Source organism: Insolitispirillum peregrinum, assembly GCF_900156605.1.
GTDB classification, from domain to species: domain Bacteria; phylum Pseudomonadota; class Alphaproteobacteria; order Rhodospirillales; family Rhodospirillaceae; genus Insolitispirillum; species Insolitispirillum peregrinum.
The window spans coordinates 1-230,686 of sequence record NZ_FTOA01000006.1; the positions used below are offsets into that span (position 1 = coordinate 1).

Below are 230,686 nucleotides of genomic sequence, written 5' to 3' on the forward strand. Positions count from 1 at the left end.
CCGGACGCCAAGGGCAGCGAAGCGTAAGCGAAGCAACATCTGGCCCCCGCAACCAAAATACCAAAAAGCCCCCCGGCTCACGCCAGGGGGCTTTTTGTATTTCCGCACCAACTCCCGGGATCAAAGGGCCCTGCGGCCCTTTGCGGGCGCGGGCAGAGCCCGCACGTCCTTCAAGCACCACCCTCTCCACGTGGCTTGATCCTGAACCACATGGCATAGAGCGCGGGCAGGAACAGCAGGATCAGCGCAGTTCCCGCTGCTGTCCCGCCAATCAGGGTATAGGCCATCGACCCCCAGAAAACGGAATGCGTCAGGGGAATGAAGGCCAGAACCGCAGCAAGCGCGGTCAGGATCACCGGCCTTGTCCGCTGTACGGTGGCTTCAACGACAGCGTGGTAAGCATCCAGACCGGCGGCACGGTTTTCCTTGATCTGCTCGGTCAGGATCAGGGTGTTGCGCATCAGGATGCCCGCCAGCCCGATCAGGCCCAGAATTGCGTTAAAGCCAAAGGGCTGGTTGAAGACCAGCAAGGCAGGGACAACGCCGACAAGGCCGAGCGGTGCGGTCAGCATGACCATGGCCATCATCGAAAAAGACCGAACCTGCAGCATGATGATGATCAGGGTGGCGGCGATCATCACCGGAAAGACCTTGGCCAGCGCGGCGTTCGCTTTGCCTGCCTCCTCGATGGAGCCGCCCATTTCGATGCGATAGCCAGCGGGAAGGGATGCGATGAGCGGCTGAAGAGCCTTGAGAACCTCCTTGGAGACCTCGGGCGGCTGGGTTTGTTCGTTGATATCCGACCGAACGGTGATGGTGGGGATACGGTCACGGCGTTTCATGACCGGCTCTTCCAGACGTATTTCGGAATGGCCGATCTGATCGAGCGGTATCGAGCGACCATCCCGGCTGATCAGCGAAAAGCTGGCAAGCTGCGCCGGGTCCAGACGTTCGCTCCCTGCGCTGCGCGCCACGACGGCAACATTGCGGATGTCTTCGCGGACCTGAGTGACCGGAAGGCCAGAGAGGAGGAACTGAAGCTGCTGGCCAACCTCTGCCGGAGACAGGCCGATGAGGTTTAAACGATCCTGATCCGGGATAAAGCGGAGGATTGGCGTCCGGTTTCCCCAATCCCGATTGGCTTCACGCACGTCCGGCACCGTCCGCATGATGTCGAGGGCTTTTTGGGACAGGCTATAGAGGTGTTCGGGATCAGGCCCCATAACCCGGAATTCAACCGGGAAGGGGGAGGGCGGACCAAAGACGAATTGCGTTGCCCGGACGTAGGCCTCGGGGGCCAGACCGTGGACCACCGCCTCCCGGAGATTGTGCTTCAGGGTGTCACGGGCCTTGGCGTCGGGGGTGAGAACGACGATCTTGGCAAAGGCGGGGTCTGGCAGCTCTGGGGCCAGTGCCAGATAAAAGCGTGGTGCGCCCTGACCGATATAGCTGGTGACAATTTGAGCCTCGGGCTGCTGCGCAAGCCACTGCTCGATTTTCTCCACGGCAGTGGTGGTTGCTGCGATGCTGGAGCCTTCGGGCAGGCGGACTTCCACCAGAACTTCCGGGCGGTCAGAGGTGGGGAAGAACTGCTGCTTGGTACCCCCCATGCCGATGACCGACGCGGCAAACAGCAGAGCGACGATGGCGCAGGTCAGGACTTTGTGGCGCACGGCAAAGCCGATCAGCCGCCGGAGCCGCCGGTAGTTGGGGGTGTCGTAAATTGCGGCGTGACCGCCAGCGACCGGCTGGATGGCGGGCAGCATCTTGACCCCGAGGTAAGGGGTAAAGATCACTGCGACCAGCCAGGACACGATCAGGGCAAAGCCTACGATCCAGAAAATATTGCCCGCATATTCGCCCGCGGTCGAAGAGGCGAAGCCGACCGGCAGGAAGCCTGCAATCGTCACCAGAGTCCCGGACAGCATCGGGGCGGCGGTATGGCTCCACGCATAGGCGGCGGCCTTGATGCGGTCCATGCCTTCTTCCATTTTGACCACCATCACTTCGATGGCGATGATGGCATCATCGACCAGCAGACCGAGCGCCAGAATCAGGGCACCAAGCGTGATGCGGTCGAAGAAGCGGCCGGTTTCCAGCATGATCAGAAAGACGACAGCCAGCGTCAAGGGAACCGCCGCCGCCACCACAATGCCGACCCGCCACCCGAGACTGACGAGGCTGACCAGCAGCACCACCCCGAGGGCCATGGCGAATTTCATCATGAACTCGTCAACGGCATGGGTAATGTTGACCGCCTGATCGGTCACTTTGGCGAGCGTCATTCCCAACGGGAGCGTTGTGGCGATGGCGGCGGTTTTGTCCTCCAGCGCCGTGCCGAGCGCCAGACCGTTCCAGCCTTCCTGCATGACGGCGGCGAGCATGATGGCGGGCTTGCCCTGGTGCCGGATCAAAAAGGTCGGGGGATCTTCATAGCCCCGGCGAATGTCGGCGATGTCGGAGAGTTTCAGCATGCGCCCCTGAGCGGCGATCGGCGTGTCGGCGATGGAGGCAACACTGTCATAGGCTCCGTCAATCCGCAGGATGACATGCGGCCCACGGGTATCGACCGAACCCGCCGGAGTGATGCTGTTCTGGCGTTGCAAGGCGACAACAATGTCCTGTGCCGAAACGCCAAGAGTGGCCAGTTTGCGGTATGAAAACTCGACGAAAATCTGTTCGGGGCGCTCGCCCAGAATGTTGATCTTTTTGACGCCGGGCACATGCAGCAGGTCCTGCCGGATCACTTCGGCGTGGCGGACCAGCTCGTGCATGGGCATGCCGTCGGCCTTCAGGGCATAAAGAGCGAAGCTGACGTCCGAATATTCGTCGTTCACAAACGGACCAAAGACACCAGGGGGCAGGTTTCTGGCTTCGTCTCCCAGTTTTTTCCGCGCCTGATAGAATTCCTCCTGCACATCCTTGGGCGGCGTGCTGTCTTTCAGCGCCAAAGTCATCAGCGCCAAACCGGGGCGGGTGGTGGTATCGACCCGATCATACCAGGCCAGTTCCTGCAGGCGCTTTTCCAGCGGCTCGGCGACGAGTTCCTGCATTTCGCGCGCGGTTGCACCCGGCCAGACGGCGGTCACCGTCAGGTTTTTGATGGTGAATTTCGGGTCTTCTGCCCGCCCGAGGTTGACGAAGGCATAGGCTCCGGCGGCCACCATCAACAGGATGAAGAACAGGGTGACCGCTCGCTCGCGGACGGCCAGCGCCGAAAGATTGAAGCTCATCAGTTGTCTCCGCCTTCGGCGGCTGTTCTGACGCGCGCCCCGTCCTGCAGCAGATGGGCTCCGAGTGCGACAACCTGATGGCCTGAACCCAGGCCGGAAATGATGGCGGCCTCGCTGGTCAGCCGGAGCACCGTGACGGGCTGGAACCGCACGGTCGAGGTTGAGCGGTCCAGAACCCAGACACCGGTTTTATGACCATCATCGAGCACGGCTCCGACGGGGACGCGGACCTCTTCCTGTGGCCCGTTCTGGTCCGCAAGCTGGATGGTCACCGTGGCCCCCAGTGGCGCCGACGCGGCCACACCGTCGAGCACGTAACGGGCTTCATAGGTGCGGGTTTGTGGATCGGCGGAGTCTGACAGTTGGCGGAGTTGTGCCGTGTACTGGTTCTGGTCGTCCCCGTAGATGCTGGCCTGCGCCATCGACCCAATCGCCGGGCGGATCGTTTCGGGCAAGGTAACGACCGCTTCGCGGGGGCCAGCCTGAGCGATTTGCACCACCGTCTGACCCGCGGCGACAACCTGCCCCGGCTCCCCGAAGGTATTGATGACGGTCCCGTCGCTCTCTGCGACCAGAACGGCATAGGTGGCTTCGTTTCCGGCAACCCGGGCTTCGGCTCCGGCGGCGGCGAGCTGTGCTCGTGCGGCATCCAGTGCCGCCCGGACCTGCTCATAGCGTTGTTTTGGAGTCCATCCATTGCGCAGCAGGTCGGCATACCGCTGTTCATCGGCGACCAGTTGCACGACCGATGCGCGGGCGGCGGTGACCGCGTTGCGTTTGGCGGTGAGTGCCAGCAGCAGGTCGGTCTGATCGATCCGCAGCAACGGTTGCCCGGCCTTGACGTGTTCTCCGCTGTTGACGTACCGCTCGAGGATTTTGCCGGGAACGCGGAATCCGAGATTGCTGTGAACCCTGGCGGCGATGGTGCCGGTGAAGCTGCGCTGCTGCCCAGCGACGGTTTCTGCCGTTGCCAGTGCGACCAGCGGCGGGGCTTGTCGCGGGTCCGCTGTCGCAGCGGAGTCCGGCGCGGGGCCGGACAGCGTGGCAAAGGCCGCCGTCCCTGACACCGCGATCAGCAGGCCGCCCAGCATAACGGCGTGTCTTTTTTTGATGTTCATGCCATCGCCTCGTTGGAAATAGATTGCGTTCGAAATCTATGTAGGCTAAATAGATGTCGAACGCAATCTAAAAAGGAGGCCAACGATGCGCGTCAGTCGCACTCAGGCAGAGGAAAACCGTCAGGCGGTGATCAATGCGGCAAGCCGCCTGTTCCGGGAGCGAGGCTTTGATGGCATTGGCCTCAAGGACTTGATGAAGGGGGCCGGTCTCACGCAGGGGGCGTTTTACAAGCAGTTCGAGTCAAAGAATGATCTGGTGGCGCAGGCGTCCCGGCGGGCTCTGGAATGCACCCTTCAGCGATGGGAAGAGGCCGCCGCCAGCAATCCACAAGACCCGCTGGAGGCTGTGCTCGGTTTTTACCTCAGCATGGGGCATCGCGGGGAACCGATGGACGGTTGCCCGGTGGTTGCGCTCGGCTCGGACGTTGCCCGGCAGGATGCCGATGTGAAAGCAGCCTTTGAAGCCGGGATCGGGACATATCTCGACATGCTCGCCGGATGGATTGGCGAGGGTGACAGTGATCAGCCCAGTGGACGGGCGATGGCGATCCTGTCGACGATGGTCGGCGCGCTGCTGCTGTCGCGGGCGGTGAATGACGAGCAGCTCTCCGGGGATTTCCTGCGCGCCGCCGCCGATCAAATCCGGGCAAGCGCACACCAGCACAAGAAAGAGATGAAATGATGAACACTCCCCGGTCTGACATCGCCCTGGTGACAGGGGCTTCCTCCGGCATTGGCTATGCCGCGGCCCACGCCCTGCGGACTGCCGGATATCGCGTCTTTGGCACCAGCCGTCGTCCGGGAGCCAAGGGGCCCGATGGCGTCACCATGTTGGCCTGCGACGTGACCGATGATGTATCGGTGGCACAGTTGGTTGAACAGGTGCTGCGCGAGGGAGGCCGGATTGACCTGCTGGTCAACAATGCGGGCATTGGCTTGTTCGGTGGCGCGGAAGAGTCTTCGGTACCGCAGGTCCAGTCCCTGTTCGACGTCAACGTGTTTGGGGTCATCCGCATGACCAATGCCGTGCTGCCGGGGATGCGCCATCGCGGGGCAGGCCGGATCATCAATCTGAGTTCCGCCTATGGATTCATTCCGGCACCCTGTTTCGCTCTGTATGCGGCGACCAAGCATGCGGTGGAGGGCTATTCCCAGTCGCTGGACCATGAACTGCGTGCGTTCGGGGTTCGGGTGATGGTGGTGCAGCCAACCTATACCCGGACCGCCTTCGATGACAATCTGGTGACGCCGGATCGCCTGCTGGGGGCGTATGACGCAGTCCGGGGGAGCATGAAACAGGTGGCGGCAGAAGCCTTGCAGCAGGGCGATACGCCTGAAATCGTTGCGGCAACCATCCTGAAGGCCGCAACGGACAAGGCACCAAAGCTGCGCTATCCCGCCGGGAAACTGGCGCGGAGGGTCAGCCTGTTGCGCCGCTTTGTTCCCGAGGCCGGGTTTGATCGCAGCCTGCGCAAGATGCTTCGGTTGCCGGTTTGACCGGAATGCGGCCCGGTTTTGTGGAGGGATGGACAGCATGAGTACCGTTTCCCCACGGGAAGGCGTGGGGGCCTTGGCTTCGGTCCGACAGGTGCCGCCCGGCATTCTCGCCGGGGCGATCATCCCGACGATGATGGGGGGGGCCAAGATTCTGGAGCAGAACCAGCTCAGCACTACCAAGCAGTATTGCCACCCATAGAATGACCAGTAGGTGAAGATTGCGGAGCAGGTGGTGATGATGGCGGGGGAGTAAGGGGTGAGGCTAACGGTGGATGCCCCCACGGCTGGGAGGGCTGTGGGGACATCCACTTTATCCGGGCAAGTCCGAAATGCCTATTTAAGAATATATTTTTAAATTCACTCTTTCCGTGTATCTCTTGCATTGAGATAAATGCACATAATTCGACAAATTATGGAAGATAAAATACATATTTTAGGAATATGAAATAAAAATATATAATAAAATCAAATCGATAAAGAAATATATGATTTGGCACAATATGTGCTTTCCATTTATAGGGAGCCTGCCTAGGAGATGTAAATGGCTATTGAAAACTACCTTTCTCTACCACGCTGCGACAATCCATTGCGTATTCTCAAAGAGGTTCACGCACAGCTTGAGCCTTATCGCCAATACCTTGAACGGGCAGAAAAGGCGTTTCACGCAGCGGCTCTTTCTATTGGCTGGCGACAGCCTACTGATGATGAGCTCGTCGACCTCAAAGAACGCCGGGACCAACGGGGCAAAGAGCTCTCTTCTAGTCAAGGAAAGCAGCGGAGGCGTGATCGCAAGGTCACCCATGTAATCCCAGTTGGTCATTGGATCATGCTGGAAAGCATATCCAGCAAGCCCGAAGAAGATCAGGTCTTTGACGCCTTCTTGGACGCCATGGAGATCTATGATTGCCCCGCTGAAGGCACCCGCTGGCCCCGGGAGCGCAGCATCTCAGTTGAAGACCGTGATGTGGAAATGCAGGCCGTCTTGCTTTCTAGGATTCCGGGTACGCAGAGACACTCAACAAGTGATCCAAAAGGCATGGAGGAGGAGCAGAAAGAAGTAAATGAAAGAGTCCTCTATCTCCGTCCTGATACTTATTCTTTGAGGCGTAAGAAAGAAGCAATCTCTGAGTTAAAAGATCGCCCGACAGCCGAGCGGGAAGCGCTCATCAACCTTGCCAATTCATACGCTGCGTGGCCCGTGGTCCACCCACATGAGGTTGGGCAATGGGTATTCCTGACTGATCCCGCACGAAGTGGGGCTGAGGAGCAGCGGGACTTTGTCCAGATCGCCCTGAAGAGCCCTGATTTTGCACTGTTGCAAGGTCCCCCCGGATCGGGAAAGACGACTGCCATCTGTGAATTGATTTGCCAATTAGCCCGCCAAGGAAAACGCGTCTTGTTGGTCGCCTCTACCCATGTCGCGGTTGATAATGTCCTGGAAAAAATCATGGAGTGGCAAGACGTGGCAGGCGAAAAGCTTGTCATGCCAATCCGTATTGGCACGGACAACCGGGTGTCGTCAGATGCGGTAAAACCGTGGATTTTGCATCGGGTTGTGTCCAGTTGGTGTGAGGAGCTTAAGGATTTTCTCGACAATCCGGTTAGCTCGACACCGCGCGGCGACGCATCCCGAAACATCCTGCACCCGTCTGTACAAAAGGGGGCCGATGATTTCCAGAATTTGCTGCTTGAGTCCTCAAACCTGGTTTGCGGTACGACCATCGGCATTCTTCAGCATCCAGCCATTAAAGAGGGCCAAAGGCTCACCCCCTTTGATGTCATGATCATCGACGAAGCGTCGAAGACAACCTTGCCCGAGTTTTTGGTTCCCGCCCTGCACGCCAAGCGGTGGGTCATTGTTGGGGATCGTCGCCAGCTTTCCCCCTATGTTGAAGAACAAGAACTGAGAACCAACCTCACTGGCATCTGTCACGGCACCAAGGCCGATCGCCTTTTGAGCGCCTTTCTGGCCAGTAGACGAACGCCTCAATTTTCTTTGCTCGCGGTTGACAATGACCAAGACGGCAAGCGGATCGCGGACGAAGCGCGTGCCCGTGAATTGGTCTCGGTGAACCTTGATAACCCCGATGAGCACCAATCGATCCCATTCGCCTCTTTGTTTTATGGTTGTCCAGAAACCATCGAAGCTTTGCAAACACAGGTGCCCGGCGATCTTGAGCATCTTATTGGCTGCGAAGGTCTATCCCTCGATGACTGGCGGGCACGCCGCAAAGCATATTTGGGGCCGCCGAGTGGGGAAAATCAAAGTCAGACGGACCGTAATAACTGGGCTGAAGAAGTCGCTTGGCGATTGATCCGGGTTCATGAGCTTCGTGAGAATGTTCAAGAAGCTGAGCCGTATCATAGCGATCTTGCTGCCCTTTTGCCTGCGAATTCAACTGAACGGAATGAGCTGGAACGTGCCCTTGATCGCCTAAGGAGGGTTTCTTTGCCCTCTGTCTTGGAGATCTTTCAGCATGGGGCTGGCTCGCTAGGATGGAAGCAAAAGACGGTTCTCACCGATGGCCTTCCTCCTAAGACGTTGAGCGAACGGCTTGTGTCGCTCTCTTTTCAACATCGCATGCATCCTGCTATTTCGGCCTTCCCGCGCGAGCGCTTTTATGCCAGCGAGGGGCTGCTTCGAGATGCGACGGGCATGGAGGCCGCACGTCAATGGGATTTTCCGCGCTATAAGCACCGAGCCCTCTGGCTAAACGTTCCCCGCAAATCGGCCAGGGAAAACGTTTGTCTGGAAGAAGTAGAAACGGTGATCAGCGAACTCAGGTATTTCGCTGATTGGGCTCGAAGCTCTGGCAAACCAAACAGTGCGCAAGACCAACCGTGGGAGGTGGCTATTCTTACCTTTTATCGCCCCCAAGAGCGCAAGCTGAGAGAAAGGCTACAGCGCCTGTGCAGGCAACATGGCCGAACCAGTTCATTTACGCTGGGTGATGGGGATCGTATTTGGGTGCGCATAACCCTGGCAACGGTAGACCGTTATCAAGGGCAGGAAGCCGATTTGGTCCTGCTGTCGTTCGTAAAAAGTGGTTCAGCAGGGTTTTTAAATAGCCCCAACCGCCTCAACGTCGCTTTGACGCGGGCACGGTATCAAATGGTTTTAATTGGGGATCGCAGTTGGATGGCCTCGAAGTATTGCCGCTCTGAGCTTCTGAGAGATTTAGCGACTTCGCCGCACTATCACCACGCCATTGGGTGGGAGACTAAACGATGATTACCCTGAAGCGCATTGTCCAAGTGCAGTCTTTCGAATGCAGCGCCACCGTTGCGGTTGAGCAAGAATCTGCTGCCTTTCAATGTTTGGCGCAGCTGGCGGCCGATTTTGAGGGATGTATTACGCCGCAGCTAGTCCAGAAGGAATTATATGCTCCTTTGCCTCTGCATGCCTGTCAGCTCGCCATAAAGCGCTGTGTCGATTTGAAAATGTTTGACTGGATCGACCAACAACAGCATATCGCCCAGTTGACCGACCTTGGCGAAGTGATGGTTAAAAACAGCCGTATCCTGATACCACAACAGGACCTCTGGCGGTTTTATCTGGTGGACGATCCACTTGTCCCAAATCCCTTGGTTCATCTGGAGTGGGTTAAGGCTGAGCCTGCCCATCATGTCGTCTCTAAGGAAAAAAAGGGTGAGAAGATATCAGGGGCCGGTGATGCAACCCCAGCTTTGCTCAAGGACTTGGTCGATGGGCAGCCGTCGCGCTCATTGGCTGATCGCACGTTACGGCAGGTCCGAGACGTTTCCGCAAAAGGGAAAATACACAAGAGCGGCACCCTGGAGCTACGCTTAGATTGGGCACCTGAAAGCCAACCACGTGTCAGTTTGTCAGGGACGTTGCAGGATACAAAAAAAATTGCCCTGGACCAGGCAATGACTGGCTCGCTACTTCCGGATTGGACCTATGAAGATCTATGGATAGAGCTTGCTGCTGCGGCATCGGATAGCTTGATCGAAGACATCTGGATGATCAGGGAGAGATTTGGCCATTTGGCCATTCCTGGATGGTTTGACACGCTCGACAGCCAAGAGCGCAAGTCGTTTGAGAAAACCCTTGAAACCCCAGAAATCGGGCTGGAGAGTATTGGGATTTTTGCCCCTTCAATGCTCCAACAGGTTTCTTTATTTCCCGGAAACGAGACCGAGGCCCAACGCTGGTGCGAGTGGTTGCAGTTTGAGCAAGTCACCAACTACGTGACGCCAGATCAGTTGCGGGATCAAGCGCAAAAGGTGCTGGGCAAGTTTCCCTTCCACCGCCCTCAAGCGCTGGAACCAGATGCCATGCTGGCCCAAGCCTTGAGCCGCACTAATGACCCTGCGATGCGACACATCCTCGCCCCGGCAGACCTTGGGCTTTGGAGTTAACCGATGATTAGTCCTATTTCCCGCCAATATACGCTTGATCTTACTTCCGAACCACTGGGGCCAGGGTGGCTACGCCGTTCAGAAGCGCGCCCTGAGTCTAACGAGGCCCCGGCGGACGGGCTGTGGAGAACTGGCCCTGAAGGCCGCTTTCGCAGCGCAATGATTGCTGCCTTGGATGGCGCGCAGGAGTTGGTTCAGGGGTGCGCATTTTTGTTCGCGGATAAGCAACTTTCCGATGCTCTGCTGCGTGCGGCAGATCGTGGTGTCCGCGTTTACCTTTTGACCGCTTCTGAACAAAGGATCGGGAAGCACCTGCAGGACGATCAAGATTTTGATCGGCGCATGGCTGACGAGCATAAGCAGCTGTTGGATCGTTTGGCGGGGAAGGTGCTTGTTCGTTCAGCCGAGCATCTGCATGCCAAATTTTTGCTCATTGATTCCCCTCGTCCATCGGTGGCGACAGGTTTTGTTTCTACGGCAAACTTTAACCGTGCCTTAGATGAAAATATTGAGTTGGGCATTCGCTTGGACGGCAACGAAGCAGTTCTGTTAGCGCTTTATTTCAACTGGGTTTTTTGGTGCGAAGCAGAACGTGAATTGATTGGAAAAGGGCGTTTGATGCCAGTTTCGTCACCACCGGCACAGCCCCAAGATCCTTATGGTGCCAGTCAGCCCCTAGGGCAATTCGTCGTTGCGACCTTGCGCGCTAGCCAAGGACTGAGGGCGTCTGTTCTGCGGCTGATTAGCCAGGCAAAGGATGAAATCTTGCTCGCGTCCTATGGCATTGAGCTGGATCATGCTGCAACGCAGGCTCTGCTTAAAGCGTTGCAGTCTGGTGTTGCTGTGACCATTCTGACGCGGCCCCGACCCGCTGTTTCCGCTGCTCTGTCTGCTTTTGCAAAAGCTGGGGCGCGTATTGTTGGACATGACAAACTTCATGCCAAAGCTCTGGTTGCTGATCAGCAGGCTTTGGTGATGTCTGCTAACTTGGAAAGCGGCGGGCTTGATACGGGGTTTGAGGTTGGAGTTCTCTGCTCTGGAAAACGCACCGAGGAAGTCAGAGATACCCTGCTGCAATGGATTGAGGCCGCTCCGTGGCAGTTTCGGCACGATGCCACGCGTGGTGACCATTTGGGGGATTTTTTGCCTGCGGAAAAAGGTCTGCGCGATGGGGTGGAAAAGGTTATTCCCTTGACGACCCAGCGCTGTGGTTCGCTGGTCGCGCCTGATGCGTTACGGCTAGAAGCTGCGCCACGGCCGCGGTTGGAGCCTGCTCCCCCACGGGGTGAACTGCCTCAACAGGTTACATTTCATTGGGAGGTAGAGCCGCCACGGCTCCCCAGGCAGGCGAGGCTCCGTAAAGCCAAGGCGAAGCTAGACCAGAGCAACGCCAGAAAGGGCGATAAGATGATCGAAGTCTTGGAAAGCACGCCCGAAATCTATGATCATGGTGGGAAGGTTTATGTCCTGGTCAAAGGCTCGGCCGATATTGTCGAGGCTGAGCGCTTAGCCGCAAAGCTTTCTGCCATCGTGGTGGTGCAATGAGTCTACAGTCCGAGAACAAAGCCCGTGCTGTATTGGTCAGCTGGATCAGCGTCAATCACCGCGCAGGCCCCTTTATCCCAGCCCTGAAGGATCAGAGGAAGGTCTTGGGGGCCCCCATCCAAGAGCTATATCTGTGTTATCGCGATGCTCCTGGAGAGGAGGGGAACCGAGAGCGAGAGGCACTGGAGGAGACGGTGAAGACCCTTCGACAGGAGCTAACGCCGCATTGCCCGAAAATTCATCGCCGTCCTTGGAAAACATCGGCAACCCCGACTGATCATGATGAGATCCGTAAATTTGCAGAACGCGTACTTACCTTTGTGCGGCAAAGCCATCCTAACGATGTGATGGTGATACACCTATCACCGGGAACCCCCGCGATGCATGCGGTTTGGTTGGCGCTTGGCTCAACGGGGTTTGCTTCTGGGCCAGTTAAGTTAATTCAGACATCGGATCAACGGGCGTTGAGCAGCGGGAAACCTCCTCTACAGGTGGTGGACTTTCGGCTTGATACTGTTTTGAGGCGATATGCAGCAGCGCGGCCCTATGTCACCGAGGATGCCGATAGTGGGCAAGTGTGGGACCTTACGCAGATCCAAAGTCAGGCCCTTAAAAGTACCCTTGAAAAGCTGCGTAAGTGGGCCCCACTGAGAGTTCCCGTATTGTTGTTGGGGGAACGTGGCAGTGGGAAGACGACCTTGGCAAACTATCTGCGCGCAGAAAGCCCATTCCAAAAGCTCAAAGGAGAGAGTTGGCCTTCTGTGGTATGTGGTCAATTTCGAACGACACCCCAGCTTGCTCGCTCAGAGCTATTCGGGCACGTCAAGGGGGCCTTTTCAGGGGCAGAAAAACAGCGGACCGGCTTGTTAGAAAAAGCCGATGGAGACACGGTCTTTTTTGATGAGATCGCTGACATTGATCACGATACGCAGCGGCTTTTGATCGCCGCCTTAGAGGGGCGTGGCTTTTATCCGTTGGGGGGAGAACAGTTGGTTCGATCAAAGTTCCGTGTGATCTGTGCGACCAATCGGACCTTAGAAGAACTCACGACAACCCTGTTGGACCGAGATTTTTTTGATAGGATCAATAGCGTTGTTATTCAGGTTCCTGCTTTGCGTGATTGCACAGCAGATATCCCCTTGGCCTGGAGGGCAGTCCTGTCGCAAGCTACACAGATTGCCTCAATACAGCCAAGAGAATGGGAGCGTTTTAGAGATCACCCTGAGGTGTTGAGGCATCTTATGGGGCACCGATTGCCAGGAAATTTTCGTGACTTGCAGCGGGTCGCGCTCCACTTGCTGGCCGAGTTGAACTATGGAAGCTCGGATGCTGAGGCAATTGGTAATGCTCTGTCATGCCTGGACGTTGATAGCGGGGGTGTGGGTAGTGAAAATATCTTCACCCCAAGCCTTCCGGCAGATTTTCCTTCGGTCTTGGCTCAATTCGAGCGGAAGTGGCTTGAGGCTGCGATGAAAGAGGCGAATGGAAATGTATCTAAAGCAGCAAGATTGCTTGGTATGAAGCGCGAGAATTTTAACAACAGAATAAAAAAATACAATACATTATAATTATAAATTAATTTTTATTTTACGAGTATTAAAATAAATAAGATTAATAGCTATTGTATTTATAATAATTTTTTTGAAAATATATTAATTCTTCTTTCAATTCGATATCATTTATTTATAAAATTTCTTCTTATGGTGAGTGATCTTATTGCCCGCATGGTTTCCTTTTATTATTGCGATTGCCAAAGTGTTCAAAGTTTTGGCTCCTGACAGCAAGCGTTAACCGTCCCCGTTCTATTTCCTGGAAATGCAGTAAGCGTCGATTAAATGACTAATGCCCTTCTGTGGAAAGTCAAATGCTGATGCCTAGATTTCGTCACCTCCCCCCCCCCAACGCAAACAAAAAGCCCGATCTTTCGATCGGGCTTTCGGAAGGCTTTGGTGAGCCTTCAAAATTGGTGGGCACACAAGGACTCGAACCTTGGACCCGCTGATTAAGAGTCAGCTGCTCTACCAACTGAGCTATGTGCCCCCAGTGGGGAGGCCGCTTTATAGGCGGTTTGGCACCCCCCGGCAAGAGGAAAAATCATCGGGGATGACTTTTTTCTGTCACAGGGGATAAACGACCTCCCTCTCCACTCTCCTACAGGGTGGCGCGGCGGTGGAAGCCTGCCGGGACGTCTTCGTGCGGGGCGGGGGTGGCGATGACGGCGGTCACGCGGGCGTCGGTCGGGCCGTCGTGGCAGGCGGTGACCATCTGCTCGACCACTGCCGCCGGGCCTTTCAGGACGGCTTCGACGGTGCCGTCCTGACGGTTGCGCACCCAGCCATCCAGCCCGAGCGCAGCGGCGGCTTTCTCGGTCCAGGCGCGATACCAGACGCCCTGAACCTTGCCTTCGATCCTGAGGTGAACGGTGACGATCTGACCATGGCCTGACACGGGAATGCTCCTGACAGCAATAAGAGGGGGAGCCAGCTAACCGCTTTTTTCCCTTACCGTCTTGTGCAGATTAGGGATGCCTGTTCTGCTCACCAACAGTACGGCCTCCGCTCCCCAGCGGCCAAAAGAAAAACGGGACCGGTGGATCTCTCCCCCGGTCCCGTCTGAAGTCTCATAAACGGGAAAGCCCCGCCGTGGCTTATTCGAACTCGATGATGATCTGGTCAACGGCCAGCGAGCCACCGGCGGCAGCGTGAACTTTCTTCACCTTGCCATCCTGTTCGGCGCGCAGGACGTTTTCCATCTTCATCGCTTCGACCACTGCCAGCTTTTCACCGGCCTTGATCTCCTGACCATCGACGACATCGACCGAGACCAACAGGCCCGGCATCGGCGACAGCAGATAGCGCGACATGTCGGGCGGCAGCTTGACCGGCATCAGCTTGTCGAGCTGGGCGGCACGCGGCTCCAGCACCTTGACGTCGGCAGCCGAGCCCTGATGGAACAACTGATAGCCGATGCCCTTTTTGGCCCGGTCCACCTGCACCACGCTCACCTGACCATTGATGGTCCCGACCCACAGCGGCTGGCCGAAAATCCAGTCGCTTTCGACGGTGTGGCTGGCGGTTTCGGTTTTCACCGTCCACTGACCGTCCTTGGCATCATAGCTGATGCTGACCGGGTGATAGACGTCATCACCGAACTTCACCACATAGTCGGCACCGACCTGACGGCCATGGCCGCTCATCTGGTTGGAGATCTGCGCGGCGCGGACCTGTTCCAGATGGTTGATGGTGGCGGCGACACAGACCAGCACCGTCGGGTCTTCCGGCGGCAGGTCGGTGGCGTTGAAGCCGTCCTTGTACTCTTCGGCGATGAAGTTGGTGGTCAGGCGACCATCGACAAACCGCTGCTTGCCCAGCAGGGAGGCAAGGAACGGGATGTTGTGCGACACGCCACGGATATAGAACTGATCCAGCGCGGTGCGCATGTGCAGGATGGCTTCGTTGCGGTCCGCCCCATAGGTGATCAGCTTGGCGATCATCGGGTCGTAGAACATCGAAATTTCGCCGCCTTCATAGACGCCGGTATCGACACGCACGCTGTCGCTTTCGGCGGGCGGCAGGTAGCGCACCAGGCGGCCGGTGGACGGCAGGAAGTTGCGGTACGGGTCTTCGGCGTAAATGCGCGATTCCATCGCCCAGCCGGTGATGGTGACGTCGGACTGCTGCAGGGTCAGCTGTTGACCGGCGGCAATCTTGATCATCCATTCGACCAGATCGAGGCCTGTGATCAGTTCGGTGACCGGGTGTTCCACCTGGAGACGGGTGTTCATTTCCAGGAAATAGAAGTTCCGGTGGGCATCGACGATGAATTCCACCGTCCCGGCCGACTTGTACTGCACGGCCTTGGCCAGCGCGACGGCCTGTTCGCCCATCGCCTTGCGGGTGGCGTCGTCGAGGAACGGCGACGGCGCCTCTTCGATCACCTTCTGGTGGCGACGCTGGATCGAGCATTCGCGTTCGACCAGATACAGGCAGTTGTCGCCGTCGGACAGCACCTGGATTTCGATGTGGCGCGGCTGTTCAACGAACTTTTCGATGAACACGCGGTCGTCACCGAACGACGAGCGGGCTTCGGAGGTGGAGCGCTCGAAGCCGTCGCGGGCTTCGTCATCGTTCCACGCCACGCGCATGCCCTTGCCGCCGCCGCCCGCCGAGGCCTTGATCATCACCGGATAGCCGATCTGGCTGGCGATTTTCACCGCTTCGTCGGCGTCCTTGATGATCCCCATATAGCCGGGGACGGTCGACACACCGGCTTCGGCGGCCAGTTTCTTGGAGGTGATCTTGTCGCCCATGGCTTCGATGGCATAGGCATCGGGGCCGATGAAGGCAATCCCGGCCTTGGCCAGCGCTTCCTGGAACGCCTTGTTTTCCGACAGGAAGCCATAGCCCGGATGGACAGCTTCGGCGCCGGTGTCCTTGCAGGCCTGAACGATGCGTTCCATCACCAGATAGGACTGGGCGGTCGGGGCCGGGCCGATGAACACCGCTTCGTCGGCCATCTGCACATGCAGGGCTTCCCGGTCGGCTTCGGAATAGACCGCAACGGTCTTGATGCCCATTTTGCGCGCCGTCTTGATGACGCGGCAGGCGATTTCGCCTCGGTTGGCGATGAGGATTTTCTTGAACATGGTTGCCTTACCCTTTTCGCGTCAACGGACTTAGAGCGGAATGTTGCCGTGCTTTTTCCACGGATTTTCCACCTTCTTGTCCCGCAGCATGGCCAGCGAGCGGCAGATCCGGCGACGGGTACCGTGCGGCATGATCACGTCGTCGATGAAGCCACGGGCTCCGGCAACGAACGGGTTGGCGAATTTCTGGCGGTATTCTTCGGTGCGCTCGGCGATCTTTTCGGCATCGCCAATGTCGCCACGGAAGATGATTTCCACGGCACCCTTCGGACCCATCACCGCGATTTCGGCGGTCGGCCAGGCAAAGTTGACGTCGCCACGCAGATGCTTGGAGGCCATAACGTCATAGGCACCGCCATAGGCCTTGCGGGTGATGACCGTCACCTTCGGCACGGTGCATTCGGCATAGGCGAACAGCAGCTTGGCGCCGTGCTTGATGATCCCGCCGTATTCCTGGGTGGTGCCCGGCAGGAAGCCCGGAACGTCGACAAAGGTCACGATCGGAATGTTGAAGCAGTCGCAGAACTGCACAAAGCGGGCGGCCTTGCGCGAGCTGTCGATGTCGAGGCAGCCAGCCAGCACCATCGGCTGGTTGGCGACGATCCCGACGGTCGAGCCTTCCATGCGGGCAAAGCCGATCAGGATGTTCTTGGCATAGTCGGGCTGGACTTCATAGAAGTCGCCTTCATCGACCACCTTCAGGATCAACTCCTTCATGTCATAGGGCATGTTGGGGTTGCTGGGGATCAGGGTGTCGAGCGAATAATCCTGACGATCAGCCGAATCGGCGGTCGGGCGGACCGGCGGCTTTTCGCGGTTGTTGGCAGGCAGGAAGTCCATCAGGCGGCGGATCTGCTGGATCGCGTCCACGTCGTTCTCAAAGGCGAGATCGGCCACGCCGGACTTGCTGGCGTGGGTCATCGCGCCGCCCAGTTCTTCGGCGGTGACGACTTCGTGGGTGACGGTTTTCACCACGTCCGGGCCGGTCACGAACATGTACGAGCTGTCTTTGACCATCGCGATGAAGTCGGTCATCGCGGGCGAGTACACCGCGCCACCGGCGCAGGGGCCCATGATTACCGAAATCTGCGGGATGACGCCCGAGGCTTCGACGTTCTTCTGGAACACATCGGCGTACCCTGCCAGCGAGTCCACGCCTTCCTGAATGCGCGCGCCGCCCGAATCGTTCAGGCCGATCACCGGAGCCCCGACCTTCATGGCCTGGTCCATGATCTTGCACAGCTTTTCAGCGTGGGTTTCGGACAGCGAGCCGCCGAACACCGTGAAGTCCTGGCTGAACACGAACACCAGACGACCGTTGATGGTGCCATAGCCGGTCACCACCCCGTCACCGGGGGTCTTGTTGTCAGCCATGCCAAAATCGGTGCAGCGGTGTTCCTTGAACATGTCCCACTCCTCGAAGGAGCCGGCATCAAGCAACAGGTCGATGCGTTCGCGGGCGGTCAGCTTGCCCTTGCTGTGCTGAGCATCGATGCGCTTTTGACCACCACCCAGACGGGCTGCGGCGCGCTTTTCCTCGAGCTGACGGATAATTTCGCTCATTAGTCCCCCAGTAACATCTCTAAGACGCTTCCGGCCCCTCACGGCGGTGAGCCGGTGAGTCCATTCTTTCGGGTGGGATGACGCCTGCCCTCAAGTGGACTTTCGGGGTGATCGAATACCATACTTGCGAGCGTTGTGGGGATAAAAAAGCACGGAAAACACAAGCCTTTTATGCTGCATGTGCGAAAAAGCTGATAAAATAACGAAAATTTCGCCGTTGTCGTTCCCCTGCCTGCGTGATACTCACAGGTCATGTCACAGATCATGAAACTTGCCCTCGAAATGGGGCCGCTTCTGGTGTTCTTCATCAGCAATGCCAAATTCGGCATCCTGACGGGGACGCTGGCGTTCGTCATCGCCACCACCATTGCCTTGCTGGCATCGTGGGTGATTGCCCGCCGGGTGCCGATGATGCCGATGATCTCGGGCGTGTTCGTGCTGGTCTTTGGCGGCCTGACGGTGATCCTTGCCGACGAGATGTTCATCAAGATCAAGCCGACGCTGGTCAACCTGCTGTTTGCAGGTGCGCTGACCTTTGGCTATCTGACCCGCCGCAATTACCTGCAACTGGTGCTCGGCAGTGCCTTTTCGCTGACCGAGCAGGGATGGCGGACGCTGACCGTCCGCTGGGCGGTGTTTTTTGTGGTGCTGGCGGTGCTGAACGAAGTGGTCTGGCGCTCGGTGCCGACCGATAGCTGGGTGGACTTCAAGGTGTTCGGCATTCTGCCGCTGACCATCGTGTTCAGTCTGACGCAAGTGCCGCTGTTGCTGCGCCACGCCGTTCCCGAAAACACCACGCCAGAGGGCGAAGACAAGCCGGACTGATCCTGTTCTGCCGTCTCACCGCTATATGTATGATTGTCGGCACCCATCAGCATAGTGCCACGACGAGCAAGTGGCTCTCCACTTTTTCAGGGCAAGTCCATGAACATCGTACAAGCCAACGGCATTGAGCTGGCCTATGACAGTTTCGGCGACCAAACCAACGAAGCGATCCTGCTGATCGCTGGGCTGGGCACGCAGATGATTCGATGGACGGAGCCGTTCTGCGAAGAACTGGCAGCGTGTGGTTATCGCGTGATCCGTTTCGACAACCGCGATGCTGGCTGTTCGACACATTTCAGCCAATGCTCCCCGCCGGATTTCGGCACGCTGGCCGCAGTGCTGATGGCCGGACAACGACCGGATGTTCCTTATACACTCTACGACATGGCTGCGGACGCAATAAGCTTGCTCGATGCTCTCTCCATTGATCGGACGCATGTCGTCGGTCGGTCAATGGGCGGCATGATCGCGCAGATTATGGCGAGCGAGCATCCCGAGCGGGTGCTATCCCTGACCTCGATCATGTCCAGCACGGGCAATGCCGGGCTTCCGCAAGCTGCGCCCGACATCATGGCGATGATGATGCGCCCCGCACCCGATCCGTTTTCCGATGAAGAGGGGTTTCTGGCGCAGTCCATCGCCTTCGCGCAGCGCATCTCAGGGTCTATGTACCCGCTCGACGGTGAGGCTTACCGTCGCCTTGTGCGGGAAGAAATCCAGCGTGCATACGATCCTGCCGGTACTGGCCGACAAATCGCGGCGATGGCCGTTACTGGCGATCGCCGGTTAAGGCTGGCAACCATCACGGCGCCAGCGCTCGTCGTGCATGGGATGGATGATCCGCTCATTCTTCCGGCCTGCGGCGAGGATACCGCCATTTCGATCCCCAATGCGGACCTCATGATGATCGAAGGTATGGGTCATGATGTGCCGCCGGCGCTTTATCAGACGGTTGCGAAGGCGATTGACCATACGGCTCGGCGAGCCTTAACGATGGACGCTCGTCCCTGAGTGTTCAGCGGACCAATCCCCTCTGCCGCCCCGTTGCCATGACAGCGATCCTCCCTGCACGACGCCCATAGAGCATTTTCAAGTTGACCGTCTCCGGTCAACGGCTCGGAAAATGCGGCACTAAAAGGGGAGGGCATTTTCAAGTTGACCGTCTCCGGTCAACGGCTCGGAAAATGCGGCACTAAAAGGGGAGGGCATTTTCAAGTTGACCGTCTCCGGTCAACGGCTCGGAAAATGCGGCACTAAAAGGGGAGGGCATTTTCAAGTTGACCGTCTCCGGTCAACGGCTCGGAAAATGCGGCCTTAAAAGGGAAGAGCATTTTCAAGTTGACCGTCTCCGGTCAACAGCTCGGAAAATGCGGCCCTAAAAGGGAAGAGCGTTTTCGCTCGGTGTGAAAACGCTCTAATCTCGCGGCTGGGGTGGCTATCGATGACCGGTCGCCATGGGACAAGCGTGAACCTGTGGCTCCGTTCTACCACCGCGACCTTGTCGCCGGGGCCGGTGGAGAGAGGGAGGAACTGTCGGGCACGATTTGAACGTAAATTTAGTGTTGTATATTTTATATTTGACAGTCAATTTTGCGTGTTTCATCATGGCGGAAATGATGAACGAGGTGCCCTGATGCGTTTCCCCCTGCGAGTAGCCCTGATTGTTGCCGCCCTGTTCGGTCCGGTGACCGCCGCGCGCGCCGATGACGCCGCCCCCGAGACGATCCTGAATGCGTCTTACGACATCGCCCGCGAGCTGTTCGAAGCCCTGAACCCGCCGTTCGCCGCCCAATGGCAGAAAAGCTCTGGCAAGCCGCTGGAGATCAAGCAATCCCATGCCGGGTCTTCCAAGCAGGCGCGTGCCATCCTCGAAGGTCTGCCCGCCGACGTGGTGACCTTCAATCAGGTGACCGACATTCAGGCGCTGGTGGACAAGGGCTTTGTTCGTCCGGACTGGCAGCAGGCGTTCCCCAATGCCGCCTCGCCGTACTATTCCCTGCCAGCCTTTGCGGTGCGCAAGGGCAACCCCAAGAACATCCACAACTGGGACGATCTGGCCCGTTCGGATGTCAAGGTGATCATGGCCAACCCCAAGACCTCGGGGAATGGTCGCTATGCCTATCTGGCGGCCTATGCCTTTGCCCGAGACCTGTACAAGGGGGATGACGCCAAGGCGCAGGAGTTCATCGGCAAAGTGGTCAGCAATGTGCCGGTGTTCGACACCGGCGGACGCGGTGCCACCACCACCTTTACCGAGCGCAGCACGGGTGACGTGCTGGTGACCTTTGAATCCGAGGTCAATTCCCTGGTGAAGGAATTCGGTGCCGACAAGTATGAAAAAGTCGTGCCGCCCAGCAGCCTGCTGGCGGAATTCCCGGTGGCGGTGGTGGACAAGGTGGCTGAAAAGCGCGGGTCCAAGGCGATTGTGACCGCCTACCTGAACTACCTGTACGCCCCCGAAGCGCAGGAAATCCTGGCCAGTTTTGCCTATCGTGTCCGCAACACCGACATTGCGGCCAGGCACGCTGCGGACTTCCCGCCGGTCAAGCTTTATACCATCGACAGCTTTGGCGGTTGGGAGCAAGCCCAGAAAGTTCACTTCGCCAGTGGCGGAACCTTTGATCAGGTGTTCGAGAAAAAGTGAGTGTTCCTGCCGATATCGGGCAACGTCGGGCGGCGCCGTTCCTGAACTGGAAACGGCGCCGCAGCGTCTTGCCGGGGTTCTCCCTCACCATGGGGATCACCCTGTTCTATCTGGGGCTGATTGTCCTGCTGCCGCTGGGGGTGATGCTGACGCGGGCCGCCGGGCTGGGGCTGGACGAGTTCCTGCGCGCCGCCTTTAACCCGCGCGCGCTGGCGACCTACAAGGTCACCCTGCTGTCTGCCGCCGAAGCCACCGCCTTCAATGCCTGCGCCGGGCTGTTGTTTGCCTGGGTGCTGGCCCGCTATGACTTCCCCGGTCGGCGGGTGATGGATGCGATCATTGATCTGCCGTTCGCCATGCCAACGGCGGTTGCCGGTCTGGCACTCAGCACCGCCTTTGCCCACAACGGCTGGCTGGGGCAGTATCTCGATCCGCTGGGGATCAAGATCGCCCACGCCCAGCCGGGGATCGCCATTGCGATGGCCTTTACCAGCCTGCCGTTCGTCGTCCGCAGCATTCAGCCGGTGCTGGAAGACATGGACAGCGATGTCGAGGAAGCCGGGCGGACGCTGGGGGCCACCGAAGGCCAGATTTTCCGCCGTATCCTGTTGCCGACCATCCTGCCTGCGGTGCTGGCCGGGGCTTCGCTGGCCTTTGCCCGCAGTCTGGGGGAGTTTGGGGCGATCATCTTCATCGCGGGCAATCGTCCCTTTGATACGGAAATCTCCGCCCTGCTGATTTTCATCCGCCTCGAAGAATATGAATTCGGTGCGGCCACTGCCATTGCCACTACCGTTCTGCTGGCGGCCTTTGCGCTGATGCTGCTGACCAATCTGGTGCAGTCGTGGCACCAGCGTTACCTGCGCCGGGGGTAGGATTTGATGCTTCCCACCATGATCACTCCGCACAAACCGCATCCCCAGCACCGTGGCTGGCGGCAACGCCTGTTGATCGGGGCTGCCGTCCTGCTGGCCGGGCTGTTCCTGCTGGTTCCCATCATCGTTATTTTCCAGCAGGCGTTTGCCAAGGGCTGGGCGGGCTGGTGGCACGCGGTCAGTCAGCCGGAAACGCTGTATGCCGTCGGCCTCAGTCTGGTGGTGGTGGCGATTGTTGCCCCGATCAATGCTGTTTACGGGCTGGCGGTGGCGTGGCTGATCACCCGCTTCCGCTTTACCGGGCGCCGGGTTCTGGTGGCTCTGGTCGAGGTGCCGTTTTCGGTCTCGCCGATCGTGGCCGGGGTGGCCTATCTGATGGTCTATGGCAGCAACGGCCTGTTCGGCCCGTGGCTGGAGGCGATGGACCTGAAGGTGATGTTCGCCGTTCCCGGCATCGTGCTGGCCACCCTGTTCGTCACTAGTCCGTTCATCGCCCGCGAGTTGTTGCCGTTGATGGAGCTGCAAGGGATTGATCAGGAAGAAGCCTCGCTGTCACTGGGGGCCAGTGGCCTGAAGACCTTTGTGCGGGTGACGCTACCGAACATCAAGTGGGCCCTGTATTACGGCATCATCCTGTGCGTTGCCCGCAGTCTGGGCGAGTTTGGCGCGGTGTCGGTGGTGTCGGGGCAGATTCGCGGCGAAACCAACACCCTACCGCTGCAAATCGACCTGCTGTATCACGACTATGACAGCTCGGGGGCCTTTGCGGCCGCATCCATCCTGACCCTGCTGGCACTGATCAGTCTGGTGCTGAAGCTGGTGGTTGAAGCGCATTTTGAGCAGACAGCCAAAGAAGACGGCTGATCTGGAGGATTGTGCGAAAACCGGTTCCCGCTTTTCGCACAATCCTCGTTTGTTCGGTCGGTCGCATTGTTTTTGCGAAAACCGCTTCCCACTTTTCGCACAATGCTTGTTTGTTCGGTCGCATTGTTTTTGCGAAAACCGGTTTCCACTTTTTGCACAATGCTCTGAAACTACAGTTTTGCCGCATTTGGCAGGCAGGGTAAGCTCCTGACGACGTTCTTTCTATCAGGAGCTTTATTGATGGCCTCCCCCTCGTCCGATCAGCCGACCGCCGCAGCCCTGTCCCGGCGCAGCCTGCTGGCCCGCGTGGCCGGTGGCGTTGCCCTTGGTGTTACCCTGCCGTCGCTCAGTGCCTGTGCCGAGACGCCTCCGGCTCCGCAGGCCCCGGCGCAGGTCGGCTGGAGCCACAAGCCGCCGATCACCCTGGCCGCCATGGGGCCGGAAGTGCTGGTCAACTATGTCTCGCCGCGCCACGATCCCAACGTTGAACACCTGATGCCGCTGTCGCCGGAACAGGCGATCCGTACCTGGGCGCGCGAGCGTCTGCAGTGCAACGGCTTTGGCACCCGCACCGTGCGGGTGGTGGTTGATGATGCCTCGGTGATCGAGGTGCCGCTGGAAACCAAGGGCGGCCTGAAGGGCTTTTTCACCGACGAGCCGGAAACCCGCTATGACGCCAAGGCGGTGGTGTCGATCCAGCTGGTCGATGACGGAGGCACCGTGCTGACCCAGATCCGGCAGGAAGCCTGGCGCTCGCGTTCGATCAACGAGAAATCCTCGATTGCCGAACGGGAACGCGCCTGGTCGGAACTGATCGAGCTGATGATGCAGGACCTTGATGGCGCGATCGAAAGCGGCATCCGCTCGTATTTTGGCGATGCGGTGGTGCGGTAAGTCTGGCGACGAATAGCAAGGATGCGGAGCGTTGCTCCGCATCTCGTCGAGGCCGGAGTGTTGGCCTCACGCAAGGGCAGACAACCGTCTGCCCTTTTTTTATGTCCTGCCACTCATGGCTGTGTAATATTTTTAGTTGTATTTTTATGAAATATTTCTCATATGTTTTATTCATGTCGTATGCTGTACAACCACACCACATGGGACATGAAGGGGCGAGCCATAAATGAAGCGTTTCCTGGGATCTTTTGCAGCCATCGCAGCCAGCTTTTCCGCAACGGCTCAGGCAGCCATCGCGCCGGAGGAAAAGGCCGCGCCGGTTGAAACCGCAGCCCTTAGCGGCCCTGCGTCAGCGGTGGAGCACATCTTTCAGGTTCCCGATGGCAAAGGTGATTTGATGGATTTTGTCCTGCGGCCATCCGGGAATGACGGCATGCTCTTTGCGTCGCACCGGAGCCATGCCTCGCATGTCTCACATGGTTCGCATTCATCGCATTACAGCAGCCGGTAAGGGTGCAGAGATGGCCGAAGGCAATGGCCTGAGCGTTACCCTGGATGCGCAGGTCTATGACCTGTGGGCTGTCCATCAGGCCGCCTACCGGCTGAGTGACCGGCTTGCCATTCAGGTGGCCATCGAAGGCAGCACCATTCAGTGCACGTTGTACCCAGTCACCGAGGGTACAAACAGCGACAGTCTGTTGGTCGCACGGGCAGACTTTCTGCGTGAAGTCACCGATCAGATGCTCCGTGCACGCATCCGGGAGGTCACGGAGCCTGTGCGGAACCTCATTCTGGCCTATACGTTTTCCCGTAGTGGCTTGCAGAAATGACCCGGTTTCTGCCTGCTGAGGACTATTTACCATCCGGAAGATACGAACTTCTGCCGTTTCGTTTTGAACGGCTTGATGACGAGCGGGTTTTGCTCAGCAATATGGCCGGAGAGGCCTTGACGGTTTCTTCGGCCGATCTGACGACACTGGTGAATGGCGATCTCGATCGTTCTGGCGCACTGTTTTCCAGACTGCGCGCCAATCACTTTCTGCGCCAGCCAGAGGATCGGGCGGCTCTGGAGCTATTGGCCCTGAAACTGCGCACGCGCTATGCGCGGCTGCGGGATTTCACCAGCCTGCACCTGTTCGTGGTCACCCTGCGCTGTGATCACGCCTGCCGCTATTGTCAGGTTTCCCGCCAGTCGGCTGACCGCGCCAGTTTTGACATGAGCCGCGAAACGGCGGACCGTGCGATTGACCTGCTCTTTCGTTCGCCCAATCAGGCCTTGAAGGTCGAGTTTCAGGGCGGCGAGCCGCTTTTGAATTTTGATCTGATCCGCTATGTGGTTCTCTCGATAACAGAGCGGAACAGGCAGCATAAACGCGATATCCAGTTTGTCATTACCACGACTTTGTCGCTGATCAGTGACGATACCCTGGCCTTTTGCCGCGAACACCGGATCTTTCTGTCGGCGTCTCTGGACGGGCCGGAGGATCTGCACAATGCCAATCGTCCACGTCCGGGCGCAGACAGCCATGCGCGTTTTGTCGCGGGTCTGGAAAAGGCACGGGACGTGCTTGGCCCCGAGGCCGTCTCGGCGTTGATGACCACCACGGCGGCCAGCCTGCAGCGCGGGCCCGGGATTGTTGACGAATATCTCAGGCTGGGCTTCCACGGCATTTTCCTGCGACATCTCTCGCCCTATGGCTTTGCCCTGAAAACCCAAAGCTATCAAGGCTATGACACTGCGCGTTGGCTGGAGTTTTACGAAGAAACGTTGACGTACATCATCGACCTGAACCGGTCCGGGGTCCGTTTTACCGAACAGCATGCCGCCATCATTCTGCGCAAGATGTTCAGCTGTCATGATCCCGGCTATGTCGATCTGATGAACCCGTCGGGGGCTGGTATTGCGGCCATCGTTTTCAATTACGATGGGGGCGTGTTCGCCAGTGATGAAAGCCGCATGCTGATGGAAATGGGGGATGACACCTTCCGCCTTGGCTCGGTGCACGAGCATGGTTATGACGAGATATTTTCTGCTCCGGCATTGCTCTCTGCCCTTGAGGACAGTTTTACCTTGTCGGCCCCGATGTGCGCTGATTGCGCCTGTGAGCCGTGGTGTGGTGCAGACCCCGTCTATCACCACGCCCGCCATGGCGACCCCTTGGGGCGCAAGGCAGAGTCGGGCTTTTGCCAGCGGATGAAGGGCATGACGCGCATTTTCGTCAAGGCGATGGAAGACCCCTTTGTTGCGGCTCTTTTTCGTCGATGGGCCCTCTCATGCTAACCCTGAACGGCAAAGCGCTGGCATGGGGCGGTTCAGCCGAACGGACCCTGTGGAAACTGACCAGCAATCCGGCCCTGCCTGTTGTGCTGCGTGAGAAAATGGCGTTCCTGCAGCGGGGCAACGGGCCGCTGCCGCAAGGCTTTGGGGCGTACATTCTCCCGCCGGAACAGCAGGGCATTCCCCCTTGCGCACACTGGTTGCATCTTCCTCCCGACTTTGCCTATCTGGCAGAGGGCGACATCATTTCTGTGAATGCCGGGCGGATCCGCACGCTTTGGCGGCAGAATTCACCGCACAATGCCGTCTTGCTCACCGAGCGTTGCGACAACAACTGCGTGATGTGTTCCCAGCCGCCAAAGAATATCGAGGACCATTGGCTCGTGGCCGAAGCGATGGATTTGGTGCGCATGATACCGCCGTCGGCCCCGGTGCTGGGGTTCACGGGCGGGGAACCAGCCTTGCTGGGGCAGCGGCTGATTGATCTGTTGGCCTTGACCCGGGCGAGGTTGCCGACCACGGCGGTACACCTTCTCAGCAATGGCAGAGGTTTTGCCGACCCCGCCTTTTCTGACGCTTATGCTGCGATCCAGCACCCTGATTTGATGGTCGGGATTCCCCTGTATGCTGCTGATCCTGCGCAGCATGACTACATTGTGCAAGCTCGCGGGGCCTTTGACCAAACCGTGCGGGGTATTCTGGCTCTGAAAGAGCGGGGGCAGCGCGTCGAAGTGCGTGTCGTCCTGCACCGTCAAACCATAGAGGGCCTGCCGGCGCTGGCACAGTTCATCGCACGCAACCTGCAATTCATTGATCAGGTGGCTCTGATGGGGTTGGAGGTCACAGGCTTTGCCCGTGCCAATCTTGATCAGGTCTGGATTGATCCGGCAGACTATAGGCCCACTCTGGAAAACGCTGTTGCCCTCCTGCGGGATTACCAGGTTCCAGTGCGCATTTACAACCACCCACTGTGCTTGCTGGGCGAGATGGCGGCGCAATATTCGGTAAAGTCGATTTCTGACTGGAAAAATGAATATGTGGCCGAATGTGCGGCCTGCACACGGCGGCAGGATTGCGGAGGCTTTTTCTCCTCCGGGGCGCGCTATCGCTATAGTCCTTCCTTGCGCCCCTTTTTGTAAGCGGTTTGCTCCCCTGATCTGGTTTGTCACAGGTATGGCTCACTGAGATAGTGCCAAATCAGTGATAAGTTGGTATCCTTGAAAAAAGAAGGGGAATTCCATTCGAGTATCCTCAAGTATGCCGGGCGTGCGTGTGGCTTCCCTTCTTAATAATTAGAATTACATTATTTTAGGGGGTTGTGATGGACATCTTGCTCCAGGTAGCAGTCATCCTGACCTGTCTGTTCTACGGTGCCCGAAAAGGCGGTGTCGCACTCGGCCTGCTTGGTGGCATCGGCATCGTCATCATGGCCTTTGTTTTCGGTCTGGCACCGGGAAAGCCGCCAGTCGATGTGATGTTGACGATCGTGGCGGTGGTCGCTGCCTCGGCGACGCTGCAGGCTTCAGGCGGCCTTGAAGTGATGTTGATCGGCGCTGAAAAGCTGCTGCGGCGCAATCCGAAGTATGTGTCGATCCTTGCGCCTTTCACCACCTGCCTGCTGACCATTCTGTGTGGCACTGGTCACGTGGTCTACACCATGCTGCCAATCATCTATGATGTGGCGATCAAGAACGATATTCGGCCCGAACGTCCGATGGCGGCAGCATCAGTCTCTGCCCAGATGGGCATTCTGGCGAGTCCCGTTTCGGTGGCGGTCGTCTCGCTGGTTGCTTTTCTGGCCAAGGCTCCGATGGGGAATGGTCATGTGATCGACTTTGTTCAGGTCCTGTCGATCACCATTCCGTCAACCCTGACGGGCGTGCTGATGATCGGCATCTTTAGCTGGTTCCGGGGCAAGGATCTCGACAAGGACCCCGAATTCCAGAGCCGTATCGCCGACCCGGTTCAGCGCGAAGCCATCTATGGCACTGCGGCGACCCTGATGGACAAAAGCCTGCACCGTGATCAATGGATTGCGATGTGGATCTTCCTTGGTGCCATCGCGGTGGTGGCGCTGCTTGGTGCCTTTCCATCCCTGCGTCCGGCCTTTGACGGCAAGCCGATGTCGATGGTCCTGACGATCCAGATGTTCATGCTGCTGGCTGGTTCGCTGATCACCATCCTGACCAAAACCGATCCGTCAACGATCGGAAAGTCAGAGGTGTTTCGCGCTGGCATGATCGCGGTGGTCGCTGTCTTTGGCATCGCCTGGATGGCTGATACGGTGTTCGAAGCCCACCTGCCCGAACTCAAGGCCATTCTGACCGAATTCGTCAAGGCTCATCCGTGGGCTTACGCCGTGGTGCTGCTGATGGTTTCCAAACTGGTCAACTCGCAGGCCGCAGCCATCACCGCGATGGTGCCGGTCGGTTTGGCCATTGGGGTACCACCGGGCTATATCCTTGCCTATGCTGCTGCGTCCTATGGCTATTACATCCTGCCGACCTATCCCAGTGATCTGGCGGCGATCCAGTTCGACCGTTCTGGCACGACCCATATCGGCAAGTACGTGATCAACCACAGCTTCATCCTGCCGGGCCTGATTGGCGTTGCGACCTCGTGCCTGATCGGTATGGTGCTGGCGAAGATGACTGGTCTGATTTAACCGCCGGACGTGACGGTTGTGTCACAGGGGCGGGCTGCCGCTCAAACAAAAGTAACGGGGGCCGGGGCCTCAAGGCCCCGGCGAGGTGTGGAGCAGTGCTCCACATCCCTGTTTCCTGCCTGTCGTATCAGCTATGCAGATGCCCCAGCTCGGCGGGGGTAAAGACGTACTCGGTCGAGCAGAACTGGCACTGCACACTGATGGTGCCATCGTCCTGCACCATGTCGGCGCGGTCTTCGGCGGCAAAGTTGCGCAGGGTGGTTTCCACCCGCTCGCGCGAGCAGCGGCAACCGAAGTGCAGGCCGCGCTGTTCGCTGGCAACGGTCAGCTCTTCCTGATGGAACAGGCGGTACAACAGCTCGCCATCGGCCAGTTCCGGGTTCAGCAATTCGGCATTGGTCAGGCTGCCCAGCAGAACCACCGCCGTCCGCCACAGCTCGTCCAGTTCTTCGTCGGTGCGGTGCTCGTCCGGGGTGCGCGGCATCCGTTGCAGCATCACCGCGCCAGCACGCCAGGCGGTATCACTGCCTGCCTGCGGAGCCGTAGTGACCTTGACGGCAGTCTCCAGCTGTTCCGACTGGCGGAAATAGCGGTGGATGCACTCGGACAAGGTGGCGTCTTCCATCGGTACAATGCCCTGATAGCGGTTGTTCGCCCCGGCCATGGTGCCCGCCAGATCGACGGTGAACACCAGCGTCCCGGCCCCCAGCAAATGCTGCAGGCTGGCTTCGGACATGCCCGAGCGGGCGTCCTGATGGCTGCTGCGATGCTCCAGCGCCGCCACCGCGTCGGCGTCAAAGCTGGCATAGGCGCGCAGATCGCCGTCCGAGGTCACGTCGGCCACCAGCATCCGCACCGGGCCATCGCCCTGCGCCTGCAGGGTGAACACGCCATCGAACTTCATCGCAAAGGCCAGCACCACTGCCAGGGTGGCGGTTTCGGCCACCAGCCGCGCCACCGGTGCCGGGTAGGCGTGACGGTCGAGAATCTCGGCCAGCGCCCGGTCAAGGCGGACCAGACGACCGCGCACCGTTCCGTTGTGCAACAGGAAGGTCAGGCACTGGTCTGACAGCAGGGAAACGGCGGCGGAGGTGTCGGAAGAGGCCATGGTGCGTGTCTTTATTCCGAAGCAAACCCGGAAGGCTTTGCGTGTGAAACGGGGGGAAGCCTGTCGATGATCACGGAACAGGCACAGAGTGGGGGAGATAGGCTGTTCCCGGTAAAAAATCAAGCCAGCAACGGAACGCTGCTGGCTTGAGACGGGCGATGGGATGGCGGAACACTCAGGCCAGTGTGCGTTAAATCTGATTCCACAGTACACAACAGTCCGTGCAAGAGAATGGGCTACCGCCCATACCCGTTTGGAGGCGATGCCCCCAAACCCCCACTTTTCCTTTGAATATCGAATTAATGGGGTCTGGGGCCTACTGGCCCCAGCGAGGTTTGGAGCAGCGCTCCATGATCCTGTTTTCTGTTTGTCGTGTACTGTGATCCGACGCAGGCACGCTGGTCTAGACGGCGTTCAGGCACCAGGCCAGAATCCCCTTCTGCACATGCAGACGGTTTTCGGCTTCGTCCCACACCACTGAATGCGGCCCGTCGATCACTTCGTTGACCACTTCCTCGCCACGGTGGGCGGGCAGGCAGTGCATGAACAGCGAGTCCGGGTTGGTCAGCGCCATCAGGCTTTCGTTGACCTGATAGGGGCGGAGCTGGGCGTGGCGGTCGCCTTCTTCAAAGCCCATCGACACCCAGCAATCGGTCACCACGCAATCGGCGCCCTTGGCCAGGTCTTGTGCGTTGTCGCCGAGAACGATGGTCGCGCCTTGCGCCCGTGCCCATTCGACGACAGCGGCGCTGGGCTGCAGGTCGGCGGGGGAGGCAATGCGCATTTCAAAGCCGAACAGGGCGGCGGCCTGAATCCACGAATGGCAGACGTTGTTGCCATCACCGGACCACAGGACGGTCTTGCCAGCGATCGGGCCCCGGTGTTCTTCAAAGGTCATGATGTCGGCCATGATCTGGCACGGATGGGTTTCGTGGGTCAGCCCATTGATCACCGGCACGGTGGCGGCGGCGGCCAGCTCTTCCATCTTGCTGGGGAAGTCGGTGCGGATCATGATCGCATCGACAAAGCGCGACAGGACGCGGGCGGTATCGCCGATGGTTTCCCCATGGCCGAACTGGCATTCGGCGGCGGTCAGCACGATGACGTTGCCGCCCAGCTGGCGCATGCCGACTTCGAACGAGACGCGGGTACGGGTCGAAGGCTTTTCAAAGATCATCGCCAACTGCTTGCCGGGCAGCGGAGCGCCGCCGTTGGCCTTCAAATCCTTGGCAATATCGAGGATGGTCCGCAGCGTGGCGCCGTCGAACCGGTCCAGATCGAGAAAATGACGAATGCTCATTGTATCTACCGTTCTCCCGGCGGGGAAAACGCCTTTCTTGTAGCAAGGCGGCATGGGCTGGCCCGGGGGACGGGCCAGCCTCCCCGTTATGCCGTTCCTTGGGCAATGGCCGCACAGGCGGCATCCAGCGTTTGCAGGGCCAGCGTGATTTCAGCCTCCCCGACGATCAGCGGCGGCAGCAGGCGCACCACGTTGTCACCGGCAGGCACCGTCAACATGCCGCGCTCCATCAGTTCCTTGACCAGCACACCATTGCCGCCGTCGGCAACGGCTTTCAAGCCGATCATCAGGCCCATGCCGCGCACGTCGGAAATCACTGTCGGATAGCGGTTGGCCAGCGCGCGCAGGCCGTCCCACAGGGTGTGGGCGGTGGCATTGACGCCATCGAGGAAGCCAGCTGACAGGACTTCGGTCAGCACCGCTTCGGCGCAGGCCATCGCCAGCGGGTTGCCGCCGTAGGTGGTGCCGTGGGTACCGGCGGCCATGGCGCTGGCGGCCTGCTCGGTGGCCAGAATGGCCCCGACCGGGAAGCCGCCGCCCAGCCCCTTGGCGGTGGTCACAATGTCGGGGGTGATGTCGGCCCACTGGTGGGCATACAGCTTGCCGGTGCGGCCAATGCCGGTCTGCACTTCGTCAAACATCAGCAGCAGGCCGAATTCGTCGGCCATCTGGCGCAGACCGCGCAGATAGTCGGCGCTGGCGGCGGTGATGCCGCCTTCGCCCTGCACCGGTTCGACCAGAATGGCGGCGGTTTCGCCGGTGATGGCGGCGCGGGCTTCGTTCAGGTTGCCGAACGGCACATGGTCAAAGCCCTGCACCATCGGGGCAAAACCGCTCAGGTGCTTGGCCTGACCACCGGCGGCGATGGTCGCCAGCGTCCGGCCATGGAAGGCATTGACGCAGACCATGGTCCGGTAGCGGTCGCTGCCCCGGCTCTGGTGGAACTTGCGCGACATCTTGATCGCGCCTTCGTTGGCCTCGGCCCCCGAGTTGCAGAAGAACACCGTATCGGCAAACGAATTGGCGACCAGCAGTTCGGCAACGCGCTTCTGGCCGGGGATGTGGTACAGGTTCGAGGTATGCCAGACCTTGGCGGCCTGATCCTGCAACGCCTTGACCAGCTTCGGGTGGGCATGACCCAGCGCGGTCACCGCAATCCCCGAGCCAAAGTCGAGGAATCGTCGGCCATCCACCGTGTACAGCCAAGCGCCTTCGCCCCGCTCGAAGGCGAGGTCATACCGAGCATAGGTTGGCATCACAACGGGAATGGTCATCGTTCTCCAACGTCCTTCGCTGTCGAAAAGGGGCGGAGCACGCCTGAGACCTGATAAGACTCCGCCCGGAAAGCCGAGGATTATTGGGGGTGCGTGCGCCCTTGTCAATCAGTGCGGGTAGGGAACGGCGGGTCAGAGGGTGTTTTACCCGATAGTGTGATCAGTTTTTCAGTTTGTAGCCTGACCGGACCAGCAGCCAGCAGGCCACCAGCAGCACCACGTCGGTAATGCCGACCACCGCCAGCCCGGTCAGCGGCAGGGCGTCGGGGTGGGCGATGAAGCCATAGCGGAAGCCGTCGATCATGTAAAAGAACGGGTTGAAGTGGGCAAAGGCCTGAAAATCAGGCGGCAGGCGGTCAAGGGAATAAAAGGTGCCGGACAGGAACGACAGCGGGGTGACGATAAAGTTGGTAAACGCCGCCATGTGGTCGAATTTCTCTGACCACACCCCGGCCAGCACCCCCAGCACCGACAGCATCAGCGATGCGCCGATGGCATGGAACAGGATGTACAGCGGGTGTGCGGCGTGCAGGGGGACAAAGAAAATCATCCCGAGGGCCACGGCAATCCCGACCACCACCCCACGGGTGACGCCCCCCAGCGCATAGGCGACGGTCAGTTCACCGGGGCTGATCGGCGGCATCAGCACGTCCACGATGTTGCCCTGCACCTTGGAGATGATCACCGAAGACGAGGTGTTGGCAAAGGCGTTCTGCACCATGGTCATCATGATCAGGCCGGGGGCGAGAAACTCCAGAAAGCTGACGCCGCCCGCCGTATGGACGGCATCGCCCAGCGACAGGGCAAAAATGGCCAGAAACAGCAGCGAGGTCACCATCGGGGCGGCAATGGTCTGGAGCCAGACTTTGACGAACCGGCGGACTTCCTTAAGATACAGCTCCCACAGGCCGCGCCAGTTGACGGCCCCCATCTGGCGGGGCGGCATCAGCCCGATCGGTTGCGGGGCTGGGGCGGTGGGGGAACGATCCATGATGCACTCATCCTGCTCTGGCAAAGAAACGTAGCGAAAGGTAGGGAGCGGGGGCGCATCTGGCAACCCCACCCTGCTGCCTCCTGACTTTATTCCGCCCCTTGCGAGGAGTTGCCCCGATGTCTGACGACGAGTTGTTGCCCCCCGAGCGGAAGGCCGCCCCGGCACCGCGATCCGGTGCCAAACCGGTGCGCAAGGTCAGCAAGACGTCGCTGATGAATGCGGCGCTGTACCATCTGGGCCGCTTTGCCACTTCGCGCACCGGGCTGCGGCAGGTGCTGGAGCGCAAGGCGTGGCGGTCCCTGCAGGCCCATGGCGGTGATGCCGACGAGGTGGCCGGGTGGATCGAGGCGGTGCTCGACAGCTTGCAGAAGCAAGGATGGCTGAACGATGGCGCCTTTGCCGAGGCCCGCGCCCGCAGCCTGAATGCCCGCGGCACCGCCACCCGCACCATCCGGCAAAAGCTGGCACAGAAAGGGGTGGCAGCGGACGATATCGACGCTGCGCTGGACCGGTTGGGGGAAGAGCAGGGCTTTGACGATGCCCGCCAGTCGGACCGGATGGCCGCCGTTGCCTATGCTCGCCGCCGCCGTCTGGGGCCATGGCGCGGAGACGGGGAGGGCCGTGTCGAGCGGCGGGAGCGTGATCTGGCGGCGCTGGCCCGGCAAGGCTTTGATCTGGACATTGCCCGGCAGGTGATCGATGCCGAGACACCGGAACAGGCCGAGGACTGGGCGGAAGGTGTGGACTGAAACGACACAGCCCCCGGCAGGGGTCTCCCGCCGGGGGCTGTGCATCACATCACGACATCAAAGCTTACAGGCAGACCTGCGGCGCTTCGGTGTTTTCCTTCGGCAGGGTGGCGCTGTAGCTGGCCAGCCCGGCGTCATCGAGCTTCATCACATGCTGGATGATGTCGTTGGCGGCGTTGCAGAAGCTGACGCGGTTGTCGAGGCTCTGGACCGAAACGCGGTTGGCGATGTAGGTCACATAGTTGTCGAGCTGGCTGCTCGAGCTTTTGCCCCAGGCCCCCTGGAAATACTGCTTCATGGTCTTGCCGCTGTTGCTCAGCGTCTTGTTGAAGCGGGTGACGAAGGCATCGTATTCGTTCCGCTTGTCACAGGACAGGGCGGCAACCATCAGGTGGTTTTGCAGCGAGCGCATGTGCAGGGCGCTGGCTTCGGTCTTGTTGGCGCAACGGCTGGGGCCCTTGGCAAAGGCTTCGCCCGGCACCGAGGTCACCGATACTGCCGCAAGCGCTAAAGCGCCAGCAAAACCGCGCGCCCACACCGACAGGCGCTGACCCTTCTTCTGGTAGCTCATAGGTACATCCCTGAACTGCGAGCCGACTGGCTCGGAGACTGACTGCATAAGGAAACCGGCGGGATGCATGCCATTGCCGCGACTGCTTAGCGCGGTTCGGAAATGTCCATCTGCCGGATATGGCCGAAAGCTACCATGGCTGCGGAGCGCCTCAAAGGGGGGAAATCAGGGAAAAAGGAGAAGATCCGTTACGACCCTCTCTCTATTGGGGTGAGGAACGCCCTTCCCGCTCAGAAACGGACGCTGACACTGAGCGAGCCAAAGCGGTCGGCGCTGTCCTGACCTTCGAATTCACGGCTGCGCCAGACCTGGGTATAGGCGATTCGCCAGTCATCAATGGTAACAGCCAGACCAGCCTGCAGGTCTCCGACCAGTGGCCGTTTATCAACGCCGGGGCTGTCGCGAAAGGTATTGCCATCCAGAAAGATGTTCCGCGCCACCGCCCGTCCGGCGATGCCACTGAACAGATACCAGCCAAAGCCGCTTTGGGGGACAAAAAAGGTGGTGCCGGACAGGCCGGGGCGGATGCGCGGCGGACCGTAGTCATGGGGCATGTTTTGCCCCAGTCGCAGGGTTGCTCCGGCGCTGGCTTCGGTCAGGATGGTTCCCAGCGAGGCTCCCAGATGCGGCGTCAGGTCGATGCCAACACCGGTATCGGGGTCTGCGTTGCTCCATGCCCGCCATTTGCGTTCATAGGTCAGGACGGCACCGACCTCATCCTGCAGGTGATAGGCATCCCAGCCCTTGGCGGTTTCCACACCAATCAGGCGGTGCCAGTCATTCTGCACTGTTTCGCCATGGGCCGAGGGGCCGACCATGCCGACCAGCAGTTCCAGTGTGTCGAGGCGGCTGCCGGTGTCGGACATCAGGGTCGCCCCGCCATACAGCCAGCCGGTATAGGGGCGATCCCCCGGTGAGGCGGTGGTGCGCTGGGTGTCGCTGGGGGTAAACAGGGAATGGCCCAGTGACAGCCCCCAGCGATTGCGGCCTTCGGTTGCCATGAACGGGATGGCAGATCCGGCCTGTACCATCCAGTCCGGGGCCTGATCTTCCCCGGACAGCCACGAGGCACGCAGGCCGTTGGTGTAATGGCGGTCGGTTCCGCTGACCAGATCGTTTTCGACCTGCAGGCTGTAACTGCCAAGGGCGTCAAGGGGGCGCTCTGCCGTGGCGGTTTGGGCAATGGCCACCGGACTGCTCAGCAGCCCCAGACACAGCAGGCAGGCGGACAGGCTGGCAGACAAACGAAGATCGGGCATCGACAGGGTACGCTCCTGTGGTTGCGGGCAGCCCCTGAAATGCATCGCGGGGGGCTGCGCTGCAACCCCCCGTAACGACACGATTTCATCTGAGCGGCAGACCCGCTGGTCTAGGTCACCGGGACCGGATAGCCGCGCAGTTCCTTCACCGCCTTGTTGACCTTGTTCCAGTCAATTTTGGTGCCTTCGGGGACGGCATGGGTGATCATTGCCACCATGTCGGTGGTCAGCGGCATGTCCGGCATCGGCTCGTTGTATTCCAGCGCATCCCAGCCTTCGTTGGTCGGGTGAGCTTCCAGCCACAGGCGGCCTTCACGCCATTCGACGATCACGCGGTCGTTGACCACCTTGACGTTGGTGCCCGCGTTGACGTGTTCGTACAGGGCCTCGACGTTTTCCGGGTACATGCGCAGGCAGCCTGACGAGGTGCGGCGACCAACGCCCCACGGAATGTTGGTGCCATGGATACGGTACAGGTCCCAGCCCAGATAGATGGCGCGGTTGCCCAGCGGGTTGTCCGGGCCGGGGCCGATAACGGCGGGCAGTTCCGGCTTTTCACGGCGCATACGGGCGGTCGGGTACCAGCTGGGGTCCTTGGTCTTGCGCAGCACGGTGGTGGTACCAACCGGGGTTTCCAGACCTTCGCGGCCAATACCCAGCGGATAGGTGTCAACCATGACACCCTTTTCAAAGCGGTACAGGCGCATCTGGGCGAGGTTGATCATCACCCCGGTATCGATTTTGGCCGCCAGCAGGTGCACCGACGGGATGCGGATCTTGTGGCCGGGAATCGGTAGCCAGGGGTCCACTTCCGGGTTGGCGGCCTTCAGCTCCAGATAGCCCAGGCTTTTGGCGCGGGCGATTTCCAGCAGGTCGTCACCCTTTTTGACTTCATAGGTGCTGAACAGACCTTCGCCCAGATCGGGCTGCGGGATCACTTCGGTCGGCTTGCGCTCGGACTCTTGCGCCGGGGCGGCGGCAACGGCCTGACCGGCCTTGGCGTCGGTTTTGGCCTGTTCGGTTTTGGCCGGGTCCTGCGGCTGGGTGGCAACCTGCGACGCCGGTCTGGCGGTCGGCATTTTGGCGGCCTGCGCCGGGGACAGGGCTCCGGCGGCAGCGTTGACACCGTTCCCACCGGTGGCCGGCGGCGGTTCACCCCCGGCGCAGGCGCTGAGCAGAGCGGCAGCGGCCACGGTCAGGGCCAGGCTTTTCAGCGTTTTAGCCATGGTGATGCCCGTGGTCCGGCTCCCCTGCGAGGCCGTCATGGACGGCGTCGGCTGAATGGCGGTGGTCATGCGGTTTGATCGCGTGGCGGATGTCATCGTGCTCATGATCGTGATCGGCGTTCCCGCCCCCGGGGGGGTGCTGGTGAGGATGAGAGTGTTGATGGATGTGGGCGTGTTCGTGGACGTGAGTATGCTCGTGGCTGTGTTCGTGGCCATCGCTGTGGCGGTGAACATGGCTATGGCTGTGGGCATGTCCGTGATCATGGGCATGCTTATGGGTATGACTCCCGTCCATCGCCGTTTTCCCCTTGCTCCCGCATACGCCGCCGGGTCGTGTGTACCCGGTTGTCCCCAGAGTGTCCCGTTACCAAAGTTTCATGGACCCTAGCATGGAACGGCGGTGCAGCAAACCGCGCGAGACATGCAAAAAAGGGGAGGCTCCATCACGCTTGCGTGAGAGGCCTCGCCCTTGTGGGTCAGGGGGCTGCCCCCCTTGTTACACGTTGAACAGGAAGTGGAACACGTCCCCGTCCTGAACCAGGTATTCCTTGCCTTCCGAGCGCATTTTGCCCGCTTCCTTGGCACCGACTTCGCCCTTGCAGGCGACGAAATCGGGGTAGGCGATGGTTTCGGCGCGGATGAAGCCGCGTTCAAAGTCGGTGTGGATCACGCCAGCGGCTTCGGGGGCTTTGGCACCCTTGCGCACGGTCCACGCCCGGGCTTCCTTGGGGCCGACGGTAAAGAAGGTCAGCAGGCCGAGCAGCTCGTGACCGGTGCGGATCACCCGCGACAGGCCGGTTTCTTCCAGACCGAGGGTGGCGAGGAATTCAGCCTTTTCTTCCGGGTCGTCAAGCTGGGCGACTTCGGACTCGATGGCCGCCGAGATGATCACCGACGAGTTGCCCTGAGCGGCGGCCATCGCCGCAACCTTGGCCGACAGGTCGTTGCCGGTGGCCGCCGAGGCCTCATCGACGTTGCAGGCGTACAGCACCGGCTTGGAGGTCAGCAGCTGCAGCATGCCGTACACGCGACGCTCGTCGGCGTTCGACGGTACGAACGTGCGGGCGGGCTTGCCGCTGCGCAGGGCTTCCAGCACCGGCTCCATCACCGCCATCTGTTCCTTGGCGTCCTTTTCCCCCGACTTGGCCTTTTTCGAAATCGGCACGATGCGCTTTTCCAGGCTTTCCAGATCGGCCAGCATCAGTTCGGTTTCGATGGTCTCGGCATCGCGCAGCGGGTCAACGCTGTCATCGACGTGGGTGATGTTGTCGTCTTCAAAGCAGCGCAGCACATGGACGATGGCGTCCACTTCGCGGATATTGGCAAGGAACTGGTTGCCCAGACCTTCGCCCTTGGATGCACCGCGCACCAGACCGGCAATGTCAACGAATTCAAGCTGGGTCGGGATGATGGTCTTGGACCCGGCGATTTGCGCCAGCATGTCCAGACGCGCATCCGGCACCGCCACCCGGCCAACGTTCGGCTCGATGGTGCAGAAGGGGAAATTCGCAGCCTGGGCGGCCGCCGTCGAGGTCAGGGCGTTGAACAGGGTGGACTTGCCGACGTTTGGCAAGCCGACGATACCGCAGTTGAAACCCATCGTTATCCATCCTTCCGCTGGTCTGCATCCTCGTCAGACTTCAGTCTGGCGGACGCAGAAGAGTTCTTTGGCTGTTTTGCTTCGCCCTCAGCCTTGGGGGCGTCATGTTTTGGCTGGGCGTCTTTTTTCGGCTTTGGCGGCTGGGTGGCCAGCGTGACCTTGTTCATGAAGCCGCCCTGATCCCCGCGCAGCAGCAGGGGGAAATGACGCGCAACGGCGTCTAGGAACGGTTCCATCCACGTCTGGTCGGCCTTGCCAAAGTCGGACAGCACCCATTTGTGGACCAGAGCCTTGTCGTGGGGACGTCCGATCCCCAGACGAATCCGGCAATAGCTGTTGCCGATGTGGGCGTCGATGTCGCGCAGGCCGTTATGCCCGGCATGACCGCCGCCAACCTTCACCCGCAGCTTGCCGGGGGGGAGTTCGAGTTCATCGTGCAGCACGATTACCCGTTCGGGCGGAATTTTGAAAAACCGGCAGACCTCGCCGACCGATTGCCCTGACTTGTTCATGTAAGTCATAGGCTTCAGCGCCAGCAGGCGTTCGCCGCCAACCTCGCCATCGGCCAGTTCGCCCTGATACTTGTTCCGCCACGTCCCAAAGGAATGGCGGCGGACGAGTTCGTCCACCGCCATGAATCCAATGTTATGGCGGTTAGCGGCGTATTCCGAACCCGGATTGCCGAGACCAACCACCAGAAACATTGTTATTCCCCTTGCGCCTCATCGGACTTCAGGCCCGACGGAGCAATGATGGTCGCGATGGTGAAATCGCGGTCGGTGATCACCGGGGTCACGCCGGCCGGCAGGGTGATGGCCGAGAAGTGAATGGTGTCGTTCAGCTCGGCAGCGGCCAGATCGACCACCAGCTGTTCCGGCACGTCATCCGGCTTGGCGTGAACTTCGACTTCGTGACGGACGATGTTCAGCACGCCGCCATGCTTCAGGCCCGGGCAGGTGTCCTGGTTGTCGAAGTGCACCGGCACGGCGGTGGTGACGACGGTGTTCTTGCCAACGCGCAGGAAGTCAACGTGGATCGGGGCATCGGACACGACGCCGAACTGCACGTCCTGAGCCATGCAACGGAAGGCTTCGCCATCAACCACCACGTCGTACTGGTGGGTGTAGAAGCCCGGCTTGTTGAGGGCGGCGAGCAGCGGACGCGGGTCCATCGCAAACATCACGGGAGTCTGCTTGTCCCCGTAAATCACACCCGGGACCAGGCCCTGACGGCGGATCGCGCGAGCTGCCCCCTTACCTGCCCGGTCACGCTTCTGAACGGTGAAGGTGATCACTTCGGTCATCTTTGGAATCTCCGTAGAAAAACGGCGGCGGCCTCCAGGGGTGCCGACGCCGAACCCCCGCCCGATGCGGGGAAGGTGGTCATTTACACGGAAACCCCCGTTTTGGCAACCGTCCGCGACGGCCTGATCACAGGGTAATTTGCGTTGCACCGTCGGTTTGTGGCAAGGCAAAGCTGAAACAGGTGCCGCCGCCGGGCAGATGGCTGACGGTCAGTTCACCGCCCATCAGCTCGACCAGTTGTCTGGTCAGGGCGAGGCCGATGCCGGTTCCCTCGACCATCGAGGTATCGCGGCCCAGACGGCTAAACGGCTGGAACAACTGGTTGCGCATCTCTTCGGGGATGCCAAGGCCGGTGTCGGACACGGAAAAGACGATCCACGGGCCGCTCTTGCCCTCGGGCGGGGCGAGGCTGGGGGCAATGTTGAGCCACAGCTTGCCGTCGGGGGTGTTGTACTTGACGGCATTGGACAGCAGGTTGAGCAGAATCTGTTTCAGGCGGGTATGGTCGGCAAACACCCACACCCCGGACGGAGCGGTAACGGTCATGGTCAGGTTGGCGGAGTCGGCGGCGGGCTGGATCAGGTCCTGACAGTCACGGGCCATGGTGGCGACATCGACCGGTGCCATGTGCAGCGGGATTTTCCCAGCTTCGATCTTTGCCAGATCAAGGATTTCGTCAATCAGGCTCAGCAGGTGTTGCCCGGCACGCAGAATTTGTTGCACCTGATCGCCCTGCCGTTCGGTCAGCGGCGTCTTGCGGTTCATCTGCAACAGCTGGGCAAAGCCGAGGATGGCATTCAGCGGTGTGCGCAGTTCATGGCTCATCGAGGACAGGAACTGGCTTTTGGCGGTGTTGGCTTCGTCGGCGTGGCGGCGGGCTGATTCCAGCTCGGTCTGGATGCGCTTGATGTCGCTGATGTCGGTGCGCAGGCAGACATGGGCTCCGCTGGGGGTGATGGTTTCCGATGCCAGCACCCAGCGCCCGCTTTTCAGCTCGATTTCCCGTTCACCGCCCTGACGGAACAGCTCCAGCCGCTGGGCAAGAAAGTCTTCCTTTTGTTCGGGTGTCAGTGCGTATACCTGATGGTCAATGCCGGCGCGGATGATGGTGACAAAACGCTCACCTTCGTAAACGGACCCGACACCGGCACCGTACAGGGCGCGATAGGCGTCATTGCACATCAGCAGTGTTTCGTCAGCGTTATAAATGGCAAAGCCCTGCGGCAGTGAGTCGATGGCTTCGCGCAGGCGGCGGCGGCTGTCTTCCAGATCCTGCAAGGCCTGCCGCTCGACGGTGACGTCTTCCTGCACGGCGACAAAATGCGAAATGCTGCCGCTGTCATCCATGATCGGGGCAATGGATGAACGGACCCAATAGGAGGCACCATCCTTGCGCCGGTTGCGGAATTCCCCGCGCCAGGACTTGCCGGCTTTCAGATCGTTCCACATCGCATGATAAACATCGCGTTCCTGCGCGCCCGAACTGATCATGCGCGGCGAATGGCCGATCACCTCGCGGGAGGTCCAGCCGGAAACGGTGGTAAAGGCCGGGTTGACGTATTCGATCACCCCGGTGAAATCGGTGATGATGACCGGTGCCGGGCTGTGTTCGACGGCATGGGACAGCTTGCGCAACCGCTCTTCGCGGTGCAGGTGGCGGGTGATGTCCCGCACGGTGATGATCGCCCGTGACTGGCCTTCGATCGGGGTCAGGGTCAGGGCGGCGCGGAAACAGGTACCATCCGGGCGGGTCAGCAGAATGGCGGCGGCGGTGGCCCGTTCCATCCGTTCCAGCGCGACGCCAATGTGCACCCCGTCACTGCCGGACAGGCGGGTAAAGCTTTGCAGGGTGGACTGGGTGAGCTGATCACTGCTTTGCCCCAGGGTCAGGGCGGCGCTGCGGTTGGCGAAAATCAGGCTGCCATCGGGATTGACCTCGATGATGCCGTCTTCCACGCTGTCGATGATTGCCATCAGGCGGCGCTGCGCACTGAGGTGTTCGCGCACCACCTGGGCACTTTTCAGCAGCAGGTTGCGCAGCAGATAAAGACCGGCAAAGGCCAGCAGCAACAGGGTCAGGGTCAGGATGATGGTCTGGGACAGCCACAGGCGGTGAAAAGCCTTGGCGGCATGGTCCTGCAGGGCTTCGGTGATCCGCTGCTGGCTGTTGGCCAGCGGGCCGATGCTCCAGGTCGAGATCATGTGATGATCAGCGACATCCGGTGGCGTTTCGACCGCAGGGCCATGGGCCAGCAGGTACTGTTCGGCCTCGCTGAGAAACTGTTTCAGCAGGGCGTCGTAACTGTCGATAGGCCCGTAAAAGTACTGGCGCACGCCTTCGGGAACCGGCGGGATGTCCAGGGCTGGATCGCCATCAACCAGCAGGCGGTAACTGCGCTGGATCTGCTGCAGGCGTTCGGCAAAGCGGATGCGGGCGTCCTGTCGGGTCTGGCCTTCGGGTTCATTCTCGATTACCTGCGCCCAGTTGACCAGTTGCTGGGTCTGGTGATGATGCTGGGCGGCGACGGTGGCCTGGCGGGCCAGCTCGTTGCTTTCCATGACATACAGGCTGTTGAGGGCAAAGCCGGCAATGATGCCTGCAGCCAGCAGGGTAAACACCAGCCCGAGGGCGCGGGCCATACGCTTCAGGGTGTCCTGGTCATCGGTCCTGACACGGGTTTGTCTGGTCATATAAAAGAATACCGCCTGCGGACTGGAAGTCATTTGTTCAGAGCCTACACTATTCCCCGGTGAGGGCAATTGCCTCAGGGGCTGCGTGGCTGACAAAGCGGTCCCGTTGCAGGCGGTAAACTGCTGGTTGATCAGGCCGAACGAGCGACCAGACGCTGACATCCGGCGAAAATCACCAGCGACAGAACGCACGAGATGGCCATCATCAGGAACAGCGGATAGGGGGTGCCGTTGTGGATGATCCCCAGACTCTGGGTGGCCAGTGCCCCGCACAGCATCTGGATGAACCCACCAAGCCCGGCGGCGGCTCCGGCCATGCGCGGTTCGACGGCCATCCCTCCGGCCTGGGAATTGTTCAGGCTGGCACCGTTGCCAAAGGCCATCACTGAACCGGTGACAAACAGCAGCCACGGCGAACCACCAGCGGTGCTGATGACGATCAGCACCAGCAGGCCGACGACCGTGCTGACCGCGGCCAGTCCGCCGCCCAGCAGGATCATCCGGTCAATGCCCATTCGGGGCGACAGGCGGGCAGACAGCATGTTGCCGCTCATGAACGCCAGCGACAGGGCGATATAGGCCATGCCATAGGTCGAGGGCGTCATGTGCATCTGTTCCATGGCGACCTCTGGTGCACCGGCCAGAAAGGCGAAGTATGCCATCATCACCGCCGCGCCAAAAAAGGCGTAGCCGTTAAAGCGCGGCAGGCGCAACAGATGGCTGAAGGACGACAGCAGACCGGCACTGGCGGCTCCTTGCGCCCGGGCGTGGTTGGTTTCCGGCAACCGCCACGCCAGCAGCAGGGCGAGCAGGCCCAGTGCCACCAGCACCACAAAGTTCCAGTGCCAGCCGAAGCGGTCGGTCAGCAGCCCGCCAAGGGCCGGGGCCAGCATCGGAGGGACGATTTGCCCCATGGTCAGCTGGCTCATGGCGCTGGACACCTGCTCTGATGGATAGATGTCGCGCACCATGGCGCGGGTCAGCACCATCCCGGACGCCGCCCCGGCGGCCCCCAGCACGCGGCCTGCGATCAGCAGTTCCATGGTTGGGGCGACCAGACACAGCCCCGCCCCGGCGGCAAACAGCACGGTCCCGCCAATCAGCGGCAGGCGACGGCCATAGCGGTCGGACAGCGGCCCCCACACCAGCATTGAACTGCCAAAGGCGATCAGCGCCAGACTGACCAGCATGTGGGTCATCGCCGGGCCGACGGAAAAATGCTCCCCGATGGCGGGCAGGGCAGGCAGGATCATCTGCATCGATACCGGGCCGCTGGCGGTAACGATCACCAGCGGGGCCAGAAAGCGCAGACCGGGGCGGGGACTGGAAGAGGCAGGCTCGGGAGAATCGGGGGCGGGCTGGTCATGGACCATGACAAGGTTTCCTGCTACAGACATGATGCCGTCACCGGGGCAACATCGACTGTTTCTTTTTGGATGAAGGACAGTTGCGTCTGTAAACGTGCGTCGCTTTCTGTCGGCTGTCCATCCCCTGCACTGACGATTTTCCCTGTTGTTTTCTCTTGTTGCCGCCGGGTGCCATGATGTCCCTGTTTGCCTCGTTGCCCCGCCCGCTGTGGGGATTGCTGTTGTCCGGTCTGGGGATGCTGATCATCAGCCCGGACGGGATGCTGCTGCACATGATCCGGCAGGCCGGCCTGTGGGAAACCCTGTTCTGGCGCTGCCTGGGGATCGGGGTGACGCTGTTCGTCGTTCTGTTGGCGCTCTATCGCCAACGCCTGTGGGGAATGATTGCCGGATTGGGACGGGTGGGGCTGCTGTCGGTTTTGACGCTGACCGCCTCGAACCTGCTGTTTGTCGATGCGATGGTTCATACCAGCGTGGCCAATACGCTGGTGTTCATGGCCTCGATGCCGCTGTGGAGCGCGATCTGCGGCCTGCTGTTCATCCGCGAAGCCGTGCAGCCCCGGACATGGGGCGCAATTGCGCTCGGGCTGGGCGGGATCGGGGTGATTGTGTCCGATTCCCTGCGGCTGGGCGGTGACAGCCTGCATGGCGACATGGCGGCGCTGGGCGCGGCGCTGGCCTTCGGGCTGAATCTGGTGGTGCTGCGCAAGGCGGGCAACCGCGACATGACCGCCTCCCTGATGCTGTCCGAAGGGATGACCGCGCTGATTGCCCTGCCGTTTGTCAGCACCTGGTCCTTGCCGACCCATGACATGATGTTGCTGGGATTTCAGGGCTTTGTTTACCTGCCGCTGGCCCTGACCCTGTTCATGGCCGGGGCGCGCTATGCTCCGGCAGCCGAAGTGGCGTTGCTGTCGCTGATTGAAACCGTGCTGGGGCCGTTGTGGGCCTGGCTGGTGCTGTCCGAAGCCCCGTCAGTGCGCGCCCTGCTGGGCGGGGCACTGATCATTGCGGCGGTGGCAGGCAATACGCTGCTGGGGATGGTGCAGGCCCGCCGTCCTGTCTTACTCGTAAAGGACTGAGGCGGCGCGGGCCCCCTGACCGTACAGGCCGGACAGGGCACGCAACTGACCGGACAGGGCACCGACCGCCTTCAGGTCGATGCCCATCGCCACACAGGCTTCGATCAGGCATTCCTCGCGCACGGCACGATAACGCATACAGGCGTCGCGGCCTGCGTCGGTGGCGAGGAAAAACACTTCCTTGCCCTTTTTGGTCCGAATGACCAGACCGCGTTCTTCCAGTCGTTTCAGGGCGTAATTGACGACGTGGGTGTCTTCGACATTCAGCACGAAACAGATGTCGGCCAGTTTCTTGTCCCGCGCCTTGTTGTTGACGGTGTGCAGGATGATCACGTCCATCGGGTTCAGGTCCGGGTAGCCCGCTGCTGACATGCAGCGGACCATCCAGCGATTGAAAGCATGCCCGGCGATGATCAGGCCAAATTCAAACTCCGACAGCTCGGCCGCCCGCTCGCTGACCAGATGGGTGGACGCCACGATGCGTCGCCCGCTGCCGGTTGCGGCCTTTGGCTCGCTGGTGTTCGGGGTCTTGCCTGTCTGTTCGTCGCTCATGCCGTCTCCTGTACCCTTATCAGGTGTGCGGATTACTCGATCTTTCCGTACCCGCCTCCGCCGGGCGTTGCAACGATGATTTGGTCCCCGGCCTGCATTTCGATCGAGGCGGTCGAGGCCAGATCAACCCGTTCGCCGGAAATCCGCTCGACCCAGGTCTGTCCCAACGCCCCCGGCTGGCCGCCAGCCATGCCATAGGGTGGCACGATCCGGTGGTTGGACAGGATGGCGGCGGTCATCGGTTCCAGAAAGCGCAGGCGGCGCAGGGTGCCATGACCGCCCCGCCACTTGCCCGCCCCGCCCGAGTCCGGACGAATGCGGAAATCTTCCAGCCGGACCGGGAACCGCCATTCCAGCACTTCCGGGTCGGTCAGGCGGGAGTTGGTCATGTGGGTATGGACCGCATCGGTGCCGTTGAAGCCGTCACCAGCCCCCGAGCCGCCGCAGATGGTTTCATAGTACTGGTGACGGTCGTTGCCGAAGGTCAGGTTGTTCATCGTGCCTTGTGCGGCGGCCATCACCCCCAGCGCGCCATACAGGCTGTCCACCACCGCCTGACTGGTTTCAACGTTCCCGGCGACAACCGCCGCCGGAGCCACCGGATTGAGCATCGAGCCTTGCGGCACAATCAGGTCAACCGGCTTCAGGCAGCCTTCGTTCATCGGAATGGCGTCATCGACCAGCGTGCGGAAGACGTACAGCACCGCCGCCCGGCAGACCGCCAGCGGCGCGTTGAAGTTGTTGGGCAACTGCGCCGAGGTGCCGGTGAAGTCCACCCGTGCCGAGCGTGCTGCCGCATCAACATCAATGCGCACCACGATCTGCGCCCCGTTGTCCATCGGGTAGGTAAAGCTGCCGCTGCGCAGGCGGCCAATCACCCGGCGAACACTTTCTTCGGCGTTGTCCTGCACATGGGACATGTAGGCGCGGACCACCGGCAGGCTGAAATGGCTCACCATCCGCCGCAGTTCCCGCACGCCCTTTTCGTTGGCGGCAACCTGTGCCTTCAGGTCGGCGATGTTCTGGTCCGGGTTGCGGGCTGGCCACGGGCCGGACGACAGCACGGCACGGATGTCCGCATCAAGGAAACGGTCGTCCTGCACCAGCGGCAGGCTGTCAATCAGGATGCCTTCCTGATCGACGGTGACGCTGTTCGGGGGCATCGAGCCGGGAGTAATCCCGCCGATGTCGGCGTGATGCCCGCGCGAGGCGACGAAGAACAGGATTTCGGCTCCGTCATCGGTGAACACCGGCGTCACCACGGTGATGTCGGGCAGGTGGGTGCCGCCGTTGTAGGGAGCATTCAGCACCCAGCTGTCGCCGGGGCGCAACTGGTCGCCACGGGCACGCAGGACGGCGCGCACGCTTTCGCCCATGCTGCCCAGATGGACCGGCATGTGCGGGGCATTGGCGACCAGACCGCCGGTGGCGTCAAAGATGGCGCACGAGAAGTCGAGGCGTTCCTTGATGTTGACCGAGTGGGCGGTGTTTTGCAGGGTGGCGCCCATCTGTTCAGCGATCGACATGAACAGGTTGTTGAAGATTTCCAGCATTACCGGATCGGCGCCATCGCTGTCGCCCTTGCCGGTGCCAATCGCCACCTGACGCGGCAGGGCCACCACCCGTTCCAGTACCAGATGCTCGCGGGTGGTAAAGCTGGCCTGCCAACCCGGTTCAATCAGGTTGGTGCCGGTGCGTTCGCGGATGATCGCCGGACCGCTGACCACATCGCCGGGCAGCATCCGGTCACGGTCATAGACCGGCACCTGCTGCCATTCGCCTTCGGTGAACAGGGACACGCTGTCGATCACTTCGGCTTCTGCCGGAGCATCCGCCGGGCGGGCGGTTTCCTGCTCGGCCACTGCCGCCGAAGCGCCCACCGCTTCGACCGACACCGCTTCGACGATCAGCGGGCGATCGGGTTGCAGGAAGCCGAACTGCTGGCGGTGCTGGTCTTCAAAGGCGCTCTTGATGTCGTGCAGCGACCCATGGGCGACAATCAGGGCGTTGTCGCTGCCCTGATAGCGCACATGGGCGCGGGGGAAGACGGTCACGCCTGCCGGGTCAAAGCCCTGAGTCTGCAGTTCTTCCACCGCTTCGCCGGTCAGGGCGGCCAGAACGTCGGCGATGCCCGGCAGGCTGTCGGCGGTCAGGATCGCTTCGACCGCCTTTTCCCGCAGCGCCCGCACATCGGCCAGACCCATGCCATAGGCCGACAGCACCCCGGCAAACGGATGCAGGAACACTTTGCGCATCCCCAACGCATCGGCCACCTTGCAGGCGTGCTGCCCACCGGCGCCGCCAAAGCTGACCAGCACGTAGTCGGTGACGTCATAGCCGCGCTCGACCGAGATTTTCTTGATCGCATTGGCCATGTTTTCGACGGCGATGCGCAGGAAACCTTCGGCAACCGATTCGGCGGTGGCCTCCAGACCAATGGCGGCGCGGACTTCGGCGGCCAGCTCGTGGAAGCGGGCGCGCACCACCTCGGCATCCAGCGGCTGGTCGCCACCCGGACCGAACACTGCCGGGAAGTGGGCCGGTTGCAGGCGTCCGAGCATCACGTTCGCATCGGTGACGGTCAGCGGACCACCGCGGCGATAGCAGGCCGGGCCGGGATTGGCGCCAGCGCTTTCCGGGCCGACGCGGAAGCGGGCACCGTCAAACACCAGAATCGAGCCACCGCCAGCGGCGACGGTGTGAATGCGCATCATCGGGGCGCGGATGCGCACCCCGGCGACGGTGGTTTCAAAGGCGCGTTCGTATTCGCCGTCATAGTGCGACACGTCGGTCGAGGTGCCGCCCATGTCAAAGCCGATCAGCTTGTCGAACCCGCCCATGGCGGCGGTGCGGACCATCCCGACCACCCCGCCAGCCGGGCCGGACAGAATGGCGTCCTTGCCCTGAAACAGGCGGGCATCGGTCAGGCCGCCCGAGGACATCATGAACTGCAGGCGCACATCATTCAGCTCACCGGCGACCTGCTCGACATAGCGGCGCAGCACCGGGCTGAGGTAGGCGTCGGCAACGGTGGTATCGCCCCGGCCAATCAGCTTCATCAGCGGGCTGACTTCGTGCGACACCGACACCTGCCCAAAGCCGACCTCGCGCGCCAGATCGGCCAGCGCCTTTTCATGCACCGGGTTGCGATAGCCATGCATCAGGGCGATGGCACAGGCATCAATGCCCTGCGCGCGGGCGGCTTGCAGACCGGCGCGGGCGCTGTCGAGGTTGATCGGGGTGATCACCTCGCCCTGTGCATCGAGTCGTTCGTCCACTTCCAGCACCTGCTCGTACAGCATTTCCGGCAGGACAATGGCACGGGCAAACAGGTCCGGGCGGTGCTGCGAGCCAATGCGCAGGGCATCGCGGAAACCGGCGGTGGTCACCAGCAGCACGCGGTCGCCCTGACGTTCCAGCAAGGCGTTGGTGGCAACGGTGGTCCCCATGCGGACCACCTCGACCTGATCGGCGGTGATCGGGTCGGTTGGCCCCAATCCCAACAAATCGCGAATCCCCTGCAAGGCGGCATCGCGGTACCGTTCAGGGTTTTCTGACAGCACCTTGTGGGTCAGGCGACGGCCATCCGGCGCCTGCCCGATAACATCGGTAAAGGTGCCGCCACGGTCGATCCAGAACTGCCAGCGACCGGCAGAGCTTTGAGCATTTTCAGTCTGGTAAGGCGAGTTGGTCGGGGAGGAAGGCATCGGGCTATGGCTCCGGTGGCGTGAATGTGTGACACCATGTTTGTATTTTGTTGATAATTTGTCAACTTCGTGTCACGGTTTTTTTGCACAGGGTTTGGGCGTATGCTGCAGGTGCGCAATTCATGTGCACTTGCACCCGTCCGGCGGTTGGCCTGATTTCAGGCGGGCGGTCGCCATCCCGGTGCTCGGCTGTTTCGTATGATCGCTTATGGAGGCTCATCGATGGGTATTCTGTCATCCACCCGGTCACTGCTGCTTGCCGCTGCCGTTGCATCGTCCAGTCTTGCCGCTGCTGCTGCTGCGCAGGCGGAAACCTGGGTGATGCCGACGCCGTATCCGGACACCCGTTTTCACACCGTCAACGTGATGAAGTTCGCCGAGGACGTCAAAGCCGCCACCAATGGCGCGCTGCAGATCGAGGTCCATTCCGGCGGCTCGCTGTTCAAGCACCCGGAAATCAAGAACGCCGTGCGCAGTGGTCAGGCGCAGATCGGTGAATTCCTGCTGTCGAACATTGCCAATGAAAATCCGGTCTACGGCGTTGATTCGGTGCCGTTCCTCGCCTCTGATTATGACTCGGCCTACAAGCTGTGGCAGGCGTCGAAGCCGGTGATTGCCGCCGCGCTGGAAAAGGAAGGTCTGGTGCCGCTGTACGCGGTGGCCTGGCCGCCGCAGGGCCTGTATTCGGTCAAGCCGTTGAACTCGGTCGATGACCTGAAGGGCAGCAAGTTCCGCGCCTATAACCCGGCCACCAACAAGATCGCCAGCCTGCTGAGTGCGGTGCCGACCCAGATCGAAGAACCCGATCTACCGCAGGCGTTTGCCACCGGCCGCGTGGATGCGATGATCACCTCGGCCTCGACCGGCGTCGGCGTCAAGGCGTGGGATTTCGTGAAGAATTTCTACGACGTGCAGGCCTGGTTGCCGAAAAACGTGATTGTGGTCAACAAGCGTGCCTTCCAGAAGCTGTCGCCGGAGGTCCGCGAGGCGGTGCTGAAGGCCGCCGCCGAAGCCGAAACCCGTGGCTGGCAGATGAGCCGCACCGAGCGTGACGAAAAGAACAAGGCGCTGGCCGACAACGGCGTCAACGTTCAGGCCCCCAGTGCGCAGCTGGAAGCCGGTCTGGCCAGGATCGGTGGCCAGATGGTCACCGAATGGATGGTCAGTGCCGGGGACGATGGCAAGAAGATCATCGACGCCTACCGCGCCAAGTAAAAGGATGGCCCATCGGAAGGATTTCCTTTTGATGGGCCGTTTTTTTTGTTTTTCGCACAATGCTCTGGCAGGGAAGCCGCCTGATGTCCGAAAACTCTTCTTCTGTTGCGCAGGGAGGATCGCCGCTGCGCGCCCTGCTTGAAAAATTCTATCTGCTGTGCGGTGTCCTGGCCGGGGTGTTCATCGTCGGCATTGCGGCACTGGTGATGGTGCAGGTGGCAGCCAATGCCATCGACCGCGTTGCCCAGATGATCACCGGTACCGCCATTGGCCTGATGGTGCCGTCCTATGCGGAATTCACCGGCTTCTTTCTGGTTGGTGCGTCGTTTCTGGCCTTGCCCTATGCCTTTCATCACGGGGCCCATATCCGGGTCGGGCTGGTGCTGGGGCGTCTGTCGGCCGGGCCGACCCGGGTGATGAACATTGTCTGCCTGCTGGTGGCACTGGGCCTGACCTCCTTTGCTGGATGGTATGCGGTGCAGTTGATGCTGGACTCGCTGGAATTCGGTGACATGTCGTCCGGGCTGGTGCCGGTGCCGTTGTGGGTGCCGCAGGCCGGGATGGCGCTGGGCCTGATCGGGCTGGCAATTGCGGTGCTCGATGACCTGATCGTGGTGCTGGCGGGCAAGACCCCGGCCTTTGATGCGATCGAGGTTGATCCGGCCTCGTCGTCCTTTGAACGCTGACCAGACAAACTGCGGGAGCAGATCGTGGATCATCAAATCTTTATGCTGATCACCATCTCGGTGGCCTTGCTGGTGTTTCTGGCGGGCGGCCTGTGGGTGGCGTTGTCGCTGGTTGCGGTGTCGGTGCTGGCAATGGCGGTGTTCACCAGTGCGCCCGTGGGCGCGGTGATGGCCACCACCATCTGGGGCTCGGCCAATTCGTGGGCGTTGTCGGCTTTGCCGCTGTTCATCTGGATGGGGGAAATCCTGTTCCGGTCGCGCCTGTCACAAGACCTGTTCAACGGGCTGGCACCGTGGATGTCGCGCATTCCCGGCCGCCTGTTGCACGTCAACGTGCTGGGCTGCGGCATCTTTGCCGCCGTGTCCGGCTCGTCGGCGGCCACCTGCGCCACCGTTGGCAAGATGAGCCTGCCCGAGCTGCAAAAGCGCGGCTATCCGGTTGACATCACCATGGGCAGTCTGGCCGGGTCGGGGACGCTGGGGCTGTTGATCCCGCCGTCGATCATCCTGATCGTCTACGGGGTGGCGGTGGAAGAAAGCATTGCCCGTCTGTTTGTCGCCGGTATCCTGCCGGGGATCATGCTGATGGGGATGTTCATGGCCTATGTCATTGGCTGGAGCCTGCTGCATCCCGGCGCCATCCCCGACGAGCCGAATGTCACCTGGGGGGACCGCTGGCGGGGGCTGGGGAAAATCGCGCCGGTGGTCGGGCTGATCATGGCGGTGATTGCCTCGATCTATACCGGCATTGCCTCGCCGACCGACGCCGCTGCGGTGGGGGTGTTCCTGTCGCTGGTACTGTCGCGCCTGACCGGGACGCTCAGCTGGGCCTCGTTTGTGGATGGCCTGCTGGCGGCCACCCGCACCTCGTGCATGATTGCCTTCATTCTGGCCGGGGCGGCCTTTCTGACGGTGGCGATGGGCTATACCCGCATTCCGTCGGCGTTGGCTGAATATATCGGCACCCTGCACCTGTCACCCCCGGCCCTGCTGGCGGCGCTGACCGTGCTGTTCGTCATTCTGGGCTGCTTCCTTGATGGCATTTCGATTGTGGTGCTGACCACCTCGGTGATCATGCCGATGGTGCAGCAGGCCGGGATTGATACCATCTGGTTCGGGATCTTTCTGGTGCTGGTGGTCGAAATGGCCCAGATCACCCCGCCGGTTGGCTTCAACCTGTTCGTGATTCAGGGGCTGACCCGGCACAATCTGGTGCGCATTGCCAAATCGGCCATGCCGTTCTTCCTTGTGCTGGTGGCGGCGGTGGTGATGTTGGTGCTGTTTCCGGGGATTGCCACCTGGATGCCTGCCAACGTCAAAATGTAAGGGGCAGGGATGGGAAACCGGCTGATCTCCCTGTTGGCACGGCGGTCCCGCCTGATTCTGGCCCTCAGTCTGGGGGTCGGGCTGGCGGTCCCGCCGCTGGCAGCGGCGCTGAAGCCGCTGTTGGCGCCGGGGGTGATCGGCCTGCTGTGGGCGGCGATGGTCCGGCTGGATGTGTCGGACCTGCGCCGCCATGTGCGCCACCCGTGCCGCCTGCTGCTCAGTCTGGCGCTGATGATGGGCGGGATGCCGCTGGTGATGTGGGGGATCGGGCAGGGGTTGGATCACCTGTTTCCCATCCCCGGCGGGATTACGGCGGCGTTGGTGCTGATGGCCGCTTCGCCGACCCTGACCAGCGCCCCGGCTCTGGCGGCGTTGCTGCGGCTGGACAGTGCGCTGGCCCTGTTGCTGCTGTTGGGCGGGACGGCGCTGGTGTCCTTCAGCGCACCGCTGATGATGCTGGCCCTGACCCCGGTGCCGCTGGGCGACCTGTGGACCGCTGACGGGCTGGCGGTGCGGTTGCTGGTGCTGATTGCCGGAACAACGCTGGTCGCCGCCCTGTCCCGGCGCGGGATGGCCTGCCTGTCCCACGGCGCACGCGCGCAAGGGCTGGCGCTGGTCGATCTGTTCAGCCTGCTGTGCATGGTGGTGTTTGCCATCGCCCTGATGGATGGCGTCGGGCCGATCCTGTGGTCCCGGCCATGGCTGATTGGCGGGCTGCTGCTGTTGTCTTATGCGCTGGCTCTGCTGGCCCTGCTGGGCGGGATGGTGATCGGCGGGCGGGCCGGGCTGTCGCGGCGGGTGGCGGCCAGCATTGGCTATTGCTTTGCCAACCGCAACATGGCGTTGCTGATTGCCTGTCTCCCCCCTGTGGCGGCCACAGGAGAGAGCAAGGCAACGGTGGACATGCTGTGGTTATGGTTCGCGGTGGTGCAGTTTCCGATCTACACTTTGCCGATGCTGTTAACCCGTCCCTTGCAGGCGTGGCTTGCGCGGGAAGGGCAGAACGCCAGCGGCAACAGCGGCCACGATCAGCCCGAGGGCAATCAGTAGCGACCAGGTGAGCGTCTCGCCCAGAATCAGCAGCGAGCCGGTCACGCCAATCACCGGGATCAACAGGGTGCCAATGGTGGCTTCGCCCGCCGAGGCCCGGCGAATGACCTTGTACCACAACACTTGCGCCAGACAGATCGACAGGCTGATATGCCAGCCGAGGGCAACCCAGGCCTTGGCGGGCAGAATGCTGAAATCCGGCATCGGGTCATGCCATGCCGCCAGCAGCACCAGCGGAACAGCGGACAGCACATACTGCCAGCCGGTGACCACCATCGGCGGGGTGCTCCACGGGCGGCGCTTCATCAGCACCGTGCCCAGCGCCCAGCTGACCGCCGCCCCCAGCATCAGGAACGGACCAATGCCCTGATCCAGACCATGCGGCCCCAGCAGCACCGCCAGCCCGCTCATGCCGCAGACCAGCCCGACCCATTGCCGGGGACCGGGCTTTTCCTTCAGTACCGGAATGGCCAGCAGGGTGGTCCACACCGGCATGGTAAAGGTGATCACCGCCGCGCGCGAGGTGGCCATGGTCAACTGGCCATAGGTGGTGAACAGGTTGAACACCAGCACGTTCAACAGCCCGCCGAGCACCAGCGGGGTGATATCGCTGTGTGCCACCCGCAGGCGGTTGCCGGACAGGCGGGCGATGGCCAGAATCAGCACTGCGCCCGCCGTAAAGGCGAGCGCGCGCAGGGTAAAGGGCGGCAGATAGCCGAGCAGGATCTTGATGGCGGGCCAATTGAGGCCCCAGCAGAGGCTGATCAGACCGATCAGCCCCAGCTTTCCCCAATCCCGCGTGGCTGGGGGAGGGGGTGTTGTCATGATGCCTCGGGGGCGGGCTTCAATTCGACTTCGACAAAGGCAAACGCTGCATCGCCAATATTCTTGACGTTGTGCTCGACACCGGCCTTGCGGAAATAGCTGACACCGGGGGTCAGCTCGGTATGGGTGATGGTGCCATCCGGCCCGGTCAGTTCCATCCGGCCCGGATTGAGCGGGACGATGGTGTAGTCCATTTCGTGGCGGTGGAAACCGGTTTCCGCGCCGACCGGAAAGCGCCATTCGGTGACGCGCACCTGATCGTTGTCAATGTGCTGGACCGGCTGGGCGGTGGCGGTATCGGGGCAATGATCACACATGATTACACAGTCTCCACAGCGGGGATAACCCCTTCAAAACCATCAAGGAAGGAACCAAGGTTGGCGGTCAGGTCGCCAACCGCATAGCCGCCTTCCTGTACCACCAAAGTCGGCACACCGGAGGCGGCAATCATCGCGCCCAGGCGGGAAAATCCCGGCGTTGTCACGCCAAAGGTCGCCATCGGGTCGCCGATGAAGGTATCAAATCCCAGCGACAGCACCAGCAGCGACGGCGCATAGCGGGCAATGTCGGCCAGACTGGCGGCAACTGCGGTCAGGAATGTCGCCTCGTCGGCTCCGATCGGCAGCGGGCGGTTGATGGTATAGCCCAGCCCGGCTCCGGCTCCGCGTTCGTGGGCATAGCCGGAAAAGAACGGGTAAAAGGCGCTGGGGTCGGCGTGGACGTTGACCATCAGCACGTCGTTGCGCTCGTAAAAGATTTCCTGCGTGCCGTTGCCGTGGTGCAGGTCAACATCAAGGATCGCCACCCGCCCCGGCAGACCACGTGCCGCCAGCACCGGCAAAGCGGCCTGAGCGGCGATGGCGGCATTGTTGAGGTAGCAGAATCCGCCCGCCGCCTGCCGGGTGGCATGGTGCCCCGGCGGACGGCACAGGGCATAGGCGGCAGGCGCCTTGCCGCTGGCGACCAGCGTGGCCCCATGCACCGCCACCGCCGCCGAGGCACTGGCGGCAGCCCATGTCCCGGCCACCACCGGCGCGGCGGTATCATAGATGTGATAGCCCGCCTGCCCGACGATGCCGGTGGGATAGGTGGTGGTGCTGGTGAACGGGTGAGCGTTGGGGATCACCGCTGCGCTGGCTCCGGGCAGCTCGCTCCAGCGGCGATGGGCCGTTTCCAGAAAGTGGATGTACTCCGGCGTATGAACCGCCACCAGAGGCCCGGTGCCACACAGGGGGGCCTGCTCGATGGTCCCGCCCCGCCGTTGAAGTTGCTCGACCAGCGCCAGCGCCCGCTCGGGGACTTCGGGGACTGGCTTTGGCTCGCCGCGCACCAGATAGGTCGGAGGCTTGTGCGCAACAGAATCCGGGTGATGGAGGAAACGCATCGGGATGACTCCGGGCAATGGAAGGGCGGGGTTAGAGCATTTCTCGGTCTCCAGGGATCACGATAAATGCTCTAATGATTTGTTATTTAAGCAAATACGTCGTCGCAGATGTGTCCGCCTGCTCGGGATTTGCTCTAGAATTAGAGAGTGCCGTCAGCGGTGGCCAGCACCGTGCGGTACAGCACGGCGGCCCCCCGGGCGGCATCGTCCAGGTTGATGTCTTCGGCTTCGTTGTGACTGATGCCGCCGATGCAGGGGATGAACACCATCGCCGTCGGCACCTTGCGGGCGATGTAGACCGCATCATGCCCGGCCCCGGACACGATCCGCCGCTGGCTGAAGCCAAAGGCGCGGGCGGTGTCTTCGACGCAGGCCACCAGTGCCGGCGCAAACGGGGTGGCCGGGAAGTCCCAGAACGGCGCAATCGACGCCGTACAGCCACAGCCTGCGGCGCAGTCGGCCACCAGCTTGCGGAATTCGGCTTCCATGGTCGCCAGCACCGCGTCATCGGGGTGGCGCAGATCGACGGTGAACCACACCTTGCCGGGGATCACGTTGCGCGAATGCGGCTCGACATCCAGAATGCCGACGGTGGTGCAGGCATCGCCGCCGATCCGGTGGCCCAGATGGTGCAGGGCATCGACCATGCGGGCGGCAGCGACCAGCGCATCGCGGCGCAGGCGCATCGGGGTCGGACCGGCGTGGGCTTCCTGACCGGTGACGGTGACTTCAAACCAGCGTTGCCCCTGCGCACCGCTGACCACCCCGATCTGATAGCCTTCGACTTCCAGCACCGGGCCTTGCTCGATGTGGGCTTCGAGGTAGGCGGCCATCGGGTGGTCGGTGGCCGAGGCGGTTCCGGCATAGCCGATCCGCTTCAGCTCGTCGCCCAGCCGGGCCCCATCCTGCGCCACGGCATCAAGGATTTCGTCCAGGGTGAACACCCCGGTCAGCACCCCCGACCCCATCATCGGCGGCGAAAAGCGCGAGCCTTCCTCGTTGGTCCATACCGCCAGTTCCAGCGGGTGCAGGGTGGTGATGCCGTGGTCGTTCAGGCTGCGCAGGACTTCCAGCCCGGCCAGCACGCCATAGACGCCATCAAAGCGGCCGCCGGTCGGCTGGGTGTCGAGGTGGCTGCCCATCACCACCGGCGGCAGGCTGTTGTCGCGTCCGGCGCGGCGGGCAAAGACGTTGCCGACCTGATCAACGCTGATGGTGCATCCGGCCTGCTGGCACCACGCCACAAAGCGGTCGCGGCCAGCGCGGTCTTCGTCGGTCAGGGCCAGACGGCGGCTGCCGCCCTGGGTGCCGGGGCCGATGGTCGCCATCTCCATCAGGCTGTCCCACAGGCGGGAGGCGGAAATGGGCAGATCCATGGTGGTCCTCGTTGTCTTTTTATGGGGGAAACTAAAAAAACGGGCCGTGATCAGGCCGCCGACTGCAAGGCGTGATCGCGCGAACGCACACGCATTTCCAGCAGGGCGAGGATGGTTCGCAGCGTCGGCACCGCCATGCCCAGACGCTCGGCCAGTTCGATCACGGCCCCGATGATGGCGGCGGTTTCCAGCCGGCGACCGGCCTCGAAGTCCTGGAGCATCGAGGTCTTGAAGTCACCGACCCCGGCCGCCATCTCGATCCGTTCATCAACCGAGGTGCCAAAGGTGATCCCCAGTTGCTCGGCCACCGCCTTGGCTTCCAGCATCATCGCCCGGCCAACCGAACGGGTGCCGGGGTCAAGGCACAGGGTACCAAGAGTGGCCCCGGTCAGCGCACTCAGCGGGTTGAAGCCGAGGTTGCCCCACAGCTTGACCCACACCGCTTCGCGGATGTCGTCGGTGGCGCGCGACTGGAAGCCAGCCTGCCCGAACAGATCGACAATCTCGGTCACCATGGCGGCGGTGTGCGGCGAGTCCGGGCTGATCGCGCCAAAAACAAACCGCTGGTCGCTGATGTGGCGGATGCGGCCCGGCCCGTCGTTTTCCACAGCCACAAAGGTGGTCGCCCCGATCACCTGCGCCGGGTTGATGGTGCGCCACAGGGCTTCGGACGGGTCAACGCTGTTCAGCGGCTGATCGGCCAGCGGGGCCGGTTGCTGATAGGGGTACCACCACGGAATGCCGTTGATCATCGGCACCACCACCGTGTGCGGTCCGGTCAACAGTGACAGGCTGTCGAGCGCGCTGCGCAGGGCATGGGCCTTGACGCACAGGAACACCACGTCCTGAGGACCCAGTTCGTGGGCGTCGTCGGTGACGTGCGGCTGGGCATAGACCACCCGCCGCAACGGCGTCACCATCATGATCCCCTGCCGACGGACGGCTTCGAGGGCTTCGCCACGGGCCAGAAGGGAAACCTGTGCCGGGGTGGCACTGAGGCGGGCGGCCAGCAGGTTGCCGACCGCACCGGCGCCGATAATGGTGATCTTCATGCCGAAACTCCTTCCCCGTGCGACAGGTCCGCCGGAATTTCCCATCCCCGACCGGGGATGGCGTCAATCAGCGACTGGGTGTAGGGGTGCTGGGGATTACCGAACACCTCGGCTGCCGGACCCATTTCGACGATGCTGCCGCGTTGCATGACGGCGATGGTGTCGCATACCCGCGAGGCCACGCGCAGATCATGGGTGATGAACAGCATCGACAGGTTCAGGCGGTGGCGGATGTCATCCAGCAGGGCCAGAACCTGCGCCTGCACCGACACGTCGAGCGCCGATACCGGCTCGTCGGCAATCAGCAGCGACGGTCCCATCGCCAGCGCGCGGGCGATGGAAATGCGCTGGCGCTGACCGCCAGAGAACTCGTGCGGGAAGCGTTTGGCGGCACTGGCATCCAGCCCGACCATCGCCAGCAGGTCACTGGCACGGGCCATCGCCTGCGCCGGGGCTTCGCCAAAGGCAATCGGCCCTTGCGCGATGATTTCACCGACCATCCGGCGTGGATTGAGCGAGGCGTAGGGGTCCTGAAACACCATCTGGATTTCGCGCCGGAACGGCCGGAAGGCGCGGCGGTCGAGCGACAGCAGATCGGTGCCCTTGTACAGCAGGCGTCCGCTGTCGGGCTTCATCAGGCCCATCACGCTGCGCCCGAGGGTCGATTTGCCCGAGCCGGATTCCCCGACCAGCCCGACGGTTTCGCCCGGATGGATGGTCAGGCTGATGTTTTTACCGGCGGTGACTTCCTTGCCCTTTTTGAACAGCCCGCCGCCAACGTGGAAGGTCTTGTGCAGGCCCTCGGCCAGCAACAGCGGCTCGCCGCTCGGGGTAAACGGCGGGCGATCGCCCATCGCGTGCGGCACCGAGGCGATCAACTGGCGGGTATAAGGATGGCTGGGGCGGTTCAGAACCTCGTCAGCGGTGCCGATTTCCACCAGCTTGCCGTGACGCATCACCGCCACCCGGTGGGCGATTTCCGCCACCACCCCAAAGTCGTGGGTGATGAACATCACCCCCATCTGGCGCTCGGCCTGAATCGAACGGATCAGGTCAAGGATCTGCTTCTGGGTGGTGACGTCAAGGGCGGTGGTCGGCTCGTCGGCGATCAAAACGTCGGGCTCGCAGGCAAGCGCCAGCGCAATCATCACCCGCTGCCGCTGACCGCCGGACAGGCGGAACGGATAGCTGCGCACCAGCTCGGCCGGGTTGGGCAGGCCGACCTGGGCGAACAGCTCGATCACCCGCGCCTTGCGGGCGGTACGGTCAAGGTCGGTGTGGATGCGCAGGCTTTCTTCCACCTGATCGCCGACCCGCATCAACGGGTTGAGGGCGGTCATCGGCTCCTGAAACACCATCGCGATACGGCCACCGCGCAGCGCCCGCTGTTCGGGTTCGCTCATGGTCAGGACGTTGTTGCCCTTGAACAGCAACGCCCCGGCGGCCACCCGCACGCTGGGCACCGGCAGCAGGCCCATCACCGCGTGGGCGGTCATCGACTTGCCCGAGCCGGATTCCCCGACCACGCACAGGATTTCATTCGGATTGAGGGTAAAGGTCAGCGCATCAACGGCCAGTTCGCGGTCGGCAGATGGCGGCAGGGCAATCGACAGGCCGCGCACATCCAGCAACGGCTGGCGGTTGGGGAAGGCCGTTACCGGCGACGGAGCGGAGGACGACGAGACAGCAACAGCGTTCATGACTCAGGCCTTTCCTTTGCGCGCCACACGCGGGTTGAGGGCATCGTTCAGGCCTTCGCCGATCAGGTTCAGGGCCAGCACGGTCAGCAGGATGGCCAGACCGGGGAAGAAGCTCATCCACCATGCCTGCCGGATGACGGTGCGGGCGGCGCCGACCATGTAGCCCCAGCTCATGGCGTTCGGGTCGCCGAGCCCAAGGAAGCTGAGCGAGCTTTCCAGCAGCACGGCGGTGGCAACCATCAGCGACGACGACACAATCAGCGGCGACAGGCTGTTGGGCAGGATTTCGCGAAAGATGATGGTGGCGTTTGACTGGCCGGTGGTGATCGCCGCCTGGACGAATTCGCGGGAGCGCAGGGCCATGAACTCGGCGCGGGCCAGACGGGCCAGCGGCGGCCACGACACGATGGCAATCGCCAGCACGATGCTGCCCTGACTGGGGGTAAAGATCGCCACCAGCACCACGGTCAGCACAAAGTTGGGGATGGTCTGGAACAGTTCGGTAAAGCGCATCAGGGTGTCGTCAACCCAGCCGCCAAAGAACCCGGCCAGCGCCCCTAGGGTGACGCCGATCACCAGCGCGACGGCGGTCGAGGTCAGGCCGATCAGCAGCGACACCCGCGCCCCGTGGGCAATGCCGGAGGCAATGTCGCGGCCGAGGGTATCGGTGCCCAGCAGGGAGCCTTCCTCCATCGGGCCAAGGAACGGGGCGTTGACCATGTCCCACGGACTTTCGGGATAGATCAGCGGGGCAAACAGGCCCAGCACCACCACCACCGCCATGATCAGCAGGCCGATGACGGCCCCTTTGTTGCGGGCATAGGCCCGCCAGAAGTTCATGCTCTGCATGGAACGATCTCCGGCAAGGGTCTGATCAACGGGCAAGGTCGATACGGGGATCGACAAGGCTGTAAATCAGGTCAGTCAGGATGTTGAACACGATCACCATCACCGAGCTGATGAAGAAAATCCCCAGCAGCACCTGATAGTCGCGTTGCAGCACCGCCTCGAACGCCAGCCGTCCCAGACCGGGCCAGGCAAACACGGTTTCAATCAGGATCGAGCCGCCGATCAGATGCCCCGCCTGCACTCCGGCAACGGTGATCACCGGCAGGATGGCGTTGCGCAGCACATGGCGGACCACCACCGCACCGTGGCTGAGGCCCTTGGCGCGGGCGGTCTTGACGAAATCCATGTCGCGGACTTCGAGGATCGAGGCGCGGGTCATGCGGGCGTACACCGCCATATAGAACATGCCGAGCGTCAGGGCGGGCAGCAGCAGGTGTTCGCCGATGTCGATCATGCGGGCAAAACCGCTGAGGCCACCGCCAACCGTTTCATAGCCAAAGGCAGGCAACCAGCCGAGCTGGACGGAAAACAACAGCATCAACATCAGGCCAACCCAGTAAATCGGGGTGGCATAGGCCAGCAGGGCCAGAACGGTGATGGCGCTGTCACTGACACTGCCCGCCCGCACGGCGGCCAGCGTGCCCAGAACGATCCCCACCACCAGCGCAAAGACAAAGGCGGTCAGGGTCAGCACCAGCGTGGCGGGCAGACGGGCCAGCAGCAGGTCCCAGACGCTTTGTTGCTGGCGGTAGGAAAAGCCGAGGTCGCCGGTGGCGACGTGGCTGACATAGGTGGCGAGCTGTTCGAGCAGCGGGCGGTCAAGCCCGAACTGCTGGCGCAGCTGCTCGACGAATTTCGGATCGGCGGCACCGGCTTCACCGGCCATCACCATGGCGGGGTCGCCGGGGGCGGCGTGAACCAGCAGGAAATTGATCACCACGATGGCGAACAGGATGACGATGGCCTTTATCAGGCGACCGGCGAGAAAGCGGGGAAGTCCAGCCATGGGATGACCTCCTGACCATTTGGGGCGTTTTTTGGGGGGAAACCAGTCTGCCCGGAGCGGGAGGGAGTGAAGCCGCTCCGGGCAGGCCAAAGGTAGAAAATCGTGTTCAGGGAGCGATTTTCTACCGCTTGGTCATGTAGACGGACTCATAGCTTTCGTTCACACCGATACCGGTGGTGATGACGTTGTTGAATTTCTTGCTGACGAAGGTCGGGAACTGCATTTCCAGCAACCACGCCACCGGCACGTCATCGACCAGAATGCGCTGGACCTCGCTGTAGAGGGCCTGGCGCTTGACCGGATCGTTTTCCTTGGCGGCCGAGGCAAACAGCTCGTCAACCTTGGGGTTGCTGTAGCCCATGGTGTTGGAGAACATCACGCCCTGACGGATGTTGCTGCTGACATAGGTGCGCGAGACACCCAGCGCCGCATCACCATACTGGTAGGTGAAGTTGGCGGTCATGTCGTAGTCCCAGTTGGAGACCTTTTGCACCCAGCCCGCAACGTCGGTGTTTTCCAGCGTCACTTCGACGCCGACCTGCTTCAGCGACACTTTCACGTATTCGGCCAGACGCTGCCAGGTCTCGCCATAGGGCATCACGAGAAAGCGGATGCGGGCGCGGACACCGTTGGCGTCGGGCTTCAGGCCCATCTCGTCAAGCAGGGCTTTGGCCTTGGCGACGTCCTTGGTGTACTTCGGCAGGTTCGGTTCAAAGTTGTTGGTGTGGCTGTTGATCGGGCTGGTGGCCACCTGACCGAGGCCGAACCAGATCTTGTCGCGGATGAACTGGCGGTCGAGCGAGTACATCAGCGCCTGACGGAACCGCTTGTCGTTCAGCGGGGCGTTGCGGTTGTTCAGTTCCAGCCACGACACCGGGGCGACGAATTCATAGCCGTCGGTGGTGAAGTTCAGGTTCGGCTGGCTTTTCAGGCGGGCGACGTCGAACGGTTCGATGTCGTTGTACTGACTCTGGTCCACCTGACCGCTTTCCAGCGCCAGCGCGCGCGAGGCGGCATCGGGGATCACACGGAAATAGATGTCGTCGAGGTACGGCAGGCCCGGCTTGTAGTAATCGTCGTTGCGCACCAGATGGATATAGCTGCCCTTGACCCATTCCTTGAACTTGAACGGGCCGGTGCCGATCGGGGTGGCGTTGGCCGGGTTGTTCTTGTAGTCGGTGTTGGCATCGTACAGGTGCGCCGGGATGATCGGGGCCGAGGCAACTTCAAAGGCATTGATGAACGACGGGAACGGCTCTTTCAGCTTGAACACCACCGTGTAATCGTCGGGGGCGGTGATCGATTCACAGCGGGCGAAGTTGGCGCGGGCGCGCGAATGGACTTCGGGCAGGAACTTGGTGGTGGTGAAAATCACGTCCCTGGAGGTAAACGGCTGGCCGTCGTGCCACTTGACGTTCTTGTGCAGGTGAAAGGTATAGGTTAGCCCATCGGGCGAGATGTCCCAGCTTTCGGCCAGCGACGGCAGCGGCTTCAGCTGTTTGTCATAGGTCAGCAGACCCTGATAGATTTTTCCGCCGACGGTCTGGGTCGGGCCTTGCTGGTTCAGGCCCAGTTGCAGGATCGGCGGTTCCGGCTGCACGATGATGTTCATGGTGCCGCCGCGCGCCGGCTGGTCGGCGGCCAGCGCCGGAGCGGCAGACAGGGCGGCCGCGCCGGACAGCACCGGCAGGCCGAGGGCGGCAGCCATCAGGCTGGCGGAGAGAAGGTGGCGCAGGCGATCACGGTAACGGCGCTGAGAGGTCTGAACGGTCCTCATGGGCTTTTCTCCTGTGCGAAATCGGGGGTGTGACTGGATATGCCTTGGCTCAGGCGGCGTAGCCGGGGCCGTCTTCGTGTTCAAGCCAGCGCACCAGAGCTTTCCACTCCAGAACCCCGGCGGCAGGATATTTCTCGACGTACTGGCGGGCGGTGCGTTCGCAGACTTCGGGGGTCGGCAGGTGCAGCTCGCGGTTTCCGGCCAGAGTGGCGACCTGCGTCTGGCAGGACTGTTCCAGGTAGTACATCAGCACGGCGGCTTCGGGGACATCGATGCCGACGGTCAGCAGGCCGTGGTTGCGCAGGATCATCGCATTGTGGCTGCCAAGGTCATTCTGCAGGCGAATCCGCTCGTCCAGATCCAGTGCGATGCCTTCGTAATCGTGATAGGCGATGCGGTTGTACCAGCGCAGGGCATGCTGGTTCAGCGGCAGCAGGCCGTCTTTCTGGGTGCTGACCGCCATGCTGGCGGTGGTGTGCAGGTGCATGGCGGCGCTGACATCGGGGCGGGCGCTGTAAATGGCGCTGTGGATGGTGTAGCCCGCCGGGTTGCAGCCATAGTCCGCTTCGTCAACGATGTTGCCGTCGAGGTCGATCTTCACCAGCGTCGAGGCGCTGACTTCGTGGAACATCAGGCCATAGGGATTGATCAGGAAATGCTCCGACTCGCCGGGAACACGGGCCGACAGGTGGGTGTAAATGGTGTCGGTCATGCCCCACAGGTGAAACAGCCGGTGAGCAGCGGCAAGATCAAGGCGGGTCTGCCACTCGGCCTGCGAGCAGCGATCACGCACTTTGGACGGAACGGCGGTGACGGTGGACATGGTGTAAAGGCTCCAACCTCAAGAGTTCTGACCGGAAAACAGCGGGCGGGGGAGACAGGAAAAGGAAATCAGGGGATTATTGGTTCAACACCGCACCAGCCGGCGATGAACAGCGCCAGCACGCGGGTGACATCGCGCAGGCTGTCCAGCGACACCGATTCATCAATGCCGTGGATGCGGCTGGCTTCGGGGCCATAGCAGGTGGCGGGGGTGTCGCCGTACAGGCTGAAAAAGCGGCCATCGGTGGTGCAGGTCATGGCGACTTCGCGCGGGGCGTTGCCAAAGACAGCCGTGTGGCTGTCGGCCAGCAGGCGCAGGACCGGTTCTTCGCGGTCGATGGCATAGCCTTCGGCCTGAAAGCCGTGGAAGGTCAGCTCGACCGCCACCCCGGCCAGTGCCGGGTCGGTGGCGCAGGCGGTGTCGATGGTCTGGCGGACGGCGGCCCGCACGCTGTCGAGCGTCTGGCCGGGGAAAAAGCCGATCCGCATGTCGATGTCGCAGGTGGTCGGCACCGACGACGGCCATTCGCCACCGCTGATCCGCCCGACGTTGAACTGGGCCGGGTGCGGATGGTCGGCAAAGGCGGCGTGGCGGTGGCAGCAGCCGGGGGCGTTCCACTCTGCTTCCAGCGTTTTCAGATGGTTGACCAGCACCGTCGCCGCAGTGATGGCATTGCGGCCCGAGGTGGTATCGAGCACATGCGCCGGGGTGCCGGTCAGGGTCAGGCGGAACCACATCACCCCCAACTGGGCCAGCATCAGGGTATGGTTGAACGGTTCGGGGATCACCGCCGCATCGGCGCGATAGCCGCGTTGCAGGCAGGCCAAAGCTCCGTTGCCGGTGCATTCTTCCTCGACCACCGACTGGACATAGACCGGGGCCGCCGGTTGCAGCCCGATATCCCGCAGGGCGGCGAGGGCGGAAAGGGCGGCGGCAATCCCGGCCTTCATGTCTCCGGCCCCGCGACCGTACAGCCGCCCGTCGTGGATGACCGGCTCGAACGGTGGCGAGGTCCACTGGTCGGCGGGGCCGGTGGGCACCACGTCAATGTGACCATTGAGGATCAGCGAGCGGCCGGTCTGCTGGCGCGGCTGGTGGATACCGACCACGTTGTCGCGCCCTTGCAGGCCGGTGGTATCGACATCAAGGGCAGGGGGGGAAAAGGCCGGGTGGTCGCGGATCAGGTCAAGGTCGATCGGAAAGCGGTCGATTTCCAGCCCCATCGCCCGAAAGGTCTGCTCCATCAGGTCCTGCGCCGATTGCTCGTTGCCCAGCAGCGACGGGCGGCGGACCATCTCGGCCAGCAGGGTCTGGCAGGCGGCCTGTCGGCGGTCGGCGGCTGCCAGCAATGCCTGTTGCAGCGACGGCGCGGGCAGGGCAGGATAGCTGAGGTCAGGGCAGGGTTTCTGGGCCGGGATACTGGTCATCACAACAGGCTCCTGAGCGGGGGTGTTGCGGGGGGAACGCGGGCAACACCCCAGAGTAAAGGCGCGGAAAATCGTCTTTTTTGTGCAAATGCACATTTGGTGTGCAATGCGGTAGAAAGCTGATTTTTTCGGCAGGTCGATTACAGCGCCGCAATACCTGATAGAGCAAATTGGCATTTCTCATTGACCCCATAAATATGATTTATGGGCTGTGTGTCGCCTTTGTTTTAGAGCGTTTTCACACCGAGCGAAAACGCTCTCCCTTTTTAGTGCCGCATTTTCCGAGCCGTTGACCGGAGACGGTCAACTTGAAAATGCTCTCAAGGAGTTCCCCCCATGCCAAGCGAAGATCAGCACGCCCTTGACCGCCTGACGCAGGATCTCGACTGGAACCTGTTGCGGACCTTCATGGTGATCGTGCAGGAGGGGGGAATCACCGCCGCCGCCGCCCGGCTGTATCTGACGCAGCCTGCGGTCAGTCTGGCGCTGAAGCGGCTGGAGGAGCGGCTGGGGCGGCAGTTGATCGAGCGCGGCGGCGGCACGTTCCGCGTTACCGCTGCGGGCGAAGTGCTGTTTTCCGAGGTGGTGGAGGTCTATGGCGCCATATCGCGCTTTGGCGCGCTGATCCGCGATGTGCAGGATGACATATCAGGGCATGTACGCATCCTGATGACCAGCCGCATCCAGACGGCGTTGCTGGATGACCTGTTGCGGCTGTTCCACCAGCGTCACCCGCAGGTGACATTCCGCATCGACATCATGGCCTCGGCGGATGTGCATGTGGCCTTGCAGCAGCGGGTGGGGACTCTGGGGATTTGCCTGCTGCGCGAGCCGATTCCGGGGCTGACCAGCGAAGTGTTCATCCATCAGACCTACCGCCTGTATTGCGGCCCCGATCACCGGCTGTTCGGCAGGACGGGGATCGACATTGCGGAATTGCGCCACGAGAATTTCGTCTCGTTTACCTCCGACCAGATTGATGGCGCGCTGTCACCGCTGGCCTTGTTCCGCGCCCGCGAAGGCTTTGCCGGGCGGGTGGTGGGCTCATCGGCCAATCTGGAGGAAATCCGCCGTCTGATTGTCTGTGGTCTGGGTATTGGCCCGCTGCCCGAACATATCGCCGCGCAGGATGTCGCCGAGGGCCATCTGTGGCCCTTGCCACCAGACGAAGGCATTGCCCCGATCGACGTGCATATCGTGTGGAACCCGCAGGGGCGCTATAACCGCGCCGAGCGGGCTTTTCTGACCGAGCTGTTGGGGCAGGTGCAGGACATGCCGCCCCAACAGCGTCTGCCGACGTTGCGGTATCGCGATTAGAGCATTTCTCGGTCTCCAAGGATCACGATAAATGCTCTAATGATTTGTTATTTAAGCAAATACGTCGTCGCAGATGTGTCCATCTGCTCGGGATTTGCTCTAACCGGGAGATGACCCTGTTTACGGGGCCATGTCCTGTTCCGGGGTGGCAGTGATCTGGTGGATCGACAGATCGGCGCCACGGTGTTCTTCTTCCTGCGACAGGCGAATGCCGACGGTCCGTTTCAGCAGGCCATAGACCACAAAGCCCATTGCTCCGGCATAGCTGACCCCGGCCAGCGAGCCGATCAGTTGCGACCACGGACTGACGCCGCCCATGCCGCCGAGGGCTTCGAGGCCGAACACCCCAGCCAGAATGCCACCCAGCAGGCCGCACAGGCCGTGTAACGGCCACACGCCCAGCACATCATCCAGCTTCCAGTCTTTCTGACAGCGGTCAAAGCCCCAGACGAACAGCGCCCCGGCGGCGCAGCCAACCACCAGCGCCCCCAGCGGATGCATGACATCCGAACCGGCGCAGACCGCTACCAGCCCGGCCAGCGCGCCGTTGTGGGTAAAGCCCGGATCGTTGCGGCCAACCACCAGCGCGGTCAGCATGCCGCCGACCATCGCCATCAGCGAGTTCATCGCCACCAGCCCCGAGGCGGTGGCGGTGTTCTGGCTGGACATGACGTTAAAGCCGAACCAGCCAACGATCAGGATCCACGACCCCAGCGCCAGATAGGGAATGTTGGACGGCGGCACCCCCATCAGACGGCCATCGCGGCTGTAGCGGCCCATACGGGGGCCGAGATGATGGACAGCCCCCAGCGCCAGCCAGCCGCCGACGGCATGGACGACGATGGACCCGGCGAAGTCGTGGAACGGCGCGTCAAAGGTATCTTTCAGCCAGTCCTGAATGCCGAAATGGTTGCCCCAGACGATGCCTTCAAAGAACGGATAGACCAGCCCGACCAGAATCGCCGTTGCCATCAGTTGCGGCACAAAGCGGGCGCGTTCGGCGATGCCGCCCGAGATGATCGCCGGAATGGCGGCGGCAAACATCAGCAGGAAGAAAAAGCGCACCAGATCGATGCCCTGCGCCCCCATCGCACCATCAATGCCCGCCTTGCCGGACAGGACGGCGGCGCTGTGGAAAAAGGTCACGCCATACGCAACGGTGTAGCCGACAATCAGATAGGCCAGCGTCGAGATGCCGAGATCGGCGAGAATCTTCACCAGCGCGTTGACCTGATTTTTCGACCGGACGGTTCCGGCTTCGAGGAAGGCGAATCCTGCGTGCATCGCAAGGACCATGGCGGCCCCGATCAGCAGGTAAAAGACGTCCAGCCCTGCATTCATTTTAGGCATGCCTCTTTGTTAAGCAATTGATTTTCAACGATTTTGAAGCCAAACCCTTAGCAAGACAGGGGCCACTTCCTGCTGACCGCCCAACCGGAACGCAGTGCGTTGAAATGGCTGTATTCATCCGTATTGCCTGATGAATCATGGCACGGATCATCCGCTCAAAGAATAGGCTGATCATGCCGTTAAAACAGGCTGTCTGGGGGCGCCTCCTGTGGTCGGCCTCGCTTCCAGCGAAAGATTTTGTTTTAAAGCAAAGTGATACTTGTGGTCCGACAGGACAGACTACATGCATAAAACATATGCACAATGTTGAACAGGGTCGTCTGAAAGAGCCTGTATATTACGAAGGTATGATAGACTCATGCCTTCCGCCTCTTTGTGTCCTGTGGGACATATGACGAGGTTGATAGATAATCCTTGGGGACAGCACAGGGCAGAGAGCCAGCGGGATCATATGTGTTGTATCAAAATGGGTTAGCCGGGAGCGGATGGATCACCGCAGCCGGATACTCCTTGTTGTACATTTACAATTCTGCCGTATTACAACCATCAAGAAGCTTTCAGCCGCCGTTATTCCACGGCATTCTGCTGTCACCAACCGTAGACATGGTCTGCTGCAGGATGGTTGGGCAGGGATGATCCCTGATGCGTTCTTCCCGTATTCAAGAGCACACCTGGTGAGGCTTTCCGGCACGGTGTCGCCTGTGGCCTCACTCTTTTTGTCCGGTGGGGAGGACCGTCCCGCGCTCCCGGACCCATCCGGCGATGATGGCAGAGCGTGGTCCACGATAAATTGCGTTCGACCACAGGCCGGGGCTGTTGCTATAAGACAGCAGACAGAGACACCTGAGAGTGGGAGACGGCTGGTCATGGGCGCTACTGCAAAAATTCTGCTGCTGGGATCCGGGGAACTGGGACGCGAGTTTGTGATTTCGGCCAAGCGCCTGGGGGCGCATGTGATTGCCTGCGATGCCTATCCGCAGGCTCCGGCGATGCAGGTGGCTGACGACGCCGAAGTGTTTTCGATGCTGGATGCCGACGCCCTTGCCGCTGCCATCGACAAGCATCAGCCTGACCTGATCGTGCCCGAAGTCGAGGCCATCCGCACCGAAGTCCTGAAGGATTTCGAGGATCGAGGCTTCAACGTGGTGCCGTCGGCGCGGGCGACCATCATGACCATGAACCGTGACCGCATCCGCGAAGTCGCTGCCAGTGAACTGGGGCTGCTGACCTCGACCTATCTGTATGCCGAAAGCCTTGATGACATGCGGGCGGCGGTGGACAAGGTCGGCCTGCCGTGCGTGGTCAAGCCGGTGATGTCGTCGTCGGGCAAGGGCCAGAGCACCGTGCGCAGCGCCGATGCGGTCGATGCCGCCTGGGCCTATGCGGTGGCCGGAATGCGTGGCGACCGCCAGCGGGTGATCGTCGAAGCCTTCATTCCCTTTGACTACGAAATTACCCTGCTGACCATCCGCACCCGTGACGGTGTGGTGTTCTGCCCGCCGATCGGCCACCGTCAGGAACGCGGTGACTATCAGGAAAGCTGGCAGCCGGCCGCCATGTCCGCCGCCGCGATTGCCTCGGCGCAGGAGATGGCCAAAGCCGTGGTCGATAACCTCGGCGGTTATGGCCTGTTTGGCGTCGAATTCTTTGTGATGGGCGATCAGGTGATCTTTTCCGAACTGTCGCCGCGCCCGCATGACACCGGGATGGTGACGCTGATTTCGCAGAACCTGACCGAATTCGACCTGCACGCCCGCGCCATTCTGGGGTTGCCGATTCCGTCGATCACCCTGCACGGCCCCAGTGCCTCGGCGGTGATTCTGGCTGATCGTGATGCCAGCGAGTTCTCGGTGGAGGGTGTGGCCGAGGCTCTGCGCCCGGACAGCGACGGCATTGATCTGGACCTGCGGGTGTTCAACAAGCCGACCACCCGCCCCTATCGCCGGATGGGAGTGGCGCTGGCGCTGGCCCGGCAGGGCGATGTTGAAGACGCCCGCGCTGCGGCTCGCGCTGCTGCCGCCAAGGTGTCGATCCGCTACAAGGACGCATGATGACCGTCACCCTGTATGGCATCAAGAACTGCGATACGATGAAAAAGGCAATGTCCTGGTTGAAAGACCAGGGCATTGACTACGCTTTCCATGATTATCGCAAGGATGGCATCACCCGCGCGCATCTGGAACGCTGGTGCGCCGTCTGGGGCTGGGAAAAGGTACTCAACCGCGCCGGGACCACCTTCCGCGCCTTGCCGGACGAGCAAAAAGCCAACCTCGACACCGAGGCGGCCATTGCCCTGATGCTGGCGGCCCCGGCAATGATCAAGCGCCCGGTGCTGGAAACGCCCGCGCCGGTGCAGCTGGGGTTCAAGCCTGATCTGTACGCGGCGGTGTTCGGGCGGGGGGAGTAATCCCCGACCAAAAATCCCGGGCAGACGCAGGCAGGGTTTCCAGACAGCGGTCAAGCTCGCGTGCCTCGACATAGGTGCGAAGCACGCGGGCAACGTCCTGTATCGCCGTATCCGGGGAAAAATTGTGATTCACGCGCAGCTGTTTGACCTCTGCACGCATTAAATCCCAATCCCACGAGTCCGCCTGTGCTTCATTGGCATCCCAGTGATTGACGAACAAGGCTCGCAGCATCGCAGGCAGGATTTGCGCAAACGCAATGGCCTGCGGAAGCGTCAACCGACGTCTGAAACACAGAAAGACGGCTTGGGTCGTGGTATAGGCCTGATGCCGTGACCCCAGATTGGTTTCTGTCGCCACATCGGCCAGAAACCTGTCAAAATCCTGTGTGGCGAGCTTGTATTCCATTGGGGTCGGCATATTGAAACTCCCTGATCGAAGCCATCACGAAAATTCCGGGCACGATAAAGCCCTTACGCCTGACTGTCTTCGGGGGTTCGTTCACGCCCGGTGATACGGGTGGCCGTCCTGAATTGACTGGGCGCGGTAAAGCTGTTCGGCCAGCATTCCGCGCACCAGCATGTGCGGCCAGGTCATTTGCCCAAAGGCAAACAGCAGGTCGGCGCGCGAGCGGACCGCCGGAGAATGGCCGTCAGCGCCACCAATCAGGAATGCCACCGCCGGGGTGGCCTGATCGCGCCAGTCAGCGAGGCGCTGGGAAAAGGCCTCGCTGCCAAACGTCTTGCCGCGTTCGTCCAGCGCCACGATGCGGGCGCCGGGCGGCACGCAGGCCAACAGCAGCTCGCCTTCCCGTTCCATGCGCTGGACAACGGGCAGGGGGCGCTTTTCCTCGACTTCACGCAGGATCAGCGGGCTTTTCAGGCGGGCGGCATAATGGTCGTACAGGCTGCGCTCGGGGCCGGGCCTGGCCCGGCCGACGGCGACAATCAGCAGGTCCATTACAGGACGCTGGCACTGCTGTCCTGGAGATGGGCCGGAGCAACGCCGCCCCACATTTTTTCCAGGTTGTAGAAAGCGCGCACTTCGGGGCGGAACAGGTGAACCACCACGTCACCTGCATCCAGCAGGACCCAGTCACAGGTGGTCATGCCTTCGACGGTGACATCCAGACCGCGGGCTTTCAGCTTGGTCATCAGGTGATCGGCCATCGCACCCACCTGACGGGACGACCGGCCAGAGGCAATCACCATCGCATCGGCGATGGAGGTTTTGCCTGCCAGATCGATCACCACAATGTCTTCGGCCTTGTCGGAATCGAGGGCCTCGATAACAAAGGCCGCCAGCGGGTCATCGGTATGCGGCAGGGAAGACGGCGAAACGGTGGACTCGGGGGTAGCTATGGTCGGCTCCTATGGTAATCCTGGCGGCCAGTGGCCCTACAGGAAGAAAAACAACGGGTCATGCCTCGCCGGGCGATCAGCCCCAGCCTCCGGCGGCGCGGATGGCGGTGGACGAGGCCGGGTGCGGCCGGATTACCAGATACACCCAGGCAGGCGGTTCCTGCATCGCAAGCTGTCCGCAACGGCGGTGCGACAGGCGGGCCGCCGCAAAACGGCGGGCTGCCAGACCGGTCACCGCCGGAACAGAATAAGAGCCACGATCAAAAATCGCAACGGGCACGCGGTAAAAGATCCCTTGCCAGCGCCGCCAGCGCGGGATCTGAACCATGTTGTCGGCCCCCATCAGCCAGACAAAACGCAGACGGGGGAATCGGCGTTGCAGGCTGGCGAGGGTATCGACAGTGTAGGTTGACCGCAAGGACTGTTCGATGGCCGTCACCCGAATGGCGGGATGACAGGCCACCTGTTGCGCCTTTGCGACCCGCTGATCCAGTGCTGCCATGCCCGCACGGGATTTCAGCGGGTTTTGCGGGCTGACCAGCCACCACACCTGATCGAGTCCCAACCGTTTGAGCGCCTCGAGGCTGATGTGGCGGTGGCCGTCATGGGCGGGATTGAACGACCCGCCCAGCAGGCCGATCCGCCCATGCTGGAGTCCGCCCCAGTGAGACGGGCCGCGATGTGCCCTGCTCAGGGACGGCATTGCCCGTTGCCACGTATCTTGTACTTGAAGGTGGTCAACTGCTCGACGCCGACCGGGCCACGGGCATGCAGCTTGCCGGTGGAAATGCCGATTTCCGCCCCCATGCCGAATTCGCCGCCGTCGGCGAACTGGGTCGAGGCGTTCCACATCAGGATGGCAGAGTCGATTTCATTCATGAACCGCTCGGCGGCCACCCGGTCTTCGGTGATGATCGCCTCGGTGTGCTGGCTGGAATGGCGCTGAATGTGCTCGATGGCACGCGCCACGCCGTCAACGACCTTCACCGACAGGATGGCATCGAGGTATTCGGTATCCCAATCCTCGTCGCTGGCTTCGTCGAGCGTCGGCACAATGGCACGGGCTTCGGCGTCGCCGCGCAGGGTGCAGCCAGCGGCGGCCAGATCGGCCATCAGCACCGGCAGCATCTGCGGCGCAATCGACCGGTCCACCAGCAGGGTTTCGGTGGAGCCACAAATGCCGGTGCGGCGCATTTTGGCGTTTACCACCACTTGCCGCGCCATCTCGGGATCGGCCTTTTCATGGACATAGGTGTGGCAGATGCCATCCAGATGCTTGAACATCGGAATGCGGCTTTCGGCGGAAACGCGCTCGATCAGCCCCTTGCCGCCGCGCGGCACGATCACGTCAACGTACTGGTCCATCGACAGCAAGGCCCCGACGGCAGCGCGGTCCTTGGTCGGCACCATCTGGATGGCGTCGGCGGGCAGACCGGCCTGCGCCAGCCCGACCTGCAAGGCATCCAGAATGGCGTGCGAGCTGTTGAAGCTTTCCGAGCCACCGCGCAGGATGGCGGCATTGCCCGACTTCAGGCACAGGGCACCGGCGTCGGCGGTGACGTTGGGGCGGCTTTCATAAATGATGCCGATCACCCCCAGCGGCGTGCGCACGCGCGAGATTTTCAGGCCATTGGGACGGTCCCATTCCGACATCACCTGTCCGACCGGGTCGGGCAGTTTGGCGATGTCCTCAAGGCCCTTGGCCATTGCTTCGATGCGCTCGTCGGTCAGCAGCAGGCGGTCGAGCAGGGCCGGGCTGAGGCCCTTTTCCCGTCCAAAGGCCATGTCTTTGGCGTTGGCTTCCTGAATCGCACGGGCGGCCAGACGCAGGGCCTTGGCCCCTTCGCGCAGGGCGCGGTCCTTGGCGTCGGCTGGCATGGTCGCCAACACCAGAGCCGCCGTCTTGGCGCGGCGACCCATGTCGGTCATCTGGTCTTGAACGGTCAGCGTATCCATGCCTGTCTTCCTTCCTGAGAATATGGCCTTGATTGGGTGTTGCAGGTCAGTCGATCACCAGATCATCCCGGTGAATCAGCTCTTCCCGGCCACGATAGCCGAGCAGGGTTTCGATTTCGGCGCTTTGGTGGCCAATGATGGTGCGGGCGGCATCGGCACCATAGGCGGCGAGGCCCTTGCCCAGCAAGGCACCGCTGCGGTCCCGTACCAGCACGGTATCGCCGCGCTGGAATGATCCTTCGACCGCCACCACCCCGGCGGGCAGCAACGAGCGACCCGAGCGCAGGGCGCGGGCGGCACCGTCATCAACGATCAGCGTACCAGCCGGGCTCATCGAGCCGAGAATCCATTGCTTGCGCGCCGACTGCGGAGTCGTTTCCGCCAGGAACCAGGTGCAGGGACCGCCCTGTTCCATGTGCAGCAGCGGGTTCAGGTGCTTGCCCGGCGCAATCGCCATCGCACAGCCTGCGCCCATGGCAATCTGGGCCGCCATCAGCTTGGTGACCATGCCGCCGGTGCCGACGCCCGGCTGAGCTTCGCCGGCCATGGCGCGGATTTGCGGTGTCAGTTCGGGGACTTCGGCGATCAGGCGGGCCGACGGGTCCACTTTCGGGTCGGCGGTATAGAGGCCGTCGATATCACTGAACAGAATCAGCGCATCGGCCCCGGCACACATCGCCACCCGTGCGCCCAGACGATCGTTATCGCCATAGCGCAGTTCCTGGGTGGCAACGGTGTCGTTTTCGTTGATCACCGGCACCGCGCCCAGCTTCAGCAGGGTATCGAGGGTGTTGCGGGCGTTCAGGTAGCGCCGCCGATTCTCGGTATCGCCGGGGGTCAGCAGCACCTGAGCGGCGGTAATGTCATGCTTGCCGAGGACTTCCTGATAGGCGTGGGCCAGACCGACCTGTCCGACCGCCGCCGCTGCCTGCTTTTCTTCCAGCCGCAGGACTCCGGCGGGCAGCTTCAGCCGTCGCCGCCCCAGAGCCACCGAGCCGGAGGACACCACCACCACTTCGGTCCCGCGCGCCCGCACACGGGCGATGTCTTCGGCCACCGATTCCAGCCATTGCCGCCGCACATGGCCGGTTTGCTCGTCCACCAGCAGCGCCGAGCCGATCTTGATCACCAGACGGCGCACACTGGCGAGGCGATTCGACACCGGCATCAGGCCCACATCTGCGCGCTGTCCTTTACTCACGGCCGCCAGCCTCCGTCTTCGTCCAGCGAGGTGGACCAGCTTTCACGGATGCCGTCTTCGGCGCCGTCATCGGGCAGGGCGGCCTGTTCGCTGTGATAGCGGCCTTCGATATGGCGGGCCAGTTCGCGCAGAACGGTGGTCATGTTCATGCCCGCCACTGCCGAGCAGTCGAGAACCGTCTTGCCCGAGGCTTCCTCGACCAGACGGCGCTGTTCCTCCACCAGTTCGGGAATCAGCGAGTCGGTCTTGGTCAGGGCAATGATTTCCGGCTTTTCGTCCAGACCGTTGCCATAAGCTGCCAGCTCGCCACGGACGATGCGATAGGCTTCCGCCGGATCGTCCTGGGTGCCGTCGATCAGGTGCAGCAGGATGCTGGTGCGCTCGACGTGGCCAAGGAAACGGTCGCCCAGACCAGCGCCTTCGTGGGCACCTTCGATCAGGCCGGGGATGTCGGCGATGACGAATTCCTTGTCGCCGATGTGAGCCACGCCCAGATTCGGGTGCAGGGTGGTAAACGGATAGTCGCCGATCTTCGGGCGGGCCTTGCTGACTGCTGACAGGAAGGTGGACTTGCCCGCGTTCGGCAGGCCGATCAGACCGGCATCGGCGATCAGCTTCAGACGCAGCCAGACCCAGGTTTCGCCGCCTTCCAGACCGGGATTGGCGTTGCGCGGAGCCTGATTGACCGACGACTTGAAGCGGGCGTTGCCCCAGCCGCCGTTACCACCCTGCAGCAGCACCACGCGCTGGCCGGGTTCGATCATGTCGATCAGCACCGTTTCGCGGTCTTCGTCCAGAATGGTGGTGCCGACCGGCACCCGGATCAGGCAATCCTCGCCATCGCGGCCGGTGCGGTTGCGCCCCGACCCCGGAATGCCGCGTTCGGCCTTGAAATGCTGTTGATAGCGAAAGTCGATCAGGGTGTTGAGGTTCGGAACCGCCTCGAACACCACATCACCACCCCGGCCCCCGTCACCGCCATCGGGACCGCCAAATTCGATAAACTTTTCGCGTCGGAACGACACGCAGCCATTCCCGCCATCGCCAGCTTTGACCCAGATCTTGACCTGATCGAGGAACTTCATCGTTTCACCTGTAAAAACTCATCGCACAAGATCAGCGCGGCACAAGATCAGCGTGGCACAGATCAACGGGCGGAACAAAAGACGGGGCGTGGCAGGGTAAAAAGCCAAAAAGGGGAATGGCAGCCCATTCCCCTTTTTGTGCCTTGAAAGGCAAAGCGCGGTTGGCTGTCCGAGTTATTCGGCAGCCACAGCCGGTTCCACCGACACGAAGATGCGCTGCTTGAAGCCCTTGTGGAACTTCACAGTGCCTTCGGCGGTGGCGAAGATGGTGTAATCACGGCCCAGACCAACGTTGGCACCCGGGTGCCACTTGGTGCCGCGCTGGCGGATGATGATGTTGCCAGCAAGCACGCGCTCGCCGCCAAACTTCTTTACGCCAAGGCGTTTGCCTTCTGAGTCGCGACCGTTGCGCGAAGAACCACCAGCCTTTTTATGTGCCATGGTGTGTAACTCCTTTTAAGCTGGACGGATCAACCGTTGATGGCGGTGATCTTGACCAGCGTCATCTGCTGGCGATGACCGTTCTTGCGACGGTAGTTCTGGCGACGCTTCTTTTTGAAGACAATCACCTTTTCCGTCTTGAACTGGTCGATGACCTGAGCGGTGACGGAAGCACCAGACAGCAGGGGGGCGCCAATCTTGTCGCCAACCATGAGGACTTCGTCGAACGTGATGGCGGCCCCGGCGTCACCGGGCAGCTTTTCGATCGCGATGACGTCGTCCATTGCGACCTTGTACTGCTTGCCGCCGGTCTTAATGACTGCGAACATCGTGCTGCAACCTTACATAACGAAACGGGCGGCCGCCCAAGCCGTCATGGCTCCACGGTCCGCATCCAAAGAGGGCGTGATCATACGCAGCAGACACAGGACGTCAAGAGGGAAAGACCAGAAAACAGACTCTTTCCCAACGCCTTGGTCCAACGCCCTGAGATACACCGTTGAATCACGATCCCTGACCATCTGCCAGCCCTGTTTTTCAGGCCGGGCAAAAAAAATGATCAGGGTCGAAAAAAAGGTCTTGCCAGAGGAAAGGTTCGCCGATATGTTCCGCCTCCTCTGAACGACCCATGTTGCTTCAAACGAAGTAAACATCCTGCGGAGAGGTGCCGGAGTGGTCGATCGGGGCGGTCTCGAAAACCGTTGTGCCAGCAATGGTACCGTGGGTTCGAATCCCACCCTCTCCGCCATCCTTCTCTTGATCGAGAGAAGGAAATACTTCAGGTAAATATGCAAATCACCCTGTCTTCAGCAAGGAATTGCTGGGCGGGGCGTTTTTGCGTTTTTTAGCCTGTTTTCTTTGTTTCGCTGCGGACCACTCTGTTATCACATTGCTGTTGCAGGGTGATTCCATCATTAAAGACTTGCCGTATTGCAATACGGCAAGTCCAATATATTTTGTGCGCGACATATATGTCTGTGTTACCGTATGGGTAGTGATACACAAAAATTGTTTTCGGGCGAGCATCATGCAGTCGGTCAACTTTGAAATTCTTCGCAAGGATCGACCTTCCCTTGCAGACCTTGGCGGATTTGCAGAGCACTATCTGCACACCGATCCGGAAAGCTCCCTTACAAAATTACGCATTTTTGCCGAGCATCTGACGAAAGCTATCTATTGGGAGCTTCGGCTGGCAAAGCCTGCCGTACAAACATTGGATGGCTTGCTGTCCAACCCAGACTTCAAAAAAGCCGTTCCCCAAGTCATCCTTGATAAGCTCCATATTCTTAGAAAAGAAGGTAACGGTGCAGCTCACGGGCAAACCTTAGACAGCAAACGTGCCCTCTGGGTCCTTGAGGAAGCCTTCCAGCTTGGGGCCTGGTTCCTGGTTCGGTTTATAAGCCGTAAGCCAGCAGATATTCCTTCCTTCCAAGCCATCTCGGCTCCAAAGGCTCCGGTCAGCCGAGCAGATCTTGAGGAAAAGGAAAAGCAACTGGCCGCAGTCATCGCCGAGCGCGATGCGCTAAAGCAGGATTATCAAGCCCTGGAGCTTAAAGCCGATACGCTGAGCAAAGGCCAACACGCCGCTGACGTGCTGAAATTAAGCGAAGCTGAAACTCGCAAACGGCTGATTGATACAGCTCTGGCTGATGCTGGATGGAACTTGAATAGTGCAGGCAGACACACTCCAGAGGTTGGGCAAGAAGTAAAACTGACTGACCAACCGACAGGGTCTGGTACTGGATACGCCGATTATGTGCTCTGGAATGATGACGGAAAACCCTTGGCCGTTATCGAAGCCAAAAAGGCTGCTGTTGACGCTAAAGTGGGTTTAGAGCAAGCCAAACTCTACGCCGATGCGCTGGAAAAGCAGTATGGCCAGCGCCCGGCTATTTTTAGCACCAATGGCTTTGAAATTTGGCTGTGGGATGATGCCCTGGGCTATCCTCCCCGCTCACTTTTTGGCTTTTACTCCAAAGATAGCCTTCAGCATTTAGTCTGCTTTAAGCGACCTTATCGCCAGCCTCTCAAGAACCTTTCGGTGAATGCGTCGATTGCGGGGCGATTGTATCAGCTTGAAACCATCAAACGCGTGAGTGAAGCATTTGAGAAGAAGAATACCAAAGCTCTGATTGTCCAGGCAACGGGCACCGGCAAGACACGCGTTGCCATTGCCTTGTCTGACCTGCTGATTCGCGCCAAATGGGCCAAGCGCATTCTTTTTCTCTGCGACCGCAGTGAATTGCGCAAGCAGGCTAAGAATGCCTTTAGCCAGCATATCAATGAGCCTGTGACCTTGGTCAACAGCGCTGCGGCCAAGGCGCAGAGCCAGCGTATCTATGTGTCCACCTATCAAAGCATGATGGGGCTGTTTCAGACCTTTGACGTGGGCTTTTTTGACCTGATTATCGCTGATGAAAGCCATCGCAGCGTTTACAATGTTTACGGCGATATTTTTCGCTATTTTGACGCCCTGCAAGTTGGCCTCACGGCGACCCCGGTCGAGTTTATCGCCCGCAACACCTTTTCCCTGTTTGGCTGTGAAAGCAAAGACCCTACCGCAGCTTATACACTCGAAACGGCCATCCGCGAGAAGTTCCTGGTTCCCTACGAGGTCTTTAGCCACACGACCCAATTTCTGCGCAAAGGCATCAAATACGACCAACTGACCGCTGCTCAAAAGCAGGAAGCCGAAGAAGACGGCCTTCAAAAGGACGATCTGGATTACGAAGCCCCAGAGCTGAGCAAAGAGGTCTTTAACCGCAATACCGAACTGCTGATCCTGCGCAACCTGATGGAAAACGGCATCCGCGATGCGACGGGCCAAGCCCCAGGCAAGTCGATTATTTTTGCCCGCAGTCATCAACACGCGGTCTTGCTCGAGGAAATATTCAACCAAGAATACTCGCAATACGGAGGCAAATTCTGCCAGGTTATCGACACCTATAACCCCCGTGCGGAAAGCCTGATCGACGACTTTAAGGGCGAAGGCAGCAATGATGAACTGACCATCGCCATTTCGGTAGACATGCTCGATACTGGCATTGACGTGCCCGAGATCGTTAACTTGGTGTTTGCCAAGCCCGTTAAGTCAAAGGTCAAGTTTTGGCAGATGATCGGGCGCGGCACCCGCCTGTGCGAAGACCTCTTTGGCCCTGGCCAGCATAAGACGGTGTTTCGCATTTTCGATCACTGGGGGAACTTTGAATACTTTTCCCAAAACAGGCCAGAAGCCAACCCCACCGCCCCCAAGTCACTCATGCAAAGGCTGTTCGAGGCCCGGCTGGCCCTGGCGAGCACGGCTCTGTCGGCGATGGAGATTGCGACCTTTAACCAATGCATTCGGCTTATCGAGGCAGACATTCGCGCTTTGCCCCAAGACAGCATTTCCGTCAAAGAAAAGCGCCAGGATATTCACGCCGTCCTTCAACATGGGGTACTATATAGCTTTACCCCCGATACGCAGCAGGTGCTAAAGCGCACCATTGCCCCACTGATGCAATGGATCAACCTGCGCGGGCATGGCGATGCGGTGGACTTTGACCTACTGGTCACGGACATGCAGACGGCGCTGATCGAAAAGTCATCGGATTTTCAGAATTTGCAAGGGGATATGGTCAACCGGGTCAACGGGCTTCAGGTGAGCCTGAACCAGGTCCGCGCCAAAGCCGACGCGATCAAAAGCGTGAAGTCACCGGAATTGTGGAAGACCATCACCACCGATCAGCTTGAGCACCTGCGGCAAGAGTTGCGCGGGATCATGCAGTTCCAGCAAACACTGCGCGGCCCCATTGCCCATAAGCCGACGGTCATCGACATCACCGAAGAGCAGAGCGAAATCAGCAGCCAGAAAATTACCTCGAATCTGCGCTCGGTGGACCTTGCGGCCTATAAGGCACGCGTTCACGCAGCTTTGACGCAGCTTTTTGCAAACAACCGAACACTGCAAAAAATTCGCGCAGGCCAACCTGTCACCCAAAACGACCTGGATGCGCTGGTGTCTTTGGTGTTAACACAGCATCCTGATGTGGACTTGGCGATCCTCAAGGACTTTTACCCGGAAACGGCGGGGCATTTGGATGTGATTATCCGGCAGATTGTCGGTATGGAGCCCGGCGCGGTCCAGGAACACTTTACGGCTTTTGTGCAAAGCTACCCGTCGCTGACAGCCGGGCAAACGCAGTTCTTGCAACTGCTGCAAAACCATATCGCCCAGAATGGCACCATTGCGCTCGCCCGTTTGGTGGATGCCCCGTTCACCCATCTTGATGACGAAGGCATTTTCGGCGTATTCCCAAGCGACAAGCAACGCGATGAACTGCTTGCTGTTATCAAGTCTTTTATGCCTGAGGAAATGGTATCCCTATGATCACTGGCGAGCTGCGCAGCCGTATCGATAAGCTGTGGGAAGAATTTTGGACGGGGGGCATTGCCAACCCTCTGACCGTGATTGAACAAATCACCTTTCTGATGTTCGCCCGCCTGCTGGATATGGCCGAGCAAAAGAACGAGCGCAAAGCCTCGTTGACCGGGGGCAGCTTTACCGCACTGTTCGGGGCAGACCAGCAACACCTGCGCTGGTCGCGGTTTAAGAACCTGGGCGCGAGCGAGATGCTGCCCGTGGTCCGCGATGAGGTCTTTCCGCATTTCCGCAGCACCGCTCTGGAAAACAGCGCCTTTGGCGACACCATGAAAGACGCCCAGATGCTGATCCAAAAGCCCAGCTTGCTGGTGTCTGCGGTCAACATGATTGATGCGCTGCCGCTGGGGAACGCCGATACCAAGGGCGATCTGTACGAATACCTGCTGTCCAAGCTGACGACAGCGGGGATTAACGGCCAGTTCCGCACCCCGCGCCATATCATCCGCTTTATGGTCGAGCTGCTGGACCCGACACCGCAGGAAACGGTGGGTGATCCGGCCTGTGGCACCGGCGGCTTTCTGGTCGGGGTGATGGAGTATTTACAGGAGAAATACACCTCCGAGGCTGGCATTCTGGTTGATGCCGAGGGCAACAAGACCTTTACCGGCGACCTGCTGGAGCCCTACCGCGCCCATATTCGCAAGGGCCTGTTCCACGGCTTTGATTTTGATTCGACCATGCTGCGCATTGCCTCGATGAACCTGATGCTGCACGGGGTCGATGCGCCAGATATTCACTGGCAAGATACCCTTTCGACCAGCTTTCCCGATAATTTCCCCAACCATGCCCGCGACAGCCTGGACGTGATCCTGGCCAACCCGCCATTCAAAGGCAGCCTCGACGCCGAAGACGTGCATTCCAGCTTGCTCGCCAAGGTCAAAACCAAAAAGACCGAACTGCTGTTCATGGTGCTGATCCTGCGCATGCTCAAGCTCGGTGGGCGGTCGGCAACGGTTGTGCCCGATGGGGTGCTGTTTGGCTCGTCCAAGGCCCATGTCGAGCTGCGCAAGATGCTGCTGGATGATAACCAGCTCGAGGCAGTGATCTCGCTGCCGTCGGGGGTGTTCAAGCCCTATGCCGGCGTCTCCACCGCGATTGTGGTGTTCACCAAGGGCGGCAAGACCGACAGCGTGTTTTTCTATGATGTCCAGGCGGATGGTTTCTCGCTGGATGACAAGCGCGACCCGGTCAAGGACAACGACCTGCCCGATGCCCTGACCCGCTGGAAAGCCCGCAACCCGGCGCAGGATACCGACCGCACCGGCAAGGCGTTCTGTGTGCCCGCCGATGATATCCGCGCCCAGAAATACGACCTGTCGCTGTCGCGCTACCGCGAAACGGTGCATGTGGAAGAAGACTACGACCCGCCCAGGCTGATTCTGTCACGCATGAAGGAATTGCATGCGGAGATTGCCAAGGATATGGCCGAGCTTGAGGAGATGTTGGGATGACTTGCCTTCGCCCTCTTGCTTGTGCTGCTGATTTTATTAATGGCTATGCATTCAAGCCAAGTGATTGGTGTGATGTTGGAAGGCCAATTATTCGTATCCAAAATCTTACCGATGGGAGCAAGAAGTTTAATAGGACTTTACTGGAAATTCCATCTAAATATATTGTGAAAAGAGGTGATCTTCTGGTTTCATGGTCTGCCACATTGGGAGTTTTTCAATGGGGTGGAGAAGATGGTTTAGTAAATCAGCACATTTTTAAAGTTGTTCCTAAAAGTGGGGTGGATCTTAATTATCTCAGATACGCGATAGATTCTTCTCTGCATCAGATGGAGCGTTATACTCATGGCTCCACGATGAAGCACATTAATAGGCAGGAGTTTCTGGAAACTTTAGTGTGGCTCCCCCCCCTCGACGAACAACGCCGCATCGCCGCCATTCTGGACAAGGCGGATGCCATCCGCCGCAAGCGCCAGCAGGCCCTCGCCCTTGCCGACGACTTCCTGCGCTCGGCCTTTTTGGAGATGTTTGGTGATCCGGTGACGAATCCGAAGGGGTGGGAGCTGGATACCCTTGGAAACCATTTAGATTACCTAACCAGCGGCAGCCGAGGGTGGGCCACATATTATAGTGACGATGGATCGGACACTTTTATCCGTATCGGCAACGTTGGCCACAATCAATTGTTGCTAGACGATATACAGATGATTCATGCCCCAGATAATGCTGAAGCCCGCCGAACAAAGGTTAAGGCGGGGGATGTTCTACTAAGCATAACAGCTGATTTGGGGCGAACTGCTGTCATTCCTGCGGATTTTGGTTCGGCATATATTAACCAGCATCTCGCTATCATTCGTCCCAGAGGGTTTGAGTCTTTGTTCTTGTCGCAATTTTTGGCGTCACGCGGCGGTCAAACCCAATTTCAACAATTGGATCGATCGGGTGTGAAGTCCGGTCTGAATTTCGATGACATACGGTCATTGAAAATTCCCTTGGTTCCCATGTCTCAGCAACGCCGTTTCACCGATCTATGGCGTAGGGTTAAATCAGCATCTGATAATTTTTCCCTCAGCGGTCGAACAGCAGACACCCTCTTCGCCTCCCTCTCTCAACGCGCCTTCCGGGGCGAGTTGTAACCCCGCACGGCAGCCCCCCCCATGAGTGACATCAAACTGTTCCGCCTGTCCCCCAGTGGCCCCAGCGAAATCGCCGGGGCGTCGGCGGTGCTGGAAAAGTCACTGCAAACGCTGATCGAAACGCACCTCGAGGCCTTTCTCGGGGTGCGCTTTCTGGCGACGGAATACACCACCGGCAGGGACCACGGCAGGCGGATGGATACGTTGGGCATTGACGAGAACGGTTGCCCGGTGATCATCGAATACAAACGGTCGAGCAACGAGAACGTCATCAATCAGGGCCTGTTTTATCTCGACTGGCTGATGGACCACCGCAAGGATTTCGAGTGGCTGGTGATGGAGAAATACGGCAAGGACGCCGCTGCCTCGGTCGAATGGTCCTCGCCCCGGCTGTTGTGCATTGCCGGGGACTTTACCAAATACGACCGCCACGCGGTCAAACAGATGAACCGCACCATCGAACTGATCCGCTATCGCCGCTACGGCGAGGATTTGTTGCTGCTGGACCTTGTCAACAGCCCCTCGGCCCCGTCTGCCGATACGCCTGTGGTGTCGCCGGGCATTGGGGTGACAAGCCGGGTACGCACGGTCAGCGATTCCCTCGCACAGGCCGATCAGGACCTGAGCGACCGTTACGAGGCCCTGAAAGCTTGGCTGCTGGCCTTGGGCGACGATGTGCAGTTCAAGGTGCTGAAGCATTACTTTGCCTTCGCCCGCCTGAAGAATTTTGCCTGCGTCGAAGTCCAGAGCAAGACCCGCAACCTGCTGGTCTATGTCAAGGTCGATCCCAAAACCATCGACCCGATCCCCGGCATCACCCGCGATGTCAGCACCATCGGCCATTATGGAACGGGCGATCTGGAAATCACCCTGCGGAGCCGCGCCGATCTGGAAAAGGTCAAATCCCTGCTGGAAAAAAGCTACGAGGCCTCTTGATCCCTCCCTCGAACTCCCATTTTTCTTGAAAATCAAGGGGGGCCGGGGCCTTAGAGCGTTTTCACACCGAGCGAAAACGCTCTTCCCTTTTAGTGCCGCATTTTCCGAGCCGTTGACCGTCGACGGTCAACTTGAAAATGCTCCAAGGCCCCGGCGAGGTGTGGAGCAGCGCTCCATGATCCTGTTTTCTGTTTGTCGTGGGAATGGTGGGTCATGTTACCGCCCACCCATGGCACCCCCCTCACTCCCGATAGCGCAACGCCTCCAGCAACGCCGTAAAGGCCGGTGTCGGCTGGCGGCGGTGGGGGTAAAACAGGTGCAGGCCGGGGCAACGCAGGCTCCACGGCTCCAGCACTTCGATCAGGGCACCGCTGGCGATGTGCGGGCGGGCCATGTCTTCGGGCAGATAGGCCAGACACAGGCCATCCAGTGCGGTCTGCAAGCCCGGCATGATGCTGTTGCAGATCAACTGACCATCGACCCGCACGGTGAAAATCTTGCCCTGATCGTCCTGAAATTCCCACGCCCACAGGCCGCCGCCAGTGGTAAAGCGCAGGCAGGCGCAGTTGTGGCGGGCGAGGTCATAGGGGGTTTCGGGGGGCGCATGGCGGCTGAAATAATCCGGGCTGCCGACCAGCGCAAAGCGCCAGTCGGGGCCGATGCGGCTGGCGATCATGTCGCGGCTGACCATGTCGCCCGAGCGGACTCCGGCATCAATGCGCTCGCCGACAATATCGGTCAGGCCGTAATCGAGGCAGATTTCCACCTTGATATCGGGATAGCGGCGCAAAAAGGCCATCAGGCGATCATGCAAAACATATTGGCTGGCGTGGTCGGTGCAGGTCAGCCGCACAATCCCGGCGGGGCGGTCGCGCAGGTCGCCGAGGGCTGTAACCTGCACATCAATTTCATCGAACAACGGCCCGATGCTCTGCAACAGCCGCTCGCCGGCGGCGGTGGGGGCTACTTTGCGGGTGGTGCGGGTCAGCAGGCGAATGCCCAGCCGTTCCTCCAGCCCGCGCATGGTGTGGCTGAGGGCTGACGGCGTGACCCCCAGCTTGTTGGCGGCACGGGTAAAGCTGGCCTCGCGGGCGATGGCGATGAAGGCGGCGAGATCATTCATCGAGCCGTGAGACGGGATGGGTGGGGGCATCGGGGGCTCTGCTGCCTGGGGGACGGGAACCCGGCTATGTGGGGCTTCTTTGCCTACCCGCGCAAGCCCCCGTGCCCGATCACGCCGCCGGATTGGACACGATCACCCACAGCTTGCGCACGGTTTCGATGGTTTTCCACTGGCCGACAAAGCCCGGACGCAGGGTAAAGCTGTCACCGGCCTGAAAACGGTGGCTGGGGCCGCCGTCTTCGGTGATCTCGACCAGCCCGGACAGAATCACACAGAATTCCCACGTTGTGCCCTTGATGGAGAGGGTGGTGCCGGGGGTGGCTTCCCACAGACCGGCGCGGATGCGGTCGCCATCGACGCTGTCCATCTCCCATGTCTTGTACTGCGGATTGCCGTCAATCAGGCGCTCGGGCAGGGCGTGCGACAGACGCGGCTCGCCGGGGGCGGTGATGGTGAACGGGATGATGTGGCTCATGGTTGGCTGGTCCTGTTCAGTTCTGGCCTGCGCGGACAAAGGCGGCAATCCGTTCGGCAATCATCAGGGTGGGCATGTTGGTGTTGGCGCAGGGGATCGACGGCATCAACGAGGCATCGGCAACCCGCAGGCCGTCCACACCATGGACGCAGCCGGTGGCCGAGGTGACGGCAGCCGGGTCATCGACATGCCCCATGCGACAGGTGCCGGACGGGTGCCATGTGCCGCCGACGTTCTGGCGCACAAAGTCGGTCAGGCGGGCGTCGTCGTCCAGCAGGCCGCGCAGGGTGGTCCCCAGCGTGACCACCGTATGGATCAGCGCCGGACGCAGCGGCCCGGCCAGATCGAGCAGCGCCGATAATGTCCCGCGCTGGAGGGCATTCCACCGTCCCGGCACGGCAATGCGCGACACACGCGGGGTATAGCTGGCCGGGAAGGCCGCATCGCAAAAACCGCGCATGTGATCGTGCAGCAGGGTTTCGGCCCCCATGCGCACCGCCAGCTTCAGGCGTTGCAGGTCGCGTTCGTCGCTGAGCATGCGGAAATCGACGGCGGGGGCTGCGGTTGCCTCGCTGCTGGTCAACTGCACGGCCCCACGGGACCAGGATTTGTTGACCCAGAAAAACAGGCTGCCAGTGCGCTGGCCGACCGAATGCCATCCGGCGCGCGACAGGATGGCGCCGTGCATGTCGCCCGCCGGAGCCCCCGGCATGCCGGAGGAAAAGCGCCAGATGGCCTGTTCGTGGTGCTCGTCAAGGTCGCGGACGCGGGCGGCTGGCGGCAACCAGGCCGCAACGGCGATCGAGGGATGTTCCATCAGGTTACGCCCGACGGCGGGCAGGGCATGAACCGGGGCGATCCCCAGCGCCGCCAGCGCGGCCGGGTCGCCAACGCCAGAGCGCAACAGCAGGGCAGGGGAATGGATGGCGCCGGCAGACAGGATCACCGTGCGGGCGTGAACGGTGATTGTGCGCCCGTCGGGGGTCAGCAGGTGGGCTCCGGTGCAGCGTTTGCCGTCAAACACCAGCGTCAGGGCTTGGTGGTCGGTCAGCAGACGCAGGTTGCGGCGCTGGCGCACCGCAGGCGTCAGATAGGCCAGCGAGGTCGGTTGCCGTTCGCCGTGGTCGCTGATGGCCACCACTCCGCGATAGGTGCCATCCCGCCATGCACCGTTCTGGTCGCTGCCAATCGGATGGCCGCTGCGGTCGAGGGTTTCCATCACCCGCTGAACAAACGGCGACAGGGCATGGTCGGGGGTGCGGCGGACGATGATCGGGCCATCTTGTCCGTGAAAGTCGTCGTTGATGTCGCGGTCGCTTTCCAGCGCCCGGAACACCGGCAGGCAGTCCTGCCAGCTCCAGCCGTTGGCCCCCAGCGCCTGCCACTCGTCATAGTCGGCGGGCGCGCCGCGATTGGCCATCAGGGCGTTGATCGCCGAGCCGCCACCCAGCAGGCGGGCCTGTTCGTACCGCCGCGACGGGCGGGGGCGGTCGCTGCGACCCATCCCCATCAGCGCCTGCAACGAGGCCCAGATGTTGCGGGTATCGAGGTAGGCCCGTCCGGGATAGCGGGCCTTCACCGCATCGGGGACGGTTTCGGGGGTGATGTCGCGCCCGGCCTCGACCAGCAGGACGTGGCGCTGGCTGTCTTCGGACAGGCGGGCGGCCAGCACGCAGCCCGCCGAGCCGCCGCCCAGCACCAGAACGTCGGTTTCCAGAGCCTCAGGCGTCATCATCGGCGACCACCCGCGCGCTGTCGTTGCGGGCACTGAGCGCGACCAGCATCACCACCAGGAACGAGGTGGCGGTCAGCAAGGTGCTGATGGCAGCAATGGTCGGGTCGATTTCATCGCGCAGGGCGGTGAACATCCGCTTGGTCAGGGTCTGGTTCTCGCCGCCGGAGATGAACAGCGCCACCACCGTTTCATCAAGGGCCGAGATGAAGGCGAACAGCAAACCGGAAATGACGCTGGGGCGGATTTGCGGCAGCACGACGATAAAGAAGGTGCGCAGGCGGTTCATGCCCAGACTGCGCGAGACCATTTCCTGCGCCGGATCAAACTTGCGCAGGCCGACCAGCACCGACGTCACCACATAGGGCAGGCCGAGCATCACGTTGGCCAGCACCAGTCCGGTCATGGTGGCCAGCAGTCCGACGTTGGCATAGACCACGAACACCCCGACGGCGGTGATGATGATCGGCACCACCACCGGCAGGAACAGCAGGACTTGCAGGTTGCGCACCAGCTTTGAGCCGCTGAGGTTGAGGGCATAGGCGGCGGCGGTGCCCAGCACGGTGGCAATCACCGCACTGAGGACGGCCAGCGTCAGGCTGACCTTGGTGGCGTCCATCCATGCCGCGCTGGCAAGATAGGCTTCGTACCAGCGGGTGGACCACGACGGCGGCGGAAAGCTGAGAAACCGGGCGCTGGAAAACGACATCGGCATCACGATGACCACCGGAATGATCAGCCACAGCAGGATCAGGCCAACGGTGCCGTTCAGGATCAGTTTGGATGGTTTCATGGATCAGCGAGCCCCCATGATGCGTTCAAAGGGAATGATCATGCTGGCGAGGCGGAAAATGCCGAATACGCACAACAGCAGCACCACACTGATCGACGACGCCGCACCCCATTCGCTGTACAGCTCGATGTTGCGCGATACCAGCATCGACACCATGTAGGTCCGGCCACCGCCGAGCAGTTCGGGGGTGATGTAAAAACCCAGTGCCAGCACGAACACCAGCACCGTCCCGGCCAGCACGCCGGGCAGCGACAGCGGCAGGAACACCCGCCAGAACACATGGGCCGGTGATCCGCCAAGACTGGACCCGGCCATCATCAGGTCGGCGGGAATTTTCTGCATGGCGGCATACAGCGGCAACACCATGAACGGCAGCAGGATATGGGTGGTGGCGATCACCGTGCCCAGTTCGTTGTTGACCAGAATCAACGGCTGATCAATCAGTCCCATGCCATCAAGGGCGCTGTTGACCAGCCCCCGGCGCTGCAACAGGATCAGCCAGGCATAGGACCGCACCAGCACGCTGGTCCAGAACGGCAGGATCACCATCGCCAGAATCAGGATGCTCATCCGGCGCGAGGCACTGGCGGCAACATAGGCCACCGGATAGGCCAGCAGCAAAGTGGCGACCGTCACCACAAAGGCAATACGGAAGGTCTGGAGAAAGGTTCTCCAATAGACATCATCCGACACAAACCGCGCGTAGTGGGCGAGGGTAAAGCCGCCATCCTGACGGAATGACTGCCAGGCCAGCCAGCACAACGGCACAATCAGCAGCCCGATCACCACCAGCAAGGCCGGAGCCAGCAACATCAGGATCAGGCGTTGTTCGCGCCGTTCATGCAGCACCGATGGATCGACGGCGGATGATATCGCCATGGAAAGCCTCCCTTCCTGCAACAGGGGTCCAAAAAACAGAAGCTCTGCCCCGTCAGGCGGTCATGGAGAACAGGATCAGCCCGACGGAACAGGAACACGCGCAGGGATCGTTATTTCTGAATGAACGATGCCCAGCGTTTCATCGCTTCTTCACCAGCCGACGAACTCCACCAGTCCACCGACACCAGAACCTGCTTCATGGCATTGTCCGGGGCGCTGGGCATTTCAGCGGTGCGTTCGGGGCTGATCTTGCCGGTTTCATAGGCGCGCGGGTTGCCCGGGCCATAGTCGATATGGGCCGGGAAATTGGCCTGAATCTCTGCGCTGATGGCGGCGTTGATGAACTTGATGGCGGTTGGCAGGTTGGGGGCACCCTTCAGGATGCACAGCGAGGTGTGCTGCAACATGCCCTCGTTATAGGTGAACTTGACCGGAGCACCTTCCTTGGCCACCGCCGACACACGGCCGTTCCACGCCATTTCCATATCGACTTCGCCGTCGGCCAGCAGTTGCGCCGACTGGGCGCCCGAGGTCCACCAGGTGGTGATATAGGGCTTGATTTCTTCCAGCTTTTTGAACGCCCGGTCCACGTCGATCGGATAAATCTGGTCCGGCGGCACGCCATCGGCCAGCAGGGCCGCTTCCATCGTGGCCAGCGGGTGGTTGCGCAGGGCGCGGGTGCCGGGGAACTTCTTCACGTCCCAGAAGTCAGCCCAGCTCTTGGGCGGATTGTCGCCGTACTTTTTGGCGTTGTAGGCCAGCACCGACGAATAGAACTCATAGGCGACCGAATAGGGCGTCTTGTAGCCGGTCGGCAGGTCGGCGGCGTTGGGAATCTGCGAAAAATCGAGCTTTTCGATCATCCCCTGCTCGCCGCCACGGATACAGTCCTTGGTCGGAGTGTCAACGACATCCCACGTCGGCTTTCCGGTGGCGGTCTGGGTCTTGATCACCGGCCAGGCGTCAGGGGCGCTGTCCTGATTGACGGTAATGCCCAGCAGCTTGGCGACCGGGTCCAGAATGGCCTTGGTTTGCGCTTCCTGATAGGCACCGCCCTGGGAAACAAAGGTAACCTGCTCGGCCTGTGCTGCGGCGACGGTCAGGATGGCAAGGGAAGCGGAAAGCATCGCAACAGAAAGGGGCTTACGCATGGGGAGTCTCCTTCTGGCGGCCTGTCGGGCCTTGAGTGAATGGGGGCAGCATGGATGATGATATGGGCAACGGGTCCTTGTTTTTGAACGATATGGTGTGCTTTCAGGTGATCAGCGTCCGATTGCATCAAGAAACTGATACCAGCCTGCGACCAGCCGAACCGCCGGTTCGCGCAGGCCATAGGCCGGAATACGCTGTAGTGGCAAGGCGGTGATCAGGCCCAGATCAGGGGCCTGACCGGTGACGAGGGCGGCGACATGGCGGCCAATGCCCGATGCCAGCGCCACGCCGGTGCCGTTGTAGCCGACCGAGTACACCACCCGGTCGTCCAGCCGCCCCAGATGGGGCAGGCTGTCGATGGTCATGGCGACCAGCCCGGACCAGCGATGGGTGATCCTGACGTCCGCCAGTTCGGGGAACTGACGGACCATGGCGGTTTCAAGGGCGGCAAAGGCAGACTCTGAATCGGTTTTGCCAAAGGCTCCCCGGCCACCATACAGCAGCCGGTCGCCGGATTTGCGGAACCAGCGCATCATGCGGCGGGTTTCGGTATAGCTGCGGCCGGTCGGTAACAAACGAGCCCCCGCCGTACCGGCAAGGGGCTCGGTGGCAATCATCGCCGAGCGAAAAGGAATGATCGAGGTTTTGACCGCAGCGGTGGCGGAGGTCAGGTCGGAATAGGAATTGGTGGCAATCACCACCTGTTTGGCGGTGACGGTGCCGTGGGGGGTTTCCACCAGCACGCCTGCGCCGTCGCGGCGGAAGCGCAGGACCGGTGTTTGTTCAAAGATATCCACACCCGCAGCCTGCAGGCCCCTGGCAATGCCGAACACGAAATTCAGCGGGTGGATCACCCCGCCATGGGTGTTCAGCATGCCGCCCACAAAGTCGGTGGCACCGGTTTCGGCGGCCACCTGGTCTGCCGACAGGATGGACACCGCCGTGTCCCCCATCGTTTCGCGCAGCCAGGCGGTTTCCGCTTTCAGCTGGGCGAAGGTATGCTCGTTATAGGCACAACGGAGCGAGCCGGTCGGGCGATAGTCGGCATCGGCAATGCCGTAATCGCTGACCAGTTCCCCGACATGCTCGATGGCGTCGATGCCCAGATCGTGCATGGCGCGGGCGGTGTCCAGCCCATGGCGGGCGGCGATCTCGCGGAACGGCACCCGGAATTTGCCGGACACCACCCCGCCGGTGCGCCCGCTTGCTCCCCAGCCGATCCGGTTGGCTTCCAGAACCACCGGCGACAGTCCGGCTTTCGCCAGAGAGCGGGCGGTGGACAGGCCGGTGTATCCCCCACCGATGATGGCAACATCACAGGTGCGATCGCCGTTCAGGCGTGACAGCAGGGGGCGTGTTCCGGCGGTTGCCTGCCACAGCGAGGCAACATCGGACTGAGGAGCAAGGTCACCCATGGGACCGTCCTTTTATGACAGAGGGGATCAGGCAGCGACGGTTGCCGCAGCGGCCAGTTCGGCGTCCACTGCATCGGCCAGCTCTTTGAGGGTCGAGAAGTGGAAATCCGGGGTGGTGAATTCCTTCGGGGCCGGAGTACCGCCCCAACCCGGCTGTTCCTTGCGGCGCTGGATCCAGCAGGTAGTATAGCCTTCGGCCTTGGCAACGCCGATGTCGTGATACTGGCTTTGGGCGACGTGCAGGATTTCCGACTGCTTGTACCCAAAGCCCGACTGACGGCCCTTGTTGAACGAGAAGAAACGCGGATCGGGCTTGGCGCAATCGGTTTCGTCACAGGTCACGCTGTCGTGGAACGGATTGCCAAGGGTGGCCGAATAGGCCGAAAAGGCGGTCCGGTCGGCGTTGGTCATCGCCACCAGCCGGAAATTCTGCCGCAGGCGGCGCAGGGCATCGACCGAGTCCGCAAAGGCCGGCCAGCGCATGACCGACAACTGGAAGGCATCGGCGGTGGCGGCATCGGTGTTGAAACCGCATTCGGTGGCCAGCGACAGATAGACATCCTTCATGGCGAACGACGAACGACCGTAAAACTTGTCGCGGCCACGCTTGTACGGCTCGAAAATCTCGTCATCCGAGGCTGCCGCTGCCTTTGGGCCGCCAAGGGAACGGACCGCCGACAGAATGCCGCTTTCGAAATCGATCAGCGTGCCGACGACATCAAAGGTCATAACCTTGAAATCGGTGATCTTGACCATCTTGGATCCTTTAAGTGCTCTGGGAGAGAGAGGAAACAGGAGAAGGAAACAGGAAAAGGACGTGTCAGGAGGCCTGCGGGACAACCACGGTGTCGTCCGGGTGCAGGCGAACCGTGATCCGGTCGCCGGGGTGTTTCATCAGGGTACGGCCCGTGTGGTTGCTGGGCACACGCACGCTGATCCGTTCGCCGCCGGGCAGATCAAGGAAAATGCGGATGCTTTCGCCCTGATACAGTGTTTCATGCACGATACCGGTCAGCAGGTTGGGGCCGCTGGTATCGCCATCGGCGGCGACGGTGATCTTTTCCGACTGTACAACCAGGAACAGGTGAATGGTGTTGGGGACCGGCTTGCTGCTGACCAGCCGGGTTCCGGCCAGGGTCACGCTGTGCTCATCAACCCGCTGGACAGGGACCAGCGTTGCCTCACCGATGAAGCCGGCGACGAACGAGTCAACCGGATTGTCGTGGAGCTGTTCGGGGGTGTCGATCTGGACGATCTGCCCCTTGCGCATCACTGCGATGCGGTCGCTCATGGTCAACGCTTCGCGCTGGTCATGGGTGACGTAAATGATGGTGGCATCCAGCTTGCGGTGCAGGTGCTTCAGTTCGATCTGCATGCTTTCACGCAACTGTTTGTCCAGCGCCGACAGCGGTTCATCCATCAGGATCAGGCGTGGCTCGAAAATCATCGCGCGGGCCAGGGCAACACGCTGGCGCTGACCGCCGGACAGCTCGTGAATCTTGCGGTTGCCGTATCCGGTCAGTTCGACCATCTCCAGCGCCGCCTTTAGTTTGGCGGGCCACCCGGATTTGGGGATGCGGCGGGCGCGCAATGGAAAGGTTACATTTTCTGCCACATTCATGTGCGGGAACAGGGCGTAGTTCTGGAACACGATCCCGATGTCACGCTTGTGCGGTGGTTCGAGGGTAATGTCCCGCTCGCCCAGCAGAATGGCCCCGGAGGTGGGCTGGACAAAGCCGCCCAGAATGCCGAGAAAGGTGGTCTTTCCCGACCCGGATGGCCCGAGGATGGAAACGAACTCACCGGCTTTGACTTCGAGATCAACATGATCAAGAGCGCAAAAAGCGCCATACATCTTGGTCGCTGACCTAATGGAAACCCCGACCTTTTCCGCGTGTGTCGATTGTGACATGGTCTGCTTGCCCTTTTGAATACTACTTAACCACGCGAGTATCACGGGGTTCCGGTGCGTATTTAGCAAAAGTTTGTTAGGCGTTTTCTGTTCCGGGGTAAAAATATTTTCCGTTGCCCCGAAAGACCTTTGCTCGACTGTGTGAATACATCAGCTCTGTGCCTACAAATGAAGCCAGCGAACGGGCTGTCATGCAATTGAAAAAAAATCGCGAAGCAGTTACATTATGTAAATGCGCAAACTCAGACTCGCCCTGCCGTCGATGAACGGCTTTTTCACCTTCGAGGCCGCTGCCCGCTGCGGAAACTTCGCACGCGCCGCCGATGAGCTGAATGTTACACCTGCTGCCGTCAGCCGGATGATCGGACGGCTGGAGGATCATCTCGGCTCGGCCCTGTTTCACCGCTTGTCTGGCGGGGTAACGCTGACCGATGACGGCAGAATCCTCTACGAGGCAATCTCGCGCGGGTTTTCCGGCATCGAGCAGGCCTTGCGGGAAATCGACGACCGCAAGACCGGGCACGAGACCATCACCCTGTCGGTCTCCACCGGCTTTACCACTCACTGGATCATGCCCCGGATGGCCGAGTTCAAGCGGGAATTCCCGACCGTGGAACTCAGATTCCAGTTGATTACCTCGGCGCTGGTCGGGCCGGTGGATGATGTGGACCTGGGGATGCGATTCGTCAGCGGCTCGGATGACCGCCACGAAGCGACGTTTGTGATGCCGGAAATTCTGCTACCGATTTGCAGCCCCGGCTATGACCGCCAGCGCAAGGAGGTTGATCAGGCCGATGCCAGCGCCGCCACCCTGATCAATCTCAGCGAAGCGCAGCCCGACTGGTCACACCTGTTCTTCCCCAACGAGCCGGGGGGAGGACTGAACTCGATGATCTTTTCCGATTACGCCATCGTGGTGCAGGCCGCCCTGCTGGGGCAGGGGGTGGCGCTGGGCTGGCTGAACGTGGTGGTACACTGGCTGCGGCAACAGGCACTGGTGCCTGCCAGTCCCAATATCATGCTGACCGGACGGCTGTGCCACTTCGTCCGCAGTCTGGACAAGCCGCGCCGTCCGATCGTGGCGGCGGTGCGCGACTGGATGATCAACCATTTGCATCAGGATCTGGCGCAGGTGGCGGCGCTGTACCCGGAACTGGGGCTGGCCGAGGCGTTGCGCAAGGCAGGGGCTGCGGTGTAACCGCCACCAGCGCAGGGACGAATGGCCCCTGCGCTGGTGGTTTGCGTTATTTGCTGCTCTGGGCCGCTTTGGTGGCTTCGGTCAGCCAGCCATCAAAGACGGCCTGATGGGCCTTGATCCACGCCGCCACATGGCGGTCGATGTCAGCCGAAGACTTTTCCCCGTCGTGCATCAGGGTGTTTTCGGCGGAAATGTCGTTGACGTCGATGGATGCCAGCTCGAAGAACTTTTTTGCCGCCGGATTTTTGTCGAGCCAGGCCTTGTTGGCAACAATCCGCTGTTCATTGACCGCAAAGCCGACGTTCCGGCCATCGGGCAACGAGGTGTTGGTGTCTTTTCGCCCATCGGGCAGGCTGGTGAACGGGACGGTCAGCCACTCGACATCCTTCCCCGGGACCAGCACCCCGGACACCCACAGCGGGGTCCAGGTGTAATACAGGATTGGCTCGCCCTTTTTGTGGCGGGCGATGGTATCGGCCATCAGGGCGAAATAGCTGCCCTGATTATGGGTCACGGTGTCGGACAGTTTGTAGGCTTTCAACTGGTGCTCAATCACCGCTTCACAGCCCCAGCCGGGGTTACAGCCGGTCAGGTCGGCCTTGCCGTCGCCGTTGGCGTCGAACAGTCTGGCAATTTTGGGGTCCTTGAGCTGTTCGACCGAGGTGATGTGGTGGGCGTCGGCGGTCTTTTTGTCGATCAGATAGCCTTGCAGGCTGTTCAGAACCAGATGACCGACCTTGCCCATCCTGGCGTCACCACCGGCCTTGTCGTAAAACGCGCTGTGCAGCGGGTCCCAATGGACGGCGGTCCACTGAACGTCCCCATTGGCCAGTGCCAGATGACCGGCGGCATATTCGACTTCCATCGCTTCGGGGACGTCATAGCCCAACCGGCGCAGGCCTTCGGCAACAATGCGGGTCTGGAATTGCTCTTCGGCGACAGAACTGACGACCGGGATGGCGGTGATGCCTTTGCCCGGCAGGTCTGCGGCATGGGCCGAAACAGCCGAGGCCGTCGAAAGGGCCAGCGATACACCGGCGACGGCCAGAGCAAAAGGTTTGATCAGGGACATCAGAGGCTCCTTGTAGAAGGGGAATGTGGAAAAAGGAAAAATCAGGCCGGGCGGCGACCAGCCAGCCGGAACAGGAACCCGGCCGGGCCGTGGTCTTTCCAGTTCTGCCAGCCCTTGTCTTTGGCCGGTGTCCCGAGGGCCTGGGTCAAGCGGTCCAGCACGATCGCCAGCAGGACAATGCCCAGACCCCCGACAGCAGCCAGACCCATGTCGAGGCGGCCAATGCCGCGCAGCACCATCTGCCCCAAACCGCCGACGGCAATCATCGAGGCAATCACCACCATCGACAGGGCCAGCATCAGGGTCTGGTTCAGGCCGGCCATGATGGTGCGCATGGCAAGGGGAAGCTGGACTTTCATCAACAATTGCATCGGGGAGGCGCCAAAGGCATGGCTGGCTTCGATGACATCGGTGGGAACCTGCCGGATGCCCAGATTGGTCAGGCGAACCAGTGGCGGCAGGGCAAAGATGATGGTCACCACCACGCCGGGGACATTGCCGATGCCAAACAGCATCACGATCGGGACCAGATAGACAAAGGCCGGGGTGGTCTGCATGGCATCAAGCAACGGCCGGATCCAGCGTTCGGCACGGTCGGAGCGGGCCAGCGCAATTCCCAGCGGGATACCGATGATGGTGCAGAACAGCACCGCCGTCAGCACCAGCGACAGCGTGACCATCGCCTGCGACCAGGCACCGATGGCACCAATCAACAGCATGAAGGCCAACGACAGGATACCGGTCTTGCGGCCTGCCACCTGCCAGGCGAGCAGGAATACCAACAGGCACAGCGCCGTCTGTGGAATGGCCAGCAACAGGCTTTGCACGCCGACCAGAACCTGATCAATCGGCCAGCGGACGGACTGAAAAAAGGGGCGGGTGCTGTCAACCAGCCATGACAGGGCATCGGTAACCCACAGATCGACCGGCAGCAGGGCCTGTTGAAAGGGATTGAGCAGATCGTTGAGGGTCATGGTCAGTGTGCCTCCTGTCCGGCGGATGAGGCAGGGCGGGGCGGTTCCGCTGCCGGGATGGGGGTTTCGGGATCAAGGGTTTGCAGCAGCAGGCTGCGCGAAATGGCCCCCAGATAACGGCCCGCATCATCGATCACCGGGACGGGGAAGGGGGCTTCGGCCACCACGCCCAGCACTTCGGCAATCGGCGTGCCGGCTTGCAGGGTCGGGGCGGACTCCAGCAAGGCGGTACGGAAGCGGGGTTCGGGATCGCGCAGGGCGCGGGCGAGGGAGGTCGCCGAAACCACTCCGTGGAAATTGCGTTGCCGGTCCACCACCACCGCAAAATCATAGGCGTGGGCGCGGACCCGCTCGGCGGCGACCCGCACGCCGGTATCGGCCCGGTCGATCACCTCTAACTGACTGCGGCGGCAGACATCGGCGGCGGTCAGGACCCGCGATATGTCCACGCCCTTGAAAAAGCTGGCGACATAGTCGTCGGCCGGGTTGCGCAGGATGTCTTCGGGGGTGCCGACCTGTACGATGCGACCGCCTTCCATGATGGCGATACGGTCGCCAATGCGCATGGCTTCGTCCAGGTCGTGGGAAATAAAGATGATGGTCCGGCGGCTGTCGCTTTGCAGGCGCAGGATTTCGTCCTGCATTTCGCTGCGGATCAGGGGGTCAAGGGCCGAAAAGGCTTCGTCCATCAACAGGATGGAAGGATCATTGGCCAGCGCCCGCGCCAGTCCGACCCGCTGCTGCATCCCGCCGGACAGATTGACCGGATAGCTGTTGGCCCAGGCAGACAGGCCAACGGCGGCCAGAGCGTCGCCAGCCCGTTGCAGGCGTTCGGCTTTGGGGGTTCCGGCCAGTTCCAGCCCAAAGGCGGCATTGTCCAGCACCGTCATGTGCGGCATCAGGGCAAAGGACTGGAAAACCATGGCAAAATCCTGTCGGCGCAACGCCCGCAGGTCGGCACTGTCCAGCCGGGTGATATCGCGCCCATCAACCAGAATTTCGCCACAGGTGGGTTCGATCAGGCGGTTCAGCAGGCGGACCAGGGTCGACTTGCCGGACCCGGACAGCCCCATGATGACGAATATTTCGCCTTCGTGGACGGTGAAATTGGCATCCATGACGCCAACTGTCTGGCCGGTCTGCCCGAAAATTTCCTGCTTGCTGTGGCCGCTTGCCAGCAGGGGCAGGGCTTGATCCGGGTGGGGGCCAAAAATCTTGTACAAAGACCGGACCACCAGTTTTTCGCGCGGCGGGGCTGTGTCAGGACATGCCGGGGGGCGGGGGGTGGTGGACGGCTGTGTTTCAGGCATCAGGGAGTTCCGGTGCTGTTGAAAAATCGTCTGAAGAGAGGCGATCAGCCACAGGAGGGCATTCCGGCAGAGCGGACTCTGACGGTGCACAGGCAAGGGCTGTGAAAGCGCGCACGAGAACAGGGCTGCCTTCAGAAAGCAGCAGTCAATCGTAGCGACATGGGTCTGCAAAAGCAGACGTTTTGATGATGCGGATCGAATGCCGAAAGGCGATTCGTCGCTGATGTGTGATTTTTGTATCATGATGTGAGCGGATTTGTCAAATTTGTACTATTTAATTTTTATTTGTGTCGTCAATTATATTTGACATTTAACTTCTTGTTCTGCGGGAATATCTTTTTATTCTGAAAGTATGGGGTGGATTTATTGTAAGTTTTTGGCGGCCGGTTTGTTGCCTCTGGTGCAAAAAATGCAGTGTTTTACTTGGAGCAGCGGAAAAAAATGCCCCACCTTCTGCCGGGGGCATCCACTGTTTTGGGGGCTGGAAAAGTGGGGCCGTTACCCACAATCATACCAGTGTCCACGGACGCGGGATGGTTCCACGCCGGTCTAACCTTTTGGTGTGCCGCATTGTTGTTGCGAAAACCGGTTCCCACTTTTCGCACAATGCTCTCCTGACATTCTGCCCTGAGGATATCCGCCCCCCCCCTTTTGCCCCTGTCCAGCCCGATAGGCCGACAGACGGGCACACGAAGGATTCCCGCATGAGCAACCATCTGAAGTTTTACATTAACGGCGAATGGGTTGATCCCGTCACACCGGCGACCATCGAGGTGATCAATCCGGCCACCGAGCAACCGTTTGCCCTTATTTCTGCCGGATCGGCGGCGGATGTGAACCGTGCCGTTGCCGCCGCCCGTGCGGCCTTCCCGGCCTTCAGCAAGACCAGCCGGGCGGATAGGCTGGTATTGTTGCGGCGCATTCTGGAGGCCTATAACGCCCGCACCGATGACTTCACTCTGGCGGTCAGTCAGGAAATGGGCGCGCCGCTGGAGCACGCCCGCAACCGCCAGACGTGGAGCGGACGGGCGCACCTTGAAACCACCATCGCGGCGCTGGAAAAATTCGTCTTCGAGGAGCCGCGCGGCTCGACGCTGATTGCCAGGGAGCCGATCGGGGTCTGTGCCCTGATCACCCCGTGGAACTGGCCGCTGAACCAGATCATGTGCAAGGTGGCTCCGGCGCTGGCAGCAGGCTGTACGGTGGTGCTGAAGCCATCCGAAGTCGCGCCGCTGGATGCGATCATCTTTGCCGAAGTGCTCGATGCCGCCGGCGTGCCGCCCGGTGTGTTCAATCTGGTCAACGGCACCGGCCCGGATGTCGGGCAGGTGATGGCCGAACACCCGGACGTGGACATGGTGTCGTTTACCGGTTCAACGCGCGCCGGGGTGATGGTGGCCAAGGCCGCCGCCGATACGGTCAAGCGGGTGTCGCAGGAACTGGGCGGCAAGTCGCCGAACATCATCCTGCCCGATGCCGATCTGGCGGCGGCGGTCAGTCAGGGCGTGCGCGCCTGCTTTGGCAATTCGGGGCAGTCGTGCAATGCGCCGACCCGCATGCTGGTGCCGCGCGACCGCCACGACGAAGCCCTTGCCATCGCCCGGCAGGCCGCCGAGGCGCTGGTGGTGGGCGATCCGACCGCGCCGGGTGTTGATCTTGGGCCGGTGGTGAGCGACATCCAGTTCAGCAAGATTCAGGCCCTGATCCAGAGCGGCATCGACGAAGGCGCCACGCTGGTGGCCGGGGGCGTGGGCCGTCCGCAGGGGCTGGAGCGCGGCTATTTCGTCCAGCCGACGGTGTTTGGCAACGTTACCCCCGCCATGACCATCGCCCGCGAGGAAATCTTTGGGCCGGTGTTGTCGATCATGCCCTATGACGACGAAGCCGACGCCATCCGCATCGCCAACGACACGGTGTTTGGTCTGGCGGCCTATGTGCAGTCCGGCAGCCTTGACCATGCCCGGGCGGTGGCGCGCGAGCTGCGCGCTGGCGGGGTACAGATCAACTATCCGGCATGGGATGCGTGGCAGGCTTTTGGCGGCTACAAGCAGTCGGGCAATGGTCGGGAATATGCCGATTTCGGCATTCACGAATTCCTCGAAACCAAGAGCATGATCGGTTACGGGGCGCTGATCAGCGCGTAAAAGGCAGGTGCGGCTGGACCTGCGTGCGTTCAATCTGGCGCAGGCACGCTGGTCCGACCTTTTTTTGTCGCAGTGATTTTGCGCAGAACCGGAACCACTTTTGCGCTCACTGCTCTGGTGTGAATGTCACGGGCAGCGAAGGGGAGCCCTTTGCTGCCCGTTGTCAATCGACGCCCCCGGGATTACCGGCAGGTGGTTCTGCCAAACGAGTCCCGTTGGCAGTTGGCACGTTGATTGCCAAAGCTCCCTGTGGTGCGGCCAAACTGATCCGTATAGGTGTTGACGCGATTGTTTCCGATGGTTCCGGTCGTCCTGCCCATGGAATCCTGATGCGTGTTAACGCGGTTATCTCCGATGTAGCCAGTTGTCCTTCCCGTTTGGTCAGTCCTTACATATCCTCTCTGTCCATCACTGCAATTGATATAGGCTGACCCAAAGGTCGTTTGGGTCGTGGTGCAGCTTGCCATGGATGCATTTCCGGTGAATTGCATGGCAATAATGGTCAATGATGATAGTAGAATAGCCTTCTGCTTATTTCTCATTCTCTTGTACATCCATTTTCTGGGAATAGTTGTATGTGTACTTACACATATCTTCATTGAAGATGATGGTATGTTATATTGTTTGGGAAATTAAATTTAGCAGATTTCATTACTGTCCTCGTACCAATCATCGAAACCCTCATCGATGGGGTCAAAGCCGGTGACTTTGACCAGCCGTGCATGGCTGGTAGAGCGTAAATTATGCTTGAATGTCATGAGTCGAACCAGGGCTGTGAGCCTTTTTACACAGCCCTGGTTCGAGTGTTGTTCTTGTTCACGGCCCCAGATAGGACTCGATGAAAACCACTGAGGATTCATAGGCATCCGGGTTTTTCAAGGCCCCCGAGGCGGGTTTGGCGGCCTGTCCGGTGATCGTGGCGAAGCGCAGCAGCGGCTGGATGTATTCCGATTTGACCGCATAGTTCACGTTCTGCGGCATTGCTCCGGTTGTTCTCAAGGTGTTGATACCGTTCAGGCTGGCGGACACAATGCCGATGACCTGCCCCTGATCGGTGATCAGGGGGCCGCCCGAATTCCCGGGTTGAATCGGCACATCAATCTGGAAATAGCGGATATCCCCATGTATGCCGCTGAGCGCATTGACCCGGCCATAGGTGGCTTTCAGTTCCTGCCCCTGCAGGGAGGGGATGGGGTAGCCCAGAGTAAAGACTTCGGTGCCCCTTTTGATGTCGGCGGCGGCGATGACCGGCAGGGGATTGGTGATCGCGTCGATTTTCAGCAAGGCAACATCATTGCTGGCGTCACTGCTGATGACGGTGGCGGGATGCTTTTGCTTGTCGCTGGTGGTGACCTCGATTTTTTTGGCCTTGTCGATGACGTGGTGATTGGTCAGCAGATAGCCATCCTTGCTGACAAAAAAGCCGGTGCCGGAGGCAACGCCTGTGGCGTCTGTGTCGCCGGTCGCGCCTGTCGAACCGGTACCACGGTCGTCGGTCACGTTGTTCAGCATGACGACGGGAATGTCACGCTCCTGCAGGACGCCTTGGAATTCTCCAACAAACGGCGTGATGAAACGGGTTTCGGCAAAAGCATGTGTCCCGGATGAGGTGATCGTGTATCCCCAGCCTGAAACCCGGCCCTTGTCCGGTGAATCCCCAACCTGGGGGGTAAACTGCATGCGGATGGTGGTTACATCAATCCCCGGCTGCACTCTCCAGCTATAGCCGACGTCTGGCTTGGGGAGCGGAGCGGCGGTTGAGAACGGAAAAGTCCGCAGGATGGCCGCGCGGGCGGCGGCCAGGACATCGGCTTTCGGGGCCAGAATGACCTCTGCCGTTCCATCCGGGGTATGCGAAGAGGAGGTGGACGACGTTATGCAGGCTGTAAGGGATGTTGCCACCAGAAAAAGGCAAACGACGGAAATAAGTTTTCTCAAATATGACATGCCGGTCCCTGCTTTTGGAGTCGCGTCCCCCTGATGGCAAGGAGAACAGCCATCAGGGGAGGCAAGAATAGGGTATTGATCGGGGATTGTGGAATGTTTTTCCTGAGAATATCCGGGATCACCGATGATCTTCGCCGGAAAGATCAGTAGGCGGGATCACGCCGGTTCGGCTCTCGATCCAGGCGCGGGTCTGCTCCAGAATCTCGTCGGAAAGCCCCGGATCATCGATGGCCCGTGAGAGAATGAGGGCTCCCACGCACGCCGCCCAGCTTCCGATGGCCGCGCGGCGTGCGTCGGGGGTGCCATCCTCGACCAGAGCGTGCTCGATAAGGGCGATCTGGGTGCGCAGGCCGTCTGTCATGGTGGCTTTTGCGGCTGGCGTCTGGTGACGGATGGCGTCGGCCAGACCGGCTGTCGGGCAGCCTCTGGCCGGATTGTCGCGGTGGCGGGGGGCCAGATAGGCCCGGACAAAATCGTTGAAGCGGTCCTCTCCGACACTGTTTGCTTCCAGTGCGTGCGCCAGTGTCTGCGCCACCAGATCATCCTTTGAGCTGAAGTGTCCATAAAAGCCGCCATGGGTGAGGCCCGCGGCCTTCATCACCTCGGCGACGCTGACCGCATCAAACCCCCTGTCCTTGAACAGGCCGCTGGCGACATCCAGGATCCGGCGGCGGTTTTCTGCCATCTGTTCACGGCTGACCTTCATGTTCAGAATTCTCCACGGCGACCGTTGACTTTTACATGATGACCATCATATTTAGATCAATCATGATGATGATCATGAATATAGGATCAACGACAGAAAAGAGCAATTCGATGACCCAACGCCCCGCAGTCTTGATCACCGGCGCCTCCACCGGCATTGGCGCCACCTATGCCGAGCGGTTTGCCCGACGCGGACACGATCTTGTGCTGGTCGCACGGAACGTAGCGCGCATGGAGACGCTTGCCAGCCGTTTGCGGCAGGAAACCGGTGTGGCGATTGACATTTTTCAGGCCGACCTCACCCAGACGAGCGATCTTGCCAGGGTTGAAAGCAGGCTGCGTGACGATGCGCGCATCGGCATCCTCGTCAACAATGCCGGAACCGCCATTGGTGGCAGCTTTCTGGAGCAGGACGTTGACGACATGACCCGGCTCGTTGCGCTCAATGCGACCGTACTGGTCCGGCTTGCCAGCGCCATCGCGCCGCGTCTTGCCGCCGCTGGCGACGGCGCGATTGTCAATATCAGTTCTGTCGTTGGCCTGATCCCTGAATTCGGCTCGACGGTTTACGGCGCGACCAAGGCCTTTGTCCTGTTCCTGTCGCAGGGGCTTGCGCACGAACTGGGGCCGAAGGGGGTTTATGTCCAGGCGGTGCTCCCCGCTGCGACCCGGACTGAAATCTGGGATCATGCCGGTGTTGACGTCAATACCATGGGCAATGTCATGGAAGTGGCTGATCTGGTTGATGCGGCTCTGGTCGGGTTCGATCGCCGCGAACCGGTGACCATCCCGCCGCTGCACGATGCCAGCCAGTGGGACGCGCTCGACGGTGCGCGCAAGGCCATCATTGGCAGTTTTGGCAACGCGCAGCCCGCCGAGCGGTACCGCTCGCCCGTCTGAGCATCGCGCACGCACCGCACTCCCACCGCGACAGCGGAAAAAGCACAGGGAAACATTATGACCAGCACCACCCTTTTTGACCCCTGCACCCTCGGTGCCATTCCCTTGGCGAACCGGGTCGTCATGGCCCCCCTGACCCGCAACCGTGCTGGTGTGGGCTTGGTTCCCGGCGACATCACCGCCGAGTATTACGCCCAGCGCGCTTCGGCTGGACTGATCATTTCCGAGGCCAGCCAGATTTCACAGCAGGGGCAGGGCTATCAGGATACGCCGGGCATCTATACCCGGGCGCAGATTGACGGCTGGCGCAAGGTGACTGCCGCCGTGCATGAACAGGGCGGGCGCATCGTGCTCCAGCTGTGGCATGTCGGTCGTGTCAGTCATGTGGATCTTCAGCCCGATGGTGGCCAGCCGGTCGCGCCCTCTGCCATCCGCGCGGCGACCAAGGTGGTTGTCCACAATACGTTTGTCGATGTTTCCGAACCGCGCGCGCTGGAGATTGACGAGCTGCCGGGGATCATCAATGACTTCCGTCAGGCGGCTGCCAACGCGATCGAGGCCGGTTTCGATGGGGTCGAGGTGCACGGGGCCAACGGCTATCTGCTCGAGCAATTCGCCAAGGACGGGGCCAATGCCCGGACCGATGCCTATGGTGGCTCGGTGGAAAACCGCGCGCGCCTGATGCTCGAGGTGACGGCGGCGGTGGCGCAGGAAATCGGTGCCGAACGCACCGGTATCCGCATTTCGCCGGTCTCGCCTGCCAATGGCATGTCCTGCAGCGATCCTCAGGCACAATACGACCATATCGTTGACCGGCTTGATGCGCTGGGGATTGCCTACATTCACGTCGTCGAAGGCGCGACTGGCGGCCCGCGGGATGCGGCGCCCTTTGACTACGACTCGCTGCGTCGCCGTTTTCGTGGAACCTATATCGCCAACAATGGCTATGACCTTGATCTTGCAACCTCGCGTCTGGCCGCGGGCAAGGCTGATCTGATCGCCTTTGGACGTCCGTTCATTGCCAACCCGGACCTGGTGGAACGGCTGCAACGCGGAGTGCCGCTGGCGGAAATGACACCGGCCACCCTCTACGGCGGCGGTGCTGCGGGCTATACCGATTATCCCCGCGCCACCGACCCCTCCGGCCATTGAGCCATCATCACTCCCTGACACGTCCCAAGGCGGTGCGGCCAGATGCCGCGTGCCGGATCGAGAGACAAGACATGGCGACTTTTGACACAAAAGGGCAGAAGACTGCCTTCGTGACCGGCGCATCCAGCGGTATCGGCAAGGCGGCAGCCGTGGCGCTCAGCCGGGCGGGGTACCGGGTGATCGGCACCAGCCGCAAGGCCGAACCCGGCGAGGTGCGCGACGGCATCCGCATGATTGCGTGTGACGTGACGTCGGACGCCTCTGTTGTTGCCGCCGTGGCGCTGGCTCACGCCGAACTCGGCCGCATCGACCTGCTGGTCAACAACGCTGGCTATGCCGTGTCAGGGGCCGCAGAGGAAAGCTCGATCGAACAGGTGCGGGCCCTGTTTGATACCAACGTTCTGGGCGTGGTGCGGGTGACCAACGAAGTCCTGCCGCTGATGCGTCAGCAGGGGGGCGGGCGGATTTTGAACATCGGCTCGGTGGTGGGGATCATCCCCGGTCCTTTTGGCACCCATTACACGGCGACCAAGCACGCGATCGAAGGCTATTCCGAATCGCTGGATCATGAGGTGCGGCCGTTCGGCATCCGGGTTGCGGTGATCGAGCCATGGGCCACCAAGACCTCCATCGAAGCCAACTCGCCGCGCGGGGATCGGCCTGTTGCGGCCTATAGCCAGACATTCGCCCGCTATCAGGCCGCCTTTGCGGCGGCCATGGCCGATGGCGACACCGCCGAGGAGGTCGCTGCGACCATCGTTGCGGCGGCGCAGGCCCGCACACCACGGCTGCGCTATCCCTCGGGCAAGGCGGCCCGGCAAACGGTCTTTGTCCGGCGCTTTCTTCCGCGCGCCCTGTTTGATCGCATTCTGCGCAAGCAATTCAACATCGCCTGAGAACACCGATGAAAGCTTTTATCCTCGACGCCTACAAAAAGAACGGGGCGCTGCGTCTGACCGACATGCCCGAGCCACAGATGGGCGCCAATGACGTGCTGGTTCGCATCCACGCCACCGGGCTCAACCCTCTTGATGCCAAAATTCGGGACGGGGTCTTCAAGCTGTTCCTGCCCTATCGCCCGCCCTTTATCCTCGGCCACGATCTGGCCGGAACGGTTGTGGGCGTCGGCGACAGTGTGCAGCAGTTCAGGGTCGGTGACGAGGTTTACGCCCGTCCGCGCGACCACCGGATTGGCACCTTTGCCGAGATGATTGCGGTTGATGCCGCCGATCTGGCGCTGAAGCCAAAGACCCTTTCGATGACACAGGCGGCCTCGATTCCGCTGGTCGGGCTGACCGCCTGGCAGGCGCTGGTCGAGGTGGGGCAAGTCAAGCCCGGCCAGAACGTGTTCATTCAGGCCGGTTCCGGCGGTGTTGGCAGCTTTGCCATTCAGCTTGCCAAACATCTGGGGGCCACCGTGGCAACCACCACCAGCGCCGCGAATGCCGAACTGGTTAAAAGCCTCGGCGCGGATGTGGTGATTGATTACAGGACGCAGGATTTCGAACAGCTGTTGTCCGGGTACGATCTGGTGCTGAACAGTCAGGATGACAAGACGCTGGCCAAGTCGCTGACCGTGCTGAAGCCGGGAGGAAAACTGATCTCGATCTCCGGGCCGCCGGACGGTGCCTTTGCCAAATCCCTGCGGCTGAACCTGTTCTTGCGCTTTGTGATGTGGATGCTCAGTCGGGGCCTGTTGAAAAAGGCACGCCGCCGGGGCATCGACTATTCATTCCTGTTCATGCGCGCCGACGGGCAGCAACTGGGCGAGATCACGCGGCTGATCGAGGCGGGCGTCATCCGCCCGGTCATCGATGGGGTGTTTCCCTTTGCGCAGCTGGCCGAGGCTCTGGCCCGTGTCGAGAGCGGGCGCGCCAGGGGAAAGGTTGTGGTCAGCGTTCCATGACCGCCGTTTCTTGCCGGAACGGTCGGCTCCGGCTGCTGATGGCGGCGTAAACCATCCCGGTAACGATCAGCCCCAACCCCAGCAGGAACGGGGTTGACAGGCGGCTGCCCAGAAAGGCCACCGACGCGGCGATGCCGACCAGCGGCACCCCCAGTGTCAGGTTGGACATGGCAAACGGGGTGATGCGGCGACCGTGTTCGGCGGCAATCACAAAACAGGCCGAGGTTGCCACCGGACCAATGAACAGCAACAACTTGATCAGGGTGGCATCAACCGGAATCGCCAGCGGGCTGCCTTCGGTGAGACAAGCGGCGATGGTCAGCGGGATGGCGGCCAGCAGCATCTGCCACGGTGCCAGCGCCAGCGGTGACGAAGTCCAGCGGTGGCGACGGACGTGCAGGATCACCACCGACCAGAAAACGGCTCCGATCACCAGCAGGCCACTGCCCAGCATCGCCTGCGGCGCGGTCCAGTCGATTTCCAGCGGCGAGCAGATGATGACAATGCCGCTGATACCAATCGCCAGCGCGGCGGCCTGCTGACGGCTGGGGGCCTGCCGGAACATCAGCCAGTTGACCACCACCGCCCACAACGGCGTGGTGTAGGCCAGCACCACCGCCCGGCTGGTGTCGGTGTGGGTCATGGCAATCATGCCCAGCCCGGTAAAGGCCATCATCTGCAACAGGCCGATGCTGGCAACAATCGGCCAGTCGGCCTTCGGCGGCAGGCGCAACTGTCCCTTGACGGCAACGACTGCAAACAGGCACAGCGCCGCCGAGGCAAAGCGCAGGCTGGCCAGCCACAGCGGCGGCACGCTGACCAGCGCCAGCTTGGTGGCGGGCCAGCTCAGCCCCCACAGCACCACCATCACCCCCAGCCAGGCGGCCGTATTCAGCCCGACCGGCAGCGGCGCAGGGCGGGTGGTTTCGGCAAAAGCAGGCTGGCGCTGGTGGATCATCGGAGGCTCTCCGCACCGAAAGGGACTACGAAGAGTTTAGGGCCTGGGGGGACGAATTTTTCTCCTATCTGTTTCCAAAGCAGCGAATGATAAGGTAGTTTTTCCTCAAAATGGCCTTTTCAGGAAAAAATATGCCCAAGCCTTCCGAGCTGCTGGATGAGACCAGCCTGCGCATTCTTGATGCCCTGCAACAGAACGCCGACCTCAGCAATGCCGATCTGGCCGAGCTGGTCGGTTTGTCGCCCTCGCCCTGCTGGCGGCGGGTGAGCGACATGAAGGCGCACGGGGTGATCCGCGGATCGGTGGCGCTGGTGGACCCGCTGAAGCTGGGGTTGGCGGTCAACGTGTTTGTCCATGTGACGCTGACCAGTCAGGACAAGGAAACGCTGGAACGCTTTACCCGCGCCATCGCCACCCGCCCGGAAGTGATGGAATGCTATCTGATGACCGGCGACGCTGATTTCATGCTGCGGGTGGTGGTTGAAGACCTGATCAAGTATCAGGAACTGATGGTCGATTGCCTGACCCAGATTCCCGGTGTGCTGAAAATCCGTTCCAGCTTTGCCATCAGTCAGGTCAAATACACCACCGCCCTGCCGACCGGCCATCTGCGCAGCCGTTGACCCGGCGCACCCCGGCGGTTTTTTGTGATGAAGGGGGCCGGGCTCTGCCGTATAGTGCCGGGCATGATGGACGATCCTTTTGACCTCTCCGACGATTTCCTGCCTGAACCGGTGCCTGCGGCTGACCGCAGGGCGCGCCCGTCGTGGCTGGATGGCCTGAACCCCGAGCAGTTGCAGGCGGTGACCACCACCGAAGGCCCGCTGCTGGTGCTGTCCGGGGCCGGAACCGGCAAGACGCGGGTGTTGACCACCCGCCTGTCGCACATTCTGGCCCAGCGGCTGGCGCCGCCGTGGGGCTGCCTGTGTGTGACCTTTACCAACCGTGCCGCCCGCGAAATGCGCGAGCGCGTCGGCCAGATGATTGGCCCGGTGGCGGAACAGGTCTGGCTGGGCACCTTCCATGCGCTGGGCGTGCGGATTCTGCGGCGGCACGGCGAGCTGGTCGGCGTGCGGGCGGGCTTTACCATTCTGGACAGCGACGACCAGAACCGGCTGCTCAAACCGCTGGTCGAACAGGCCGGAGTCGATCTGAAGAAATGGCCGCTGCCCGCGCTGATGGGGATCATCCAGCGGTGGAAGGATCGCGGCTGGCTGCCGGATGCGGTCTCGAAAAGCGAAGCATCGCGCGATGCCGCCAATGGCCGGATGGTGGAGCTGTACACCGCCTATCAACAGCGCCTGCACGAGGTCAACGCCTGCGACTTTGGCGACTTGCTGCTGCACTGTCTGACCCTGTTCCGCACCCACCCCGAGGTGCTGGCCAGCTATCAGCAGCAGTTCCGCTATATTCTGGTCGATGAGTATCAGGACACCAACGTCGCGCAGTCGTTGTGGCTGCGGGCGCTGGCGCTGGGCCATCGCAATATCTGCTGCGTTGGCGACGACGACCAGTCGATCTATTCCTGGCGCGGGGCCGAAGTCGCCAACATCCTGCGATTCGAGCACGATTACCCCGGTGCGCAGATCATCCGTCTGGAGCGCAACTACCGCTCGACCCCGGCCATTCTGGGGGCGGCGTCAGGCCTGATCCGCCACAACAGCGACCGTCTGGGGAAAGACCTGCGGGCCGCCGGAGACGCGGCGCAGGAGCGCGGCGACCGGGTGGCGATCCATGGCCTGTGGGACGGCGAAGCCGAAGCCCGCTGGGTGGTGGACCGCATCGACGACCAGCAGCGCGCCGGTGTATCGCTGGCCTCGATGGCGATTCTGGTGCGGGCCGGATTCCAGACCCGCGAATTTGAAGAACGCCTGATCATGACCGGCACGCCCTATCGGGTGGTCGGCGGCTTGCGCTTTTACGAACGGGCGGAAATCCGCGATGCGGTGGCCTATCTGCGGCTGATCGAACAGCCCGCCGATGATCTGGCCTTTGAGCGGGTGATCAACACTCCCAAACGCGGCCTGGGCGATGCGGCGTTGCAGACCATCCATCTGGCCGCCCGTGCCGAAGGCGTGCCGCTGTTGACCGCCGCCCGGCGTCTGCTCGACACCGATGAAATGAAGCCCAAGCCGCGCAAGGCGCTGGCGCAGTTCGTGGCGATGATCGATGAATGGGCGGCCTTGCGCTCGGCGATGGGGCCGGGAGAGTTGACCGGCCAGATGCTGGCCGAGTCCGGCTATCTCGACATGTGGAAAAAGGACCGCTCGCCCGAGGCTCCGGGGCGGGTGGAAAACCTGCAGGAACTGGTGGCGGCGCTGGAGGAATTCGACAGCCTGACCGGATTCCTCGAACACATCGCGCTGGTGATGGAAAACGACGCCAAGGCCGGGCAGGGGGCAGCGGTGACGGTGATGACCCTGCACGCCGCCAAGGGGCTGGAATTCGACGTGGTGTTCCTGCCCGGCTGGGAAGAGGAAGTGTTCCCCAACCGCCGCGCCCTTGATGATGGTGGCCTGAAGTCACTGGAAGAAGAACGCCGTCTGGCCTATGTCGGCCTGACGCGGGCGCGCAAGCGGGTGTTCGTCACCCATGCCGCCAACCGACGGGTCTTCAACCAGTGGCAGAACAACCTGCCCTCCCGCTTCATCGAGGAAATCCCCGACGAGATGAAGGAAGTCAGCAGCGATACCGGCCTGATGGCCGGTTCGCACGGACGCAGCGAAAGCTGGTCGAGCTGGAACGGTCAGTGGGATACATCCCGCCCGCCGTCAACCGGCTGGCAGGAACGCAAGGCCCGCTTCAACGACCGCGAGGGCCTGAGCTGGCAGGGGGCGGGCAAAAAAGCCTCGTCGCAGCCGTCCCTGCAACGGGGCGACCGGGTGGTGCATGACAAGTTCGGCTATGGCGATGTGGTGATCACCGATGGCGACAAGCTGGAAGTGATGTTTGATACCGTCGGACGCAAAAAGGTGGTGGCCAGCTTTGTGACGGTGGTTCCCGATCCGGAATAAGGGCAGGGCGGCGGGGTATCCCCGGCCGCCCTGATTGCCAAGGCGCTTGTTGTTGGGCGCTTGCTTATTGAAGCGCACCTCCTGGTCTGGCGGCGGAGTCTCTGGCGGCGGAGTCCATGGCCTGCAAGGCGGCCTGGCACAGGCCGTGCACCTTTTTGACAATGGTGCAGACCGCTGCGGGCGACAGCCGGAAATGGGCGGCAATGTCCTTTTGCGCGACTCCGTCCAGGCGGTGTTGGGTGAAAATGGCGCGATCCCGCGCGGACAAGCCAGCCAGAGCCATTTCTATGGCCCCCAGTGCCTGCGAGCCGATCAGTTCCTGTTCGGCGGTGAGGCTGTCGGCGGATGAGTCGCTGTGGGTATCGTCGAGATCGGTGAACAGCCGCTCTTCCAGCTGCTGTCGTCGGGTGCGGTCAATCGCCAGATTGCGCACCATCCGATACAGATAGGCCTCGTTGATGTCGTCGTGAAACGGGGCACCGACGGGCAGAAGTTTCAAAAAAACATCCTGAACCACGTCTTCGGCTTGAAATGGACAGCCGGTGATTCGTCTTGCTATGGACAGCAATGTCGGACGGGCAGCCGTCGCGAGGTCCAGCAAGTACGCCGCAGGGCGTGAAAGGCTAGTCGGCGGACAAAGATCATCGGTTTTCGTGGAATGAAACACGGCTTCGGCCCTCCAGCAGGATGCAAGACAACTTGGTGGCGATCATGCTGCTGGAGATGCATCGGAAGGTCATCGCGTGGTGCTCCTGAAAGCGTCAAAGTGGTAGAAAAAGAGGGGCTTTTGCCCATGACGGCGGGGGGAATGGCCGCAGATCGGTGCGGCGGACCCCTGTCGTGATGGAGGCAACGCTAGCAAGGTTGCGATTTTCATTCAAGAATGAAAATCATTCTCATGGATTGAATTCTCCCGCACATCATCCGTTTTCCCTGTAGACCCGCGATCAACACGGCACGCAAGCTGGGGAATGAGGTATGAATAAGGGATTGCTTTTAAAAGAGAATATGTCTGGTCGTCCGCGACCGTCCGCGCATCGCAGCGGGCGACAGGCCCTGTTGAACGGCAGCGCGCTGGGGTGGCTGGCATTGGCCCTGGGGGGCGTGATGTTCGGTTTGCCACAGGCTGCCGACGCCCAGCAGGCGCAGACCTCTTCCAGTGATCCGGCCTCTGCCACTCAGGCGGGTAACGGGATTCAGCTCAATACGGTGACGGTGCAGGGGACGGCCAGCACGGAAACCGGTGCCGCCGATCCGGTCAGCTATGTGGCGACCAGCGGCAGCACCGCCACCAAGACCGATACGCCGCTGATCGAAGTTCCGCAATCGGTGTCGGTGATCACCGAAAAGGAAATGAGTGATCGCGGGGTCAAGGATCTGGAAGACGCCCTGGCCTATACCGCCGGGGTGCAGGCCGACCAGTGGGGCCGCGATGACCGCTATCAGAGCTTTGTGATTCGCGGCTTTGACGAAGGCACCAAGGGTGTTTACCGCGATGGCATGAGCGAAAACATCGGCGGCTGGTTCACCACCTCGCGCATGGAGCCCTATGGGCTGGAGCGGGTGGAGGTGTTCAAGGGCTCGACCTCGACCCTTTATGGCAGCAACGAACCGGGCGGGATGGTCAACGCCACCACCAAGCGCCCGACCACCGAGCCGCTGCACGAGGTCGAGGTGTCCTATGGCTCGTTTAACCAGAAGGAAATCAAGAGCGATTTCTCGGGCGCGGTGGACAGCAAGGGCGAGTGGTCCTATCGCCTGACCTCATTGCTGCGCGATGGCGACACGCAGGAAGACTATTCGCAGAACAACCGCCTGTATGTGGCTCCGGCGCTGACCTGGAGGCCGAACGAAAAGGCCGAAATCACCTTCCTCAGCGATTACTACAAGGTCGAGACCACGGCGGCCAACGGAGTGCCCGAGCAGTTGATCGGGGCGCTTGACCGCGAAGCCTTTCTGGGTGAGCCGGGCTCGAACTTCTTCAATACTGACCAGAAGACGCTGGGCTATCAGGCCAGCTACACGCTGGACAATGGTCTGAAGATCAGCAACAGCGCCCGTTACAGTCACACGGATGTGGATTACGAGACGGTCTATCAGCGGGCCTATGATGCCACCACCGACAGCATGACCCGCACCGCCTTTGTGCTGTCCGGCACCTCCGACCGGATGAGCATGGACACCAACGCCCAGTACGACTGGAATACGGCGTGGTTCAAGAGCAAGCTGCTGGGCGGGGTCGAACTGCGCCGGACCCACACCGACGAAAGCTATCAGACCGGCGAAACCACCGGCCTGAACAACGTCAGCTCCGGGTCGTACAGCTATGCCGGAACGCCGGCGATCACTGCGCTGGACACTGATTTCGACTGGGATGTCGATCAAACCGCCGTCGCCCTGTATGTGCAGGACCAGATCAAGATCGCCGATCACTGGGTGGTGACTGCCGGGGGCCGTCAGGACTGGGTGAAGACCACCGTGCGCGGCAATGAAAAGGTGGCAGGCAGCAGCCTGGACGAAGACCTGAAGGATCAGGCATTCACCATGCGCGGCGGCCTGTCGTACCTGTTCAACAACGGCCTGACTCCCTATGTCAGCTATTCGGAGTCGTTCAACCCGGTGGTGTTCAATGCCGCCAACGGCTATACCGATGCCGACGGCAACCGCGTCCGCCCCGAACCGACCGAAGGCAAGCAGTATGAAGTCGGCCTGAAGTATGTGCCGACCTTCATGGATGCGGTGTTCACCGTTGCCGGGTTTGACCTGACCCAGACCAACGTGGTGAAGACCGATCCCAACACCGGGGCTGCCTCGCAGATTGGCGAAGTGCAGGTCAAGGGGATCGAGCTGGAAGGCCGCATCAACATGTGGGACGGCTGGAGCGCGGTGGCCAGCTATACCGTTCAGGACGCGGAAGTCACCAAAAGCCTGACCGCCTCGGAAGTCGGCACCCGCCCGGACCGGGTGGCCGATCAGATGGCCTCGGCCTGGCTGAGCTATGCGTTCGGGTCGGGCATTGCCAAGGGCCTGACCCTCGGCGGCGGTGTGCGCTATACCGGCGATACCGTTGGTTATGACGGCAACGGCGACAAGCAGGTCTATAACGGCTATGCCCTGTTTGATGCCTCGGTCAATTATCAACTGTTCGACGGCCTGACCTGGTCGTTGACCGGCAAGAACCTGGCCGACAAGCAGTATGTTTCCACCTGCTATTACGGCACCTGCTATTACGGCGATGCGATGACCATCAACACCTCGCTGAAATACAGCTGGTAAGAGGTGGTTCGGGATGGGGCGATGGCGCGGCGGAAACATCCAGCTGCGCCATCGTGCTTTTCGTCTTGTATCAGGCCGGATTGCATTCGACCGTCACATGGGACAAGCCCCCCAGATGGGCGAGCTTTTGTTTGTAGTGGCTGGGAGGCTGTGGGGCCGGGCTGCTGAGGGCAATGATGGCGGCGTGATGGCCGGGGCCGACTTGCCAGACATGCAGGTCGGTAATCCGGGTCTCATCGCCTTCCAGACTGTGGCGGATGGCCGCGGGCAGGGTGTCTTCCGTGCTCGCACTGTCCAGCAGAATGGCGCCGGTGGTGCGGATCAGCGACCACGACCAGTGGCAGATGACCAGTGCCCCGATGATCCCCATCAGCGGATCGGCCCACACCCAGCCGGTGACCTGGCCGAGCAGCAAGGCGGCTATCGCCAGCACCGAGGTCAGGGCATCGGCCACCACATGCAGATAGGCCGCGCGCAGGTTGTTGTCATGGCCGTGGTGGGCATGGTGCTGATGGTCGTGATCATCATGGTCGTGGTGTTCATGATCATGGTGTTCATGGTGCCCGTGCCCGTGCCCGTGGTGATGGTCATCCTTCAGCACCCAGGCACTCAGCAGGTTGACCGCCAGCCCGATGGCGGCCACCACCATCGCCTGCCGGAAATCAATCGGTACCGGTTGCGCCAGCCGGTGCAGGCTTTCCCAGCCGATCAGGGCGGCGACCAGCGCCAGCAGCACCGCACTGGCAAAGGCGGCCAGATCGCCCAGCTTGCCGGTGCCAAAGGAAAAGGCCGGGTCGGTGCTGTGGCGACGGGCAAAGGCATAGGCGATGGCGGCAATCAGCATGGCGGCGGCATGGGTGGACATGTGCCAGCCATCGGCCACCAGCGCCATCGAGCCGAACAGGCTTCCGGCGATGATTTCCACCACCATCGTCACCGAGGTCAAGGCGATCACCAGCCAGACCTTGCGGGCGTTCTGGCGGTGCTGGTCGCCCAGAAAGTCGTGGGTATGAGACAGCGGAGCGGTCATGGGTGAGCCTTTCCTGTCAGTGCAGTGTGTGTTCCGCGCAAATGCGTCGTCGCGGATTGTCATCTGCTCGGGATTTGAGTCTGTTCATTCAGCAAATACGTCGTCGCAGATGGTCCAACCGCTCGGGGTTTGCTATTTCAGATACGAGCGGATGACCTCGATCATTTCCTCCACCGCCTGTCGGCGCTCAGGCTCGCTGTCAGCCTCCAGAACGTGTTCGCGCAGGTGGTCTTCCATCACTTCGGCGGTCAGGCCGTTCATTGCGCCTCGGGCCGAAGCCAGTTGGCGCAGGACTTCGCTACAGGGGGCTTCGGCCAGCAGGGCGCGTTCGATGCCGTCCATCTGCCCGCGCAGGCGGCGGACGCGGGCCAGCAGCTTGTCTTTGTCCCGGAGTGTGTGTGACATGGTTGGGGTCCGTATAAGGCGACTCGGATAGTATGGGGGACTATACCATACTGGAGCTGTGAGCGCAAAAGTGGGAACCGGTTTTGCGCACCATCACTGCGACAAACCAAAAACTGGACCAGTGAGTCTGCGCTTTTTTGACGAAAGGATGACCATGGGGCGGGTGTTTACGGCGACCTTGCCGGTTGATGACCACGCGGCAGAGCACGGTTGGAACCAGTGGCTGGATGACGACGAGCAGGCTCGTGCGGGCCGCTTTGTGGTTCTGGCGGACCGGCAGGCGTTTCGGGCCGCCCATGCCTTGCGGCGGGCGATGGTGACGGCGGTGCTGGGGTGTGCTCCGGCTGATGTGCGCTTTACTGTCGACCAGCCGGGCGGCAAGCCTCGGCTGGTGGGCGAGGGCGGGCTGGATGTCAGCCTCAGCCATTGCCGGGGAGCGGTGGCCTGTGTGGTCGGCGAGGGCTGTCGGGTCGGCATTGATGTTGAACGCAGCGACCGGCCATTTCCGCCCGAGGTACTGGCGATGATCACCGCCCCGGCAGAGCTGCCATGGGCGGCAGAGCGGGCGGTACCGCTGTGGACGCTGAAAGAGGCGCTGACCAAGGCGGTGGGCTGGGGGTTGGCGATTGACTTTACCAGCCTGTCTCTTGCGCCTGACCCGTGGCGGGCCGACAGCCTGCCACCCCAGTTTGCCGGGGCCGCATGGCGTCTGCGCCAGTGGTCGCCGTACCCGGGGATTCAGGCGGCGCTGGCGGTGGGGAAGGCTGTTACAGACGAATCAATCCTCGCGCCATGAGGACGGCAAACACCGGCAGCAGGGCAAACAGGGCCACCTCCAGCGTGACCAGACGCCGGACCAACACCAACTGGGTTGCTGGAATGACTCCCGCGCGCAGCCAGCGGCGGAACAGGAGGGTCGGCACAACCGACAGCCCGCCAATGACGGCAAACAGGGCCATCTTGGCCCAGAAGGCGGCGTTGAGGGCATAAAACTCCCAGCCCTTGGCGGCAAAGGACACCCGCAGCCCGCCAATGACCAGAATGGCAAGCGCACTCAGGCCATAGCCGAGATCAATCCGGGCCAGCATGGGCACCGACTGCTGGCAAAGCGGAGCCTTGAGCAGGGTCAACTGGGCAACCAGAGAGGCCAGCAGGGTCAGAGCGGCGAGGTGGTGCAGAATGGCGAGCACAAGGTCAAGATCAGGCATCTCTCGGTCTCCGGCGGGCCTTGCGAAGGGGAGGGTGAATGTTTACAGTGTCACCATAGCGACAAAAGGTAACGGTGTAAACATGGAGCCTCGCCCCTATCACCATGGCGATCTGCGCGCTGCCCTGATCCACGAGGGGCTTCGGCTTTTGGAGGAAAAGCGCGGCGAAGAACCATCTCTGCGCGAAGTGGCGCGGCGGGCGGGCGTTTCGGCCACCGCCGTTTATCGCCATTTCCCCGACAAGCAGGCCCTGATGGCCGCCTTGGCGCAGCAAGGCCTGCAACAGCTTGCCACCGTCCAGAACGCGGCCTCGGACAGCGTGGGGGGAGGCGATGAAGGGTTTGCCGCCACGGGCCGGGCCTATGTGCGCTTTGCACTGGCCCATCCGGCCCTGTTCCGGCTGATTTTTACCTCGCCGGTTCTGGCGGCAGTCCGCGAGGATGGCGTGCTGGACTCCGATGCCGGGGCATTGCTGTACGCCAACGCCGCCGCCTTTGCCGCCCGCGCGGGCGGGGAAGCCCATGCCCGCGCCATTCGGGCATGGTCACTGGTGCACGGGCTGGCAATGCTGATGCTGGACGGACAGATTCCGGCTGACGAGGCCCTGATTGATCAGTTGATCCGGGTGCAGAAACAGGCGTAAGGACGACCGGATCAGCGGATATATTCCGACAGCTCGATCAGGTTGTGATCGGGGTCGCGGACATAAACCGACCGGATTGGCCCGATTGCGCCGGTTCGGACCACCGGGCCTGCCTCGACGGCGATCTGATGGGCGGCCAGATGGGCCATAATATCGCCGTTACCCGGATCGACAATCAGGCACAAATCGGCAGAACCGGCTGTCGGGCGGTTGGCTTTGGGTTCAAACTCGCGCCCAACCTGATGCAGGTTGATTTTCTGGTTCCCGAAGCTCAGGGCGGTGCGTCCTTCGCCAAAGGTGACCACCTCCATGCCAAGGACCCGGCTGTAAAACTCACAGGTGGCCGGAATGCTGGCAACGGTGAGGACAAGGTGGTCAATCCGCAGTGTGTGCATGGGTGTTGGCCTTCAGACAGAAGACAGACAGGCAGACGACAGGACAATGGCGAGGTGTACGGTCTTCGCCATTCCCCCTCAGGCGTCGGGCACCACCAGCGCGCCGCTGGCCGTGCAGCCATCGGTCAGGGCACGGTTGCCGACCACCCGCACCTTGCCATCGGCAATCAGGCGCAGGGCGAGTGGGTAAATGCGGTGTTCCTGTTGCAGCACGCGGGCGGCGAGGCTGTCGGCGGTGTCGTCATCCAGCACCGGCACGGCGGCTTGCGCAATCAGCGGGCCTTCGTCACAGGCAGGGCGGACGAAATGGACGGAACAGCCGTGCAGCTTGCCGCCATCGGCCAGCACCCGTTCATGGGTGTGCAGACCCTTGTAGCTGGGCAGCAGCGACGGATGGATGTTGATCATCCGGTCCTGCCATCCTTGCACAAAGCCCTCACTCAGCAGGCGCATGAAGCCTGCCAGACAGACGAACTCGACCCCGGCGGCCCGCAGGGCGCGGTCCATGGCGGCATCAAAGCTTTCGCGGTCGGGGAAATCCTTGTGGCTGATCACCGTGGTGGAGATCCCGGCCTGTTCCGCCCGCACCAGTCCATAGGCATCGGCCTTGTTGGACAGGACGTGGACGATCTCTGCCGGGAAGGCCGGGTCCTTGCAGGCGTCAAGCAACGCCTGCAAGTTTGACCCGCGCCCGGACACCAGCACGCCGACTTTCAGCCGGGGAGCAGTGGACATCCTTACAGACCCCAGGCCGCATCCAGCCCCGCGATGCGCACGGCTTCGCCGTCGCCACGGGCGGCCAGACGGCCAATCACGCGGGCCTGCTCGCCGTGTTCGGTGAACAGGGCCACGGCGGCATCGGCATGATCGGCGGGAACCACCAGAATCATCCCGACGCCACAGTTGAAGGTCCGCGCCATTTCGGTGGCCGAAACGCCGCCGGTTTTTGCCAGCCAGCGGAACACCTCGGGCAACGGCAGGGCATCGGCATCCAGCTCGGCGGCGATGTCATCGGGCAGCACGCGCGGGATGTTTTCCCAGAACCCGCCGCCGGTGATGTGGGCCAGCGCCTTGACGTGACCGGCACGGATGGCGGCCAGACAGCTTTTCACATAGATGCGGGTCGGGGTCATCAGCGCCCGGCCCAGGCTGGTGCCGGGGGCGAACGGGGCGTCGTCGGTCCAGTCCAGACCGCTCTTTTCGACGATGCGGCGCACCAGCGAATAGCCGTTGGAGTGTACGCCCGACGAGGCGAGACCGATCAGGGCATCGCCCGGCTGGCAGCCCTTGCCGTCAAGCAGGGTGCCGCGTTCGGCGGCGCCGACGGAAAAACCGGCCAGATCGTAGTCACCGGCCTTGTACATGCCGGGCATTTCGGCGGTTTCGCCGCCGATCAGGGCACAACCGGCCTGCTTGCAGCCTTCGGCGATCCCGGCGATCACCGTGCGGGCCTGTTCGACCTCCAGCTTGCCGGTGGCGAAGTAATCGAGGAAGAACAGCGGCTCGGCGCCCTGCACAACCAGATCGTTGACACACATCGCAACGAGGTCGATACCCACGGTGTCGTGAGTGTTGGCATCGATTGCAATCTTGAGCTTGGTGCCGACGCCATCGGTGGCGGCACACAAGATCGGGTCTTTGAAGCCAGCGGCGCGCGGGTCGAACAAGGCCCCGAAGCCCCCGAGGTCAGAATCGGCCCCGGAGCGCACAGTGGACTTGGCCAGCGGCTTGATGGCTTGCACGAGAGCGTTTCCGGCGTCAATGTCAACGCCAGCATCTTTATAGCTCAGACCCTGTTTGTCGGAAGGAGTGGAAATGGCGGCCTCACTGAGTGGCTTTGGGTGGACGGATAGAGTGAGGAAAATACTGAAACCGGCACGCATTGCAACGGCGCTTGGCAGGGCCGTGGGTGGTTTTTGCCTGTTTGTGGCAGCAATGACCGCTGAAACGGCCATTTTCCCGACACATGCCGGGGCGCAAAGCCTGCAGGTTCTGGGTTCTGGCCCCGCCGCTCCGCCGCCCAGCAGCAAAACACCGGGGCAGGATCAGGTGCAGGCTGCCTATCAGGTGAGCGATGTGCCGGTCGATGCAACGGCGGCCAATGCGGCACAGGCACGCGAAAGCGCCATTGCCAGCGGGCAGGTCAAAGCCTTGGAGATGCTGCTGCAGCGGCTGGTTGATCCCAGCCAGTTCGACCGTTTGCCGCATCCGTCGGCGGCGGATGTGGACCGGATGGTGCTGCGGTTGTCGATTCGCGATGAAAAGACCTCGGCGGTGCGCTATCTGGCGAAGATTGATGTCACCTTCATGCCGCAGGCGGTGAAGGCGCTGCTTGATCGCTCGCATATCAGCTATATCGAAACCGCAACCCGGCCCTCTCTGGTGTTGCCGGTGTGGTATGCCGCAGCCGATGCCCCGGCGACCCTGTGGGAAGAGCCGAATCCGTGGCGGCAGGCGTGGGCGACGCGCCGCAGTGGCGGACTGGTCAGCACCGAGGTTCCGTTGGGCGATCTGGCCGACATCGGATCGATTGATGCCGCCCGCGCGGTGGCACTTGATCAGGCCGCCTTGAGCGCGCTGGCGCAACGCTATGCCGCTGACAGTGTGCTGGTGGTCGAAGCCCATGCGCACAAGACGCCGCAGAGCATCGCCTCGAACCCGGACCTGCCCGCCCTCGACATTCGGGTGCGGCGGGTGTCGGCAACACCGGAAGAGGCGATTGCCCTGACCGTGCTGCCGGAAACCGGCGAAGACATTAGCCGCTTTCTGGCGCGGGCGGTCAGCCTGACCGCGCAGTCGCTGGACAAGGGATTCCGGGCGCAGGCGGTGACCGCTGCCGCTGCCGGGCCGATCAATGACACGCCGGTGCTGCTGGAATTCAGCAGCCTGAACGAATGGGCTGGTCTGCGCCAGAGTCTGGACCAGACACCGGGGATGAAGGACTGGAAGCTGACCGAGCTGCGCCGCAGTGCCGCTCAGGCCAGCCTGCGCTATACCAGCACCTTCGAGGAACTGGTGGCCGGGCTGGCCTCGGTCGGCCTGTCGGCAACGCTGGAGCCGCAAGGCTGGGTGATCCGCCGCGAAGTGCCGCAGACCACCATCCCCGGTGGACAGAGCATGCCGTCGATCCTGACCCCGGCATCACCGCAAGGCTCTGCCCCGGTGTCCACTCCCGGTGTGACACCGGCCAGTCCGGTGGCTCCGGCGGCGGGCTATCCGGGCAGCCAGAGCAGCGTGACCATTCGCTAAAGCCTGAGACCGCACACCATCGCACGCCGACGCGCTATGGTGTGCGGTCGCGAAACCTGCTATTCCTTTGTCTTCCTTGCGTGCTTTTCGCCGCAGCCCAGCAGCATCAGAGTCCGGTCGCCATGAGCAAGACCCCTGTTCCATCCGCCCCGGGAGACGATGCCCAGCATCTGCATCCCCCGCGCCATTGGCGTTTCTGGCTGGTGGTGGCGACCCTGACCCTGGCAGGCATTTATGTCCTGCGTAGTGTCCTGCTGCCCTTTGTCGCCGGGGCGGCGGTGGCCTATTTCCTCGATCCGCTGGCCGACTGGCTGGAACGGCGCGGCCTGTCGCGGACCATGGCGACGGTGTTGATCACGATGATTTTCCTGCTGGTGTTCAGCATTGCCCTGTTGCTGTTGATCCCGGCGATCCACACCCAGATCACCGACTTCGTCCATCGCCTGCCGGGCTATTTGCAGGCGCTGGAACAGCGGGTCGAACCGGTTGTGCGCCACGTCAAGGCCCTGTTGCCGCCTGATCAGGTGGCAAAGCTGCGCGACGGGGTGATGTCGATGGTTGGCGATGCTGCCAGCTGGGGGCTGAGAGTGGTCAAAAGCGTGCTGACCAGTTCTCTGGCGCTGATCAACATCCTGTCGTTGCTGGTGGTGACACCGGTGGTGGCCTTTTACCTGCTGCGCGACTGGGACCGGATGGTGGGCAAGGTTGATAGCTGGCTGCCCCGCCACCATGTGGCAACGGTCCGTTCCCTCGCTTCGGAAATCAACGAGATGCTGGCCGGTTTCGTGCGCGGTCAGGCAACGGTCTGTCTGGCGCTGGGCAGCATTTATGCCATCGGCCTGTCGCTGGTCGGGCTGGATCTGGGGCTGGTGGTCGGGCTGGGGGCCGGGATGGCTTCGGTGGTGCCCTATGTCGGGGCAATCAGCGGTCTGGTGATTTCGCTGGGGCTGGCACTGGCGCAGTTTTCCGACACTTTGCATGTGGTGCTGGTGGCGGTGGTGTTTGCCATCGGCCAGTTTCTGGAAGGCAACGTGCTGTCGCCGTTGCTGGTCGGCGAGCGCATCGGCCTGCATCCGGTGTGGCTGATCTTTGCCCTGTTGGCCGGGGCGGCGCTGTTCGGCTTTGTCGGGCTGTTGCTGGCGGTGCCGGTGGCGGCGGTGATCGGGGTGCTGATCCGCCATTTTCTCGCCCGCTATCTGGCCAGCCCGCTGTATCACGGCGGCGTGCCGCCCGACACTGCCGCGGCTGATGACCGCGTAGAGGGCTGAGGGGCAATGGCGCAGCAACAGCTTCCCCTGCCTCTGGAGCACCGTCCGGCGCTGGAACAGGAAGATTTTCTGGTCGCCCCCAGCAATGCCGAAGCCGTCGCCTGGCTGGACCGCTGGCCGGACTGGCCCGCCCCGGCGTTGATCCTGCTGGGCGAAAGTGGCAGCGGAAAAAGCCATCTGGCACAGGTGTTTGCCGCCCGTTCCGGCGCACCGGTGATCGCGGGCGAGCTGGGCTTGCGGCTTGATCCACCTGCCTTGCTGGCTGCCAACGATGCGGTGGTGATCGATGATGTCGATGCCGGAGTCCACGAAACCGATCTGTTTCACCTGTACAATCTGGCCAAGGAAACCGGCGCGACGCTGTTGCTGACCTGCACCACCCCGCCGTCGCTGTGGGTGACCCTGCCGGATTTGCGCTCGCGGCTGTCGGCGGCTCCGGCGGTGTCAATCGGACCGCCGGATGATACGGTGATGGCGGCGGTGCTGATCAAGCTGTTCAGTGACCGCCAGCTCAAGATCGGCGTCGAGGTGATCAGCTATCTGTTGCGCCACATGGAACGCAGCCATGCCGCTGCCCGGCTGGTGGTGGATGCCGCGGACCATCTGTCTCTGGTGCGGCAGCGACCGGTCACCGTGCCGCTGGTGCGCGAAATTCTGGAAAGTGTCCGCCCCAAGGGGGCCGGTGCGCTGTCCGACGAGGACGAGGACGACGAGTAGAGCGTTGTGCGAAAAGTGGGAACCGGTTTTCGCAAAAACAATGCGACAGAGCAAAAGGCCAGACCAGCGTGCCTGCGTCCGATCACAGTACAGGACAATTTGGGAACAAGGACGTGGAGCGCTGCTCCACACCTCGCTGGGGCCTCAGGTCCCGAATGGGTCTGGGCGATAGCCCATTCTTTTCCACCAACTGTCATGTATCGTGGCGTCAGGTTTAACGCACGATGGTCTAGAGCATTGTGCGAAAAGTGGGAACCGGTTTTCGCATAAACAATGCGACAGAACAAAAGCTTAGAGCAGCGTGCCCGCGTCCGATTTAACGCACGCTGCTCTAGTCTGCCGCCTGCACCCAGTCGATCACCCCGGCGATGGAGCGGAATTCTGACACTGAACGCACGGGCAGGTCGGGAAAGCGGTCGCGGACCATGCGGGCCAGCCCGTTGCCCGGCCCCAGTTCCAGCAGGACGGTGCAGCCTGCCTCCCGCAGGGCGGTCATGCAGCCGGACCAGTCCACCGGCCGGGCAATCTGCGCGGCAAGAGTCTCCACCGCTCTGGCCTTGCTCCGGATCATCGAAGCGTCGATTCCGGCCACCACCGGGGCCTCATGGGCGGTCCAGCAGGCGGCAGACAGGTCCCGCCGAAAGGGCTCGACGGCGGACGCCATCACCGAGGTGTGCGAGGCGATGGTGATTTTCAACGGCGTGACCTTGGCACCACGGGTGATCAGGTCGCCTTCCAGCGCGGCCAGTTCCTCTGTCGGGCCGCCAACCACCAGCCGGTCGAGGTCGTTGATGATCGCCAGTTCGCAGGAGCGGGCCGCCAACAATGGCTCCAGCTCCGGTTGCCGCAACCCACGCACCGCCATCAATCCGCCCGCACGGGCCGACGCCGCATCCATCAAGGCCGCCCGTCTGGCCGCCAGTGCGATCACCGCCTCGGGCGCCAGGGCTCCGGCACAGCCGTGGGCGGCCAGCTCGCCGACACTGTAGCCCGCAAGGATGCACGGGTCGGGCAGATGGGGCCGCAGAACCTGCCAGATCGCCAACTGATAGGCGCACAACGCCGGTTGCGCCACGGCATTGAGAACCAGACGGTCCGGGGCGATGGCGCCAAGGGGCTCTTCCAGCAGGGTGGCGGCACCATCGAGAACGGGAGCGGCGGCAGCCTGTCCGGCCAGACTGTCGAACATCGCCGGTGTCTGATCCCCCTGACCGGGGCAGAGAAGACCGAGTCTCATTCCTCCAGATCCTTCAGAAAGCAGGCCGCCGCCAACACATCGGCCGCGCCGCCGGGTGACAGGTGCCGCTGGACACAGGCCCGGTGCAGCGCGACGGCCCGCTCCATCCAGTCTGGCGCATGGACACCCCCCCGTTCAAGAAAGAGGCGCGCCTCGCGCTGAACAAAGGCCAGCCCGTCCGGGCCGCCCCGGTGCAGCAGGTTGGTGTCCTCCAGCTCTGCCATCACCGCGAACAGCGCCTGCACCCGCGCGCGTCGGGCGCAGTCCAGACCGGTCTGGACCTCATCAAGGGCGGGCAGTGCCACCGTGATCAGGGTGGGAAAGCCCTCCAGCACTTCCTCCCGCGCCCCGCGTGCGCCATAGCGTCGCACTGCCCGGCTGCCGTTGCTGGTGCGCGACAGGCTGCCGGCTTCGGCGATGGCTTCGCCCCAGAGCTCCACCACCGTTCGGGCGAGGGTGGTTCTGTCCGGCCGTTGTCCACGGGCCCGCTGCCAGCCCGCCGCCGCTGCCAGCAGACCAAGACAAAAGATGGCTCCCCGATGGGTGTTGATTCCGCCGGTGGCGGTCAGCATGCGCTGTTCCGCCCGCATTCCCAGCCATTGCAGGCTGGCAAAGGGATGACCGGCGGCCCCCAGATCGGCGATGGCGGCGAAATAGTGCCGCAGCGAGAACAGCGAGCGCAGAAAGGTTGTGGCGTCCATGTCATGGTGCGCGCCGCTGTCAATCAGGCTGACCAGTCCCGGTTTGGGATAGAGGGCGACTTCGGTATGCAGGGCCCGCACTACCGCCCGTGCGATGGTGCGGCCCTGTGCCGTCGGGGCACGGCGAAGGGGAAGAAGGTGGCTCATGCATCCCTCCGTTCGAACAACAGGGGCAAGGTGGCAAACGGACGTAATTTCACGCTGTCGATGGTCTTCACCAGCACCGTGGGCGGGCGGGCGGCCAGTTCCCGCCAGGCGACGCCCCCGCCATCGGGCAGGATGATTTCGCCATCCAGCCGAGGCCCGGGGAGACACCCTTCGGACGCGGTCAGTTCCCTCATCAGCCGTTCGACCGCCGTCCAGCTGGATGGCATGAACAGCAGATCGAGATCGGACTGGCAGGTCAGATACTGACCGTTGGCTGACCCGGCAAAATGCTGCCAGGCCAGTGAACCGTACACCCCCATCGGCACCCGCTGTTCACAGCCAAGGGCAGCCAGCCAGTCCAGCCGTTCCCGCCAGTCGCCGGGGGCGTCGCCCAACACCTCCAGCGGCGAGGGGGACAAGGACAGACGGGCGATGGCGTTCACCGACAGATGCAGGGCGATCCGCCACCGGCCCGGGCGGGCGAGGCCGAGGCGCAGGTCGTCCAGACTGTCCCCCGGCAGGCGGCGGGTGACCACCAGTGGCCGCTCGCCCGCCAGCCAGTCAGTGAGTTCGGCGTGGGCCAGCGGCTCCAGCGGAGACCGCAGGTGCCTCTGCCAGTCCTGCCGGAGCCAGACCCAGTCATGCCGCCGCAACAGGGGCTCAGGCGCCCCCATGACGCACCCGCTCGGCCACCGGCCCGGCCAGCAGGCGACCCTGCCGGGCAAGGCCGCGGTCGCGCCGGGCGTCATGCCCGACCGCAGCCGCCAGTGCTTTTTCCAGACAGGCGGCCAGATCGCCCTGCCACAGCTCGGCAATCGCCCCCATGCGCAGGTAGTTCTCCACTCCCGGCGCAAAAACCGGCGAGAGCTGGCTGAGGTCCTGCAAACGCTCGACAGGGATTTTGGTGATGCGCGACATGGCTGGCAGATTCATCACCCGCACCTCGGCCTCGGGCAGGGCATAGCAGGTATCGGCCAGCATCGACGAGGCGAGGAAGCCGCCGCTCACCGCCTGCGAATAGACCAGCCCGATCACCCGGTGACCGGCCCGGCGCGCCACTTCGATGCATTTGGCCAGATGGGCCATGTAGCCGTTGATCCCCAGCAGTTCGTCGCGTCGGCTGAGGCGCTGTCCCTGAGTATCGACCAGCAGCAGGATCGGGCGGCGGGGATGGCTGCGGACGATCTCCAGCACCTGTCCGGCGATGCGAAAGGCCAGTTCGACCCCGATGGCGGCGGCGTCGGTGGTGCCGATCACCGCCACTTCGCCATCGGCGGTCTGTCCGGTCCCGGAGAAATACTGACCATCGAAGTCCACCCGCTGACCGGCGGGAAACAGCTGCTCAAGCAGGAGTTTGGCATCCATGATCAGGCCCTCTTTCCGGCAGTGATGGTATTGAAGTCGGCAGCTTCGAGCAGGGGCAGGCGTTCGGGGGCCTCGATGCCGAGGGCGCGCCAGATGTCCACCGCGTCGTGGCAGTCGCCAAAACGCTCGATCCGCTGGCCGAGAGCGGCATGCTCGCGCTCCAGGGCCTCCAGCGACAGGTCGGGCGTCAGGGCCAGCGCCCGGATCGCCGCCGCGCGAAAGGCGGCCGTGGCATCGGCGACCAGTTCCCCGGCTTCGCCCAGCAGGGTGCGGTGCTTGCCGCCCACCGTCCGCCAGACGAGGGCGCGGTCGCGGGAGTCAAATTCCTCGACCCCACAGGTGGTTTCGATGACTTCCGGCCCGGACAGGCCCAGACGGCCTTCTTCGCTGATGATCACCGTGTCGCACAGTCTGGCAACGATGCCCATGCCGCCAAAGCAGCCGAACTGCCCGCCATCGAGCACGATCACCGGAATCCCGGCCCCGCGCACGGCCAGCACCGCCCGCATCACTTCCGAGACGGCGATCAGCCCGGCATTGGCCTCGTGCAGTCGCACACCGCCCGATTCCACCAGCAGCAGCACCGCTGTGGGCCGTGTATCGAGCGCCCGTTCCAGCAGGCCGACCAGCTTGGCGCCGTGGACTTCGCCCACTGCCCCGCCCATGAAGCCACCTTCCTGTGCGGCCGCCAGCACCGGCTGGCCGTCCAGCCGCCCTTCGCCGACGATGATGCCGTCATCGAAAGCGGCCGGGGTGTCCAGTTGCCGAAGGTGGGGGCTCGTCACCCGGGCGGAGGGCGGCAGGATTTCCTGAAAGCTGGACGGGTCCAGCACGGCGGCCAGACGCTCGCGGGCGCTGGCTTCGTAATAGCTCTGGGTCATGCCGTCCCTCCGAGGAATGCGTTCACCGCCTGATCAAGGCGCAGGGAGACCACCGCCGGGGTCGCTCCGACATCGTTGATGGAGATCCGCACGTCGGCCAGTGGATGGCGGGCGAAGAAGTCATCAAGCACGGCCTGCCAGATGGCACCAAAGCCGACGGCAGCGGTGACCACCTCCACCGCACAGGCACCGTTCAGCGGCTCCTGCTCGACCAGAATTTCCAGATTGCCCGAGCCGACCACCCCCGCCAGGGCGCTGGCCTGAGCGGGATTGCAGGGACGCCCGCCACGATATTCGAATTTCAGGGTTTCCATTCTTTCCTCCGGCTCACCAGTTGCGGAAACGCTTGGGCGGGTCATAGAGGCCGCCCGAGGCCCGCACCAGATCCTTGACCGAACGCGCCGCCAGCAGGTCGCGGGTGGCCAGACTCTTGTCGATGCCCAGATCCTCGGGGCGGCGGATGATGCCGCGATCGCGCAGGTTTTCGACCATCCGCTTGTCGCGGGCCAGCCCCACCGGCGTATAGCCGGCAACGCCGCGAATCGCCTGCTCGCGCTCTTCGTCGGTGCGGCACAGCAGCAGGTTGGCGATCCCCTCTTCGGTCAGGATATGGCTGACATCCTCGCCGTAGATCATCACCGGCGGCAGGTCCATGCCCGCACTTTCGGCCAGTTCCCACGCATCCAGCCGTTCGACAAAGGCGGGCTGCATGTGCTCGCGGAAGGTCTCGACCATCTGGACCACCAGCTTTTGCCCGCGTGGCATCAGGCCGCGTCCTTCACGGGCTTCGCGTCCGGCCTTCAGCCAGGCCGGGCTGGCATGGCGTCGCCCACGGGCATCCGAGCCCATGTTGGGAGCGCCGCCGAAACCGGCGATGCGTCCAAGGGTGGCCGTCGACGAATTGCCCCCCAGATCAATCTGCAGGGTAGAGCCGATGAACATGTCGCAGGCGTAATGCCCCGCCGCCTGACTCATGGCGCGGTTGGAACGCATCGAGCCATCGGGGCCGGTGAAGAACACGTCTGGCCGGGCTTCGATATACTTCTCCATCCCCAGTTCCGAGCCGAAGGAATGCACCGACTCGACAAAGCCCGCTTCGATGGCCGGGATCAGCGCCGGGTGGGGATTGAGCGCCCAATGGCGGCAAATCCGCCCCTTCAGCCCCAGACTCTCGGCATAGGTCGGCAGCAGCAGTTCGATGGCGGCGGTGTCAAAGCCGATGCCGTGGTTGAGGCGGTTGACCTCGTATTCGGCATAGATGCCCTTGATGGCCATCATTGCCATCAGCACCTGAATTTCGGAAATCTGCGCCGGGTCGCGGGTGAACAGCGGCTCGATGTAATGGGGCTTGGGGCTCTGGATGACGAAATCCACCCAGTCGGCGGGAATGTCCACCCGTGGCAGGCTATCGACGATCTGGTTCACCTGCGCGATGACGATCCCCCGCTTGAAGGCGGTCGCCTCGACGATGGTCGGCGTGTCTTCGGTATTGGGGCCGGTATAGAGGTTGCCTGCCCGGTCGGCGGCCTGGGCGCAGACCAGACTGACCCGTGGGGTCAGATCGACGAAATAGCGGCCAAACAGTTCCAGATAGGTGTGGATGGCACCGATATTGATCCGCCCCTCGGCGACCAGTTTGGCAAGGCGTGCCCCTTGCGGCCCCGAAAAGGAAAAATCAAGCCGCGAGGCAACGCCGCGGTCGAACACGTCCAGATGTTCGGGCAGGGCCAGAACCGACTGGACCATGTGCAGGTCATGCACGCGGGCAGGGTCAAGCCCGGCCAGAACTTTCGCCAGAAAGTCGGCCTGTTTCTGGTTGTTGCCTTCCAGACAGACCCGGTCGCCAGGTTCGAGGACGGCGGACAGCAGCGCCGCCGCGTCTTTGGCCTCAACCGTCTTGCCCTGCGTCAGGTGGGCGGCGCGGGCCAGCCGCGCCTCCCGGTTACGAGCCTGGGTATTCCAGTCACGCATGATTGATCACTCCTTTTTATTCTTATGCTCTAGAGCAGCGTGCGTTAAATCTGACGCAGGCACGCTGCTCTAACCTTTTGTCCTGCCGCATTGTTGTTGCGAAAACCGGTTCCCACTTTTCGCACAATGCTCGTTTGTCCTGTCGCATTGTTTGAGCGAAAACCGGTTCCCACTTTTCGCACAATGCTCTAGCCGCTGATCGCCTTGACCGCGAGGAACAGCACCGACGGCCCCATCAGGCACCCGAGACCGGTGTGAAAGGTCGCCACCAGAGCCCCGTAAGGGACAAGGCGGCGGTCGGTGGCGGCCAGTCCGGCGCTGACGCCGCTGACCGTTCCGGCCAGACCACCGAACACCATCGCCGCCTGGGGATTGTTGAGCCGCATGAAGCCAGCCAGAGCCGGGGTGAAGATCATCACCAGAATGGCCTTCACCACCCCGGTGGCGATGGACAGCGCCATCACGTCCGAACTGGCACCGATCGCCGCCCCGGTCACCGGGCCGACGATGTAGGTGACCGCGCCCGCCCCGATGGTGGTCAGCGAGACCGGATCGGTATAGCCAAACGCCCGCGCCACGGCCACGCCGACGACGAACGGGATGATGGTGCCCAGAAACAGGGCGATGAAGCCCAGCCAGCCGGCCTTTTTCGCTTCGTCAACATGGACCTCGCTGGCGGTGGCGACGATGCAGAAATCCCGCATCATGGCTCCCCCCATCAGCGCCAGGCCGCTGAACATGGTCAGGTCGGCCAGTCCCTTGGTCTTGCCGGTGATCATGCCCCCCCAATAGGCCAGCGCCAGCCCGCCCAGCACAGCAAAGGCCGAGCCGTGGACGCGCCCCTTGGTCAGATAGCGCGAGAGCAGGTTGGACACCCAGACGATCAGGCCAACCACGGCGAAAGCGCCGATCAGCTGGTTTTCCGAAATTGCTTTTTCGATCATGTGCAGCATGGCTCAGGGCTCCTCAACCGACATTGGCATCGGGAGCCCACGGCTGATCGCCATGGGATCGTTGAATGATGCGATTGATGAAGGCAATGACGCCCGCGCACAGGATCACCGATCCCGCCGCAGCCAGCAGCGCCACCGGGCCAGCCTTGGCGGCAACCAGCACATTCTGGGTGGCAGCCATGGCAACCACCACCGGGATGTACATCATCGCCCAGAAGGTGATGCCCTTTTCCGACACCGCGTTCAGCAGGCCCCGGCGTTTCAGGAAATGTTGTGAGGCGATCAGCAGCATCATGGCGATGCCGACCCCGCCGACATTGGCCTTCACCCCGATCAACCCGCCGAGGGCGTCGCCGAGCAGGATGCCCAGCAAATAGCACACGCCCAGCAGGGCGGTTCCGAAAATGATCATCTCAGGTCTCCTTCTGGCAGAGGGAGACGGCAGGCAGGGCAAAGCCCCTGCCGTGGCGACAGCTGTTGTGATCCATGATGACGTGTTCTTCCCTTGTTTCCGGCATGCACAACTGCTCACCGGGTATTTTTACCTGCATTTGAGTATGCGGTGATTCTTTTTGTGTATACAGAAAACTGACTTGTGGACGCGGAGTCAAGAGTTTTATATCCTGTCCTTCGTATGCATCCGTCCCCCGAGGCCCCCATGGATTCACCGGTCACCACTCGTCTTTCCGAGCAGTTGCGGGAAAAAATCGAGGAGAGCATCGTCACCGGTGCCTATGCTCCGGGGACGCGGCTGGAAGAAATTGATCTGGCGGAAATGCACGGTGTGTCGCGCACCCCGATCCGCGAGGCGCTGATCCAGCTCGAAGCCGTCGGCTTCATCAGCAAACGCCCGCGCAAGGGGTGGGAGGTGACGGCCATTCCGGCCCCCAGACTGTGCGAAATGTTTGATGTGATGGCCGAAATGGAGGCGATGTGCGGTCGTCTGGCCGCCCGGCGTGCCACCGACGTCGAGCAGCGACGGATCCGCCTGACCCATCAGGCTTGCCAGCGGGCGAAAGAAGCCAACGACCCGGCCGAGTATTACCGCCTGAACGAGGTGTTCCATCTGGCCATTTACGACGCCAGCCACAATGCGTTCCTGATCGAGCAGGCCAGCGCCCTGCACCGCCGCCTGCGGCCCTATCGCCGTTTGCAGCTCCGGGTGCGCAACCGGATGCACACCTCGTTCAATGAGCACGAGGCCATTGTTCAGGCGATTGAAGCCGGGCAGGGCGATGTGGCCTCTGACCTGTTGCGGGCGCATGTCGTTGTTCAGGGGGAGCGTTTCACCGATCTGGTGTCATCGCTGGAAAGTCTGGTGTCCCCAAAGCTGTCGGTGGTGGCGTAACCTGTGGGGGGGGGCTGCCATGCAGCCTCTCGGGGAAGGACCAGAACGCCAAAAAGCCCGCCGTCCGGTGGACTGGCGGGCTTTTCAGATGGTGCTGCTGGAGAGATTCGAACTCTCGACCTCTCCCTTACCAAGGGAGTGCTCTACCCCTGAGCCACAGCAGCAAGCTCTTCAACCTGTTCGTCGTTGTCAGTGCTGCGTTCAGCACCTCAGCGTCGAGGCGCGCTTTATGCCACGCAGTTTTGGGGCTGACAAGGGATTTCTTGAGGGGAGATCACTTTTTTTTTATCATCGGCCTGCGACGATCCATTTCGCATGATGCAAAGGCTTGCCAAGATGACTGCCGATCCGATTGATAGCCCTGAAACCCTTGATGAGTCTGCCGGAAACAAGGCACGCCCGACCATCACCGACCGCGGCCAGAGCCGGGCAGCGGAGCGGGCCGCAGCGCAGGCCGAGGCCCTGCGGGCCAATCTGGCGCGCCGCAAGGCCCAGTCGCGCGCCCGCAAGGATGATGGCGGGCAAGGGTAATCCTGTGCCTTGGCCTGTTGGCAGCCGCGCTCACTGCTTTGTTTTGTCGCAGTGATAGCGCGCAAAACCGGAACCACTTTTGCGCTCACTGCTCTGTTTTGCCGCAGTGTTGTTGCGAAAACCGGTTCCCACTTTTCGCGCAATGCTCTAAGTATCAGGTCATTTTGTTTCCTGGACCGGTGTCGCCCCGCAGGCGAACGGAAGCCTCGCATCTGGCGGGGCTTTCCGCACAAGGAGTTACAAGTTCATGTCCGTGATGCCCGATAGCTGGATCCGTGAGATGGCCACCTCTCACGGCATGATTGAGCCGTTTACCGATCGCCTGGAGCGCGGCGGGGTGATTTCTTACGGGGTGTCGTCCTATGGCTATGATGCGCGGGTGGCCGACGAGTTCAAGATCTTTACCAACGTTGATTCGGCGGTGGTCGACCCGAAGGAATTTTCGGACAAGAGCTTTGTCAACCGCCAGACCGATGTCTGCGTCATTCCACCCAACTCGTTCGCGCTGGCGCGGACCGTCGAGTATTTCCGCATTCCGCGCGATGTGCTGGTGATCTGTCTGGGCAAATCGACCTATGCCCGCTGTGGGATCATCGTCAACGTCACCCCGCTGGAACCGGAATGGGAAGGCCATGTGACGCTGGAATTTTCCAACACCACGCCCCTGCCGGCGAAAATCTATGCCAACGAAGGCGCCTGCCAGTTCGTGTTCCTCAAGGCCGATACGATCTGTGATACGTCCTATGGTGACCGGCTGGGCAAATACATGGGGCAGCGGGGCGTGACCTTGCCGCGCCTGTAACGCCTGCCTTTATCCTTTGCGCCTCCCGCTCTTCCCGACAGTCTGACATCAGGATCTTTTTCATGGACCGTATCCGTATCGTTGGTGGTACCCCCCTGCGCGGCTCGATTCCGATCGGGGGCGCCAAGAACGCCGCCCTGCCGTTGATGACGGCGGCCTTGCTGACCGACGAAACGCTGCGTCTTTCCAACCTGCCGCATCTGGCCGATGTGACCACCATGGCCCATCTGCTGGCCCAGCACGGGGTGGAAATGACCATGAGCGGCGATAACGGCGGTGACAGTGTTCATGGCCGGGTGTTCGACCTGACGGCCAAAACCATCACCTCGACCACCGCCCCCTATGATCTGGTGCGCAAGATGCGCGCCAGCGTGCTGGTGCTGGGGCCGCTGGTGGCGCGCTGTGGGGTGGCGCGGGTGTCGCTGCCCGGTGGCTGCGCCATCGGGACCCGCCCGGTGGACCTGCACCTGAAGGCGCTGGAAGCGATGGGGGCAAAGATCGATCTGACCGAAGGCTACATCGAGGCCCGCACCGATGGCCGTCTGAAGGGTGGTACGGTGATTTTCCCCAAGGTGACGGTTGGCGGGACGGAAAACATCCTGATGGCGGCGTCTTTGGCCGAGGGCGAAACCACCATCGTCAACGCCGCGCTGGAACCCGAAGTCACCGATCTGGCCAACTGTCTGGTGGCGATGGGGGCCAAAATCAGCGGGATCGGCAGCAACATCGTGCGGATTCAGGGCGTCGAGCGCCTGCATGGCTGTGATTACTCGGTGGTGCCCGATCGTATCGAGGCCGGGACCTATGCCATTGCGGCGGCGATCACCCGTGGCGACATCGAGCTGGTTGGTGGCCGGATGGAGCATCTGACGGCAGTGCTGAAGGCGATGGAAGAGGCCGGGGTCGAGGTGTTGCCGACCGAGCGTGGCTTCCGCGTCAAGGCCGACGGGGCCGAAATTCGCGGTATCGACTGCATGACCGAGCCGTACCCCGGCTTCCCGACCGACATGCAGGCGCAGTTCATGGCGCTGATGGCCACCGCCAACGGCGCTTCGATGCTGACCGAGACCATCTTTGAAAACCGCTTCATGCATGTGCCGGAACTGACCCGCATGGGGGCGCGGATCAATGTTCACGGCTCGTCGGCCATTGTGCGCGGCATGCCGCGCCTGTCCGGTGCACCGGTGATGGCCACCGACCTGCGGGCATCGGTGTCGATGGTGCTGGCCGGTCTGGCTGCCGAGGGCGAAACCATCGTCAACCGCATTTACCATCTGGACCGTGGCTATGAACGCCTCGAAGCCAAGCTGGCGGCCTGCGGTGCCAACATCGAGCGTCTGCGCGGCTGATGCCTGACAACGACAGGGCCTGTCCGGTGCAGACGGGCTCTGTATGATTGCAGGCGGTTGGGTAGGGTCTTATGCTGTTCACCTCTATGGATGTATAAGGCTTTCTGTGCCTGTATCTCTGTGTTAGGGTGCGCCTTGTATCAAGGCATGGCTTCGCCGGTGGGGGCGGGGCCATTGTCTTGTGAAAACCAGACACGATCCCGGCGGGAGCACGCGGGATCAGGGCGTGAAAAGGGGAGTTTCTACGTCATGGCCGCAGCCCAGAAAGGTCGATCGCGAGAAGACTGCGAACTTGAGCTTCGCCGTCTGCAAGCCATGTACTCCAAGCTGCCTCCGGAAAAGCAGGCTGTCCACCGTGCTCATATGCAGGCACGCATCGATGCCTTGATCCGCGAAATCAACGGCGAAACCGGCAAAAAGAAAAAAGGCGGCGGGATGATGCAAACCCTGCTGTTGATCGTGCTGGCTTGCGTGGTGGCGCTGGGCGCTGGCTTCTTTGGTATCACCTATTTCATGCGTGCATCCTGAGGCAAAGCGAGGCTTGAGCCAACAGGGAACGTGCGTCTCCGGCAATGCGGCATGCTGTTCCACGATATTCTATCCATTTAAAATATAGTCGTTTTCCCGATTTCTCTCCCGCCATACCAAAACGCCACCTCATGGGGCCTGGGGCCGACTGGCCCCAGCGGGGGCGGGGCAGCGCCCCGCATTCTTGTTTTGAGTCGGTTCGTACCGCAAATACCCCCCGACATCGGGCGCAACGATGCCTGTGCCAGATCGTGACCCTGACGGGTCACTCGGGATTTGAGTCTGTTCGTGTCGCAAATACACCATCGCGACCGAGAGACTTTCCCGTTCCCTGCGGTCACGGCAAAGTCTCTCGTCTGTTGTTGGTTCAGCAAATGCGTCGTCGCAGATGTTCCATCTGCTCGGGATTTGTCGGGACGGGTCACTCGGGATTTGAGTCTGTTCGTGTCGCAAATACACCATCGCGACCCTGACGGGTCGCTCGGGATTTGCTATGGGGATTTGCTCTAGGCCCCTGAACCGTGTAAAGATGCCCATCCTCATTGACCATATCAGGCCTTAGTTCATCCATGTCTCTTGATCCGCTGGTGATCGCCCTGCCCAAAGGGCGTATCCTGGACGAAGCGATGCCGCTGGTGCGGGCCGCTGGCATCGAGCCAGAGCCTGCTTTCGACGATCCGAAATCCCGGCAGCTGACCTTCGCCACCAATCATCCCCATATCCGCATCATTCGCGTTCGCTCGTTCGACGTGGCGACCTTTGTCGCGTTTGGCGCGGCCCATCTGGGGGTCTGCGGCAATGACGTGCTGATGGAATTCGGTTACCCCGAAATCTATGCCCCGCTTGATCTGGGGATCGGGCCGTGCCGCCTGGCGGTGGCCGAGCCGGTGGCGCTGAGTGACAGCGACGATCCGACCAGCTGGAGCCATATCCGGGTTGCCACCAAGTACCCCGAAGTGACCAAGCGGCATTTTGCCGCCCGTGGGGTGCAGGCCGAGTGCATCAAGCTCAACGGCGCGATGGAGCTGGCACCGTCGCTGGGGCTGTGCCGCCGCATCGTCGATCTGGTCTCGACCGGTTCGACGCTGAAGGCCAACGGGCTGGTGGAAATCGAGCATATTGCCGACGTCACCTCGCGCCTGATCGTCAACCGGGCGGCACTCAAGACCCGCCCGACCGAGATGAACGGCTGGATTGCCAGCTTTGCCGAAGCCGTCAAGCAAAAGGCCTGAAACGATGCCTGTTGATCTGTACGCCAGCAGCCCGGAGTTCCCGCAACAGTTTGCGGCCCTGCTGTCTGCCAAGCGGGAAACCGACGCCGATGTCAACGCCACCGTCGCGGCCATTCTGGCCGAGGTGCGGGCGCGCGGGGACGAGGCGGTGGTGGACTACACCCGCACCTACGACCGCCTGCCGTCGCTGACGGTCGAGACCATGCGCCTGTCGCGGGAGACCATCGACGGCGCCGCTGATACCGTTCCTGCCGAGCTGATGGAGGCCCTGCGGGCTGCTGCCGGGCGTATCCGCTCGTACCACCAGCGCCAGATGCCGGAAAGCTATGATTACGTTGACGAGGCCGGGGTGCGGCTGGGGTCGCGCTGGCTGGCGGTCGAGGCCGCTGGCCTGTACGTGCCCGGTGGCACGGCGGCCTATCCGTCCAGCGTGCTGATGAACGCCATTCCGGCCAAGGTGGCCGGGGTCGAGCGTCTGGTGATGGTGGTTCCGACCCCCGACGGCAAGCTGAACCCGTTGGTGATGGCGGCGGCCCGCGAAGCCGGGGTTGATGAAATCTATCGGATTGGCGGAGCGCAGGCGGTGGCCGCGCTGGCCTATGGGACGGCGACCATTGCGCCGGTGGACAAGATCGTCGGTCCGGGCAATGCCTGGGTTGCCGCTGCCAAGCGTCAGGTTTATGGCACGGTGGGCATCGACATGATTGCCGGACCGTCGGAAATTCTGGTGGTGGCCGACAAGGACAACGACCCGTCGTGGATTGCGATGGACCTGCTGTCACAGGCCGAGCACGACACGGCAGCCCAGTCGATTCTGGTCACCGACGATGCGGCCTTTGGCGAAGCGGTCAAGCAGGCGGTCGAAGCCCATCTTCAGGTTCTGCCGCGTGCCGACATCGCCCGCCAGTCGTGGGATGTCCACGGCGCGGTGATCGTGGTCGATGATCTGGCCGAAGCGGTGGCAATTGTTGACCGTGTTGCGCCGGAACATCTGGAGCTGGCGGTGGCCGACCCCGATGCTTTGGCCAACAAAATCCGCAATGCCGGGGCCATTTTCCTCGGTCGCTACACCCCCGAAGCGGTGGGCGACTATGTCGGTGGCCCGAACCACGTCCTGCCGACCGCCCGTTCGGCGCGGTTCTCGTCGGGGCTGGGGGTGCTGGACTTCATGAAGCGGACCTCTCTGCTGGGCTGTACCGCAGAGTCGTTGCGCGCAATTGGTGGGGCGGCGGTGGCGTTGGCCAACGCCGAGGGGCTTCAGGCGCACGGCCAGTCGGTTGCGCTGCGGCTAAACATGGCAAAGGGTGGCTAGAGGATGATGCACGGGGGACGGGATCCGGCGACGGAATGCATTCAGGCGGTCCATCTGGACGAAAAAACCCTGGTACGCCGACGCGCCGAGGTCGAGCATGAACGCAAGGTCGCCATTTACGACCTGCTGGAAGAGAACTATTTCCACGTTCTCGACGAAGCGATCACCGGCCCCTATTCGCTGCATCTGTCGATTGACGGCGACAAGCTGTGTCTTGACATCAACGATGTCGCCGAACAGCCGTTGATGCGGACGTTCTTTTCCCTCAAGGGCTTTCGCAGCATCGTGAAGGAATACTTCATGGTGTGCGAAAGCTATTACTCGGCGATCAGGACCGCCACCCCCTCGCAAATAGAGGCAATCGACATGGGGCGGCGTGGCCTGCACAACGAAGGTGCCGAGATGCTGCGCGAGCGGTTGTCCGAAAAAGCCATCGAGGTGGACAAGGATACCGCCCGCCGCCTGTTTACCCTGGTCTGTGTCCTGCACATTCGGGGATAAAGGCGTTGCCGCATTCCTTGCCCTCTGCCGTCCTGTTTGCCTGTACGATGAATTGCGTCCGCTCGGTGATGGCGGCGGGGATTCTGCGCTGGATGCATGGTACCCGGATTTATGTCGACTCGGTGGGTGTCCGGGCGGGCGAGCCGGATGGTTTTGCCATTGCGGTGATGGACGAGATCGGCATCGATATTTCAAAACACCGCTCGAAAACCTTCGATGACCTCGAAGACGACAGCTTTGATCTGGTGGTGTCACTGTCACCCGAAGCCCAGCACAAAGCCGTTGAAATTACCCGTACTGTGGCCTGCGATGTCGAGTATTGGCGCACCTTTGACGCCACCATCGTCGAAGGCTCGCGCGAACAGCGCCTTGATGCCTACCGGCAGGTTCGCGATGAATTGCGGGCCAAAATCAAGGAACGCTTCCCGCCGGTGCCATGGGGACGCCTGTAGCTGTTCATTTAGGGCAGAACAGGGCAAATATGGGGTCAGGATGCGGAAAATCCTTGACCTTCTGCCGTAATGGCAACATACATCCGCGACTTCCAAATGTTCACGATAAAAGCCCGGAGTGGGAATGGCCAAAGAGGATATGATTGAGTTTCAGGGAGTGGTCGTTGAACTACTGCCGAACGCCATGTTCCGGGTTCGCCTGGACAACGACCATGAAATTCTTGCGCACACGTCAGGCAAGATGCGCAAAAACCGCATCCGTGTGCTGGCAGGCGACCGCGTCACTGTTGAAATGACGCCGTATGACCTGACCAAGGGCCGTATCACCTTCCGCTTCAAGTAAGTCGGAATGGCCGAACAGCCCACACGGGCCGCACCGCCGCTGGTGCTGGCCTCGGCCTCGCCGCGACGGCTGGATCTGCTGGCGCAGATCGGGCGGCGGCCGGATGCCGTTGATCCGGCAGATATCGACGAAAGCCCGCTTGCTGGCGAATTGCCCCGCCCCCATGCCCAGCGTCTGGCGATAGCCAAGGCGCAAGCCGTTGCCGAACGGTGGCCGGGGGCGATTGTGCTGGCTGCCGATACGGTGGTCGCCTGCGGTCGCCGCATCCTTCCCAAAGCCGAAGACGAAGCCACCGCACGCACCTGCCTCGCCCTGTTGTCGGGACGGCGGCATCGTGTCTATGGTGGTGTCTGTCTGCTGACCCCGACCGGCAAGCAATTGGTGCGGGTGGTGGAAACCGCCGTCACCTTTGGGGTGCTGTCGCACCAGCATGTTGAACGCTATATCGCCAGTGGCGAATGGCACGGCAAGGCCGGTGGCTATGCCATTCAGGGTCTGGCAGCAGCCTACATCCACCAGATTGTTGGCAGTTACAGCAACGTTGTCGGCTTGCCGCTGTATGAAACCGAAAACCTGTTGTTCGGCGTCGGCCTGTGAAGCACGCCGACCGGTCGCTGACTTCCCCGCGGATTCCCCCCGTGTCGACACCCCGCCTTGATCTGGCGCTGGTCGAACGCTCGCCGGGGGAGACGCGGGTTGCCTTGCTGGCAGGTGAGCAGGTTTGGGAACTCCATCATTTTCGCGACGATGAGGCCTTGGTCGGGGATCTGTTTCTCGGTCGGGTGCGCGGTCGTGCACCCGCCGGAGCGGCGGTGTTTGTCGATCTGGGCATGGGGCCGGACGGCTTTCTGGCTGCCGAAGACTGCCCGCAGGGGCTGCCCCCCGACGGCGCGCTGGTGCTGGTGGAAATCCTGCTGGCCGCCCGCGCTGAAAAAGGCCCGAAGCTGACCGCCAGTGTGTCGCTGGGCGGTGAGCTGCTGGCCTATAGCCCAGGCCGCCCCGGCATCAGCCTGTCGAGCAAGATCACCCACAAGGCCGAACGGACCCGCCTGCAGCAGTGGGCCGAGCAACAGGTTCGCCCCGATGAAGGGGTGGTGCTGCGCACCCGTGCCTGGGATACCGACGAACAGGTATTGACCGCCGCCCTGTCGGATGCCCGTGCCCGCTGGGCCGATATTGACCAGAAACGCCGACAACTGTCATCTGCCGGGCGGCTGTCCGGCGGGGCGTTGCCGCTGGCGGCGGCTCTGGAGGGGCGGTCGGTGGAGCGGGTGCTGTGTGCCGGGCCATCGGCCTTGCAGCAGGCACAGGCGGCGCGGCCTGACCTGATGGCGGTGATTCGGGCGGCACGGGCTCCCTATCGGCTGTGGGACGATGAGGGCATCCCCGAAGCGATTGATCAGGCCCTGTCGCCACGCTGCGGCCTGTTGACCATCGAACAGACCGCAGCCCTGACCGCCATCGACGTTGACAGTGGCCCGTACAGCCCGGAAGAGGCCAACCAGCGGGTGCTGCCCGAACTGGCGCGGCAAATCCGGCTGCGCAATCTGGCTGGCATGATCGTGATTGATTTTGCCGCTCCGCGCCGGGGGGCCGAGGCCCACAAGAAGGCGATGGCGCAGGCTCTGGCGGCGCTGCTGGCCGATGATCCGGCCCGCCCGCAGGTGCTGGGAGTGTCGGCGCTGGGGCTGGTCGAGGTCCGCCGTCCGCGCCGGGGGGCACCGTTGGCTGATCTGTTGCTGGCACCTCGTCCGGCGGCAGCCTCCACCGCGCAGGCGGCGGCGCTGGACGCCTTGCGGCAGGTACTGGCGGCGGTGAACAGTGATCCGGTTACCCGCATTGCCCTGCGGGCCTCGGCGGCGATTATCGACGGTTTGCGCGGGCCGTGGCGTCACGCCTTGACTGACGCAGAACAGCGCCTTGGTCAGCCGCTGGTCCTGCAGGTGGTCACCGGGGTGGCGCGCGACTGGTTCAGTGTGACCCCGCTGTCCTGACTTGCTTTTTGATCCGTCGCAGGGATGATGCGCAAAACGCGCTCACTGCAAGAAGGCCCTGCCGAAATGAACGACACTCCTCCTGATCTGCCGGTGACACCGGTGCGCGTGGCGACAGCCGCCTGTCCGGTGTGTGGCAAGCCAGTGGAGCCACGCTATCGCCCGTTCTGCTCGAAACGCTGCGCGGATGTGGACCTCAATCGCTGGTTTGGCGAAAATTATCGCGTTGAAACCAGCGAAGAGCCAACGGAAGACCCGGCGTAACGGGGCTTCTGGTTAAAACAAACAAAAAACAGGATCATGGAGCGCTGCTCCATACCTCGCTGGGGCCTTGAGGCCCCAGACCCCGTTCCTTTGATCATAACAGAAAAAATGGGGGTTAGGGGCCTCAGGTCCCGAATGGGTTTGGGCGATAGCCCATTCTTTTCCACCAACTGTCGTGTCTTGTGATCCGACAACCGGTTCCCACGTTTCGCACAATGCTGGTTTTTTCATGCCGCATTGTTGTTGCGAAAACCGGTTCCCACTTTTCGCACAATGCTCTACTGCCCCAAAATTCCCTTCAGCAGATCACGCGCGGCCTTTTCCGGTTTGACCGCAGGCTGTTGCGGGTCGGCCTGTTTGGTCCCCAGCAGCCCCTCCAGCAACCCCGATACCGGCTGTTTACCGGGTTGGACGGCGGCTGGGGCAGCGCGTCCGGGGTCAATGGCACCGGTCATCACCCGCACGTTCGGTTGATCGAGCGGACCGGACAGCGAGATTGGCAGCGATGAGGGCAGTTTCAGCTTTTGTTGCAGGAAATTGGCCACCAGTCCTTCGGACAGGTGCGCTTCGCCGGACAGGTCGAGGGTCCACTGTGGCAGGTTGATCAGGCCACGCAGGCGGCCTTGATACAGGGCGCTGCCGAGGTCGGCATTCTGCACGCTGATGATGCCGTTCTGTGCCTTGAACGCCGCCTTGATGGTGGCGGCGGCTGCCGGGGTCTGGTGGGCGAGGCTAGCGAACTGGTTCAGCGCCAGCACCGGGGCCACCAGCGCGCTTTTCTGGCCGTTCTGGGCGTTGGGAAGGAGGCTGTCGATATCGAGGCTGCCCTCACCATTCAGGCTGTTGATCAGGGCGGCCTCGCTGATGCCGTGCGCGGCCAGCGTCACCGTCAGGTTGCCCTGGCCGCTGGCGGCGGCGGTGCCACTGACCGCCTTCAGCAAGCGGTCAATCTGCATCTTTTGGGCGGTCAGGGTCAGGCTGGCTTTCGGCAGGTCGCTGCGCACGTTGAAACTGCCCGAGCCGTCCATCGGGCCGCCGTACAGCCCGCCCTTCAGGCGGGACAGGGTCAGCACGCCATCCTGCAGCGAGGCGGCAAGGTCGGCATCGTCGATTTCCACCCCGGCAAAAGCCAGAAAGGCGGCCTTCAGGGTCAGCTCGGCATCAACCGCCTGCCACGGGCTGCGGTCGAGCGGTTCGGTAGACCAGCGCCCGGCGGGTAGAGCGGCGACCTGCACCAGTGTCGGAGCATCGGACAGCACGCCGCCGCTGCCGGCCTCGGCGACCTGGACACCAGACACAACATCGGCTCGCTTGGCCGGTTTGCGCGCGGTGGTCCCCGCCGGAGCCACCGGGGCACTGTCGCCTTGCGGGCGGAAATCCAGTCGGTCGCCACGCAGATTGGCCACCAGCCGGGGGCGGGGGCCGCTGATCCAGTCGGCATCAATGGTGCCTTGCAGGTGATTGCGGCCCATGCTGGCGCTCAGGTCATGCAGGGCGGTTTTCCCGGCGGCATTGCCGAGCTGCCCTTTCAGTTCCAGCGGGCCGCGGGCGGGTTGGCGCAGGGCCTCGTCATCCCACAGGGCGATCAACCGGTTGGCTTCGCTGGCCCGCAGATCGACGCTGCCCTGAAAGGACCAGGCTTGCAGCGGTGAGCGCACGCTCCCCTTCAGGTCAAAGGCCACCGCCGTTCCAAGGCGGGCGGTCATCCCCATGGTCAGGCCGTGGCTGCTGGCCTGCTCGCCCGACAGCGGGCCGGACAGATGGCCGTCGATGGTCAGGGGATCGCTGTTGCCAAAGCCACTCAGGGCCGACAGCCCCATCGCGCGGCCCGTCCGTTGCGGGGTCGGAGTGGCAAGGGTATAGCGCAGATCCTTGAGGGTTGGCTCGTGGGTGACATCCAGCCCGCCCTGAATTTGCAGGCTGCCACCAGCGGCATCGCGCACACCGGCATCGTGCAGCACCAGTTGGCCGTCCTGCAGGGTGGCTTCGGCATGCAGGCCCTTATAGGACAGGTCGTGCCAGGTCAGGCTGTCCATCCCGAAGCGCAGGTTGGCGTCCCAGCCGCGCAGCCAGCGCCACAGGTCAGAGGAAACCGCCGGGCTGCCGACCGGGGCGGTCTCCATCTGGTCAACGGGCGAAACCGGCGTCTGCTCCGCCGGAGCCACAGGCTTGGCCGGGGGCGCCGTGCCACGGTAAGCATCAAGGTTCAGGCTGGTTCCGGCCAGTGTCAGGCCGATGGCCGGGCGCTGGTCAGCCCGCAGGGGCGGGCGGACGGTGGCCGCCGCCCGGACGGTGGTGGTGTCGAGGGTCACCTCGGCGTCGCGGAAAGCGATTTCCCGCAAGGTGCCGCCGATGGTGACAGCGCCTTGCAGGCGGTTGAGCCGACTGTTGGGGATGTCCTGCACTTCCCCGCCCAGCCAGCGCACCACCGAGCGGAAATCATCGGATTGCGCCTGTGCCGACAGGTCAATCGCCATGCCGCCATCCTGTTCCGGGGCCGGAGACAGCCGCCCAACCATGCCGACTGACGAACTGCCGGGCAACTGCATGGTCAGCTCGTCGATCTGGGCCCCCTTGTTGTCGAGGGTGATGGCAAGGTGGCCCTGCCGCAGCACGGTCTGCCGCCAGGTCAGGGCACCGATCCGCAGGTCGATGGTGCCACGGTAGGTGGACGGGATGGGCAGACTGAACGGTGTCGATTGCGCCAGTGGCGCAGAGGACGGGGCGTCTGTGGTTGTGGTTTCCGGGGCGGCCTCTGGTGTCGTTTCAGGGGGCGGGGCGTCTTGCTGGTCCTTTTTCAGCGCCTGTTGCCAGCGGTCGAGATCAAGGCTGCCCAAAGCCAGCTTGGCCGATAGTTGATAGGGCTGTGACGAGCGATCCCACAGCAGGGAACCCTGAACGTGGCTGTCGCCGATATCAATCGTCAGGTCATCCAGCGACAGGCGGTCGCCATTGATCTGAGTCGAAGCGCGCATGGTCAGCGGGCCGGTGGCGGGGGCTTCCTTCAGGCCCAGATGGCGGGCAAGGCTGGCGGTGTCCCTGGCATTGACCCGCAGCTCGCCATGGGCGGCCCGCCCGGCGGTTGACCCGACCAGCAGGCCGGAAAAGCTGATCGCAGCGTCGCTTTTTTGCAGCCCGAAGCGGAGGCTGAGGGGGGCTGCCTTGCCGCCTTCCAGATCACCAATCGAGGCGTCCAGCCGCAGCGGCACTTTGGTCTTGCCGTTGTGCCAGGTGCCTTCGACCTCAGCCTTGAAGGGGCCGTGCGGGCTTTCGATGCCGGTTTCAAGGGACAGCCGGTCAAGCACGCTGTCCTGTCCATTGCGGCGATAGCGGAGGGTGCCATCATGGATGGCAACCAGCGTCAGGGCGGCCAGCGGGCCGTCGTCCTGTGCCAGATGTTGCGGAGCCGCTACTGGGGTGTGGGTGCCGGGCTGGGCGGGCAGCGGGCCTTGCGGGCGGCGATCATCAACCACCTGCACTGGTCGTGAACTGGGCGAGAAGAATTCCCAGTTGGCGCCTTCGCCGGTCTGTTCCAGCAGCACCTGTGGCCGGTCGAGGTGGATCTCCTCGACCTGCAGGCGCCCGGTGAACAGGGCGGCCAGCGACAGTTTCAGATCAATGGCGGCAATCTGCACCATGTCGGTCTGGCTGCCACCGCTGCGGTTGGCCAGCCGGACGTTTTCCAGCCGAACGGTCGGCCAGGGCAGGGCGGACGGCACGATATCGCCATCGACGCTGGCCTGTCTGCCGGTGGCGTCCAGAATGGCGGCTGTCACCTGACCTTTATAGCTGTTGCCATTGATGAACCATGGCACCGCCAACAGGGCTCCGAACAAAAAGCCCACCAGTGCCAGCAGACCGCCAGCCACTTTTTTGACGATTGCACTCTGTGAACCCATGGTCGCCCCGATATCCTTTTACCCGGCAGGCACAGCCTCCTGACAGACTGTGTGCAGGGGGGTGATACCATGCTGTGCGCCCTCTGTATCATCCTTTACGCGTTTTTTACGCGCACAGACGGGGCCTGTTCGCATAGATGGGGCGGATTTTTCCAAAGACAAGCAAAGGGGGGCAGTCCGCCCCCCTGATCACGGCACCAATCCGGCTGCCTGTGGTTACTTTTCGCAGTGCGGCAGTACCCACGGCTCCTGCTCGGCGGCGGCATACCAGTCCTGCATGGCGGGCAGGGCAAGAATGGTGTCGGCATAGGCTTGTGCGGCATCGGACAGGGCGATGTCATAGGTTTTGAAGCGCGAGACCACCGGGGCAAACATCGCATCAACGGCGGTAAAGCTGCCGAACAGGAACGGACCGTCGGCGGCAAAGCGGGCGCGCAGGCTGCTCCACAGGCCATCAATGCGGGCGATATCCTTTGCGATGGCCGCACGGGTGTCTTCGGCCTCGGGGAAGCCCTTGCCCGGCAGCACCTTGCGGGTGTTCATCGGCATGTTCTGGCGTACCGGCATGAAACCGGAATGCATTTCCGCCGCCACCGCGCGGGCTTCGGCACGGCGGGCGCGGTCGGTGGGCCACAGCCCGGCTTCGGGGTACGTCTCGGCCAGATATTCCAGAATCGCCAGACTGTCCCAGACGGTGATCCCGCCATCAATCAGGCACGGCACCTTGCCGGTGGGCGAAAAGACACGGGCCTTTTCCGGCGAGCCGTCTTCGTACAGCGGGATCAGGGTTTCGTCGAACGGGATGTTGGCCACCCGCAGCGCCAGCCACGGGCGCAGGGACCACGACGAATAGGCTTTGTTACCGATGATCAGCCGAAGCATGGGGTGCTATCCCTTTGTTGGAGGTGTCGGCGGGCATGGTAACGGCTTTGTGGAACGGCACCAAGCCCCCCGGAAGATGGGGGGCTTGGTGCCCTGTCGTCAGGATCAATAGCCGACGGTGAACCGCTGGCGCAGGTGGGCCGGGCGTTCCAGTTCATCGACCAGTGCGACGGCATAGTCTTCAAAGGAAATGCTGCTGGTGCCATCGGCGGCGACCAGCAGGCTATCCTGCCCCAGCCGGAACTGGCCGGTGCGGCTGCCGGGAATGAACATCGCTGCCGGTGACAGGAAGGTCCAGTCCAGCCCTTCCGGCTCCTGACGCAGACGGTCGAGCATCTCGGCCCCCTTGCTGGCTTCGGCAAAATAGGCTGCGGGGAAGGCCGGGGTATCGATCAGGCGCACGCCGGGGGCGACCTCCAGACTGCCCGCGCCACCGACCACCAGATAGCGGCGCACACCGGCCTGCTTCACCGCTGCCAGCAGGGCTTCGGCATCGCTGACCAAAAACATCACCGAGCTGATCACCGCGTCGTGGCCGCGCAGCAGGGCCGCCATGGCGTCACGGTCGAACAGGTCGCCCTTGCGCGCGGTGACGCCGGGCAGGGCGGCGATGTTTTCCGGGGTGCGGGCGATGGCGGTCACCTGATGCCCACGGGTGGACAGTTCGGCCAGAATGCGGGAACCAGCGTTGCCAGAGGCACCGATCAGGGCAATGTTCATCGAAATCTCCTGTATCCACATGATGTGTTGGTATCTGATGGATACTAGATGTTATAATTGCCTGCTGGTGTAAAGAAGGCACTTTTCGGGCACCTGATTACCAGCGCGTAACCACTCCCTTCCGCCCGCGCTCTGGAGCGTTGTCGCCATGACCGATACCCTGCCGCCAAACGTCTATCAGCCCCTGTGTCCCACCCGCATGATCCTTGATTGCATTGCCGACAAGTGGACGGTGCTGATTCTGGGGATGCTGGAAGACGGCCCGCAGCGGTTCAATCACCTGCGCCGCGAGGTCGGTGGCATTTCGCAAAAGGTGCTGTCGCAAACCCTGAAGTCACTGGAACGCGACGGGCTGGTTACACGCACCGCCTTTCCAACCGTGCCGGTGACGGTGGAATATGCCATCACGCCGTTGGGGCTGACGCTGGCCGGAACCATTGCCGGGCTGCGCGACTGGGCGGAAAGCCATATCGGAGCGGTGCTGGCGGCACAGCAGGCCTATGATCAGCGGATGGATCAGGCGTAAGCTACGCGCCACCGATACAGAGCAGGAGGACTGGAATGAAGGGTGTGGTGGCGACGGTCGTACTGATCGCTGGACTGGCAGCGATGCCAACCGCCGGACAGGCAGGCACGGAGCTGGATTTTGCGCTGGTCAACAAGACCGGCTATCCGATCGAGGAAGTTTATCTGTCACCGTCAGGAACGTCTGACTGGCAGGAGAACGTCATCAGTGGCGATGTTCTGGAAGACACCCAGGTCGGACGCATCGCCTTTAGCGTGGGTGGCAAGGACCGGAAATGCCTGTGGGATTTGCGGGTGGTGTACAGCGACCGGGCGACGGCGGAATGGGGGCGGCTTGATCTGTGCAGTTCCAACCGCATCACCTTGCGCTATGACCAGAACAGCGGCAAGACACAGGCCGAGATCAAGTGATTACTCCCCCGTTTGCCCTGACGGTGCGCTGGCACCCGTCGCCAAACCATGGCCCGCGCCCGCGTGCGGTTGATACGCTGGTGCTGCATTACACCGGCATGCCAACCCCGGCATCGGCGCTGGAGCGGATGTGTGATCCGCAGGCCGAGGTCTCGGCCCATTACATGGTTGATGAAGACGGCTCGGTGTTGCATCTGGTGGCGGAAGACCGGCGGGCGTGGCATGCCGGGGTCAGCGAATGGCGTGGCGAAGGTGACCTCAACAGCCGCTCTATCGGGGTGGAGATCGTCAACCCCGGCCACGAATTCGGCTATCGCCCCTTCCCGGCGATCCAGATGCAGGCGGTGATTGCCCTGTGTCAGCAGATTCTGGCCCGCCATCCGGCGATCACTCCCTGCCGGATTGTCGCCCATGCCGACATTGCCCCCAGCCGCAAGGAAGACCCCGGCGAACTGTTTGACTGGCCGCTGTTGGCGGCGGCGGGGGTAGGGTTTTTCCCCTCCGAGGCCGACTTGCGGGCCGTCGCGCCGGTGGCGGACGGTGACGTTGCGGGCTGTCTGGCCCGCCTTGGCTACCCGCTGAGGCCGGTTGCGACCGACGGGCGGGTAGGGGGCGGCGGGGTGGAAAAGGCGTTGATTGCCTTCCAGCGGCGCTATTGCCCAACCAACCTTTCCGGGCAGGCCGACCTGCCAACCCGGCAGATGCTGGCGGCGGTGGAGAAAGGACTCTCGTCCTGTTGACGTAGCGGAAAGGACGCAGATATGCGCCTTTCGAGTCTGCTCCCGTCCGGTGGGTGGGAGGATGCTCCTGTCCCCGAGTCGTCCCCCCGGGAAACGACAGGGCGGCCACCCTACCCCCGTGGCAGAAAGTGGTAACAAACCTGACAGCCTTGTCTGAACTGTTACCATCTGCCGGGATGGGTAGGGGAAATGCTGCCGCGCAGCAAGTGAGGGGAACTGCCAAAAACGAGGGCGTGCTGATAATCATTCTTAATGGTGTGGTGTTTGCCTTGGGAAGGTCAGCCATCACCGTCCTGTCGTGACAGAGCCTTGTCGTGACGGAACAGGCGATGAGACCAGGCACACGCCCGGGAGGCATCCGGGCTTACCCAGGGGGGGAACAATGCCCGCCAAGTTGGAAACGTTTTATGAAGTCATCCGGCGCCAAGGGATCTCGCGCCGGAACTTTCTGAAATTCTGCTCGCTGACCGCCGCCAGTCTCGGCCTCGGCCCGGCCTTTGCGCCGAAGATCGCCGAAGCGATGGAAACCAAGCCGCGCATTCCGGTGCTGTGGCTGCACGGGCTGGAATGCACCTGCTGCACCGAAAGCTTTGTCCGCTCGGCCCATCCGCTGGTGTCGGACGTGGTGCTGTCGATGATCTCGCTCGATTATGACGACACCATCATGGCCGCCGCCGGTCATCAGGCCGAAGCCATCCTGACCGAAGCGCGCGAAAAGTATCACGGCCAGTACATTCTGGCCGTCGAAGGCAACCCGCCGCTGGCCGGTGACGGCATGTACTGCTTCCCGGGCGGGCGTCCGTTCGTCGATACCCTGAAAGACATGGCCGCCGGGGCGCAGGCGATCATTTCGTGGGGTTCGTGCGCGTCCTATGGCTGCGTGCAGGCGGCCAAGCCGAACCCGACGCAGGCCACCCCGGTGCACAAGGTGATCACCGACAAGCCGATCATCAACGTGCCCGGCTGTCCGCCGATTGCCGAAGTGATGACCGGCGTGGTGACCTATCTGCTGACCTTTGGCCGTCTGCCGGAACTCGACAGCCAGAAGCGGCCAAAGATGTTCTATTCCCAGCGCATCCACGACAAGTGCTATCGCCGTCCGCATTTCGACGCCGGGCAGTTTGTCGAAGCCTGGGACGACGAAAACGCCAAAAAGGGCTATTGCCTGTACAAGATGGGCTGCAAGGGCCCGACCACCTACAACGCCTGCTCCAGCATCCGCTGGAACGAAGGGGTGTCCTTCCCGATTCAGTCCGGTCATGGCTGCATCGGCTGCTCGGAAGACGGCTTCTGGGACAAGGGCTCGTTCTATGACCGCGTGTCGGGGATCAAGCAGTTCGGCATCGAAAAGAATGCCGATCAGGTCGGGATCGCCGCCGCCTCGGTGGTTGGCGGGGCGATTGCCGCCCATGCCGCCGCCAGCGTGGTCAAGCGCATCACCCAGTCTCCCGAAGAACGCGGCCACATCGACGACCACCACGGCTGAGCCCTGAGCAGAGGAACAACAGATCATGGCGACCATTACCACGCCGAACGGCTATACCCTCGACAACGGGGGCAAGCGCGTTGTGGTGGACCCGGTGACCCGCATCGAAGGCCACCTGCGTCTGGAAGTCAACGTGGATGAGCAGAACGTCATCCGCAACGCGGTGTCGACCGGCACCATGTGGCGCGGCATCGAACTGATCCTCAAGGATCGTGATCCGCGTGATGCCTGGGCCTTTGTGCAGCGTATCTGCGGGGTGTGTACCGGCACCCACGCGTTGACCTCGTTGCGCGCGGTTGAAGACGCGCTGGGGATCACCATCCCCGAAAATGCCAACATCATCCGCAACATCATGCAGCTGACGCTGTATGTCCATGACCATCTGGTGCATTTCTATCACCTGCATGCGCTGGACTGGGTGGATGTGGTGTCGGCACTGTCGGCGGACCCCAAAGCCACCAGCGAACTGGCACAGTCCATTTCCTCGTGGCCGATGTCGTCGCCGGGCTATTTCTCGGACCTGAAGGCGCGCCTGAAGAAGTTCGTTGAAAGTGGCCAGCTCGGCCCGTTCAAGAACGGCTACTGGGGTCATTCGGCCTACAAGCTGCCGCCCGAAGCCAACCTGATGGCGGTGGCGCACTATCTGGAAGCGCTCGATTTCCAGAAGGATATCGTCAAGATCCACGCCATCTTCGGCGGCAAGAACCCGCATCCGAACTGGCTGGTCGGCGGCGTGCCGTGCGCGATCAACCTCGATGGGGTTGGGGCCGTTGGCGCGATCAACATGGAACGGCTGAATCTGGTCGGGTCGATCATCAACCGCACGCTGGACTTCGTCAGCAAGGTCTATGTGCCGGACCTGATGGCGATTGCCTCGTTCTACAAGGACTGGGGCGCGATTGGCGGCGGTCTGTCGTCGATGTCGGTGATGTCCTATGGCGATATCCCGGAATTTGCCAACGACTATTCCGAAAAGTCGCTGCAACTGCCGCGCGGCGCGATCATCAATGGTGATCTGAGCAAGATCCACGAGGTGGACCTGCGCGACCCCGGCCAGATCCAGGAATTCGTCAGCCATTCGTGGTACACCTACCCCGACGAGTCCAAGGGCCTGCATCCGTGGGACGGCATCACCGAAGCAAACTTTGTGCTCGGCCCGAACGCCAAGACCCAGGGGCGGAACATCGAGAGCCTCGATGAGGCGGCGAAGTACTCGTTCCTCAAGGCACCGCGCTGGAAGGGTCATGCGATGGAAGTGGGGCCGCTGGCCCGCTACATCATCGGCTATGTGCAGGGCAAGCCGGAGTTCAAGGAACCGGTTGACGGACTGCTGAAGACGCTGGATGTGCCGTTGCAGGCGCTGTTCTCCACCCTCGGCCGCACCGCTGCCCGTGGTCTGGAATGCCAGTGGGCCGCCGACAAGCTGAAGTACTATTACGACAAGCTGATCGCCAACCTCAAGGCGGGCGACCTCAATACCGCCAACACCGCCAAGTGGGAGCCGTCAAGCTGGCCGAAGGACGTCAAGGGCGTCGGCTTTACCGAGGCCCCGCGCGGGGCGCTGGGCCACTGGATCCACATCAAGGACACCAAAATCGCCAACTATCAGGCGATTGTTCCGACCACCTGGAACGGCAGCCCGCGCGACCCGGCGGGCAACATCGGGGCATTTGAAGCCTCGCTGATGAACACCAAAGTGGCTGATCCGCAGATCCCGCTGGAAATCCTGCGCACCATCCATTCGTTTGATCCCTGCCTTGCCTGCTCGACCCACGTGATGGGGCCGCAGGGGCAAGAGGTTGAGGTCAAGATACGGTAAGGCGCGTTTTTCCGGGAGGAAAACGCCTCTGAAACGGCAGGGCTGGGGCGCAACGCCCCGCTCTTGCGCGAACAAGGAGGTCACTGATGAGCTTTGACAGCCGTGAAAGTGCCCTGGAGCTTCAGGGACACCGCGAAGTCCGGCCCAGCGTCTATGTCTATGAGGCGCCGGTGCGCATCTGGCACTGGATCAACGCGCTGGCCATTGTGGTGCTGACCGTTACCGGCACCCTGATTGCCTATCCGCTGCCGTCGGTATCGGGCGAGGCGACTTTTGCCTTCCTGATGGGCTATATCCGCTTTACCCACTTTGCCGCTGGCTATGTGCTGGGGGCCGGATTGATCGGGCGTCTGTACTGGGCGCTGGTGGGCAATCACCATGCGCGCCAGCTGGTCACCCTGCCGATCCATAACCGGCAATGGTGGAACGACCTGTTCTATATGGCAGGCTGGTACCTGTTCCTCAACCGCGAAGCCCGCAAGTTCACCGGCCATAACCCGCTCAGCCATGTGGCGATGGTGCTGGTGTTCCTGACCTGCCTGCTGCTGATGGTGTTCACCGGCTTTGCCCTGTACGCCGAAGGCACCGGCATGGGCTCGTGGCAGCACGACCTGTTCGGCTGGGTGCTGACGCTGGCCGGCAACAGCCAGAACCTGCACACCCTGCATCATCTGGGCATGTGGGTGATGGGGCTGTTCGTGGTGATCCACATCTACACGGCGGTGCGCGAAGACATCATGTCGCGGCAGACGCTGATCTCGACCATGGTCAACGGCATCCGCATCTTCAAGGACGACCGTCCGTAAGACGGGCCAGCCCCGGAGCCTGAACCGGCTTTGGGGCTGTGACACAAGGGAATGAAAGACATGAGCATCACGCCTGACGATGGCCTGCTGGATGGCTTTGATACGCTGGTTCTGGGCATTGGCAACCTGCTGTGGGCCGATGAAGGCTTTGGTGTGCGCTGTGTCGAGGAACTGGACCGGACCCACCAGTTCCCGTCCCACGTCCGCCTGATGGATGGCGGGACGCAGGGGCTGTATCTGGTCCATTACATTCAGCAGGCGCGCAACCTGCTGGTGTTCGATGCCATCGACTGGGGGGTGCCGCCGGGCACGCTGAAGGTGGTGCGCGGCGACGAGGTTCCGGCCTTCATGGGCTGTCGCAAGATGAGCCTGCATCAGACCGGTTTTCAGGATGTGCTGGCTGCCGCCGACCTGATGGGGCACAAGCCGCAGCGGATGACCCTGATTGGCGTGCAGGCGGAAGAACTGGAAGACTGGGGTGGCTCGCTGCGGCCGCTGATCCGCCAGAAAATGGCTGGGGCGCTGGAGCTGGGGCTGGCCGAGCTGGCCGACTGGGGCATCACTGGCGAGCGCCGGGCAGTGCCGCTGGCGGGCAAGGATGGTCTGGTCGGCAATGACATGGACATTGCGTCTTATGAAGCCGGTCGTCCCACTCTGTCGCAGATGGGCCTGTAATCATGTGCGTGGGAATCCCGATGCAGGTGATCGAGGTCCGCCCGCTGTCGGCGCTGTGCCGCCGTCGTGCCGGGGCTGACGGAGTGCTGCCACCGCTGGAGGAGATTGATACCCGCCTGCTGGCCGGGGTGGCCGAAGGCGACTGGCTGCTGACCTTTCTGGGGGCGGCCCGCTCGCCGCTGACCGCGACCGAGGCGGCGCAGATTGATGATGCCTTGTCGGCGCTGGAGCTGGTGATGAGTGGCGGTTCGGTCGATCACCTGTTTGCCGACCTGATCGACCGCGAGCCGGAGTTGCCGGACCATTTGCGCTGTTCTGTTTCTTCCATGGTAAAGGACCCTGCCTGATGTCCGTTCATCTCGACCGCCTGCAAACGCTGGGGGCAACGCGCCTGAACGCCGCGACGGTGGCGGACTTCCTGACCGCCCCCGATTGCCTGATTCTGGTCCCCGGAAACCCGACCCGCGTGCGCGAAGCCAACGATGCGGCGGTGATCTTCCCCGATCTGGTTCAGGCGGTGCAGGCTGCCACCGGTCGCTCGCTGGCGGTGGGCTTTCTGCCCAGCGAAGACGAAACCGAAGCCCTGCGCGCCGAGCTGGGTGTGCTGGCCTATCCGTGCGTGATCGCCTGGCGCAACGGTGCCTTTGCCGGGGTGGTGGCGCATTTGCGTCCGTGGAGCGAGTACGTCAGCGAAACGACGGCCCTGTTCCCCGCCGTTGCTGCCTGATGCCGTTTAGAGCATTTTCCGTTCTCTCTGGATCACTTCAAATGCTCTAATGTATTGTATTTTAAGCAAATACGTCGTCGCAGATGGACCCATCTGCTCGGGATTTGCTCAAGAGCACTGTGCGAAAAGCGGGAACCGGTTTTCGCAAAAACAATGTAACAGAACAAATGGTTAGATCAGTGTGCCTGCGTTACGTCACAGTACACGACAGTTTGAAAACAAGAACGGGCTGCCGCCCGGACCTGCTCGGGGCCTGAGGCCCCGAACCCCCATTTTTCTTTTGCAATCAAAGGAATGGGGTCTGGGGCCTTAAGGCCCCAGCGAGGTGTGGAGCAGCGCTCCACGTCCTTGTTCCCAAACTGTCGTGTCCTGTGGCGTCACATCTAATGCACGCTGGTCTATGTATCCAAGTCTCGCATCGTTGATGCCTGCAATGAGGGTTGAGTGATGGTTGGTCCCCTTCCGATGGATGCCTTTGCGGCGCTGCGCCCCGGTCCCGGTGCCGTTACCGATGCGCTGGAAACGGCATGGCGCGAAACGCCTGCGGTGGCGCAGGCGGTCCAGGCGGTGCTGGCCGAGGCCCGGCAGGCCCTGACGGCGGTGGCCGATGGTGCGGCGGCGATCACCATCACCCTCGATCAGCTCGATGCACCGTCGCAGACCCTGCTGGGCGAGGTGCTGGGCGAGGGCGAGGTCAAGGCGCTGATCCGTCGTCCCGATGGCGGCGAAGACCGGGTACAGGAATCGGTGATGCCCGGCCTGTGGCGGGTGCTGTGCGATGGCGTGCAGACGCTGGAAATTGCCGAAGTGCCGTCGCTGTTACGCGCCGTGATGGCTGCCCAGCCGCTGGGGCTGGACATCCCCGACCTGCTGCCCGACGGCGCGATGAACGTTAAATCGGTCCTGCTGGAACTGGACGCCGCCACCCGCGCCTACGAAACCACGGGCCGGGAGGTTGAAGTCAACCTGACCCTGTTGCCGATGACGCCGGTGGATATGGAGGTTCTCGACCGGGCGATTGGTGTCGGGCCGATTTCCATCGTCTCGCTGGGCTATGGCAACTGCCGGGTTGACGCCTGCGCCCGTCGCCACCTGTGGACTGTGCGCTATTACAACACCGAAGACACCCAGATCCTGAACGCGGTGTTTGCGGGCGATGTGCCGGTGTCGGTGCGCGCCACGCTGGAAGACATCGGGGAGGCCGCCGAGCGGCTGGGCGAAATCACCGCCAGCCTGTTCCACTGATCCCTGTGGCGTAGAAGAGTGTGGAGCGCTGCTCCACACCTCGCCGGGACCTTGAGGCCCCGGACCCCATTATTTTGATATTGAAAGAAAAAAGGGGGTTTGGGGCCTCAGGCCCCAAACGGTCTGGGCGGTAGCCCATTCTTTTTTCAGAAACTGTCATGTACTGTGGCGCCAGATTTAACGCACGCCGGTCAGTCCCGGTATCCCTTGGCGACCAGATAGGCGTCGAGGGCCTCTTCCCACGGGCGCATGGCCCCGACAGCCGCCGCCAGCTTTGCCGTATCGAGCACGCTGTAGGTCGGGCGGCGGGCCGGGGTTGGATAGTCCGACGACGGGATCGGCAGCACCTCGGCATCAACGCCCGCGCGGTCGATGATCCGTTTGGCGAACTCGTACCAACTGGCCTGTCCGCCATTGACCACATGCCAAACGCCGCTGTCCACGTCCTTGGACAGCAGGGAAAACAGGGTGCTGGCAATGTCGGCGGTCGAGGTCGGGGACATTACCTGATCGGCGACCACCGTCAGGCGTTTGCGGTCGCGCCCGAAGCGGATCATCGTTTCGACGAAGTTGCCGCCCTTGCCGCTGGCCCCGGCCACCCCGAACAGCGAGGCCACGCGCAGCACCAGCACGTCCGCCCCCGAGGTCAGGGCCAAATCTTCGCCCATGCCCTTGGAGGCACCATAGATGTTCAGCGGGGCTTTGCCCTCGGCCTCGGTCAGCGGGGAGCGGCTGGCCTGTCCGCCAAAAACGTAATCGGTCGAGACATGGACCAGCCGGGCTTTCTTGTCACCGGCAATCTCGGCCAGTCGTCGCACCAGATGGGCGTTGATGGTAAAGGCCAGTTGGGCGTTGCCTTCGACCTCGTCGGTCTTGTGATAGCTGGAGGCATTGACCAGCACGTCAAAATCATGGGCAGCAATGGCGGCGCTGGCCGCGTCGATGTTGGACAGGTCCACCACCTCGCGCCCCAGCGGGATGATCTCCGCCGGGGTTGCCAGGGCGGCGTTGGCGGCCCGGATGTCGGTACCAAGCTGCCCGTTCGGGCCAAGAAGAAGGATTTTCATCGGATCAGATCTTCAGCATGCCGCCGTGGAGTTCCAGCGCCCGGATTTGTTCGTGCCAGGCGATCAGTTGCTTGTACCATTCAAGGGTGATGGTCTTGGTTGTCCGGTCGGTCTTGCCCGCTTCCAGTGCCTCGACCAGCTCGCGCACGCCGTCTTCGGCTTCGTACAGCGCCTGATAGCCCAGTGCATGCAGCTTGTCGAACGACACGCGATAGGACCGGTGATCAACATCGCCGTACCATTCAATCTGTACGTCGCGCGGCACCACTGCCGCCACCTTTTCGGCCAGCGGGCCGATCTGGTAGTTGTTCTTTTCCGAGCCGACGTTGAACAACTGGCCGTTCACCTTGTCCGCCGGGGCGGTCAGCATGAAAATCTGCGCGCGGGCGGTGTCCTTGACGTGGACCATCGGTCGCCACTGGCTGCCATCGCGCATCAGCGGCAGCGCACCGGTTTTCCAGGCCCCGAAGGTCATGCCGTTGATCGCCAGATCAAAGCGCATGCGGGGGGAATAGCCATAGACCGTTGCCTGCCGCAGCACGATGACGGTGAAGTCGGACGAGGCCAGCGGCAGCACGTCCTTTTCGGCCAGTTCGTTGGCCTTGGCGTAGGTGGTCAGCGGGTTGGTCGGGGTGGTTTCCGAGGCAATCACCCCCGGCTCCTGAAAGCCGTAAATGCTGCACGACGACGGCAGGATGTAACGCTTCACCCCGGCGGCCTTGGCCAGCCGGGCAGTGTTGGCGCGGGCCAGGTGATTGATCTCGTAGGTTTCCTTTTCGAACGCATCGCCGGACGGGTCGTTGGAAATGGCCACCAGATCGATCACATGGTCGATACCCTCCAGATGGGCGGGCGAGACAAACCGCGCGTCTTCCTGAATCATTTCGAGGTTTTCGTGCGCCGCCAGCAGCTCGCGGCCGAAAAAGAACCGGTCAAGGGCGCGGACACGATAGCCTTTTTCCAGCAGCATGGGGACAAGCGTTGTGCCGATGTAGCCACCAGCGCCAGTGACAAGAACGGTTTCCATGGTCTTTCCTTGACGGCAGGGTCGAACGGGGAGCGTCGAATTCAGGATCGTTTCAGGACGCGGCCACTGTTACTCGAACAGCCCGACCGCCTCGCTGAACAACGGCTGCGCCAGATCTTTGGCCGACAGGCGGGCGGCGTCGGCGCTGACCGGCCAGTCGATGCCCAGCGCCGGGTCGTTCCAGCGAATGCCGAAGTCATGCGACGGGGCGTAATAGTCGGTCACCTTGTACAAAAGCTCGGTATCCGGCTCCAGCGTGACCACGCCGTGGGCAAAGCCGACCGGCACCAGAATCTGGTTCCACTCGGCGGCGGAAATCTCGGCGGCCACCCACTGACCAAAGGTCGGCGATGAGCGGCGGATATCGACCGCCACATCAAGAATGCGGCCCTTCAGCACGCGAACCAGTTTGTTCTGGGCGTGCGGGGCGGCCTGATAGTGCAGACCGCGAACCGTTCCGACCTCGGAGGAATAGGAATGGTTGTCCTGCACGAAATCAAGGTCAATACCAGCCTCGGCGAAGGCCTTTTTATTGTAGGTCTCAGAGAAGAAACCGCGATGGTCACCGATTTTACGCGCCTTGATGATTTTTACATCAGGAATGGCAAGTGAAACGACCTCGATTGACATGCTCTTGAGTCCAGACAGTAACTTGAAAATGCGGCTTGATGCTACGCCAGCCCCCCCTGTTTTGCAAATACAGTTTGTTGCCGCACCACGGGTGTCAGTCCAGCGTCTTGCGGTACAGGCGCAGGGACAACAGGGCAATCCCCAGCCACAAAACGCCCAGAGCCAGCAGGTCATGGGAGATGTCAGGCAGGCCGTTGCCCTTCAGGACAATGCCACGCACGATGCGCAGGAAATGGGTCAGCGGCAACACCTCGCCCAGTCCCTGCGCCCAGCCGGGCATGCCGCGATAGGGGAACATGAAGCCCGACAACAGGATCGACGGCATCAGGAACGACGACGCCATCTGCATCGCCTGCAACTGGGTGCGGGCCATGATCGAAAAGATGAAGCCGATGGCCAGATTGGTGCCGATGAACACCAGACAGCAGACCATCAGCAACAACAGGTCGCCGCGCAGCGGAATGGTGAACAGCAGACGGGCGGCCAGCAGGATGATGGCAATCTGCACCAGCCCGATCAGGATGTAGGGGGTGATTTTGCCCAGCATCATTTCCAGCGGGCGGATGGGGGTGACCAGCAACGCCTCCATGGTGCCGCGCTCGCGCTCGCGGGTGACGGCCATGGCGGTCATGATCACCATGGTTGAACTCAGCACCACGCCAATCAGTCCGGGAACCACGTTGTACTGGGTGACGCCTTCGGGGTTATAGCGCCGGTGCAGGGTCAGGCTGACCGGCTGGTCGGCTGGTTTCAGCACCGCCAGCGGTCCGCGCAGGTCGCGGTCAAGGGCCGCAGCGATGATTGCCGACAGGCTGCCCAGGGCGTTGGAGGTCGCTGCCGGGTCGGTGGCATCGGCCTCAACCAGCAGCGGCGGACGTTCCCCGCGTGCCACGCGACGGGAAAAATCCGGGGGGAAGCTGATGATGAACTGCACGCTGCCCGCACTCAGCAGGCGGTCGGCCTCCTGCTCGCTGACATTGGGGGCCTCGATCCGGTAGTATCCCGACACCTCCAGCGCGCTGATCACCGCCCGGCTGAACGGGCCGTGGTCGGCATCGATGATCGCCGTCGGCAGGTGTTTGGGGTCGGAATTGACCGCAAAGCCGAACAGCGCCAGTTGCATCAGCGGGACGCTGATCATCATCGAAAAGGTCATGCGGTCCCGCCGCATCTGGATGAATTCCTTCAGCATCAGGGCCAGCCAGCGACGGACGGAAAACCAGCGGTCAACCATGCTCTGCTCCTGCCTGTCCCTGTCCCTGTCCCTGTCCCTGTGTTCGGGTCACTCCGGCCATCAGGTGAATGAAGGCATCCTCCAGCGATGGCGGGTCATCGCTCCAGACAATATCCGGGGTGTGGCGGAACGGAGCCAGCGCCGCCCCCAGCGCCTGCGCATCGCTGCTGCCCACATGCAGGGCACGGCCAAACGGGGCGACCATCTCGACGCCCGCCAGCCCGTGCAGGGCCTGATGCAGGCGGGCCAGCGCCTCGGGCGGGCCGCTGGCGCGGGTGGTGGTCAGGCCGCTGCTGGCAACCACCTGATCAACGGTGCCACAGGTCAGCAGGGTGCCATAGGCAAGGTAGGCGATGCCGTGGCAGCGTTCGGCCTCGTCCATGTAATGGGTGGATACCAGCACCGTCAGCCCGTCGGCGGCCAGCCGGTGCAGTTCCGCCCAGAAATCCCGCCGTGCCTGCGGGTCAACACCGGCGGTCGGCTCGTCGAGCAGCAACAGGCGCGGACGGTGCAGGATGCAGGCGGCGAGGGCCAGCCGCTGTTTCCAGCCGCCGGACAGGTGGGCGGCCAACTGGCTGCGACGGCTCCACAGACCCAGCCGCTCCAGCGTCTCCCGCACCAGCACGCCGACCTTCGGCAGACCATGGACGCGGGCGAAAAAGGCGAGGTTTTCCTGAATGCTGAGATCTTCGTAGAGGGAAAACTTCTGGGTCATGTAACCGACCTGCCGCTTGATGGCGGCGGCTTCGGTGCGGATGTCATGGCCCAGACAGCGGCCTTGCCCTCCATCGGGGGTCAGCAGACCGCACAGCATGCGCAGGGTGGTGGTTTTCCCCGAACCGTTCGGCCCGAGGAACCCCATGATCTGCCCGGCGGGCACGTTCAGGCTGAGGTCATTGACCACCACCCGCTCGCCGAACCGCTTGGTCAGGCCGGACACGCTGATGGCCATGCTCATGATGCGTCTGCCGGATGGGAAAAGGCGATGGTCAGCGGCTGGCCGGGGTGCAGGGCGGCGGCGGTGGGCAACGGGGTGGCCTCGACCATGAACACCAGCTTGTGATGCTGATCGCGCGAATAGAGCACCGGCGGGGTATAGGAGGCTTCGGAGGCGATGAAGCTGATGGTGGCGGTGATCGGGCCTGCACAGCCCGGACAGCGGACGCTGATCCGTTGCCCGAGAGCCATCTGTCCCACCTGCTCGGGGGGGATGAAAAACCTCACCCGTGTACCGTCATCGGGCAACAGCATCACAACGGCCTGTCCGGCGCTGACTCCTTCGCCGGGGCGGAACAGGATGTCTTCGATGCGGCCATCGGCGGGGGCGGTGGCGTGCCGCAGGGCCAGTTTGGCGCGGGCTTCCTCCAGCGCCGCACGGGCGGCATCGGCGGCGGCGCGGGCGGCGTGAATTTCTTCGTCGCGGCCTTCCTTGTCGCGGGCGGTGGCAAGGCGGGCTTTGGCGGCATTGACTGCTGCCTGATTGCGCTGGATGCTGGCGCGTGCCTCGTCAAAGCTGGCACGCGAGGCATAGCCGTTCTTTTCCAGCGCCTCCTGTCGCTGAAACTGCTGGCGGGCATAGGTCAGATCGGCCTCCGCCTGCCGGGTATCGGCTTCCAGGGCGCGGATTTCGCTGCTCTTCTGGCCGGTCAGCAAGTCGCGGTGGCTGGCTTCGGCTTGCGCCAGCAGGGCCTCGGCCTGCTGGACGGCAGCCGTATAACGCTGGTCATCCAGGGAAAACAGCGCCTGCCCGCGCTGAACCTGCTGGCCGCGCCGGACCTCGACGGCGGTCACCATGCCACTGTCGGGCAGCGCGATGTAACGGTATTCGCCTTCGGCATAGCCTTGCACCTCGTCGGGTCCGGCGGCATCGCAGGCGGTCAGCAACAGTCCCAGAACAGCAGCGATCAGCAAGGGTTTCGGCATGGTACGGCCTTGTGCAAACAGGCAGGCTCCGGTGCCGGTCAAGGAGATTGACCGGCACCGGAGCCAGAGGAGGCGAGAGCATTTTCAAGTTGACCGTCGACGGTCAACGGCTCGGAAAATGCGGCCCTAAAAGGGAAGAGCGTTTTCGCTCGGTGTGAAAACGCTCCAGGCATCAGAACTTCAGGCTGCCGCTCAGGCCAAAGCTGACCCCGTCGCCTTCGCTGACCAGCACGCCCGAGCCATAGTTGACCGACGACACCAGATACTTCTCATCGGTCAGGTTCTGGCCCCACAGGTACAGGCCGTAATGCTCGTTTTCGGCCCCGATGCGGGCGTTGACCGTGCCATAGCCGTCCTGCGCCATGGTGTTCTGCGCATCGAAGTAGAACTTGGAGCGGTACTGATAGCCGACGGTGGCCGAGGCGGTCATGTCCAGCAGGTTCGGGTCCCAGCTATAGCCCAGTTCGGCATTGCCGGTGAATTTGGAGTGGTATTGCTGCTGGTTGCCGCTGGCATCAAACGAGCCACCGCCGCCAGTGCGCGGGGCGTTCTTGAAGTCTTCGTAGGTGGCATCGGAATAGCCGAGGCCAGCCCCGACATGCCAGCCTGCCCCCAGTTCGGCCCGACCCGACACTTCACCGCCATAAGAACGGCTCTTGTCGGCGTTGACGATCGGGGTGGCGGTGGTGGTGGCGTCATAGCTCAACACCTGCTGGTCTTTCCAGTCGATGTAGAACAGGGCGCTGGACAGCGACACGTTGCCGCCGAACAGGCTGTTTTTCATGCCGATTTCGTAGTTGGTCAGACGCTCGGACTTGTATTCCGCCGGGGTGGAGCCGTTGCTGAACAGCATGCTGGCGTTGAAGCCACCGGACTTGTAGCCCTGGCTGACGCTGCCATAGACGCTGTTGTCATCGTTGAACTTGTACCGCAGACCGGCACGCGGCGTGGTGTAGACCTTGTCGAGCGAGCCTTCATAGGACTCCATCAGGCTGGTGGCGCCGGTGAACATCAGCGCCATGTACGAGGCGTTGTTGTGGCTCATCCGGTATTCAAAGTCCTTGCTGTCATAGCCGACGCGCAGACCGGCAAAGGCTTCGAGGGCTTCGGTCAGATCATAGGAGGCATCGCCAAAGGCAGCCAGCGAGCGGCTGTCGGTGGTGCTTTTCATCCGCAGGTCAACGCCGGTGCCGGTCAGCACCAGATTGCTGTCCCACGAATTGCCCGCGCCATAGGTCCGTTCGGTCGAGGTCAGGTCGCCGTACAGGCCGACCACATAGCGGAACGCCTGCTGTTCCGGCGAGGTATAGCGGAATTCCTGCGACAACTGGGTGAATTCGGACTCATAGGGGTTGCTGGTGCGGTGTTTGTAGCCGGTCACCCCAAAGCCCTGCATCAGGGCTTCGGTGGTGGCAAAATAGCCATCCGGCGACGAGCTGCCATCGAATTCGGTCTTCTGGTACCGCGCCCCGGTCAGGCTGGTGAGCGTCGCCCCCGACCCCAGTTCGTGGACGATTTCGTTGCGGGCCAACAGCGACTGACTGGTGCCGTGGAACGGATCGGTGACGCTGATGCTGTCGCGGTCAGCCTGATAGTCGGCCAGCGTCTTGACGCCCTGATCGCGCAGCTTTTGCGTCTGGGCTTCGATGCTGGTGGTCATGGTGGTGCTGTCACCGGGGGCGGTCAGCAGGCTGAACCGGCCCTGGGCCCGTTCGTGGCCGCCGGTATCCTTGCCGGTATCGTTTTCGGTATCATTGGGGGCATGATCGACGGAAACCGCCAGTCGGGCGGCAGACTTGCCCTTGGTGATCGGAGCATTGCCGACCACCTCGGTGCGCACGCCCCTGGTCCCGGCATCGACCTGCACCTTGCCGGACAGGGCATCGGCGTCGGGTTTGTTGGTGGTCATGTTGACCGAGCCGCCCAGCGTGTTGCGCCCGTACAGCGTCCCCTGTGGCCCGCGCAGGATTTCCACCTGCTGCATGTCCAGCAGGCCGCTGGTGTAGGACTGGGCATCGGTCACTGGAATGCCATCGACGAACATGCCGACCGACGGGTCGGAGTCCACCTCGGACGACCCGACCCCGCGCACGGCAATGTAAGGGGTATAGGCCGCCCCGGACACCCCGCCGCCGAACTGGGCGTTGGGCGAGCTTTGCAGCAGGTCGGTGGTGCTGTGGATCTGTTTGGCGTTCAGGTCGTCTTCGCTGCGCACGTCAATGCTGATCGGGACATCCTGCACGTCTTCTTCGCGCTTTTGCGCCGTCACCGAAATGGGGGCCAGCAGCACCTGATTTTGCGTGTCGTCTTTCTTGCCGGTGTCATCGGCAAAGGCGGTGGAGCTGGCAAGCATGGTGGCAAAAATGGCGCTGCTGCGCAGCAGACGGTGTTTGAAAACAGGCATGGGTGTCCCTCTGGCGATGGGGGCGTATCGGAGGGTTAGGTGCTGCCACTTTATGCGATTAATAGTTAATCGCAATTATTTTTCAGGCTGCCCCCAGCGAGGCAGGTGTGGCGAATGAATCCGATACTGCCTCGTGAAAGTGGTCTGGTGGGGAAGGTGGGTAAGGCTGTCTGCCGCCGTTATGAGCGACAGGTCTGGGGCGCGTCAAGGGTTGCCCGCGTTGTCCGGTTTCGCACCCATCATATGGGATTCAATGAAAAATATATTCAATATCAATGTGATGGTGATGTTTTCGCCCTGACTATGCAGAAAACTTCGAAAGAAATAAGAGAAAAATCGAAAGCCCGTTCGGTTGCTGCTGCCGGGAGGGCGGACTAGGTTTTTTAATAATCATTCGCAATGAACTCTCGCCGTGAAAGAGGTGGGTATGTCTATTAATAGTGGTGCCGTGGCGACCGGCTCTCACCGTGCTGCCAGCTCGGATATCAGTCAGTCATTCCTGTTCCGCTCTCCTCACGACGGCTGGTTATGGGCCGATGGGCTGGAGGATGTCTCGGACCGTGTGCGGGCCTCGACACCGGCAGACCTGGCCGGGCAGGTCCAACGCCTCCTTGCTGCCCGGCAGGGGACACAACAGGCTCCCTGTCTGGTCGGCGCCCTGCCGTTTCAGGGGATGGCGTCTGCCCGTCTGTTCCTGCCCGGACGGGTGATCCGGGATGCGTCCTCCCTCCCCATGGCGCTGCCGCACGACCTGCGATGGCCCGCCCCGCGCTCGACCGGGCGCAGCCTGCCAGCGGAAGAGGGTTATTGCGCCCGGGTGGCCGCTGCGCTGGACGAGATTGCCGCCGGGCAGTACAGCAAGGTGGTTCTGGCGCGGGCGTTGACGCTGGAATTTGATGCCCCGGTTCCGGTTGCCGGGATGATTGCCGCCCTGGCCGAGCGTTATCCACAGGCGTTCCTGTTTGCCGTGCCGCAGGCCAACCGGCAGGGGGTGTTTCTGGGGGCCAGTCCCGAATTGCTGCTGCGTCGGCGCAACGGCTGGGTTGACAGCAATCCGCTGGCCGGGTCGGTGCCCTGCCACCCGCAGGCGGCCGAAGACCGGGCGCAGGCCGAGGCGCTGCTGGCCTCGGACAAGAACCGCCGGGAGCATGCTCTGGTCAGTGAGCGGGTGGCCGATGTCCTCAGTGGCTATTGCGACCAGTTGAGCGTGCCGGATGAGCCGTCGCTGATCCGCACCGGCACCCTGTGGCATCTGTCCACCGCCATTCGTGGACGGTTGCGCGACCCGTCGGTGTCGTCGGTGGAACTGGCGGCGGCGCTGCACCCAACTCCGGCGGTGTGCGGTCATCCGACCGGTGCCGCCCGTCAGGCCATCTCGCGCCTCGAAGGCTTTGACCGGGGCCTGTATGCCGGGATGGTCGGCTGGTGCGACCACACTGGCGACGGTGAATGGGCGGTCAGCCTGCGCTGCGCCGATCTCGCCGGGGCCTTCCTGACCCTCTACGCCGGAGCCGGGATTGTCGCCGGCTCTGATCCGGTCGAAGAACTGGCCGAAACGGCCACCAAAATGCGGACGGTTCTGGGAGCCCTCGGGCTGACCTTGCGGGCGGAGGCAGCATGATGGCGGCCCCTGTTGTGAGATGGCCGCAGGCGGTCGAAGACCACTATCGCGCCGCGGGTTACTGGACCGAAGAGACCTTTGACAGCCTGCTGCATACCAGCGTGAGTCGCTTTGGCAATGCTCCGGCGGTGGTCGATGACGGCGTGGTGCTCAGTTACCGCGATCTGGCCGCCGAGGTCGATGCACTGGCAAACGGGCTGGCCCGGATGGGCTTGCAGAAAGGCGACTGTGTGGTGGTGCAATTGCCCAACTGCCACCAGTTCGTGGTGCTGTGCTTTGCCTTGATGCGGCTGGGGGTGGTGCCGGTGTTTGCCTTGCCCGCCCATCGCCAGACGGAAATCACCGCTTTTTGCCGCTTTGTGCAGGCACGGGCCTATTTCATTGCCGATGTGGTCGGTGGCTTTGACTATCGCACGCTGGCGCGGGCGGTGCTGGCCGAAGACGGGGTGGCGGCGCAGGTGGTGGTGGTCGGCGAGGCCGACGGCTTTGTTTCCTATCAGTCGCTGCGACAAGACGGCGTTGTGCCCTGTGTCGCACAGGCCGCCGATGTGGCCTGTCTGCTGCTGTCGGGGGGCAGCACCGGCATCCCCAAGCTGATTCCCCGCCGCCATTGCGATTACCTGTACAACGTCCGCACCAGCGTTGAGGTCTGTGGCTTTGGGCGGCAGACGGTCTATCTGGCGGCGCTGCCGGTTGCGCATAATTTCCCGATGGCCTGTCCGGGGTTCTTTGGCACCCTGATGGCAGGCGGAACGGTGGTGCTGGCCGCCGATCCGGGGCCGGACACCTGTCTGGAGCTGATTGACCGCCATGGCGTCACCGATACCGCGCTGGTGCCGCCGTTGGTGATGCTGTGGCTGGATGCGGTGGCGGCGGATGGGCGGTTGCGCGACCGGCTGCGCTCGTTGCGCTGCCTGCAGGTGGGCGGGGCGAAGCTGGTCGAGGAAGTGGCCCGCCGGATCACCCCCACCCTCGGCTGCCGGGTACAGCAGGTGTTCGGGATGGCCGAAGGGTTGATCTGTTACACCCGTCAGGATGACCCCGACGCGCTGGTGATGGTGGCGCAGGGACGCCCGATGTCACCGGCGGACGAGGTGCGGGTGGTGGACGACAGCGATCACGACGTTGCCGACGGCGCCATCGGGCAATTGCTGACCCGCGGGCCGTACACCATTCGCGGCTATTACCAGTTGCCCGAACACAACGCCGTCGCCTTTACCGAAGACGGTTTTTACCGCACCGGTGATCTGGTGCGCCGCCTGCCCGATGGCAGTCTGGTGGTCGAAGGCCGGGTGAAGGACCAGATCAACCGGGGTGGGGAAAAGATTTCTGCCGAAGAAGTCGAAAACCTGCTGTTGGGGCATCCATCGGTGTTTGACGTTGCGGTGGTGGCCATGCCCGACAAGACCTGGGGCGAACTGAGCTGTGCCTTTGTGATCCCCCGAGGCCCGGCCCCGCGCCCGCTTGACCTGACCCGCCACCTGCGGGCGCAGGGGCTGGCGGCCTTCAAAATCCCTGACCGTATCCAGTTCATCGACGCTTTTCCGGCGACCGGGGTTGGCAAGACCAGCCGCCGCGCCCTGCGCGATGCCTTGCAGGCGGAATATTTCTCCGGGCCTGAACCAGAGCATTGAGCGAAAAGTGGGAACCGGTTTTCGCAACAACAATGCGACAAAACAAAAGGTTAGAGCAGCGTGCCTGCGTCCGGTTTAACGCACGCTGCTCTGGCCTGCTGAGTGTTCTGCTGCTTTTGCCGTTACAGAAAGGATCTGGCATGAAGACGCCCGATGCGTGCGCCTCGCTGGCCGATATTCGTCTTGGCATCGATACTCTCGATGCGGAAATCGTGGCCCTGCTGGGGCGACGGCTGGACTATGTTCTGGCCGCTGCCCGCTTCAAGACCGATGAAGCCAGCATTCCGGCCCCCGAACGGGTGGCGGCAATGATGCCCGACCGCCGCCGCTGGGCCGAACAGGCCGGGCTGGACCCGGATTTTGTCGCCGGGCTGTTTGACATCCTGATCCCGTGGTTCATCCAGCGGCAGATCATCCACTGGCGGCAGCAGTACGGACAGCCACAGCCGACCGACGGGGGTGCAGCATGAGCGAAGGACCGATGTCCCTGCTGCACGCCGATGGTCTGCGGGCGTGGCTGGCCGACCGGTTGCAGTGTTCCCCCGCCGAGATTGCCGATGGCGAATCGCTGATTGAACTGGGGCTTGATTCGCTGTCGGTGATGCGGGTGCCCTGCCTGCTGGCCGCCTGCGGGGTGACGGTGAAGGTCTCCGAGCTGATGGCCGCCCCGACACTGGCCGCCTGGTATGCCCTGATTGCCAGCCGCCTGCCCGAGGCCGTCAAGGCCGGGGCTGCACCGCAGGTGATGGCACAGCGCGACCGCTTCCCGCTGACCGATGTGCAACGGGCCTACTGGCTGGGGCGGACCTCGCTGTTTGAACTGGGCGGGGTGGCGGCGCACGGCTATCTGGAACTGGCCTGCCCCGACCTTGATCCACAGGCGCTGGAACGGGCGCTGGACGCCACCGTCGCCCATCATCCGATGCTGCGGATGGTGGTCGGCGAGGACGGCATGCAGCACATCCTGCCAGAGGTACCGCCGTACCGGATTGCCTGCGCTCAGGGGCTGGCGGCGGCGCTGGCGACCCGTGCCGAGATGCGGCAGGCGGTGTTGCCCGCCGATCGCTGGCCGCTGTTTGATATCCGCCTGACCCGGCTGGAGGACGGCGACTGGCGGCTGCATGTCGGTTTTGATGTGCTGGCGGTCGATCTGGCCTCGCTGGACCTGTGGCTGCGCGACTGGTACCGGCTGTACCGCCAGCCTGCGGTGGTGCTGGACCAGCCTGCGACCCACTTCAGCCAGTACGTCGCCCGGCTGGAGCAGCGGCGGGCCAGCCCGGAAGGGCTGCGTGCCCGTCAATGGTGGGAGGAGCGCCTGCCGACCCTGCCGCCGTGCCCGGATCTGCCGCTGGCCTGTGACCCGGCCACCATCCGGGCGCCACAGTTCGAGCGGCTGGCGCATGTGATTCCGGCGGAACAGTGGCACAGCCTGAAGGCGCTGGCGGCAAAGGCGCAGGTCACGCCGTCGGCCCTGATGCTGACCACTCTGGCCGAAGTGCTGGCCCAGTGGAGCCGGTCGGCGCATTTCACCCTCAACCTGACCCTGTTCAACCGCGACAACAGCGGCCTTGATGTCAGTGGCGTGGTGGGTGATTTCACCTCGCTGTTGCTGGTCGAGGCCGATTTGCGCCAGCCGCAACCGTTTGCCGAACGGGCGATCCGCTTGCAGGACGAGGTCTGGCGGGGCGTCGATCATGCGGTGATCAGTGGCGTCGAAGTGATCGGGCGGCTGGCCGAGCTGCGCCATCAGCAGGGCCGGGCGATCATGCCGGTGGTGTTTACCAGCGCCATCGGGGCGGGCAGCTATCTGGATGCGGTGGCCGGGTTCGGCACGGTGGTTGATGCCTCGAACCAGACGCCCCAGGTCTGGCTGGATGTGCAGGCGGTGGACCATGACGGCGGGGTGATGCTGATCTGGGACAGCGTGGCCGGACTGTTTCCACTGGGCCTGCTGGCGGCGATGCTGGCGGCGCAGGTGCGCCTGCTGGACTCCCTGACCGAAACCGGGACGTGGGAGGCGGTGGTCCCGGCCCTGCTGCCTGCGGCGCAGGTCGAACAGCGGCTGCGGGTCAACAGCACGGCGCAGGATCTTCCGGCCAATCGGCTGTTGCAGGCGCCCTTTCTGCATCAGGCCCGCCTGACCCCCGACGCTCCGGCGCTGATCACCCCCGACCGCACGCTGACCTATGGCGAGCTGGAACGGGCCAGTGCCCGGCTGGCAGCGCAGGTGATGCAGGCGGGCAGCGCGCCCGACCGGCTGGTGGCGGTTGTCCTGCCGCGTGGCTGGCAGCAGGTGGTGGCGGTGCTGGCCATCCTGCGCGCCGGGGCCGCCTATCTGCCGCTGGAGGCCGGGTTGCCTCCGGCCCGGCTGGCGGCGTTGCTGGCGCAGGGGGAGTGCGCGCTGGCGCTGGTGGCCGAGGGAACCACGCCCGAGTTGCCGCCGACCATCGCAACGCTGCCGGTCGGCGCGGCGTTGCTGGCCGAGGGCCCGGCGCCGCTGGTGTCCTGTCCGGCCAGCCCCGACCATCTGGCCTATGTGATCTTTACCTCCGGTTCGACCGGAGTGCCCAAGGGGGTGATGATCGACCATCGCGCCGCCCTCAATACGGTGCTCGACATCAACGCCCGCTATGGCGTGACCGCCGCCGACCGGGTGCTGTCGGTGTCGTCGCTGGGGTTTGATTTGTCGGTCTATGACCTGTTCGGGGTGCTGGCCGCCGGAGGGGCGGTTGTCCTGCCGCGTCCGTCTGCCTCGCCCGAACCGGCCCACTGGCTGGAGATGCTGCACGCCCACCGGGTGACGCTGTGGAATTCGGTGCCAGCCCTGTTCCGCCTGTTGCTGGAACAGGCTGACAGTGCTGCCGGGCGGCAGGCGGTGCAGGCGTTGCGGCTGGTGATGACCAGTGGCGACTGGCTGCCGGTGGCGCTGGCCCGCCAGATTCTGGCCGAGCCGGGCGAGCGGCAGGTGGTCAGTCTGGGCGGAGCCACCGAGGCCGCCATCTGGTCCATCGCCCACCGGCTGCACGAGGTGCCCGCCGACTGGAGCAGCATTCCCTATGGCCTGCCGCTGGCCAACCAGCGGTTCCATGTGCTCGATCACGCCCTGCGGCCCCGCCCGGACTGGGTGGCGGGCGATCTGTACATTGCCGGGGCCGGGCTGGCGCGTGGCTACTGGCGCGACGGCCTGCGCACGGCCCGCGCATTCCTGCGCCATCCGCACAGCGGCGAACGGCTGTACCGCACCGGTGATCTCGGGCGGATGCTGCCCTCGGGAGAGATTGAGTTCCTCGGGCGCGACGATGATCAGGTGAAGGTCAACGGCCTGCGCATCGAACTGGGGGAAATCGAACTGGCGCTGACGCAGCAGCCGATGATCGAGACGGCGGCGCTGACGGTGGTGCGCAGCCCGCGCGGCGACCGGCTGGCGGCTTTTGTGGTGACCGCCGGGGCAGTGGAGATTGACGTGTCCGCGCTGCGGCAGGCCTTGCAGCAGGTGTTGCCCGCCTCATGGGTGCCGTCGTCGATCGAGCGGCTGGCGGCCCTGCCGCTGACCGGCAACGGCAAGATCGACCGGGCGGCGCTGGCCCGGCTGGCCGACCAGCGGCAAACGGAGCAGATCGTGGTGCCGCTGCCGCCGACAAACCGGCTCGAACAGCAGGTTGCCGAGGTCTGGCAACGCCTGCTCGGCGCTCCGGTGGCCAGTATCGAACAGTCCTTCTTCGACGCGGGCGGCACCTCGTTGCAGGCCACCCGGCTGGCGGGCGAGCTGTCGGCGCTGGTCGGGCGGACGGTGGGGGTGGTGGCCCTGTTTGCTCACCCGACCATTGCCGCGCAGGCCCGCTTTCTGGCCGCAGAAGATGCCGACCGCGCCGGTTCCCCGTCTGGCGCGCAAGAGCGCGCCGGGGTCCGTCGTGACTTGCGGATGGCAGTTTTTCAGGCGCGCCGCGAGCGCGCCGTAACCGGAGGCTGATACAATGGCCGAACCTCTTTCCCTGCCGCCCTTTTCCCTTGCGGTGATCGGCATGGCGGGCCGCTTTCCGGGCGCTGCCGATCTGACCGGCTTCTGGCAGACCCTCTGCGCTGCCACGCCGGCGGGGCGGGATCTGGCGGGTGATGCGGCCCCGGACGTGGTGCGCTATGGCTATCCGCTGGAGGGCATCGACCAGTTCGACGCGGCGTTCTTTGACATGTCGCCGCGCGAAGCGGCGCTGACCGACCCGCAGCACCGGCTGTTTCTGGAATGCGCCTATCACGCCCTGGAAGACGCTGCCCTCTGCCCGACGCCCGACGGCCCGGCCATCGGGGTCTATGCCGCCTGCAACTTCAACAGCTACCTGTTTCAGGTGACACGCGGCATCAGCATGCTGAACCCCACCGATTACTTTGATGTGGTGATCGGCAATGACAAGGATTACCTCGCCTCACGGGTGGCCTACAAGCTGGACCTGAAAGGCCCGGCGATGGCGGTGCAAACCGCCTGTTCCTCGTCGTTGACGGCGGTGGCGGTGGCTGCTCAGGCCCTGCTGAGTGGTCAGTGTGACGTGGCGCTGGCCGGTGGTGTCGGCGTGCGGCCCGATCAGGACAGCGGCTATCGCGTTGAACAGGATGGCGCATTGTCTGCCGATGGCCGGGTGCGGGCGTTCAGTGATGATGCCAGCGGCGTTGCCGATGGCAACGGTGTCGGGGTGGTGGTGCTGCGCCGTCTGGAAGACGCGGTGGCGGCGGGGGATCGCATCTATGCGGTGATCCGCAGCGCGGCGGTCAACAACGACGGCGCGGCCAAGGCGGGCTTTTCGGCACCGTCGGTGGCCGGGCAGGCGGCGGTGATCGAAGAAGCCCTTGCGCTGGCCGACGTACCCGCCGACAGCATCGGCTATCTGGAGGCTCACGGCACCGGCACGCCGATTGGTGATCCGATTGAAGTCGCCGCCTTGCGGCAGGCGTGGCACGGGGCTGCCCGTGGGAGCTGCGTGCTGGGGTCGGTGAAAACGGTCATCGGCCACCTGAACGCCGCCGCTGGCATTGCCGGGTTGATCAAGGCGGTGCTGGCCCTGCACCATCGTCAGCGGCCCGGCCTGGCCAATTTCCACGCGCCGAACCCTGATCTGGGGCTGGACGACAGCCCGTTCGTCATCCAGACCGCCACCACCGACTGGCCGGAGGGCGACACGCCCCGGCGGGCGGCGGTCAGCTCGTTCGGGCTGGGCGGAACCAATGTTCACCTGATTCTGGAACAGGCCCCTGTCGATCACCACAAGACGGAGGGCACCGACGCGACCGCCAGCCTGATCCTGCCGCTGTCGGCGCGCAGCGAAACGGCCCTGTTGCAGCAGGCCAGCCAGTTGGCGGCACTGCTGGAACAGCCCGGGGCTCCGGCGCTGTCGGCGGTGGCGTACACCCTGTGCCATGGCCGCAGGGCGTGGGAGTACCGCTGTGCGGTGCAGGCCCGCACCCCGGCGCAGGCGGTTCGGGCGTTGCGGGCCGGAACCCTCAAACGCAACCTGCGGCGGGTGGCTGACCCGGCCCGTCCGGCGGCGGTGTGCTTTGTGTTTCCGGGGGCCGGTGCCCAGCAGGTTGACATGGGATTGGGGCTGTACCGAACCCTGCCAGCCTTTGCCGATGCCTTTGACCGGTGCGCAGCGGCGTTCCGGGCCGAGGCCGGTGTTGATCTGTTGGCCGTCCTGAGTGACGCCGAGGCGTTGCAGCAGCCGGTGGCCGGGATGGCCGCCCTGTTTGCCGTTGATTATGCGCTGGCCTGCAGCCTGATGGCGGCGGGAGTGGTCCCGGACAGCCTGATGGGCCATTCGCTGGGGGAATATGTGGCAGCGACGCTGGCGGGGGTGTTCACCCTGCCGGATGCGGTGCGCCTGATCACCCTGCGGGCCCGCCTGATTGCCAGCACGCCAGCGGGCGGCATGATGCTGCTGCCGTTTTCCGGTTCCGACGCCAGTGCCCTGTGTGGTGACGATATCGCGGTGGCGGTGATCACCGGCCCGACCGCCTGCATCGTCTCGGGGGCCAGTGATGCCTTGCAGGCTCTGGCCGCCCGGCTGGATGCCGACGGACGGTCGTACACCGTGCTGGCAGCAGAACGGGCCGGGCATTCGCCGCTGCTGGACCCGGTGCTGGACGAGTTCCGCCGCGCCGTTGCTTCGGTCCCGCGCCATGCTCCACGGGTGCCGCTGGTGTCGAACGTGTCGGGGACATGGCTGACCGCCGAACAGGCGACCGACCCCGCCTATTGGGTGGACCAGTTGCGCCAGACCGTCCGCCTGTCCGACGGGATCGGCTGTCTGGCCGCCGACCCCGACCGCCTGTTTCTGGAGGTCGGACCGGGGCGCGGGCTGAGTGCGTTGATCCGCAAACATCCGGCCATCACTGCCGGGCGGGCGATCATTCCGCTGATGAAAGCCGACGGCAAAAGCGACGAGGATGTCGATGTCTGGAACGAGGCGCTGGCGCGGATCTGGGCTGCCGGTGGTGCGGTTCCGCTGACCGCTCTGGCGCCGCCATCGGTGGCCGGAAGGCCGGTGTCGTTGCCACCCTATCCGTTCGACCACCGCCGCCACTGGGCCGATGGCGAAGCCTCCCGCCCGCAGGTCGCCCCTCTGGCAGACCATACCGCTGAAAACTGGCTGTATCAGCCGGTGTGGCAACAGGTGCCCTGGCCCCCGGCAGCGGAGGCCGCCGAGGTGGTGGTGCTCGGGCCGCAGGCCGATCACCTGTCTGCCGGATGGGCGGCACAGGGCTGGATCGTGCATCCGGTGGCTGACCTGCCGGCTTTGCGCGCGCTGTTGCAGGAGCATGGCGGGGCCATCCGCTTCCTGATGGATACCACTCTGCTTGACCTGCCGCTGGACAGCGCCCCGCAGGCGGTGCTGGCGGCGGCCTACCATCATCCGGTGGCGCTTGCGGCGCTGCTGGCCGACCTGTCGCAGGCGACGCCGCTGACGGTGCTGTTTGCCGTCCGTGGGCTGGCGCAGGTGCAGGGAACCGAGGCGGTTGATCCCCTGCGGGCGGCGGTGCTGGGGCCGTGCCGGGTTCTGCCGTTTGAAGTGCCTGCGGTCGCCTCTCTGGTGGTGGACTGGCCGGAAAACAGTGATTTGGCTGATCTCCCGCACCTGTTGTCGCTGGCGGAACAGGCTCCGTTGTCGCTGGCCGCCGTCCGGCATGGGCGGCTGTGGCTGGCCGAGGTCGCTCCGGTGGCCCTGCCTGCCCGGCCTGCGGCCCTGCCAGTGGTGGCCGGAGCGGCCTATCTGATCCTCGGTGGCAGTGGCGGTATCGGGATGGCGCTGGCGCAGTGGCTGGCGCAGCGGGCCGAGCAGGAGGGCACGCCGATCACGCTGGTACCGGTCCAGCGTCGCCCGCCACAGGCCGCGCTGTGGGACGGGCTGCGCTCACCGCTGGTGCGGGTTGAGCCGCATCAGGCCGATCTCGCCGACCCGGCGGCGCTGGCCGCCGTGGTGGCGGCCCACCCGTCTCTGCGCGGGGTGATCCATGCCGCCGGGGTCAGTGGTGGCGGTCTGATGCAGGCGGGCGTACCGCAGGGGACGGACAGCAATTTCGGGCCGAAGGTCTTCGGGCTGCTGGCGCTGGAACAGGCGCTGGCCGGGCGTGATCTTGACTTCATCCTGCTGTCGTCGTCGCTGGGGGCCTTCAGCGGCACCATCGGGCAGGTGGACAACACCGCCGCCAACTGCGTGCTGGATGCCTGGGCGATGGCCCATCCCCTGCCACGCTGCGCCCGCATTCTGTCCCTCAACTGGGATGTCTGGCGCGAGGTGGGGATGATCACCGCTCTGGGCGAGCGCCATCGCCAGATTACCGGCGAAGAGATGACCCATGGCCACAGCCCCGAACAGGCGCGATGGGCGCTGGAACGGGCGCTGGCGGTGCGGGGGGGGCCAGTGGGGGGTGCTCAGGTGGCAATTTCCACCCGTCCGCTGCCTGCGATGCTGGCCGACCTGCGCCAGCGACGGGCGCAGGCTACCCGGGTCTTTGAGCAGGTCACCCTGACCGCTGCCAGCGGTGGCGAGAGGCCCGACCTGCTGACGCCGCTGGTTCCGGCCCGCCATGATGTGGACCGCTGCCTGCTGCTGCTGTTCGAGGAACGCCTCGGCATCCACGGGCTGGGGATCAACGACGATTATGTCGAACTGGGCGGTGACAGCCTGCTGGCGATGCCACTGACCGCGGCCATCCGCGACACCTTTGCGGTGCCGTTTCCGGTGGCGGCGCTGTTCCGCACCCGCACCGTTGCCCGCATTGCCGACCACCTGATGAGCGACGAGGCCACCGCCGCCCGCCTGCTGGCGCTGGCCGGGGTGCTGCTACAGGTGCGGGCGATGTCACCTGATCACGTCAAGGCCGCGCTGATGGCGCCGGGCCTGGAGGCTGCACAATGACCGTTTCTTCCTTTCCGGGGCTGTCTGCCGAACAGCAAAGCCTGCTGCAAAAGCTGTTGCAGGCGCAGGGGCTGGCGGCACCGGCGGCTGAAGCTGCGGCTCCCGCTGTCGTGGCTGATGACGACAGGAACGCCCCCTTTCCGTTGACCGATATCCAGCAAGCCTACTGGCTGGGCCGCCTGCGCGGCTTTGAGCTGGGGGGCGTCGCCAGCCACGGCTATCAGGAATACGACTGCGGCGCACTCGACATTGACCGCTTCACCCGGGCGCTGAATCAGGTGATCGCCCGCCATGACATGCTGCGGGCGGTGGTGGGCAGCGATGGCCTGATGCGGGTGCTGCCCGAGGTGCCGCCCTATCAGCTGATGGTCGAAGACCTGCGTGATCTCAGCGACAGCGAGCAACAGGGCATTCTGGCCGAGCTGCGCGCCGAGCTGTCGCATCAGGTGCCGGACCCGTCGCAATGGCCGCTGCTGTCGATCCGCCTGACCCTGCTCGGTGACCAGCGCACCCGGGTTCACTTCAGTTGCGATGCGATCATTGCCGATGTCTACAGCGTCTTTCTGTGCCTTGACGAACTGGGGCAACTGTACCGCGACCCGCAAACGGTCCTGCCGCCGCTGGCCTATAGTTTCCGTGACTATGTGCAGACCCTGAAAGCCGCCGAGCAGACGGCGGGCTTCGCCACCGCCCGCGCCTACTGGCTGGAGCGGCTGGACAGCCTGTCTCCGGCCCCGGACCTGCCGCTGCTGGACCATGCGCCCGCTCAGCCGCTGTTCCGCCGTCGCACCCTGATGCTGCCGCCCGCGCAGTGGGAGGCGATCCGGCAGGGTTGCGCGGCCCGTGGCCTGACGCCGTCTCTGCTGCTGCTGGCCGCCTATGCCGAGGTGTTGCGCCTGTGGAGCCGCTCGCCCACCTTTACCCTCAACATGACCATTTTCAACCGCCCGCCGCTGCATCCTGACATCGAGCGCATTGTCGGGGATTTCACCTCGACCATTCTGCTTGATGGCGGCGCGCCGCTGGCAGGCGAGGGCTTTGCCGCGCGCGCCTGCCGTCTGCAACGGCAGTTCTGGGATGACTTTGCCCACAGCGCCTTTTCCGGTGTGCGGGTGTTGCAGCACCTGTCCCAGAATCAGCGCGGCACCGCCGCCATGCCGGTGGTGTTCACCAGCGCGCTGGGCACCGGCGATGTCGGGCAGGCGCTTGATACCGGCAACAGCCTGCTGGGCCGTCCGCACTATTCGATCACCCAGACGCCACAGGTATGGATCGACCATCAGGTGTTCGAGGTGGACGGCGGTCTGGGGGTGAACTGGGATGTGGTGGAGGGCCTGTTTGCACCGGGGGTGATCGAGGCGATGTTTGCCGCCTATCACCAGCTGTTGCAGGGTCTGGCCGAGGGTTCGGCGCTGTGGGAGGCGGTGCAGCCGGTGGTGCTGCCCGCCGATCAGCAGGCCGAGCGGGCAGCGGTCAATGCCACCGCGGCCGATCTGGGGCCGGATGAGCTGTTACACCGTCCGCTGCTGGCGCAGGCCCTGCGCACGCCCGACGCGGTGGCGCTGATCACCCCGCACCAAAGCCTGACCTATGGCGAGATGGCCGGGCTGGCGCTGGGGCTGGCCGGGCAGCTCAGCCCGCTGTGCCAGAAACAGGGGCCGCATGTGCCGCTGGTGGCGGTGGCCCTGCCGAAGGGCTGGGAGCAGGTGGTGGCGGTGCTGGCGGTGCATCTGGCCGGAGCGGCCTATGTGCCGCTCGACCCCGACCTGCCGCCCGCCCGCCGGGCGGTGGTGCTGGCCGAAGCGGCGCCGGTGGCGGTGATCACCTCGGCGGCGCTGGCGGCGCAGGACTGGAGCGGCCTGCCGCTGCGGCTGGTCGACGATGCCCGCTGCCTGCCGCTGCCTGCACAGGTGCCGCACGCGCTGCAACGCCCGGACGATCTGGCCTATGTGATCTTTACCTCCGGCTCCACCGGCACCCCCAAGGGGGTGATGATGGATCACCGGGCGGTGCTGAACACCGTCCGCGACATCAACCAGCGCCATGGCGTCGGGCCGCAGGATGCGGTGTTTGCCCTGTCGTCGCTGTCCTTTGACCTGTCGGTCTATGACATCTTCGGGCCGCTGGCCTGTGGCGGGCGGCTGGTGATCCCGTCACCCGCCGACCTGCGCAACCCGCAGGCGTGGGTGTCGCTGCTGCGGCAGCATCCGGTGACACTGTGGAACAGCGTGCCTGCCCTGTGGCAAATGCTGGTGGAATACGGCGCGCCGATCCCGGCCCCCCGGCTGGCGATGCTCAGTGGTGACTGGATTCCGCTCGACCTGCCGCCGAAATCGCAGGCGCTGTTGCCGGAAACCACGCTGGAATCACTCGGCGGGGCCACCGAGGCGGCCATCTGGTCGATTGCCGGGCCGGTGCCGCTGTCGCCGCTGCCCGGCTGGCGGTCGGTGCCCTATGGCCGTCCGCTGCGCAATCAGGGTTTCCATGTCCTGCGCGACGACTTCAGCGAGTGCCCGCGCCATGTGCCGGGACAGTTGTTCATCTCTGGCGTCGGGCTGGCGCAGGGCTACTGGAACGACCGCGAGCGAACGGCGGCGCAGTTCGTCACCAACCCGCACACTGGCGAACGGCTGTACCGCACCGGCGACCTCGGGCGCTGGCGCGAGGGCGGGGTGATCGAATTCCTTGGCCGCGAAGACCATCAGGTGAAGATCGCCGGGCACCGGATCGAGCTGGGCGACATCGAAGCGGCGCTGATCCGTCATCCGGCGGTGGCGCAGGCGGTGGTTGATGCGGTGGGGGAAACCCCGGCGCGGCGGCGACTGGCGGCGTTCGTGGTGCCGTGCGACCCGGCACAGCCGCCGCTGCTGGCCGACCTGCGCACGCATCTGGCGGCCCTGCTGCCGGCCTACATGGTGCCGGGGCTGTACGCACTGATCGATGCCGTGCCGCTGTCGGCCAATGGCAAGCTCGACCGTCGCCGCTTGCCGGTGATTGCCACCGAGGACAAGGAGAACGACGACACCAGCGAGTTGTCTGGTGTGGAACAGCGACTGGCCGCCGCCTGGCAGGCGGTGCTGGGGACCAGCGTGAACGCCCGCAGCGACAACTTCTTTGAAATTGGCGGCAACTCGCTGTTGGCGGTGCGGCTGGTCAACCATCTGCGCACCCGCTGTGCGCTGGATTTGCCGCTGCGCACGGTGTTCGGTGCTCCCCGGCTGGGGGAAATGGCCGGGCATCTGGTGCCGCTGGCAGTGGCGGCAGACCGCACCCCGCTGTGCCTGAGTGCCGGACAGGACGGCGTGCCGGTCTATTGTCTGGGCGATACCCTCGCCGATACCCAGGCCTTTGCCGATCTGGCGGCGGTGTGGCAGGGGCGGTCGGCGTTGTGGGCGGTGCCTGCGACGATGGCTGCGGGCGAGACAGCCGCCGCAGTCTGGCAGGCGACGGTTGATGAACTGGCGGCGGCCATTGTCCGCCATGCCGATGGCGGGCCGCTGATGCTGATGGGCTTCAGTGCGGGCGGCTTGCTGGCGTGGGACCTCGCTGCCGTGCTGCGGCAACAGGGTGTGCGGGTGGAGCAGGTGGTGCTGGTTGACAGCCAGCCGTTGCCACCTGACCGGTTCAGCGATCCACAGGCGGTGCAGGCGCTGATCCGAGCGGCCACCGGCCAGCCCGATGATAGTTTGGCCGGGACGCTGGGGGATGCTCTGGCGGCGGCAGCCTCTGCCGCTTTGCCGCCGCTGGCGGTGCCGGTGACGCTGGTTCTGGCTGACGCCGAGGCCGACAGCGACGCCCGAGCCGCCTGCTGGCAGGCACGCAGCCGGGCCGGGCTGACCCTGTGCCGGGCGTCTGGCGGGCATTTTGACTGCCTGCGTGCGCCGCAGGTTGCCGGGTGGGAACCAACCCTGCGCCATCACCTCGACGAGGCTCCGGCTCCGTCCCGCCATGAAGGAGTTCCGGCATGAGTACGCTGGCAAAGGGATCGCCGTGGTTCCTGTTTGACCGTCCACCGGCACCGGATGACCTGCTGTTGCTCTGTCTGCCCTATGCCGGTGGCGGTGCATCGGTCTATCGCGGCTGGCAGGCGGCGATGCCGCCGGGAGTGACGCTCTGCCGGGTGCAGTTGCCGGGGCGGGAAAGCCGCTTTGGCGAACCGCTGCTGCACGCCATGCCCGACCTGCTGGAGGGGCTGCTGCTGGCCCTGCGGCCCTGGCTGGGACATCGGCTGGTGCTGTTCGGTCACAGCATGGGCGGGATCGTGGCCGCCGAACTGGTCCATGCCCTGCGCGATGCCTGTGGGGTGACGCCGCTGCATCTGTTGATTTCCGGCTCGCGTCCGCCGCATGTGCCGACCCCGTCGCCGATGAGCACGCTGCCGTCAGCCCGCTTCCGGCAGGCGTTGCAGCGCGACGGCGGCACCCCGCAAGAGGTGATCGACTGCGACGAGCTGATGGCGCTGTTCGAGCCGATCCTGCGCGCCGATCACACCGTTCTGGAAACGTGGGCCCCGCAACCGGTGCGCCCGCTGGTGGTGCCGCTGACGGTGCTGGCCGGGCTGGAGGACACCATCGTTCCCCACCCGGTGGTGTCGCAATGGCGGGCCTATGCCACTGGCCCGTACCGGCAGGTTGATCTGCCCGCCGGGCATTTCTTTGTCCGCACCCATGCCGAGGCTGTACAGGCGGTGGTGCGATCGACCCTTTCCCCCCTGCTGATGGAGGCTGTGCGATGAGCAGTCCAGCAACAATGACCGCCCCGGCCACCGCAGCAGCGGTGTCACCCGCCCCGGGCATCGCAGCAGCGGTGCCACCCGCTGTCGTCGCCAGTCTGTTGAACGATGCTGAAACCGACGTGCAGGACGTTCTGCACCGCCCGCTTCCGGCCACCATGCGGGCATTGGTCCTGCTGCGTGAGGACGAGCAGCGCATGCGGTCGGCCCCTGCCGACAAACGCCATGGCTTTGCGACCCTGCATTACCGTGATGTGCCGGTGCCGCAGCCCGGAGTGGGCGAAGTGCTGGTGGCGGTGATGGCGGCCAGCCTGAATTACAACACCCTGTGGTCGGCGCGCCATGAACCGATGTCGCCCTTTCGCTATCTGGGCCAGTTCGCCCAGCTGGAAGCGGCCAACGCCCGCCATAACGTTGACTATCAGGTGATTGGCAGCGATGCCTGCGGGGTGGTGGTGCAGATTGGCGACGGCGTGACCAATTGCCGCCCCGGCGACCGGGTGGTGATCCATCCCGGCGTGGTCAATCCGCAATCCCCGATGGTCCACGCTGACGCGGTGCGCGATGACCACACCCGCGCCTGGGGGTTTGAAACCAACTTTGGCTCGCTGGCGGAATACTGTCTGGTGCGGGCCAGCCAGTTGATGCCCAAACCGGCGCATCTGAGCTGGGAAGAGGCCGCCAGCCTGCCGCTGGTCAACGGCACCGTCTATCGCATGCTGGTGTCGGACAACGGGGCCCGGTTGCGGCTGGGCGAAAGCGTGCTGATCTGGGGCGGTGTTGGCGGGCTGGGCAGTCTGGCCATCCAGTACGTGCTGCGCGCGGGTGGCCATCCGATTGCGGTGGTGTCCAGCCCGGCGAAGGCCGAACTGGCGCGTGCGCTGGGCTGCGAGGCGGTGATTGACCGCTCGGCGGAAGGTTATCGCTTTGTGGCGGCGGATGGCTCGCCCAACATGCGCGACATGCTGCGCTTCCGCAAACAGGTGCGCAGCCTCAACCATGGGCGGGACCCCGAGATCGTCTTTGAACACACCGGCAAGGAAACCTTTGCCACCAGCGTGTTTGTGGCCGCCCATGGCGGCCGCGTCGTCACCTGCGGATCGACCAGCGGCTTTGATCATGGCTATGACAACCGCTATCTGTGGATGCACGTCAAATCGATCATCGGCTCGCACGGGGCCAACTGGTACGAGGCCTGGCAGGCCAATGATCTGGTTTGCCGGGGGCTGATTGTGCCGACGGTGTCGGCGGTCTTCCCGCTGGCCGAAACCCGCCAGGGGATCGAGCAGATGCGCAGCAACACCCACGTCGGCAAGATTGCCATCCTGTGCCAGGCGGGCCAGCCCGGTCAGGGCATCGAAGACCCGGCCCTGCGCGCCCGGGTCGGGGAACAGCGCCTGATGCTGTTTCGTTGATCATGAAGGACATTGACACCATGACGGAACAACGGAAATCGTCGCCGCTGGCGGTCTATCTGTCGGCGCTTCGCCCGTGGCGGGGGCTGGTGTACCTGATGCTGGGGCTGGCCTGTCTGGCGGCGGTGCTGGAGCTGGCCCCCTGGCTGGTGGCATGGCGGATGATGGTGGCGGTGCTGGAGCCGGCGGAGGGTGATCCGTCATTGCAGGCTCTGGTGGCGCTGGCTCTGGGGCTGGTACTGGCGCGCTTTGCGGTGCAGGCAGGGGTGACCATCAGCGGCCATCGCGCCGCCTTTCAGGCCGAGGCCGCCTTGCGGCACCGCTTGATTGACCATCTGGCCCGCCTGCCGCTGGCGACGCTGGAGGGACGCACCGGCGACCTGAAGCAGGTGGTGATGGAGGATGTTGGGCGGCTGAACGGCCTGCTGGCCCACACCGTGCCGGATGTGCTGTCCGGCCTGCTGTTGCCGCTGGTGACGCTGGCGGCCTTTGCGGTGATTGACTGGCGGATGGCGCTGGCCTCTGCCGCGCTGCTACCGATCGGCCTGTGGGCGCAGGCGCGCATGGCCGCCGGAGCCGCCACCGTCTATCAGCAGTGGGTGGCCGCCGAAGCCCGTAGCGGCAAGGCGCTGCTGTCCTATGTGCGCGGGATTGCCACCCTGCGCGCCTTTTCCCGTCAGGCCAGCAGTCTGGACGAGGTGCGCCAGAGCGTGCAGGCGGTCCAGAGCATGGCCGAAGACATCACCCGCCGCTCGGCGGTGCCCTATGCGGTGTTCGGCATGTGCATGACCTATCCGCTGGTGGTGCTGCTGCCGCTGGGGCTGCTGTGGGTCAATGCGGACAGTCTGGCCTTTGCCGATTACCTGCTGTTTCTGGCCTTGGGTGGGGTGCTGCTGCTGCCGCTGAACCGGGTGATGATGGCATTGCACGGATTGCGCAAGCTGTCGGCATCGGGCACGCGGATCATGGCGGTGCTGGAGCAGGCACCACAGGCCTCGACCCCGGTGGGGGAGGCGGTTCCGGCGGATGCCTCGGTACGCTTTGAGGCGGTTGACTATGCTCCTTCCGCCGATCCTGCCAGCCCGCGCCTGTTGCACGAGGTCAGTTTTGCGCTGCCCGCCGGGACGGTGACGGTGGTGACCGGGCCGTCGGGGGCAGGGAAAACCACGCTCGCCCGCCTGTTGACCCGGATGATCGAACCGACTGCCGGACGCATCACGCTGGGTGGGATCGATCTGCGCGACCTGCCGCTGGAAACCCTGCGGGCACAGGTGGCGATTGTCTTTCAGGACCCGGTGCTGTTTCACGCCTCGTTGCGCGACAATATTCGGCTCGCCCGTCCGGCTGCCGATGATACCGAGGTGATCGCCGCCCTGCGCGCTGCCGGAGCCGGTGGCATGCTGGTCAGCCTGCCGGACGGGCTGGATACGCTGATCGGGGATCGCGGCACCCGCCTGTCAGGCGGCGAGCGGCAGCGGATCGCGCTGGCGCGGGCGTTCCTGAAGAATGCCCCGGTGCTGATTCTCGACGAAGCCACCGCCCATGTTGACCCGGTGGCCGAACGGGACATCCGGCAGGCGATGACCGCCCTGATGCAGGGGCGCAGCGTGCTGTTGATCGCCCACCGCCTGCGCGGGGCCGAACAGGCCGGTCAGGTGGTGGTGATGGACGGCGGGCGGGTGGTAGCGAGCGGGCCTCACCAGACCCTGCTGGCTGACTGTGACCTGTACCGCCGTCTGTGGCAGGCGCAGGACAGCGCCGCCGACTGGAGTCTGGGGCAGGCTCCGCTCTCCGTTCTTCCCGCCACTCAGGCCGTTGCACCATGAAGGGGCCGTTGACCATGCGTATGCCGTTGGGATTTGATTTGGCCGGGGCAGTGGACCGGCGTCTGTGGTGGGGCTTGCTGTGGGGGGCGCTGGGGGCGGTGGCCGATGCGGTGCCGTGGGCGCTGCTGGTGGCCCTGCCGCTGCTGATGCAGGAGGACGGCGGCGGGATGTCGCCGGTGTGGCTGCTGGCAGGCCTTGGAGCCGCTGGTTTTGTGCTGGGCAGCGGGCTGAAGGCACTGGCCCTGAATGCCAATTTTTCTTCAACCTACACCATGGTGGCGCAGGCGCGGCTGCGGCTGGCCGACCATGTGGCCCGCCTGCCGCTGGGACGGGTGTTGAGCTGGCGTGACGGGGCAATCTCTGACCTGCTGAGTAGCAAGTTCAGCCTGTATCAGGACATCATGACCCATGTGTGGGGGCTGGTAGTGGCCGGGCTGACCTTCCCGGTTCTGCTGTGGGCGATGCTGTTGCTGCTGGACTGGCGGCTGGCGCTGGTCTATCTGGCCTTTGTGCCGGTGGCGATGCTGGCCATTCCGTGGAGCTATCGCCTGCTGGATGCCGCCGCCGCGCGGGTGTCTGCCGAGCGCGATCTGGCCGTTGCCGGGGTGGTCGAAGTGGTCGGCGGGGCCCGTGATCTGGCCTTTTTTGATCCGCAGGACCGTCGGCGACAGGCGGTGCATCAGCATTTTGACGCCCTCAGCCGGGCCAGTCTGGCCACCGAAGTGGCTCCGGCTCCGGCGCTGGCCAGCTATGCGCTGGTGCTGAACGTCGGGGTGGTGGCGGTGATGCTGCTGGCCGACCACTGGCTGGGCGATGGCTCGCTGGCGCCGATGGTGCTGTGTCTGGCGCTGTTTCTGGTCTTGCGCCTGAACGGGGCGGTGGCCGAATTCGGGCTGTTTCTGGCCGAGTTGCGCTTTGCCCGCGCGGTGTTGTCCGACATCCGGGCGCTGGCCAACGAACCGCCGTTGCCGCAGACCAAGGCCGCTGTCCAGCCGGTCGGGGGCGAGATCCAGTTTGAGGATGTCAGCTTTGCCTATGACGGGCAGGCGGTGATTCGCGGGCTGTCGGCCCGTCTGCCCGCCGGGACGGTGACCGCGCTGGTTGGCCCGTCGGGGGCGGGGAAAAGCACGCTGGCCCATCTGGTCGGTCGTCTGTGGGATGTGCAGGCCGGAGCAATCCGCATTGGCGGCGTTGACCTGCGCCAGATGGATGAGGCCACCCTCAACCGCACGGTCAGCATGGTGTTGCAGGACGTAACCCTGTTTCCAATGACGCTGGCCGACAACATCCGCCTCGGTCGGCCCGAGGCGTCTGATGACGAAGTGATGGCCGCTGCCGAGGCCGCCTGCATCCATCAGCGGATCATGGATTTGCCATCGGGCTACCAAACGGTGTTTGACCCGGAAGCCGTCCGCCTGTCGGGCGGGGAGCAACAGCGGGTGGCGATTGCGCGGGCCTTGCTGAAAGACGCGCCGGTGCTGATCCTCGACGAAGCCACCGCCAGCATTGACCTCGACAGTGAGGCACTGGTTCAGCAGGCACTCAGCCGGTTGTGTGCCGGGCGAACGGTGCTGGTGATTGCCCATCGCCTGTGGACCATTCGCCACGCCGACCTGATTCTGGTGATGCAGGACGGCGCGGTGATCGAGCGGGGGACGCATCCCGAGCTGATCGACAGCCGGGGGACCTATGCCCGGCTGTGGCAGGCTCAACAGGGAAGATAATAAGAATTATTTGCAAATGAATGCCGGTCGCACTATCCTTTCCACCATGGATGATCATAGCAGGCAGATATCCCTCTATTCGCCCCGCCAGCACCACGATCTGGCCAGCCAGTGCGGCTATCGCTATCGCGATCTGCAAATTGATGGCCGGGCTCCGCAGGCTGACGAAGCGCAGGCGATGATGCAGGGAAAAACAGTGGCAGCCCCGGTTCAGCCGGGGTTGACCCTGATGCTGTCGGATATCACCCAGTTCCATGATTTTTCCGCCGAAGCCGAAATGGCCTCCGGCCTGCTGGTCGGGGTGTCGCTGGCCGGGGTCAGCGATGGCATGGTCGAAGGCATCGGCGCCGTCCACACGCCAGCCGGTGAAGGGCTGTCGCTGAACATGGGGCGTCCCCTGCTGTTTTCCGGTCAGCAGCGCAAGGGCCTGCACTATACCACCGCTTCGGTCTATGCCACGGCGGACTGGCTGGAACAGCACGGCCTGCTGGTGACCGCCGACTTTGCCGGGACAGGCCGGGTGGCGGCCCGTAACTGGGTACCATCGGCGGAATTGCGCCACCATTTGTCGCATCTGGTCCACGGGGCGGCGGGCGGTGTCTTTGAGCGGTTGACGCAGGAAGCCCTGTCGCTGGAACTGGTGCGTCAGGGGGTAACGCCCTTTCTGGACGGTGATCCGACGGTGGGGTCGCTGGCTCCAGCCGACCGGGCGCGTATGCACCGGGTGCGGGATGCGCTGGTGGCGGCTCCGGGGGCGGATCACCGGCTGGGCGATCTGGCCCGTGATGCCGGGGTCAGTGTCACCGTCCTGAAGGAAAAGTACCGCCTTGCCTTTGGCGAGACGGTGTTTGAAACCCTGCGTGCGGTACGGCTTGACCTGGGGCGGCGCCTGCTGGAACAGGGGATGCCGCTGGCGCAGGTGGCAGCGGCGGTTGGCTATGCCCATGCGGCCAATTTTGTCACCGCCTACCGGCGGCGCTTTGGGGTGTCGCCCCGCCGCCATCTTCAGCAAGGTCTCTGAACCGGCACTGCTTGTTTCCGGTTTTTCACCGTCGTCACAAGGCCCGCTGCATCCACGCCATGCAGCGGGCCTTGCTGCGTTTGGCGCGCCGGGTGAGGCGGCTTTTGGCAAAGGAAATCCGTCCATTCGCATAACGGTTGGTGATTGCTGGCGTTGGTCGCGGCAGCCTATAGTTCTTTCAGATAAGAATGAGAGTTGATCGCAATAATGAGGCCGCCCATGACATACACCATTGATGTGTCTGCCTTTCCACTGGTCTGGTTGCCAGCGCAGTATCAGCCGCTGGATGAGGACCAGTCGCAGGCCTTCATCGCCGGTCTCGGGGCTTTGCTGGATGCCGGACGGCGCTATGTGCTGATCGCGGAAAACGGCCCGCCGCCGATGTCCGAGGCCGGATCGCAGGCGTTCAGCCGGTGGTTCCGCCGGGAACGGGACCGCCTGCGGCAGGTCTGTGCCGGGATGGTGATGCTGATCGCTGACCCGCAGGCGCGGGCAGTGGCCGAGGGGCAGGTGGCGGCGATGCTGCGCGGCGGGGCCTGGCCCTATCCGATGATTGTGTTGGGCACCCGACAGGACGCCGAAGACTGGGCTGCCGGGCAGCTTGCTCTGGTGCAGGGATAAGGGGAGCCGCAGGTGATGAGGCAGGGACGGGGAGCACGCCGCGTGGTCTTGCGGAGCCGCGAGATTGATCTCGATGACCGGTACCGGATGCATCTGTACGAACTGCTGGATGCCAGCAGCCATCCACTGCCGCGCATTGGCGGGATGGCGATGCAGGTGGTCTCCGGGACGGTGGTACTGAGTTCAGCGGTGGTCGGGCGGACCTGTGTGGCGCGCGAAGGCGATTTTCTGCTGTTGTCGGCCGACGATCAGGGCGAGCCGTGGCAGGTGGCCGCCGCGCGGGGGGAAACGGTGCGGCTGGTGGTGCTGACCGCCGGGCCGGGCGGGTTTTCTGCGCCGCGTGGCGATGACAACCGGCGGGACGGCCTGTATCTGACCTCCCACGGCTTTCCGTCGCTGGGGGCGCAAATCTGGGCCAGCCCGACCGAAGGCGAAGCGCATCAACTGTACATGCGGGCCAAGGGGCTGGAGCTGACGGCGATGATTCTGGCCTCGTTGCACCAGAAAGCCACCCAGCCCGCCCTCCGCTCGGCCAGTCAGCGGGTGCAGGATGTGACCCGCCTGCTGGATGAGGCTCTGGCCTCGCCGCCGCCGGTGCAGACGCTGGCCCGGCAGTTTGGCACCACGGCGGCCCGCCTGACCGGAGACTTCAAGGCGGTGCACGGGATGACCATCCACCGCTATGTTCAGGAGCGCCGCCTGAACGAAGCCTTTCGCCTGTTGTCGCAGGACGGGGTTCATGCCGCTGTCGCTGCCTATCGCGTCGGCTATAGCCCGGCGCACTTTTCCACCCTGTTCCGTCAGCGGTACGGCATTTGCCCCCGTGACCTGACCGCTCGGGGGCGATAGGCCTCCCTCCTTCTGGCGTACACCGATATTTTTCTTTCTGTTTGTCCCTACGACTTGTACAAGTTTTCTCCGGCAGAGGGACAAACAGGATCTGACATGGGGATGGCAGGGTCTGCTGGCGGTGGAATGGCAACGCGCGACAGCGTACTGCACTGTTTTCAGCAGGCAAATCAGCGGATGGCCGGGCTTCCGGTTCATAACCCGGCACTTCAGGTTGAGGTGCGCGGGGTGCAGCCGTTGGCAATGCAGGATGGTGTGCTGATTGCCGTGCTGATCACCCCGTGGTGCATGAACCTGATTCTGTTGCGTCAGGCCGGGGCCGAGCCGTGGCAGGGATTTTATACCGGGCTGGAGCGTGATCTGGCCTTGCCGTGCGGGCCGGTGCGCTTTGTCGTCGGCGATGACGGCAACGGTGGTTTTTATCAGATGTGCTCGTTGTTCTCGCCGATGGATGACTTCCCGGACCATGGGATGGCGCAGGAGGTGGCCGACGAGACGCTGAAGGCTGTCCTGACTCCGCCAGCAGGGGTCGAGGTGCAGCATGATGTGCCTGTTACGGAGCCGGCCCCTGACGCCGGGGCCGAGCCGGAAGGCGTGTCGCGGCGGGGCTTGCTGCGTGGCTGGCGGCGGGAGGATCTCTGATGGACGGCGGTCGGTTGCGGCTGGCTTTGCGGCATGATGACGCCGGGCGGGTGATACGGGCGGAGCTGCGCTCGCACCGTCCGGTGACGGCCTGCCGGGTGTTGGTCGGCAAGCCGGTGGACAAGGCGGTGGCGCTGGTGCCGTTGCTGTTTGCCCTCTGCGGTCGGGCGCAAGGGGCGGCGGCGCAGGCAGCGGTGGCGGCGGCGCGCGGTGAGGGAGATGTGCCGGACCGCGCCCGCTGGGCGGTGCTGGCCGAAGCGGTGCAGGAATGGCTCTATCCGCCGTTGATGGGCTGGTCTGCCCTGTCCGGGATGTCCGAAACGGCGCTGATGGTGCAAATCCGTGAGTCCACGCGGGCGGTGATGCAGAACCCCGACCCGATCAACTGTGAAATGCTGGCGGCGGCGGTGGACGCGCTGGTCAGCGTTGACAGTGACGGGCAGTTGGTCGGGCCTGTGGCCAGCCTGTGGCAGCGGTTGTGTGATCTGCCCTTCCATGAGGCTCCAACACGGCTGCTGCCGGTTTTTGCTGCCGCCGATCTGCTGGCCGCATGGCCGGATCAGGCGGAGTTCTGTGCCCTGCCGCACTGGCATGGACAAGCGGTCGAGGTTGGGCCACTGGCCGATTACCAGCATGAGCCGGTCGTTCAAGAGGCGTTGCACGCCCGTGGCCACGGGCCGCTGGCCCGCTTTGCCGCCCGCCTGTGTGCCTTGCGGCAGGCGGTGCAGGTTCTACAGGGACAGGCACCGTTGCCGCTGGTGTCGGCGGTTCGGTGTGGGGACGGCTGCGGGCTGGCGGTGGTGCAGGCCGCGCGCGGGCCGTTGGCGCACCGGGTGACGATCGGGGATGATGGTCTGGTGGCCGACTGGCAAATTCTGGCACCGACGGAATGGAACTTTCATCCGGCCTCGCCCTGGGTGGCGGCTTTGGCGGGGCTGTCCCTGCCCGAGGCCGGGCAGGTGGCGCACTGGCAGGCGGCGACTCTGGACCCCTGCGTGCCATGCGATGTTGTTCCTGTCGCCGCGAAGCTGAAAGCCGCCTTGTAAAAGGGTTGTCTCCATCCGACAATCGCGTAACACTCGGCGGTCATACCGTTTCTTTTTTTGTAGGTAGCCAAAGGACAGACCTCACCATGCACGAGATGGCCCTGACCAACGGCATCCTGCAAATTCTGCAAGAACAGGCGCGCAGTCAGGGGTTTTCCCGCGTGCGGACGGTGTGGCTGGAAATCGGGGCGCTGTCGAGTGCTGAACCGGAAGCGATGCGGTTCTGTTTCGAGGCGGTGTGCAAGGGCGATCCGCTGACCGAAACGGCGGTGCTGGAAATTGTCCGGCCTGCGGGGGAAGCCTGGTGCATGGACTGTTGCGAGGTGGTGGAAATCGCTGCCCGTCATCAACCGTGCCCGCGCTGTGGTGGACATAAACTGCAAGTGACCGGCGGCGAGCAATTGCGGGTCAAGGAACTGGAGGTCGAGTGATGTGCACGGTTTGCGGATGCGGTGATCAGCCGGTCATCGAAGGGGCGGGGCACCATCATCATCATGGTCATTCCCATGATCATTCGCACGATCATGGTCACTCCCATGACCATTCGCACGATCATGGTCATTCCCATGACCATTCCCACGATCACGACCATTCCCATGATCATGGGCATCATCACCACCATGACCACCCGCACGATCATCACCATCATGATCATTCCCATTCCCATTCCCACGACCTGCATTACGGGCGGGGCGAAGCCGGGGTAACGGTGGGCAGCCTTGACCAGCGGCGGATTGTCGAAATCGAACAGGACGTGCTGGGGCATAACGACCGGCTGGCACGGGCCAACCGGGCATGGATGACCGAACACGGGGTGTTTGCGCTGAATCTGGTCTCCAGCCCCGGTTCCGGCAAAACCACCCTGCTGTGCCGCACGGTCAGCGACCTGATGAGCCGCTATCCGCTGGCGGTGGTCGAAGGCGACCAGCAGACCACCCACGACGCCGACCGCATCCGCGCGACCGGCGCTCCGGCGTTGCAGGTCAACACCGGCAAGGGTTGCCATCTGGATGCGGCGATGGTGGCGCAGGCGATGGAGCGGCTCGATCTGGCCGATGACAGCCTGTTGTTCATCGAAAACGTCGGCAATCTGGTCTGTCCGTCGGCCTTTGATCTGGGCGAAGCGCACAAGGTGGCGATTTTGTCGGTGACCGAAGGCGAAGACAAGCCGCTGAAGTATCCCGACATGTTTGCCGCCGCTGACCTGATGATTTTGAACAAGGTCGATCTGCTGCCCTATCTGTCGTTTGACGTGGACAAGGCGATTGCCTACGCCCGGCAGGTCAATCACGACATCGAAGTGGTGCAGGTGTCGGCCACCAGCGGGCAGGGGCTGGACGAGTGGTATGCCTGGATCGAAAAGGGCCGGGCTTTGCAGTTGCATCGTAAAAAGAAACTGGCAGCCCGCAACGACTGACCCGTTGACGGGCTGCCCTCCGGTCAGGGAGAGGCAGGATAGATGTGTTTGGCGGTTCCGGCGCAGGTGGTGGCCCTGTTGCCTGACGGTATGGCGACGGTGGATGTTGCTGGCGTCAAAAAGGATGTGTCGGTGGCGCTGGTCGATGGTCTGGCGGTGGGCGATTATGTGATCCTGCATGTTGGCTATGCGCTGAACCGCATTGATGCCGACGAGGCGGCGCGCACGCTGGCCCTGCTGGCCGAAATCGGCCAACTGGACGAGGCCCGGCAGGAGCTGCTGGACGGGGGCGCGGCATGAAGTACGTCGATGAGTACCGCGACGGCGCCAAGGCCCGCGAGATTGCCGCCGTCATCGGCGCCGAGGTCCAGCCTGGGCGGCGCTATAACATCATGGACTTTTGCGGCGGCCATACCCATTCCATCGCCCGCTTTGGCCTTGAAGACCTGTTGCCGCCGTCGGTGCGGCTGATCCACGGGCCGGGCTGTCCGGTGTGCGTGCTGCCGACCGGGCGGATTGACAGCGCCATCGAACTGGCGCGGCGGCCCGATGTGATCCTGTGCTCCTATGGCGACATGCTGCGGGTGCCGGGGTCGGGGCGCGACAGCCTGCTGAAGGCCAAGGCCGACGGGGCGTCGGTGCGGATCGTCTATTCGACGCTCGATGCGCTGAAAGTGGCGCGGCAAAACCCCGACAAGACGGTGGTGTTCTTTGCCATCGGCTTTGAAACCACCACCCCGCCGTCGGCTCTGGCGCTGTTGCAGGCCCATGCCGAAGGGCTGGAAAACTTCGCGCTGTTCTGCAACCACGTGATGACCCCGCCCGCCATGCGCGCCATCCTGACCTCTGAGGAGCGGGTGCCGCTGGAGGGTGTGATCGGGCCGGGGCATGTGTCGGTGATCACCGGCTCGCAGGTCTATCAGCCGTTTGCCGAGCAGTGGCAGTTGCCGATCGTCATTTCCGGTTTCGAGCCGCTGGACCTGTTGCAGGCAATCCTGATGCTGGTGCGGCAGGTGAACAACGGGCGGGCCGAGGTGGAAAACCAGTACGCCCGCGCCTTGCAGCAGGATGGCAACCCCAAGGCGCGGCAGGTGATCGAGCAGGTGTTTACCCTGCGCCCCAGCTTTGAATGGCGCGGCTTTGGGGCTTTGCCGGACAGCGCCCTGTCCATCCGTCCCGAGTTCGCCGCCTTTGATGCCGAGGCCCGGTTTGCCCTGCCGTATCGCAGCGTGCCCGATCACAAGGCCTGTGCCTGTGCCGAGATCGTGCGCGGCCTGAAACGGCCGCAGGACTGCCGCATTTTCGGCACCGCCTGCACCCCCGACCATCCGGTCGGATCGTGCATGGTGTCATCCGAAGGAGCCTGTGCCGCCCATTGGGCCTATGGCCGGTTCCGTGACCAGCAGCAGGGGGCTGCGCAATGAAACTGGATTGGGTATCGGGCCGGGTCGAACTGACCCATGGCGGCGGCGGCCGGGCGATGGCGCGACTGGTTGATGAGCTGTTCAAAAGCGCCTTCAGCAATCCGTTGCTGGATGCGGGCAACGATCAGGCGACCTTTACCGTGCCCGCAGGGCGGATGGTGATGACCACCGACGGCTATGTCATTCATCCACTGTTCTTTCCCGGCGGCGATATCGGCTCGCTGGCGGTCCATGGCACGGTCAACGATGTGGCGATGGGTGGTGCCCGCCCCTTGTACCTGTCGGCGGGCTTCATTCTGGAGGAAGGCTTTCCGCTGGCCGACCTGAAGCGGATCGTCACCAGCATGGCCGCCGCCAGCGCCGAAGCCGGTGTGCCGATTGTCACCGGCGATACCAAGGTGGTCGAACGCGGCAAGGCCGACGGGGTGTTCATCACCACCGCCGGGGTTGGCGTGGTTTATGATGGGGTCGAAGTGTCGTCGGACCGGGCGCGCCCCGGTGACGTGATCATCGTGTCCGGCACCATCGGAGATCACGGGGTGGCGATCCTGTCGGTGCGCGAGGGGCTGGAATTCGACAGTGAAATCCGCTCGGACAGCATGGCGTTGCACCGGCTGGTCGAAACGATGGTGCAGGTGGCGCCGGGGCTGCGGGTGCTGCGCGATCCAACCCGGGGCGGGGTGGCGGCGACGCTCAATGAACTGGCGCAGGCCTCGGCGGTCGGGATGGAGCTGGACGAAGCCGCCCTGCCGATCCGCCCGCAGGTGCGGGGAGCCTGCGAGCTGTTGGGCCTCGACCCGCTGTATGTCGCCAACGAGGGCAAGCTGCTGTGCATCTGCCCGCCCGAAGACGCCGACCGCCTGCTGGCCGCAATGCGCGCGCACCCGCAGGGGCAGGACGCCGCCATCATCGGGCAGGTGGTGGCCGATGATCACCGCTTTGTCACCATGGCCACCAGCTTTGGCGGCCGCCGGGTGGTGGACTGGCTGGCGGGCGAGCAGTTGCCGAGGATTTGCTGAGGGTACTGTTTCCCAAAGCGCGACAATCTTTTTCGCACAACGGGGATTATCAGTCGGGCGTGAAACGCCTACCGTAAGGCCACACACTGCTTCTCCCAGCCAAAGGATCTTCTCCATGTCTCTCCCCCGCGTCCTTGCCATCTCGGGCAGCCTGCGTTCCGGTTCCTTCAGCACCACCATCCTGACCTCGCTGGCATCTGCCCTGAACGGTCAGGCCGATGTGCAGGTGATGACCCTGGGCGACGTGCCGCTGTACAATCAGGACATCGACACCGACACCCCGCCGGCTGGTGTGGCCGCCCTGCGCGCTGCCATCAAGGCCGCCGATCTGGTGGTGATTGCCTCGCCGGAATTCAACTACGCCATTCCGGGCGTGCTGAAGAACGCCCTCGACTGGGCCTCGCGTCCCTACGGCCAGTCGGCCTTCGGTGGCAAAAAGACCTTGTTCCTGACCTCGTCGGTGGCCTTCACCGGTGGCGTGCGTGTGCAGGCCCAGCTGCGTGAAATCCTGATCGCCATCGGTGCCAACGTGGTGGCCGGGCCGGAACTGGTGCTGGGCAGCATCCACGAAAAGATCGCCGACGGCGCGGTGGCTGACGACGTGCTGGCCTTCCCGCTGGGCGCGGTGAAGGGTGCGCTGGGCCTGTAATCAGGACCAATACTTGCTGCTTTCGACAACAGGCATCCGGTCAACAGATCGGGTGCCTGTTGTTTTTGTTGGGGGAACGATTGTTCCTGCGCCATACTGCCTGCGGTGGACGGGAGGCGGAAGGACAGGGCCAGCGATGACCGATCAGGCGATTGTTCTGGTGATCGACGACGAGCCGCGATCGTTGCAAACGTTGCGGCGGGTGCTGGGGGATGACTTTATCGTCCTGACCGCCGCCGGAGCCGACGAGGCCGAGGCCATTCTGGCGCAGGAAATGCCGGCGGTGATCCTGTGCGACCAGCGGATGCCGGGCCTGAGCGGGGTCGAGTTCCTGCAACGGGTGCGCGAGCACTGGCCGGAGCCGGTGCGGATGATCCTGTCCGGCTATACCGACTCCGATGACATTCTGGCGGCGATCAACGATGCCGGGATTTACCGCTTCATCGCCAAGCCATGGGACCCGGACGAGCTGCTGGAAGCGGTGCGGGCGGCGGTCCATCTCTACCACCTGCAACGGCAGAACCACGCGATCAGCGTCGAAATGAAGGTCTCTGCCAGCCAGCTTGAAAAGGTGGTGGCGGAAAAGCGCAGCCGGGTGCGGGCGCTGTTTGGCTTTGACAGCATCGTCCATGCGGCGGGCAGTCCGGTGGCCGAGGCCATCGCGCTGGCGCGGCGGGTGGCCGACTATGACCTGTCGGTGCTGATCACCGGCGAGTCCGGCACCGGCAAGGAATTGCTGGCGCGCGCGATCCACTACAACAGCCCGCGTGCCGAAGGCTCGTTTGTGATGGAAAACTGCGGGGCCTTGCCGGACCAGTTGCTGGAAAGCGAGCTGTTCGGCTGTAAAAAAGGAGCCTTTACCGGCGCTTACGAAGACCGCATCGGGCTGTTTGAACAGGCCAGTGGCGGCACCATCTTTCTCGACGAAATCGGGGAAACCAGCCCGGCGTTTCAGGTCAAGCTGTTGCGGGTGTTGCAGGAAGGCGAAATCCGGCCGCTGGGGGCGCGGCTGACCCGGCGGGTGGATGTGCGGGTGGTGGCGGCGACCAACCGTGATCTGGAAGAAGAAGTCCGCGCCGGGCGCTTTCGGCAGGACCTGTATTACCGGCTGGCCGGGTTCCCGATTCACCTGTGCCCGTTGCGTGACCGGCCCGGCGATATCCCGTTGCTGGCCGAAATGCTGCTGGGCGAGGCGATGCAGCGCCTGAACAAGCCGGTCCACGATTTCCACCCCGAGGCTCTGGCGGTGCTGCGCGCCTATTCGTGGCCGGGCAACATCCGCGAACTGCGCAACGAGGTCCAGCGGATGGTGGCACTGGCGGAAAGCGAGACGCTGGGGCGCGCGGTGATGTCGCCGCGCATTCTGCGGGCGGTGGCCGGGCAGTCGTTGCAAGGGGTACAGCCCGCCACCAGCCTGCGCGAACAGGTCGAGGCGCTGGAGGAACGGATCGTGCGGGCGGCCTTGCTGCGCCACCATGGCAACATCTCGCGGGTGGCCGACGAACTGGGGCTGTCGCGGGTCGGCCTGCGGGGGAAAATGGCGCGCTATCGTCTGGGACGTTCTGCTGATCTGGTCGGCTGTGACAGCGAGGACGATGACGGATGAGCACGCCGCCGTCTTTGCGCGACAAGGTTGGGGCGGTGCCAGAGGTGGCGCTGGAGCTGGGCCATCTGCAAGAGCAGGTGTGGGTCGAGGTGATCCAGAAAATGGAACAGGTCTATTCCGACCTGATCCGTTATGAAATCGGGCTGGAAGAAAAGAACGCCCGGCTGGAGGAAGCCCAGGCCTTTATCACCTCGGTGCTGTCGTCAATGTCGGACGTGTTGATCGTCTGTGGTCTGGATGGCCATGTGCAGCAGGTCAATCAGGCGGTGCTGGAGATGACCGGTCTGGAGGCCGGGGCACTGGTCGGGCGGCCGCTGGAAGACCTGTTGAGCGACGGCAGCCGGGGGACGCTGGCCGAGTTTTCCACCCGCCCGTCAACGGCGGTCCTGCGCGAATGCGAGGTGCGGTTGCTGTGTGCGGATGGCGGAGCGTCGGATGTGGTGGCGATGAACTGTTCGCTGCGTCTGGACCATCGTGGCCGCCCGGAAGGCACGGTGTTGATCGGCAGGCCGGTGGGAGAACTGCGCCGGGCCTATGCCGGGCTGGCGCAGGCGCACGCCGACCTGAAACAGGCGCAGCAAACGCTGATCCAGCAGGAAAAGATGGCTTCGCTGGGGCGGTTGGTGGCCGGGGTGGCGCACGAACTGAACAATCCGATTTCCTTCGTCAATGGCAACGTCCACACCCTGAAAAAGTACATGGCACGGATCAGCCAGTATCTGGATGCGGTCGGGCGGGATGACCCGCAAACCTGTGCTGCCTTGCGCCGCACCCTGCGGCTGGATGCCATTCTGGCCGATGTGCCGGAGCTGATCGAAGGCACGCTGGAAGGAGCCGAGCGGGTGACCGACATTGTGCGATCCTTGCGGCGGCTGTCGTTTGCCCAGCCCGGTGCCTCCGAAGTCTTTGATCTGGCCGAGGTGGTGCAGACCGCCCTGCAATGGACCCTGAAAGGCACGCTGAAGGGAACGGCGGTGATGCCATCCCTGCATCTGGACCTGGGCGGCGGGCTGCTGGTGCGCGGGCAGGCCGGGCAAATGCATCAGGTGATGACCAATCTGATCCATAACGCGCTGGATGCGCTGGAGGGTTGTGTCGATCCAATTCTTGATATTGTTGGTGGTCATGTGGATGATCCGGGCCTTTCCCCACCCTGTCGGGTACGGGTGACGGTGCGGGACAATGGTGCCGGCATTCAGCCCGAGCATTTGCTGCGGGTCTTTGACCCGTTTTTCACCACCAAGCCGGTCGGGCGCGGCACCGGTCTGGGGCTGTGGATCAGCTATGGTCTGGTGCGGGATTTCGGTGGTTCGCTGACCGTTGGCAACGATGCCGCAGGCGGAGCGGTCTTTACGATTGATCTGCCAGCGGTGAACAACACCTGAAAGATGCGTGTGTTCTGAGCCGTTTGCGTGGTCTGTCGCTGCCTCTTGATACCCGGTCTGGTTGAGTATAGCTGTCTCGCACATGCGATTGTGCTTTGCAATATTTTTGCCAGCTTCAACTACGCCCTGTCATCCGATATAGGCCGACTCTGCGACCTGATTCGGCCTTTTGGCCGACGGGCAGGGGATTCTGGTGGAAAAACCACCCCTTGGGGTGGGGTGGGAGAGTTGTTTTTTTGCGTAAAGCGCTTTGCACGGATAAGGATATTTCACGCCACCGGCAAGGGGGTAAAGAACGCTGAAACCTTAGTGTTTATGCGGTGTTCGGGTGGGGGTTGACACAGTTTTTGGCAGTTTTGCTGGCATTACCCGAGTTTTCCCATGGGGGAAAATTAGCTCTTTGACATTTATTTTCGCTAGATTTTCCGGTCAGGTGAGATATTGTCTCAATGCATAACAGCCATTCCAATGGCGCATAATGACAACCAGGCCCTAAGGGAGGGTGTATGACCAACCAAATCCACGAGCGGATTAAAGCCAATCCGAAATTCCAGGAGCTGTGTGCCAAGCGCAGCAGCTTTGCCTGGACCCTGTCAGCCGTGATGTTGATTGCGTACTACGCGTTCGTTGCCGTGATTGCCTTCTTCCCGGCTTCCCTCGGGACACCGGTGTCCGAAGGCGCCATCACCTCGGTCGGTATCTATGTCGGTCTGGCGCTGATCATTCTGTCGTTCGTTCTGACGGGCATCTATGTCCAGAAGGCCAACGGCGAATTCGACGCCCTGAACAAAGAAATCCTGGACGAGGTGAAGTGATGAAGCGTTTTGGCACTTTCTCCTCGGTGGTTGCTGGTCTGACCACCCTTGGCCTGTCGTCGGCGGCCTTTGCGGCCGGTGCGATCGACGGCGCCGTGCAAAAGCAGGCGACCAACTGGACGGCGATCGTGATGTTCGTCGCCTTTGTGCTCGCCACCCTTGGCATCACCTACTGGGCTGCCAGCAAGACCAAGTCCGCCAAGGACTTCTACGCGGCGGGCGGTGGCATCACCGGCTTCCAGAACGGTCTGGCGATTGCCGGTGACTACATGTCGGCAGCCTCGTTCCTCGGGATCGCCGGTCTGGTGTTTACCGCCGGTTTTGACGGCCTGATCTACTCCATCGGCTTCCTGGTCGGCTGGCCGGTCATCCTGTTCCTGGTGGCAGAACGCCTGCGTAACCTCGGCAAGTACACCTTTGCCGACGTGGCGTCCTATCGCCTGCAACAGGGCCCGATCCGCTCGCTGGCCGCCTCGGGCACGCTGGTGGTGGTTCTGCTGTACCTGATTGCCCAGATGGTGGGCGCAGGCAAGCTGATCCAGCTGCTGTTCGGTCTCGACTACGGCATCGCCGTTGGTCTGGTCGGCGTGCTGATGGTCGGTTACGTGATGTTCGGTGGCATGCTGGCCACCACCTGGGTGCAGATCATCAAGGCCGTTCTGTTGCTGTCCGGCGCGACCTTCATGGCGCTGATGGTGATGACCCACTATGGCTTCTCGATGGAAGCGATGTTCAAGCACGCCACCGAAGTCCATTCCAAGGGCATCAAGCTGATGCAGCCGGGTGGTCTGGTGTCTGATCCGGTCGATGCCATTTCGCTGGGTCTGGCCCTGATGTTCGGTACCGCTGGCCTGCCGCACATCCTGATGCGCTTCTTCACCGTCTCGGACGCCAAGGAAGCCCGCAAGTCGGTGTTCTATGCCACCGGTTTCATTGGTTACTTCTACATCCTGACCTTCATCATCGGTTTCGGCGCCATCGTTCTGGTTCTGAACCATCCGGAATTCATGGCTGCTGACGGCAAGGGCATCATGGGCGGGTCCAACATGGCCGCCATCCATCTGGCCAAGGCTGTCGGTGGTGACCTGTTCCTCGGCTTCATCTCGGCCGTTGCCTTCGCCACCATTCTGGCGGTGGTGTCCGGTCTGACCCTGTCGGGTGCCTCGGCGGTGTCGCATGACCTGTACGCCTCGGTGTGGCGCAAGGGCCGTGCCAGCGACGCTGACGAAATCCGCGTCTCCAAGATCACCACGATGGTTCTGGGCGTGCTGGCGATCATCCTCGGCATTGCCTTTGAAAAGCAGAACATCGCCTTCATGGTCGGTCTGGCCTTCTCGATCGCTGCCTCGGCCAACTTCCCGGTCCTGTTCATGTCGATGTTCTGGAAGGGCCTGACCACCAAGGGTGCGTTCTACGGCGGCTTTGCCGGTCTGATCTCGGCCTCGGTGCTGGTGATCCTCGGCCCGACCATCTGGAAGGACGTCATGGGCCATGCCGACGCCCTGTTCCCCTACAAGAACCCGGCGATCTTCTCGATGACCATTGCCTTCGCCATCACCTATATCGTGTCGAAGATCGATGGCTCGCAGACTGCCAAGGACGAAATGGAAGCCTTCGAAGCCCAGTACATCCGGTCGCAGACTGGTCTGGGTGCGGAAGGGGCCTCCGAGCACTAAGACTGCCACTCTGGTATGGAGCCCCATACCACCGTGACCGAACGCCCCGGACCGAGTGTTCCGGGGCGTTTTTTTCTTGGCTTGCTCAAGGGGATGAACCCCGCGTCCATGACTTCAGGCCAGCTTTTCGCAGTGCAAAGGGCGGGGGTACACTGCCACCCGGATCGGTTCACGGATCCATATCCATAAGGTGCCACCATAAAACAGGCCCGCAAAAATACCGTCGTCAGGGGAGACGCCTCGTACCATGTCCAAGGACTTTGATTTCTCGGTTACGCCCTTTAGCCATTTGTCGTCAGCCGAGCGCGGCAAGCTGTCGGCGGCGGTCGATATCGCCTATTTCAAGACCAACGATACGCCGCTGAAACCCGGTCAGGCGCTGGACCACCTGATGCTGGTGATCAAGGGATTGCTGGCGGAAAAGAACGGTGACGAACTGGTGACGGTCCATGGGCAGGGCGATTTGTTCGGGGCATCGGCGCTGATCAACGACACCAAATCGCTGTCGTGCGAGGTGCAGGAAGAGGCGCTGGTCTATCTGATCCCGCGCCAGATGATGCTGGACCTGTGCCGCAGCAACAGCGCGTTCGAGGCATTCTTTACCAGTTCGCTCAGTGAACGGCTGGCCGCCCGTGCCAATGCCGAAAGTGCGCGCGGCATGGCCTCGTTCATGGTGGCGAAGGTCGGGCAGGCCTATCTGCACCCGCCGCTGTTCGTCCCCGGCTCGTGTACCCTGCGTGATGCGGCGGTCCTGATGAAAAAGGAAAAGGCCACCAGCCTGCTGGTCACGGCGGCGGATGGCCGGGTGGGGGTGCTGTCGGGGTCGGACATGCGCGACCATGCCATCATTCAGGGCAAGCCGCTGGAAACGCCGGTCGAAAGCTGTGCCACCTATGGCACCATCACCGTTGATCAGGACGAGTTCCTGTTCAATGCGCAGGTGCTGATGACCCGCTACAACATCCGCCGCCTGCCGGTGCTGCGGGATGGCAACATCATCGGGGTTCTCGAACTGATCGACTTGTTGGGCTACATGTCCAGCCACTCGCATCTGGTGGCGGTGCAGGTGGACCGTGCCCAGACGCTGGACGAGCTGCGGGTGGCCTCCGAGGCACTGGGGCCACTGTTGCAGGGCCTGCACGGCTCGGGGGTTAAAATCCGCTTCATTGCCGAGATGGTCACCGACCTCAGCCGCAAAATCCAGCGCAAGCTGTTTGAAATGCTGATCCCGCCGGAGTTGGCGGGCAAATGCTGCCTGATGGTGATGGGCTCCGAGGGGCGCGGCGAACAGATCGCCAAGACCGATCAGGACAATGCGCTGATTATCGCGGACGATATCGACCCGGACAGCGTCCGCGACCTGTGCCGCCAGTATACCGAGGCGATGATCTCGTTCGGCTATCCGCCGTGCAGCGGCAACATGATGGTGTCCAACCCGGAATGGAGCAAAACCGAAAGCCAGTTCCGCGATGACATTTACCACTGGATGCTGACGCCGGGGGAAAAGGCATTCCTCAATCTGGCGGCCTTCATTGACGGCGAAGCGGTGGCCGGTGATCCGCTGTTGCTGTATCGCCTGCGCAGCTATCTGTTCCAGCGGCTGACCGACAATCAGGGCTTCCTCAGCCACTTTGCCCGACCGGTGAACAGCTTTGACACGCCAATCGGCTTTTTCCACCAACTGGTGATGGACAAGGACCACAAGGGCGAAATCGACATCAAAAAGGGCGGCATTTTCCCGATTGTCCACGGGGTGCGGGCGTTGGCGCTGGAAAAGCACCTGACCTGCACCTCGACCTTCAGCCGCATCGAGGCTCTGGGGCAGGAGGGCATTTTCGATACTGACTTTGCCGCCAATCTGGTCGAGGCGTTCCAGTTCCTGATGGAAATCCGCTTGCAGGGGCGCTTGTCAAAGGGGCAACTGAGCGGGGAAGGGGCCGACAACTTTGTCCGCGCCGATGACCTGTCGAAATTCCAGCAGGACGCCCTGAAAGACAGCCTGTTGCTGGTCAAGCAGTTCAAGCAACTGTTGACCCATCATTTCAAGCTGGCGGCCTTTTAGAGCAAATCCCGAGCAGATGGATGCATCTGCGACGACGTATTTGCTAGAAACACAAGATGTTAGAGCGTTTGACCCGATTCAGGGAAAACGGAAAACGCTCTAAACATCAGGGAGAGGTATGATGCTGCAATCCCTGCTGCGCGGCTTGAACCGCCGTCGCCTGAAGGACCCGTCCTATGGGTTTCTGTTCGACGATCCGCACCCGGACGAAGTGGTGTGCTTTGACACCGAAACCAGCGGTCTGGACCCGAAAAAGGCGGAAATCCTGTCGCTGGCCGCCGTCCGCATTCGTGGCAACCGGGTGCTGACCAGCCAGCGGCTGAACATGGTGTTCAAGCCGCAAAAGGCCATTGATCAGGAATCGATCAAGGTTCACCGTCTGCGCCATGTCGATGTCGCCAACGGGCTGGATATTTACGAAGGTCTGGACCGTTTCCTGCGCTTTGTCGGCAATCGCCCGCTGGTCGGTTATTTCCTCGAATTCGACGTGGCAATGGTCAACCGGGTGGTGAAGCCATGGCTGGGGATTGGCCTGCCGAACCGCTGCACCGAAGTGTCGGCGCTGTATTATGACTATCGCGTGCGCGGGCGGGATGGGGTCTATACCGGCAACATTGACCTGCGCTTTGACACCATCATGAGCGAACTGAAACTGCCGGTTCTGCCCGCCCATGATGCGCTGAACGACGCGATCATGACCGCATTGATGTATGTGAAACTGCAAGCCCTGCTGCATGGCAGCAGCAGCGCGGAAGGCTGATCCGGGGGGATTACCGCCGGGCTACCGTTAGTGCCTGTTCCAGGTCGCTCCAGATGGCGTCGACCGGCTCCAGTCCGACATTCAGGCGGATCATCCGGTCCGAAATGCCGAAATGGACGAACGGATTGGGCGCGGGCGGCATCCCGGCGGTGACGCTCAGCGGCACCAGCAGGCTTTCCGGCCCGCCCCAACTGACCCCCAGCCGGATCAGCCGCAGGGCGTCGGCAAAGGCCGGAACGTCGATGGCATCGCTGACCAGAAAGGAAAACACCCCGCCATAACCACTCAGGGTTTCCCGCCCCGGATGGCTGCTGAATGCCGGATGCAGGACCGATGTTACCTCGGCATGATCGCGCAGGCGGCGGGCGATGGTCAGGCCACTGCTCATGTGGACCGGCATCCGCAAGGTCAGGCTGCGCAGGCCGCGCACCAGCAAAAAGGCATCAAACGGTGACAGCTTGGCCCCCAGATAGGGATAGGTGCGACCGTTGATGCGGTCGATCAGGTCCTGCCGCCCGACCACCACCCCGGCGACGGTATCACTGTAACCGCCAAGGTATTTCGAGGCGGCATGGATCACCAGATCAATGCCGTGGGCAATCGGGTTTTGATACAGCGGGGTGGCCCACGAATTGTCGATGGCGGTCACCACCCCGTGCTGCTGGGCCAGTGCCGCCAGCGTTGGCAGGTGTTGCAGGTCAAAGGTCAGGGTGGTGGGCGTTTCGACATACAGCATCTTCGCGCCGGGCAGGGCGCGGGCCACCGCCTCGGGGTCGCTGCCATCGACATAGTCGATGGTGACGCCTGCCGGGCGCAGCAGCTTTTCAAACATCTTGTAGGCATCGCCATAGACATTGCACACCGTCACCAGCCGGTCGCCGCCGCTGACGAAGGCCATCACGGTGGCAGTAATGGCAGCCATGCCACTGGCAAAGCCGCGCCCGGCATCGGCGCCTTCCAGTCTGGCAACCAGCTCCTCAAACACCTGCACGGTCGGATTGTCGCCACGGGTGTAGACCAGCCGTTGTTCTCCGGCATAGACCGCCGCCATGTCCTGATAGCTGTCAAAGGTAAACAGCGAGGTCTGAAAAATCGGCGGCGCAGCGGCGTTCAGCGGATAGGCGGGCTCGTCACAGAACAACAGGCGGTGCGCTTCGGTCAAATCCATCGGGGCTCTCTCTGGAAGGGGAAAGTGTCAAGGGCGGGACGGCGGTAACGGGCACGACGGACAGAGGGTTTCACCGGGCAGCAGGTAACTCAGGCAACAGACCTTGCGCTGCTGGCTGCCATCGGGGCGCGGACGCAGGCAGCCGTGCACCGGGTTGGCGCTGCCGTCGTACAGGGTGGGGGAGGCCAGCATCACCGCGCGGGCGGCATCGACGGCGGCGGCCACCCGCCGTTTGTGCTGGCGGTGCAGTTCATCCAGGCTCCAGCAGACCAGTGCTGCGACATTGCCCCACAGCACCCGCGGGGAAACGCCGCTCCACTCGGCCAGTCCTTGATGCAGTGGGGCAAAATGATCGACCATCAGCTCTTGCCAGCGTTCGGCCAGCGAGCGGCGTGGAGACGCGGCGGCAGACAGGAACAGCAACCGTTGGGGACTGGCGTCTTCGGCCAGCGCCAGCCGCAGGACCGGCGCGGCCAGCCGCAGGTCGCCCTGCCAGTCGCACAAGGCCAACGCGGTGAGCAGCGACGGCAGGGTGATGCAGCCGTACAGGTGCGACCAGCGCGCGGCAATCGCCCGCCGGTCGGTGCCTTCACCAAAGCGGGCCTCAAAGGGGGCCAGCAGGTCGGGCACCAGCAACGGCTCGCGCAGAAAGGCCGGGGTGATCCACCGCCAGCAGGCCGTTTCTTCCTGCCGGGCTGGCAAATGGAAATCGACCGTCTGGCACGAGGCGAGGACGCCGGTCATCCAGTCTGATGGAGGGATGGGGCGGGCAAGGATCATCAGCGTTTCCGGGTCAACAGCCACATCACCAGCGGCGCCCCGAACAGGGTGGCCATCAATCCGGCGGGAAGCTGAAAGGGAAACAGCACCATCCGCCCGGCCCAGTCGGCGGCCAGCATCAACAGGCCACCGCTGAGGATCGCCCCGGCCATCTGGCTGGGGACGGTGTGCAGGCCCAGCATGCGGGCCAGATGCGGCGCCATCAGACCAATGAAGCTGAGCGGGCCGATCACCAGCGTGGCGGTGGCGGTCATGGCGGCGGTCATGATCAACAGCAGCAGGCGGGTCCGCCCCAGCGACAGACCCAGACTGCGGCTGGTGCCGTCGCCCAGTGGCAGGATGGTCAGCCAGCGACTGATCAACGGGGTCAGGCCCAGCAGGACCACCGCGATCCCGACGGTCAGCGTGGCCTGTGCGCCATCGACCCGATAGGTCGAGCCCATGGTCCAGTTGAGCAAAATCACCGCGCGTGGATCACCATTGGCGGTCAGCACGGCGGTCAGGGCGTCAAACAGGGCCCCCAGTGCGATCCCGGCCAACAGGATGCGATCGGGGGAAAAGGCACTGCGCCGCCCCAGCAGCAGGATCACCAGCAGCACCCCCAAAGCCCCGGCGGAGGCGGCCACCACATGGGTAAAACCAGCGGCAGAGGGCGCAATGTACAGCATGGAAATCATCCCGATCGCCGCGCCCGAGGTGATCCCCAACACTTCCGGGCTGGCCATGGGGTTGGCGGTCAGGCGTTGCAGGATCATCCCGGCGGCGGCCAGCATCCCGCCTGCGGCCAGCGCCGCCGCACTGCGCGGCAGTCGCCATGGCAACAGCGGTGTCAACTCGTGCAGGTCGCCAATCCACCGCCAGCCCTGCGGCCCGCGCCCCCAGCACAGGGCAACGATGGCTGCGGCCAACACCAGCATCGCCAGCAGGATCACCCGCCGCCACGGGGCGGCGCTGCGGATCACGCTGACGGTTCCCTGCCACAGCCCGCCGTGGGCCTTCATCTGCGGCAACAACAGCAGGATCAACGGCGCTCCGAACAGGGCGGTGATTGCGCCGGTGGGCAGGGGGTCACCCAGCAGGCGGTCAATCTGCTGCACGGTCTGGTCGGTCAGCCACAGCAGGGCCATTGCCAGCAACGGCGACCACAGCAACCGCTGGCGCAGGGTGCGCGCTCCGGCAAAGCTGGCCAGCGTCGGTCCGGCCAGTCCGATGAAGCCGAACAGGCCAATCGAACTGATCACGGCGGTGGACAGAAACACCGCCACTGCCAGCGCCGCCGCCCGCAGGGCAAACAGCGGCACGCCAAGGCTGCGGGCGGCCTCGTCGCCCAGTTCCAGCAGCACCAATGGCCGCAGCAGCAGCAGACAGGCCATCATTCCGGCGGCCAGCATCGGAGCCAACAGGCGGATGGCGCTCCAGTCGTTTTGCACCAGTGATCCGCTGCCCCACACAAACAGGCTGACCAGATACTGCTCGTTCATCAGGATCAGGGCACTGCCGAGCGCCCCGCAATAGAGGGTGACAATCATCCCGGCGAGGATCAGCGGCAACGGCTCCAGTTTTTGCCGCCACGCCAGCGCGAACACCAGCGCCACCGCGATCAGCCCGCCGCCAAAGGCCACCCACACCCGCCCGCCATCAAGCAGCGACGGCGCAAACAGGGTGGTCAGGGCCAGCGCCAACTGCGCCCCGCCCGCCGCACCGACCGTTTCCGGGGCGGCCATGCGGTTGCGCAGGACATGCTGGAACAGCGCCCCGGCCAGCCCCAGCGCCGCGCCACACAGCAGGGCAGCCAGCGAGCGGGGCAGCAGGCTGGCGCTGGCGATGATCTGCGGCAGGGTGTGCGGAGCCAGCAGGGCGGGCCATTCACGCATCGGCAGACGGTCGTTCAGTCCGTACACGGCCATCGCCAGCGCAGGCAGCAGCAGGAGAAGGAACAGGGCAGGCAACAGGGCGCGGGAGTCCCGACCCCGCAGGGAAAGGCTGGCGAGCATTATAGCGGGGCTCCGGTCAGGGTCAGGACCAGCAGGCGGGCAAAGCGGCCACTGGCGGGCAGGGTGCCGAACATCAGCACCGGGTCAATCAGCGCCACCCGCTGGGCACGGACAAACGGCAGGGCGTTCCACAGCGGATTGCGGGCCAGCGAGGCCTCAACCCCCGACGGCAGCGGGCGCAGCAGCAGCAAGCGGGCCTCGGGGGCGTCGGCCAGCTCGTCGTATCCGGCACTGGAAAAACCCCAGAAATTGGTCTCGGCCTGCCAGGCGTTGCTCAGGCCCAGCCGGTCGAACACATCCTGAAACAGGCTGTTGCGGGCATACAGCCAGACGTGCCGTTCATCGACCGAGGTGGCGATGTACAGCGGGCGGTGGGCCTCGGCTCCGGCGGCGTCCAGCCGCTGGCGGGCAGCGGTGAACAGGGCGTCGGTGTCGGCAATCAGTCGTTCAGCTTCACTCTGCCGGTCGGTCAGGCTGCCGAGATGGCGGGTGGCGGCGACAGCCCGCTCCAGCGGGTGGTTGCCATTGTCGCGCCCGCTGGCGTCTTCCTCGTAAATGGCGATGGTCTCGACCGGGGCAATCCGCTCCAGCAGCGGTTTCAACGGGTTCTGATAGGGGGTGGCAAGGATCAGGTCCGGTTTCAGTTGCTGAAGCTGTTCCAGATTGGGCTCAAAGCGCGAGCCGAGATCCACTACGCCCTCCGGCAGCGCCGGTTCGACCACCCAGCCACGATAGCCCGGCACATCGGCCACCGCCACCGGCACCACCCCCAGGGCGAGCAGGGTTTCGGTCAGCCCCCAGTCCAGCGAGACAATCCGCCGCGCTGGCTCTGCCGCCCACAGCGAAGACCCCGGTGCCAGCAGCAGACAGACTGCCAGCACCAGGGCATGGATCGCCCGGGGAACGAACACCCCGCAGGCCATTATTCCGCCGCTTCGGCGATCAGCGCCGCCGGAGTATCCCCGTCTTCGGTGCCCCAGCGCACCAGAGACGGCGGCAGTTCGAGGTCGAAATGCATCCGCCCGAGCAGGGAATTGACGATGGTCGCCCCGCGCCAGGCGGCGATGCTCATCTGCGGGTCGGCGATGCCGTGGCTGTGGCGGCTGGCGTTGACGGCGTAAATGCGGTTGCTGGCCGGGCCGTCCCAGATCACCGAATAGTCGGCGTTCAGGGCATAGCGGTCGGGGCCTTCGAACTGCATCCGTCCCTTCAGGCCGTCCAGACAGGCCGGGGTGCGGGTGGCATAGCCGGTGGCGAGCACGATCGCTTCGACGTGATAGGTGGCGAGCTGCTCGTCAAAGTGATTGCGCACGGTGAGGGCATAGCTGTTGCCCTGCCGTTCAATCGCCACCACCTCGCGGTTGGGCATCAGGCGCAGGTCGGCCTGACAGCCGTCAAGGTAGGTCAGTTCGTACAGGCGGCGATAGATCGCCAGCAGGGTGGAGGGCGAAGCGCCGTCCGAGGCCAGCTTTTGCTGGGCCAGCTTCAGGGTCTTCAGGGCGGCGGGCAGCGGGTGGAAACGGTCGCTGTATTCCGGGGTGAAGTATTCGTTGGTGAAGGCACTGGCATCCAGCGGCTCGAAATTCGGGCGGCGGCTGAACCACAGCACGCGGTCCTGATCGCCGACCGCGCCGTTGATCAGGTCGAGGAACACTTCACAGCCGCTCTGGCCGCCGCCGATGATTGCCACCTTTTTGCCGCGCAGGGCGTTCTTGCGGAACACGATCTCGCTGGCATGGAAACAGGTGTCGCTCAGCCACGGGGCGGCGCAATCGGGCACCGACGGGGTGGTGCCGACGCCGACCGACAGGCTGCGGGCCTGAACGTTGCTGCCATTGGCAAAGCGGACGGTAAAGCGGTCTTTGTCAAAGCTGACCTGTTCGGCCTCGTGCCCGAAATTCAGCGACGGCAGCGACGAGGCCACCCACTTGAAATAGGCGGCGGTTTCCTTGCGGTAAACGGCATCGAATTCACAGTTGAGGAATTTGTAGAACCGCTTGTGGCGGACCAGATAGGCCATGAAGGACCACGGGCTGGTCGGGTTGGCGGCGGTGACCAGATCCTTGAGGTAGGAATTCTGCAACTCGGCCCCCGGCAGCATCAGGCCGGGGTGCCAGTTAAAGGTCGGGCGGCGGTCGAAAAAAGCCGCCTTGACCTCGGGCAGGCTGTCGAGGTGGGCCGCAACGCTCATGTTGAACGGGCCGATGCCGATCCCGGCAAGATCAAGAACTGTGTCGGTCATGCTCTGAAGTCTCCAGTTATTCTGCGGCGTCGCGGCGCGCAAGGGACAGCTCGGCCACAACATCGTCAATGCGGCGGGCAAAACGGCTGTGAAAGGCCGTCATGCCGATGATGTGCAGGTGGGTGGTGCCGGCGATGATCTCGGCGGGCTGGGTCAGGCGGGAATGCTGACGCCAGTCAATCAGGTTCAGGCCACGATGCAGGGTGTCTTCGGCGGCAAAGGACTGGATGGGAACATCGTGCGGCAGCAACTGGTGCTGGCGGAACACCAGCGCGTTGTCGATCAGCACCCAGAAAATGTGCTCGGTGCTGCCAACCGCCGGGCCGTCCAGCGGCAGGTCGTATTCACTGTTCAGCACAAAGCTGAGGAACTGCTCATAGGCCAGCGCGTCCATCGACCCCAGCAGGGTTTCCCATTCGGCGCGCATTCTGGTTTTGCCCAGCCAGTCCTGCACGCGGGCATGGGTGGCGTCACGCTCGCCGGGGGCAAAGGACGGGATGGCGCCCAGCGCAAAGTCGGTGTCCATGTCGCAGACATCGACCATCCCGATCAGGCGGACATCGACCTTTCCGGCCAGCAGGCGGGCGGTTTCATAGGCCAGCAGGCCGCCCCACGACCAGCCAAGGAACACCACCGGCTGCCCGGCGCTGCGGCGCAGGATGTGGTCGGCATAGCGGGCGCTGATGTCGGCAATCGAGGCCTCCAGCTTGCCCTGTTCACACAGGGTGTAACAGACAAAGCCGGTGGCGGGCTGGTCCGGCCCCAGATAGTCAATCAGCTTCAGGTATTCGCGGGTGCTGACCAGCAGGCCGGGGAAGCAGTACAGCATCGGGCGTGGCGGAGCATCGGGGCGGGCTGCCCGCAGGGTGATCACTTCGCCCGCGCTGGCGTCGCCTCGCTCCAGAAAAGCCGCCAGATCGGCAATGGTGTGGTTGTTGAACAGATCGACAATCGCCACGCTGGCCTGTGGCAGATGGCGCTTGATGCGGGCGAGGATTTTCAGCCCGGCAATCGAATTGCCGCCAATCTGGAAATAGTCTTCGTGGATGCCGACCTCGGCCAGTCCCAGCACGTCGCGCCAGATTTCGCACAGCATCTGCTCCATGGCCGAGGTCGGCGGGTCGATCACCCGTTGCCCCAGCCCCGGCGCGGGCAGGGCCTTGCGGTCGAGCTTGCTGTTGGCGGTCAGCGGCAGGGCGGGCAGAACCATCACCACCGTCGGCACCATGTAGTCCGGCAAGGTGCGGGCGGCTTCGGTGCGCACCGCGTCGGGGTCGAGGCTCTGGCCTTCGGCGGCCACCACATAGGCGACCAGCATCGGAGCCGCTTGTCCGGCGTCGCTGTGCAGCACCACCACCGCTTCGCGTACCGCCGGCTGGCGCTTGATCACCGATTCAATTTCACCCAGTTCGATGCGGTAACCGCGCAGCTTGACCTGCTGGTCGGCGCGGCCAATGAAATCAATCATCCCGTCCGGCTGCCAGCGGGCGAGGTCGCCGGTCTTGTACAGGCGTTCGCCCCACCGCTGGCCGGGGAAGGGAATGCCGAGGCGGGCGCTGAACGGGTCGGGCACAAAGCGCTCAGAGGTCAGGTCGGGACGACCGACATAGCCGCGCGCCACGCCATCGCCGCCCAGATACAGCTCACCCACCACGCCGGGCGGCACCGGCTGGCCGTTGGCGTCAAGGATATAGGCCCGGCGCTGGCCGACCGGGCGGCCAATCGGCACATGCAGGCCGCTGAAGGTGGTTCCGGCGGCGACTTTCCACACCATCGGGGTCATGATGGTTTCGGTCGGACCATAGCCATTGATCAGGATGTCGGCGCGCAGGGCGCGGGTGATCATGGCAAAGGTTGATGGTGCCATTGCCTCGCCGCCAAAGGAATACAGGCGGGCGGGCGGCGGGGCGCCGGTCAGGTCGGCCCATTCGGCCAACTGGTGGACATAGCTGGTCGGCAGGCTGGCGTTGGTGACGCCGTGGCGATGCATCAGCTCGAGGGCTTCATCGGGGCCGAGCAACGGCTTGTGCGGCAGGACGATCGAGCCGCCCAGCATCAGCGGCACCATCCAGCGTTCGTGTCCGCCGTCCGAACTGAACGGCAACACCGGCAATTCGCGTGAGGTTTCGTCCATCTCGTAAACGGTGGCGGTGCTGTCGAGGTGGCGGGCCAGCGGGCCATGGTCCACCGCCACCCCCTTGGGGGCTCCGGTCGAGCCAGAGGTATAGATCACATAAGCCAGCTGGTTGTCGGCAATGCTGATCGCCGGGTCGCTGTCCGGGTGGTGGGACAGGTCGCTGTGGTCCAGCAGCAGCACCGACACCGCCGGGTCATGGCGCAGGGCCAGCGGGATGCGTTCGGCCCACGGGCTTTCGGTCAGGATCACCCGCACCCGTGCGTCTTGCAGGATGTGATGATTGCGGCTGTCCGGGTGGTCGGGGTCCACCGGCACAAAGGCGGCTCCGGCCTTCAGCACCGCCAGAATGCCGATGATGGCGGCAGGCGAGCGTTTCAGCAGCACCGCCACGCATTGCTCCGGCCCGACGCCCGCCGCAATCAAATGGTGGGCCAGCCGGTTGGCGGCGGTTTCCAGATCACCAAAGGTCCACTGCTGGTCGCCGCACAGGATCGCCACCCGTTCGGGGGCTCGGCGGGCAACGGCGCTGATCCGCTGATGCAGCGGGCGCTGATCGTGCGGGGCGCTGTCGGGGTAGGGGGCGGACAGGGTGGCCAGTTCGTCATCACTGAGCAACGGCACAAAGCCGATCTGCTGCTGTGGGTTATCGACAAACGCGGCCAGCAGGCGCAGCCAGTGCCCGGCGGCCTGGTACAGCAGGGCGGGGTCAACGCTGTCTTCGGCGGCATTGAACAGGACGGTGATGCCACCATCGGGGCGGTCAAGGCTGGTGACCACCAGCGCGGCATCGGCGCGGCTGTGGGCTCCGGCCAACTGGTCGAGGCCCAACAGGGTGACCTCCAGCCCGGCCGAGGCCAGCTTGTTGTGCGCGGCCATCCACGCCGGGGCAGGCTGGTGGCTGAACAGGGTTTGCAGGGCCGCACCGCTGGCGTCCGGCGCGTCCTGCCACACCTCTTGCGCCAGCCGCTCATAGGGCAGCGGATGGGCGCAGGCCTCGTCAAAGGCTGCCTGAACGGAGGTGGCGGCGTCGGCAAAGCTCATGGTGGCGGTCAGCGGGGCGACAACCGGGGCAATGTCTTCCAGCCGTCCGACCAGCCGGTGCAGGGCCGGGGTGGGGCGGTTGGGGTGAACCCGCCCCAGCACATGGCGATAGTGGCCGCTGTAGCGGGCCAGCAGCACATGCAGTGGTACCGACAGCAGGGTTGCCAGCGGCAGGCGACGCTGTCCGGCCAGTGTCCGCAGTTGCTGGGCGAGGGCCAGCGGCACGTGCACGATCGGGCACAGGCGGTCGCCGGTCGGGGCCTGTAACGGCATCACCCGTGGCGGCAGAGTGGCGGGTGGCAGCGCGTCATCCTGCAACAGCCCGCGCCAGTGCTCGCTGCTCTGGCGACAGGCTGCGCTTTGCAGTCCCTGACGTTCGGCGCGGGCGTGGGCGGTCGGGCTGGTGGCGGCGGCGGGCATCAGCGGCACCTGCCCGGCCAACGCCGACAGCAGGTCTTCGGCCAGAATGCCCAGCGATGTGCTGTCGGCAATCAGCGGATGCAGGGTCAGGCACAGGGTCAGCGCCTGCGGGCTGCGGACCAGGCGGACCCGCCACGGCAGGTCGGCGGGAAAGTGAAAGGCCCGGCTGTAATCGGCGCTGAGGGCCGCCCGTTCTGCCGCCTCGTTGTGAACCTCGCTGATGGTCAGTGGCACCGGCAGGCCCGGCAGCGTCTCGGCGGTGAATTCCTGCACATCAACCCGGCCACCGGGCAGAATCTCCAGACGGCTGCGCAGGGTGGCATGGCGGGCGACCAGCGTGCGCACCGCTTCGGTGATGGCGTTTTCCAGCCCGGCGGCGGCGGTCCGCTGCTGAAAGCGCAGCGCCAGCACCTGATCGCCCGGCAAGCGGTCATTGCCGGTTTGCACCAGCGCCCACAGGCGGCGCTGGCTGATGGTCAACGGGCCGGTCGCAACGGGTGTGGCAGAGGAAAGGAGGGCCGTATCCTGCATGGCTGCACCATTGTCATAAAAAGTGTGTCTTAGAGGATTTGCTCTTGATGAGCGTGTTGCGGCGCACGCAACGGCCTCTGTGGTGCTGACGGATGACGGCGAGGGAAATTTACGGGATTTGACGAAAAAATGTGGTTTAGATGCAATAAAAACTCAAATGAGAATGAATTTCTTTCCAGCCCGTCCGTCATTCGAACAAGGGCAGCCCGTTCGTGACCCCAGTTCGTGACGCATGAACCGGATGCCGACCTTTGACCGTGCCGTATTGCAGGATGAGCAACGATGACCTCTGAGCTGACTTCCCTTTCCCAGCATCCGTTTTTGACCTCCGTGACGGCAGGGCTGCCGGGGCAGGTGCGTGCCAGTGCTGACGGCACGCTGTTGACCGTCAGCCGGGCCGGAGCCCCCGACAGCCGTTTTTCCTGGACGGGCGGCGTCCTGCGCCCGCTGGATGGCATCCCGGATGCGGCGGACGTGCTGGCGGTGGCCGAAGCCGTTTATGCCACGCAGCCGGGCTTGCCGGTGCTGCGTGGCGAGGGGCCGCTGGGCCGTGCCCTGAGCGAAGCCGGGGTGGTGGTGGCGTCAGCGGATGGTCAAGGCTGGGAGATCCCGGCAGACCTGCTGTGGCAGCAGGCCGGGCCGTGGCTGTCGCCACGCGGGCAGGCGGCGGGCTGCTATCCGCTGTTGCACACCATGACCAACGGCAAGCGCCATCCGCTGCGCCGCCCGAAGATCGACGGCGTGCTGTATGAACGCTTCATTCCGTGGCTGAACGAAACCATTTCCTTCCGCCTGATCGATGTCGAGCAGGACGCCGAGCGGCTGAACCGCTGGATGAATGATCCTCGGGTGGCGGTGATCTGGGAAGAAACCGGTGATCTTGATGTTCACCGCGCCTATATCGAAACCAAACTGGCCGACCCGCACATGGTGCCGGTGATTGGCTGCTTTGATGGTCAGCCGTTCGGCTATTTTGAAGTCTATTGGGCGAAGGAAAACCGCATCGCCCCCTATTATGACGCCGAGGACTTTGATCGCGGCTGGCATGTGCTGGTCGGCGAGGATGCCTATCGCGGCAAGGCGCGGGTCAGTGCGTGGCTGCCATCGCTGATGCACTTCATGTTCCTTGATGACCCGCGCACCCAGCGCATTGTCGGCGAACCGGCGGCGTCGCATTCCCAGCAGATCCGCAATCTGGAGCGTTCAGGCTTTGCCAAGGTCAAGCAGTTCAGCTTTCCGCACAAGCGGGCGATGCTGGTGATGCTGCTGCGCGAACGGTTCTTTGGCGAACGTCTGTGGGCGCCGCAGGATGACAGCCTGCGGGCGGCGGCGGTGACGTCCGTTGCTGCCGAATAACCGGGTGGATGGCTGATCATGTCTCTTGCCTTTCGAGGAGCGGCCCGCAAGGGCCGTGTCCGTTTTGCCTCGCCGGTTGATCTCGATGACCCGCGTCTGCGGCGGCTGATTTTGCAACTGGCGATCCCGTCGGTGATCGGGCTGCTGGTCAATGCCTTGTATTATGCCGTTGATGCGGTGTTCGTCGGTCATCTGGGGACCGATGCACTGGCGGCGGTCAACATTGCCCTGCCGCTGTTTGCCTTGGTAGCGGCGCTGGGCGAGGGGCTGGGGGTCGGCGTGGCGGCGTCGGTCGGGCGGTTTCTGGGCGAAAAGCGCTGGGGCCGCGCCTGTCTGACCGCCAGCAACGGTCTGATGCTGGCGGCGGTGGTTGGTGCGGTGATGAGCTTGTTGTTGTGGCTGTTTCACCGCGAGGTGCTGGCGCTGATGGGCACCAGCCCCGAACTGATGTCACTGGCCTCGGCCTATACCGGCATCCTGGCGATCAGTTGCGTGATGACGCTGGTGCAAATCCTGTGCGATTTCATCGCCATCGCCGAGGGCAACACCCGCTTCAGCATGATCACCCTGCTGGGATCGTTCCTGCTGAACATGCTGCTCGATCCGCTGTTTATTTTTGCTTTTGGCTGGGGTGTCGAAGGCGCAGCATGGGCGACACTGGTCGCCAAGGCGGTGGCGCTGGCGGCGTACTGGGTTTACTTCCACCGTCATTGGGGGGTGGTGTTGCTGCGGCCCCGCCTGATGCGGCCGCGCTGGCCGATCCTGAAGCCGGTGGTGCAGGTCGGCATGCCCGCCACCCTCGGCAGCTTTTTGTCGGCGATTGCCTTTGCCCTGATGTACCGGCAGGCCGCCGTTCATGGTGGTGAGCAAGCGGTGGCGGGCATCGGTATCGCCGCCCGCCTGATGATGCTGGGCTATTTTGCGGTGATTGGCTTCTGTCTGGGGGCACAGGCGGTGATCAGCTACAGCTATGGGGCGCGCACCTATCCGCGCCTGCTGAGCGGTATCCGCTTCATGCTGCTGGTGACGACGGTGTTTTCAGTGCTCTATGCCGGGGTGATGCTGGCCTTTCCCCAGCCGCTGGTCGCCCTGTTCACCCCCGATGCGGCGGTGCAGGCGGTTGGCATCGAAGCGGTGCGGATGTTCCATCTGTGCTTTGCCATCACCGGGCTGGAATATGTCACCCTGATTTTGTTGCAGTCGATGGGACGGGCCACATTGTCGGCAGTGGTCGGGCTGGCGCCTCAGGGATATCTGCTGATCCCGGCCTTGCTGCTGTTGCCGCTGACGCTGGGGGTGGAAGGCGTGCTGTTCAGCCCGGCGCTGGCCTCGGGTCTGGGTGGGGTGCTGTCGTTGCTGATTTTCGGCTGGCAGATGATGCGCCTGCGGCGACGGGTGGTGGCGGGGTGAAGTTCGCCCGCCGTCGTTCGTTGTCTGTGAATGTGCCTGTTGTGGCATGCTGTGAAGGAACATCCCCTGATGCTGGACCTCGATGCGGTGTCCTACGCCATTGACGGCAAGACCGTTTTGCATCCCTTGTCGTTGTCGCTGGGGCGCGGCGAAGTGGTCGGGCTGATTGGCCATAACGGTTCGGGCAAATCGACGCTGATGAAGCTGGTCGCCCGTCACCTCAGCCCGTCACAGGGGATGGTCCGGCTGGCCGGGCGCGACGTGTCGCGCTGGTCAGCGCAGGATTTCGCCCGCGAAGTGGCCTATATGCCGCAGCATCTGGCCCCGGCAGGCGGAATGACCGTCGAGGAACTGGTACGGCTGGGCCGCTATCCGTGGCACGGTGCGCTGGGCCGGTTCAGCGCCAGCGACCAGCAGCATGTCGATGCCGCGCTGGACGTGACCGGCGTGCGGGCGATGGCCGGGCGGCTGGTGGACAGCCTGTCCGGCGGCGAGCGTCAACGGGTGTGGCTGGCGCTGTTGCTGGCGCAGAAAAGCGGCCTGTTGCTGCTGGACGAACCGATTGCCGCCCTCGACATCGCCCACCAGATTGCCACCCTCGAGCTGGTGCGCTCGGTCAGCCGCTCGTTGGGGCTGGGGGTGCTGATCATCCTGCACGACCTGAATCTGGCGGTGCGCTATTGCGACCGGCTGGTGGTGCTGAAAAACGGCCAGCTCCAAGCCGACGAAACCGCCCGGCAGGTGCTGCACAGTGGCATCCTGCAACAGGTTTACGGCGTGCCGATGCACATCGTCCCCCACCCGGCCACCGACCAGCCTTGTCTGCTGGTCGGGTGAGAGGAGGCGGAGGTTATGGTTTGGCCGGTTTCCAGGTCAGGGAAATCTTGATGTTGGCTTCGGCGGCGCTCTTGGCGATCACCGCCCCGACTTCCCCCTTCAGCGTAAAGCCCAGTTCAACGGTGACCTGCTCGGGGCGGGTGGCGAGGCTGTCCACCTGATCCATCACCGAGGCAAGGCTGGGCCGAATCGCCGCCAGCGCCTGGTCAAAACTCTGGCGGGCCTTGGCGGCCAGACCGGAACCGGTATTGGCGACCATGCCGCCACGGTCAGCAACCTCTTCCTCAACGATGATCTGCTGGCCGTTCGGCAGGTCATAGGGCACAAGACGAATGGGCATGGGGTGGCTCCTGAAAAACGGGGCGGGTTACGAGGGGCAGTATCCCTGCAGGTCGGGGAGGGGAGCCGCTCTGCTGTCACGATCGGACAGAGTTGGCGACAAACCAAAGCGTTGTCGTTGTTCTGCTGATAAACAGTGTGAGACATGTGCGCGGGCGGTGACGATCAGGGTGCTGACATCCGGGTAGTCCCATAGGCGGATAGTGTCGTCCGTAGAGGCTGTGACGATTTGGTGGCCATCGGGACGAAATTGGGCATCGAAGATCTTACTTGCCTGGCCTCCGAGAATGCTTGCTACGGGCGTTGGACCAGATAGATCCCACACGCGGGCGGTGTTGTCTGGCGAGGCAGTGACCACCTTTCGTTCATCAGGGCTGAAGCTGGCGACAGTGACGCTTTGCATATGCCCACTGAGAACGATGGAGGTGGGCGTTGGACCAGATAGATCCCACACGCGGGCGGTTTTATCCGATGAGGCAGTGATCACCCGTCGCCCATCGGTGCTGAAGCTGGCAGCGGTGACACCCCCCTCGTGCCCGCTGAGGACGATGGCGGTGGGCGTCGAGCCTGACAGATCCCACACGCGGGCGGTTTTATCCGATGAGGCAGTGATCACCCGTCGCCCATCGGTGCTGAAGCTGGCGGCGGTGACGATGCTTTCATGCCCCTCGAGGATGATGGCGGTGGGCGTCGAGCCTGACATATCCCATACGCGTGCGGTTTTATCGTCAGAGGCAGTGACCACCCGTTGCCCATCGGGGCTAAAGCTGGCGGCGGTGACACCACCTGTATGTCCTTTGAGGACGATGACAGTGGGCGTCGAGCCTGACAGATCCCACACGCGGGCTGTCTTGTCTATTGAGGCAGTGACCACCCGTCGGCCATCAGGGCTGAAATCGGCTGTGGAGACTCTTTCCGTATGTCCTCTGAGGACGATCATTGTGGGTGTCGGGCCTGACAAATCCCACATGCGGGCGGTTTCGTCCGATGAGGCAGTGACCACCCATTGGCCATCAGGACTGAAGTTGGCGTCGTTAATAGGGAGTTCATGCCCTTTGATGTCTATGGCCGTGGGTAACGGACCAGACAAATCCCATATGCGTGCGGTGTTGTCCCATGATGTGGTGACCAGCTTGCGTCCATCAGGGCTGAAGCTGGTGGAGCCTACATAGAGATGGAGTAGTCTTGCGGCGAGTCTCCGGGTAGCTAAATTTCCTTCTTTAAATGTATTTTCTCCATATTTTGATATTAAAAGTTGTCCACCGTGACTAAAATTGTCCGTTGTTAGTGGCGAGTCAGACAGATTCCACACGCGTGCGGTGTTGTCCGATGAGGCAGTAACCACCTTTCGTCCATCAGGGCTAAAATTGGCGGTGCTGACAGGGAGTTCATGCCCACTGAGGATAATGGCGGTGGGAATGGGGTTAGACAGATTCCACACGCGGGCGGTCTTATCGTCAGAGGCAGTGATCACCTTTCGTTCATCAGGGCTGAAGTTGGCGTCGGTGATAGCTCTTTCATGCCCATTGAGGACGATGGTGGTGGGTGTTGGGCTTGACAAATCCCATACGCGTGCTGTGGTGTCACGAGAGGCTGTGACTACCCGGAACCCATTGGAATTGAAGCGGGCGGCGTTGATCCCACCCGTATGTCCTTTGAGGATGATGGCAGTGGGGATCGGACCAGATAGGTTCCACACGCGGGCAGTCTGATCGTCAGAGGCAGTGAGCACCCGTAGTCCATCGGGGCTGAAGTTGACGGCGGTGACACGATCCGTATGCCCGCTGAGAATGATGGAGGGGAGCATGAGGTCGGACAGATTCCACACGCGGGCGGTCTTATCGTCAGAGGCGGTGATCACCCGTTGCCCATCAGGGCTAAAGCTGGCAGCGGTGACATGACCTGTATGTCCTTTGAGGACGAGGCTAGCGAGCGTCAGGTCTGATAAATCCCACACGCGGGCGGTCTGATCGTAAGAGGCAGTGAGCACCCGCCGCCCATCAGGGCTAAAGCTGGCGGCGGTGACATCACCTGTATGCCCTTTGAGGACGATGGCGGTGGGCGTCTGGGCAGACAGATCCCACACGCGGGCGGTGTTGTCGTCAGAGGCTGTAACCACCCGTCGTCCATCGGGACTGAAGCTGGCGGCGCCGACAGCGCTTTTGTGCCCGTTGAGCGAGATGGCTGTGGGGGGGGAGCTAGACAGATCCCACACGCGGGCAGTGCCATCGTATGAGGCTGTTAACACCTTCTTCCCATCAGGGCTAAAGCTGGCGGCAGTAACACGATCTTCATGCCCCACCAGAGTCCGCTCCTCCCTGTTCCGCAACCATGCCTGCCGTAAGGCGGCTTCTGCTTCCGCTGTAACCGGGCGGTCGCGGTGTTTGGCCGGATCGGGCAGGGCTTCGAGGGCCAGCAGGATGGCGGTCATGTGATCACCGCGCTCGTTTTCCTGTTGCGCCAGTGCGGCGAGTGCGCGGGATTCCTGTCGCTGGGCGGCATCCGTCTGGGCGCGCACCATCTGGTACAGTCCGCCAATCGCCAGCAGGGCGATCAGCGAGATCAGCAACAGGCCTGCCGAAATGCGCAGCCAGCGTCTGGTGCGGCGGTTCTGCTGCTGCAGGCGCTGGTTTTGCTGTTCGCTGTCGCGCAGTTGCTGTTCCTTCCGCTGGTCCTCTTGCAGGTGGAACGCCTGACTGGCGGCGATATAGTCGCTTTGGGGGGGCGGTGGGGGGGCATAAAGGCCGGTAGCGTTGACCAGCCACTCACCGGCCTGATCGAGGTCATGGCGGCGGAGCAGGTCGCGTTCAGCCCGTTCGCCTGCCTCCCACACGGCATGTTCGCGTTCAAAGCGGTCGCGCCAGGCCAGAAAGCGGCGGTGGTCGTCGATCAGTGTGCTTAACCGGTGCCAGCGGGCCATCAGGGCTTCGTGGACCAGTTCCACCGTTGGTTGTTTGCTATCCTCACTCAGCACGGTGATCCGCTCGCTGCTGAGGGCGGTCAGAAGCTGCCGGTCAGTGGCCGAGGCCTCGGCCAGTACCAGCCGCCGCCGCAAGGCCCGGCCATCGACCAGCCGGACCAGCGACAACAGAACCCGGTCGATATCGTCATTCTGAAAGCGCTGACGGTGCAGGTTGTCCACGGCATGGTCGCCGTGGTGAGCGAGGGCCTCTTCGAGGATCTGGGCCGGATCATCTGCGGTGGTGGTGGAGGGCTGGCGCATCAGCCAGTGGTTCCGGGTCTGTGCCAGATGCCGCCAGCAGTGGCGCAGGGCCTCTTGCAGCAGTGGCAGGCGGCCCGGCTCGCGGGTGGCTTCGATGGCCATCACTTCGGTAAAACCGGCCTCGGCCTCCACCCCGAACAGGGCCGCCGGACCGGTGATGGCCTCGCGCACTTCGGCCCGGTTCATCGCCGACAGGGTGAACATCGGATAGGGGGCGGAAAACAGCCGGGCCACCGTTTCGTCGGCGGTGATCATCGTTTCCAGCAGGTCGAGGCGGGCGGTCAGCAAACAGTGGGCTTCGTCTCGCTCGACGGCATCCAGAATCCGCCGCAGAATGACGGTGCGCTGTGCTATCAGGCTGTTGTCCTGAGCGCTGCGGTGATCGTCATCGCGGGCGCTGTCGGGGAAGAACTCTTCAAACTGATCGATGATGATCAGGGTGCGGCGTGGAACGAATGACGGGTCCGCCCCCAGCGGACGGGCCAGAGCTGCCGCCAGTTGCTCGGAGACCGCCTGATACCTGACGTCACTGGGGCGGAACAGAAACACCGTCCAGCCATGGCGGCGGTACTCTTCGGCCAGCCCGGCCTTGACAAACGATGACTTGCCGCTGCCTGAGGTGCCAACCACCGCCATCAGGCGCTGACGCTCCAGTTGCTCAAGGGCTTCCTTCAGCTTGCCGGTCGGCGCAGACAAGGCAGTCTGTGCGCGGCCCCGTCCGAAGAACAGATGGGCGGTGTTGCCATCAAAGGCCGCCAGTCCGGGATAGGGGCTGGCCAGTGGCGGCCAGGCTTTGGCCAGCGCGTAGGCTGGAATCACAAACCCTTGCCGCTCTTCCCGCACCCGCCGCTCTACGACCATGCCGAGGATGCTGCCATGGTCGGCGGCAATGGCCGGGGCACCGCTGAGACCTTCTTCGATGAACGGTTGATCGGCTGTCGCGCCGTCGGCAACAAACCAGTTGCGGGCATCAGTGGCGGTCAGGCGTCCGTTGGTCGGCAGGCCATGGGCCGATCCCATGAAGCCAAAGCTGTAAAAGGGCAGCGATGCGTTGAGGGGGACAACCTGCCGGGGCGGTTCAATCCGCAGCGGCAAAAAGGTCGGCCAGGCCTGCTGGTCCACCGGGGACAGGATGGCAATGTCCGCCACCCCGTCATGCTCTTGTGAGCCATATACCTCAAGCGGCGGCACCCATGCCCGCAGGCGCAGGGTGAGGGTGCCATGGCCGGGCAGATTGGCGGAAATCAGGCATTCCGACGGGGGAGACTGGTTGAACGGCGGGCCCAGCGCGGCGCTCACCACATGGGCGCAGGTCAGGGCGTAGGTCTGGCCGTCGGCCCCGCTGACCAGAAAACCGGTCCCGACAGGAGGCCCGTCGCGGCGATTGCCTGCGGCATCGCCGGGCCAGATACGCAAGATGGCGGCCTGCCTGGATCCGAGCAATTTCCCCTCCCCCGATGGGAACCCTCTATGGGTGCAGTCACCCTATCAATACACTGAGTTTACCGGCATTTCACTCCTGATAATTGCGGCTGGACATATTTTGTCCGTCCCGAGTGTTGTGGTGGCCGAAGTCGGGGCGTTGTTTCAGTTCTGCGCCAACTGGATCAGCCGGTTGGCGAGTACCAGTTTTTCCGACAGGGTGACGGCCAGCAGGCGGTGGAACAGCAGGGCCAGTTCGCTGTCGGTTTTCTCCAGATGCTCCAGACGGCCCCGGCCAAGGCGGAAGATGGTCGAGGGCGTTTCCACCACCACATCGGCGGTGCGTTTGCCGCCGAGGTAGAGGGCGATCTCACCGACCACCGCCCCCGAGGTCATGGTGCGCAGGCGCAGCGGGCGGCCATTGGGCAGGGTGATCTGCACCTTGACCCGGCCATGGCCCAGCACATAGACGTCATCGGCGCTTTCTCCGGCGCGGATCAGGTCAGCTCCGGGGGGCAGGGTCAGCTTGTCCATCGCCGCCACCAGATCGGGCAGGCGGGAGTGGGGGCCGAGGGTTCCTTCCAGATGGCGGAGCACTTCGCTGGTGCTGCCTGCGCTGGTGTCGTCCTGCAACAGGGCCTCTTCGCAGGCCTCCAGGGCGTGGTCGAGGTCCGGGGCCAGTTGGCAGCCGGAATGGGAGGCAAAGGCCAGCCCGGCACGCTCGACCGCCAGTCGCAGCTCGGGGGACAGGTGGCTGAAGATCACCGTCACCCCTTCGGCGTCGGCCATGGTGCAAATCTTGAGAAAGCCCGCCGTGGCCGCCGAGTCCGCGCCGCTGACCGCCCGCAGGTCGAGCAGCAGGAACTGCAACGGGCGCTCGGATATCGCCTGCAGGCGCTCGCGCACTTCGGACACCACCCGCTCGACGGTGCCGAAAAACAGATAGCCTTGCAGTTGCAGGACGTGGATGCGCTGGCCCTGAGTGTTCAGGCGCTGGATGGCAGCGGTCGAGCGGTCAACGCTGCTGCGCAACTCGGTGCCGCTGGCGACCATCCGCACCACCGGCAGGCGGGAATAGGTATAGACGAACATCACCACCGAAATGGCCAGCCCCAGCGCCAGCCCGGCGAGGAAGCCGACCAGCATGATCGCCAGCAGGATGGCCGCCACCACCAGCCATTCGCGGCGGGGCAACTGGCGGCGGGAGGCGACCAGCCATTCCAGCAGCAGTTCCAGCCCGAGGAAGATCATCAGCCCGGCGGCGAGGAAGGTCGGCATCAGGGCGGCCAGCAGCGGGGCGCACAGCAGGCCGATGGCCAGCACGCAGGCGGTGGCCATCCCTGCCGCCCGGCCATGGACTCCCAGCTTGTCGGCCAGCAGGGTCATCCCCAGCCCGACAAAGCCCGACGTTCCCCCGATCAGCCCGCTGAGCAGATTGGCCAGCCCGCTGGAGCGCAATTCGGCATTGGCATCGAGATCCCGGCCCGAGGACAGTTCCAGCCCGCTGCTGTTCAGCAGCAGGCCAATCATGCTGAGGATCACCGCCGAGGCCATCGCCGGCGTGGTGGCCAGCACCGCGCCCCAGTCGGCATTTTGCACCACCCAGACCGGCGACGGCAGGGCGATGGTACCATCGGCGGGGGTGGTGGGCAGCCAGCTCCAGGCCCGCGCCTGATCGACAGAGACATCGCCTGCGGCCAGCAGGGCGTAAAACACTCCCCCGGCCCCAACCATCACCAGCGGAGCAATCAGCGGATTGGTTGAACGGCGCAGGGCCAGCAGCAGGGCCACCGCAAACAGGCCAGCGGGCAGGATTTTCGCCAGCCCCAGCGGGTCGGCCAGGGTGCTGAACAGGGCCGATGCCTGATGGCTGCCACTCAGCATCACCGCCGCGCCTTCGATCAGCAGCCAGCCCGACCCGGCCAGAAAGCCCGCCACCACCGGATAGGGCAGAAAGCGCACCAGTCCGCCCAGCCGCAGGGTGCCGAACAGCCAGAAACAGGCCCCGGTCAGCACCGTGCTGGTGCCCAGCACCGCAAAGACGGTGGCGATGCGCTGATCGCTGCTGCTGGCGGTCATGGTGGCGGTGACGCCGACAATCGACGAGGCCAGAATGGCGATGCTGGTTTCCTGTACCATGGCGATGGTGTTGGGATTGCTGCTGCGCAGGGCGATGACCAGCGCCAGAATCACCCCGCTGAGCAACAGAACGCCAACCCCCATCCCCAGCCCGGCGGACAGGGCACCGGGGAACAGCAGGGCGGCAAAGGCCAGACTGGCTCCCAGATTGTCGATACCGGCAATCAGGCCGACCATCGCCGGGCCAAGGGTACGTTTGAGCATGCGGATGATCCCTGTTGGGTGAAAAGCGGCGGCGGGCAGAAAACAGGCGGGCGTTGGTAATACGGCAGTCCCGGCGCGGCGGGCGAGGAAAAACCGCAGATGTCAGCCGCGAGCCATGTTTTGTCGCATCAGTCCTTGGCGATACTCCGGCTTTCTGTTAGGGTACTACCTTGGAATAATTCAAAGGTATAGTTCAAATGACCGACCCATCATGTTCTTCTGTTCCCGGATGGTCCTTTGACAACAGCTATGCCCGCTTGCCGGAGCTGTTTTTCCGCAGGCAGAATCCGACACCGTCCCGGCAACCGGCTCCGGTGGTGTTTAACCACCAGTTGGCCGCCCAACTGGGGCTGGACCTGAAGGCTGCCGACCCGCTGTCGGTGGCGGCGGTGTTTGCAGGCAACCAGTTGCCGCCCGGCAGCGAGCCGCTGGCGCAGGCCTATGCCGGACACCAGTTCGGGAACTTCACCATGCTGGGCGATGGGCGGGCGATCCTGTTGGGCGAACATCTTACCCCGGATGGGCTGCGGCTGGATATTCACCTGAAAGGGGCAGGGCAGACCCCCTATTCCCGCCGGGGCGATGGCCGGGCGGCGCTGGGGCCGATGCTGCGCGAATACCTGATCAGCGAGGCGATGGTGGCGCTTGGCATTCCCACTACCCGCAGTCTGGCGGTGGTTACCACCGGCGAAGCGGTGTACCGCGAGGCAGCCTTGCCCGGCGCGGTGCTGACGCGGGTGGCTTCCAGCCATCTGCGGGTGGGGACCTTTGAATATGCTGCCGCCTCTCAGAAGGGTGAAGGGTTGACCGCACTGGTCAACTACACCCTGGCCCGCCATTACCCCGAACTGCTGGATGAGGAATACCCGGTGCGGGCGTTGCTGTCGGCGGTGATCGACCGGCAGGCCGACCTGATCACCCACTGGATGCGGGTCGGCTTTGTGCATGGGGTGATGAACACCGACAACATGACCATCAGCGGTGAAACCATCGACTATGGCCCGTGCGCTTTTATGGATGCCTATGATCCGGCGACGGTGTTCAGCTCGATTGATCGCCATGGACGCTATGCCTTTGGCCGACAGGCGGTGATCGCACAATGGAATCTGGCCCGCTTTGCCGAAAGCCTGCTGCCGCTGCTGCATCCGCGTCAGGACGACGCCATTGCCATAGCCGAACAGGCCATCAACGGCTTCAAGGACCGCTTTGATCAGCGCTGGTTGCACATGATGGGGCGCAAGCTGGGTCTGTTCGACGTGCGGGCCGGAGACGAACAGTTGGTGCGCGACCTGTTGGGCTGGATGCAGACCACCGGTGCCGACTATACCAACACCTTCCGCAGCCTGTCGCCCTTGGGCCTGTTGTCCGAGGAGCAGGCCGCCGATCCGGTGCTGGAGGAATGGCACCAGACATGGCAGCAGCGTTTGCAGCAGCAGGGGCAGGATGTTCAGGCCGCACTGGCATTGATGAACAGCCAGAACCCGGCCTATATCCCGCGCAATCATCTGGTCGAACAGGCGCTGGCGGCAGCCCACGAGGGGGATCTGGGGGCATTCGGGACACTGCTGGGTGTTCTGGAAGCGCCCTATGAACAGCGCAGCGGCCTGGAAGCCTATGCCGCCCCGCCGCCGCCGTCGGACGAGCCATACCAGACGTTCTGCGGAACCTGATCCGTCGAGGCTCCGGACCCCATTGATTTGATTTCTAAAGAAAAATGAGGGCTTGGGGGCATTGCCACCAAACGGGTTCGGGCGGTAGCCCTCACTGATCCCGCCAACTGTCGTGTCCTGTGGCGTCACATTTAACGCACGCTGGTCCAGGGGGGGGGCTGATGCTTTACAGCCACCCCAGCAGGTGGAACCACAGGTAATCCAGCGGTCCCAGAAGCGCAAAGCTCACCACCGCCAGCGTCAGGCACAGGCGCAACCCGTCCCCTGCCGGAACCTTCCCCATCCCCATCGCCACCACAATGGGCGACGCCTGATAAGGCAGCAGGGGCGTCGCATAGCCCAGCACCTGCACCATCAGCACCGTCGCCACGGGCCAGCCGGTCCCGTCGGCCAGACTTTGCGCCAGCGGCGTGAACAGGGCCGGGACGCCATTGGCCGTCACCACAAAGTTCAGCGCGCTGACCAGCGCCAGCAGCGAGGCGAAGTTGCCCGCCGGATGATCCGGCGACAGCGGCAACACCCGCAACAGGGCCTGCCCGACCGCATTCCCCAGACCGCTGCTGCTGACCACCGCGGCCAGCCCGAGAATCCCCGCGATATAGAGGCAGGTCCGCACATTGACCCCGGCGGCGAACTGGTCCCCGGTCAGGAAGCCAATCCGGGGCAACAGGCACAGACAGGCCGCCGCCAGACCGACCCATGCCGGTGAAATGCCGTGCAGCGAGTCCGTCACCCACAAGGCCAGCGTCACCAGCAAAATCCCCGCCAGCCGCTTTTCTGCCGCCGACCAGGGGGCAGGAGCGTCTTTGACATCGATCGGGCCAGCGTGCGTTAAACCGGACGCAGGCACGCTGGTCCAGGATTTTGTTTTGCCGCATTGTTGTGGCGAAAACCGGTTCCCACTTTTCGCACAATGCTCCAGCGGCTGAGGCAGGGGGAACAGCAGCAGCAGGCACAGGACCAGCACCGCTCCTTTCAGGGCGCCGAGGATCGGCGCGTGCAGGGCCAGATAGGACAGATAGGAAAAATGCAGGCCATAGCCACTTTCCGCCGCCCCGGCCATCACCATGTTGGGAACATTGGCCGGTAAAATGCTGGTTGAAAGCTGGAACGTTCCAAAGCCGACCGCCAGAGCCAGCGCAATCCGCCCCTTGCTGCCCTCGGCCAGACCGCTGCGCTCGGCCAGAGCCATCACGATCGGCATCAACAGGGCAATTCGTCCCATGTTGGACGGCATGACAAAGGCCAGGGCATAGGTCAACGCGACCACTCCGACCAGCATGCGCGGCCACGATCCGGCCAGCGGAACCGCCAGCATGCGGGCAACCCGGTCTGCCAGCCCGACCGAGCGGATGGCGGTTCCAATGACAAATCCGCTCAGGACCAGCCAGAACGCTGACGACCCGAAGCCTGCAAACACCCGTTCCGGCGGCGCCAGATGCAGCATCATCGCCCCGGCAAAGAACATCAGCGCCGTCAAATACTCCGGCAGCCGGTTGCTGGCCCACAGGGCGATGATCACAAAGGTAAACAGGCCCGGCACCAGCAGGGGAGAAGCCAAAACCGCAGGGATCGCCATTGACGTGCTCCATGAACCGTACCGGAGGAGTCTCCGGGGAGATGCAGGGCGCCTATAACGCCATGCCACCGAAAATAGTCAATGAACGATCGTTTCGACTGCCAGAACAGGGGAGCTATTCGACGTTCTGCACCTGCTCGCGCAACTGGTCGATCACCGCTTTCAGTTCCAGACCGATCCGGGTCAGATCGCTGTCCTGCGCTTTGGAGCACAGGGTGTTGGCCTCGCGGTTGAACTCCTGACACAGGAAGTCGAGACGACGGCCACAGGCTCCGCCTTTGCTCAGCAGGTCGTCGGCCTGCGCCAGATGTGCCCGCAAGCGGTCCAGCTCTTCCCGGACATCCAGACGGGTGACAATCAATGCCACTTCCTGCACCAGACGGTCTTCCGGGATCGTTGTCCCATCACCGCCCAGCATGTCCAGAACATCGCTGATTTGCCGTTGCAGGCGACCGCGCACGCTGTCGGCACGCAAGGCCGCGGTCTGCTCGGCCTGCTCGACCAGCCCCTGAATGGTGACCAACTGGCCGCGCAGCACCGCTTCCAGCCGCTGCCCCTCTTCGGCGCGGGCTGTCTTCAGATCGCCCAGAGCCTGCACCAGTCCGGCCCGCAGCGCCGCCGTGTGCTGCTCGCGCTGTTCGGGGGAGATGTCCTGCTCGTCGGCAGCCATCAGCACGCCGCGGACTGCCAGCAAGCCGTCAAAGGTCGGCGGTGCAATATGCGGCGGCAGATCGCGCGCCATCTCCATCAGCTGCTGCAACAGGGCGCTGTTGACCGCCACCGCCGCCGCCGCGCCTTCGGGTTGGCCATGCAGGTTCAGCGACACCGACACGTTCCCGCGTCCCAGCGCCTTGCTGATCATGTCCCGGCACGGGCCTTCCTGATCCTCATAGCCGGATGGCAGGCGCAGGCGCACGTCCAGACCCTTGCCATTGACGCTGCGCGCTTCCCATACCCACCCCGGAGCCTGCGGGCTGGCAGGGCCTGAACAGCGGGCAAAGCCGGTCATGCTGGCAATCATCAAACGCTCCTGTGCGGGATGGGACAGAGGGGGGTGTTGTATACCATGTCCCCCCTGCTGCCAACCGGGTGCCCCCCCCCAGAGGCCAGATGAGGGAGGCCGGATGAGACTTGCCCTGCACCGGGTTCTGGTGTTTTGTCTGCCCATCCGATCCTCATCCAATCCCGCGAGGCCCCCGCCATGACCACCCCTGTTTTCCAGCCTGTCGCCCCGATTGCCCGCCGTGGGGTGATGCTGGTGCTGTCATCGCCATCCGGGGCGGGCAAGTCGTCAATTTCGCGCGCCCTGCTCGACAGCGAAGCCGAACTGGCCCTGTCCGTCTCGGTGACCACCCGCGATCCGCGTCCGGGCGAAGACGAGGCCATCCACTATTTCTTCCGCTCGGTTCCCGAGGTCGAAGCGATGGCCGAAAAGGGCGAGTTGCTGGAATGGGCCAAGGTATTCGAAAATTACTATGGCACCCCGCGCCAGCCGGTCGAACAGGCGTTGCAGGCCGGTCGCGACGTGATGTTTGACATCGACTGGCAGGGCAATCGCCAGCTGAAGGCCAATGCGCCCGACGATGTGGTCAGCATCTTTATCCTGCCGCCCTCGCTGGCCGAACTGGAAAGCCGTCTGGTCAAGCGCGGGCAGGACAGCGCCGAGGTCATTGCCAAACGGATGGCCAAGGCGGTCGATGAAATCAGCCACTGGGGCGAATACGACTATTGCGTGGTGAACATTTCACTGGAAGACAGCATCGCACAGGTCAAGGCGATCCTGCACGCCGAGCGCCTGAAGCGGGAACGCCGGATCGGGATGGCGGCCTTTGTCGCCGACGCTCTGGCGGGATAACCCTGGCGTCAGGACACACGACAGTACGGGAACAAGGATGTGGAGCGCTGCTCCACACCTCGCCGGGGCCTCGAGGCCCCGGACCCCATTGATTTGATATTGAAAGAAAAAATGGGGGCTCTCTGCTTTAGACAGCCGCCGGTGTTCTCTGCGTCTGTGCCACAGAGCGTTTTGATGGCGTCTCGTTGCCAATGGTGGCGGGTACGATCTGTGTCCGCTGGGCTTCACGCTCCAGCAGCACCTGCACCAGTTTGCTCTCTGCCATATAGGAGCGCAGAGGCAGCAGGCCCGGAGTGGTATAGGCCCCCGGCAGCAGGCTTGCCCGATCCTCCAGACACTGACGCGCCAAAGCAATGACCGGCAGGATTGGCAGATAAGCTGCCTCGGGCGCAGAGGCAATCAGGCTGCTGACCCGGGTCAGCGGGCGTCCCATCGAATCATCGCCGTGGGCTTCGACAATCAAACCACCAGCATGGGATGTCCCGCGCGCCAGTCGTTTGAGCAACCAGGGCATCATCCGCTGCCCACGACGCAGCCGGGCCTGTTCGGCGGCGGTCAATGGCCGCTGCCCGCCGCGCGGATGCGGCATACTCTCTTCCTGCAAACCCTGCCTCAGATGCGACAGAAGCCAGACCGCCCGTGGTGCCAGAAAGCCCGGTAAGGCGAGCCGGGTTTCCAGCGTTTCCAGATCAGGGAAGCGCGGCGGCAGGGTTTCATTGTCCGGCATGTCGCACAGCATGCTGGAACAGCGTCCGACAGACGGAACTGACAGTTTTCGGAGGTGCCGCCCACTCATCTCCCGGATCTTTTGGCCATTGCGCAGAACTGTCATCGGACGTCCCACCGTTGACAACAGCGTTGCCAACTGGGACCCCGGCCTCAGCGACCGTACACCGGGAATGACTGTCACGCGGACATCCCGGATATGATTGAACTGCGGGGCTATTTCATCCAGCAGCGCAGAACTGAGGCTGGAGGTTGACGCCCCACAGATCAGCGGCACACCGGCCTTGAGGGCCAGCGGATGCAGGGCACCGGTGAAGGATGCCATGAATGTCCGGCGGTCTGCCGCATCAATATAGGGAATACCGGCAGCCAGACAGGCTTCGGCCATCTGGTAGGTATACTGGGTAAAGGGGCCTTCGGCATGCAAAACCAGCTTTGCCCCGCTGACCGTCAGCATCGATGCCGGAGAAAGGCAATCTTCGGGGGGAACCGAATGCACATGGCATTCCGGGCTGTCCTGACGGATGGTGTCACACAGGGCATCACAGTGCTGGGCAGGGGTTCCGGCCAGCCACAGGCGCACATCCGGCAACAGGGCAGCCAACCGGGCCAGAGAGTGGCCTAAAGGCTGGTGGCAACCGGTAACCAGGACTGATGTGCTCATCGCGCTCCGCCTTTATGCTGCCTTGATGCCGTCCCCTGGATCCGGACCTGGAAGATCGGCCAATACACGGAACCATAGAGTGGTTATGGTATGCCCTTACCCACGCCCTTATCAATAAGTCTTATGGCCAGTGACAGGCCAATACCCTG

General features: G+C 62.9%; 194 protein-coding genes, 3 tRNA genes and 1 pseudogene. 102 read left to right on the forward strand and 96 right to left on the reverse strand.

What is annotated here, in order from left to right:
• Positions 1–170: 170 nt before the first annotated feature.
• Both BW995_RS15510 and BW995_RS15515 read right to left on the reverse strand, forming a co-directional pair.
• On the reverse strand, positions 171–3,233 hold the full coding sequence (locus BW995_RS15510) for an efflux RND transporter permease subunit (RefSeq protein WP_076401345.1): 3,063 nt from the start codon (positions 3,231–3,233) through the stop codon (positions 171–173).
• Positions 3,233–4,351, reverse strand: coding sequence for an efflux RND transporter periplasmic adaptor subunit (locus BW995_RS15515; RefSeq protein ID WP_084194905.1), 1,119 nt, complete (start codon positions 4,349–4,351; stop codon positions 3,233–3,235). The genes BW995_RS15510 and BW995_RS15515 overlap by 1 nt, the downstream gene beginning before the upstream one ends.
• Positions 4,352–4,436: 85 nt before the next feature.
• Between BW995_RS15515 and BW995_RS15520 the strand changes: the two genes are divergently transcribed.
• The 7 genes from BW995_RS15520 to BW995_RS15545 all read left to right on the forward strand — a co-directional run bounded on the left by BW995_RS15520 (position 4,437) and on the right by BW995_RS15545 (position 13,344).
• A complete protein-coding gene (locus BW995_RS15520; protein ID WP_076401346.1) occupies positions 4,437–5,033 on the forward strand; it encodes a TetR/AcrR family transcriptional regulator in 597 nt (198 codons plus the stop codon).
• On the forward strand, positions 5,030–5,848 hold the full coding sequence (locus BW995_RS15525; protein WP_175617096.1) for an oxidoreductase: 819 nt from the start codon (positions 5,030–5,032) through the stop codon (positions 5,846–5,848). Before BW995_RS15520 ends, BW995_RS15525 begins: the two co-directional genes overlap by 4 nt.
• Before the next feature lie 37 nt (positions 5,849–5,885).
• Positions 5,886–6,047: a hypothetical protein gene (locus tag BW995_RS20830; RefSeq protein WP_175617097.1), complete on the forward strand. Its 162-nt coding sequence runs from the start codon at positions 5,886–5,888 to the stop codon at positions 6,045–6,047.
• A 342-nt stretch (positions 6,048–6,389) separates the two neighbouring features.
• Positions 6,390–9,080, forward strand: coding sequence for a DEAD/DEAH box helicase family protein (locus BW995_RS15530; RefSeq protein ID WP_076401348.1), 2,691 nt, complete (start codon positions 6,390–6,392; stop codon positions 9,078–9,080).
• The gene (locus BW995_RS15535; protein WP_076401349.1) at positions 9,077–10,231 is read left to right on the forward strand and encodes a hypothetical protein; all 1,155 of its coding nucleotides are present in this window, start codon (positions 9,077–9,079) and stop codon (positions 10,229–10,231) included. The genes BW995_RS15530 and BW995_RS15535 overlap by 4 nt, the downstream gene beginning before the upstream one ends.
• Before the next feature lie 3 nt (positions 10,232–10,234).
• Positions 10,235–11,776 (forward strand): phospholipase D-like domain-containing protein, encoded by a 1,542-nt coding sequence (locus BW995_RS15540; RefSeq protein WP_217696114.1) that lies wholly within the window; start codon positions 10,235–10,237, stop codon positions 11,774–11,776.
• Between the two features lie 194 nt (positions 11,777–11,970).
• A complete protein-coding gene (locus BW995_RS15545; RefSeq protein ID WP_175617098.1) occupies positions 11,971–13,344 on the forward strand; it encodes a sigma-54-dependent transcriptional regulator in 1,374 nt (457 codons plus the stop codon).
• A gap of 396 nt (positions 13,345–13,740) precedes the next feature.
• On the opposite strand, the gene BW995_RS15550 is transcribed toward BW995_RS15545, so the two are convergent.
• From BW995_RS15550 to BW995_RS15565, 4 genes are all read right to left on the reverse strand, one after another.
• A tRNA-Lys gene (locus BW995_RS15550) sits at positions 13,741–13,816 on the reverse strand.
• Between the two features lie 111 nt (positions 13,817–13,927).
• Positions 13,928–14,206 (reverse strand): acylphosphatase, encoded by a 279-nt coding sequence (locus BW995_RS15555; protein ID WP_076401576.1) that lies wholly within the window; start codon positions 14,204–14,206, stop codon positions 13,928–13,930.
• 217 nt (positions 14,207–14,423) lie between these two features.
• Positions 14,424–16,421 carry an acetyl-CoA carboxylase biotin carboxylase subunit gene (locus BW995_RS15560; protein WP_076401351.1) on the reverse strand — a complete coding sequence of 666 codons (1,998 nt, stop codon included), beginning with the start codon at positions 16,419–16,421 and terminating at the stop codon, positions 14,424–14,426.
• 30 nt (positions 16,422–16,451) lie between these two features.
• A complete protein-coding gene (locus BW995_RS15565; protein ID WP_076401352.1) occupies positions 16,452–17,984 on the reverse strand; it encodes an acyl-CoA carboxylase subunit beta in 1,533 nt (510 codons plus the stop codon).
• 252 nt (positions 17,985–18,236) lie between these two features.
• Between BW995_RS15565 and BW995_RS15570 the strand changes: the two genes are divergently transcribed.
• Together BW995_RS15570 and BW995_RS15575 are read left to right on the forward strand one after the other, a co-directional pair.
• Positions 18,237–18,809 (forward strand): septation protein A, encoded by a 573-nt coding sequence (locus BW995_RS15570; RefSeq protein WP_076401353.1) that lies wholly within the window; start codon positions 18,237–18,239, stop codon positions 18,807–18,809.
• A gap of 99 nt (positions 18,810–18,908) precedes the next feature.
• On the forward strand, positions 18,909–19,820 hold the full coding sequence (locus BW995_RS15575; protein WP_076401354.1) for an alpha/beta fold hydrolase: 912 nt from the start codon (positions 18,909–18,911) through the stop codon (positions 19,818–19,820).
• A 405-nt stretch (positions 19,821–20,225) separates the two neighbouring features.
• Here the strand turns inward: BW995_RS15575 and BW995_RS21375 are convergent.
• Positions 20,226–20,330, reverse strand: a pseudogene (locus BW995_RS21375) (DUF3363 domain-containing protein); the annotation flags it as partial.
• Between the two features lie 112 nt (positions 20,331–20,442).
• Between BW995_RS21375 and cysP the strand changes: the two are divergent.
• From cysP to BW995_RS15620, 9 genes are all read left to right on the forward strand, one after another.
• Positions 20,443–21,453, forward strand: coding sequence for a thiosulfate ABC transporter substrate-binding protein CysP (gene cysP / locus BW995_RS15580; RefSeq protein ID WP_076401355.1), 1,011 nt, complete (start codon positions 20,443–20,445; stop codon positions 21,451–21,453).
• Entirely contained in the window at positions 21,450–22,328 is an 879-nt protein-coding gene (cysT, locus tag BW995_RS15585) for a sulfate ABC transporter permease subunit CysT (RefSeq protein ID WP_245821503.1), read from the forward strand. The genes cysP and cysT overlap by 4 nt, the downstream gene beginning before the upstream one ends.
• Before the next feature lie 6 nt (positions 22,329–22,334).
• Positions 22,335–23,192 carry a sulfate ABC transporter permease subunit CysW gene (cysW, locus tag BW995_RS15590; RefSeq protein ID WP_245821504.1) on the forward strand — a complete coding sequence of 286 codons (858 nt, stop codon included), beginning with the start codon at positions 22,335–22,337 and terminating at the stop codon, positions 23,190–23,192.
• Between the two features lie 240 nt (positions 23,193–23,432).
• Complete coding sequence (locus BW995_RS15595; protein WP_076401356.1) at positions 23,433–24,086, forward strand: hypothetical protein; 654 nt, start codon at positions 23,433–23,435, stop codon at positions 24,084–24,086.
• 226 nt (positions 24,087–24,312) lie between these two features.
• Complete coding sequence (hxsA2, locus tag BW995_RS21380; RefSeq protein ID WP_076401357.1) at positions 24,313–24,597, forward strand: His-Xaa-Ser repeat protein HxsA2; 285 nt, start codon at positions 24,313–24,315, stop codon at positions 24,595–24,597.
• On the forward strand, positions 24,554–24,916 hold the full coding sequence (gene hxsD, locus BW995_RS15605) for a His-Xaa-Ser system protein HxsD (RefSeq protein ID WP_175617099.1): 363 nt from the start codon (positions 24,554–24,556) through the stop codon (positions 24,914–24,916). Before hxsA2 ends, hxsD begins: the two co-directional genes overlap by 44 nt.
• A 101-nt stretch (positions 24,917–25,017) precedes the next feature.
• Positions 25,018–26,367, forward strand: a complete 1,350-nt coding sequence (gene hxsB, locus BW995_RS15610; protein ID WP_245821505.1) for a His-Xaa-Ser system radical SAM maturase HxsB — start codon at positions 25,018–25,020, stop codon at positions 26,365–26,367.
• On the forward strand, positions 26,271–27,503 hold the full coding sequence (hxsC, locus tag BW995_RS15615; RefSeq protein ID WP_217696115.1) for a His-Xaa-Ser system radical SAM maturase HxsC: 1,233 nt from the start codon (positions 26,271–26,273) through the stop codon (positions 27,501–27,503). The genes hxsB and hxsC overlap by 97 nt, the downstream gene beginning before the upstream one ends.
• Positions 27,504–27,685: 182 nt before the next feature.
• Positions 27,686–29,029 (forward strand): anaerobic C4-dicarboxylate transporter, encoded by a 1,344-nt coding sequence (locus BW995_RS15620; RefSeq protein ID WP_076401361.1) that lies wholly within the window; start codon positions 27,686–27,688, stop codon positions 29,027–29,029.
• A 127-nt stretch (positions 29,030–29,156) separates the two neighbouring features.
• On the opposite strand, the gene hslO is transcribed toward BW995_RS15620, so the two are convergent.
• The 4 genes from hslO to BW995_RS15640 all read right to left on the reverse strand — a co-directional run bounded on the left by hslO (position 29,157) and on the right by BW995_RS15640 (position 33,702).
• On the reverse strand, positions 29,157–30,137 hold the full coding sequence (gene hslO / locus BW995_RS15625) for an Hsp33 family molecular chaperone HslO (protein ID WP_076401362.1): 981 nt from the start codon (positions 30,135–30,137) through the stop codon (positions 29,157–29,159).
• A gap of 403 nt (positions 30,138–30,540) precedes the next feature.
• The gene (gene argF / locus BW995_RS15630) at positions 30,541–31,437 is read right to left on the reverse strand and encodes an ornithine carbamoyltransferase (protein WP_076401363.1); all 897 of its coding nucleotides are present in this window, start codon (positions 31,435–31,437) and stop codon (positions 30,541–30,543) included.
• 86 nt (positions 31,438–31,523) lie between these two features.
• Entirely contained in the window at positions 31,524–32,711 is a 1,188-nt protein-coding gene (locus BW995_RS15635) for an aspartate aminotransferase family protein (protein ID WP_076401364.1), read from the reverse strand.
• Between the two features lie 160 nt (positions 32,712–32,871).
• A complete protein-coding gene (locus BW995_RS15640; RefSeq protein ID WP_084194908.1) occupies positions 32,872–33,702 on the reverse strand; it encodes an ABC transporter permease in 831 nt (276 codons plus the stop codon).
• Between the two features lie 119 nt (positions 33,703–33,821).
• Here BW995_RS15640 and BW995_RS15645 point away from each other — a divergent pair, with 119 nt between their 5' ends.
• A complete protein-coding gene (locus BW995_RS15645; protein ID WP_076401365.1) occupies positions 33,822–34,454 on the forward strand; it encodes a regulatory protein RecX in 633 nt (210 codons plus the stop codon).
• A gap of 64 nt (positions 34,455–34,518) precedes the next feature.
• Here the strand turns inward: BW995_RS15645 and BW995_RS15650 are convergent, their stop codons facing one another.
• The 8 genes from BW995_RS15650 to BW995_RS15690 all read right to left on the reverse strand — a co-directional run bounded on the left by BW995_RS15650 (position 34,519) and on the right by BW995_RS15690 (position 44,478).
• Positions 34,519–35,025 carry a hypothetical protein gene (locus BW995_RS15650; protein WP_076401366.1) on the reverse strand — a complete coding sequence of 169 codons (507 nt, stop codon included), beginning with the start codon at positions 35,023–35,025 and terminating at the stop codon, positions 34,519–34,521.
• A 230-nt stretch (positions 35,026–35,255) separates the two neighbouring features.
• A complete protein-coding gene (locus tag BW995_RS15655) occupies positions 35,256–36,284 on the reverse strand; it encodes a lipid A deacylase LpxR family protein (protein WP_139332959.1) in 1,029 nt (342 codons plus the stop codon).
• Positions 36,285–36,394: 110 nt separating this feature from the next.
• Positions 36,395–37,615 (reverse strand): L,D-transpeptidase family protein, encoded by a 1,221-nt coding sequence (locus BW995_RS20315; RefSeq protein ID WP_139332960.1) that lies wholly within the window; start codon positions 37,613–37,615, stop codon positions 36,395–36,397.
• A gap of 391 nt (positions 37,616–38,006) precedes the next feature.
• Entirely contained in the window at positions 38,007–39,110 is a 1,104-nt protein-coding gene (ychF, locus tag BW995_RS15670; RefSeq protein WP_076401368.1) for a redox-regulated ATPase YchF, read from the reverse strand.
• 2 nt (positions 39,111–39,112) lie between these two features.
• Positions 39,113–39,814: an aminoacyl-tRNA hydrolase gene (gene pth, locus BW995_RS15675; protein WP_076401369.1), complete on the reverse strand. Its 702-nt coding sequence runs from the start codon at positions 39,812–39,814 to the stop codon at positions 39,113–39,115.
• Positions 39,815–39,816: 2 nt separating this feature from the next.
• Positions 39,817–40,413, reverse strand: a complete 597-nt coding sequence (locus BW995_RS15680; protein WP_076401370.1) for a 50S ribosomal protein L25/general stress protein Ctc — start codon at positions 40,411–40,413, stop codon at positions 39,817–39,819.
• 127 nt (positions 40,414–40,540) lie between these two features.
• The gene (locus tag BW995_RS15685; RefSeq protein WP_175617100.1) at positions 40,541–43,138 is read right to left on the reverse strand and encodes a PAS domain-containing sensor histidine kinase; all 2,598 of its coding nucleotides are present in this window, start codon (positions 43,136–43,138) and stop codon (positions 40,541–40,543) included.
• Positions 43,139–43,236: 98 nt separating this feature from the next.
• Positions 43,237–44,478, reverse strand: coding sequence for a multidrug effflux MFS transporter (locus BW995_RS15690; RefSeq protein WP_076401372.1), 1,242 nt, complete (start codon positions 44,476–44,478; stop codon positions 43,237–43,239).
• Between the two features lie 167 nt (positions 44,479–44,645).
• On the opposite strand from BW995_RS15690, the gene BW995_RS15695 reads away from it, so the two are divergent.
• A complete protein-coding gene (locus BW995_RS15695) occupies positions 44,646–45,554 on the forward strand; it encodes a DMT family transporter (RefSeq protein WP_084194913.1) in 909 nt (302 codons plus the stop codon).
• On the opposite strand, the gene BW995_RS15700 is transcribed toward BW995_RS15695, so the two are convergent.
• Positions 45,537–46,106 carry a winged helix DNA-binding protein gene (locus BW995_RS15700; protein WP_084194914.1) on the reverse strand — a complete coding sequence of 190 codons (570 nt, stop codon included), beginning with the start codon at positions 46,104–46,106 and terminating at the stop codon, positions 45,537–45,539. The genes BW995_RS15695 and BW995_RS15700 overlap by 18 nt on opposite strands.
• Before the next feature lie 32 nt (positions 46,107–46,138).
• A complete protein-coding gene (locus BW995_RS15705) occupies positions 46,139–49,813 on the reverse strand; it encodes a hydantoinase B/oxoprolinase family protein (RefSeq protein WP_076401374.1) in 3,675 nt (1,224 codons plus the stop codon).
• Between the two features lie 222 nt (positions 49,814–50,035).
• Between BW995_RS15705 and BW995_RS15710 the strand changes: the two genes are divergently transcribed.
• The 4 genes from BW995_RS15710 (at position 50,036) to BW995_RS15725 (ending at position 54,090) form a co-directional block, all read left to right on the forward strand.
• Complete coding sequence (locus tag BW995_RS15710; protein WP_076401375.1) at positions 50,036–51,028, forward strand: TRAP transporter substrate-binding protein; 993 nt, start codon at positions 50,036–50,038, stop codon at positions 51,026–51,028.
• 83 nt (positions 51,029–51,111) lie between these two features.
• On the forward strand, positions 51,112–51,714 hold the full coding sequence (locus BW995_RS15715) for a TRAP transporter small permease (RefSeq protein WP_217696116.1): 603 nt from the start codon (positions 51,112–51,114) through the stop codon (positions 51,712–51,714).
• A 42-nt stretch (positions 51,715–51,756) separates the two neighbouring features.
• A complete protein-coding gene (locus BW995_RS15720; protein ID WP_076401584.1) occupies positions 51,757–53,040 on the forward strand; it encodes a TRAP transporter large permease in 1,284 nt (427 codons plus the stop codon).
• Positions 53,041–53,049: 9 nt separating this feature from the next.
• Complete coding sequence (locus BW995_RS15725) at positions 53,050–54,090, forward strand: bile acid:sodium symporter family protein (RefSeq protein ID WP_076401376.1); 1,041 nt, start codon at positions 53,050–53,052, stop codon at positions 54,088–54,090.
• Here BW995_RS15725 and BW995_RS15730 read toward each other — a convergent pair.
• The 11 genes from BW995_RS15730 to BW995_RS15780 form a co-directional block, all read right to left on the reverse strand.
• On the reverse strand, positions 54,001–54,915 hold the full coding sequence (locus BW995_RS15730) for a DMT family transporter (protein WP_076401377.1): 915 nt from the start codon (positions 54,913–54,915) through the stop codon (positions 54,001–54,003). The two genes, BW995_RS15725 and BW995_RS15730, sit on opposite strands and share 90 nt — an antisense overlap.
• On the reverse strand, positions 54,912–55,232 hold the full coding sequence (locus BW995_RS15735) for a cupin domain-containing protein (RefSeq protein ID WP_076401378.1): 321 nt from the start codon (positions 55,230–55,232) through the stop codon (positions 54,912–54,914). The genes BW995_RS15730 and BW995_RS15735 overlap by 4 nt, the downstream gene beginning before the upstream one ends.
• A gap of 2 nt (positions 55,233–55,234) precedes the next feature.
• Entirely contained in the window at positions 55,235–56,299 is a 1,065-nt protein-coding gene (locus BW995_RS15740) for a histone deacetylase family protein (RefSeq protein WP_076401379.1), read from the reverse strand.
• Positions 56,300–56,439: 140 nt separating this feature from the next.
• Positions 56,440–57,675, reverse strand: coding sequence for a Zn-dependent hydrolase (locus tag BW995_RS15745; protein ID WP_076401380.1), 1,236 nt, complete (start codon positions 57,673–57,675; stop codon positions 56,440–56,442).
• A 50-nt stretch (positions 57,676–57,725) separates the two neighbouring features.
• Positions 57,726–58,727, reverse strand: coding sequence for a ketopantoate reductase family protein (locus tag BW995_RS15750; protein ID WP_076401381.1), 1,002 nt, complete (start codon positions 58,725–58,727; stop codon positions 57,726–57,728).
• The gene (locus tag BW995_RS15755) at positions 58,724–60,427 is read right to left on the reverse strand and encodes an ABC transporter ATP-binding protein (RefSeq protein WP_084194915.1); all 1,704 of its coding nucleotides are present in this window, start codon (positions 60,425–60,427) and stop codon (positions 58,724–58,726) included. Before BW995_RS15755 ends, BW995_RS15750 begins: the two co-directional genes overlap by 4 nt.
• Positions 60,428–60,430: 3 nt before the next feature.
• Positions 60,431–61,276 carry an ABC transporter permease gene (locus tag BW995_RS15760; protein ID WP_217696117.1) on the reverse strand — a complete coding sequence of 282 codons (846 nt, stop codon included), beginning with the start codon at positions 61,274–61,276 and terminating at the stop codon, positions 60,431–60,433.
• 25 nt (positions 61,277–61,301) lie between these two features.
• Complete coding sequence (locus tag BW995_RS15765; protein ID WP_076401382.1) at positions 61,302–62,282, reverse strand: ABC transporter permease; 981 nt, start codon at positions 62,280–62,282, stop codon at positions 61,302–61,304.
• Between the two features lie 121 nt (positions 62,283–62,403).
• Entirely contained in the window at positions 62,404–64,059 is a 1,656-nt protein-coding gene (locus BW995_RS15770; protein ID WP_139332961.1) for an ABC transporter substrate-binding protein, read from the reverse strand.
• A gap of 49 nt (positions 64,060–64,108) precedes the next feature.
• Positions 64,109–64,882, reverse strand: coding sequence for a class II aldolase/adducin family protein (locus BW995_RS15775; RefSeq protein WP_076401383.1), 774 nt, complete (start codon positions 64,880–64,882; stop codon positions 64,109–64,111).
• Between the two features lie 68 nt (positions 64,883–64,950).
• Positions 64,951–66,309 (reverse strand): M20 family metallopeptidase, encoded by a 1,359-nt coding sequence (locus BW995_RS15780; RefSeq protein ID WP_084194916.1) that lies wholly within the window; start codon positions 66,307–66,309, stop codon positions 64,951–64,953.
• 336 nt (positions 66,310–66,645) lie between these two features.
• Here BW995_RS15780 and BW995_RS15785 point away from each other — a divergent pair, with 336 nt between their 5' ends.
• On the forward strand, positions 66,646–67,626 hold the full coding sequence (locus BW995_RS15785) for a LysR family transcriptional regulator (protein WP_076401384.1): 981 nt from the start codon (positions 66,646–66,648) through the stop codon (positions 67,624–67,626).
• Between the two features lie 120 nt (positions 67,627–67,746).
• Here the strand turns inward: BW995_RS15785 and BW995_RS15790 are convergent, their stop codons facing one another.
• A complete protein-coding gene (locus BW995_RS15790) occupies positions 67,747–68,976 on the reverse strand; it encodes an ammonium transporter (RefSeq protein WP_076401385.1) in 1,230 nt (409 codons plus the stop codon).
• 866 nt (positions 68,977–69,842) lie between these two features.
• Here BW995_RS15790 and purT point away from each other — a divergent pair.
• Together purT and BW995_RS15800 are read left to right on the forward strand one after the other, a co-directional pair.
• Positions 69,843–71,027 (forward strand): formate-dependent phosphoribosylglycinamide formyltransferase, encoded by a 1,185-nt coding sequence (gene purT, locus BW995_RS15795; protein WP_076401386.1) that lies wholly within the window; start codon positions 69,843–69,845, stop codon positions 71,025–71,027.
• Positions 71,024–71,383, forward strand: coding sequence for an ArsC family reductase (locus BW995_RS15800; protein WP_456152103.1), 360 nt, complete (start codon positions 71,024–71,026; stop codon positions 71,381–71,383). The genes purT and BW995_RS15800 overlap by 4 nt, the downstream gene beginning before the upstream one ends.
• On the opposite strand, the gene BW995_RS15805 is transcribed toward BW995_RS15800, so the two are convergent.
• From BW995_RS15805 to rplU, 9 genes are all read right to left on the reverse strand, one after another.
• Complete coding sequence (locus BW995_RS15805; protein WP_076401388.1) at positions 71,340–71,801, reverse strand: DUF2267 domain-containing protein; 462 nt, start codon at positions 71,799–71,801, stop codon at positions 71,340–71,342. The genes BW995_RS15800 and BW995_RS15805 overlap by 44 nt on opposite strands.
• An 81-nt stretch (positions 71,802–71,882) precedes the next feature.
• Entirely contained in the window at positions 71,883–72,341 is a 459-nt protein-coding gene (rlmH, locus tag BW995_RS15810) for a 23S rRNA (pseudouridine(1915)-N(3))-methyltransferase RlmH (RefSeq protein ID WP_076401389.1), read from the reverse strand.
• Positions 72,341–72,685 (reverse strand): ribosome silencing factor, encoded by a 345-nt coding sequence (gene rsfS, locus BW995_RS15815; RefSeq protein ID WP_076401390.1) that lies wholly within the window; start codon positions 72,683–72,685, stop codon positions 72,341–72,343. Before rsfS ends, rlmH begins: the two co-directional genes overlap by 1 nt.
• Before the next feature lie 133 nt (positions 72,686–72,818).
• On the reverse strand, positions 72,819–73,445 hold the full coding sequence (locus tag BW995_RS15820; RefSeq protein ID WP_076401391.1) for a nicotinate-nucleotide adenylyltransferase: 627 nt from the start codon (positions 73,443–73,445) through the stop codon (positions 72,819–72,821).
• On the reverse strand, positions 73,433–74,698 hold the full coding sequence (locus tag BW995_RS15825; protein WP_076401392.1) for a glutamate-5-semialdehyde dehydrogenase: 1,266 nt from the start codon (positions 74,696–74,698) through the stop codon (positions 73,433–73,435). The genes BW995_RS15820 and BW995_RS15825 overlap by 13 nt, the downstream gene beginning before the upstream one ends.
• A gap of 46 nt (positions 74,699–74,744) precedes the next feature.
• Positions 74,745–75,866 (reverse strand): glutamate 5-kinase, encoded by a 1,122-nt coding sequence (gene proB / locus BW995_RS15830; RefSeq protein WP_076401589.1) that lies wholly within the window; start codon positions 75,864–75,866, stop codon positions 74,745–74,747.
• A 29-nt stretch (positions 75,867–75,895) separates the two neighbouring features.
• Positions 75,896–76,984, reverse strand: a complete 1,089-nt coding sequence (gene obgE / locus BW995_RS15835; protein ID WP_076401393.1) for a GTPase ObgE — start codon at positions 76,982–76,984, stop codon at positions 75,896–75,898.
• Positions 76,985–77,158: 174 nt separating this feature from the next.
• Positions 77,159–77,425, reverse strand: coding sequence for a 50S ribosomal protein L27 (rpmA, locus tag BW995_RS15840; RefSeq protein ID WP_076401394.1), 267 nt, complete (start codon positions 77,423–77,425; stop codon positions 77,159–77,161).
• 29 nt (positions 77,426–77,454) lie between these two features.
• On the reverse strand, positions 77,455–77,754 hold the full coding sequence (rplU, locus tag BW995_RS15845; RefSeq protein ID WP_076401395.1) for a 50S ribosomal protein L21: 300 nt from the start codon (positions 77,752–77,754) through the stop codon (positions 77,455–77,457).
• A 329-nt stretch (positions 77,755–78,083) separates the two neighbouring features.
• Here rplU and BW995_RS15855 point away from each other — a divergent pair.
• From BW995_RS15855 to BW995_RS15875, 5 genes are all read left to right on the forward strand, one after another.
• Positions 78,084–78,173: transfer RNA gene (locus BW995_RS15855), tRNA-Ser, on the forward strand.
• Positions 78,174–78,452: 279 nt separating this feature from the next.
• A complete protein-coding gene (locus BW995_RS15860; protein WP_076401397.1) occupies positions 78,453–81,794 on the forward strand; it encodes a DEAD/DEAH box helicase family protein in 3,342 nt (1,113 codons plus the stop codon).
• The gene (locus BW995_RS15865) at positions 81,791–83,299 is read left to right on the forward strand and encodes a type I restriction-modification system subunit M (RefSeq protein WP_076401398.1); all 1,509 of its coding nucleotides are present in this window, start codon (positions 81,791–81,793) and stop codon (positions 83,297–83,299) included. Before BW995_RS15860 ends, BW995_RS15865 begins: the two co-directional genes overlap by 4 nt.
• Positions 83,296–84,432 (forward strand): restriction endonuclease subunit S, encoded by a 1,137-nt coding sequence (locus BW995_RS15870; protein ID WP_076401399.1) that lies wholly within the window; start codon positions 83,296–83,298, stop codon positions 84,430–84,432. The genes BW995_RS15865 and BW995_RS15870 overlap by 4 nt, the downstream gene beginning before the upstream one ends.
• A 21-nt stretch (positions 84,433–84,453) precedes the next feature.
• Positions 84,454–85,368 carry a DUF5655 domain-containing protein gene (locus BW995_RS15875; RefSeq protein ID WP_076401400.1) on the forward strand — a complete coding sequence of 305 codons (915 nt, stop codon included), beginning with the start codon at positions 84,454–84,456 and terminating at the stop codon, positions 85,366–85,368.
• A 241-nt stretch (positions 85,369–85,609) separates the two neighbouring features.
• Here the strand turns inward: BW995_RS15875 and BW995_RS15880 are convergent, their stop codons facing one another.
• From BW995_RS15880 to BW995_RS15920, 9 genes are all read right to left on the reverse strand, one after another.
• Complete coding sequence (locus BW995_RS15880) at positions 85,610–86,521, reverse strand: LysR family transcriptional regulator (protein WP_076401401.1); 912 nt, start codon at positions 86,519–86,521, stop codon at positions 85,610–85,612.
• A gap of 79 nt (positions 86,522–86,600) precedes the next feature.
• Positions 86,601–86,966, reverse strand: a complete 366-nt coding sequence (locus tag BW995_RS15885; RefSeq protein WP_076401402.1) for a cupin domain-containing protein — start codon at positions 86,964–86,966, stop codon at positions 86,601–86,603.
• A gap of 16 nt (positions 86,967–86,982) precedes the next feature.
• Positions 86,983–88,701 (reverse strand): GMC family oxidoreductase, encoded by a 1,719-nt coding sequence (locus BW995_RS15890; RefSeq protein ID WP_217696118.1) that lies wholly within the window; start codon positions 88,699–88,701, stop codon positions 86,983–86,985.
• Positions 88,688–89,491, reverse strand: coding sequence for an ABC transporter permease (locus tag BW995_RS15895; RefSeq protein WP_076401403.1), 804 nt, complete (start codon positions 89,489–89,491; stop codon positions 88,688–88,690). Before BW995_RS15895 ends, BW995_RS15890 begins: the two co-directional genes overlap by 14 nt.
• Before the next feature lie 3 nt (positions 89,492–89,494).
• Entirely contained in the window at positions 89,495–90,370 is an 876-nt protein-coding gene (locus BW995_RS15900) for an ABC transporter permease (protein ID WP_076401404.1), read from the reverse strand.
• A 110-nt stretch (positions 90,371–90,480) separates the two neighbouring features.
• Complete coding sequence (locus BW995_RS15905) at positions 90,481–91,521, reverse strand: ABC transporter substrate-binding protein (RefSeq protein ID WP_076401405.1); 1,041 nt, start codon at positions 91,519–91,521, stop codon at positions 90,481–90,483.
• Positions 91,522–91,632: 111 nt separating this feature from the next.
• A complete protein-coding gene (locus BW995_RS15910; protein WP_076401406.1) occupies positions 91,633–92,937 on the reverse strand; it encodes an NAD(P)/FAD-dependent oxidoreductase in 1,305 nt (434 codons plus the stop codon).
• Positions 92,938–92,964: 27 nt separating this feature from the next.
• Positions 92,965–93,693, reverse strand: a complete 729-nt coding sequence (locus BW995_RS15915) for an HAD-IA family hydrolase (protein ID WP_076401407.1) — start codon at positions 93,691–93,693, stop codon at positions 92,965–92,967.
• Positions 93,694–93,757: 64 nt separating this feature from the next.
• On the reverse strand, positions 93,758–94,849 hold the full coding sequence (locus BW995_RS15920; RefSeq protein WP_076401408.1) for an ABC transporter ATP-binding protein: 1,092 nt from the start codon (positions 94,847–94,849) through the stop codon (positions 93,758–93,760).
• 232 nt (positions 94,850–95,081) lie between these two features.
• On the opposite strand from BW995_RS15920, the gene BW995_RS15925 reads away from it, so the two are divergent.
• Positions 95,082–96,047 carry a LysR family transcriptional regulator gene (locus tag BW995_RS15925; RefSeq protein ID WP_076401409.1) on the forward strand — a complete coding sequence of 322 codons (966 nt, stop codon included), beginning with the start codon at positions 95,082–95,084 and terminating at the stop codon, positions 96,045–96,047.
• Between the two features lie 46 nt (positions 96,048–96,093).
• On the opposite strand, the gene proX is transcribed toward BW995_RS15925, so the two are convergent.
• Genes proX through proV form a run of 3 tightly spaced genes read right to left on the reverse strand, consistent with a single transcriptional unit; the run spans position 96,094 to position 99,403 of the window.
• Positions 96,094–97,119, reverse strand: coding sequence for a glycine betaine/L-proline ABC transporter substrate-binding protein ProX (proX, locus tag BW995_RS15930; protein WP_076401410.1), 1,026 nt, complete (start codon positions 97,117–97,119; stop codon positions 96,094–96,096).
• A gap of 41 nt (positions 97,120–97,160) precedes the next feature.
• Positions 97,161–98,093 (reverse strand): glycine betaine/L-proline ABC transporter permease ProW, encoded by a 933-nt coding sequence (gene proW, locus BW995_RS15935; protein ID WP_076401411.1) that lies wholly within the window; start codon positions 98,091–98,093, stop codon positions 97,161–97,163.
• Positions 98,094–98,095: 2 nt separating this feature from the next.
• A complete protein-coding gene (gene proV, locus BW995_RS15940) occupies positions 98,096–99,403 on the reverse strand; it encodes a glycine betaine/L-proline ABC transporter ATP-binding protein ProV (RefSeq protein WP_084194917.1) in 1,308 nt (435 codons plus the stop codon).
• A 704-nt stretch (positions 99,404–100,107) separates the two neighbouring features.
• Here proV and BW995_RS15945 point away from each other — a divergent pair.
• Positions 100,108–101,547, forward strand: coding sequence for an aldehyde dehydrogenase family protein (locus tag BW995_RS15945; RefSeq protein ID WP_076401412.1), 1,440 nt, complete (start codon positions 100,108–100,110; stop codon positions 101,545–101,547).
• Positions 101,548–102,363: 816 nt separating this feature from the next.
• Here the strand turns inward: BW995_RS15945 and BW995_RS15955 are convergent.
• Together BW995_RS15955 and BW995_RS15965 are read right to left on the reverse strand one after the other, a co-directional pair.
• Entirely contained in the window at positions 102,364–103,449 is a 1,086-nt protein-coding gene (locus BW995_RS15955; protein ID WP_175617101.1) for a S1C family serine protease, read from the reverse strand.
• Between the two features lie 163 nt (positions 103,450–103,612).
• The gene (locus tag BW995_RS15965; RefSeq protein WP_076401415.1) at positions 103,613–104,200 is read right to left on the reverse strand and encodes a TetR/AcrR family transcriptional regulator; all 588 of its coding nucleotides are present in this window, start codon (positions 104,198–104,200) and stop codon (positions 103,613–103,615) included.
• 110 nt (positions 104,201–104,310) lie between these two features.
• Between BW995_RS15965 and BW995_RS15970 the strand changes: the two genes are divergently transcribed.
• From BW995_RS15970 to BW995_RS15985, 4 genes are all read left to right on the forward strand, one after another.
• Positions 104,311–105,099, forward strand: coding sequence for an SDR family NAD(P)-dependent oxidoreductase (locus BW995_RS15970; protein ID WP_139332963.1), 789 nt, complete (start codon positions 104,311–104,313; stop codon positions 105,097–105,099).
• Positions 105,100–105,156: 57 nt separating this feature from the next.
• Positions 105,157–106,251, forward strand: a complete 1,095-nt coding sequence (locus tag BW995_RS15975) for an alkene reductase (RefSeq protein ID WP_076401417.1) — start codon at positions 105,157–105,159, stop codon at positions 106,249–106,251.
• A 71-nt stretch (positions 106,252–106,322) separates the two neighbouring features.
• Positions 106,323–107,147: an oxidoreductase gene (locus tag BW995_RS15980; protein WP_076401418.1), complete on the forward strand. Its 825-nt coding sequence runs from the start codon at positions 106,323–106,325 to the stop codon at positions 107,145–107,147.
• 8 nt (positions 107,148–107,155) lie between these two features.
• A complete protein-coding gene (locus BW995_RS15985; RefSeq protein ID WP_076401419.1) occupies positions 107,156–108,157 on the forward strand; it encodes an NADP-dependent oxidoreductase in 1,002 nt (333 codons plus the stop codon).
• Here the strand turns inward: BW995_RS15985 and BW995_RS15990 are convergent.
• Positions 108,144–109,115 (reverse strand): DMT family transporter, encoded by a 972-nt coding sequence (locus BW995_RS15990; protein ID WP_076401420.1) that lies wholly within the window; start codon positions 109,113–109,115, stop codon positions 108,144–108,146. The genes BW995_RS15985 and BW995_RS15990 overlap by 14 nt on opposite strands.
• 131 nt (positions 109,116–109,246) lie before the next feature.
• Between BW995_RS15990 and BW995_RS15995 the strand changes: the two genes are divergently transcribed.
• Entirely contained in the window at positions 109,247–109,738 is a 492-nt protein-coding gene (locus tag BW995_RS15995) for an Lrp/AsnC family transcriptional regulator (protein ID WP_076401421.1), read from the forward strand.
• A 66-nt stretch (positions 109,739–109,804) separates the two neighbouring features.
• Positions 109,805–112,129: an ATP-dependent helicase gene (locus BW995_RS16000; protein WP_076401593.1), complete on the forward strand. Its 2,325-nt coding sequence runs from the start codon at positions 109,805–109,807 to the stop codon at positions 112,127–112,129.
• Positions 112,130–112,193: 64 nt separating this feature from the next.
• Here BW995_RS16000 and BW995_RS16005 read toward each other — a convergent pair whose 3' ends face one another.
• Positions 112,194–112,796, reverse strand: coding sequence for a sigma-70 family RNA polymerase sigma factor (locus BW995_RS16005; protein ID WP_084194919.1), 603 nt, complete (start codon positions 112,794–112,796; stop codon positions 112,194–112,196).
• Positions 112,797–113,137: 341 nt separating this feature from the next.
• On the opposite strand from BW995_RS16005, the gene BW995_RS16010 reads away from it, so the two are divergent.
• On the forward strand, positions 113,138–115,405 hold the full coding sequence (locus BW995_RS16010; RefSeq protein WP_175617102.1) for a TonB-dependent siderophore receptor: 2,268 nt from the start codon (positions 113,138–113,140) through the stop codon (positions 115,403–115,405).
• Between the two features lie 70 nt (positions 115,406–115,475).
• On the opposite strand, the gene dmeF is transcribed toward BW995_RS16010, so the two are convergent.
• Both dmeF and BW995_RS16020 read right to left on the reverse strand, forming a co-directional pair.
• Positions 115,476–116,435 carry a CDF family Co(II)/Ni(II) efflux transporter DmeF gene (gene dmeF / locus BW995_RS16015; protein WP_076401423.1) on the reverse strand — a complete coding sequence of 320 codons (960 nt, stop codon included), beginning with the start codon at positions 116,433–116,435 and terminating at the stop codon, positions 115,476–115,478.
• A 132-nt stretch (positions 116,436–116,567) separates the two neighbouring features.
• Positions 116,568–116,840 carry a metal/formaldehyde-sensitive transcriptional repressor gene (locus BW995_RS16020; protein WP_076401424.1) on the reverse strand — a complete coding sequence of 91 codons (273 nt, stop codon included), beginning with the start codon at positions 116,838–116,840 and terminating at the stop codon, positions 116,568–116,570.
• A 154-nt stretch (positions 116,841–116,994) separates the two neighbouring features.
• On the opposite strand from BW995_RS16020, the gene BW995_RS16025 reads away from it, so the two are divergent.
• Complete coding sequence (locus BW995_RS16025; RefSeq protein WP_175617103.1) at positions 116,995–117,636, forward strand: 4'-phosphopantetheinyl transferase family protein; 642 nt, start codon at positions 116,995–116,997, stop codon at positions 117,634–117,636.
• On the opposite strand, the gene BW995_RS16030 is transcribed toward BW995_RS16025, so the two are convergent.
• Positions 117,608–118,048 (reverse strand): DUF2214 family protein, encoded by a 441-nt coding sequence (locus BW995_RS16030; RefSeq protein WP_076401426.1) that lies wholly within the window; start codon positions 118,046–118,048, stop codon positions 117,608–117,610. The genes BW995_RS16025 and BW995_RS16030 overlap by 29 nt on opposite strands.
• A gap of 82 nt (positions 118,049–118,130) precedes the next feature.
• On the opposite strand from BW995_RS16030, the gene BW995_RS16035 reads away from it, so the two are divergent.
• Entirely contained in the window at positions 118,131–118,691 is a 561-nt protein-coding gene (locus BW995_RS16035; RefSeq protein WP_076401427.1) for a TetR/AcrR family transcriptional regulator, read from the forward strand.
• An 11-nt stretch (positions 118,692–118,702) separates the two neighbouring features.
• On the opposite strand, the gene BW995_RS16040 is transcribed toward BW995_RS16035, so the two are convergent.
• The 3 genes from BW995_RS16040 to purM form a co-directional block, all read right to left on the reverse strand.
• Entirely contained in the window at positions 118,703–119,086 is a 384-nt protein-coding gene (locus BW995_RS16040; protein WP_076401428.1) for a VOC family protein, read from the reverse strand.
• A 78-nt stretch (positions 119,087–119,164) separates the two neighbouring features.
• Positions 119,165–119,821 carry a phosphoribosylglycinamide formyltransferase gene (purN, locus tag BW995_RS16045; protein ID WP_076401429.1) on the reverse strand — a complete coding sequence of 219 codons (657 nt, stop codon included), beginning with the start codon at positions 119,819–119,821 and terminating at the stop codon, positions 119,165–119,167.
• A 2-nt stretch (positions 119,822–119,823) separates the two neighbouring features.
• A complete protein-coding gene (gene purM, locus BW995_RS16050) occupies positions 119,824–120,969 on the reverse strand; it encodes a phosphoribosylformylglycinamidine cyclo-ligase (RefSeq protein ID WP_084194943.1) in 1,146 nt (381 codons plus the stop codon).
• Between the two features lie 52 nt (positions 120,970–121,021).
• Here purM and BW995_RS16055 point away from each other — a divergent pair, with 52 nt between their 5' ends.
• From BW995_RS16055 to BW995_RS16065, 3 genes are all read left to right on the forward strand, one after another.
• Positions 121,022–122,335, forward strand: a complete 1,314-nt coding sequence (locus BW995_RS16055; RefSeq protein ID WP_076401430.1) for a DUF2066 domain-containing protein — start codon at positions 121,022–121,024, stop codon at positions 122,333–122,335.
• 122 nt (positions 122,336–122,457) lie between these two features.
• Positions 122,458–123,603, forward strand: a complete 1,146-nt coding sequence (locus BW995_RS16060; RefSeq protein ID WP_084194922.1) for an AI-2E family transporter — start codon at positions 122,458–122,460, stop codon at positions 123,601–123,603.
• A 6-nt stretch (positions 123,604–123,609) separates the two neighbouring features.
• Positions 123,610–124,320, forward strand: coding sequence for an HdaA/DnaA family protein (locus tag BW995_RS16065; RefSeq protein WP_076401431.1), 711 nt, complete (start codon positions 123,610–123,612; stop codon positions 124,318–124,320).
• A gap of 331 nt (positions 124,321–124,651) precedes the next feature.
• Here the strand turns inward: BW995_RS16065 and BW995_RS16070 are convergent, their stop codons facing one another.
• From BW995_RS16070 to madL, 9 genes are all read right to left on the reverse strand, one after another.
• Positions 124,652–125,557: an ACP S-malonyltransferase gene (locus BW995_RS16070; protein ID WP_076401432.1), complete on the reverse strand. Its 906-nt coding sequence runs from the start codon at positions 125,555–125,557 to the stop codon at positions 124,652–124,654.
• A complete protein-coding gene (gene mdcB / locus BW995_RS16075; protein ID WP_076401433.1) occupies positions 125,554–126,405 on the reverse strand; it encodes a triphosphoribosyl-dephospho-CoA synthase MdcB in 852 nt (283 codons plus the stop codon). The genes BW995_RS16070 and mdcB overlap by 4 nt, the downstream gene beginning before the upstream one ends.
• On the reverse strand, positions 126,402–127,079 hold the full coding sequence (gene mdcG, locus BW995_RS16080; protein WP_076401434.1) for a malonate decarboxylase holo-[acyl-carrier-protein] synthase: 678 nt from the start codon (positions 127,077–127,079) through the stop codon (positions 126,402–126,404). The genes mdcB and mdcG overlap by 4 nt, the downstream gene beginning before the upstream one ends.
• Positions 127,066–127,770, reverse strand: a complete 705-nt coding sequence (mdcE, locus tag BW995_RS16085; RefSeq protein WP_076401435.1) for a biotin-independent malonate decarboxylase subunit gamma — start codon at positions 127,768–127,770, stop codon at positions 127,066–127,068. The genes mdcG and mdcE overlap by 14 nt, the downstream gene beginning before the upstream one ends.
• Positions 127,771–127,772: 2 nt before the next feature.
• Positions 127,773–128,651: a biotin-independent malonate decarboxylase subunit beta gene (locus tag BW995_RS16090; protein ID WP_076401436.1), complete on the reverse strand. Its 879-nt coding sequence runs from the start codon at positions 128,649–128,651 to the stop codon at positions 127,773–127,775.
• Positions 128,648–128,965: a malonate decarboxylase acyl carrier protein gene (mdcC, locus tag BW995_RS16095; protein WP_076401437.1), complete on the reverse strand. Its 318-nt coding sequence runs from the start codon at positions 128,963–128,965 to the stop codon at positions 128,648–128,650. Before mdcC ends, BW995_RS16090 begins: the two co-directional genes overlap by 4 nt.
• A gap of 13 nt (positions 128,966–128,978) precedes the next feature.
• On the reverse strand, positions 128,979–130,622 hold the full coding sequence (mdcA, locus tag BW995_RS16100) for a malonate decarboxylase subunit alpha (RefSeq protein ID WP_076401438.1): 1,644 nt from the start codon (positions 130,620–130,622) through the stop codon (positions 128,979–128,981).
• Between the two features lie 188 nt (positions 130,623–130,810).
• Positions 130,811–131,575, reverse strand: a complete 765-nt coding sequence (madM, locus tag BW995_RS16105; protein WP_076401439.1) for a malonate transporter subunit MadM — start codon at positions 131,573–131,575, stop codon at positions 130,811–130,813.
• Between the two features lie 13 nt (positions 131,576–131,588).
• Positions 131,589–131,987 carry a malonate transporter subunit MadL gene (gene madL, locus BW995_RS16110; protein WP_076401440.1) on the reverse strand — a complete coding sequence of 133 codons (399 nt, stop codon included), beginning with the start codon at positions 131,985–131,987 and terminating at the stop codon, positions 131,589–131,591.
• 246 nt (positions 131,988–132,233) lie between these two features.
• On the opposite strand from madL, the gene BW995_RS16115 reads away from it, so the two are divergent.
• Positions 132,234–132,923 (forward strand): GntR family transcriptional regulator, encoded by a 690-nt coding sequence (locus tag BW995_RS16115; protein ID WP_076401597.1) that lies wholly within the window; start codon positions 132,234–132,236, stop codon positions 132,921–132,923.
• A gap of 89 nt (positions 132,924–133,012) precedes the next feature.
• On the opposite strand, the gene BW995_RS16120 is transcribed toward BW995_RS16115, so the two are convergent.
• A tRNA-Thr gene (locus BW995_RS16120) sits at positions 133,013–133,087 on the reverse strand.
• 172 nt (positions 133,088–133,259) lie between these two features.
• Here BW995_RS16120 and BW995_RS16125 point away from each other — a divergent pair.
• The 12 genes from BW995_RS16125 to BW995_RS16180 all read left to right on the forward strand — a co-directional run bounded on the left by BW995_RS16125 (position 133,260) and on the right by BW995_RS16180 (position 142,231).
• Positions 133,260–133,454: a hypothetical protein gene (locus BW995_RS16125; RefSeq protein WP_076401441.1), complete on the forward strand. Its 195-nt coding sequence runs from the start codon at positions 133,260–133,262 to the stop codon at positions 133,452–133,454.
• Positions 133,455–133,701: 247 nt separating this feature from the next.
• Entirely contained in the window at positions 133,702–134,256 is a 555-nt protein-coding gene (gene dcd / locus BW995_RS16130) for a dCTP deaminase (protein WP_076401442.1), read from the forward strand.
• Between the two features lie 62 nt (positions 134,257–134,318).
• The gene (murA, locus tag BW995_RS16135; protein WP_076401443.1) at positions 134,319–135,605 is read left to right on the forward strand and encodes a UDP-N-acetylglucosamine 1-carboxyvinyltransferase; all 1,287 of its coding nucleotides are present in this window, start codon (positions 134,319–134,321) and stop codon (positions 135,603–135,605) included.
• Between the two features lie 249 nt (positions 135,606–135,854).
• Positions 135,855–136,133, forward strand: coding sequence for a hypothetical protein (locus BW995_RS16140; RefSeq protein ID WP_076401444.1), 279 nt, complete (start codon positions 135,855–135,857; stop codon positions 136,131–136,133).
• A 569-nt stretch (positions 136,134–136,702) separates the two neighbouring features.
• Positions 136,703–137,365 carry an ATP phosphoribosyltransferase gene (hisG, locus tag BW995_RS16145; protein WP_076401445.1) on the forward strand — a complete coding sequence of 221 codons (663 nt, stop codon included), beginning with the start codon at positions 136,703–136,705 and terminating at the stop codon, positions 137,363–137,365.
• A gap of 4 nt (positions 137,366–137,369) precedes the next feature.
• Positions 137,370–138,677, forward strand: coding sequence for a histidinol dehydrogenase (gene hisD / locus BW995_RS16150; protein ID WP_076401446.1), 1,308 nt, complete (start codon positions 137,370–137,372; stop codon positions 138,675–138,677).
• A 6-nt stretch (positions 138,678–138,683) separates the two neighbouring features.
• Positions 138,684–139,178, forward strand: a complete 495-nt coding sequence (locus tag BW995_RS16155; RefSeq protein WP_076401598.1) for a UPF0262 family protein — start codon at positions 138,684–138,686, stop codon at positions 139,176–139,178.
• Between the two features lie 5 nt (positions 139,179–139,183).
• The gene (locus BW995_RS16160; protein WP_076401447.1) at positions 139,184–139,630 is read left to right on the forward strand and encodes an arsenate reductase ArsC; all 447 of its coding nucleotides are present in this window, start codon (positions 139,184–139,186) and stop codon (positions 139,628–139,630) included.
• Positions 139,631–139,754: 124 nt separating this feature from the next.
• On the forward strand, positions 139,755–139,973 hold the full coding sequence (gene infA / locus BW995_RS16165; RefSeq protein WP_076401448.1) for a translation initiation factor IF-1: 219 nt from the start codon (positions 139,755–139,757) through the stop codon (positions 139,971–139,973).
• Between the two features lie 6 nt (positions 139,974–139,979).
• Positions 139,980–140,570 carry a Maf family protein gene (locus BW995_RS16170; RefSeq protein WP_076401449.1) on the forward strand — a complete coding sequence of 197 codons (591 nt, stop codon included), beginning with the start codon at positions 139,980–139,982 and terminating at the stop codon, positions 140,568–140,570.
• 41 nt (positions 140,571–140,611) lie between these two features.
• Entirely contained in the window at positions 140,612–141,967 is a 1,356-nt protein-coding gene (locus tag BW995_RS16175) for a ribonuclease E/G (protein WP_076401450.1), read from the forward strand.
• 66 nt (positions 141,968–142,033) lie between these two features.
• On the forward strand, positions 142,034–142,231 hold the full coding sequence (locus BW995_RS16180; RefSeq protein WP_076401599.1) for a DNA gyrase inhibitor YacG: 198 nt from the start codon (positions 142,034–142,036) through the stop codon (positions 142,229–142,231).
• Between the two features lie 278 nt (positions 142,232–142,509).
• Here BW995_RS16180 and BW995_RS16185 read toward each other — a convergent pair whose 3' ends face one another.
• The 3 genes from BW995_RS16185 to BW995_RS16195 form a co-directional block, all read right to left on the reverse strand.
• Positions 142,510–146,130, reverse strand: a complete 3,621-nt coding sequence (locus tag BW995_RS16185; RefSeq protein ID WP_076401451.1) for an AsmA family protein — start codon at positions 146,128–146,130, stop codon at positions 142,510–142,512.
• A gap of 216 nt (positions 146,131–146,346) precedes the next feature.
• Positions 146,347–147,012: a glutathione S-transferase family protein gene (locus BW995_RS16190; RefSeq protein WP_076401452.1), complete on the reverse strand. Its 666-nt coding sequence runs from the start codon at positions 147,010–147,012 to the stop codon at positions 146,347–146,349.
• A gap of 105 nt (positions 147,013–147,117) precedes the next feature.
• Positions 147,118–147,732: an NAD(P)-dependent oxidoreductase gene (locus BW995_RS16195; RefSeq protein ID WP_076401453.1), complete on the reverse strand. Its 615-nt coding sequence runs from the start codon at positions 147,730–147,732 to the stop codon at positions 147,118–147,120.
• A 148-nt stretch (positions 147,733–147,880) separates the two neighbouring features.
• On the opposite strand from BW995_RS16195, the gene BW995_RS16200 reads away from it, so the two are divergent.
• The 10 genes from BW995_RS16200 (at position 147,881) to BW995_RS16245 (ending at position 156,166) form a co-directional block, all read left to right on the forward strand.
• Positions 147,881–148,258 (forward strand): winged helix-turn-helix transcriptional regulator, encoded by a 378-nt coding sequence (locus BW995_RS16200; protein ID WP_076401454.1) that lies wholly within the window; start codon positions 147,881–147,883, stop codon positions 148,256–148,258.
• A gap of 35 nt (positions 148,259–148,293) precedes the next feature.
• Positions 148,294–148,668: a hypothetical protein gene (locus BW995_RS16205; RefSeq protein ID WP_076401455.1), complete on the forward strand. Its 375-nt coding sequence runs from the start codon at positions 148,294–148,296 to the stop codon at positions 148,666–148,668.
• Positions 148,665–149,408, forward strand: coding sequence for an N-acetylmuramoyl-L-alanine amidase (locus tag BW995_RS16210; RefSeq protein ID WP_084194924.1), 744 nt, complete (start codon positions 148,665–148,667; stop codon positions 149,406–149,408). Before BW995_RS16205 ends, BW995_RS16210 begins: the two co-directional genes overlap by 4 nt.
• 382 nt (positions 149,409–149,790) lie before the next feature.
• Positions 149,791–150,894: a hydrogenase small subunit gene (locus tag BW995_RS16215; protein ID WP_139332964.1), complete on the forward strand. Its 1,104-nt coding sequence runs from the start codon at positions 149,791–149,793 to the stop codon at positions 150,892–150,894.
• Between the two features lie 25 nt (positions 150,895–150,919).
• Positions 150,920–152,713 carry a nickel-dependent hydrogenase large subunit gene (locus tag BW995_RS16220; protein WP_076401456.1) on the forward strand — a complete coding sequence of 598 codons (1,794 nt, stop codon included), beginning with the start codon at positions 150,920–150,922 and terminating at the stop codon, positions 152,711–152,713.
• A gap of 86 nt (positions 152,714–152,799) precedes the next feature.
• The gene (gene cybH / locus BW995_RS16225; RefSeq protein WP_076401457.1) at positions 152,800–153,519 is read left to right on the forward strand and encodes a Ni/Fe-hydrogenase, b-type cytochrome subunit; all 720 of its coding nucleotides are present in this window, start codon (positions 152,800–152,802) and stop codon (positions 153,517–153,519) included.
• A gap of 60 nt (positions 153,520–153,579) precedes the next feature.
• Complete coding sequence (locus tag BW995_RS16230; protein ID WP_076401458.1) at positions 153,580–154,194, forward strand: HyaD/HybD family hydrogenase maturation endopeptidase; 615 nt, start codon at positions 153,580–153,582, stop codon at positions 154,192–154,194.
• Between the two features lie 2 nt (positions 154,195–154,196).
• A complete protein-coding gene (locus BW995_RS16235) occupies positions 154,197–154,541 on the forward strand; it encodes a HypC/HybG/HupF family hydrogenase formation chaperone (RefSeq protein WP_076401459.1) in 345 nt (114 codons plus the stop codon).
• Complete coding sequence (locus BW995_RS16240; protein ID WP_076401460.1) at positions 154,541–154,921, forward strand: thioredoxin domain-containing protein; 381 nt, start codon at positions 154,541–154,543, stop codon at positions 154,919–154,921. Before BW995_RS16235 ends, BW995_RS16240 begins: the two co-directional genes overlap by 1 nt.
• Before the next feature lie 447 nt (positions 154,922–155,368).
• On the forward strand, positions 155,369–156,166 hold the full coding sequence (locus tag BW995_RS16245) for a hydrogenase expression/formation C-terminal domain-containing protein (RefSeq protein WP_076401461.1): 798 nt from the start codon (positions 155,369–155,371) through the stop codon (positions 156,164–156,166).
• 191 nt (positions 156,167–156,357) lie between these two features.
• Here the strand turns inward: BW995_RS16245 and rfbD are convergent, their stop codons facing one another.
• From rfbD to BW995_RS16280, 7 genes are all read right to left on the reverse strand, one after another.
• Positions 156,358–157,233 (reverse strand): dTDP-4-dehydrorhamnose reductase, encoded by an 876-nt coding sequence (gene rfbD / locus BW995_RS16250; RefSeq protein WP_076401462.1) that lies wholly within the window; start codon positions 157,231–157,233, stop codon positions 156,358–156,360.
• A 4-nt stretch (positions 157,234–157,237) separates the two neighbouring features.
• Entirely contained in the window at positions 157,238–158,260 is a 1,023-nt protein-coding gene (locus BW995_RS16255; protein WP_076401463.1) for an NAD-dependent epimerase/dehydratase family protein, read from the reverse strand.
• Positions 158,261–158,329: 69 nt separating this feature from the next.
• Positions 158,330–158,884: a dTDP-4-dehydrorhamnose 3,5-epimerase gene (gene rfbC / locus BW995_RS16260; RefSeq protein ID WP_076401602.1), complete on the reverse strand. Its 555-nt coding sequence runs from the start codon at positions 158,882–158,884 to the stop codon at positions 158,330–158,332.
• A gap of 100 nt (positions 158,885–158,984) precedes the next feature.
• The gene (locus BW995_RS16265; protein ID WP_076401464.1) at positions 158,985–160,124 is read right to left on the reverse strand and encodes an ABC transporter permease; all 1,140 of its coding nucleotides are present in this window, start codon (positions 160,122–160,124) and stop codon (positions 158,985–158,987) included.
• Positions 160,117–161,082, reverse strand: coding sequence for an ABC transporter ATP-binding protein (locus BW995_RS16270; RefSeq protein ID WP_084194925.1), 966 nt, complete (start codon positions 161,080–161,082; stop codon positions 160,117–160,119). The genes BW995_RS16265 and BW995_RS16270 overlap by 8 nt, the downstream gene beginning before the upstream one ends.
• Positions 161,079–162,047, reverse strand: a complete 969-nt coding sequence (locus BW995_RS16275; RefSeq protein ID WP_076401466.1) for an HlyD family secretion protein — start codon at positions 162,045–162,047, stop codon at positions 161,079–161,081. The genes BW995_RS16270 and BW995_RS16275 overlap by 4 nt, the downstream gene beginning before the upstream one ends.
• 172 nt (positions 162,048–162,219) lie before the next feature.
• Positions 162,220–164,451: a TonB-dependent receptor gene (locus tag BW995_RS16280; protein WP_084194926.1), complete on the reverse strand. Its 2,232-nt coding sequence runs from the start codon at positions 164,449–164,451 to the stop codon at positions 162,220–162,222.
• 114 nt (positions 164,452–164,565) lie between these two features.
• Between BW995_RS16280 and BW995_RS20600 the strand changes: the two genes are divergently transcribed.
• From BW995_RS20600 to BW995_RS16420, 28 genes are all read left to right on the forward strand, one after another.
• Positions 164,566–164,829 carry a hypothetical protein gene (locus tag BW995_RS20600; protein ID WP_139332966.1) on the forward strand — a complete coding sequence of 88 codons (264 nt, stop codon included), beginning with the start codon at positions 164,566–164,568 and terminating at the stop codon, positions 164,827–164,829.
• 49 nt (positions 164,830–164,878) lie between these two features.
• On the forward strand, positions 164,879–166,072 hold the full coding sequence (locus BW995_RS16290) for an isochorismate synthase (protein ID WP_084194927.1): 1,194 nt from the start codon (positions 164,879–164,881) through the stop codon (positions 166,070–166,072).
• Positions 166,069–167,706: a (2,3-dihydroxybenzoyl)adenylate synthase gene (locus BW995_RS16295; protein WP_139332967.1), complete on the forward strand. Its 1,638-nt coding sequence runs from the start codon at positions 166,069–166,071 to the stop codon at positions 167,704–167,706. Before BW995_RS16290 ends, BW995_RS16295 begins: the two co-directional genes overlap by 4 nt.
• Positions 167,707–167,846: 140 nt before the next feature.
• Entirely contained in the window at positions 167,847–168,176 is a 330-nt protein-coding gene (locus BW995_RS16300; protein WP_076401469.1) for an isochorismate lyase, read from the forward strand.
• Positions 168,173–171,676 carry a non-ribosomal peptide synthetase gene (locus BW995_RS16305; protein ID WP_076401470.1) on the forward strand — a complete coding sequence of 1,168 codons (3,504 nt, stop codon included), beginning with the start codon at positions 168,173–168,175 and terminating at the stop codon, positions 171,674–171,676. Before BW995_RS16300 ends, BW995_RS16305 begins: the two co-directional genes overlap by 4 nt.
• A 4-nt stretch (positions 171,677–171,680) precedes the next feature.
• On the forward strand, positions 171,681–176,111 hold the full coding sequence (locus BW995_RS16310) for a type I polyketide synthase (protein ID WP_076401471.1): 4,431 nt from the start codon (positions 171,681–171,683) through the stop codon (positions 176,109–176,111).
• The gene (locus BW995_RS16315) at positions 176,108–180,079 is read left to right on the forward strand and encodes a non-ribosomal peptide synthetase (protein WP_076401472.1); all 3,972 of its coding nucleotides are present in this window, start codon (positions 176,108–176,110) and stop codon (positions 180,077–180,079) included. The genes BW995_RS16310 and BW995_RS16315 overlap by 4 nt, the downstream gene beginning before the upstream one ends.
• On the forward strand, positions 180,076–180,846 hold the full coding sequence (locus BW995_RS16320) for a thioesterase II family protein (protein ID WP_076401473.1): 771 nt from the start codon (positions 180,076–180,078) through the stop codon (positions 180,844–180,846). Before BW995_RS16315 ends, BW995_RS16320 begins: the two co-directional genes overlap by 4 nt.
• On the forward strand, positions 180,843–182,258 hold the full coding sequence (gene ccrA / locus BW995_RS16325; protein ID WP_217696120.1) for a crotonyl-CoA carboxylase/reductase: 1,416 nt from the start codon (positions 180,843–180,845) through the stop codon (positions 182,256–182,258). The genes BW995_RS16320 and ccrA overlap by 4 nt, the downstream gene beginning before the upstream one ends.
• A 20-nt stretch (positions 182,259–182,278) precedes the next feature.
• A complete protein-coding gene (locus BW995_RS16330; RefSeq protein WP_175617104.1) occupies positions 182,279–184,084 on the forward strand; it encodes an ABC transporter ATP-binding protein in 1,806 nt (601 codons plus the stop codon).
• Positions 184,085–184,098: 14 nt separating this feature from the next.
• Positions 184,099–185,808 carry an ABC transporter ATP-binding protein gene (locus BW995_RS16335; RefSeq protein WP_175617105.1) on the forward strand — a complete coding sequence of 570 codons (1,710 nt, stop codon included), beginning with the start codon at positions 184,099–184,101 and terminating at the stop codon, positions 185,806–185,808.
• A gap of 16 nt (positions 185,809–185,824) precedes the next feature.
• Positions 185,825–186,829 carry a helix-turn-helix transcriptional regulator gene (locus BW995_RS16340; protein ID WP_175617106.1) on the forward strand — a complete coding sequence of 335 codons (1,005 nt, stop codon included), beginning with the start codon at positions 185,825–185,827 and terminating at the stop codon, positions 186,827–186,829.
• Between the two features lie 219 nt (positions 186,830–187,048).
• A complete protein-coding gene (locus tag BW995_RS16345; protein ID WP_076401477.1) occupies positions 187,049–187,450 on the forward strand; it encodes a hypothetical protein in 402 nt (133 codons plus the stop codon).
• A gap of 42 nt (positions 187,451–187,492) precedes the next feature.
• Entirely contained in the window at positions 187,493–188,299 is an 807-nt protein-coding gene (locus BW995_RS16350; protein WP_076401478.1) for a helix-turn-helix domain-containing protein, read from the forward strand.
• Between the two features lie 102 nt (positions 188,300–188,401).
• The gene (hybE, locus tag BW995_RS16355) at positions 188,402–188,941 is read left to right on the forward strand and encodes a [NiFe]-hydrogenase assembly chaperone HybE (protein ID WP_076401605.1); all 540 of its coding nucleotides are present in this window, start codon (positions 188,402–188,404) and stop codon (positions 188,939–188,941) included.
• Entirely contained in the window at positions 188,941–189,987 is a 1,047-nt protein-coding gene (locus tag BW995_RS16360) for a hypothetical protein (protein ID WP_076401479.1), read from the forward strand. Before hybE ends, BW995_RS16360 begins: the two co-directional genes overlap by 1 nt.
• Positions 189,988–190,073: 86 nt before the next feature.
• The gene (gene hypA / locus BW995_RS16365; RefSeq protein WP_076401480.1) at positions 190,074–190,418 is read left to right on the forward strand and encodes a hydrogenase maturation nickel metallochaperone HypA; all 345 of its coding nucleotides are present in this window, start codon (positions 190,074–190,076) and stop codon (positions 190,416–190,418) included.
• On the forward strand, positions 190,418–191,404 hold the full coding sequence (gene hypB, locus BW995_RS16370; protein WP_076401481.1) for a hydrogenase nickel incorporation protein HypB: 987 nt from the start codon (positions 190,418–190,420) through the stop codon (positions 191,402–191,404). Before hypA ends, hypB begins: the two co-directional genes overlap by 1 nt.
• A gap of 42 nt (positions 191,405–191,446) precedes the next feature.
• A complete protein-coding gene (locus tag BW995_RS16375; protein ID WP_076401482.1) occupies positions 191,447–191,704 on the forward strand; it encodes a HypC/HybG/HupF family hydrogenase formation chaperone in 258 nt (85 codons plus the stop codon).
• A complete protein-coding gene (gene hypD, locus BW995_RS16380; RefSeq protein ID WP_076401483.1) occupies positions 191,701–192,828 on the forward strand; it encodes a hydrogenase formation protein HypD in 1,128 nt (375 codons plus the stop codon). Before BW995_RS16375 ends, hypD begins: the two co-directional genes overlap by 4 nt.
• Positions 192,825–193,847, forward strand: coding sequence for a hydrogenase expression/formation protein HypE (gene hypE / locus BW995_RS16385; RefSeq protein WP_076401484.1), 1,023 nt, complete (start codon positions 192,825–192,827; stop codon positions 193,845–193,847). Before hypD ends, hypE begins: the two co-directional genes overlap by 4 nt.
• 115 nt (positions 193,848–193,962) lie before the next feature.
• A complete protein-coding gene (locus BW995_RS16390; RefSeq protein WP_076401485.1) occupies positions 193,963–194,496 on the forward strand; it encodes an NADPH-dependent FMN reductase in 534 nt (177 codons plus the stop codon).
• 136 nt (positions 194,497–194,632) lie between these two features.
• Positions 194,633–196,102 carry a sigma-54-dependent transcriptional regulator gene (locus BW995_RS16395; RefSeq protein ID WP_076401486.1) on the forward strand — a complete coding sequence of 490 codons (1,470 nt, stop codon included), beginning with the start codon at positions 194,633–194,635 and terminating at the stop codon, positions 196,100–196,102.
• Positions 196,099–197,487: an ATP-binding protein gene (locus BW995_RS16400; protein WP_076401487.1), complete on the forward strand. Its 1,389-nt coding sequence runs from the start codon at positions 196,099–196,101 to the stop codon at positions 197,485–197,487. Before BW995_RS16395 ends, BW995_RS16400 begins: the two co-directional genes overlap by 4 nt.
• Before the next feature lie 506 nt (positions 197,488–197,993).
• Positions 197,994–198,302, forward strand: a complete 309-nt coding sequence (locus BW995_RS16405; RefSeq protein ID WP_076401488.1) for a DUF485 domain-containing protein — start codon at positions 197,994–197,996, stop codon at positions 198,300–198,302.
• The gene (locus BW995_RS16410) at positions 198,302–199,978 is read left to right on the forward strand and encodes a cation acetate symporter (protein ID WP_076401489.1); all 1,677 of its coding nucleotides are present in this window, start codon (positions 198,302–198,304) and stop codon (positions 199,976–199,978) included. Before BW995_RS16405 ends, BW995_RS16410 begins: the two co-directional genes overlap by 1 nt.
• 247 nt (positions 199,979–200,225) lie before the next feature.
• A complete protein-coding gene (locus BW995_RS16415) occupies positions 200,226–202,040 on the forward strand; it encodes a putative nucleotidyltransferase substrate binding domain-containing protein (protein WP_076401490.1) in 1,815 nt (604 codons plus the stop codon).
• Positions 202,041–202,158: 118 nt separating this feature from the next.
• On the forward strand, positions 202,159–202,800 hold the full coding sequence (locus tag BW995_RS16420) for a 3'-5' exonuclease (protein WP_245821507.1): 642 nt from the start codon (positions 202,159–202,161) through the stop codon (positions 202,798–202,800).
• A gap of 10 nt (positions 202,801–202,810) precedes the next feature.
• Here BW995_RS16420 and BW995_RS16425 read toward each other — a convergent pair whose 3' ends face one another.
• The 6 genes from BW995_RS16425 to BW995_RS16450 are packed head-to-tail and all read right to left on the reverse strand — an operon-like array spanning position 202,811 to position 213,113.
• A complete protein-coding gene (locus BW995_RS16425; RefSeq protein ID WP_076401491.1) occupies positions 202,811–203,968 on the reverse strand; it encodes an aminotransferase class I/II-fold pyridoxal phosphate-dependent enzyme in 1,158 nt (385 codons plus the stop codon).
• A gap of 27 nt (positions 203,969–203,995) precedes the next feature.
• Entirely contained in the window at positions 203,996–204,748 is a 753-nt protein-coding gene (fhuF, locus tag BW995_RS16430; RefSeq protein WP_076401492.1) for a siderophore-iron reductase FhuF, read from the reverse strand.
• Positions 204,748–206,742 (reverse strand): Fe(3+)-hydroxamate ABC transporter permease FhuB, encoded by a 1,995-nt coding sequence (gene fhuB, locus BW995_RS16435; RefSeq protein WP_076401493.1) that lies wholly within the window; start codon positions 206,740–206,742, stop codon positions 204,748–204,750. Before fhuB ends, fhuF begins: the two co-directional genes overlap by 1 nt.
• On the reverse strand, positions 206,742–207,665 hold the full coding sequence (locus tag BW995_RS16440; RefSeq protein WP_076401494.1) for an ABC transporter substrate-binding protein: 924 nt from the start codon (positions 207,663–207,665) through the stop codon (positions 206,742–206,744). The genes fhuB and BW995_RS16440 overlap by 1 nt, the downstream gene beginning before the upstream one ends.
• A complete protein-coding gene (locus BW995_RS16445) occupies positions 207,665–208,984 on the reverse strand; it encodes a lysine N(6)-hydroxylase/L-ornithine N(5)-oxygenase family protein (protein WP_076401495.1) in 1,320 nt (439 codons plus the stop codon). The genes BW995_RS16440 and BW995_RS16445 overlap by 1 nt, the downstream gene beginning before the upstream one ends.
• 16 nt (positions 208,985–209,000) lie before the next feature.
• Positions 209,001–213,113, reverse strand: coding sequence for a non-ribosomal peptide synthetase (locus tag BW995_RS16450; protein WP_076401496.1), 4,113 nt, complete (start codon positions 213,111–213,113; stop codon positions 209,001–209,003).
• A 282-nt stretch (positions 213,114–213,395) separates the two neighbouring features.
• Between BW995_RS16450 and BW995_RS16455 the strand changes: the two genes are divergently transcribed.
• From BW995_RS16455 to BW995_RS16465, 3 genes are all read left to right on the forward strand, one after another.
• Positions 213,396–214,469 (forward strand): GNAT family N-acetyltransferase, encoded by a 1,074-nt coding sequence (locus BW995_RS16455; RefSeq protein ID WP_076401497.1) that lies wholly within the window; start codon positions 213,396–213,398, stop codon positions 214,467–214,469.
• An 18-nt stretch (positions 214,470–214,487) separates the two neighbouring features.
• A complete protein-coding gene (locus BW995_RS16460; protein WP_076401498.1) occupies positions 214,488–215,879 on the forward strand; it encodes an MATE family efflux transporter in 1,392 nt (463 codons plus the stop codon).
• 69 nt (positions 215,880–215,948) lie between these two features.
• Positions 215,949–216,716: an ABC transporter ATP-binding protein gene (locus BW995_RS16465; RefSeq protein WP_076401499.1), complete on the forward strand. Its 768-nt coding sequence runs from the start codon at positions 215,949–215,951 to the stop codon at positions 216,714–216,716.
• Between the two features lie 13 nt (positions 216,717–216,729).
• Here the strand turns inward: BW995_RS16465 and BW995_RS16470 are convergent, their stop codons facing one another.
• The 3 genes from BW995_RS16470 to BW995_RS16480 form a co-directional block, all read right to left on the reverse strand.
• The gene (locus BW995_RS16470; protein ID WP_076401500.1) at positions 216,730–217,056 is read right to left on the reverse strand and encodes a CU044_2847 family protein; all 327 of its coding nucleotides are present in this window, start codon (positions 217,054–217,056) and stop codon (positions 216,730–216,732) included.
• 27 nt (positions 217,057–217,083) lie between these two features.
• Positions 217,084–221,694, reverse strand: coding sequence for an nSTAND1 domain-containing NTPase (locus tag BW995_RS16475; RefSeq protein ID WP_076401501.1), 4,611 nt, complete (start codon positions 221,692–221,694; stop codon positions 217,084–217,086).
• Between the two features lie 171 nt (positions 221,695–221,865).
• Complete coding sequence (locus BW995_RS16480) at positions 221,866–224,043, reverse strand: SLC26A/SulP transporter family protein (protein WP_076401502.1); 2,178 nt, start codon at positions 224,041–224,043, stop codon at positions 221,866–221,868.
• 197 nt (positions 224,044–224,240) lie between these two features.
• On the opposite strand from BW995_RS16480, the gene BW995_RS16485 reads away from it, so the two are divergent.
• Positions 224,241–225,713 (forward strand): protein adenylyltransferase SelO, encoded by a 1,473-nt coding sequence (locus BW995_RS16485; RefSeq protein WP_076401503.1) that lies wholly within the window; start codon positions 224,241–224,243, stop codon positions 225,711–225,713.
• Positions 225,714–225,879: 166 nt separating this feature from the next.
• Here BW995_RS16485 and BW995_RS16490 read toward each other — a convergent pair whose 3' ends face one another.
• Complete coding sequence (locus tag BW995_RS16490; protein ID WP_076401504.1) at positions 225,880–227,292, reverse strand: SLC13 family permease; 1,413 nt, start codon at positions 227,290–227,292, stop codon at positions 225,880–225,882.
• A gap of 115 nt (positions 227,293–227,407) precedes the next feature.
• Positions 227,408–228,313: a YicC/YloC family endoribonuclease gene (locus tag BW995_RS16495; protein ID WP_322099128.1), complete on the reverse strand. Its 906-nt coding sequence runs from the start codon at positions 228,311–228,313 to the stop codon at positions 227,408–227,410.
• A 180-nt stretch (positions 228,314–228,493) separates the two neighbouring features.
• Between BW995_RS16495 and gmk the strand changes: the two genes are divergently transcribed.
• Positions 228,494–229,147, forward strand: coding sequence for a guanylate kinase (gene gmk / locus BW995_RS16500; protein WP_076401506.1), 654 nt, complete (start codon positions 228,494–228,496; stop codon positions 229,145–229,147).
• Between the two features lie 127 nt (positions 229,148–229,274).
• Here gmk and BW995_RS16505 read toward each other — a convergent pair whose 3' ends face one another.
• On the reverse strand, positions 229,275–230,537 hold the full coding sequence (locus BW995_RS16505) for a saccharopine dehydrogenase family protein (protein WP_076401507.1): 1,263 nt from the start codon (positions 230,535–230,537) through the stop codon (positions 229,275–229,277).
• Positions 230,538–230,686: the final 149 nt, after the last annotated feature.

Excerpts from the sequence above, each read along its gene's own strand:
- BW995_RS15510 (WP_076401345.1), bottom strand. The coding sequence starts at position 3,233 with ATGAGCTTCAATCTTTCGGCGCTGGCCGTCCGCGAGCGAGCGGTCACC.
- BW995_RS15515 (WP_084194905.1), bottom strand. The coding sequence starts at position 4,351 with ATGAACATCAAAAAAAGACACGCCGTTATGCTGGGCGGCCTGCTGATC.
- BW995_RS15520 (WP_076401346.1), top strand. The coding sequence starts at position 4,437 with ATGCGCGTCAGTCGCACTCAGGCAGAGGAAAACCGTCAGGCGGTGATC.
- BW995_RS15525 (WP_175617096.1), top strand. The coding sequence starts at position 5,030 with ATGATGAACACTCCCCGGTCTGACATCGCCCTGGTGACAGGGGCTTCC.
- BW995_RS20830 (WP_175617097.1), top strand. The coding sequence starts at position 5,886 with ATGAGTACCGTTTCCCCACGGGAAGGCGTGGGGGCCTTGGCTTCGGTC.
- BW995_RS15530 (WP_076401348.1), top strand. The coding sequence starts at position 6,390 with ATGGCTATTGAAAACTACCTTTCTCTACCACGCTGCGACAATCCATTG.
- BW995_RS15535 (WP_076401349.1), top strand. The coding sequence starts at position 9,077 with ATGATTACCCTGAAGCGCATTGTCCAAGTGCAGTCTTTCGAATGCAGC.
- BW995_RS15540 (WP_217696114.1), top strand. The coding sequence starts at position 10,235 with ATGATTAGTCCTATTTCCCGCCAATATACGCTTGATCTTACTTCCGAA.
- BW995_RS15560 (WP_076401351.1), bottom strand. The coding sequence starts at position 16,421 with ATGTTCAAGAAAATCCTCATCGCCAACCGAGGCGAAATCGCCTGCCGC.
- BW995_RS15565 (WP_076401352.1), bottom strand. The coding sequence starts at position 17,984 with ATGAGCGAAATTATCCGTCAGCTCGAGGAAAAGCGCGCCGCAGCCCGT.
- BW995_RS15570 (WP_076401353.1), top strand. The coding sequence starts at position 18,237 with ATGTCACAGATCATGAAACTTGCCCTCGAAATGGGGCCGCTTCTGGTG.
- BW995_RS15575 (WP_076401354.1), top strand. The coding sequence starts at position 18,909 with ATGAACATCGTACAAGCCAACGGCATTGAGCTGGCCTATGACAGTTTC.
- cysP (WP_076401355.1), top strand. The coding sequence starts at position 20,443 with ATGCGTTTCCCCCTGCGAGTAGCCCTGATTGTTGCCGCCCTGTTCGGT.
- cysW (WP_245821504.1), top strand. The coding sequence starts at position 22,335 with ATGCTTCCCACCATGATCACTCCGCACAAACCGCATCCCCAGCACCGT.
- BW995_RS15595 (WP_076401356.1), top strand. The coding sequence starts at position 23,433 with ATGGCCTCCCCCTCGTCCGATCAGCCGACCGCCGCAGCCCTGTCCCGG.
- hxsA2 (WP_076401357.1), top strand. The coding sequence starts at position 24,313 with ATGAAGCGTTTCCTGGGATCTTTTGCAGCCATCGCAGCCAGCTTTTCC.
- hxsD (WP_175617099.1), top strand. The coding sequence starts at position 24,554 with ATGTCTCACATGGTTCGCATTCATCGCATTACAGCAGCCGGTAAGGGT.
- hxsB (WP_245821505.1), top strand. The coding sequence starts at position 25,018 with ATGGCCGGAGAGGCCTTGACGGTTTCTTCGGCCGATCTGACGACACTG.
- BW995_RS15620 (WP_076401361.1), top strand. The coding sequence starts at position 27,686 with ATGGACATCTTGCTCCAGGTAGCAGTCATCCTGACCTGTCTGTTCTAC.
- hslO (WP_076401362.1), bottom strand. The coding sequence starts at position 30,137 with ATGGCCTCTTCCGACACCTCCGCCGCCGTTTCCCTGCTGTCAGACCAG.
- argF (WP_076401363.1), bottom strand. The coding sequence starts at position 31,437 with ATGAGCATTCGTCATTTTCTCGATCTGGACCGGTTCGACGGCGCCACG.
- BW995_RS15635 (WP_076401364.1), bottom strand. The coding sequence starts at position 32,711 with ATGACCATTCCCGTTGTGATGCCAACCTATGCTCGGTATGACCTCGCC.
- BW995_RS15640 (WP_084194908.1), bottom strand. The coding sequence starts at position 33,702 with ATGGATCGTTCCCCCACCGCCCCAGCCCCGCAACCGATCGGGCTGATG.
- BW995_RS15645 (WP_076401365.1), top strand. The coding sequence starts at position 33,822 with ATGTCTGACGACGAGTTGTTGCCCCCCGAGCGGAAGGCCGCCCCGGCA.
- BW995_RS15650 (WP_076401366.1), bottom strand. The coding sequence starts at position 35,025 with ATGAGCTACCAGAAGAAGGGTCAGCGCCTGTCGGTGTGGGCGCGCGGT.
- BW995_RS15655 (WP_139332959.1), bottom strand. The coding sequence starts at position 36,284 with ATGCCCGATCTTCGTTTGTCTGCCAGCCTGTCCGCCTGCCTGCTGTGT.
- BW995_RS20315 (WP_139332960.1), bottom strand. The coding sequence starts at position 37,615 with ATGAGCACGATGACATCCGCCACGCGATCAAACCGCATGACCACCGCC.
- ychF (WP_076401368.1), bottom strand. The coding sequence starts at position 39,110 with ATGGGTTTCAACTGCGGTATCGTCGGCTTGCCAAACGTCGGCAAGTCC.
- pth (WP_076401369.1), bottom strand. The coding sequence starts at position 39,814 with ATGTTTCTGGTGGTTGGTCTCGGCAATCCGGGTTCGGAATACGCCGCT.
- BW995_RS15680 (WP_076401370.1), bottom strand. The coding sequence starts at position 40,413 with ATGACCGAAGTGATCACCTTCACCGTTCAGAAGCGTGACCGGGCAGGT.
- BW995_RS15685 (WP_175617100.1), bottom strand. The coding sequence starts at position 43,138 with ATGACTTCCAGTCCGCAGGCGGTATTCTTTTATATGACCAGACAAACC.
- BW995_RS15690 (WP_076401372.1), bottom strand. The coding sequence starts at position 44,478 with ATGGTCCATGACCAGCCCGCCCCCGATTCTCCCGAGCCTGCCTCTTCC.
- BW995_RS15695 (WP_084194913.1), top strand. The coding sequence starts at position 44,646 with ATGATGTCCCTGTTTGCCTCGTTGCCCCGCCCGCTGTGGGGATTGCTG.
- BW995_RS15700 (WP_084194914.1), bottom strand. The coding sequence starts at position 46,106 with ATGAGCGACGAACAGACAGGCAAGACCCCGAACACCAGCGAGCCAAAG.
- BW995_RS15705 (WP_076401374.1), bottom strand. The coding sequence starts at position 49,813 with ATGCCTTCCTCCCCGACCAACTCGCCTTACCAGACTGAAAATGCTCAA.
- BW995_RS15710 (WP_076401375.1), top strand. The coding sequence starts at position 50,036 with ATGGGTATTCTGTCATCCACCCGGTCACTGCTGCTTGCCGCTGCCGTT.
- BW995_RS15715 (WP_217696116.1), top strand. The coding sequence starts at position 51,112 with ATGTCCGAAAACTCTTCTTCTGTTGCGCAGGGAGGATCGCCGCTGCGC.
- BW995_RS15720 (WP_076401584.1), top strand. The coding sequence starts at position 51,757 with ATGCTGATCACCATCTCGGTGGCCTTGCTGGTGTTTCTGGCGGGCGGC.
- BW995_RS15725 (WP_076401376.1), top strand. The coding sequence starts at position 53,050 with ATGGGAAACCGGCTGATCTCCCTGTTGGCACGGCGGTCCCGCCTGATT.
- BW995_RS15730 (WP_076401377.1), bottom strand. The coding sequence starts at position 54,915 with ATGACAACACCCCCTCCCCCAGCCACGCGGGATTGGGGAAAGCTGGGG.
- BW995_RS15735 (WP_076401378.1), bottom strand. The coding sequence starts at position 55,232 with ATGTGTGATCATTGCCCCGATACCGCCACCGCCCAGCCGGTCCAGCAC.
- BW995_RS15740 (WP_076401379.1), bottom strand. The coding sequence starts at position 56,299 with ATGCGTTTCCTCCATCACCCGGATTCTGTTGCGCACAAGCCTCCGACC.
- BW995_RS15745 (WP_076401380.1), bottom strand. The coding sequence starts at position 57,675 with ATGGATCTGCCCATTTCCGCCTCCCGCCTGTGGGACAGCCTGATGGAG.
- BW995_RS15750 (WP_076401381.1), bottom strand. The coding sequence starts at position 58,727 with ATGAAGATCACCATTATCGGCGCCGGTGCGGTCGGCAACCTGCTGGCC.
- BW995_RS15755 (WP_084194915.1), bottom strand. The coding sequence starts at position 60,427 with ATGAACGCTGTTGCTGTCTCGTCGTCCTCCGCTCCGTCGCCGGTAACG.
- BW995_RS15760 (WP_217696117.1), bottom strand. The coding sequence starts at position 61,276 with ATGCAGAGCATGAACTTCTGGCGGGCCTATGCCCGCAACAAAGGGGCC.
- BW995_RS15765 (WP_076401382.1), bottom strand. The coding sequence starts at position 62,282 with ATGGCTGGACTTCCCCGCTTTCTCGCCGGTCGCCTGATAAAGGCCATC.
- BW995_RS15770 (WP_139332961.1), bottom strand. The coding sequence starts at position 64,059 with ATGAGGACCGTTCAGACCTCTCAGCGCCGTTACCGTGATCGCCTGCGC.
- BW995_RS15775 (WP_076401383.1), bottom strand. The coding sequence starts at position 64,882 with ATGTCCACCGTCACCGCCGTTCCGTCCAAAGTGCGTGATCGCTGCTCG.
- BW995_RS15780 (WP_084194916.1), bottom strand. The coding sequence starts at position 66,309 with ATGACCAGTATCCCGGCCCAGAAACCCTGCCCTGACCTCAGCTATCCT.
- BW995_RS15785 (WP_076401384.1), top strand. The coding sequence starts at position 66,646 with ATGCCAAGCGAAGATCAGCACGCCCTTGACCGCCTGACGCAGGATCTC.
- BW995_RS15790 (WP_076401385.1), bottom strand. The coding sequence starts at position 68,976 with ATGCCTAAAATGAATGCAGGGCTGGACGTCTTTTACCTGCTGATCGGG.
- purT (WP_076401386.1), top strand. The coding sequence starts at position 69,843 with ATGGGCGCTACTGCAAAAATTCTGCTGCTGGGATCCGGGGAACTGGGA.
- BW995_RS15800 (WP_456152103.1), top strand. The coding sequence starts at position 71,024 with ATGATGACCGTCACCCTGTATGGCATCAAGAACTGCGATACGATGAAA.
- BW995_RS15805 (WP_076401388.1), bottom strand. The coding sequence starts at position 71,801 with ATGCCGACCCCAATGGAATACAAGCTCGCCACACAGGATTTTGACAGG.
- rlmH (WP_076401389.1), bottom strand. The coding sequence starts at position 72,341 with ATGGACCTGCTGATTGTCGCCGTCGGCCGGGCCAGGCCCGGCCCCGAG.
- BW995_RS15820 (WP_076401391.1), bottom strand. The coding sequence starts at position 73,445 with ATGCCGTCCCTGAGCAGGGCACATCGCGGCCCGTCTCACTGGGGCGGA.
- BW995_RS15825 (WP_076401392.1), bottom strand. The coding sequence starts at position 74,698 with ATGGATACGCTGACCGTTCAAGACCAGATGACCGACATGGGTCGCCGC.
- proB (WP_076401589.1), bottom strand. The coding sequence starts at position 75,866 with ATGCCGGTGTCGAATCGCCTCGCCAGTGTGCGCCGTCTGGTGATCAAG.
- obgE (WP_076401393.1), bottom strand. The coding sequence starts at position 76,984 with ATGAAGTTCCTCGATCAGGTCAAGATCTGGGTCAAAGCTGGCGATGGC.
- rpmA (WP_076401394.1), bottom strand. The coding sequence starts at position 77,425 with ATGGCACATAAAAAGGCTGGTGGTTCTTCGCGCAACGGTCGCGACTCA.
- rplU (WP_076401395.1), bottom strand. The coding sequence starts at position 77,754 with ATGTTCGCAGTCATTAAGACCGGCGGCAAGCAGTACAAGGTCGCAATG.
- BW995_RS15860 (WP_076401397.1), top strand. The coding sequence starts at position 78,453 with ATGCAGTCGGTCAACTTTGAAATTCTTCGCAAGGATCGACCTTCCCTT.
- BW995_RS15865 (WP_076401398.1), top strand. The coding sequence starts at position 81,791 with ATGATCACTGGCGAGCTGCGCAGCCGTATCGATAAGCTGTGGGAAGAA.
- BW995_RS15870 (WP_076401399.1), top strand. The coding sequence starts at position 83,296 with ATGACTTGCCTTCGCCCTCTTGCTTGTGCTGCTGATTTTATTAATGGC.
- BW995_RS15875 (WP_076401400.1), top strand. The coding sequence starts at position 84,454 with ATGAGTGACATCAAACTGTTCCGCCTGTCCCCCAGTGGCCCCAGCGAA.
- BW995_RS15880 (WP_076401401.1), bottom strand. The coding sequence starts at position 86,521 with ATGCCCCCACCCATCCCGTCTCACGGCTCGATGAATGATCTCGCCGCC.
- BW995_RS15885 (WP_076401402.1), bottom strand. The coding sequence starts at position 86,966 with ATGAGCCACATCATCCCGTTCACCATCACCGCCCCCGGCGAGCCGCGT.
- BW995_RS15890 (WP_217696118.1), bottom strand. The coding sequence starts at position 88,701 with ATGATGACGCCTGAGGCTCTGGAAACCGACGTTCTGGTGCTGGGCGGC.
- BW995_RS15895 (WP_076401403.1), bottom strand. The coding sequence starts at position 89,491 with ATGAAACCATCCAAACTGATCCTGAACGGCACCGTTGGCCTGATCCTG.
- BW995_RS15900 (WP_076401404.1), bottom strand. The coding sequence starts at position 90,370 with ATGGCGATATCATCCGCCGTCGATCCATCGGTGCTGCATGAACGGCGC.
- BW995_RS15905 (WP_076401405.1), bottom strand. The coding sequence starts at position 91,521 with ATGCGTAAGCCCCTTTCTGTTGCGATGCTTTCCGCTTCCCTTGCCATC.
- BW995_RS15910 (WP_076401406.1), bottom strand. The coding sequence starts at position 92,937 with ATGGGTGACCTTGCTCCTCAGTCCGATGTTGCCTCGCTGTGGCAGGCA.
- BW995_RS15915 (WP_076401407.1), bottom strand. The coding sequence starts at position 93,693 with ATGGTCAAGATCACCGATTTCAAGGTTATGACCTTTGATGTCGTCGGC.
- BW995_RS15920 (WP_076401408.1), bottom strand. The coding sequence starts at position 94,849 with ATGTCACAATCGACACACGCGGAAAAGGTCGGGGTTTCCATTAGGTCA.
- BW995_RS15925 (WP_076401409.1), top strand. The coding sequence starts at position 95,082 with ATGCGCAAACTCAGACTCGCCCTGCCGTCGATGAACGGCTTTTTCACC.
- proX (WP_076401410.1), bottom strand. The coding sequence starts at position 97,119 with ATGTCCCTGATCAAACCTTTTGCTCTGGCCGTCGCCGGTGTATCGCTG.
- proW (WP_076401411.1), bottom strand. The coding sequence starts at position 98,093 with ATGACCCTCAACGATCTGCTCAATCCCTTTCAACAGGCCCTGCTGCCG.
- proV (WP_084194917.1), bottom strand. The coding sequence starts at position 99,403 with ATGCCTGAAACACAGCCGTCCACCACCCCCCGCCCCCCGGCATGTCCT.
- BW995_RS15945 (WP_076401412.1), top strand. The coding sequence starts at position 100,108 with ATGAGCAACCATCTGAAGTTTTACATTAACGGCGAATGGGTTGATCCC.
- BW995_RS15965 (WP_076401415.1), bottom strand. The coding sequence starts at position 104,200 with ATGAAGGTCAGCCGTGAACAGATGGCAGAAAACCGCCGCCGGATCCTG.
- BW995_RS15970 (WP_139332963.1), top strand. The coding sequence starts at position 104,311 with ATGACCCAACGCCCCGCAGTCTTGATCACCGGCGCCTCCACCGGCATT.
- BW995_RS15975 (WP_076401417.1), top strand. The coding sequence starts at position 105,157 with ATGACCAGCACCACCCTTTTTGACCCCTGCACCCTCGGTGCCATTCCC.
- BW995_RS15980 (WP_076401418.1), top strand. The coding sequence starts at position 106,323 with ATGGCGACTTTTGACACAAAAGGGCAGAAGACTGCCTTCGTGACCGGC.
- BW995_RS15985 (WP_076401419.1), top strand. The coding sequence starts at position 107,156 with ATGAAAGCTTTTATCCTCGACGCCTACAAAAAGAACGGGGCGCTGCGT.
- BW995_RS15990 (WP_076401420.1), bottom strand. The coding sequence starts at position 109,115 with ATGATCCACCAGCGCCAGCCTGCTTTTGCCGAAACCACCCGCCCTGCG.
- BW995_RS15995 (WP_076401421.1), top strand. The coding sequence starts at position 109,247 with ATGCCCAAGCCTTCCGAGCTGCTGGATGAGACCAGCCTGCGCATTCTT.
- BW995_RS16000 (WP_076401593.1), top strand. The coding sequence starts at position 109,805 with ATGGACGATCCTTTTGACCTCTCCGACGATTTCCTGCCTGAACCGGTG.
- BW995_RS16010 (WP_175617102.1), top strand. The coding sequence starts at position 113,138 with ATGTCTGGTCGTCCGCGACCGTCCGCGCATCGCAGCGGGCGACAGGCC.
- dmeF (WP_076401423.1), bottom strand. The coding sequence starts at position 116,435 with ATGACCGCTCCGCTGTCTCATACCCACGACTTTCTGGGCGACCAGCAC.
- BW995_RS16020 (WP_076401424.1), bottom strand. The coding sequence starts at position 116,840 with ATGTCACACACACTCCGGGACAAAGACAAGCTGCTGGCCCGCGTCCGC.
- BW995_RS16025 (WP_175617103.1), top strand. The coding sequence starts at position 116,995 with ATGGGGCGGGTGTTTACGGCGACCTTGCCGGTTGATGACCACGCGGCA.
- BW995_RS16030 (WP_076401426.1), bottom strand. The coding sequence starts at position 118,048 with ATGCCTGATCTTGACCTTGTGCTCGCCATTCTGCACCACCTCGCCGCT.
- BW995_RS16035 (WP_076401427.1), top strand. The coding sequence starts at position 118,131 with ATGGAGCCTCGCCCCTATCACCATGGCGATCTGCGCGCTGCCCTGATC.
- BW995_RS16040 (WP_076401428.1), bottom strand. The coding sequence starts at position 119,086 with ATGCACACACTGCGGATTGACCACCTTGTCCTCACCGTTGCCAGCATT.
- purN (WP_076401429.1), bottom strand. The coding sequence starts at position 119,821 with ATGTCCACTGCTCCCCGGCTGAAAGTCGGCGTGCTGGTGTCCGGGCGC.
- purM (WP_084194943.1), bottom strand. The coding sequence starts at position 120,969 with ATGCGTGCCGGTTTCAGTATTTTCCTCACTCTATCCGTCCACCCAAAG.
- BW995_RS16055 (WP_076401430.1), top strand. The coding sequence starts at position 121,022 with ATGACCGCTGAAACGGCCATTTTCCCGACACATGCCGGGGCGCAAAGC.
- BW995_RS16060 (WP_084194922.1), top strand. The coding sequence starts at position 122,458 with ATGAGCAAGACCCCTGTTCCATCCGCCCCGGGAGACGATGCCCAGCAT.
- BW995_RS16065 (WP_076401431.1), top strand. The coding sequence starts at position 123,610 with ATGGCGCAGCAACAGCTTCCCCTGCCTCTGGAGCACCGTCCGGCGCTG.
- BW995_RS16070 (WP_076401432.1), bottom strand. The coding sequence starts at position 125,557 with ATGAGACTCGGTCTTCTCTGCCCCGGTCAGGGGGATCAGACACCGGCG.
- mdcB (WP_076401433.1), bottom strand. The coding sequence starts at position 126,405 with ATGAGCCACCTTCTTCCCCTTCGCCGTGCCCCGACGGCACAGGGCCGC.
- mdcG (WP_076401434.1), bottom strand. The coding sequence starts at position 127,079 with ATGGGGGCGCCTGAGCCCCTGTTGCGGCGGCATGACTGGGTCTGGCTC.
- mdcE (WP_076401435.1), bottom strand. The coding sequence starts at position 127,770 with ATGGATGCCAAACTCCTGCTTGAGCAGCTGTTTCCCGCCGGTCAGCGG.
- BW995_RS16090 (WP_076401436.1), bottom strand. The coding sequence starts at position 128,651 with ATGACCCAGAGCTATTACGAAGCCAGCGCCCGCGAGCGTCTGGCCGCC.
- mdcC (WP_076401437.1), bottom strand. The coding sequence starts at position 128,965 with ATGGAAACCCTGAAATTCGAATATCGTGGCGGGCGTCCCTGCAATCCC.
- mdcA (WP_076401438.1), bottom strand. The coding sequence starts at position 130,622 with ATGCGTGACTGGAATACCCAGGCTCGTAACCGGGAGGCGCGGCTGGCC.
- madM (WP_076401439.1), bottom strand. The coding sequence starts at position 131,575 with ATGCTGCACATGATCGAAAAAGCAATTTCGGAAAACCAGCTGATCGGC.
- madL (WP_076401440.1), bottom strand. The coding sequence starts at position 131,987 with ATGATCATTTTCGGAACCGCCCTGCTGGGCGTGTGCTATTTGCTGGGC.
- BW995_RS16115 (WP_076401597.1), top strand. The coding sequence starts at position 132,234 with ATGGATTCACCGGTCACCACTCGTCTTTCCGAGCAGTTGCGGGAAAAA.
- BW995_RS16125 (WP_076401441.1), top strand. The coding sequence starts at position 133,260 with ATGACTGCCGATCCGATTGATAGCCCTGAAACCCTTGATGAGTCTGCC.
- dcd (WP_076401442.1), top strand. The coding sequence starts at position 133,702 with ATGTCCGTGATGCCCGATAGCTGGATCCGTGAGATGGCCACCTCTCAC.
- murA (WP_076401443.1), top strand. The coding sequence starts at position 134,319 with ATGGACCGTATCCGTATCGTTGGTGGTACCCCCCTGCGCGGCTCGATT.
- BW995_RS16140 (WP_076401444.1), top strand. The coding sequence starts at position 135,855 with ATGGCCGCAGCCCAGAAAGGTCGATCGCGAGAAGACTGCGAACTTGAG.
- hisG (WP_076401445.1), top strand. The coding sequence starts at position 136,703 with ATGTCTCTTGATCCGCTGGTGATCGCCCTGCCCAAAGGGCGTATCCTG.
- hisD (WP_076401446.1), top strand. The coding sequence starts at position 137,370 with ATGCCTGTTGATCTGTACGCCAGCAGCCCGGAGTTCCCGCAACAGTTT.
- BW995_RS16155 (WP_076401598.1), top strand. The coding sequence starts at position 138,684 with ATGCACGGGGGACGGGATCCGGCGACGGAATGCATTCAGGCGGTCCAT.
- infA (WP_076401448.1), top strand. The coding sequence starts at position 139,755 with ATGGCCAAAGAGGATATGATTGAGTTTCAGGGAGTGGTCGTTGAACTA.
- BW995_RS16170 (WP_076401449.1), top strand. The coding sequence starts at position 139,980 with ATGGCCGAACAGCCCACACGGGCCGCACCGCCGCTGGTGCTGGCCTCG.
- BW995_RS16180 (WP_076401599.1), top strand. The coding sequence starts at position 142,034 with ATGAACGACACTCCTCCTGATCTGCCGGTGACACCGGTGCGCGTGGCG.
- BW995_RS16185 (WP_076401451.1), bottom strand. The coding sequence starts at position 146,130 with ATGGGTTCACAGAGTGCAATCGTCAAAAAAGTGGCTGGCGGTCTGCTG.
- BW995_RS16190 (WP_076401452.1), bottom strand. The coding sequence starts at position 147,012 with ATGCTTCGGCTGATCATCGGTAACAAAGCCTATTCGTCGTGGTCCCTG.
- BW995_RS16195 (WP_076401453.1), bottom strand. The coding sequence starts at position 147,732 with ATGAACATTGCCCTGATCGGTGCCTCTGGCAACGCTGGTTCCCGCATT.
- BW995_RS16200 (WP_076401454.1), top strand. The coding sequence starts at position 147,881 with ATGACCGATACCCTGCCGCCAAACGTCTATCAGCCCCTGTGTCCCACC.
- BW995_RS16205 (WP_076401455.1), top strand. The coding sequence starts at position 148,294 with ATGAAGGGTGTGGTGGCGACGGTCGTACTGATCGCTGGACTGGCAGCG.
- BW995_RS16215 (WP_139332964.1), top strand. The coding sequence starts at position 149,791 with ATGCCCGCCAAGTTGGAAACGTTTTATGAAGTCATCCGGCGCCAAGGG.
- BW995_RS16220 (WP_076401456.1), top strand. The coding sequence starts at position 150,920 with ATGGCGACCATTACCACGCCGAACGGCTATACCCTCGACAACGGGGGC.
- cybH (WP_076401457.1), top strand. The coding sequence starts at position 152,800 with ATGAGCTTTGACAGCCGTGAAAGTGCCCTGGAGCTTCAGGGACACCGC.
- BW995_RS16230 (WP_076401458.1), top strand. The coding sequence starts at position 153,580 with ATGAGCATCACGCCTGACGATGGCCTGCTGGATGGCTTTGATACGCTG.
- BW995_RS16235 (WP_076401459.1), top strand. The coding sequence starts at position 154,197 with ATGTGCGTGGGAATCCCGATGCAGGTGATCGAGGTCCGCCCGCTGTCG.
- BW995_RS16240 (WP_076401460.1), top strand. The coding sequence starts at position 154,541 with ATGTCCGTTCATCTCGACCGCCTGCAAACGCTGGGGGCAACGCGCCTG.
- BW995_RS16245 (WP_076401461.1), top strand. The coding sequence starts at position 155,369 with ATGGTTGGTCCCCTTCCGATGGATGCCTTTGCGGCGCTGCGCCCCGGT.
- rfbD (WP_076401462.1), bottom strand. The coding sequence starts at position 157,233 with ATGAAAATCCTTCTTCTTGGCCCGAACGGGCAGCTTGGTACCGACATC.
- BW995_RS16255 (WP_076401463.1), bottom strand. The coding sequence starts at position 158,260 with ATGGAAACCGTTCTTGTCACTGGCGCTGGTGGCTACATCGGCACAACG.
- BW995_RS16265 (WP_076401464.1), bottom strand. The coding sequence starts at position 160,124 with ATGGTTGACCGCTGGTTTTCCGTCCGTCGCTGGCTGGCCCTGATGCTG.
- BW995_RS16270 (WP_084194925.1), bottom strand. The coding sequence starts at position 161,082 with ATGAGCATGGCCATCAGCGTGTCCGGCCTGACCAAGCGGTTCGGCGAG.
- BW995_RS16275 (WP_076401466.1), bottom strand. The coding sequence starts at position 162,047 with ATGCCGAAACCCTTGCTGATCGCTGCTGTTCTGGGACTGTTGCTGACC.
- BW995_RS16280 (WP_084194926.1), bottom strand. The coding sequence starts at position 164,451 with ATGCCTGTTTTCAAACACCGTCTGCTGCGCAGCAGCGCCATTTTTGCC.
- BW995_RS20600 (WP_139332966.1), top strand. The coding sequence starts at position 164,566 with ATGAATCCGATACTGCCTCGTGAAAGTGGTCTGGTGGGGAAGGTGGGT.
- BW995_RS16290 (WP_084194927.1), top strand. The coding sequence starts at position 164,879 with ATGTCTATTAATAGTGGTGCCGTGGCGACCGGCTCTCACCGTGCTGCC.
- BW995_RS16295 (WP_139332967.1), top strand. The coding sequence starts at position 166,069 with ATGATGGCGGCCCCTGTTGTGAGATGGCCGCAGGCGGTCGAAGACCAC.
- BW995_RS16300 (WP_076401469.1), top strand. The coding sequence starts at position 167,847 with ATGAAGACGCCCGATGCGTGCGCCTCGCTGGCCGATATTCGTCTTGGC.
- BW995_RS16305 (WP_076401470.1), top strand. The coding sequence starts at position 168,173 with ATGAGCGAAGGACCGATGTCCCTGCTGCACGCCGATGGTCTGCGGGCG.
- BW995_RS16310 (WP_076401471.1), top strand. The coding sequence starts at position 171,681 with ATGGCCGAACCTCTTTCCCTGCCGCCCTTTTCCCTTGCGGTGATCGGC.
- BW995_RS16315 (WP_076401472.1), top strand. The coding sequence starts at position 176,108 with ATGACCGTTTCTTCCTTTCCGGGGCTGTCTGCCGAACAGCAAAGCCTG.
- BW995_RS16320 (WP_076401473.1), top strand. The coding sequence starts at position 180,076 with ATGAGTACGCTGGCAAAGGGATCGCCGTGGTTCCTGTTTGACCGTCCA.
- ccrA (WP_217696120.1), top strand. The coding sequence starts at position 180,843 with ATGAGCAGTCCAGCAACAATGACCGCCCCGGCCACCGCAGCAGCGGTG.
- BW995_RS16330 (WP_175617104.1), top strand. The coding sequence starts at position 182,279 with ATGACGGAACAACGGAAATCGTCGCCGCTGGCGGTCTATCTGTCGGCG.
- BW995_RS16335 (WP_175617105.1), top strand. The coding sequence starts at position 184,099 with ATGCGTATGCCGTTGGGATTTGATTTGGCCGGGGCAGTGGACCGGCGT.
- BW995_RS16340 (WP_175617106.1), top strand. The coding sequence starts at position 185,825 with ATGAATGCCGGTCGCACTATCCTTTCCACCATGGATGATCATAGCAGG.
- BW995_RS16345 (WP_076401477.1), top strand. The coding sequence starts at position 187,049 with ATGACATACACCATTGATGTGTCTGCCTTTCCACTGGTCTGGTTGCCA.
- hybE (WP_076401605.1), top strand. The coding sequence starts at position 188,402 with ATGGCAGGGTCTGCTGGCGGTGGAATGGCAACGCGCGACAGCGTACTG.
- BW995_RS16360 (WP_076401479.1), top strand. The coding sequence starts at position 188,941 with ATGGACGGCGGTCGGTTGCGGCTGGCTTTGCGGCATGATGACGCCGGG.
- hypA (WP_076401480.1), top strand. The coding sequence starts at position 190,074 with ATGCACGAGATGGCCCTGACCAACGGCATCCTGCAAATTCTGCAAGAA.
- hypB (WP_076401481.1), top strand. The coding sequence starts at position 190,418 with ATGTGCACGGTTTGCGGATGCGGTGATCAGCCGGTCATCGAAGGGGCG.
- BW995_RS16375 (WP_076401482.1), top strand. The coding sequence starts at position 191,447 with ATGTGTTTGGCGGTTCCGGCGCAGGTGGTGGCCCTGTTGCCTGACGGT.
- hypD (WP_076401483.1), top strand. The coding sequence starts at position 191,701 with ATGAAGTACGTCGATGAGTACCGCGACGGCGCCAAGGCCCGCGAGATT.
- hypE (WP_076401484.1), top strand. The coding sequence starts at position 192,825 with ATGAAACTGGATTGGGTATCGGGCCGGGTCGAACTGACCCATGGCGGC.
- BW995_RS16390 (WP_076401485.1), top strand. The coding sequence starts at position 193,963 with ATGTCTCTCCCCCGCGTCCTTGCCATCTCGGGCAGCCTGCGTTCCGGT.
- BW995_RS16395 (WP_076401486.1), top strand. The coding sequence starts at position 194,633 with ATGACCGATCAGGCGATTGTTCTGGTGATCGACGACGAGCCGCGATCG.
- BW995_RS16400 (WP_076401487.1), top strand. The coding sequence starts at position 196,099 with ATGAGCACGCCGCCGTCTTTGCGCGACAAGGTTGGGGCGGTGCCAGAG.
- BW995_RS16405 (WP_076401488.1), top strand. The coding sequence starts at position 197,994 with ATGACCAACCAAATCCACGAGCGGATTAAAGCCAATCCGAAATTCCAG.
- BW995_RS16410 (WP_076401489.1), top strand. The coding sequence starts at position 198,302 with ATGAAGCGTTTTGGCACTTTCTCCTCGGTGGTTGCTGGTCTGACCACC.
- BW995_RS16415 (WP_076401490.1), top strand. The coding sequence starts at position 200,226 with ATGTCCAAGGACTTTGATTTCTCGGTTACGCCCTTTAGCCATTTGTCG.
- BW995_RS16420 (WP_245821507.1), top strand. The coding sequence starts at position 202,159 with ATGATGCTGCAATCCCTGCTGCGCGGCTTGAACCGCCGTCGCCTGAAG.
- BW995_RS16425 (WP_076401491.1), bottom strand. The coding sequence starts at position 203,968 with ATGGATTTGACCGAAGCGCACCGCCTGTTGTTCTGTGACGAGCCCGCC.
- fhuF (WP_076401492.1), bottom strand. The coding sequence starts at position 204,748 with ATGATCCTTGCCCGCCCCATCCCTCCATCAGACTGGATGACCGGCGTC.
- fhuB (WP_076401493.1), bottom strand. The coding sequence starts at position 206,742 with ATGCTCGCCAGCCTTTCCCTGCGGGGTCGGGACTCCCGCGCCCTGTTG.
- BW995_RS16440 (WP_076401494.1), bottom strand. The coding sequence starts at position 207,665 with ATGGCCTGCGGGGTGTTCGTTCCCCGGGCGATCCATGCCCTGGTGCTG.
- BW995_RS16445 (WP_076401495.1), bottom strand. The coding sequence starts at position 208,984 with ATGACCGACACAGTTCTTGATCTTGCCGGGATCGGCATCGGCCCGTTC.
- BW995_RS16450 (WP_076401496.1), bottom strand. The coding sequence starts at position 213,113 with ATGCAGGATACGGCCCTCCTTTCCTCTGCCACACCCGTTGCGACCGGC.
- BW995_RS16455 (WP_076401497.1), top strand. The coding sequence starts at position 213,396 with ATGACCTCTGAGCTGACTTCCCTTTCCCAGCATCCGTTTTTGACCTCC.
- BW995_RS16460 (WP_076401498.1), top strand. The coding sequence starts at position 214,488 with ATGTCTCTTGCCTTTCGAGGAGCGGCCCGCAAGGGCCGTGTCCGTTTT.
- BW995_RS16465 (WP_076401499.1), top strand. The coding sequence starts at position 215,949 with ATGCTGGACCTCGATGCGGTGTCCTACGCCATTGACGGCAAGACCGTT.
- BW995_RS16470 (WP_076401500.1), bottom strand. The coding sequence starts at position 217,056 with ATGCCCATTCGTCTTGTGCCCTATGACCTGCCGAACGGCCAGCAGATC.
- BW995_RS16480 (WP_076401502.1), bottom strand. The coding sequence starts at position 224,043 with ATGCTCAAACGTACCCTTGGCCCGGCGATGGTCGGCCTGATTGCCGGT.
- BW995_RS16485 (WP_076401503.1), top strand. The coding sequence starts at position 224,241 with ATGACCGACCCATCATGTTCTTCTGTTCCCGGATGGTCCTTTGACAAC.
- BW995_RS16490 (WP_076401504.1), bottom strand. The coding sequence starts at position 227,292 with ATGGCGATCCCTGCGGTTTTGGCTTCTCCCCTGCTGGTGCCGGGCCTG.
- BW995_RS16495 (WP_322099128.1), bottom strand. The coding sequence starts at position 228,313 with ATGATTGCCAGCATGACCGGCTTTGCCCGCTGTTCAGGCCCTGCCAGC.
- gmk (WP_076401506.1), top strand. The coding sequence starts at position 228,494 with ATGACCACCCCTGTTTTCCAGCCTGTCGCCCCGATTGCCCGCCGTGGG.
- BW995_RS16505 (WP_076401507.1), bottom strand. The coding sequence starts at position 230,537 with ATGAGCACATCAGTCCTGGTTACCGGTTGCCACCAGCCTTTAGGCCAC.